The following is a 224,817-nucleotide window of genomic DNA, read 5'->3' on the forward strand; positions in this document are numbered from 1 at the left end:
CCACGGTGCGACGCTGGCGGACGCCGGGGCGGCCCTCGCGGCGGCCGTCGGAGGGATCATTCCGCGGTCGCCGCGCAGCGACGCCATGCCCACCGAGTGGAACCACTGGTGGCCCTACGAAGACCGCGAGATCGACGCCGACACCTTCCTCGCCGAATCCCGTGTCGCCGCCGCCGTGGGGCTGGAGGTCGCCACGCTCGACGCGGGATGGTTCGGCAGCGCCGACCGTACCGCCGACTGGCAGACCGAGCGCGGCGACTGGGAGCGGGAGAACACGGTCCGCTTCCCCGGAGGCGTGGTGGCGCTCGCCGATCGCGTGCGAGAGACGGGTGTCGACTTCGGGGTGTGGATCGAGGCGGAGGCCCTCGGCGCCGACGCGCGGGCGCGCCGCACCCATCCCGAGATCGTCGCGACCCGCTCGACACCCGACGGCGCGGTGCGCATCACCGTGTCGCTCGACCCCGACGACCCGACGTTCCTCGGTTACGTGTGCCTCGGGAGCTCCGCCGGCCGCACCTTCGTGCTCGACGCGATGGAGGACATCGTCACCCGCACCCGAGCGCGGTGGCTGAAACTCGACTTCAACGTCGACCCCGGAAGCGGCTGCGACCGCGACGATCACGGGCACGGCCGCGGCGACGGGCTGTTCCGGCACTACCAGGGCCTGTATGAGGTGCTGGACCTCTTCCGGCAGCGCCACCCCGATGTCGTCCTGGAGTCGTGCTCATCGGGAGGACTCCGCATCGATCTGGGGATCGCGCAGCACGTGCACTGCCACTTCCTCTCCGATCCCGACTGGACCGAGCACCACCTTCAGGTTCTCTGGGGCGCCTCGCTCATGCTGCCGCCCGCCGCGATCCTCCACTGGACGTGGTCGCAGTGGCTGGGCGACCATCCCGCGCAGCGGCGGCCGTGGGCGGAGCTCTCCGAGGCCGAGTTCGACCGCTCCCTCCGGGCGGCGCTCCTGCATCGCACCGGCGTCTCGATCCGACTCACCGAGCTTCCCGCACACCTGCGGGAGCGCCTCGCGACGCATGTCCAGGCCTTCCGCTCCCGCATCGCGCCCCTTCTCGTCGACGGCGTGCTCACGACGCTGACGCCTCCCCCGTTGCGCGAGGGCCGCGGGTGCCGCCAGCCCGTCTTCCAGCTCGACTCCCGGCACGGGCATCTGCTCGCGGCGTTCGCGCTCGACACCGCGAGCGAGAACGTCACCCTCGCGTGGCGTGGACTGCAGCCCGACGCGCGCTATGACGTCACGCCCCTCGCCGACGACGAGGCGCCGTTCACGGCCACGGGCGCCGAGCTCCGTGCCGGCACGACGCGTCGCGGCTGCTCCTGGCTGTGGCTGGCCGTCCGGCGCGCGGACGGCTAGCGGAAGAGGCCGCTCAGGAACCCGGCGAACACGCCCGCCTGCCCGAAGAAGAAGAACGCGAGGAACGCGACGAAGACGACGACGATCGCCCACGGGAACCGCTGCTTCAACCGGCGCCCGGGCGCGGCGACACCAGGCGGTGGGCGGAGCGCGGCCATCGGCGCGACGAACGGAAGCGGACCGGCGACCCCCGGTGTCCCCGCACCGTCCGCCGCTCCCGCCGGGCCGCTCGTAGACGCGCCTGGGGCCGGAGCGATCGGGGCGGCGAGGGCGGCGAGACGGTCGTCGCGCCACCTCTCCCACTGCGCGAACTTGTCGAGGAAGGCGCGCACGACCGAGAACAGCCACGCCCAGGTGCCGGGGTAGAGCGTCGAGAAGTCGCGCTTGGCGTAGAGGAACATCCAGTCGTCGACGATCTCCACGTCCAGCGCTGCGGCGTGGTCGATGAAGCGCGCCATGATGTCGGGCGTGAACAGATAGAGGGCGTCGGCCTCGTACCCTTCCGGGCAGTACAGCGAGAAGTGCCGGTCGAAGTCGCCCTCGAGGCTCAGGCGCTGGTCGCGGTTGAAGGCGGCGGGGAGGTTCGAGCCGAAGAGGCCGTTGTTGCTCGTGGCGTCGAGCACGATGTGCGGAAGCGGCGTCGAGAGCTTCACGGCCACGTAGCCCCACTTGTGGGTGGTCTGGTTCTTCCCCGAGCCCGTCGTGTACTGGTAGTTGCCGAACTCGACGAAGCGCGGGTGAGCGCCGCGGACGATGTCGGTGGCCTTCCGCGAGCGGCCGAGGGAGAAGATCATGCCCGGCAGCGGCGGGTTGGTCACCTCCGGGTGCCACTGCATGCCGTTGGCTTGCGCGAACCGGTCGAGGCGATACCAGCGCACCGCGGTGCTGTTGCGGGACATCCGCCACACCGCGGTGCCGATCAGGGCGATGATCAGTACGAGCATCACGAAGGGCACGAAGGAGAGCACGTCCGGGGCTCCGCTTCCCGAGCCCACCGCCAGGAAGGTCGTGAAGATGCTCGCGAACACCCCGCCGAACACCAGCAGGAAGACGGCGGCGACGGCGACACCGATGACGACGCCGATCGGTCCCGTGCCCGCCGGCGCGCGCCCGCTCTTGCGCAGCTCCGCGACGTACGCGCGGGCCGCCGCCTTGTCGACCGGCTCGGTGAGGGGACGTTCGTCGAAGGTGGACGTCATGACGGCCACGCTACCGGGCGTCCTCAGCCGTGGTGCGCTGCGCCCGACGGGTCCGCTAGACTGTTGTGGTTGTCTGCCTGCGCTCCGGCGTGGAACGACACGTGCATCAACCCTCCTGATGCCGGGAACCGCCCGGTATCCGTTCTAGTCCGAAGGAGGTGGGTTAGTGACGCACACGCACCAGTACGAACTCATGGTCATCCTTGACCCCGAGGTCGACGAGCGCCAGGTCGCTCCCAAGCTCGACGGTTTCCTGAAGGTCATCACCGCAGATGGTGGCTCGATCGACAACGTCGACGTGTGGGGCAAGCGCCGTCTCGCGTACGAGATCCAGAAGAAGAACGAGGGCATCTACGCCGTCGTCAACTTCACCGCTACCAGCGCCGCCACGCAGGAGCTCGACCGTCAGCTCAAGCTGAACGAGCAGATCATGCGCACCAAGGTTCTCCGTGCCGAAGAGGCGATGGCCATGGTCGCCGCCGAGAAGGAGCGCGCCGAGGCCAAGGCTGCCCGCAAGGCTGCGAAGGCCTGACGACGATGGCCGGCGAGACCGTCATCACCGTCGTGGGCAACCTCACGGCAGACCCCGAGCTGCGCTACACGCAGAACGGCCTGCCGGTCGCGAACTTCACGATCGCGTCGACTCCGCGCAACTTCGACCGCCAGGCAGGCGAGTGGAAGGACGGCGAAGCGCTGTTCCTCCGCGCGTCGGTGTGGCGCGAGTTCGCCGAGCACGTGGCCGGTTCGCTCACCAAGGGCATGCGGGTCATCGCGACCGGCCGTCTGAAGCAGCGCTCCTACCAGGATCGCGAGGGCAACAACCGCACGGCGATCGAGCTGGAGGTCGACGAGATCGGCCCCTCGCTCCGCTACGCGACCGCCCAGGTCACCCGCGCCGCTTCCGGCGGTGGCGGCGGTGGCCAGTCGCGTCCCCAGGTCCAGCAGGAAGAGCCGTGGGCGACCCCCGGCTCTGCTGCTCCGGATGCCTGGAGCGCTCCCGGCGCCGGCTACGGCGACGACACCCCGTTCTGATCAAGACTCCGGATGCCGCGGCATCCGACATCACCTAAGGAAACAACATGGCTGGAAAGGCTACCGGCGATCGCCGCAAGCCGCGGAAGGGCGCCAAGAACGCCGCTCCCGCGAAGGCGATCCGCGTCGGCGTCATCGACTACAAGGACGTCGCAACGCTTCGTAAGTTCATCTCGGAGCGCGGGAAGATCCGCGCCCGTCGTATCACCGGTGTCTCGGTGCAGGAGCAGCGTCTGATCGCCAAGGCGATCAAGAACGCGCGCGAAATGGCGCTCCTGCCTTACGCCGGCGCTGGCCGCTAAGGGGTCCCGACATGGCAAAGCTGATTCTCACGAACGAGGTCGCCGGGCTCGGAAGCGCCGGTGACGTCATCGAGGTCAAGAACGGGTACGCCCGCAACTACCTCATCCCCCAGGGCTTCGCAGTGGCCTGGACCCGCGGTGGCGAGAAGCAGGTGGCGTCCATCCGCGCCGCCCGTGACGCCCGCGCGATCCACGACCACGAAGAGGCCGTGGCGCTGAAGAACTCGCTCGAGTCGAACAAGGTCAAGCTGTCGGTCAAGGCCGGCGCCGAGGGCCGCCTGTTCGGTTCGGTCAAGACCGCCGACGTGGCCGACGCCGTCAAGGCCGCCGGTCTCGGCGAGCTCGACAAGCGCAAGATCCACATCACCTCGCCGATCAAGTCGGTGGGCGAGCACGAGGCGACCGTTCGTCTGCGTGACGACCTCACCGCCGTGATCACCCTGCAGGTGGTCGCCGCGAAGTAATCGCGTCGATATCGAAGGGCCGTGGGAGTGATCCTGCGGCCCTTCGTCGTTTCCCGGGGTCTCGCTACCCCGCAACTGTCGTCTGGATCACAGCGACGGCCGTCACCGTTGCCACGACGAGCAGGGCGATGGATACCGTGGGTGCCCACCAGCTCGACTGCTGCCGGAGGCCTCGGGCGATGATGATGACCGTGCTCAGCACGGGGAGCGCGATCAGGAGGCCGCGGAAGCTGACGAAGGTCACCCATATGGTGTTGCTGCAGGTGTCGTCCGCGCACCCGGCCACCGACATCGTCTGCAGGGTGACGTACCAGTGCGCAGCCACCGACAGCGCGATCAGTGCGATCAGGATCAACACCGCGCGCGGTCTCTCGGTCGGGCTGCCGCCGGGTGCTCGTCTCACGGTCTCAACCTAGCCAACCCCGGGAGAGTCTCGCCGGGTGCGGGCAAGCGAAGGCGGGGACGCCGCGCCAGGCTGAGCCGGCGTCCCCGTTCGCTCCTGCCATCAGATCGTGCGGCGCGTCAGACGCATCACCCCTCCCCCGATCATCAGCAGAAGTGCGAGGGCCGCGAAGGGCAGCAGAGGCTGTCCACCCGTCTCGGCCAGGGCCACCGCGGTGGGTGCTGCCGCGGGCGAGCCGACGATCGTCGTCCCGTCCGTCGGCGTGCCCGACCCGTCATCCGAGGGGTCCGACGGGGTGCCCGGTTGTGTCGGGGTGCCCGGATCAGTGGGCGTTCCCGGTTCGGTGGGCGTTCCCGGGTCGGCCGGGTCGGTCGGGTCGGTCGGGTCGGTCGGATCCGTCGGGTCGGTGGGGTCGGTGGGGTCGGTCGGATCCGTCGGGTCTGTCGGGACGACCGGCGTGGTCGTCTCGCTGTCCCCGACCACCGAGATCGCGTTCCCGCCGAGCGTCACCGGAACCGACACCGGGAGCGCCAGCTGGGTGCCGCTCAGCAGACCCTCGGTGCCGGACGTGACCGGGCCGATCCCCGTCCCGGAAGCCGTGCCGCTGCCGGTGGTGGTGCCGGTGCTGGTGCTGTCCCCGAGGACGGAGATGGCGTTCCCGCCGACCGTCACGGGCAGTTCGACCGGTGCGAGGACCTGGCTGCCGGAGGCGACGCCGTCGGAGCCGCTGGTGGTGGTGCCATCCGTGGCGCTGTCGGCGTCACCCGAGCTACCGCCGCTGCCGGTGGTGGTGCCGGTGCTGGTGCTGTCTCCGAGGAGGGAGATGGCGTTCCCGCCGACCGTCACGGGCAGTTCGACCGGTGCGAGGACCTGGCTGCCGGAGGCGACGCCGTCGGAGCCGCTGGTGGTGGTGCCGTCGGTGGCGCTGTCCGTGACACCCGAGCCGGTGCCGGTGGTGGTGCCGGTGCTGGTGCTGTCTCCGAGGAGGGAGATGGCGTTGCCGCCGACCGTCACGGGCAGTTCGACAGGTGCGACGACCTGGCTGCCGGAGGCGATGCCGTCCGACCCGCTGGTGGTGGTTCCGTCGGTGGTGGTGCCGTCGGGGGTGCTGTCGGCGTCACCCGAGCTACCGCCGCTGCCGGTGGTGGTGCCGGTGCTGGTGCTGTCTCCGAGGAGGGAGATGGCGTTGCCGCCGACCGTGACGGGCAGTTCGACGGGGGCGACGACCTGGCTGCCGGAGGCGATGCCGTCCGACCCGCTCGTCGTCGCACCGTCGCTCTCAGGAGCGCTCGCGTCGGCATCCGACGTGGACTCCGCCTCCGACGCCTCCGACGTCGACTCCGATGCGGTGTCGCCGGCCACCGAGACCGCGTTGTCCTTCACGGTGACGGGCACCTTTACCGACACGATGGCCTGCGATCCGGAGGCTGTGCCGTCCTCACCGCTGGTGGATGCCTTCGACGACGAGGTCGAGCCCTCCGTCGACTCCGCTTGTGCGGTGGATTCGTCCGATGAGCTCGACGAGTCGCCGACCACCGAGATGCCGTTGCCGGACACCTCGATCGGCACCGACACGTCGATCAGGCCCTGGGTTCCCGACAGGAGGCCGTCGTCGCCGTTGGTATCGGCTGCCATCGCAACCGTTGCGCCGCCGAGCGTCAGCCCGCCGGCGAGGAGCGTGCCCCAGAGGGCGCGCTTGATGAAAGTACGCATGAGTCCTTCTCCTTGTGAACGTGGGGGAGCGCGCGAACGCGCGGGATACCGTGTGCTGCGCGGGGGCGCAGCGGTATCCCCGTTCAGTCGGGAGAGACCTCGTGCGTGACGAGCGGGTTGGGCGGCACGTCGTCATCGGACAGACCCGACGCGTGCGACCAGGCAAGACGCACGAGCAGGGAGTCCGACACAGGGAGTGCGCCCATCCCGGAGGAGGGGCTGGAGCCGGCCGACGACGACAGGGCAGTCGTCGGCGCAGCGGTCAGGGGGAAGAAGAGGGGGGAGCCGTCGAGGGGCGCGTGCTGTCGCACGGGGGAGGCGACGGAGAACGGTGAGGGTGCCGTTCCGGCCCTGGCAAACGCGGCTGGGGGGAATGCCGCCGAGGAGGCGCCGAGGGCCGGAACGGCCGTGTCCCGCTCGCTCGTCCGCGAGGGGAAGGAGGCGTCGGTGGGTGAGGCCGCAGCAGGGGCAGGAACGGCGCCGGGCTCGTCGCCGGGGATGACCCCCGACGGCTCCTCGGAGCCCGTTCCCGGCGAGGGGAGAGGCGGGGTCACGGCGTCGACGGAGGTGTCGACGACCTCCACGACGGTGTCCACGGCGGAGTCCACCATGTCGGTCACCGCGCCGACCACCGTGTCGACGGTCGACTCGACGGCCTTCGTCGCTCCGGAGACGACGGTGGTGGCGTGCTCGGCCGTGCGGTCGACGACCTTGTCCACGGTGTCGGCCACGGAGTCCACCGCGTCGGCCACGCGGGTCTTCTCGACCACCTTCCCCACGACGGGGGCGCTGCGCACCGCCTTCGTCACGGTCGACGTCGCCGTGTGGGCGGGCCGACTCTTGGTCACCGCGGTGACGGTGGAGGTGGTCTTCTCGACGACGGCGGAGGTCGTGTCGGTGACCGTCTCCGTCGTCGTGGCCGTGGCGTCGGTGAGGTCGCCCGTCGCGTCGTCCACGAGGCCGGTCACGGCACCCAAGATCCCTCGCCCGTCTTCGTTGTCGTCGGCCGCGTGCGAGGGTGCGGCGCCGAGCCCGAAGAGGAGGGAGAGTGCGAGCCACGCGAAGGCCACGCCGACGGCGGACAGCGCAATGCGCTGCCAGGTTCCTGCGTGCCCCGGGGGGTGGGACGCGGTGTCGGCCATGGTTCACCTCCGTCGCATGCTCGACGTTGTGGCTTCGTTCGCCACAGTTATGGGTGCCTGGTGCGCACGAAGTTAGCCACTTCGCCCGCGGATGTCTAGGGGGGTTGCGCTTCTTTTCGCGGCGTGATCCGGCACTCCTCGCGGCGACACGCCCGTGATGAATCCGGATGCCGTCTCGACTTGACAAATCCAGAGTTATCCCCGTGGTTGTCCCCAGATCGACCGCGCCGCCTCAACCTTCAAGTGGCACTTCACACACGTTTCTCCTCCACAGGCTGTGGAACAAGGAACCGCAGGTCAGAGGGGAGATTGCGGAGAAGATTCGTCGGGATCCCGGGCGTTTTCCACAGAAGCTGTACACAGGCTGTGCGGCGTTTCGCGCATCTTCTCCACACAGTTATCCACAGGCGCGTTTGCGAGTGTCGGAGGGCGTGCCTAGCGTGGCGTGTGGCTCGATGGGTGGGCTGCGGAAGGGGAGTGCGCATGTCGATCGCCGACATCTCGGAGGAGCGCCTCGGCGGCCCGTCCGGAGATCGCGGTCACGATCGCACCCCGCCGCACGATCTGCTGGCCGAGCAGAGCACGCTCGGTGGAATGCTGCTCTCGCCCGACGCCGTCGCCGATGTCGTCGAGGCCCTGCGCGGCACCGACTTCTACGTGCCCAAGCACGAGCTGATCTTCGAGGCCATCCTCTCGCTGTACTCGCACGGCGAGCCCACCGACGTCATCGCCGTCACCGACGAGCTCATCAAGACGGGCGACCTGCAGCGCTCCGGCGGCGCGGACTATCTGCACTCGCTCACCTCGATCGTTCCCACGGCGGCGAACTCCGCCTACTACGCGTCGATCGTCCGCGAGCGTGCGCTGCTGCGGCGCCTCGTCGAGGCCGGTACTCGCATCGTGCAGATGGGATACAACGGCCAGGGCGAGGCGCTCGACCTCGTCAACAACGCGCAGGCCGAGATCTACTCCGTCACCGGTGCCGAGCAGGCCGAGGACTACGTGCCGCTCGAGGTCGCCGTCGGTGTCGCCATCGAGGAGATCGAGGCCGCACGTGGTCGCGACGGTCAGATGACCGGCATCCCCACGGGCTTCGCGGGTCTCGACCAGCTGACCAACGGCCTCCACCCGGGCCAGATGATCGTCGTCGCCGCACGTCCCGCCATGGGGAAGTCCACGCTCGCGCTCGACTTCGCCCGCGCGGCCGCCATCAAGCACAACCACCCCACGATCTTCTTCTCCCTCGAAATGGGAAAGAGCGAGATCGCAATGCGTCTCATGAGCGCGGAGGGAGCCGTGCCGCTCCAGAGCATGCGTAAGGGCATGCTCGACAACCGCGACTGGACGACCATCGCCTCCACCCGTGGCCGCATCAACGACGCGCCCCTCTATATCGACGACAGCCCCAACATGACGCTCGTCGAGATCCGCGCCAAGTGCCGCAAGCTCAAGCAGCGGGTGGGGCTGAAGATGGTGGTCATCGACTACCTCCAGCTCATGACCAGCGGCAAGCGCGTCGAGAGCCGCCAGCAGGAGGTCTCGGAGTTCTCCCGTGCCCTCAAGCTCCTCGCGAAGGAGCTGCAGGTGCCGGTGATCGCGCTGTCGCAGCTGAACCGTGGTCCCGAGCAGCGCGCCGACAAGAAGCCCGCCATCAGCGACCTGCGTGAATCGGGCTCGATCGAGCAGGACGCCGACATGGTGATCCTGCTGCACCGCGAGGCCGCCTACGAGAAGGACAGCCCCCGCGCCGGCGAGGCCGACCTGATCGTCGCCAAGCACCGTAACGGCCCGACCGACACCGTCACCGTCGCCTTCCAGGGTCACTTCTCCCGCTTCACCGATATGGCGAACGACTTCCAGTAGACGCTGTAGGTTCCACGCCGAAATGACATATTCCACGGGTAGTTGGCAGGCACTTGGCATCCCTGCCATTTGCTGTGGACGATTGAGGGGTTCGGTGTGACTGATGCCAGCGAGACGGTGACCAGTCCACTGAGGCTCGAGTCGCTCGTTCCACGGTTCGTGAGCGACCAGCACGGCACTTATCGCGACGAGCTCGTCGACCTGCTCACCGACGACGATCGACGCGCGCGCGTATGGAATATCGCGTTGACCGGGGGGTACGGCAGCGGGAAGAGTAGCGTGCTCGCGGGCGTGCGAGACCAGCTCGGCAAGCGCGTGGTTGAGATCTCACTGTCTACGGGCTCCACCTGACCCGCATCGCAGCGATCACCCGCGCACAAGTCGATACGACCGCGCGCCCCATGACGCTGACGGTCGGAACTGAACCGATCGAGCTGCCCGAAGTCCTCGCCGAAGCAATGGTCCAGCTGCTCGACGGCAACCGCTCCGACACTTGGCTCTTCCCGGGCAGGAACCCGGGCCGACCGATCACCCCCGGGCCGCTCAGCCGTCGACTCCGTCAAGAAGGACTCCTCGCCGGCAGCGCTCGTGTCACCGCGCTGATGGACCTCACCCGACAACTGCATCCTCGAATCGTGTCCGACCTGCTCGGCATCACGGCGTCATCAGCTGCCGCCTGGGCACGCCTCTCCGGGGGCGAATGGTCCGACTATCCCGCGCTGCGCTCAACCTCGACCTGAGCACCAATGGCCTCCCGCTACGCTTGCGCCTCCAGTGGGACTGCCTGAATTATCGGACAGACCCCCGGGCTTGGCTACAGATAGCGGCAGACCTGATCCGAGCTGCACGTGTCGGGCTCGACGTGCTCGGCCTGGTCGCGGAGCCCGGCGAGGGTGTCGCGCAGGTCGTGGAGCTGCCTGAGCTGCTGGTCGATATCGGTGAGGCGTGCGTCGAGGAGGTCGCGGACGTGGCTGCAGGGCGCTTGGCCGTGGTCGCGGATGTGGAGGATCTGCTGGATCTGGGCGAGGGTGAGTCCAGCGGCTTGGCCGCGGTGGATGAAGTCGATTCGGGCGATGGTCTCGGCGGTGTAGTTGCGGTAGCCGCTGGGCGTGCGCCCGGCCGGCGGCAGGAGCCCCTGGTCCTCGTAGAACCGCAACGTCTTCGCCGTGGTGCCGGCCGCGTCGGCGAGCTCTCCGATCCGCATTCCCCGCCCCCCCTTTTCGCTGGTCGCAAATTTCGTGCTTGACCTTCCCCTGTGGTGGAAGGTTCATGATGAGTGTATCAGCGGGATGTTCCAAGATGTCCAGGGAGGAATAAGGATGCCATCGAGGTTTGATCTGGCCGTGATTGGGTCGGGTGGCGCGGCATTCGCCGCGGCGATCCGCGCCACCACACTGGGAAAGTCGGTGGTGATGATCGAGCGCGGCACGTTGGGCGGCACGTGCGTGAACACGGGGTGCGTTCCGTCCAAGGCGCTGCTCGCGGCCGCCGAGGCCCGCCACGTGGCCGCGGATGCGGGCTCCCGGTTCCCGGGGATCGCCGCCACCGCTGGCCCGGTAGACATGCACGGGCTGGTGGGTGGCAAGCAGGACCTGGTCGAGGCGATGCGGAGTGAGAAGTACATCGACGTGGCAGAAGCCTACGGCTGGCCGGTCCGCCAGGGCGAGGCGGCGTTCGCCGGCACGCCGGATGCGTCGGTCCTCGAGGTCACCGCCGCGGACGGCACCGTCGAAACCATCGAGGCCGCCCACTACCTCATCGCCACAGGCTCCCGCCCGTGGGCTCCTGCCATCGAGGGGCTGGACGGCGTCGACTTTCTCACCTCGACGTCGGCGATGGAGCTGTCCGAGGTGCCTGACTCGCTGCTGGTGCTCGGCGGGGGCTATGTGGCGCTGGAGATGGCACAGTTGTTCGCCCGGCTCGGCTCGAAGGTGACTCTGCTGGTGAGGTCCCGGCTGGCGTCGAAGGAGGAGCCGGAAGTCTCCAAGGCGTTGCAGGAAATCTTCGCCGACGAGGGCATCCGAGTGGTCCGCCGCGCCATCCCCACCCGCGTCACCCGCGACCCGGGCACCGGCCAGATCGTCGCCGCGGCCGAGGTCTCGGGCGGCGTGCAGGAGTTCCGTGCCGACGAGATCCTCGTCGCGCTCGGCCGCGCCCCGGTCACCGACGGGCTCAACCTCGAGACCGTGCAAGTGAAGACCGGCGCGGCCGGAGAGGTCGTGGTCACCGACCAGTTGCAGTCCTCCAACCCTCGCGTCTGGGCGGCTGGGGATGTCACCGGGCACCCCGAGTTCGTCTACGTCGCAGCCCGGCACGGCACGTTGGTCGCCGAGAACGCCTTCACTGACGCCAGCACGTCGGTCGACTACACGCGGATGCCGCGGGTCACATTCACGAGCCCTGCCGTCGGCGCGGTCGGGATGACCGAGAAGGAGGTCATCGCGGCCGGGATCCGCTGCGACTGCCGTGTCCTGCCACTGGAGTACGTGCCCCGCGCGCTGGTGAACCGGGACACCCGCGGGTTCATCAAGATGGTCGCCAACGCGGACACCGGCGAGATCCTCGGCCTGACCGCGGTCGCCAAGGACGCCGGCGAACTCGCCGCCGCAGGTGTCCACATCCTCGGCAAGACCATCACCGAGGTCGCCGACGCGTGGGCCCCGTACCTGACCACGGCCGAAGGCATCCGGATCGTCGCCAAGGCCTTCACCACCGATGTGTCGATGCTGTCCTGCTGCGCCTGACCGCGCGCCAGACAGCGGATCCACCCCATCAGAAACTGGAGCCTCGCCCGCTCCTCGATCGGCCCGCCCGGGTCGAATCGATCTCCCCGGCCAGCGGCGACACGATCCGCGTCACCGTCGACTCGACCGCCGGTGTCACTAGCGTGGAACCGGCGACCGCGGTGGTGTCCTTGGTCAGCCCCGAGGCCATGCACTCGATTCGCTCCTCGTTCTGCAACCAGGTCCACTACTTCGCTTCCCGCGAGGACGCCGCCGGATGGCTCACGGAACACCCGATGGCCCAAATCCTCACGGTCGCCGATGCCTTCGAGGTTGGCAGCACCCTGATCACCGAGATGCTCGAGCGCCCCCGGACCGGTGCCGACGAACTGTCTGGAAGCTGCTGCGGTCCCGAGACCTGCTGCTGAGACGGCACCACGAGAGGACAGAACACCAATGCCTCCCAACCAGGACGACCAGCGAGGCGGCCGTGGCCTGCTCCTTGGGGCCGTCGCCGCACTGCTCGTGGTCGGCTGCTGCGCCCTCCTTCCACTTCTCGTCGTCGGAGGCACGATCACAGGGATCGGCACCCTCCTCCGCAACCCGTGGGTGATCACGGGCGGTGCCGCACTCCTGATCCTCGCGGTGGTTGCAAGCATCGTGATGACAGCGCGTGCCAGGCGACACCGCCGCGAAAACGACCCCGACTGCTGCCCGCCCCTTCGCCCGACCATAACGAAGACAGACCCGAGGCGAAGGGAAACCGGAACCAACTGATCATGGCCATTAGACCCCGGCATACGGCCCGCCCGATAGGCCCCTAGCCAGCAGGCAAGTCGCCGATCAACGCGCGCGAACTCTGATGTGAAATCTAAAGGTCATCCGCATGGTCCCGGATCAAGCCGTCACGCGGCGGCGACGTCCTGCGCGGTCACGTGCTTGCCTTCCGCGTCGACGCGGCGCGCAGGCCGTTGAGGATCACGATCACCTCGGCGATCTCGTGCACCAGCACCACTGCCGCAAGCCCCAGGACGCCAAAGAGGGCGAGCGGGAGCAGGGCGGTGATGATCAGCAGCGACAGGATGATGTTCTGGTTGATGATGTGCCGCCCCCGACGGGCATGGGCGAACGCGCGCGGGAGAAGCCGCAGATCGTGACCGGTGAAGGCCACGTCGGCCGACTCGATCGCGGCGTCGGAGCCCGTCGCGCCCATCGCGATCCCGATGTCCGCGGCGGCCAGCGCAGGGGCGTCGTTGATGCCGTCGCCGATCATCGCGACCGGCCCCTTCGCACCGAGCTCTGCGATCGCGGCGGCCTTGTCTTCGGGGCGCAGCTCGGCGCGGACGTCATCGATCCCTGCATGCGCAGCGAGGGCGCGGGCGGTGCGGGCGTTGTCGCCGGTGAGCATGGTCACCCCGATGCCCTGGGTCGCGAGGGTGCGGACCACTTCAGGGACCTCGGGGCGCAGCTCGTCGCGGACGCCGATCGCGGCGACCGGGACGCCGCCGCGGTGGACGATCACGACTGTCATGCCCTGCTCCTCCAGCCCCGGGACCCGGTCGCCGAGGGTCCCGGCGTCGAGCCAGCGCGGGCTGCCGACGGTGATCCGCGCGCCGGCGAGCTCGCCCTCGATGCCGTGCCCGGCCTGCTCGGTCACGCCCTCCGCCGCAGGGGCATCCGGCGCTGCGGCGGTGATCGCGGCGGCGAGGGGGTGGGTGCTGTGCTGCTCCAGAGCGGCCGCCCACGCCAGCGCCTCCGCCTCGCTCACACCGTCCACGGTGAGGACGGCGGTGACGGCGGGCTCGTTGCGGGTGAGGGTGCCGGTCTTGTCGACGGCGACGTGGCGGATCACGCCGAACCGCTCGAACGCGGCACCGGACTTGATGATCACGCCGAACTTGCTCGCCGAGCCGATCGCCGCGACCACGGTCAGCGGCACGGAGATCGCCAGTGCGCAGGGCGATGCCGCGACCAGCACGACCAGGGCGCGGGTGATCCACAGCTCCGGGTCGCCGAGCAGCGAGCCGATGATCGCGACCAGGGCGGCGAGGATCAGCACGCCCGGGACGAGAGGGCGGGCGATGCGGTCGGCGAGGCGGGCGCGGTCGCCCTTCTCCGCCTGAGCCTTCTCCACGAGGTCGACGATCGTGGTCAGTGAGTTGTCGGTGCCTGCCGCGGTCGTTTCGACCTCCAGTGCCCCGGCGGTGTTGATTGCGCCGGCGGAGACGGCATCGCCGGGTTCGACCTCGACCGGGATCGACTCCCCGGTGATCGCGGACGTGTCCAGGCTGGAACGTCCCGTGCGGACGACGCCGTCGGTCGCGATCCGCTCACCCGGCCGCACCAACATCAGCTGCCCGACAGCCAGATCCTTCGCGGCGACCTCGACCGAGACGCCGTCGCGGCGGATGGTGGCGGTCTCCGGGACGAGCTTGAGCAGTGCCCGCAGCCCGCCGCGGGCACGGTCCATCGCCTTGTCCTCCAGCGCCTCGGCGATCGAGTACAGGAATGCCAGCGCTGCGGCCTCCTCGACGTAGCCGAGGATCACCGCGCCGACCGCGCTGATGGTCATCAGCAGCCCGATGCCGAGCTTGCCCTTGAAGAGGTTCCGGATCGCGCCCGGCGTGAACGTCGACGCGCCCAGCAGCAGGCCGATCCAGAACAGCACCAGCGCAGGGATCTCCATCCCGGACCACTCCAGCGCCAGACCGGTGAGGAACGCCACACCGGAGAAGACCGGGACCATGATCCCGCGGTCCCGCCACCAGGGGCGCTCCGCCTCCTCGGCCTCTTCGCCGACTGCGGTCTCAGGCTCGTCGTGCTCGCAGCCGCACGCCGCGCTCACGCGCCCGCTCCCGTCCCGCAGCAGCCCGGCACCGTGCACGAAGCGTCCATGCAGGGCGCGTGCTCGTCCACCGCGAGCGTCACGTCCACCAGCGCGGTCAGCGCCGCCGCGAGGTGCGGGTCCGCGATCTCGTAGCGCGTCTGCCGCCCTTCCGGCTCGGCGACCACGATGCCGCAGTCGCGCAGGCAGGTCAGGTGGTTCGAGACGTTCGAGCGGGTCAGCTCCAGCTCACGCGAGAGCACCGCCGGGTAGCTGGGGCCGTCGAGCAGGGTCATCAGTATCCGGGAGCGCGTCGGGTCCGCCATGGCCCGGCCGAGCCGGTTCATGACGTCGAGACGTGGAGCAATGGTCAGCATGCACTGATCATACAGTGTTGACTGAACTAATCCCAGGATGAATAGTGCACCCTGCGACATTCGGCCCTACCAGTAACCCCGCGGGCGCGCAGCAGCAGCCCGGCGTTTTCGAGCGCGCCGAGGACGCGGACGATGCTGGTGGTGTTGCAGGACACCACCCGGGTCAGGTCCCGACCGAGCGCGGTGGCGTAGTTGGCCTGGGCGACGAAGGAGTGCCCGGTGGTCGAGTGCGCTTCCCCGCCCTGCACGATCACCTTTACTCCCGCCGCCTGGTAGCGGGGCAGGTTTCCGGCGGCGACGTGCTTGGGGGTCGTATCGACGATCACGTCGCTCTGCGCGAGGAGATCGTCGAGGGTTCCCTCGGGGCGGATGCCGGTGTCCACCATGCCGCTGTGCGCGTCGGGGGTGGCGGCGAATACGGGCAGCCGCGGGACGGCGGATTGTATTCGCCAGTCGGTGACGATGTCCGCGACGCCCACCAGGTGCATGTCGGGTTGGGCGTGGACGGCGTCGGCGACCCTCTTGCCGATCACTCCGTACCCGTTGACGCCGACTCTGATCCTGTCCATCTTCGTCTCCTTTCGTGGTGTTCTTGAGCCGTGCGCGGGTCAGGGGCGGGGTCGGCGGCGCCGCAGCGTCCACAGCAGATAGCTGCCGAGGGCGCCGATCGTGCCGGTCCCGGCGCCGATCAGGACGCCTTCCCGGGAGCGCCATTTCGTGTTCCCGCCGACGAGGGTGCCGATCCCGCTGATCAGCGCGGCGGCGATCATTCCCGCGACGACACGGTTGCCGACGCGTTCGGCGCGCCCGACGAGAGGTTCCAGCTCCGTCGCGCGCAGGTGCACCTCGAACCCGCCGTCTTCGAGGAGATGCCGGAGCCGGCTCAGGGTGGCGGGCAGCTCGGTGAGCAGTGCCCCGGTGTCGGCTCCCGCGCGCGCCCATCGCCGGGCCAGAGCCGGCAGGGACAGCTGGGCGCGGGTGAGCTGCTCAGCGTAGGGCTGCAGGGCGTCGAGCATCTGGAAGTCCGGATCCAGCCGCGCCGCGGTCCCTTCGGCCATCATCAGCACTTTGAACAGCAGCGCCGTCTCCTGCGGAAGGTGCAGCTGGTGCTGCTGCAGGATGCCGAGCAGCTGCTGGAGCATGATTGCGAGGCTGATCTCCGACAGCGAACGGCCCCGGTAGCGGGCCGTGAACGCGGTGATCGCCTGCCGCAGCCCTGCCCGGTCGACGACGTCGGCGGTCCGGGAGAGTTCTATCAGGGCGGTGGTGAGGGTGTCCGGGTCGTCGCGGGTGAAGGCGAGCACGATGCCGGCGAGGCCGTCCGTGGTCTGTTCGGTGAGCTCCCCGACCATCCCGAAGTCGATCAGCGCGAGCGCGCCGTCGGGCTGCACGAACATGTTCCCGGGATGGGGGTCGGCATGGAAGAACCGGTTGTCGAACACCATCGTGAGCACGATGTCGGCACCCAGCCGCGCGAGTGCGACCCGGTCGATGCCGGCGGCGTCCAGGCCCTCCAGGTCGTCGATCCGCACCCCGCTCATCCGCTCCAGGGTCAGCACGCGCGAGGTCGTGGTCTCCCCGTGCACGCGGGGAATCCGCACCCGCGCCGCGTGGGCGAACTCCTGCGCGAACCGTTCGGCGTTGCGGGCCTCCTGCAGGTAGTCCAGCTCGGCACGCAGCGTGCGGGAGAACTCCTCCACCAGCCCGGGCAGGTCGTACTGCCGGATGGCATCCCAGCGCCGGTCGGCGCGGTCGGCGAGGTTGCGGAGAATGTCCAGGTCTTCATGCACCTGCGCGACCACGCCGGGCCGGCGCACCTTCACGACGACCTCGGTGCCGTCGTGAAGAGTTGCCGCGTACGCCTGCCCGATGGACGCCGCCGCCAGCGGCACCGGGTCGAACTGGGCGAACACGTGCTCTGGGTCGGCGCCGAGCTCTTCACGGAGCACGTCCCGAATGCCCTCCCACGGTGCCGCGGCGACGTCGTCCTGCAGTTTGGCGAACTCGGCGACCCATGCCGCGGGGAGCAGATCGTGCCGGGTGGAGAGGATCTGGCCCAGTTTCACGAACGTCGGCCCGAGCTCCTCCAACGCGACCCGCACATGCTCGGGGTTCGTGTAGGGGTCCTCCTGCCGGGCGTGTCCGAGGGCGCCGCGGTGGAACGGCACCAAGCCGCCCAGGCCCAGCACGCCGGCCAGGACGCCGAGTCCGTGCCGGCGCAGCACGGCCCCGATCTGCCGGTACCGGCTACTCCCCGCGCCCATCAGCTCACGCCCCTCTCGGCTGGAGTGCCGGCCGATGCTCGTTCGAGGATGAAGTCGACGCGCGCGTCGGGGGCGAGTGCGGGGACGGTGACGACGGGAAAGCCCAGCTCCTGGTACACCAGCCCGAGCAGGTCGTGGATGCGCCGCTGCGCGGCGGGGTCCTCGGTGCGCGCGTAGTCGGACGCCAGCGGGAGCAGGTCAAGCAGGAACACCGTCGCGTACCGGGCGCCGGCCAGCGCGCCCAGCAGGACGGTGCCGGGGGCGAGGCCGAGGAAGCGGTAGTAGGCGAGCGAGTCCGGCAGAGCACGGTCCAGGAACACGGTCTGTTGCGGGTCGAGGGAGCGTTCCTGCTCGATCTGCATGTCGACGACGGCGCGCTGGAACTCGCTCTGCCGTGCCCGCACCTCCGCGGTGCTGCGCCCGGTGATCCGTTGCAGGTCGATGTAGTGGCGGGCGTGCTCGATTGTGGTCGTGTACCCGCGGCCCCGCAGCAGGTTGACCGTGGTGGTCTTGCCCGAGCTGGGACCGCCCGTCACGACGTGCCAACGGGTGGTCTGTGCGGGCCGCGGCTCCTGGATGCCGGTCATGACCTCACCCTACACCCTGTACCCCTACAGGGTATGGTAGATTGTGGGTGGAGGTGCGAGATGGCACACGGGTATGTGGACAACAAGCCGGCGCTGCTGGCGCGGCTGAGCCGCGCGGAGGGTCAGGTGCGCGGGATCGCGCGGATGATCGACGAGGACGTGTACTGCATCGACGTGCTGACCCAGGTGTCGGCGGCGACGAAGGCGCTGGAGTCCGTCGCGCTGTCGCTGCTGGAAGACCACCTCGCGCATTGCGTCGCGCAGGCGACCGCCGAAGGCGGCCCGCTCGCGGAGGAGAAGCTCCGCGAGGCGAACGCCGCGATCGCGCGCCTCGTGCGCTCCTAACGTCGTCCCCACTCACATCGTTCAACGCTCTTGAAGGGAGCACATCATGACCGGACAGGGATTCCAGGACCTCGGCCTGCAGGCGACCAGCACCGGCGGTGGCTGCGCCTGTTGCAGCCCCACCTCCCACGCCACGGCAGCCACCGACACCGGCGCGCCGGCGCAGCAGACGGCGGCGGGCGAGACCGTGTCGGCGCAGTTCCTGGTGGAGGGGATGACCTGCGCGCACTGCGTGCGTAGCGTCACCGAGGAGGTCTCCGCGATCGACGGTGTCTCCGACGTCGCGGTCGATCTGCACGCCGGTGGCGTGTCCACGGTGACGGTGTCCAGCGCGACGCCGGTGGATGCGGAGCGGGTGCGGGCGGCGGTGGAGGAGGCCGGGTACAGCCTCGCCGCAGCCTCATGAGCACGCTGGACGTCGATCTCGACATCACCGGGATGACCTGCGCGTCGTGCGCGACGCGGGTCGAGCGGAAGCTGAACAAGCTGCCCGGAGTGGAGGCGACGGTCAACTTCGCCACCGAGAAGGCCCGCGTGCACTCGGAGGCCCCGGTGCCGGTGGAGGAGCTGATCGCGGCGGTCGAGCAGGCGGGGTACGGAGCGAGCCTCCCAGCCCCGCCTGTGCCCGACACGGCTGAGCAGACCATCCCGCGGGACGATGAGCTGGCGTCGCTGCGGCAGCGGCTGATCGTCTCGGCGGTGCTGGCGGTGCCGGTCGCGGTGCTGTCGATGATCCCCGCCCTGCAGTTCACCTACTGGCAGTGGCTCACGCTCACCCTGGCCGCGCCGGTGGTGGTGTGGGGGGCGTGGCCGTTCCACCGCGCCGCGGCGATCAATGCCCGGCACGGGGCGGCGACGATGGACACTCTGATCAGCGTCGGGGTGCTGGCCGCGTTCGGCTGGTCGCTGTACGCGCTGTTCTTCGGCGGTGCGGGGATGCCGGGAATGCGGATGAGCGTCACCTTCGTCGGCACCCCGCAGGCCGGTGGCCACGAGGTGTACCTGGAGGTCGCCGCGCTGGTGACCGTGTTCATCCTCCTCGGCCGCTACCTCGAGGTTCGTGCCAAGCGGCAGTCCGGCGAGGCCCTGCGCGCCCTGCTGGAGCTCGGCGCCAAGGACGCAGTGATCCTCCGCGAAGGCACTGAGCAGCGCGTCCCCGTCGCACAGCTCGTTCCGGGTGATGTCGTGGTGGTGCGGCCGGGTGAGAAGATCCCCGCCGACGGCCTCGTCACCGAGGGAATGTCCGCGGTGGACGAGTCGATGCTGACCGGCGAGTCCGTGCCGGTCGAAGTCGCCCCCGGCTCCCGCGTGGTCGGCGCGACTGTGAACACCGGCGGGCGCCTGCTCGTGCAGATCACCCGCGTCGGCGCCGACACCGAGCTGGCCCGGATGGCGCGGCTGGTCGAGGAGGCGCAGACCGGCAAGGCCCAGGTGCAGCGCCTCGCCGACCGGGTGTCGGCCGTCTTCGTCCCCATCGTCATCGTCCTCGCCCTGGCCGCGTTCGCCGGGTGGCTGATCGCGGGGGCGCCCTTGGAGGTCGCCTTCACCGCCGCGGTGACCACCCTGATCATCGCCTGCCCGTGCGCGCTGGGGCTGGCGACGCCGACCGCTCTGCTGGTCGGCACCGGCCGCGGCGCCCAGCTGGGCATCCTCATCCGCGGACCCCAGGTGCTCGAGCAGACCCGCCGCATCGACACCGTCGTGCTCGACAAGACCGGCACCATCACCGCCGGCACCATGACCGTCACCGGCATCCACCCCGCTCCCGGCACCGATGAGGCGGAGCTGATCCGGTTCGCCGCGGCGCTCGAGCACGGCTCCGAGCACCCCATCGGCCGCGCCATCACCGCCGCAGCCGACGGCCCGACGGATGCCGTGGAGTCATTCGCCGCCGAGGCCGGTCAAGGCGTGCAGGGCATCGTCGACGGCCGCCTGGTCGCCGCCGGCCGCGCCTCCTGGATCACCACCCAATGGGCGCTCCCCATCCCCTCAGGCCTCGCCGCGACCATCGCGGCGGACGAGGCGGCGGGGGCGACGGTGACGGTGGTGGCGTGGGACGGGCAGGTGCGCGGGGCGATCAGCGTCGCCGACACCATCAAACCCACCAGCCGTGAGGCGGTCGCACGGCTCCGGGAGCTCGGGTTGACCCCGATCCTGCTCACCGGCGACAACCCCGGCGCCGCCCGCGCGATCGCCAACCAGGCCGGGATCGAGGACGTCCGCGCCGGGGTCACCCCGCAGGGCAAGCTCGACACCATCCGCGACCTGCAGGCCGCGGGCCGGGTGGTCGCGATGGTCGGCGACGGCGTCAACGACGCCGCAGCCCTCGCCGCCGCCGACCTCGGGATCGCGATGGGCACCGGCACCGACGCGGCCATCACCGCCGCGGACCTGACCATCGTCTCCGGCGACCTGATGCTGGTCCCGGACGCGATCCGGCTGGCCCGCCGCACCCTGGGCACGATCAAGGGGAACCTGTTCTGGGCGTTCGCGTACAACGTCGCCGCGATCCCGGTCGCGATGCTCGCCCTGCTCAACCCCATCCTCGCCGCCGCGGCAATGGCGTTCAGCAGCGTGTTCGTCGTCACCAACAGCCTCCGCCTGCGCCGCTTCCGCCCCCTGCCCACCCCGACCCGTGCCGGCGCCCCCGCCACCCGAGAGCCCGCGCCCGTCCAGGCCTAACCATCGCTCGAGAAGGAGACACACCATGTCCCACGACCACGACCACTCCGGGCACGACCACACGCACGGGCACGACCATGGAGGACACGAGCATGGTGCGCACGAGCATCACCATCACGAGCCGCCGGCGGGGGCGACGAACCTGGTGACCTGTCCGGTGATGCCCGGCAACCAGGTCGACCCGGCCTGGGCCGAGCAGCGCGGCCTGTTCCGCGACTACCAGGGCAGCCGGTACTGGTTCTGCTGCGCCGAGTGCGGGCCGCTGTTCGACGCCGACCCGGCCCGCTACGCGCACGCCGCCTGACCGGCCAGATAACCCGGTCGGAGATAGAGGGTGGACACGGCGGTCGCGCTGGTGCAGGCGTACCTGCGGGTCAACGGCTACTTCACCGTCGCCGAATACCCCGTGCTGGACGCCACCGGTCCCGGCGGTCCCCGCACCATCACCGACCTGGACATCCTCGCCGTACGGCTGCACCGCGCACCGGGAGCGTCCGGGACCGTCGACGCACCGCTGGACCCGGCCCTGGGTGCCGGGGGCGGAGCGGACATGATCGTCGGCGAGGTCAAGGAAGGCCGCCCGCACCCCAACCCGGCGATGCGGGACCCGGCCGTGCTGGAAGCCGCGTTCACCCGGTTCGGGTGCTGCGCCCCGACCGATGCCGCCCGGCTGGTCGCCGAACTGCTGGGAACGGGACGGACGGTGGCGCCGGAAGGGCGCACGATCCGCACGGTCGTGTTCGGCAACCCCACCTCCCCGCCCGGGGCGGGGGCGCCGTGGCACACCGTCCCGTTCGCCCGGGTGCTGCGCTACCTCGAAGACCACCTGAGCGCGCACTGGGGCATCCTCGGCCGCACCCAGATCAAGGACGACACCCTCGCCCTGCTGGCCCTGCGGGAGAAGGCCCACCGCGCCGCGACCGGCGCCTCCCGCCAGGGCACGGACCGGTAGGGCGGGTCATGGCGGGGGAGCGTGTGCACACGCAGGGGGAGCCGGTGTGGGTGCGCACCCGTGGCGGGCGCGCACCCTATGCGATGGTGCTGCCGGGCCCCGCCGGGGCCCCGGGTGCCGACGGTGGTGTTCGAGGCGGGATCGGCGGCGACCCGCTCCACCTGGGCGTCGGTGCAGACCCGGGTCGCCGCGTTCACGCGGGCCGTGGTGTATGACCGGGCGGGGCTGGGTCGGTCCGTCCCGGATAGTGCACAGGGCGCACCCTGGACCGGATGGCCGACGACCTGAACGATCTGCTGGACGGCCTCGAGCCGAGCAGCGGGTTCGTGCAGGTGGGGCATTCCGCGGGCGGCCCGATGGTGCGGCTGGCCGCGTCCCGCCGCCCGGACCGGGTGGCCGGGCTGGTGCTGGTGGATCCGACCGATGAGGCAGCGGACCTCCTGTTCGGTATGCGGTTCCGGGTCGGGGAGAAGATCGTGATCGCCGTGGAGTGGGTGCTGGCCCGGGTGGGGATGCTGGAGCGGTTCTTCCGGTTCCTCGGGGAGGGGATGCCCGAGGATGTGCGGGCCGATCTTCACCGGGAGGCGTTCCGGCCCGCGGTGGTGGTCACCCAGGGTCGGCAAGCGCGCACCTTCCTCACCGAGCTGCACGCCTGGCAGGGCGACCCGCCGGCGCTGCCCGATGTCCCGGTCACCGTCATCTCCGGCAGTCTCGCGGACGGGATGCCGCGACGGGTCCGGGATGCCGCGACCGCCGCCGGGCGGTATCGGGCCGCACAGTCCCGGCAGGGCCGGCACGTGGTCGCTGCCCGCTCCGGCCACTACATCCCCGCCACAGAACCAGATCTGATCGCTGCGGAGATCCGCCGCCTCGTCCTCCCACCCGCAGGATAACCCCGGGTTGTCTGGCGGGCATGCCTAGTCAGGCCACAGCAGGGGTGCGCCGCCGCCAGGCGATCGCGCCGGTGAGGGCGAGACCACCCAGCCCACCCCACAAGGTGACAGCGGAGACGCCTTGCCCGATGAGGACGGCGGGGGTGATGCCGGTGCGCAGGTCGGTGTCGGCGATCAGCGCCCCGGCCTGTCCGGCGGGCAGACCGGTGAGGGTGCTGCCGTCGGGGCGGATGATCTGGCTGGTGCCGACGGTGGAGACGTTCACCACGGTACGGCCGGTCTCCACCGCGCGGATTCTGGCGACCGCGAGCTGCTGCAGGTTCTCGTCCGTGCCGCGGAAGTCGGCGTTGTTGGTCTGGAACACCAGCAGCTCCGCACCGGCGGTGATGCTCTCGGCGATGACCTCGTCGTAGATCACGTCGAAGCAGATCGCCAACCCCACCGGCACACCGCCGACGGTGACCAGCGGCACGTCCGTGCCGTGCGCGTAGTCGCGTTGCAGCAGCCCGACCAGGTCGGGGGCGAGCAGGGTGTAGAACGCCCGGTCGGGCACGTACTCGCCGAACGGCACCGGGTGGCGTTTCGCGTGCGTCTGCACCTGCTCCCGCTGCGGCGTGGCACCGGTGGTGGCCGGGTCCCACAGGAACGACGTGTTGTAGATGTTGCCGCCCGCCGTGGTGGCCGCGTTCGCCAGCAGCGGGGCACCTGCCCGGGTGCTGATGCCGGTGAGATACTCGGCCAGCCACGGGGTCTGGAACGGGTCAGCATCCAGCCCTTCCGGCCACACCACCAGATCCACATCCGCGTCGAGCACCGGGCCGGTCGCGTCCCCCTGCGCCCGGGCGATCGCCCCCACGGTGCGCTGGTCGAAGTACCCGGACGGGCCGTTGCCTTGCACCGCCCCGACCCGCATCGTCCCGGCCGGTGTGGTGGGAAACGCCGGGACCAGGACCAGCATCAGGGTGGTGACGGCGGGTACGGCGGCGGGGAACGGGCGACGCCACCGGCCGGTCCGGATGGCTTCGATCGCGGCGGCGACGGTGAAGACCATCAGGAAGGTGAGCCCGCTCACCCCGACCCAGGACACCGTCTGAACGAGGGGGCTGTCGGCTTGGGTGATCCCGAGCCGCGCCCACGGCAGCCCCCCGTACGGCCAGGCGCCCAGCAGCACCTCCCGGCCCGTCCACAACGCGGCCACCAGGCCCGGCAGCAGGAGCAGGCGTCCGACCGGGCCGGGGGCGGCGCGCGGCACCCACCGGTAGGCGAGTGCCAGCGGGATGATCCCGACCGCGGTCAGGGTCCCTTCCACCACGGTCAGTGCCGCCCACGGCACCGGCCCGAGATACCGGGTCGTCCAGGACACCAGCAGCCCGAAGAACAGCAACCCGAACACCGCCCCGACCGCCACCGCCCCCCACACGCTCCGGCCGATCAGGGCGAGAAGCAGCAGCCCGGTCGCGGCGAACGCGGCCGGCCAGAATCCCACCTCCGGGTAGGCGAGATCCATCAGCACCGCCGCGGCTGCCGCGACCGGCAACGCCATCGCCAATGGCATCACCGCCCGGGCGCGGCGGTTCGGCGGGGTGGGTTGGGGGCGTCCGTGCGGGTCCTGGAGGGTCGTCGGGGTGGCGGTCATGGCCGGTCCGCGATGGTGCGGGCGATTACGGCGGCGTCCCGGGACACCCCGGCGAGGGTGTCCGCTCCGGGGCGGCTGTGGGCGGGGATCCCGGCGACGAACAAGCCCGGCAGCCCGGTCATCGCCGGGCGGGACCGGGCTGCGGTCGCCTCGGCGGGGAGCCAGTCCTCGCCGGGGTCGTACCCGGTGGCGAGGATTACCGAGTCCGGGGCGAGGGTGCTGCCATCGGCGAACGTGACCTGCCCGCCGTCCGCGCCGGTCACCGCCGGGGCGACCGCCACACCCGCGTGACGCAGCGCATGGTAGCTGTCGCCGAACACCGGCTGCACGGCGGGTGGGCGACCCAGCCAGGACGAGCCTGCCCGGGCGTGGACGGGGAAGGTACGGGCGGGTCGGTGCGGGCGCCGGGTGCGGACCGCGAGGGTGACCTCGTGGGAGGTGGATAGCTCTCGCGCCAGCTGCACGCCGCTGTTTCCGCCGCCGACGATCAGCACCCGCCCGGTGGGCACCTGCCGGGGGAATTGGTAGTGGGCGCTGTGCAGCACCACCCCGGGCACCCGCAGCTGCTGCGCCCACGCAGGGATGCGGGGGTGGGTGGCGGCGCCGGTCGCGCACACCACGTTGCGGGTCTGCACGTCGCCCTCTGCGGTCTGCAGCTGCAGCACCGACCCGTGACCGACGCGTTCCACCCCGACCACACGCAACCCCCAGAACGGGTCCACCCCCAGGGTGTGCTGCACCTGGTCCAGGTAGTTCGCGATCTCATCCGCCCGCGGGTGCTCGTGCGGGTCCACCGGTAGAGGCCGGACTGGCAGCGTGCTGTGGCGGGCGTCGGATAGCAGCCGCATCGAATGCCACCGGGACGCCCAACTGCGTTGCCGGTCCGTGGCGGCGTCGACGACCACGAACTCCTGCTGCGGCCGGAACCCCAACCCGATCAGCGCGGCGGCCACCGCGAGCCCGGCCTGCCCGGCCCCGACGATGATCGCCCGCCGATGCGTCAACCCCGACCGCATCACCACCCCCTCCCCGCAGAAGAGGGCCGGGGCGGGAATGGACGGAGGATGATCGCGCCGGCGCCGCGGCGGGACGGGGCCGAGCGGGGCCGGGTGGGCGGCGGTGACCGGCCGCAGCCGTCGGCACCGGACCGGCGAAGGGGGCCGCCGTGATACGGGTCGTCAAGACATTCTCCAAACCTAGAAATCGGCATCACACAGCGCCCGCACACGGGCGGGCGGGAAGACGCCGCCCATGGGTGGGCGGCATGCCGGATCTCAGGTTCGGGAAATCGACAACAGCAGCAGTGAGGGCGCGGCCGGACGCCGCGACACGGGCACCGGCACCAGCAGCGGCGCGCGCACCGGACGGGATACCCGCAGTATCCGCAGCCGGCCCTGGAGCCGGGAAGCCGTCACGGCCGCCAGTACCAGCAGCGTGCACACCACCCCGATCAGGCACCCCCACGCCCCGGACGCATCGACGGACACCCCCGCAGAGGACGACGCCGTCCGGCCCTCCACCGGTGCCCCCGAGTCTGGGGTAGAGCCGGTCGCGACGGGGGAGCCCGCACTGGTGTCGGCGTGCGCGTCAGCCGTGGTGTGGGAGGTGGTCCAGCCGCCGATGATGAGCACAAGTGCCAGGCCCAGGATGGTCAGCAGCCGCCCCGACCACCACCCCGCCGCGATGACCCGGTCGGGCCGGGATCGGGGGTCGCGGGGCATAGTCCCTCACTGTACCAATCCGACCTTTGCGTCTCCCGGATCTCGCCCGGCCGCAGGCCTTCCACGCCTTCGCCGACAGAGCAGCCACATCGCGTCCACCGGCACGTCGTTCTCGATTATCGGCGAACGACGTCCGTCTCCTGAGCGGAAGGATCAGTGCCCTCGGGGTGCCGTGGTGTCGGTCAAGGCGGGCAGCAGGATCGCCGTGACGCCGTCGGGGTCGAGTCTGCCGGTGCGGACTTCTTCGGCGGCGCCGTTGAGGACGGCACGGGTCGCTGAACTCCGCCGCGATCGTCTCGGCTGCGTCAGGTTCGCCCCACCGGGCACGTGCACCCGTCGGCACCCGAGGCGGCGCCGATTGAAAGAATACCTATAGGGGGTATAAGGTGTGGGGGAGTCGTGTGCGAGGGAGAGGCGGGCGAGGTTGATTCAACCGATCGACTATTTCCTGGTCGCCTGGTTCGTGCTGGTCGCGATCAGCACGATCTGGGTCGGGGTGGACCAGTTCCGTCACAACCCGGAGCCGGCGGTGATGAAGTGGGGCTTCATCCTGGTCACCCTCTACCTGGGGCCGATCGGGGCGCTGCTGTATGTGCTCGCGGACAAGGAGCCACGGCCGGGAGAGCATGAGGAGTTCACCCGGCCGCTGTGGAAGCAGGGCATCGGCTCGACCATCCACTGCGTCGCGGGCGATGCCACCGGCATCATCGTCGCCGCCGTCGTCGTCGCGTCGCTGGGCCTGCCGATGTGGCTGGATCTGATCATCGAGTACGCCGCCGGGTTCGCGTTCGGGTTGTTCGTGTTCCAGGCCCTGTTCATGAAGAACATGATGGGCGGCAGCTACTGGCAGAACGTGCGCCGCTCGTTCCTGCCCGAGTTCATCAGCATGAACTTGATGATGGCGGGCATGGCGCCGGTGATGTCGCTGCTGATGATGGGCCGCGACATGCGGGCCATGCTGCCCACCGAGTTGCTGTTCTGGGCGGTGATGAGTTTCGGGATCGCGGTCGGGTTCGTGCTCGCTTACCCCGTGAACGTGTGGATGGTGAAGAAGGGCCTCAAGCACGGTCTGATGACCGTCCGCCCCCAGCCCGCCACCCACCCCCAGGAGCATGACGCGCACGCGCAGCACAGCCCGCGGCCGGAGGCGCACGCCGGCCACGACCAGGCGGCGGGCGGTGCGTCGTCGCCGGGGTCGGGGCATGAGGCGCACCAGCCTTCTGGCGCCGGAGCGGTGACCGTGCCGCAGCTGACCGTGGTCGGCGCGTTCTCCGCGATCGCGCTCGTGGTCGGGATGGTCGCCCCCGCGAACGCCGTCAACATGACTCTCAGCGCGCACGACGTCGGTGGGCTGATCATGCCGCCCGGGATGATCATGACCCGTGACACCCCCGCCGAGGCGATGCGGGACATGGCCGCCGTCGACCCGCGGGCCGCGACCGCCGCGTACGACGTGGACACCCGCGGTGATGAGGTGCTGGAACCTGCCCGCGTCGAGGACGGGGTGAGGGTGTTCGAGCTGACCGTGTCGCAGATCCGCTGGGAGATCCTCCCCGGCGTCACCGTCGACGCGTACGCGTACAACGGGCAGATCCCGGGGCCTCGGCTGCAGGTCACCCAGGGCGACCGGATCCGCATCGACGTGACCAACGAGCTCGACGAGTCCACGACCGTGCACTGGCACGGCCTGGACGTGCCCAACGAGATGGACGGGCCCGCCGGGATCACCCAGGATCCCATCCAACCCGGCGACACCTACCGGTACGAGTACACGGTGAAGCAGTGGGGCACGTTCTTCTACCACTCCCACGATCACGCCGACCGGCAGCAGGCCCTCGGCCTGTACGGGGCGCTGATCATCGACCCCGCCGACCCTGGCCTGCAGCCGCCTGCCGATCGCGAGTACACGATCCAGCTGCAGGAGTGGCTGTCCCGGGAGGGGCTGACCTATCCGGCGATGCCGATGGAAGGGGGCATGCCGAACTACTTCACCATCAACGGGAAGGCGTACCCGGCCACCGAGACCATCGACATGAAGGTGGGGGAGACCCTCCGGGTGCGGTTCATCGGCTCGAACACCAACGACATCCACCCGATGCACATCCACGGCGGCCCGTTCACCGTCGTCGCCCGCGACGGGGCGGCCCTCACCACGGCGCAGCAGTTCCAGGCCGACACGATCAACGTCGGGCCGGGACAACGCTACGACGTGCTCTGGAACGCGCTCGAGCCCGGCCAGTGGCTCATCCACTGCCACATCAACCACCACACCACCAACAACAACGCCGAAACCGACGGCGCTGGCGGCCTGACCATGATCATCAACGTCACCGAATAACCCCACGAACCGAAGAACCGCCGCCGTTGTGGTCGCCGTTGCCGCGTCGAGTCACGTCCGCGCCCTCCGGCAGCACAGCAGGCGGATGCCAGGGGTGCCCAGCTCATCGTGCCCGACCGTTTCGGTTGCCGGAGGCCGAGATCGCCCGCCCGCCCGCAACGGGGCGCGGTGACCTCGCCGTGGTCAGGTGGTCGCGGGAGGGAGGACGCGTCGGCGGCGGGCGACGGTGACGGCCGCGGCGACCGTGAGCGCCGCCGAGACGGCGAGGAGCACGGCGCCGAGGAGGATCTGCCCCGGTGGCGGGGTGGCGGCAGTGACGGGCTGGTAGAGGTTGCGCTGCTGGCTCTGCGGGCCGGTGAGTTGCTGACCGACCGGCACCCACACCTCGAGGGTGCGTTCGCCGGTGGCGAACTGGGCGTACACGAACCACAGCCCCGGTGACGGCAGCGCCAGTTCCCCGGTGAAGGTGCCGGGAGGCGGGGTGCCGGGTTGCGCGCGCAGCGGCGCGGTGAGGTCCTCTTCGGCGCGGCGGGCGACCAACCGGGTCGGGGTGAGGTCGGTGTCGTCGGTGAGGCGGATGCCGGTGATGGTGACGGTCAGCTGCCCGGTGCCGTCGCCGGTGACTGTCATCTGTGCGGTGCCGTAGGCGGTGCCCTGGCCGGGGTCGTGCGCCTGCGCGGGTGGCGGCGGGGCGAGGGCGACCAGCAGAAGGGTGAGGGCCGCGGCCGCGGCCCCGGATCGGAGTCGAGTCCCCGGCCGCACGGTGAGGGCGATCATGCTGACGATGATCACCGTGGTGGTGCCGACGGCGGACCAGGCGACGGGGGTGGGTGGGACGCTGCTGATCCCGGTCCCGGAGGCCAGCAGTTGCAGGGTGGTCACGGCGAGGGCGGCCACCGGCCACCGCCACAGGGGGACGGGCAAGGCCAGCAGGAAGAGCCCGGCCACCGCGACCGGCAGGTCGGGGGCGAGCCACCCCGCGCTGGTGAGCAGCACCCACAGCACCACCCGGAACACCAGGTACCCGGCGACGACGAGGACGATGCGGGTGCGGCCGGGGACCAGGGCGGTGATCACCCATGCCGCGCCGGGCGTGGTCGCCAGCAGCAGCGGCAGGTACAGGGTCTCGGTGAACTGGGGCACGTCGGTGTCGTATTCCATCACGATGATCAGTGCCGCCCCCAGCACGCCTGCGGCCAGGGCGATCCGCGGCGGAGCGGGCACGAGCCGGTCGGTGCCGGTGAGCAGGCCGATCAGCACGCACAGGGTGCCGATCACCGATAGCAGGTGCGGGGGCGACCAGAGCACCGCGTCACGCCCGAACGCGGTGCGCCAGAACGCGTCGGCGGGCGCGGCCGCCGCGGTCGCGCCCGCCGCGGCGACCGCGAGGGCGAACCCGGGAGTGCGGAACACGGCGGCCACGGAGGGGGTGGCGGCTAGCCGCCGCCACCCCCACCCGGCGATCAAGACCCCGACGGTGAGGATCGACGCATACAGCAGCAGGTGCGGGGGGATGAAGGTGCTGTCCCGGCCGAGGGTGGTGTGCCAGGAGTCGTCCCAGTACGCCGACCCGACCCCGGCGGCCGCGGCGGCGGCAGCGACTCAGACGCCCCCGCCCCCCAGCGCCGGGGAGCCGCGGGCCGGGTCCGGCTCGGACGGGATGGGGGCGCGGTCACGGGTGCCGTGTGGTCGCATGGTCTGTCCTTTCTCTGATGCGGAGGGAGCCGGTCGCTGCGGTCGGCGTTGCCGGGCGGCGTGCCCGCCCGGGGTGCCCGTCCTGGCGGTCGGTCGTGTTAGAGGGGGAGCACGGTGGCTCCGATGAGGTTCTGGATGCTGGAGATGAGGAGTGACCAGGCTCCGCTGATCATCGCGATGCCGGTGGCGATCATGAGGACCCCGCCGGTGATGTTGATGGTGCGGATGTGGCGGCGCAGGAACGCGATGCTTCCGGTAGCCCAGTTCAGGCCGGCCGCAGCGGCGATGAAGGGCAGCCCCAGACCGAGGCAGTAGGTGACGGCGAGGAGGGCGCCGCGGGCGGGGTTGCCGGTGGTGAGGCTGAGGGCGGAGATCGCGGCGAGGGTGGGGCCCAGGCACGGGGTCCAGCCGAGCCCGAACGCGATGCCGAGCAGGGGAGCTCCGGCCAGCCCGCTGGGTGGGTGGATGGCGGGTTTCGCGGTGCGTTGGAAGAGCCGGAACACGCCGAGGAACACGAGCCCCATCAGCAGGACCACGATCCCGAGGATGCGGGTGAGGAGATCTTGCCAGCGGATGAGCCAGGCCCCCAGGGCGCCGAACGCGGCCCCGTAGCCGATGAACAGGACGGAGAAGCCGAGGGTGAACAGCCCGGTCCCGGCCAGCGCCCGCCACCGGGAGACCCCCGCGGTGGTGGTGGTGCCGGTGAGGTAGCCGAGGTAGCCGGGCACGAGGGGGAGCACGCAGGGGGAGGCGAAGGACACCAGCCCGGCGAGGAGGGCGAGGGGGAGGGCGGCCCAGATGCTGCCGGCGGTGATGATCTCCCCCATCAGGGGCTCGTCTCGGCGAGGACGGTGTCGATGAGGGCGGCGAGGGTGGTGCGGGTGGGGAGTTGCCCGATGATGCGGGCGGCCATCCGACCGGTGCGGTCCAGGACGATGGTGGTGGGCACGGCGCCGGGGGCGGCTTTCCCGGCGAACGCTGCTTGCACGGTGCCGGTGGTGGCGTCCAGGATCGACGGGTAGGTGATGCCGAACTGGTTCTCGAACGCGGCGGCGGTGTCGGCGCTGTCGCGCACGTTGACGCCGATGAACACGACACCGTCGGGCTGGTAGGTCTGGGCGAGGGCTTCCAGGTCCGGCGCTTCGGCACGGCAGGGCGGGCAGGCGGCGTACCAGAAGTTCACCACGACGACCGAGCCCGCCCACGCGGTGGAATCCGCCTGCTCCCCGGTGTCGGTGGTGCCGGTGAAGGCGACCGGGTCGTCACGCCGGTCGGCGGGGATCTCCCGCACGGTCTCGTCCGCGGACAGATACCCCGGGGACGGGGAGGAAGACAACAGGCCGGGCGTCTGGGCGGTGCACCCGGCCAGGAGCAGGGCGAGCACGCCGAGCACGGCGACCGCGGCGGCGGTGACGGCGCGGCGGGGTGGGCGTGTCAGGGCGGTGGGGGTGCGCATGCGGGGATCACTCCGGTCGGTCAGGTGTTCGTGCTCTTGCTGCTGGGGCGGCGGCGGCCGGCGAGGATCGCGCCGGTGATCAGCAGCAGCGCCCCGGTCGGGTACCCGGCGACCAGGTCGAGCCAGCCGGGGGGCTGGCCGGGGCCGAACACTTCCAGGTGCGCGAGCCAGTGGATGATCGCGACGATCGCGCCGGCGGCCATCAGGGCCTGGCCGACCCGGACGAGCAGTCGGTGTCGCCGCCAGGCGCGTTGCGGGTCCTCAGCCGGGGCGGGTCGGGGGGTGGTGCGGGTCATGAGCGGGGTCCTTTCGCAGGGGGCGGGTCACAGTCCGGAGTAGGAGTGCAGGCCGGTGAAGAAGACGTTGACGACGCCGAAGTTGAACAGCACGGCGGCGAAGCCGACGATGCACAGCCAGGCCGCGCGGGTGCCGGCCCAGCCGCGGGTGGCGGTGGCGTGCAGGTATCCGGCGTAAAGCACCCAGATGATGAACGTCCACACCTCTTTCACGTCCCACCCCCAGAACCTGCCCCAGGCGCGGCCGGCCCAGATCGCCCCGGCGATCAGGGTGAAGGTCCACAGGATGAACCCGACGATCGTCAGCCGGTATGCGAGCCGGTCCAGATCCTCCGGCCCGGGCAGACTGTCACGCAGCCGGGTGAGCCGGGAGGGGCGACCCCGGCGGCGGGTGGTGAGCAGGTAGGTGAGGGAGACGAGGAACGCGAGCCCGAAGAACGCGGTCGCCAGCAGCGCGACCAGCACGTGGATGACCAGCCACCCGGATTGCAGGGCGGGCATCAGGGGGACGACGGGGACGTAGAAGCTGACCGTCGCGACGCCGAGCAGCAGCACGGTCAGCCCGAGCACGGCGCTGCCCAGGTACGCCAACCGCACCCGCAGCGACACGGCCAGGAAAGTGGCGATGATCAGCGCGGTGCCGGTGAGGGAGAACTCGAACATGTTCGCCCACGGCACCCGGTCCGCGGCGACCCCGCGCAGCACCACCCCGGCAAGATGGAACACCCAGCCCAGCACGGTCAACGCGAACCCGACCCGCGCCGCCTTCCCCGCACCCCGTCCGCCACCCGGGACAGCGGCGGCGGGTGTGGGGTCGGGGGCGGGGGTGGGGGGGGGGCCTGCCAGGGTCGGGGCGGTGGGGCGGGGGGCGCCGGCGGTGACCGGCGCCCGGGCGGTGACCGGGACGGTAGGGGTGCTGGCGCGGCGGGCGAGGTGAACGGTGTAGGCGACGAACGCGGCGGCGTAGATCGCGATCGCGGAGTACACCAGCATCAGGGACAGGGCGTCAAGGAACGGGGTCATCAGAGCCTCCTCGAGGGGGTGTAGGGGTCGGGGTGAGGCGGGTGGCGAGGGTGTCGACGGTGGGTTGCAGGCGGGGGTCGTCGCCGCGGGCGAGCCCGGCGACCTCCAGCACCGTGCCGCCGCGGCGGCCGGTGGCTGTGCGGACCCAGAGGCGGCGGCGGGGCACGAACAGGGACAGGGCCAGCCCGGCCATCGCGGCGACCGCGGCGATCAGGGGGGGGGTCTGGGGGGGGTCGGCGGCGATCTCCAGCGACGCGAACCGGGGGATCGGGCCGAGCTCGATCGTGCCCAGCCCGTCCGGCAGCGGAACCGGGGTGCCGGGGACCAGCTGCAGGGCGGGGGTGGGGGTGCCGCGCCCGGCGATCTGGGTGAGGGTGCTGGTATCCAGTGCGTACACCGACACCGGGACCCCGGTGTTCAGGCCCAGGTCGCCGACGTACACGTTGAAGGTGACGACCGGGTCCAGCAGGTCCGGGTAGCTGGACGCGAACGCCCCAGAGGCGGTGGTCGCGCGGGTGGGGTACAGCATCCCGACCAGGCCGACCTGCTCGGTCAGCCCGTCGGGAACCTTCACGATCCCCAGGCTGGTCAGATTCGCGTCCTGCGGCAGGAACGGGACCGTGTCACTGAACACGATCTTCCCGGCCGGGTTTCGGACGGTGAGGCTGGGGGCGTACCCGTTGCCGAGCAGGTAGATGTCGGTGCCGGCCACCGGCAGCGGCTCGTTGACCCGGATGCTGGAGGCCTGCCGGGTGCCGCCTGTGGTGGTGGTGACCTGCGCGTCGAAGCTCTTCGGCATGCCGAGCGCGTTGACGTTGTCCAGGACGTAGTCGACGCGGAACCGGTCCAGGGTGAGGGAGAACGTCGGGATCTGCGTGTCGGTGATGAACCGGCCGGCGGTGAACGAGTCGTACGCGATCCGGGTGGACGCGAACGTCTGCCCCTCCACCAGCACCCGCTGCCCGGTGAACCGGAACCCGCCGCCGACGCCGACCACGACCAGCACCGCCAGCAGCGCCACGTGGAACAGCAGGTTCCCGGTCTCCCGCAGGTAGCCGCGTTCGGCTGCGACCGAGTCTCGTCCGTCGTCGCCGCGGACCCGGCGGGTGCGGTACCGCTGCCGACGCAGCGCCTTCTCGGCCGCGTCCAGGACCGCACCGGGGGGCGTGTCGGGGAGGAGGCGGCGGGTGTGGGCGGGCAGGCGGGACAGGTTGCGGGGGGTGGCCGGGGGCGGGGCGAGCAGCGCGGTCAGGTGGTGGCGGATGCGGGGGATGACGCAGCCGATCAGCGACGCGAACAGCAGCAGGTAGATTGCGGAGAACCACACCGACCCGAACACGTCGTGCAGCTGCAGCAGGTCCACCGCCCACATCCAGCCCGGGTTGGTCTTGTCGAACTGGATCACCCCGTTCGGGTCGGAGGAGCGTTGTGGGACCAACGACCCGGGGATCGCGGCCACCGCGAGCAGCAGCAACAACACCAGGGCGGTGCGCATGCTGGTCAGCTGCCGCCACGCCCACCGCGCCCACCCCGAAACGCTCAGGCGCAGATTCGTGGGCTCGTCCACCGGCCGGTCGACGTGATCGGCGGGCAGCTGCGGGGCCTGCTCACTGCGGATCGACACGCGCATCCTCCCTCTCCCGGACGGGTGTGCGGCGGCGGGAGCGCCAGGAGGCGTGGGCGAGCAGCCCGACCCCCAGTGCGGCGGCCACCAGGGCGGTGAGCACGTTCGCTTTCAGCCCGCCGGCGAGCAACTCGGTGGGATCCAGCCGGATGGACTCCAGCGCCGCCCGCCCTGCCCCGTACCACAGCAGGTACACGCCCAGACTCCGCCCGGCGCCCAACGTAATCCGGCCGTGCCGGCGGCGGTGATGCTCGAGCAGCACGATCACGGCGGCACCGGCCAGGTTCCACAGCAGCTCGTACAGGAACAGCGGATGAAACAGGGTCCCCGCCGGGGTCCCCGGTGGGATCGCGGGAGCTGAGGGGTCGATCTGCAACCCCCACGGCAAGGTGGTGGGTCGGCCGAACAGTTCCTGGTTGAAGTAGTTCCCCAGCCGCCCCACCGCCTGGGCGACCAGCATCCCCGGGGCGAGCGCGTCCAGGAACAGCAGCACCGGGATCCCGGCGCGACGGGTGGCGATCACGATCCCGACCAGCCCGCCCAGGATCGCGCCGAAGATCGCGATCCCGCCCTCCCAGATGTAGAGCACCCGCCACAGGTCCGCGCCAGGGAAGAAGTAGTCGCCCGGATGGGTGAGCACATGGTAGATCCGGGCGCCGAGGATCCCGAACGGCACCGCCCACATCGCCACATCCACCACGACCCCGGCCGGATGCCCGACCGCCCGCAGCCGACGGCCGGTGATCAGCACCGCCAGCACGATCCCGGCCAGGATCGCCAGCGCGTAGAACCGAATCTGGAACGGCCCGACCTGCACGAAGCTGATCCCCGGGCTCGGGATCAGCGCCGGAACCACGATGGCGCGCATCAGGGTCTCCTGTCCGCGGGGATCCACACCAGCGGATCGACCGGCTCCCCGCCGACGCGCACCTCGAAATGCAAGTGCGCACCGGTGCTGCGTCCACTGTTCCCGACCCGGCCGACCAGTTGCCCCACCCGCACGATCTGCCCCGGGGTCAGGGCGAGGGACCCTTCCCGCATGTGCGCGTAGACGCTCTCCACGACTTGCCCATCGATCTCGTGTCGGATCACCACATACACCCCGTACGCGCCGCCCTGCTCCGTCGCAGTGGTGACCACCCCGTCGGCCATCGCCTGGATCGGAGTGCCGATGCCCGGGGTCATATCCAGGCCGGCATGATCGCTGGAACACGACGGGCACGGTCGGGTGCGATAGCCGAACGTGCTGCTGATCGGCACCCCCACCGTGAACGGCCACTGCACCGCCGACGCCGGGTCATTGGTGAACGTGTCCGCGGTGTGCGCGTACGACTCGGTCCCGACGGGGGCGGTCACCGCCACCGTGTAGTCCCCGCGCACCATCACCGTCCCGGTGACGGTGTCGGGGGTGGTGAACGACTGGGCGCGCACCGGGGTGCGGGTCGCCTCGACGGCGAACACCGGCTCCGGCGTCAACGGGATCAGCAACGGCAGTCCGGCGATCGACGCGACCGGGAGCATCACCGCGCCGGCGAGCATCCGGGATCGGGTGAGCGTGCGGCGCGGCGCGTGTCGAGGTGTCCGGGCGGCACGGGTGGGCCGACGGCGTCGATCGCGTCGCGTCTGGACGGGTGGGGAAGACAGGGCGGCTCTCGCCGCACGGCGCGTTCCGGTACCGGGAGTCGGGGTGGAGGGGGCGGGTTCGGGCATACAAGACTTTCCTGGATGAGGGGGACGATGAAGGTGCGTACGGTCGCCGTCACACGGTCCAACCGGGAGCCGCGGCCCGGAGTGCACGGCGAGAATCCGGGATCGGATCACCCATGGCGCTGCCGCAGACGGGTCGCGCTCGCCTGCGGGCCGCACATCGTGGACCGTCGGCGACATCACGCGCCGGCGGCGGCTCAGGCGGCGGGCGCGGGCGGGGTGCTGATCAGGTGCGGCTGATCGACAGCACGATCAGGGAGGGCCGCAGAAGAGGCGACCCGGACGTGAACGAGCTCGACCTGCCGGGGAGGGATCGCAGCCACGCCAGCAGCGACATCCACCCGTCCCGGGCCGGGAGCACCAGGATGAGCAGGGTCAGCAACGCGAGCAGACACGTCACGGCAGCGAAAGCATGAGACGTCCCGCAGACCGTCTCATCGCACGAGGGCGTCACCACCCCGCTGACCAGGACATCAGCGGCGGCATCGGGGGCCGCAACGACTGCGGAGGCGGACACGACAGTGCCCGCCTGGTCCTCTTCCAGACTCAGCGAATGCATCGCAAGCAGCCCCGCGATGATCGCGGTCACCGCGGCCAGGTAGAACCACAGGGCACGCCGGGACCCGAGTGCCCGCCGTCGCGCCACCACCTGGTTCACCGTCGACGCCCCTTCCTCGATCACGCCCAGCATACCCCGGGCGGGTAGCCATCCCCGAAGCGATACCCATCCTGGATACCCCGGATGGGTATATGCTGAGTGGTAGGGGGCACCCGCTCCCGTGCGTGGTGTTCTGACCGTGTCGCGGAGGCAAGGCACCGCTACCCTGGACGGGAAGGAGGTCGGTCGTGAACGTGATTCGCTCGCACGCGCGTCTGACCCCCGGGGTGCGACGGCTCCTGCTGGCCGCTCCGATCGCCCTGGCGATCATCACCGGGCTGCTGTCCATGCACGTCCTGACCGGTTCCCACCAGCCCGCCCTGGCATCAGAGACCAGCGCGATGAGCACGCACAGCCAGGTCGGCTCCGCACCAGCCGCCGCCGACGATACGCCGATGACCGCAGCTGCGGCGGAGGGCGCTGGAGGGCATTGCCAGGACGGGTGCGGCAGCCCTGCGGGGATGCCGGATCACTCGATGCTGATGATGGTGTGCGTGCTGGCGCTGCTGGCCGCGGTGATCGTCCTGCTCGCCCCGACGTCCCGTGCCCTTCTCACATACGCCGTAGCCCGCTCGCGCTCCCATACCCGGACTCTGCTGGTCGGATTGCCGCATCCCCGCCCGCCTTCACTGCTTGTCCTGTCCATCAGTCGCACCTGATTCCGCCTGAACCCCGGCGACCCTTGCCGGGGATGCTGCACCCTGCCCTCCCGGGCACTGAATCAGACCCTCACCGACTGAATAGACAAGGACACCCCTGATGCGTTTTCGTACTCTCACGCTGACCGCCGGCGCCCTGGCCACCGTGCTCGTGCTCGCCGGCTGCGCCCCCACCGACGGCACCATGCCCGGCATGGACCACGGACCCGGGGGGATGACCAGCACCGCCCCCTCCCAGTCCGCCGCCGCGTTCAACGCCGCGGACGAGATGTTCGTGACCATGATGATCCCGCACCACCAGCAGGCCATCGAGATGGCCGATCAGATCCTCGCGAAAGACGGCATCGACGAGCGAGTCGTCTCCCTCGCCGAGCAGATCAAGGCCGCACAGGACCCGGAGATCCAGACCATGAAGGGCTGGCTGGAGGAGTGGGGCGTCCCGTACGACGACTCCATGTCCGGGATGGACGGCATGGACATGGGCGGCGGGATGATGTCGGAGGACGACATGGCCGCTCTGGATGCCGCGACCGGGGTCGAGGCGACCCGCCTGTTCCTGAACGGCATGATCGCTCACCACCAGGGCGCCGTGACGATGGCGCAGTCGGTGCTCACCGACGGACAGAACCCGGACGTGGCCGCCCTCGCGCAGCAGATCATCGACGGGCAGACCGCCGAGATCACCACGATGCAGGACATCCTCGCCAGCCTCTGACCCGGTACCCCTCGGACGGGACCCGCGCTCCCGATGCCGGTCCCGTCCGAGGCCCCACCCTCGACCCCTGTGCGGTCACCGGTATCCGGCGTACCCGCACGGAAAGGACCTCCGTTCATGATCTCTCCCACCACCCGCAGACTGGCGATCACGGCCACCGTCACCGTCGCGCTGCTGCTCACGGGCTGCAGCACCACCCCTGCGGAGCCCGATGCCCCCGCGGGCACCGCGGCCGGGTTCGGGCATGTGCACGGCATCGTCGACGCCGGTGACAGCACCGTGCTGCTGGGCACCCACACCGGCCTGTACACGCTGGGCGAGGACGGCACCGTCACCGGCCCGGTCGGTGGCATCGACCTGGACGCGATGGGACTGACCGCTACCGGTGACACGCTCTACGCGTCCGGGCACCCCGGCCCGTCCACCCCGGCGGAGCTCGGCGCCCCCAACCTCGGCATCATCCGCAGCCTCGACGCCGGCGCCTCGTGGGAACCGGTCGCGTTCACCGGGGAAGAGGACTTCCACGTCCTCACCGTCACCGGCGACGGCACCCTGTACGGGATCGGATCCTCCCGGCTGCTGCTGCGCACCAGCAGCGACGGCGGGCAGAGTTGGGCGGACGGTGCCGAGCTGCCCGCCGTCGACCTGGCCGCCGCGACCGACGGCACCCTGTACGCCGCCACCCAGGACGGGCTGCAGCACAGCACCGACGGTGGCGCCACCTTCACCCCGGCGCCGGACGCGCCAGTGCTGTACCTGGTGGAGACCGACCCAACCGGTGGGGTGGTCGGAGTGGACACCGACGGGACGTTGCGACGCCTAGTCGGCACCGGCTGGGAGAACGTCGGCACCACCACGGGAACCGTCCACGCCCTCGGGGTCACCGGGGACGGTGCGATCGTCCTGGTCGATGACCGCGGCGTGGTCTGGATCCGCGACACCACCGCCACCGTTCTCATCCCGGCGGCAACACCATGACCACCGTCATTCGCACCTGGCGCGACCCGAGCGGTCGCGGATCGGAAGGAGACCGACCATGACCCCCACACCGGCACCCCCCGCGTGGGCGCACCGCACCACTGATGCCACCGCCGAGCAGTTGGCGGCGGTGGATGCGTGGTGGCGGGCGGCGAACTATCTGAGCATCGGGCAGATCTACCTGCAGGGTAACCCGCTGCTGCGCCACCGCCTCAGCCGGGACGACATCAAGCCGCGGCTGCTGGGGCATTGGGGCACCACCCCGGGCCTGAACTTCCTCTACGCCCACCTGAACCGCGCCATCCGCGACCGCGACCTGAACACCCTGTACGTGACCGGGCCCGGGCACGGCGGACCCGGCATGGTCGCCAACGCCTACCTCGACGGCACCTACACCGAACGCTACCCGGGCATCGACCGCACCGAAGAGGGGCTGCGGGCGCTGTTCCGGCAGTTCTCCTTCCCGGGCGGGATCCCCTCGCACGCGTCCCCGGAAACGCCCGGGTCGATCAACGAGGGCGGGGAGCTGGGCTACTCCCTCGTGCACGCCTACGGGGCCGCGTTCGACAACCCCGACCTGCTGGTCGCCTGCGTGATCGGTGACGGGGAGGCGGAGACCGGGCCGCTGGCGACCGCGTGGCACGGCAACAAGTTCCTCAACCCCGCCCATGACGGGGTGGTGCTGCCGATCCTGCATCTGAACGGGTACAAGATCGCCAACCCGACCGTGCTGTCCCGCATCCCCGAGGAAGAGCTGGTCGCGCTGCTGCGCGGCTACGGCCATCACCCCCACGTCGTCACGGTCGGCTTCGATGGCGAGACCCCGCAGGAGTCCCACGCGACGTTCGCGGCGGTCCTGGATGCGGTGCTGGATGAGATCGCGGACATCAAGGCCGCCGCGGCGGCCGGGACGCTGGAGGGGCGGCCGGCGTGGCCGGCGATCGTGCTGCGCAGCCCGAAGGGGTGGACCTGCCCGAAGATCATCGACGGTCTGCCGGTGGAGGGCACCTGGCGGGCACACCAGGTGCCGCTCGCCGAGGTCCGCGACAATCCCGAGCACCTGCGGATCCTCGAGGACTGGCTGGCGTCCTACCGCCCGCACGAGCTGTTCGACGTGACCGGCGCCCCCCGCCCGGCCACGGTCGCGATCGCCCCGGACGGGGATCGGCGGATGAGCGCGAACCCGGCCGGCAACGGCGGACAACTCACCGTCCCGCTGCGGCTCCCGGACTTCCACAAGCACGCGCAGCCGGTCGACCCGGCCGAGCGGGGTGCGGGAACCGGGGAAGCGACCCGCGTGCTGGGCGAGTGGCTGGCGGGGGTGATCCGGGACAACCCGGACAACTTCCGCATCTTCGGCCCGGACGAGACCGCCTCCAACCGGCTCGCCCCACCCGTCTACCAGGCCACCGGCAAGCAGTGGAACGCGGCCGTGGAGCCCGTCGACGAGCACCTGGCCCCGACTGGGCGGGTGATGGAGGTGCTCAGCGAGCACCAGTGCCAGGGCTGGCTCGAGGGCTACGTCCTTACCGGCCGGCATGGGCTGTTCAACTGCTACGAGGCGTTCACCCACATCGTCGACTCGATGTTCAACCAGCACACCAAATGGCTCGAAGCGGCCCGGGAGGTGTCGTGGCGGGACCCGATCCCGAGCTTCAACTACCTGCTCTCCAGCCACGTCTGGCGGCAGGACCACAACGGGTTCTCTCACCAGGACCCCGGGTTCATCGACCTCGCCCTGAACAAGAGCCCCGACATCGTCCGCGTCTACCTGCCGTTCGACGCGAACACGCTGCTGTCCACCTACGACCACTGCCTGCGCTCGGCCGGGTACATCAACGTCGTCGTCGCCGGGAAGCAGCCCGCCCCGCAGTGGCTGACGATGGACGAGGCGATCGAGCACTGCACCCGCGGGCTCGGGATCCTGCCGTGGGCGGGCACCGAAACCGAAGGCACCGAGCCGGATGTGGTGCTCGCCGCCGCCGGCGACGTCCCCACCCTCGAGACCCTCGCCGCGGCGGCGCTGCTGCGCGAGCACATCCCCGACCTGAGAGTGCGGGTGGTGAACGTGGTCGACCTGACCCGGCTGCAATCCGAGGACCAGCACCCGCACGGTCTCCCGGACCGGGAGTTCGATGCGATCTTCACTCCCGACAAGCCGGTGATCTTCGCCTACCACGGCTACCCGTGGCTGATCCACCGACTCACCTACAAGCGCGCCGGGCACCAGAACCTGCACGTGCACGGCTTCCAGGAGCGCGGCACCACCACGACCCCGTTCGACATGGTCATGCTCAACGACCTCGACCGGTACCGGCTCGCGATCGACGTCCTCGACCACGTCCCGGGCCTCGCCGCCCGCCACGCCGGCCTGCGGCAGGAGCTGCAGGACGCCCGCCTGCACGCCCGCGCCCACACCCGCGAGCACGGCACCGACATCCCCGCCGTCGCCGACTGGCAATGGCCCCACCCCGACACCACCGACCCCACCCTCGGGAAGGAACCGAAATGAGCGACACCAGAACCGTGACCCTGCAGGTCAGCGGCATGATCCGCGCGACCTCCAAGAACGTCACCGAAGCCCACCTGAGCCGCCAACCCGGGGTGATCGCCGTGGACGCGAACCCGGTCTCGCAGACCGCGACCGTCACCTACGACCCCGAGACCACCTCGGTCGCGCACCTGCAGCAGTGGGTCATCGACTGCGGGTATCACTGCGCCGGCCAGTCCGTCCCCGACCATATCTGCGACCCCGCGCACGACCCGCACGACGAGGGTGCGCACGACCACAGCGCCCACCACGGCCCCGCAGCTGAGGGCGCACAAGAACCGCACGCGAGTCACGACGCGCACGAGGGCCACACGGATGCCACGGGTCACGCCAGCCACGCGGGCCATAAGGGTCCTGCGGGCTATCACGACGACCCCGTCCACGATCACGCCGCTGGCCACGACCACACGCACGCCCCGTCGGCGACGGCGGATGACGGTGAGCATGCCGGTCACCACGTCGAGCACGCCGGTCACACCGCGGCCGCGGGTGGGCACGATCATGGTGCAGCGTCGGGTCACAGTGCGCAGGAGATGATGGGCCACGGTGGGCATCACGGCGGGATGTCGATGGACGCGATGATCCGCGACATGCGCAACCGGTTCCTGGTCGCGCTGATCCTGTCGATCCCGATCACCCTGTGGTCTCCGATCGGGCGGGAGGTGATCGGATTCGAGGTGCCGGCACCGTTCGGGCTGCGCGATGACGTGTTCATGCTGATCCTGTCGCTGCCGGTGATCTTCTACTCGGCGTGGATCTTCTTCGACGGCGCCTACCGGGCGCTGCGCGCGAAGACCCTCGACATGATGGTGCTCGTCGCGGTCGGTGTCGGCGCCGGCTGGCTGTACTCCCTCGCGGTCACCCTCACCGGCGGCGGTGAAGTGTTCTACGAAGCCGCCACGGTGCTTGCCACCTTCGTGCTGCTGGGGCATTGGGTGGAGATGCGCGCCCGCGGCGGCGCGAACGACGCCATCCGCACCCTCCTGGAGCTCGCACCCTCGCAGGCGGTCGTGATCCGTGACGGGCAGGAGGTCGAGATCCCCACCAGCGAGGTCGTCCCGGGGGATCTGATGCTGGTGCGGCCGGGGGCCAAGATCCCCACCGACGGTGTCGTGGAATCCGGAGAGTCCGAGGTGGACGAGTCGATGGTCACCGGCGAGTCCATGCCGGTGGACAAAGCGCCCGGGTCGGAGGTGATCGGAGCGACCGTGAACACCGTCGGCACCCTCCGCGTCACAGCCACCAAAGTCGGCTCGGACACGGCGTTGGCGCAGATCGTGAAGCTCGTGCAAGAGGCGCAGAACTCCAAAGCCCCCGGGCAGCGCCTCGCCGACCGGGCAGCGTTCTGGCTCGTCCTGGTCGCCCTGATCGGCGGCACCCTCACCTTCCTGGTGTGGCTGCTCGCCGGCGCTGCAATCCCGATGGCGATCCTGTTCGCTATCACCGTCGTCGTCATCACCTGCCCCGACGCGCTCGGCCTCGCCACCCCGACGGCGATCATGGTCGGCACCGGGCTCGGCGCGAAACGGGGCGTGTTGTTCAAGAACGCCTCCGGGATCGAAACCGCCGCCCACATCGACACGGTCGTGTTCGACAAGACCGGCACCCTCACCAAGGGGGAGCCGGAGGTCACCGACTACATCCCCGTCGGCGGCGACGACCTCGAGACTCTCTCCCTCGCGGTCGCGTTGGAGCGGGAATCCGAGCATCCTCTGGCGAAAGCGATCGTGAATTACGCCGACGCCCGCGACGTCCCCCGTCGCACCGCGACCGCGTTCCGAAACGTCACCGGGCAGGGCGCGATCGCCACCGTCGACGGTCGACAGGTCGTCCTCGGCAACCCGCGCCTTCTCACCGGGGAGGGGATCGACATCAGCGGGGTGCAGGCCGCTCAGCAGGACCTGGCTGGGTCCGGCCGCACCGCGATCCTGTTCGCCGTGGACGGGCAAGTCGCCGGGATCATCGGTCTCGCCGACGCACCCCGGGACACCGCAAAGACCGCGATCGACGCTCTCCACGAGCAGGGCGTCGAGGTCGCAATGCTCACCGGGGACAACAAGCCCACCGCCGACCGGATCGCCGCTCTCCTCGGCATCGACACCGTGATCGCGGATGTGCTCCCCGAGGACAAGTCCGCGAAGGTCGCCGAGCTGCAGAAGACGGGCAAGAAGGTCGCGATGGTCGGCGACGGCGTCAACGACGCCCCCGCCCTCGCCCAGGCCGACCTCGGCATCGCGATCGGCGCCGGCACCGACGTCGCCATCGAGACCGCCGACGTGGTCCTGATGCGCTCGGACCCGCTCGATGTTGCGATCGCACTCAAGATCGGCAAGGGCACACTGCGAAAGATGCGGCAGAACCTGGGCTGGGCCATCGGATACAACGCCGCCGCCCTCCCCATCGCCGCTGGCGTGTTCTACCCGGCGTTCGGGATCATGCTGTCCCCGGAGATCGCCGCCCTGTCGATGTCCGGTTCCTCCGTGATCGTCGCCGTCAACGCCCTCCTCCTCAAGCGGCTCCGCCTGCCCGCCCAGGCGCCCGCTGCGACGACCATGCAGAAGGAGCCCGAACATGCCTGACCGTCCGCTCTCTCCCACACCGTCCTCCCCGATGCTGCTGACCCGACGAGGTGTGCTCGGACTCGGACTGGGCGCCGTCGCGGCAGCCGTGCTCGCCTCCTGCACCCCCGCGCCGCAATGGGTGACACCCACCGGCGCAGCGGTGTCCGGCACGGAGAAGAACCGCGGCGGCACCGGCCGAGTCACCACCGTCGACCTCACCGCCGCCCCCACCACGCTCGACCTGGCCGGTACCGCCGCCGCCACCTGGGCGTTCGGAGGTATCCCCGCCCCGGTAATCCGGCTCACCGCAGGCGACACGCTGAAAGCGACCGTCCGCAACCAGCTCGACGCGGACACCTCCGTGCACTGGCACGGACTTGCCCTCCGCAACGACATGGATGGGGTCCCTCCGGTAACCCAAGCCCCCATCGCCCCGGGCGGACAGTTCGCATACGAGTTCGTCACCCCGCATCCGGGCACCTACTGGTTCCACCCCCACGTCGGCCCGCAACTGGACCACGGCCTCTACGGTGCGCTCATCATCGACGACCCGGACGAGAAGGTGACGTGGGACGACGAATGGGTGCTGATCCTCGACGACTGGCTCGACGGCGTCACCGCCACCCCGGACCAGGTCCTCACCGACCTCTCGAAGGGCATGGGAGACATGGGCGGGATGGGCGACATGTTCATGCGGATGGGGAACCTGCTGATGGGCGCCACCTCCGACCTGCTCGGCGGCGACGCCGGCGACGTCTACTACCCGCACTACCTCATCAACGGCAAACCCAAAGCCGACCCCGCCCAATTCACCGGCACTCCTGGTGCCCGGGTGCGGATCCGTGTCATCAACGCCGGCAGCGACACCGCGTTCCGGTTCGCGATCGGCGGCCACACCCTGACGATCACCCACACCGACGGGTTCCCGGTGGATCCTGTCGAGGTCGACAGTGTCCTGATCGGGATGGGCGAACGCTACGACCTGCAGGTCACCCTGGACGATGGGGTGTTCCCTGTCGTCGCCGACGCGGAAGGCAAGCAGGATCGCGCGTTCGCGCTCGTTCGCACCGCCGCTGGCACGGCTCCGGCCAGCGACGTCCCCGTCGCCGAGCTCGGCACCGGCAGGGTCGGCACCGCTGCCGGACTGAGCGCGACCGCCTCCGTCACCCTCCACCAGGCATCCCCCGACCGGGTCGTGCACCTCGCGCTGACCGGGGGGATGGAGGCGTACGACTGGGGGATCAATGGGCGCCGGTTCGACATGAACGACCCGTTGCGGAACGCGCACGCGATCAGTAGGGGGGAGCGGGTGCAGTTGCGGATCCGCAATGACACCGAGATGTGGCATCCGTTCCACCTGCACGGCCACACCTACCAGCACGCGAACGGCGGCCCCCGGAAGGACACCTCCATCATCCTCCCGGGCCAGACCCTGACGGTCGACTTCGATGCCGACAACCCCGGCCAGTGGGTCGCGCACTGCCACAACATCTACCACGCCGAGACCGGCATGACCACTGTGCTCGGATACCAGTCATGAACCGCGCGTTCACCCCCAGCACGGGAGGATGATCGCGCGGGCGATCGGACGGCGGCGGCGGACGTCAAGTCTAAGTGGACTTCCTACTCTTATGTAGGGATCTGCCATTTCGCGCGGAATCCTGCTGACGAAACTGCTGCCAATTAGCGTGGAATCCCCGAGTTCTCCGCCACCTTGACCGGGAACCTACAGGTAGTTGTAGGTTCTCGGCGAAGATGGCGGATTCTTAGATGAAGTGGCGGACAAGTGGCGGATCCGAAAGATTGGTGAGAACGATGCGTGTAAGTGCCGTGTCGGTTCCTATCCGAAATGACAGATTCCGCGGGTAGTTGGCATGCACCTAGCAGTCCTGCCATTGGCTGGGGGTGAAGGGTTACTCGCTCACTCGATTAGGGGCGAACCGGCTACATTCGACAGGCTTGTGCTCGTGTGCACAGCTGTGGAGTGGTGGGAGCGGCATCAGGTAGTGCTCTACCTCGCAGCGATCGCCGTGGGTGCGGTGGTCGGTCTACTCGTGCCGGCGGTGGCGGATCCGCTCGAGTCGGCGATCAATCCCGTGCTCGGGTTGTTGCTGTACGCGACGTTCCTGGGGGTGCCGTTCACGGCGATCGGCCGGGCCTTCACGGATTGGCGGTTCCTGGGCGTCGTGCTCGTCCTGAACTTCGTCGTCGTGCCGGTGGTCGTGTTCGGGTTGAGTCGCGCCGTGGCGGCTGATCAGGCGGTGCTCGTTGGGGTGTTGTTCGTGCTGCTGACGCCGTGTGTGGATTACGTGATTGTGTTCACTGGCCTGGCTGGCGGTGCACGTGCGCGGCTGCTTGCTGCCACGCCCCTGCTGATGCTTCTGCAGATCGTGTTGCTGCCGGTGTACCTGTGGCTGATGGCCGGCGCCGAGGTGGTGGGTGCGTTCGACCCGCATCCGTTCGTGGAGGCATTTCTGTTGTTGATCGTGCTGCCGCTCGTTCTCGCCGCCGCCACGCAGCTGCTGGCGAAACGGTTCCGTGCCGGCCGCGCGATCGAGGGCGTGGTGCTGGCGGCAATGGTGCCGCTGATGATGCTGACTCTCGCCGTGGTGATCGGCTCGCAGGTCTTCGGCGTGAGCAGCGCTCTCGGCCAGCTGCTAATCGCGGTTCCCGTGTTCGTCGTGTTCGTCCTAATCGTGGCACCACTCGGTGCGCTCCTCGGGAGCGCGGCACGCTTGGATGTTCCCAGCCGCCGGGCGGCCACGTTCAGCGGGGTCACCCGCAACTCGCTGGTCGTGCTCCCGCTCGCTCTCGCGCTGCCGGCATCTTTCGCTCTGACGCCGTTGGTTGTAGTGACTCAGACCTTGGTGGAGCTCGTCGCAATGGTGGTCATGGTCGCCGGGGTACCGCGACTCATCCGCCCTCGCATTAGTACAGCGGAGAATGTATAGTCAGCCTGTGCTGACTCTTACTTCTCGCCTCGATGTGATGAACCGGCTGGGTCGGGCGATGGCCGACCCGACCCGTTCCCGGATCCTCCTCACACTGCTGGACGCTCCCGGCTACCCGGCTGAGCTGGCACGAGATCTCGAGCTGACCCGCACGAACGTCTCGAATCATCTGACGTGCCTGCGGGGCTGCGGGTTGATCGTCGCCACACCGGAAGGTCGGCGCACCCGGTATGAGATCGCCGACCCGCATCTGACCCAGGGGTTGCGACAGCTGCTCGAGGCGGTCGTCGCCGTCGACGAGGGCGCCCCGTGCATGGACGATCAGTGCGAGTGCTGCGCATGAGCCTCATCGACCGTGACCTGCTGCCGGTGGCCTGCACGCTGACGCCCGGCGCTGGTGCTGCACAGCTAGCCGCGTGGCAGGAATTCAACGACGACTACCTCCTCGACATCGACAGGACGGCCGCCCAGATCACCGTCCACTACCCAAAGATCGACGACGCGACCGCCCGGCTGACGGAGCTGGTCCGCACCGAGCAGTCCTGCTGCGCGTTCGCGACTTGGGCGATCGACACGACCCACCCCGACCTGCGCCTTTCCGTTACCGGCACCGATGACGCACTGGCCGCGCTCACGTTCCTAGAGCAGACGCCCGCCCCCGCAACGAAGGAGAGCGTGCAGTGAGCGAAGAGTGTTGCGGCCCCAACGAGCCGCGCAAGCCCGGTACGGTCCGGCGCATCGAACTGTCCCGGCCGCTCTCGACCGGTGACGCCTGCTGCGCCGCGGAACCCTCCTCCAAGACCGCGGCGCCAAGCGCGGTGCACGATGCGGGCGATGCCTGCTGCGGCCCCGACCTCGCCACCACCCCCACCGAGGCGGACGAGGAGCCGGAGGTCCGCCCGCCCTGGTGGCGCGACTTCGCGTTGCTTCCCTCCGCGCTGTCCGGGCTGTTCCTCCTCGCCGGATACACGTTCGAGTGGACTGGTCTGCACATCCCGGCGCTGGTGCTGCAGTGGGCGGCGCTGCTCGCCGGCGCCTACACCTTCGTCCCCGGCGCGATCCGCCGCCTCATCCGCGGTCGCCTCGGGGTCGGGCTGCTGATGACCATCGCCGCGATCGGCGCGGTCCTGCTCGGCCACGTTGGCGAGGCCGCGACCCTGGCGTTCCTGTTCTCCCTGGCCGAGGCGCTTGAAGACCGGGCGATGGACCGCGCCAAGGAAGGCTTGCGCGCCCTTCTGTCCCTCATCCCCGACACTGTCCGCGTCTCCCGCCTAACCAGCGACGTCACGATCCCCGCCGCGGACGTGCGTGAGCTGGACATCCTCGTCATCGGTGCCGGCGATCGCATCGCCACAGACGGCGTGGTCGTGGAGGGTAGGTCGAGCCTGGACACGTCGGCGATCACGGGCGAGTCGATCCCGGTCGAGGTCGGCCCCGGCGATCCGGTCGCCGCCGGTTCGGTCAACGGGGCGGCGACGTTGCGGATCGAGGCAACTGCGGACGGCCGCGACAACTCCCTCACCCAGATCGTCGCCCTCGTGGAGCAGGCCCACGCCCGCAAGGGCAACCGGGCACGCCTCGCCGACCGGATCGCGAAGCCGCTCGTTCCCGTCGTCCTGATCGCCGCTGCCGTGGTCGCCCTGTTCGGGCTGCTGGTCGGCGACCCGTGGACCTGGATCGAACGCGCCCTCGTCGTCCTGGTTGCGGCATCCCCGTGCGCGCTGGCCATCGCGGTGCCCGTGACGGTGATCAGCGCGATCGGAGCGGCGTCAAAGTTCGGCGTCGTCATCAAGTCAGGTGAAGCGTTCGAGCAGCTCGGCACGATCCGCGCCGTCGCCCTCGACAAGACCGGCACCCTCACCCGCAACGAGCCCACCGTCGTCGACGTCCAGCCCGCACCCGGTATCACCCGCGACGACCTGCTCGCCTGGGCCGCCGCCGTGGAGGCCACCAGCACCCACCCCCTCGCCGCGGCCATCATCGCGGCCGCACCCGTCGCCAGCCCCGCAACGGAGGTGGTCGAGGAGGCCGGGCATGGCATCACCGGGACCGTCGACGGCCGGGCGATCCGGGTCGGCAATGTCCGCTGGCTCCATCCCGCCGGCCAGCAGTTGAACGCGGAGGCGATTGCCGCGCAGGGCATGACCGTCGTCGTGGTCGAGGCGGACGGGCAGATCGCCGGCCTGATCGGCGTGCGGGACGAGCTGCGCCCGGAGTCGGCCGAGACGGTCCGGATGCTGCAGTCGCAGGGCATTGAGACCATCATGCTCACCGGCGACAACACCCGCACCGCCCACGCCATCGCCGCCGAGGCGGGCGTAACCGACGTTCGCGCCGAGCAGCTGCCCGCCGACAAGGCCGCCGCGATTGAGGCGCTCGTCACGCAGCAACCGACCGCGATGGTCGGCGACGGCATCAACGACGCCCCGGCACTGGCGACGGCGACGGTCGGGATCGCGATGGGTGTGAAAGGCTCCGCGGCGGCGATCGAGTCCGCCGACGTCGCCTTCATCGGCCACGACCTCCGCCTCATCCCCGGCGCCCTCGCCCACGCCCGCCGCGGCCGACGCATCATGACCGCCAACATCGGTCTGGCTCTGGCGATCATCGTCGCGCTGTTCCCGCTCGCCCTGTTCGGCATCCTCGGGCTCGCCGGCGTCGTGCTGGTGCATGAGATCGCCGAGGTCGTCGTCATCCTCAATGGCGTCCGCGCCGCCCGTCGCCCCGCTGCGCTACGGCAACTCGCCACGGTGCCCGCTCGCCAGCCCGAACCCGCCCACGCCTGACCACCGACCCCTCGCCCCGCGGTGGCAGAACACCGCCCGACTTGGAACCGGCCCTTGTGAAGACCCCCATCAAAGCCACCTTCGCCACCGTTGCCGTCGTCATCGTCCTGGTTTACCGGCTAGCCGCGCCGGACCCGGCCGGCGCTGCCGGCGCTCCCGTGCTCGGGTGAACCGGGCTCCGAATGGGTTTAGGTGCGTACGGTAGGCTGTGGGCGATGGTCTCTTCGGCCCGGACTCCGCGCTCCACGACGCTGAATGAGCAATTGTTGATAATGAGGCTCATTACCAGCGTCGGTTTGGCGCTGCTGCTGATGTTGGGTCTGGCAGCGACGGGTCACACAGAGGCGGACGGTTCGACTCCTGTTCCGCTGGTGATTTCTGGGTTCATGGACCCCCACGTCGAGCCCGTGGCAGACGCCCCAGTCGAGCATGAGGCGGTCGCCGGTGGCGTCGTTTCTGGGCCGAACGCGTTGGTGGGCGCTGCGCTGTGCATGTTGGGCGTGTTGTGCGGGCTGACGTTCATGGTGGTGCTGCGGGGGTTGTGGCGTCGGCGGATGCCTCCGGTTCTCGGTGACGGGCCACGGATGCCTTCGCTGCTTCCGGCGCCGGCTGCCCGTGCTCACCCGATTGTCTTTTCGTTGACGCAGTTGGGTCTTTCCCGAACCTGACATTTGGCACGCCACCCTTTCCGGGTGGCGCTTCGTCCCGGGCTGCGTGCCCGGGTTCTGTCCTGTGCCGTGTCTTGGTTTGGAGTACCCGATGAAAACCCCTGTGAAGGCGACGCTCGTCACCATTGCCGTTGTGGTGGTGATGGTGATCGCCGCGTTGATCTATGTCCTTGTCAATCAGAGCCAGTCCGCTCCACCTTCATCTGGGGGCGGTGACGCATCCCCGCAGGTGGTGCGGGAGAGCTCGCATGTCCTCGACGACGGCGGGGAGGGCGCTGTCACCCTGGTGGAGTTCCTCGACTTCGAGTGCGAGGCGTGTGGCGCGTTCTTCCCGATCGTGGAGGATATGCGGGAGCAGTTCGCTGGGGAGATCACGTATGTGGTCCGCTACTTCCCGCTGCCCGGTCACTTCAATTCGAAGAACGCGGCGGTCGCGGCGGAAGCGGCCGCGCAGCAGGACCGGTTCGAGGACATGTATGTCCGGTTGTTCGAGACGCAGGCGGAGTGGGGTGAGGCGCAGGAGTCTCGCGCCGACCTGTTCCGTGGCTTCGCGGAGGAGATCGGTCTGGACATGGCCGCCTATGACGCCGCCGTGGCGGACCCGGCTACGGCGGAGCGGGTGGAGCTGGATTTCGAGGAGGGCCAGGCGCTCGGGGTGAGCAGCACGCCGACGTTCTTCCTCGACGGTGAGCTGCTCGAGCTGCAGGAGTGGGACGACCTCGAGAACGCCATCCAGGCTGCGGTGAACGGTGGCCGGTGATGCGGGCGGGTTTGACGCATCGGCGGGCGATCATCGTCGGCGCCGGGCAGTCTGGGCTCGCGGTTGCCGCGGCTCTGGCCGCGGAAGGGCTGCGGCCGCAGCACGAGTTTGTGGTGATCGACGCCGCCAGCACGGGGCAGCGTTCCTGGTCCTCACGGTGGCATTCGATGGAGCTTCTCAGCGACGCCCGGCATAGCGCGCTGTCTCCGCGGCGGCTGCTGGGTGACCAGCGCCGGCATCCGCGAGTGGACGAGATGGCGGACTACCTCACCTTCGTGGAAGCCGGGCTGGGCGTGGAGACGGTCTGGGGCATCCAGGCGACCGGGGTGGAGCATCGCGGGAACGGCTCGACTCTGCTGCTGTCGACGACGGCAGGGGAGGTGCAGACCCGCAACGTGATCTGCGCGACGGGCGCGGCCGCGCACCCGCGGATTCCGGAGTGGGCGTCTCTGCTGACGATGCCCGGGGTGGTGCTGCACAGCAGCGAGTACCTGTACCCGAAGCAGATCCCCGTCGGCGACGTGCTCATCGTGGGCGGCGGGAACAGCGGTGTGCAGCTGGCCCGCGAACTGTCCGCGTCGCACACCGTGACGCTGTCCGTGCGAACCCGGCGGCAGCATCGCCCCGCGATGAGCTATCCCGCCGCGGCGGGGGAGAGGGTGCCGCTGTTCTCGCGGGAGCGTCGCCCCGAGCCGATCTTCGGCGACAGCTATGAGCAGCTGCGCCGCGTCGGGGTCACGATCGCAGCTGCGGTGCAGGACGCGGCCGGCGCCGGGGTGACCTTCGCCGATGGCACGCAGGCATCCCCCCGCTCGGTGATCCTCGCCACCGGCTACACCCCTGGCGACGACTGGCTCCCGGAACCGGCCCGCGTCGACCGGCCGCGGCGCACCCTGACCGGCCTGCCCGGGCTGTTCGTGGCGGGGATGCCGCAGTACGGCGGCCGCGGCTCCGACACCCTCGCCGGGGTCTGGAAAGACGCGACGACGATCGCCCAGCACATCATCAACCGGCCCTGAAAGGACCACCGCCTTGACCACCGTCACCGACCACGAACACCCGCACCGATCCGGCTCACGGAGACGCATCCTCCTCCTGTCCACTCTGACGACGCTGCTGCTGGCCGCCGGGCTCCTGTTCGCCACCGCGGCGCCCGCAGCCGCGCACGATGAGATCGTCTCCTCCTCCCCGGAAGCCGGATCCACGGTCAGCGTGGTCCCGGAGGAGATTTCGCTGACGTTCAGCGGCGAGATCCTCACCGATTTCAGCGCCGTGATCATTGAGGTGGTCGCCCCGGACGGGCAGAACATCGCATCGGGGGATCCGGTCATCGACGGGACCACGGTCACCCAGGCGGTGACGCCTGGTCAGGCGGGCGTGTACACGGTGCGGTGGCGGGTCGTGTCCAGCGACGGGCACCCGATCAGCAACGAGTACCAGTACACCGTCGAAGCGGTCACCGTCCCCACCAGCGCCCCTACCCCCGAAGCGACCGAGGAGCAGACACCCGACCCGTCTCCCACATCTGCCGCCAATACGTCCGGAGAGGTTCACAACGGGCCATCCGGAGGTGGGGAACTCCTCCCCGTCCTTGCGGTCCTGAGTGGCGTAATCGTGCTGGGCGGCGCGCTGGTGGTCGTGCTCATGGTGGCCAGAGAGCGTCGTCGCCGCGACCGAGCAGCCGCGGCCGCGGCCGCCGCGGATGGTGGAACCGCCGACGACCAGCAACAGAAGGAGAACCCCTCATGAAATGTCCGGTCGACGGGACCGCCCTGCTGATCACGGAACGCTCCGGGGTCGAGATCGACTACTGCCCGCAGTGCCGGGGCGTCTGGCTGGACCGTGGCGAGCTCGACAAGATCATCGACCGCGCCGCCGACCTTGCCGGCGGCGGCCGGCAAACCAGCACCGCCCCCTATCCGCGCGAGGGCGACCACCGTTCTGACCGCGACAGGGATCATCACGGTCGCTCCGGGCGTCGGCGGAAGGAAGGGTTCCTCGGTGACCTCTTCGACTTCTGACACCAAAAACCTCTTCCTGATAGCCGGTCTGATGACCGGGTTATCAGCGGCCCTCGCGAACGCAGGAGGAGCCGCTGATGGTTCGTGAGCAGACCCGGCGGTTCGCGGTCGCGTGCCTGGCCGCCGCTGTGGTGGTCCTGGTCGACCAGGCGACGAAGGCGGCCGCACTGGGAGGGTTGAGTCAGGAGGAGCGGATCCCGCTGCTGGGGGATCTGCTTGGGCTGCAGCTCGCGTTCAACCCCGGCGCGATCCTCTCCCTCGGAGCCGGGGTCACCGGGCTGCTCACTCTCCTCGGGGTCGGTGCCGTGGTGCTGCTGGTCGTCGCCGCCGCGCGGGCGCGGACCGGATGGTGGGCGATGGGGATCGGCCTGATCCTCGGGGGCGCGATCGGGAACCTGATCGACCGGCTGTTCTCCCCCCCTGGGTTCGGGGTCGGGCACGTCACCGACTTCCTCGCCTACGGGAACCTGTTCATCGGCAACCTCGCCGACGTCGCCCTCGGTGCCGGCGTCATCGTCCTCGGCCTGAGCCTGTGGACCCGACACCGCCGCTCCCGCGTCAGCGCGGACAGCGCGGCGCCTGCGACGGGCTCCGTGGTGAGCGGGTCATGATGGCGAAGCAGCGGACCTCGTCCGTATACCAGCGCAACGCGTTCGCGCCGGGGCTGCTCGCGGCGGCGGTGTTGTTCCTCGCGCCGGTACTGATGGGCGGGGACTGGTTCACCGTTGTGCTGTTCGTCGCCGCGATCTTCGCGGTCATCGTGGGGTGGTTCGCGATCCAGGCGCGGCAGTGGTGGTGGTTGCCTGTGTTCGTCGTGATCGCCGTGATTTGGAACCCGGTGTTCCCGTTCCCGTTCACCGGCCCGGTGTGGACTGCGGCGCAGCCGGTCGCCGCGGTCGTGTTCCTGGTCGCCGGCGCCCTGATCAAGGTCAAGCGCGCATGATCCGCCGCCGCGTCCTTGCCGCCATGACGCTGGTCGCGGCGCTGCTGCTGGCCGGGTGCACGTCCAGCGACTCGCTCGCGCAGCAGTACCGGGACGGAAGCGAGAAGGGCTACATCGCCGGTGACTTCCAGATCGTCGAGATCCCGGATGCCGACCGCGGGGAGCCGGTGGTGTTCGAGGGCGTCACCGAGACCGGGGAGACGGTGTCCAGTGACGACTACCGCGGCGGGGTGCTGGTGGTGAACTTCTGGTACGCCGCGTGCGGGCCGTGCATCGTCGAAGCCCCGATGCTCGAGGAGGTCTGGCAGGAGTATCAGGACCAGGGCGTCGCGTTCCTCGGGGTGAACACCTACGACCAGCCAGCCACCGCACTGTCGTTCGCCCGTGACAACAACGTCACCTACCCGAGCGTGATCGACGTGAACGACGGACGGGTCAAGCTCGCGTTCGCGCAGGTCACTCCGATCCAGGCCACCCCCACCACCTTGGTCATCGACCAGGAGGCGCGGGTCGCGGCGCGGATCATCGGGCAGTTGGCCAGCGCGTCGATCCTGTCCACCCTGGTCGCCGACACCCTCGCCGAGGACACCTCATGAATCCGGGAGCGGTGATCGTCGACGGCGCCCTGTGGGTCGCGATCCCGGTCGCGATCCTCGCCGGGCTGGTGTCGTTCGTGTCCCCGTGCGTGCTGCCGCTGGTGCCTGGCTACCTCGGCTACCTCGGCAGCACCACCACGACGACCGCGGCCCCCACGCTGGACGGGGGGCGCACGGTGACGGCGGAGCGCGCGCGGCTGCTGCTGGGCGTGACATTGTTCATCGCCGGGTTCACCGTGGTGTTCGTCGCCGTCACGATCCTCGGCGGCACCTTCGGGTACCTGCTGCTGCAATACGCCAATGTGCTCACTCGCGTCTTCGGGGTCGTCATCATCGCCCTCGGCCTGGTGTTCCTCGGCTTCTTCGGCATTGCCCAGCGCACCCTCCGCCCTCGCGCCCAGGGTAGGACCGGGCTGATCGGGGCGCCGCTTCTCGGGTTCGCGCTCGGCGTCGGCTGGACCCCCTGTATCGGCCCGACGCTCGCAGCGATCATCTCTATGTCGTGGAACCTCGGTGACCCCGCCCGCGCGGGCCTGCTCGGGCTCGCGTACTCGCTGGGCCTGGGCATCCCGTTCCTGATCCTCGCGGCCGGATGGGGGTGGGCGTCCCGATCGGTGACGTTCCTGCGCCGCCACATCCGCGCCCTGAACATCATCGGCGGGGCCATGCTCATCGCCCTCGGCCTGCTGATGGTGACCGGGCTGTGGACGGCACTGATGTCGCAGCTGCAACAGGTGGTGATCAATGTCCCCCTCCCGCTCTGACACCGGCATCGACGTCACCGCCGACCCGCTACGCCCCGGCGACCACGCCGACAGCGAATCCGCGACGGAGATCACCCAGCCGGCGCTGGGCATCACCGGGTGGTTGCGGTGGGCATGGCGGCAGCTGACCAGCATGCGCACCGCATTGGTCCTGCTGCTGTTCCTCGCGATCGCCGCCGTCCCCGGGTCCCTGTTCCCGCAGCGCAGCGCCGACCCCAACGGTGTCATCCAGTGGGAGCGGGACAACCCTGACGTGTTCCCCCTCGCCGATGCGGTCGGCCTGTTCGACGTGTACCTGTCGCCGTGGTTCTCCGCGATCTATCTGCTGCTGTTCACCTCCCTGATCGGCTGCGTGATCCCGCGCGCCAAGCACCACTACAAGGCGCTCCGCTCCCGCCCCCCTCGCACCCCGGCCCGGCTGTCGCGGCTCTCGGAGTACCGGGAACTGACCTTGCCGAGAGAGGAAGGGAGGACCGACCCGGCCGCGCACGCGATCGACGTCGCGGCAGAGCAGCTGCGCAAGGCCGGATACCGGGTGGAGCGATACGACGCCCGCGGAGCCGCGTCGGTGTCGGCCGAGCGCGGCTACCTGCGCGAGACCGGCAACCTGATCTTCCACGTCGCCCTCGTCGGCGTGCTGGTCTCGGTCGCGATCGGCGGGTCGTTCGCGTATACCGGGCAGCGGGTGGTGGTGGAGGGCACCACGTTCGTGAACGCGCTCAGCGACTACTCCTCGTTCAACCCCGGCCGTTTCGTCGACGGCACGGGCCTTGCCCCCTACTCGCTCACCCTCGACGACTTCCAGGTCTCCTACCGGCTGCCCGGCACCCCCGGCGCAGGCCAGGCCGGAGACTTCTCCGCCGACATCACCATCCGCCAACCCGGGCAGGACGATCGGGCGCAGAGCGTGATCGTGAACTACCCGATCACCGTCGACGGCGATCGCATCTACCTGCTCGGCAACGGCTACGCCCCCACCCTCACGATCCGCGACGCCGCCGGCGAGGTGGTGTACAGCGAGTCGCAGCCGTTCCTGCCGCAGGACTCCAACATGACCTCGCTGGGCATCATCAAGATCCCGGACGGGCTGCCCGAACAGGTCGGGCTGGTCGGGTTCTTCTACCCCACCCAGGGGGTGTTGCCCTCCGGCGCGTTCACCTCCGTCTACCCGGACGTGGTCAATCCGGTGCTGACTCTCAACGTGTTCAGCGGGGATCTCGGCATCGACGACGGCACTCCGAGGTCGGTGTACACGCTCGAGGTCGACGGGCTCACCCAGCACACCGGCGGCGACACCGCCGCCGACTCCCTTGAGCTCACCCCCGGCGCCACCGTCGACCTGCCGAACGGGTGGGGCACGATCACCTGGGAGGAGGTCACGGCGGAGGAGCCGGTGAAGCGGTTCGCGTCGCTGCAGATCCAACGCGACCCCAGCAGCGGCTGGGTGCTCGCGTTCTCCGTGCTCGCCACCCTCGGCCTGTTCGCCGGCCTGTTCGTGCCCCGCCGCCGGCTCTGGGTGAAAGCCCGCACCACCCCGGATGGTGTGCACGTCGAGTACGCGGGACTGGCCCGCGGCGAAGACCCCGCTTTGGCGCGCGCCGTCGACGAGTTCGCGACCCGCCACGCGCACGCCCTCGGCGTAGACCAGCCTGCGAAGGACACACCGTGACGACCGTGTGGATCCCGGACGCCCCGCCGACCCTCGGCGGGTTCCTCACCCCGGCCCCGCTTCCGGCTCCGGTGCTACCGCTCCTCGCGGGACTCCTCGCGGTCGCCTACCTGGCCGGTGCGATCCGGATGTGGGTCCGCGGCCGCGGCTGGCCGGTGTGGCGGACGGTCAGCTTCCTGCTCGGCTGCGTCGCCCTCGCCGCGGTCACCGGCCTGGCGGTGGAGAACTTCGGGTACGCCCTGTTCTCGGTGTTCATGTTCCAGCAGCTCACCCTGATGATGGCGATCCCGCCGCTGCTGGTCCTCGGCTCTCCCGGCACCCTGCTGCTGCGCGCCACCCCGCACCACGGCCCAGGTCTCCTGGTGCTCCGCGCCGCGCACGCCGGGCTACGCAGTCGCACCGCACGGTGGCTGCTCAGCCCGTGGCTGGCGGTGCCGCTATACCTGGCCGCGTTTTACGGTCTGTACCTGGCGAACTTCGCCGATCCGATCCTGTCCACCGTCACCGGCCATACCCTCCTCGAGGTCGGGTTCCTGGTCGCCGGGATGCTGTTCACCATCCCGATCCTGTCGTCGGACCCGCTGCCGGTGCGGATGAGCCACGGCGGCCGCGCCCTGGACGTGTTCGCCGAGGCCGCCCTGCACGCCTTCTTCGGCGTCTTCCTGATGATGGCCACCACTACCCTCATCGACGGGTTCGCCGGCCCGACGAGCGCGCTGGGCATCGACCCGATCGAAGACCAGCGCCTCGCCGGCGGGCTGGCCTGGTCCTACGGCGAGGCCCCCACCTTGCTGATGCTCATCTACGTCATGCACCGCTGGTTCCGCGACGACACCGCCCAAGCGGTCGCCGCCGACCGTCGCGCCGACGCACACGGCGACCCTGAGCTCGACGCGTACAACGACTACCTCACCCGACTCCACCAGAAAGACACCTGACCGATGCGCACGCCTTTGCCGACACCCGCCCCGGCCGCCGCGCCGGAGCAGGAGACGCCGCGCCGCACCGTGGCGGCATGGTCGCTGCCGGTGTGGGCGGCGGTGCTGGCATCCGCGGCCGCCGGCCTGCTGCTGGATCTCGCCTCCGCACCGGTGGGGTGGTGGCCGTTGACGTTCGTGAGTGTCACGGTCGCCCTGGTGGCCCTGATCGGCCGCAGCATCGGCGGGGCGCTGCTGGTCGGCACTGTGTTCGGCGCCGTGTTCTACACGACCCATCTGGTGTGGGTGGGGGAGTTCCTCGGCCCGGTGCCGTGGCTTGCCCTCGCCGGGCTGGAAGCGGTCCTGTTCGGCGCGGGCGCGGTGCCGATCGCGCTCGCCTACCGGTGGACCGCCCGCTATCCGGCCCGCGGCCTCGTGCAGCTGCTCGCGGTACCGCCGCTGATCGGGGTTCTGTGGACGGCCCGTGAGGTGGTGATGGGTGCGTGGCCGTACTCCGGGTTCCCGTGGGCGCGCCTCGGGATGACCCAGGTGGGCGGCCCGCTCGCGGAGGCCGTGTCGTGGACGAGCGTGACCGGCCTGTCCCTGCTGATCGTCATTCTGTGCGCCTCTGTGGTGCAGTGGATCCGCGCCGGCGGCATCCGCTTCATGCTCGGGTTGCACCCTGCTGTGAGCGTCGCCGCTCTCCTGGTGATAGCGCCGCAGTTCCCCACCGCGCCGGCCGGGGAGTTCCGCGTGGGATGGGTGCAGGGCAACGGCCCCACCGGGTACTTCGACGACAAGGTGCCCGGCGACGTCCTGGCCGCGCAGACCGCCGCCACGGTGCCGCTGTACGGGCAGCCGATGGATCTGCTGGCCTGGCCGGAGGGCGGCGTCGACGCCGACCCGCTCAGTGATCCCGCCGCCGCCGAGGCGTTGGACCGGGTCGTGCGCTCGGCCGGGGCGCCGTTGCTGATGAACGCCGCCACCACCCGCGGCGACGATGTCTTCAACACGTCCCTGCTGTGGACCGCGGATCCCACGGGCCGGCAGTGGCACGACAAGGTCAACCCGGTCCCGTTCGGCGAGTACGTGCCGGACCGGTGGTTCTACGAGCTGATCGTCCCCGACCTGGTGGGCTTGATCCAACGCGAATACACCCCCGGCAGCAGCCCGCCGCTCGTGCAGGTCGGCGACGTCGGGGTGGGGTTGGCGATCTGCTTCGACGTGATCTACGACGCCGTGATCTGGGACGGTGCCCGCGCCGGCGCAGAGGTGTTCGTGTTCCAGACCAACAACGCCGACTTCCGCGGCACCGACGAGAACCTGCAGCAGCTCGCGTTCGCCCGGATGCGCGCCATCGAAACCGGCCGCGCGGTCGTCAACGTCTCCACGGTGGGCACCAGCCAGGTCATCACCCCGGACGGCACCACCGTCGACAGCATCGGCGTCGACACCGTTGACGCGTCGATCACCACCGTCCCGCTGCGCACCGGACTCACCCCGGCGGTGATCCTCGGTCCCTGGCTCACCGCTCTCATCGTCCTCGCTGCCGCCGGCGCTCTCACCGCGGCGGGGTTCTCCCACCGTGCCCGCACGCGTGCGGCCGCCGCAGATCGTTCGACTGATCCGGGGAGGCACCCATGAACACGCCACGGATGAGGCCTGCCGGAGGTCGACTGGCCTGGTCGCTGCGAACGCTGGCGACGGGCAGCGATCTCACCCTTCCTGGTGACCTGACGGCGGAGGAGTGTGGGTGCGCGCCCACGCCCGCGGAGAGCCGCGCATTCCGGGCCGGGGTGAGCCGGCGCACTCTGCTGACGGCGGGAACATTGAGCGCGGCAGCCGTCCTGGTCGCCGGCCCGCTGTTGCCGGCAGCGTTCGCGGCGACCTATCCGTCCTGGGAGGACGTGCAGGCCGCGAAAGCGAACGAGGCCACCAAAGCTGCCGAGGTGCAGCGGATCCAGGGCCTCATCCAAAGCCTGACCGGCGAGGTGGCGCGCACCCGCACCGCCGCCGAGCAGGCCGCCGGCGCGTTCTACACCGCCCAGCAGGAGTACTTCGACGCATCCATCCGCGCCGACACGTTGCAGTCCCAAGCCGACCTGGAAGCGCAGAACGCGACCGACGCGGCGAACAAGGCCGGCCGCATCGCCGCGCAGCTGTACCGCGACGGGGGCGACACCACCTCCCTCGAGCTGTTCCTCTCCGGGTCGGCCGCGACCGCGGACGATCTCCTGTCCCGGCTGGGCGTGATGGACAAGCTGCTGGAACGCAACCAGGCCGTCTACGCTGCGGCGCTCACCGCCCGCGATGCCGCGCAGAGCCTGACCGATCAGGCGGTGGTGGCCCGGGATGAGCGCGACCGGCTGCAGCAGGTCGCCGAGCAGAAGATGCTCGAGTCGCAGCAGGCCGCCGATGCTGCGCAGGCCGCGCTGGACGCGCAGACCCTCCACCTCGGCGAGCTGCAGGCCCAGCTCGCCGCCCTCGAGGACACCACCGCGAAGACCATCGCCGACTATCAGGCCGGGGTGGAGGCTGCCCGCATCGCCGAGGAGCAGCGGCGAGCGGCGGAGCGCGCCGAAGCGGAACGGCTCGCCGCCTCGGGAGGTGCTGGTGGGGGTGTGGTCAGCTCCGGGTGGGCACGGCCGACCTCCGGGCACCGCACCTCGGGGTTCGGGCCGCGCAGCTCCCAGTGTGGCAACGGGTACTGCTCGACCAGCTACCACTACGGCGTCGACCTCAGCGGCGGATGCGGCGCGGGGATCTACGCCGCCGCGGCCGGCACCGTCGTCTACGCCGGGTACAACGGCGGCTACGGCAACTACATCAAGATCGACCACGGCGGCGGGATCGGCACCGGATACGCCCACATCCGCCCCGGCGGCTTCTACGTCGGATACGGCCAACGCGTGAACGCCGGCGACCTGATCGGCAGCGAAGGCAACACCGGCAACGCGTTCGGCTGCAACCTGCACTTCGAGGCCTACGTGAACGGCTCCCCGGTCAACCCCATCCCCTTCCTCGCCGACCGCGGCGTGTCCATCTGATCCGAAACGAACCAGGACATCATGACTGACCAGACCACCCCACCCGGCGGCGGCGACCAGCCCCAGACGCCCCCCACGCGCCGCAGCCTCCGCCGCGCCGCAACCCCGCCAGTCACCAGCATCACCACCCGCCCCCCACGGCGCCCGCCCGCAGAAACGTCCGCCCGTGGTCGGGTAATCGCGCTGCGCCCAGTGCGCTCCCTGGCGGTCCTGACGGTGGTCACCGGCCTGATCGCCACCTTCGCCCTCCCCGCGTATGCCGCCTGGCAGCCGGCGGACCTCGAGATCCCGACACTGCAGCAAGTCGCGTCCGAGGACGCGCAATCCTTGATCGTCGCCTCCGACGCGACTGGGACGCAGCTCACACGGGAGAGCTACTCGGCCACCACCCAGGCGGAGATCGACCAGAAGAAGGCGGCAGAAGCAGCCGCAGAACGTGCCCGCGCCTCCGCACAAGTCGCCTCGGTGCCCTTCGACTACAGCATCGTGCCCCAAGGCAGTGGAGCCGTGCGGTGGCCGGTGGGCGGTCCGTTCACCGTGACCGACCGCTTCGGTGCTCGAGGCGGCGCGCATATGGGCACCGACATGGTCGCTGCCGGCGGAACCCCCGTCTACGCGTCCGTCGACGGCGTCGTGCGGATCTCGCAGGACAGCTACGGCGGATACGGGGTGACCGTGGTGGTGGAGTCCGTGCTGAACGGGCAACAGGTGAGCACGGTGTACCCGCACATGCAGACCGGAAGCCGGCAGGTCGCCGCCGGGCAGACCGTCACGGCCGGGCAGCTGGTCGGACTCGTCGGCAGCACGGGACGCTCCACCGCGAACCATCTGCACTTCGAGGTCTACCTCGACGGAACCGCCGTGGACTCGCTGGCCTGGCTGGAAGCGAACGCGGGCTGACCGATGTGCACGGATCTACCGCGCCACCCCGCTCGCGGGCACCCCCTGACCGCAACGACGAAGAGGACGACCCTGCCATGACCGGAACCGACGCGCTCTCCCTCGACGGCATCTCACTGCTGCTGGTGTGGACGGCGATCGCCACCTACCTGCTCGCGTTCATCGCGTACACCATCGACCTGGCCGGGCGCTCCGTCCCCGCCAGCGTCCCGCAGCGGGAGCCGGTCCTGGCCGGCGCTACCGCACGGGCGGGCCAGCAGACGGACAACGCCCAGAGTGGGTCGGTGGACAGTGTTCGCACGCCGCCCGCGCAGCGTCAACGGCTGCTGTGGGCGCGGATCGGGACGTCGCTGACGGTCCTCGCGTTCCTGTTCCACCTGGCCGGCACCATCCTGCGCGGCATCGCCGCGGAGCGGGTGCCGTGGGCGAACATGTACGAGTTCGCGCTGACCGGCACGGTCTTGATCGTGGCCGTCTACCTGCTGGTGCTGCGCCGCTACGACCTCCGCTTCCTCGGTGCGTTCCTGATCGGCATGGTGGTGCTGCTGCTGGGTGGCGCGACGGTCTCGTTCTACGTCGAGGTCGTTCCGCTGATGGATCCGCTCAAGAGCGTGTGGCTGGTCATCCACGTCTTCGTCGCGTCCCTGGCCACCGCCCTGTTCGCGATCGCCTGCGGCATCTCCATCACCCAGCTCCTGCAGGCCCGCCGGGAGCGCCGCACCCGAGCATCCTCGGACACTGCCCGCGCCGACGGTCTTGGGTTTCTGCGCACTCTGCCCGCCGCCGACGTGCTCGAGTCCCTCGCGTACCGGTTCGCGATCGTGGGGTTCGTGTTCTGGACGTTCACCCTGATCGCCGGCGCGATCTGGGCCAACGACTCCTGGGGTCGCTACTGGGGCTTCGATGTCAAGGAGGTGTGGACGTTCGTGATCTGGGTGCTCTACGCCGGCTACATCCACGCCCGCGCGACCCGCGGCTGGCGCGGCACCCGCTCCGCCTGGCTGTCCATCATCGGGTTCGTCGCGGTGCTGTTCAACTTCACGATCGTGAACATGTTCTTCCAGGGCCTCCACTCCTACTCCGGGCTCACATGACCCCGCACCCCTGCCCCGCCCTCTTGCCCGAGCCGAAAGCACGCACATGACCCCGATACTCTCGATTCCCGCCACCACGGGTGCGGATGCCACTGAACGCGGACAGCGGTCACTCCGACCGCGACAGGATTGACTCCTCGCGTCTTGCGGGTCGCAGGGCCTGCGATCCTCGGCGGGGTCGCACTCATCGCCTTGGTCGGGGCGTTGTGGTTCGGTGGGGGTGCTGCGCAGATCCCACTCGGCGACGCCGGCCCTGTTGTGCGCTGGGGGCTTCCGGTCACGAAACTGGTCGTGAATCTCGCCGCCGCGGGCATGGTCGGTGTGCTCGTGACCGCCTTGTTCACGCTGCGGGCCGGTGAGCGCGAGTTCGACGTCGCCCTCGATACCGCGTCGATCTCTGCAGCCCTGTTCACCGTGGCCGCGGGCGCGACCGGGTTCCTCACGCTTCTCAGCGTGTTCAACCCGGCCATCGACGCAGGCCCCCAGTTCGGTGCCCAGCTCGGCCGGTTCCTCGTCGAGCTCGAGGTCGGCAGGACATGGCTGATCACGACGGTCGCCGGCGCCGCCCTCACCGTCCTGACATTCGCCGTGCGGTCCTGGGTCGGGACGCTTCTGGTCGCCCTGGTGGCGGTGGCCTCGCTCGTGCCGATGGGCACGCAGGGGCACTCCGGCGATGACGCCTTCCACCACGAGGCGATGATGGCGCTCATCCTGCACATCATCGGCGCCGCGGTGTGGCTCGGCGGGCTCCTGCTGCTCATCGCCGTCCGTCCAGCCCTCGACCGTCGCCGCATCCCCGATCTCGTCGCCCGCTACTCGAGCATCGCTCTGGCCGCGTTCGTGCTCGTCGCCGTGTCCGGCACGGTGCGCGCCGCCATCGGCCTGCAGGAGTGGTCCGATCTGCTCTCGCCCTATGGCGCGATCTTGGGCATCAAGGTCGTCGCGCTCGTCGGCCTCGGCCTCTTCGGGGCGTGGTACCGCACCCGCCTGATCGGCAGGATGCGCAGCTCCGACGCGGCATCCCGCCCTTTCTGGATGCTCATCGCGTTCGAGCTGGCACTGATGGGTGTGGCCAGCGGCGCCGCCGCAGCGCTGGCCCGCACTCCGCCACCGAACCCGGCCCCGCTTCCCGAGATCCCCTCGCCGGCAGAACGCCTCACCGGTGCCCCGCTGCCCCCGGAGCTCACGATCGAACGGTGGGTCACCGCGTGGAACGTGGACATGTTGTGGGCGGTGCTCGCCGGGTTCGCGATCTTCTTCTATCTCGCCGGGGTGTGGCGGCTGCGCCGGCGCGGCGACGCGTGGCCTGTGTATCGCACGATCATGTGGGTCGCCGGCATGGTGCTGCTGGTCTGGGTCACCGGCGGCGTCGTCAACGTCTACCAGGACTACCTGTTCAGCATGCACATGGTGGGGCACATGCTGCTCACGATGGCGATCCCGGTGCTGCTGGTCGCCGGCGCCCCGGTGACCCTCGCCGCCCGGGCGATCCGCAAACGCGACGACGGCACCCGCGGCGGGCGGGAGTGGATCCTGTGGGCGGTGCATTCGCCCGTCGCCCGCATCCTGACGAACCCGTTCGTCGCGGCCGCCCTGTTCATCGGCTCACTGTGGGTGTTCTATTACACCGACCTGTTCCGCTGGTCGCTGTACGACCACCTCGGCCACCAGTGGATGATCGCGCACTTCCTCATCACCGGCTACCTGTTCGCGCTCTCCCTGATCGGCATCGACCCGGTGCCGTGGCGGCTTCCCTACGCCGGCAGGCTGCTGCTGCTCATCGGTGTGATGGCGATGCACGCGTTCTTCGGCATCGCCATCATGATGCAGTCGGGGCTGATGGTCGCCGACTGGTTCGGGTCGATGGGTCGCACCTGGGGTGTCACACCGCTCGAGGATCAGTACACCGGCGGCGGTATCGCGTGGTCGATCGGTGAGATCCCCACCCTGATCCTCGCGATCACGGTCGCGATTCAGTGGAGTCGCAGCGACGACCGCGAGACCAAGCGGCGAGACCGGCACGCCGACCGCACCGGCGAAGCCGAGCTCGAGGCCTACAACGCACGCCTCACCGAGCTCGCCGACCGCGATGCTCGCAGCCGCAGATAGGGCGCACTACGTGACGACGAAAGAGGAGCTCGCCGACCGCTACGGTCGGGGACCGCGGCCCATCCGCCGCCGCGTGTTCTGGGTCACCGTCGCGACGGCGGCAATCCTGTCTGTCGCCGGGCTTTCGTGGCTGACTGTCTCGAACTCGCTCGACGACGTCGGATTCGACGAGACCGGATACGAGCTGGTCGATGCGCGCACCGTGACCGTATCCTTCCAAGCCACGCCACCCGCTGGGACGTCGTTCGCATGCGCGGTGCAGGCATTGGATGAGGACTTCGGCATCGTCGGTTGGCGGGTCATCGAGTACCCCGCGTCCGAGGAGATCACACGAGCACTCGTGGAGACCATCCCGACCGTCGCGCAGGCAACGACCGGCACCGTGCAATCCTGCTGGGCCACATAGCCGCGCAAGGGAGGCCGTCGCCTGCGCCGGCTGAGTCTCTCAAGCGGTGGGCCTGTCTTCGTGGTCGATGCCGTGGTGCTCTTTGCCGCGCTCGAAGTTGAGCAGGCGGAGTGCGTTGCCGACGACGATCAGGGTGGAGCCTTCGTGGATGAGTACGACCGCGCCGATGTTCAGGCCGAGGAAGGTGGCGAGGATGAGGAACGCGACGATCGCGAGGCTGGCGATGAGGTTCTGCCGGATGATGCGGCTGGTGGCGCGGCTGAGCCGCACGGCGAACGGGACGCGGCCGAGGTCGTCGCTCATCAGCGCGATGTCGCAGGTTTCCAACGCGACGGTGGAGCCGGCGGCGCCCATCGCGATGCCGACGTCGGCGCGGGCCATCGCGGGGGCGTCGTTGACGCCGTCGCCGACCATCGCGATCGGTCGGTGGGTTTCGGCGAGGCGGGTGATCTGAGCGACTTTGTCCTCGGGGAGCAGTTCGCCGATCGCGGTGTCGACGCCGACTTCCCGGCCGACCGCGTCGGCGACGCGCTGGTTGTCGCCGGAGATCATCACGAGCTGCCCCACGTTCGCGCCCCGGAGCGCGCTGAGCACCTGGGCGGACTCCGCGCGGGACGCATCCATCACGCCGACGATGCCGAGGAACCGGTCGCCACGGCGGATGATCATCAGCGTCTGCCCGGAGTCCCGCGCCTGCGTGTACGCGTCGGCGAGCGTGCCGGTCAGCGCGAGTTGCTGCTCGTCGAACATGCGCAGGTTGCCGACGTCGACCCGCTCGCCGTCGATCGTCGCCGTGACGCCACGCCCGACGACCGCGTTCAGGTCTGTCGCGGTGAGGCGCTCGGCCTGGGGGACGCGGGGCTCGAGGTCGCGGACGATCGCCTCGGCCAGCGGGTGATCGCTGAGCGCTTCGACAGCGACCAGAGTGCGGATCAGCTCGGACTCGGGCACGTCGGCGGCGGGGGTGACGGACGTCACCCGGGGGGCACCCCAGGTCAGGGTGCCGGTCTTGTCGAACGCCATCGCCTTGACCCGCCCGAGCGTCTCGAGCGGGGCGCCGCCCTTGACGAGCACCCCGGCACGCGCAGCACGGGCGACCCCTGCCAGCACCGCGGCCGGGGTTGCGATCGCGAGCGCGCAGGGGCTGGCGGCGACGAGCACGGTCATGGCGAGGTAGAACGCGTCGGGGAACGGTTGCGCGAACGCGAGCCAGGAGATCAGGAGGGTGACGGCGACCCCGAGGATCACGGCGGGCACGTACCAACGCTGGAACCGGTCGATGAACTGCTGTGTGGGGGAGGCGGCCTGGTCGGCGGAGCGGACGAGCTCGACGACCTTGCTGAGCGTCGAGTCCGCGGAGGTCGCGGTGACCTCGACCTCGAGCACGCCGGACCCGTTCACGGTGCCGGCGAACACACGGTTGGCGGCGGGCAGGGTGTCGACGGTGCGCATCGCCCGCTCCGGGTCGGCCACCGGCTCCTTCTCCACCGGAATCGACTCCCCGGTGACCGCGGACTGATCCACCGCGGACACCCCGGAGATCACGAACCCGTCTGAGGGAATGCGGGAGTTCGGGCGGATGACGACGATGTCCCCGACGACGATCTCCTCCACCGGCACCTCCACCGGCTCGTCCCCGCCGCGGCGCACCAGGGCGCTGCGGGGAGCGAGCTCGGCCAGGGACTCGATGGACTTGCTGGCACGGCTGAGGGCGTATTCCTCGAGCGCGTGGCCGAGGCTGAACAGGAACAGCAGCACCGCCCCTTCCGCCCACCGGCCGATGAGGGCGGCGCCGATCGCGGCCACCAGCATGAGGAAGTCGACCTCGAACTTCCCTCGCATCGTCGAGGCGATCGCGGTGCGGAACGTGAAGAACCCACCGAAGAAGTAGGTGGCGAGGAAGAACACCAACGGCCACCCGACCATCGGCAGCCCCAACGCGAACTCGGCGATCATCCCGCCGGCGTAGGTCACGCCCGCGGCGATCGCGAACCACAGCTCCCACCGGGCCGAACCGTGGGAATGGTCGTGCGTCTCCGCAGCGGGCGCGGTAGTCGTCGGGGAAGAAGCAGTCATGCGACCAGGATACATCACAAGATCATGATATATTGTAGTTGTGAATGATTATCGTGATCGGAGGGCACAATGGTGAGCATGGCCGGTACTGAGACGCGTCGGGAAGCAGGCACCCTGTCCGTAGCGGATGCTGAGCGTCTCGCCGAGATCATGCAGGCACTGGCGTCACCTGTGCGGCTGCGCATTCTGAGCGCGCTGAGTGTTCAGCCGAGCACCGTGACCGACCTCAGCGAACAGCTGCACATCGGACAGACGACCACATCGAACCATTTGCGGCTGCTGCGGCATCTGAGCCTGGTCCTTGGCACGCGCGACGGCCGGCACATCCACTACTCGCTCTTCGACGACCACGTCTCCGAACTGCTCGAGGAGGCCATCGGGCACCTCGAGCATCTGCCCGGCGGAGGATGACGCCTGCCGGAGCTCCCCGATTGACGAGAGTATTCCCGTTCACGTCGGGGGGCGCTGCTGCGGCCGGGGAGAGCGCGTCGCTGCCGGTTCGGACACGCTGCATGGTGTGTAGCCGATCGCCGCGACGGCCATGAGCTCTTGTAAGAATCCGCCACTACTCGCGGAATCCTGAACCCGAAACCCCAGCCAACTACCGTGGAATCGCGGCATTCCTCGCCATCTCGAGCGGGAACCTACAGACGCGTAAATTCCCGCTGAAGATGTCAATTTTCCCCTGAACTTGTCCGGCGATGACCCGACGGTGGGGGCAAAGGAGACTCTCATCGGCGAAGTGTTGACGGCCGTGCAGGACGAGCTCGCGAGAGTGGAGCATCCATCCGAGAAGGCGAAGAATCTCGTGAAGGCGCTCGCTGCTCGGGTCGATTGGGCGAAAGCACCGAAGATCGCTGCAAGGTGGCCGCGACTCGCTGAGCGCGCTCATCCTTGCCCATCCCCAGGAGGTGCTTCCACAGGCGAGCCCCCTGCTGCGGGTCGAGGTCACGCGGCAGCGCGTCGGCGCCGACACCCGCCCGAGACGTCCGGAAGCCGGTCGTCTTCGCCTTCGGCGAGGCGCCTCCTACTCTTGGTGGATGACCACACTCCGACAGGCCGTGCCGGAGGATGATCGAGCACTCGCTGAGATCTCGTTCGAGTGCTGGGCTGAATCCAACGACCCCGGCGACCTCTGGGCACAGGACCGTCCATTCTTCGGGCCGCCCACCCATGCACAAGCGGAAGACGTGATCGTGGCGACGAGCGATGGTCGGCCAGTTGGCTACGTCCGAGTCCTAGAAACGTCGAGTGAGCACGGCGACTGGTACATCGCCGGCCTGGGGGTTTCGCCGTCTTCTCGATCGACAGGGGTAGGTCGCAGCCTCGTCCAGGCTGCCCTAGCGAAGGCCGCACACGGGGGCGGTAGTCGCGTGTGGCTCAAAGTTCGTTCGACCAACGAGCCAGGGCTGCGCCTTTACCGATCCCTCGGCTTCACCGAAGTAGCTCGATCCTCTGAGGCCTTCACGAGCCGACCGGGCGTCGATGACCTACGACTGAGCATCGAACTGCCCTCGACGCCGTAAAGGATCAGTTCGAGCGGTTACGGAACGCCGCAACTCAAACGTTTGGGACATGTCTCACCGGAATCGACGCGGTGATTTTGGGACATTTGCCCCGTCGGAGCGGGCCGATTTGGACATCTGTTCGTGGAACTTACAAGAGGTCAGGCTCATGAGAAGTGGATCGATCCGCTCACAATCAGTCTGCATCGGCCGCGCGAGCGTCTACGGAGTTCGGCGGATCCCGCGTCTGGTAGTCAACCGTTATGCGATCGCTTCCGCTTGTCGTCGGTTGTGAATCCGTTTCGCGCTGCTCGTTGGTCGATCGTCTCGAGCTCTTGGAAGAAGGTCACCTGCCAGCCGGCGGGGCCTTGGACGCGAGCGTTGATCGATCGGAACGGCGTCTCGACGGGCGGAGCGATGAGTTCGGAGCCGCTCTCGCGCGCGGCGGTCACCGCATCCTCGGTGCTCGCCACTTCGAGCGCGATCCGCAGCGCGCCCGGAACGTGCGGGGCGCCCTCGACGCGATCGATGTTGACCGCGTGTGTTGGCGTAGCGAGCTCGATCGTGGCGATACCGGCATGCAGGATCGCCACACGGTCATCGCCCTCAGTCGCGAACGCGATTTGCTCAGGCATGCCCAGCGTGTCGCGGAAAAACCGGACGGCGCTATCGAAGTCGTCGGTCTCGATGATCAAACGGAGTTGTTTCGGTGCGTGGGCGCGTGCATCGGTCATGCTCCCGATCCTCGCTCCTGACATGCGTGTCAGTTGCAACTCGCACACGGTCTTCCAGCGCTGCGAGAACCTTGAGCTCGGCGTCGATGGCGTCGCGCTCGCTCTCCAGACGCACCCGTGCCGCGGCGAAAGCTTCCCGAAGTAGCCCCCCATTCTCCGCGGGGCACTCGAGCGGGAGCAGTAGCCCACGAATAACGGTGCTGCAGAAGCCCGCGCGGAGGAGTTCCTGTATCTGGGCGACGATCTGCACATCGTTCGCCGAATAGAAACGCCACCCGCCCTCTGTACGGTCGGGGCGGAGGAGACCATGCTGCTCGTAGTAGCGCAACGATCGAACGCTGGCGCCGGTGCGAGCCGCCAGCTCGCCGATGGTCAGGGCACCTCGAGTTCCATCTTCCTGACGCATGCCTGGTGATCCTAGTAGCCGCGGTCAAAGACGGAGGCGCACCTTCACCACGGCCCGCGCGCACATCGAGGCGGCGGGGTGGGAGACTGAGTGCGTCTGACATCGAACGGGATGCTCGCCCGATCCGTCTGCAGAAAGAAGCGCGCATGATCTCGCTCTCCGCCGCTCTCGGTATCGCGCTCTTCGAACTCGGGCTCGCTCTCACCCCGGGCCCGAACATGATGTACCTCGTCTCCCGCAGCATCAGCCAGGGTTGGCGGGCCGGCATGATGTCGCTCTCCGGGACCGCGGTCGGTTTCGTCGTCTACATGGTCATGGCGAACCTCGGCCTGGCGGCGGTGTTCCTCGTCGTCCCGTGGCTGTTCATCGCTCTGAAAGTCGCCGGCGCCGCCTACCTGCTCTGGCTCGCGTACCAGACGCTCCGCCCGGGCGGGAAGTCGCTGTTCGAGACGAGCGAGCTCCCGCGCGACTCGTTCGGCAAGCTGTTCCGGATGGGGCTACTCACAAACCTCCTCAATCCGAAGGTGGCGATCCTCTACCTCGCGCTCATCCCAAGACGGCGACCGTGCTGTTCGGCGGCGGCGAGATCGACGCCGAGCTCTCCTTCACCGGGCTCGACGCCGCGACGTTCGGAAACCAGGTCGACGTGCAGGTGCAGCGCACGCAGTTCACGGGGCAGGAAGGCTTCGCGGGGCAGCCGCCGGTCATCCTCTCCACGCGCGTCGCCCTCGACGGCTCCGGCGGCGGCACCATCACGGTCCCCAACGGAGACCCGATGGACGCCTACCGCGTGATCATCACTCCGGCCGTCGAGTCCGCCCCCGTGGTGGACGCGGCCTGGCAGACCCGCGTCGAGGCCGAGGCGACCACCCTCGCCGGCGGCGCGTCGGTCACGAGCCTCGCCACCAACGCGCAAGCGACGTCGGGCTTCAAGGACGTGCGCGGGTTCTCCAACGCCGGCGCGTCGGCGACGTGGACGGTCGATGTTCCCCGTGACGGGACGTACCTGCTGGGCATCCAGTACGGCACGAACGATCGCCCCGACGGCACCAACATGAAGTCGGGCCGTCACGCGCTCTTTGTCGACGGTGCGTTCGAGGACCTCGTGCAGTACACCTCGACGCTCAGCGTCACGTACAAGGGGCGGGTCGAGGTGCCCGTCACCCTGACCGCCGGCACGCACGCCCTCTCGCTCCGCGCGAGCCAGGACGGCACGACCGCCCTTCCCGGCAGCAACATCGCCCTCGACCGCTTCGACCTCACCGAGGCCACTACGGCGGAGAAGTCCACATATCCGGCGAACCTCGCCCGCCTCTCCGGCGACGCGACGGTGTCGTGGGGTGCGGGATCCTTCGGCGGACACGTGACCCTCGGTGCGGACGGCCAGGCGGCGTTCTACCTGGGTGCCGCCGAGGACGGCTACTACGACCTCACCGTCGAGTACGAGACGACCGAGGCGGTCGACCTCGGGGTCGAGCTGAACGATCGCGAGCTGAGCGGAATCGGTGCCGATGCCTCCGGGCGCTGGCAGACCACGGCCACCGTGCACGTGGCCCGCGGGATCCAGGAGCTGACGGTGGCGGGCGAGGGCGTGAAGGTGCGGGGCGTGACGCTGGTGCGCAACGTCGAGGCCGACGCGCGCGTCGTCACCATCCAGGCCGAGGACCCGTCGGTGACGCGTTCTGCCGGCACGACCGTCGAGACGCCGGGAGCGACCTACGGGTCGAATGTTCAGGGACAGTACGTCGGGTGGCTCACCGCCGGCCGCACGCTCACCATCCCGCGGCCGGCCGACACCGAGGCGGGCCAGTACAACTTCCTGGTCCACTTCGGCAATGCCTCCCGGAACACCACCCACCCCTACAACACCGACGGCATCAGCCGGCGGGCGACCATCACCGAGGTCGGGGGTGACCACAGCGCGACGGGGTACTTCCGGTACAACTACAGCTACTTCAACTTCTGGTGGCAGAACGTCCCGCTCGACCTCACCACCGACGACGGCGCGCTGGTCGTGGGCAACCCCACCGGGGATGCGCCGAACATCGACGCGTTCCAGTTGGCTCCGCTGGTCGGTGCGCTGGTCACCGAGCGGTTGGACCCCGACACCGTCAAGCCCGTCGCCACGCTGGTGACGCCGACGACGAACGGTCCGTTCCGCACGCTGGATCTGCGGGTGGAGGCGACGGACGATCGCGGTCTGCAGCGGGTCGTGGCCAACATCTACAAGGACGGCACGCTGGTCAAGAGCACGCAGACGGCGGCGGAGGGAAAGCGCGCGGCCACCCACGCGGCCACCGTGACCCTGCCCGACGGCGCCTACACGATCCGGTACAACGCGTCGGACCTCGCGGGGAACGTCGCGAAGACCGGCACGTTCGACGTGACGATCGACACGACGCCGCCGACCGCGACGATCAAGGACGGCGCCTCGTTCACCGTGAAAACCGGTGAGACCTACGATCTGATCTCGTTCAAGCTCCACGACGCGGGCAAGATCGACAAGGTCGTGCTCAACGGCAAGACGAAGGACCTGACCGACAACGTGTGGTCGGACGTGAACTTCCTCACGCCGCCGACGTTCGGTGCGGTGAAGGGAGAGAACACGCTCGTCGTGTTCGACGTCGCGGGCAACTCCCGGACGTACACGTTCACGCTGAACTAACTCTCCTTCACGACGAACGCCCGGTCCGCCCTCGCGCAGGCCGGGCGTTCGTCGGTGTGAACGCGAACCTCGCCGGTCACATTCGCATCAGGCACCCTCAGATGCGAATTTGGGGCACTAAACTCGCATCCATGAGGAACGCGAGCGCCCCGTGGCCGTCGCACGGAGTGGAGACGCTGCCCTGGCGGCAGCAGATGCGCGGCGGCACCCGCGAGGACCGGATGACGAACAGCGTTGACGCGACCATTCCCCCTTTCATCGCGGATCTCGACTACAGGCCGTCGATCGAGGAGATGAGCGCTTCCGAGCAGGCTCTCCTCGCCGTCGCACAGACGGACACCGAAGCCGAGGGGCATTCCGCCGCGCTCAGCCGCTTCATGGTGCGCAGTGAGTCGGTCGCCTCGTCGAAGATCGAGCGCATCACCGCATCCGCCGCCGATTACGCCAAGGCGATCGCGGGGAACCGCGGCAACCCCTCGGCAACGAGCATGGTGGCCGCTTCCCGTGCGCTCCACGAGCTGATCACCACAGTCGGCGAGGCAGGCAGGTTCGACGTGACGTTCCTCACGGACGCGCACCGGGCGCTGATGATGGACGACCCAGTCGAGGCCGCCTATGCCGGCCGATTTCGAGACATGCAGAACTGGATCGGGGGCAGCGACTACTCGCCTCGCGGTGCACTTCACATTCCCCCCACGCCCGAGCGCGTGGCGGCGCTCATGGACGACCTCGTCGTGTACCTCAACCGGGACGACGTCCCCGCAATCGTCCAGGCGGCGATCGCTCACGCTCAGTTCGAGTCCATCCATGCCTTCACCGACGGCAACGGTCGCATCGGCCGCGCTCTCGTGTCCGCCGTGCTGCGGCGTCGTGGTGTCACCAAGAACGCGGTCGTGCCGCTCGCTGGCGGACTGCTCTGCCGGCGCGACGACTACTTCGCCGCCCTCGGCTCGTATCGGCGGGGGGATCCGAGCCCGCTGATCCTCTTGTTCGCCCAGTCGGCACGCGTGGCCGCGGTGGCCTCGCGCGCCACCATCGCTCGGCTCAGGGCGATGCCGGACGAGTGGCGGGCCGAGCTGAAGCCCCGAGCGGGCAGCGTCGCCGACGTGCTGATCGACGCGTTCTACAACCACCCGGTCATGTCGGCACAGGAGATCGCCGCCGCCACCGCAGCGACCAGCACCAGTCAGCCGTATCGCGTCGTCGACCAGTGGGTGGACGCCGGCCTCCTGGTGGAGATCACCGGTCGCAAGAAGGACCGGGTCTGGGCGGCCCTCGAGGTCCTCGCCGAACTCGATGAGCTCGACCGGCGCATCCGCGACGCGATGGCCCTGGAGGGGTGACCCGAGGCCAGGCTGCTAAGCAGTGCCGGTGTCGCGGGAGGTCGCGGGCGCGACACCCAGAGCATCGGGCGGCGAGTACGACTCCTTGATGATCGAGAGGTGGATCCACGACTCCATCCGGGTCACCGACTCGGCGCTGCGGATGTCGTCGGTCACGCGCCGGAGCGCCTCGAGGGAGTCGCCCGACAGGGTCACGAGCAGATCGAACGCGCCGATGCTCGTGGCGAGGAACTCCACCTCGGAGCGTCGGATCAGATCGGCGATGAGGGGGGCGGTGTCGCCGCTGACGTTGATCCCCATGCCGAGCGCGAGGCTCTGGGTCACGGTGTTGCGCTTGGGGACGGCGGTGATGCGGATCACGTGATCGGCGACGAGACGGCGGACGCGGGTGCGCGCAGTGGACTCGCTGATCCCCAGCTCCTGGCCGATCGCGGTGAACGACGCCCGCCCATCGGCCTGCAGGATGCCGATGATCCGCTGGTCGAGACCATCGAGCACGGTGCGCTGAGGCCGGCTGTCGAGCGACGAGTACGGACTCTTGTGCACGTCGACGTACAGAAGCGTCGTCACGTGGGTGATGCCGGGGATCGCCCGGATGCGGGCGATGGCGTCGAACATCTCGCTCTGACCGCGCGAACGTACCTCGACGACCAGGTCGTGCGGACCGCTCGTGATCGTCACGAGCGACGTGTCCGCCAAGGCGGTGAGAGCGTGCGCGACCTCCCGCGGTGAGCGGTCGATGTGCACGGCGAGGTGACAGAGGGTCTGGAGCCCGAGAACGGCGGGATCGGCGACCGCGGTGACGGTCACGTGACCCTCGGTCACCAGCCGTCGCAGGCGCTCGCGGACGACGGGTCGCGGCACCCCCAGACGGCGTGCGAGCGAGCTGATCGACGCCCTCCCGTCGGTGCGCAGCAGACCGATCAGGGCGTCGTCGAGTGATCGGGTTCCACGCGCCACGTGCTCCATCCTGACCCCCTGATCCCGCCGCCGACAGCGCTTCTGGCCGTCCGAAACACTCTAGAAACAGGGATTTTACGGCCCGATTCTGTTCGGGTGCGATAACAGAAGCGCACCCGAACCCCTCCGAGCGTCCGCGACTGCTCGGGAACAGGCCGACTTCGCGACCGAATCCGCAACGAGGAGTGCTGCCCATCGCCGATATGGGCGGGACCGGGGGCGCGCCGTACCTAGCATGATCGTCATCCGTGAGCTCCACAGCGGACCCTTGCACCCGACCGAGAGAAGTCAGCATGAAGAAGCTCACCGCCGTCGGCGTCGCGGCCCTTGCCGCCACGCTCGCCCTTGCCGGTTGTTCCTCGACCGCGCCGGAATCCCCCGCCAGCAACGCCTCCTCCGTCGCCGCCGGCGCCGAGGCCCCCGACGGCCTCGTCGACAGCAGCACCGTCACGTTCTGCATCGACCCCGAGTATCCGCCGCTGGAGTACTACGAGAACGGCACCGACGGCGAGATCATCGGTTTCGACGCTGACGCCGCCCGTGCGATCGCCGCCTACTGGGGCAAGGAGGCGACCTTCGAGGTCACGACCTTCGAGGGCTTGCAGCCCGGCATCCAGGCCGCGCGCTGCGACATCATCCCCGGCGGCCTGTACATGAGCGAGTCGCGCCTGGAGGTGCTGGACGGCGTGCAGTACATGCAGACCGGCCCCGCGCTCATCGTCCGCGCCGACGACGACACCGACTACACGAAGAACAGCGATCTGTGCGGTCTGACGATCTCGGGCCAGAGCGGATCGGAGAACTCCACGGTCGCCGAGCAGATCGCCTCCGAGTGCGGAAGCGGCACGTCGGTGGACCAGTACCCGAAGACCGCCGACACGGTCGTGGCCGTCGTCAACGGGAGCGCCGACGCGCTCATCGAGACCGACGTCGCCGCCGCCGACATCGTCGCGCGCTCGAACGGCCAGCTGCGCCTCGTGAGCGGGTTCTTCCCGCCGAGCACCCAGTTCGGCATGTTCCTGGCGAAGGACAGCCCCGTCACCGAGCCGCTGCGCGAGGCGCTGAAGGCCCTGTACGACGACGGGACGCTCGCCAAGATCGCCGAGACGTACAACCTCGAGGCCTCCAACCTCGTCGTCGACTGACCGGTCGGGAGTGCGGCCGTCGCGCCGCACTCCCGCCCCCACCTCCCTCGCCCACCCACCGGATCCCGAAAGGAGCGCCGTGATGACGACAACGACCCAGGCCACCGGCTCTCGTCGTTCGCACGCGCTCGTGTTCGACGACCGCGTCGACCTCGAGCCGCGCGTGCGGCCCACTGACGTGCGCGCCCCGGGACCGGGGGAAGTGCGGGTGCGGATGCGTGCGGCCGGCGTATGCCACTCAGATCTGCACGCCATCAACGGCGACTGGCCCACGGGTCAGCGCGTCGTGCTCGGTCACGAAGGTGCCGGAGCGGTGGACGCGATCGGTCCCGGGGTCTCCGACCTCAGCGTCGGCGACCTCGTCTCCCTCAACTGGTACGCCTCGTGCCTCACGTGCGCCGCCTGCCTGCGCGATCGTCCGTGGCTGTGCGCACAGAGCCCTGCGGTCTCGAACACCCTTCCCGGCGGGCTCACCGCGACGAGCGACGACGCATCGGGTGAGGAGGTGTGGCCGTACCTGGGCGTCGGAGCGTTCGCCGAGTACGTCGTCGTTCCCGCCCATGCTGCGATCGCCCTGCCCGCGGAGGTCCCCGCCGCCGTCGCCGCGATCGTCGGATGCTCGGTGACCACGGGTTACGGCGCCGTCGTGCACACCGCCGCGGTGGAACCGGGAGAGTCCGCCGTCGTGGTGGGCTGCGGCGGCGTCGGACAGGCCATCATCCTCACTCTGGCGCTGCGGGGTGCGAGCCGGATCGTCGCCGTGGATCGCTCGCCGGAGAAGCTCGACGCTGCTCGCGCGGCCGGGGCGACCGACCTCGTCCTCGCCGACGGCGACGAGCGCGACCGTCTGCACGCCCTCCTGCCGGAAGGCGCCGACGTCGCCTTCGACGCGATCGGAGCCCCCGCCGTGTCCGGCTACCTTCCCCGCCATGTCGTGTCGGGCGGGCGCTGCGTGCTCGTCGGCATGCCGCGCGTGGACGGCACCGCCGAGATCGACACCTGGGACCTCGTCACCCGCGGTGTCACGCTGATCGGCTGCAACTACGGCTCGTCCGTGCCGCGGCGCGACTTCCCCGCAATAGCCGCGCTCTACCTCGACGGGCGACTGCCGCTCGACCTCCTGCTCGGACCCCACATCTCCCTGGACGCCGCCACCGAGGCGATCCGCGCCCTCCCCAGCCACGGCGGCGGCCGCATCGTCGTCGACCTCGACGCCCGAACCGCGAACGGAACCCCATGACCTTCGACGTCCAGATCTTCCTCCAGCAGGTCTTCTCGCAGGCGTTCCTCAACGGCGCCTTCCTCTCCATCTCGGTGGCGGTGCTGTCGCAGATCGCCGCGATCGTGCTCGGCTTCCTGCTGGCGCTCGCGACGATGGGGAAGAACGCGGTGCTGCGCGCCGTCGCCCGCGTGTACATCTGGTTGTTCCGTGCAATCCCCGCCCTGCTCGTGCTGCTGCTGCTGTGGAACGCGGCGCCGCAGCTGATCCCCGCGTTCCGGCAGAGCTGGTACTCCCCGTTCCTGGCGGCGGTGATCGGTCTGGCGCTCACCGAAGCCGCGTTCATGGCAGAGATCATCCGCTCGGCGATGCAGAGCGTCGACGACGGTCAGGCCCTCGCCGCCCGCGCCCTCGGGATGAAGCCGGTCTCGGTGCTGTTCAAGGTCACCCTGCCGCAGGCCATCCGGGTGGCCATCCCGCCCACCGGGAACGAGTTCATCGCGATGGTGAAGTACACCTCGCTCGCGAGCGTGATCTCCCTGCGCGAGCTGCTCACCACGGCGCAGCTGGGGGTATCGACGACCTTCCGGTACGCCGAGTACTACGCCGCCGCGACCGTCTACTACCTCGTGATCGTCTCGGTCCTGATGATCCTGCAGAACCGGCTGGAGCGGCGATACCGCTGGACCAGCCCCAAGCGCAAGCGGAGGTCGGCCGTGAACACCGGATCCATCCCCACCATCGACCTGGGCGGCGTCGCCGTCCCGGCCGCCGAACAGCGCAAGGAGGCGGGCGTTCGATGAGCGGCCACACCATCCTCGACTCGGTGCCCACCGGCACCCTCACCGACGGACCGCTCATCGCGGCCGCCGATCTCCACAAGTGCTACGGCGAGGTCGAGGTGCTCAAGGGTGTCGACTTCGCGGCCCGCACCGGTCAGGTCAAGGCGCTCCTCGGCCCCTCGGGCAGTGGGAAGTCGACGCTCCTTCGCCTCCTCAACCTCCTCGAGCCCGCCGACAAGGGCACGATCACCCTCGACGGGGAACCCATCGGAGTGCGCCCCGGCACCGATCGTCACGCACCCGAGCGGATGCTGGCCGTGCAGCGGCGCGACATCGGCATGGTGTTCCAGCGCTTCAACCTCTTCCCGCACCTCACCGCGCTGCGCAACGTGTCGCTGCGTCTGGCCGAGCTCCCCGGTGTCAGCCGCGCCGACGCCCAGGAGCGCGCGGCCGTGATGCTCGAGCGCGTCGGTCTCGGCCATCGCATCCACTCCTTTCCGTCGGAGCTCTCCGGCGGTCAGCAGCAGCGCGTGGCGATCGCCCGGGCGCTCGTGCTCAGCCCGAAGGTGATGCTCTTCGACGAGCCCACGAGCGCCCTCGACCCCGAGCTGGTGCACGAGGTGCTGGATGTCATGGAGGAGCTCGCCGCCGAGGGGATGACGATGATCGTCGTCACCCACGAGACCCGCTTCGCCCGCCGCGTCGCCGACGAGGTGGCCTTCTTCGACCACGGCGTGATCCTCGAGCAGGCCGAGCCCGAGCGCTTCTTCACGCAGCCCGAGCACGAGCGCACGCGACAGTTCCTCGCGCACCTCCACTGAGCCGCGCAACACACCCGCGCACCGCGCCGCTCCCACCCGCGCACCGCGCACGACCCGCCGTCCCCGGCGACGAGAGAGACAGAGAGTCATGAGATTCGGAGAAGGAGTCACGCGCCTCCTCGCCGACTACGGTGTGGACACCGTCTTCGGCATCCCCGGTGTGCACACGATCGAGATCTACCGCGGGCTGCGCGACGCCGGCATCGCCTCGCACCCCGCCCGCCACGAGCAGGGCGTCGGCTTCATGGCTGACGCGTATGCGCGGCAGACGGGACGCCCCGGCGTCGCCCTCCTGGTGACCGGACCCGGTCTCCTCAACGCCCTCACCCCGCTCGCCCAGGCGTGGCACGACTCGGTGCCGCTCCTCTTCCTCGCTGCCGACACCGACACCGCCCTCGCCGGCCGCCGCCGTGGCCCCCTGCACGATGTGCGAGATCAGACGGCGGCAGCCGCCGGGGTGAGCGACCACGTGTGGCGCGTGACCGATCCCGTCGAGTTCCCCGCCGTCCTCGCCGCCGCCTGGGCCGCGATGACCACCGGCCGTCCCGGCCCTGCGGTCATCTCCCTCCCGATCGACGTGCTGGAACGCGAGATCGCGGCACCGTTCACACGGCTTCCGCTTCCCTCGGCGACGCCCGAGCCTGACCCCGCGACGCTCGCCGAGGCGACCCGCGTGCTGTCGTCGGCGATCAGGCCCGCGATCCTCGCCGGTGGCGGCAGCCGTGGAGCCGAGGTGGCCCGGCTCGCCGAGTCCCTGGACGCGCCCGTCGTCACCACCGGCAACGCGGCGGGGGTGCTGGCCCCCGCACATCCGCTGAACGTCGGGGTGCTCCTGCCGTTCGCCGGCGCGCAGAGGCTCCTCGCCGAGGCCGACGTCGTGCTCGCGATCGGCACCGAGTTCTCCGAGACCGACGTGTTGTACTCGGGACGGCCGATCCAGATCGACGGAACGCTCGTGCGCGTCGACGTCGACCCCGATGCCCTCCACGTTCCCTTCCCCGCCGACGTCGCGGTGCTCGGCGATGCGGCGACGGTCGTGGCGGCGCTCGCCGAGAGCGCGTCACGCCCTGCCGACGATGGGGCGACGCGCGCCGCCGACGCTCGCGCCAACGTCGCGTGGACGACGCAGTCCGAGGGCCACGCGCCGTGGATCGACGCGATCGTCGCCGCCACTCCCGCCGACGCGGTCACGGTGCTCGACTCCACCCAGCTCGCCTACACGCTCCACCAGATGGTCGTGCCGAGCTCTCCCACCGCCCGCATCGCCACCTACGGCCTCGGCACCCTCGGAGCCGCCGTGCCGATGGCGGTCGGGGCGGCCATCGCCGAGCCGGAGCGCCCCGTCCTCGCGATCGCGGGTGACGGCGGTGTGCTGTTCTCGCTCCCCGAGCTCGCCACCGCCGTCGATCTCGGCCGCCAGTTCACGCTGCTGATCTGGGACAACCGCGGCTACGGCGAGATCCGCGACTCGTTCGACCGGGCCGGCGCCGAACGCATCGACACCGAGGTCACCGCCCACGACCACGCCGCGATCGCTCGCGGCTTCGGCGCCCATGCCGTGACCGTCGACACCCCCGACGAACTCGCCACCGCCCTGCGCGACGCGTTCGACTCCGCCGGAGCGACCGTCATCGTCGCCCGTGAACCCTCCGCCGTCGCGGCCACCGTCTGAGAGAGGACCGTCATGACCACCATCGACTCCACCCTGGAGATCTCGGACGGGCGCTTCCACGCGCTCCTCGGCCCCGAGCCGCTCCCCGCGTTCGACGACACCGGCGAGCTGGAGGCCACGTGGGGCCGCCGCTGGGGGGCCGCCGACGAGGTCAGCCGACTTCGCTCCGTGCTGGTGCGCCGGCCGAGCCCGGGCCTGGCCGACATCCGCGCAGACGCCTACTCCGACGACCTCGACGCCCTCGTCGACCCGGCGCTGCGCTGGTACTGGACGGGACGCGAGACCCCCGACCTCGATCGCGTGGCCGCCGAGCATGACGGCCTCGTCGACACCCTGCGCGCCCACGGCGTCGAGGTGCACGTGGCCGACGAGCTGCCCCGCACCTTCACCAAGTCGATCTACACGCGCGACCCGCTCGTCACGATCCCCGGAGGCGCGATCATCGGCCGGCTCGCCGCGCGGGTACGCCGCGGTGAGGAGCAGTCGATCACGGCGGCCGTCGCCGGCGCGGGGATGCCGATCCTCGGGACGATCACCGGGTCGGGCCTCGTGGAGGGCGGCACCTTCGTCAAGGTCCGTCGCGACACCGCGTTCTTCGGCACGTCGGTGCGCTGCAACCCGGAGGGCTATCGCCAGCTCGCGCGGCTGCTGGAGCCGCACGGCATCACGCTGCACCGCTTCTCGCTGCCGGGCTACCTCATCCACCTCGACATGTGCTCGTCGATGCTCGACGACGACCTGGCCCTGGTCAATCCGCGGCTCGCCCCGTACGACTACATGAACGCCCTGCGCGAGCTCGACGTCGAACTGGTCGAGGTGCATCCGTCGGAGGAGTGGGCGTGCAACCTGCTCGTCCTGGATCGGCGCACCGTGATCATGCCCGACCACCTGCCCCGCACCGCCGAGATGCTCGCCGACAACCATGGGGTCACCGTCATCACGCTGCCCTATCGCGAGATCCTCAAGAACGGCGGCGGCATCCACTGCTCGACGATGGAGCTGCAGAGGGACTGGGCATGACGGGGCGCGACTTCCTGGCCGACTTCGCGGCGATGAGCGCTTTCGGCGCCACGCCTCGCGGGGGGCTCGACCGCATCGCCGGCACGACCGCCCACCGAGACGCGCGCGCGTGGCTCGCCGCGATCCTGCGGGAGCACGGGTTCGAGGTCGGTACCGATGCTGTGGGAAACATGTTCGGTGTCATCCGCCTGGCCGGGGACGCACCCGTCGTGCTCTTCGGCTCTCACTTGGACAGCCAGCCCAAGGGGGGACGCTACGACGGGTCGTACGGCGTGCTCGCGGCCGTTCATGCCGCCATCGTCGCCGCGGAGGGCTTCCGCGCGCGCGGCGAGACCCCGAGGTACAACATCGCGGTCGTCGACTGGTTCAACGAGGAGGGCGCCCGGTTCAAGCCCAGCATGATGGGCAGCGGCGTGTTCACCGGAATCCTCGACCTCGACACCGTCCTGGAGACGACCGACCGCTTCGGCGTGCGCGTGGCCGACGCCCTGGACGACATCGATGCGCGCGGTGAGTTCGTGCTGGGCGACGTCGCCGGTTACGCCGAGATCCACATCGAGCAGGGGCGTTCGCTGGAGGAGGGGGGCATCACGATCGGAGTCGTGGAGGCCACCTGGTCGGCGCACAAGTACGACGTGCTCGTGCGGGGCGACCAGTCCCACACCGGGGCCACCCGGATGGCCGACCGCAAGGACGCGATCCTCGGGGCCGCGCACCTGATCACGCGCGTCCGCGACCTGTGCGATCTCTTCCCCGTGGAGGCCCTCCACACCTCGGTGGGCGAGCTGGACGCGTTCCCGAACTCGCCCGTGACCGTCGCCGGCGAGGTGCGGATGCTCGTGGACTTGCGGGCTCCCTCCAGCGAGACCCTGATCTCGGCCGGCGAGCACCTGCGTCTAGCGATCGCGGCCGCCGCCGCGGCGAGCCGCACCGAGATCGAGATCCTCTCCACGGTCACGTGGAACAGCGGGCCGTTCCTCGAGCGGGGCATCGCCGTCGCCGAGGAGGCCGCCGCGGAGGCGGGACACTCGCACACCCGGGTGCTGACCTTGGCCGGACACGACGCCACGAACATGAAGGACATCGCACCCACGGTGCTCGTCTTCGTGCCGAGCGTGGAGGGCATCACCCACAACGAGGCCGAGTACACCCGCGACGAGGACGCCCTGGCCGGGGTCGCCGTCTTCACCCGCGTCGTCGAACGTCTCGCGGCGGGCGCGCTCGACGAGCCCGCCCCGTGAGCGACGCGCCCATCGCGGTCATCACCGACGTGACCGACCTCGACGTCGGTCCCGCCCGCCGGATCTTGGAGGACGCGGGGTTCGAGGTGCACGTCCTGGCGCTCGACGCCGACCCGACCATTCCCGACGCCGCCCGGGGGGCCGTGATCGCGCTCGCGGGCTACGCGTTCCTCGGCGGAGAGTTCTTCGACGCTCTCCCCGCCCTCCGCTACATCGGCACGGCGTCCGCCGGGATCGACATGGTCGACGCCGCGGAGGCGGCCGCTCGCGGCGTCGTCGTCCAGCCGCTCGTCGGGGTGGCGACCGAGGAGGTCGCCGCGCACGCGCTCGCCCTGCTCCTCGCCGTCGAGCGCGGTGTGCTCCCCGCGGCAGCCGCGGTGTCGGCGGGCGCGTGGAGCGAGGCGTACGAGGCGGTGCCGCGGCGTCTGTCCGAGCGGACCCTGGGCCTGTTCGGTCTCGGCCGGATCGGGGGACGCCTCGCGCAGCTCGCCCGTCCGCTCTTCGCCCGGGTCATCGCACACGACCCGTACCTCACCGCCGCTCCCGCCGGCGTCGACGAGCTCGTGGACGCCGCCGCGCTCCTCGCCGCGAGCGACGTGCTGTCGCTGCACGTGCCCCTCACGGCCGAGACGGCCGGCGTCATCGGGGCGTCGGAGCTCGCGGCGCTCCCCGAGGGCGCGAGCGTCGTGAACGTCTCCCGCGGGGAGCTCATCGACAGTGCGGCGCTCATCGCGGCGCTGGATGCCGGCTCCCTCCGAGGAGCGGCCGTGGACGTGCTCGACGCGGAACCGCCCGCGGCCGATCACCCGATGCGGACGCATCCGCGCGTGATCGTCACTCCCCATATCGCCTACCTGTCGGAGCGGTCGCTCGAAGGCTACGAGCAGCAGCCCGCGCGGTCGGCGGTCGCGTGGTGGCAGGCCCACCTCGCGGCGGGGGCGCCTCAGACGTAGAACGGGACGGTGCCGCGCGTCGCTCCAGGGAGAATGTGCTCGTCGGCGGCCATCGCTGCGTGCCATTCGTCGAGGAAGCGGCGTCCGCTCGCGTCGTCGAGCGTGAGACCGGACACCCTCATGTGCGGCACGAGCAGGGCGAGCACGGCTCCGAGGGCGGCAGCGGCCGGCTCGCCCGCCCCCGTCCATTCGCCGCCGTGGAGCGGCTGCGGGAACACGCGGGCGGTCTCGCCGTCCCAGTCCACGAGGGCGCCGAGGCCCTGCAATTCCGCGAGCAGCCGGTCGACGTAGGAGCCGTGCACACCGAGTCCGCGCAGTTCACTCGGATCGTCTGCGAGTGCGGTGAGCACGAGAAGAGGAGCGATGAGGTCGCGGTGGCCGGAGAGGTCGACGACGATGCCGCGCAGGTGCCCCGAGGTCGACCTGCTGGTGCAGGTGAGTCCTTCGGCGGAGCGGACGACGTACGTGCCCATCGAGGCGAGCGCCTCGCGCAGGGGAGTGGCCGAGGGATCGCCGGCGATGGCATCCCAGTTGCGGATGACGACGGTGCCGGTGGTGACGGCGGCGGCCGCGAGGAACACGGCCGCGTCGGCGACGGTGGGGGCGTACACCTCGGTGTTCGCGTGGCTCGTGCGCGCGCCGAGGTGCGGCACCGTCACGGTGGCCCGCAGGGGGATCGCGGCCAGGGGGGCGTCCCACACGTCGTCGCTCATCATCGGGTCCTCTCGGTCGGGCTGTCGGGGATGTCCTGGGTGTCGTAGATCTCCTTGGCCACCGCCAGGTGCACCCAGGTCGTCAGGGCGCTCACGCCGGGGAGAGCGTTCAGCGCGTCGATCTCGGCGGCGGCGGCCTCCAGCCCCGCGACTCGGAGCGTGCCGACGAAACTCGAACGCCCGACCGAGGTGGCGAGGTACTCGACGCCTCCCCTCGCGATGAGGGCGGCCTCCAGCGCGCCGCCGTCGTCGGCGACCATCCGGAAACCGATCTGCAGCGAGTCGGGGCGCGCCTGCTGGCGCACGCCGATCCGGACGACCCCCGCCTCGATCAGACGGAGGACGCGCGCGCGGGCCGAGGCGGTCGTGAGACCGACGAGGCGAGCCAGTGAGGCGTAAGGGACGCGTCCGTCGGCCTGCAGCTCGCGCAGGAGCACCCTGTCCACCGCGTCGAGGTGCACGTCGCCGAGGGGATGCAGGCGCACCATGGCGTCTTTCACCACGTCGAGGTACTCGTCGACCTCGACGGTGGCCACCGACGGCAGCGCGCGGATCCGGCGCAGCCGTTCCGCCAGGGCCGCACGGTCGGCCACGCGCACTTCGGCGGCCACGGTCGCCTCGCCCGCCACGCGGGTGATGTAGGGGATCGCCGGGTCGCCGACGAGGGCGGCCACGACCTCGGCGACGGCGCCGGTGGGAGTGATGAGCAGATGTGCGAGGGCGTGCTGACCGAAGACAGAGGGGTGGATGATCCCCCGGACCTCGATGTGGTCGGCGGCGAGGGTCGCCAGTAGCTGCCGGGTGTGACCTGTCGAGAGCCCGGTCGCGCGGGCGAGCGCTTCGACGGAGGCGCGGCCGTCGTCGATCAACGCCGAGAGCAGCGCCTCGCGCGCGGGGGATGCGGACATGCCTCTCCTTCGTTTGCGGGCCCGAGCTTACTGAACCGCTCGCGCGTTACCACCGTGTTTCCGGTGAAGAGAAAGTTTGTTAAGGATGGCTCTCAACAACATCTTTGCGCATTTCTCATCGTCCAAGACGTATATCGTTTCGCTCACAGCTCCACTTGAGCAACTGATAGGAAACGCCATGACCCGCCTTGCCACTCCCGCTCTGCGCACGTTCCAGTCGCTGTGGGCGATGGAGGACCTGCCGACGGCAGCGGCCCCCTGGACGCTCGAGGAACAGATCGGGCTGCTCGTCCAGGCGGGCTACGCCGGTGTCGCCGTCGACCTCGGTGCCCGCCGGGCTCCGACCGCCGAGGCCCTCGCCCTGGCGCTGGCCGGTTCGGGGCTGGAGCGGATGGTGTTCACCTTCGCCGGAACCACGGCCGCGCTCGACGAGGCCCTCGACTACGCCGCCCGGATCGAGGCCCGCGACATGGTGCTGTGCGCCAGCGTCTACCCGGACGAACCGCGGGAGGCGGCCGACCTGGTGGCCGGCTGGCATGCCCGGGCGGCGGCCGCGGGTGTCCACCTCGAGCTGGAGACCCACCGCAACACCCTCACCAACGATCTGCGGTTCACGCGGCGCCTGGTGGACGAGCTCGATCCGGCCGTGCGGCTTGCGATCGACCTGTCCCACTACATCGTCGGTGCCGAGATCCCCGCCGAGCCCACCGCAGAGATCGAAGAGAAGATCGCGGCGATCCTCTCTCGCGCGGGCAGCCTGCAGGGGCGGATCGCCTCCCGCTGCCAGGTGCAGATCCCGCTCCACCACGAGGGGTCGCAGCCCTGGATCGCGCTCACCCGCCGCTGGTGGCGAGACGGCTTCGCGCACCTCCTCGCCGCACGCGAGGGGGCGGCCCGTGAGGAGCCGGTGACCTTCGTCACCGAGTTGGGCACGACCCCGTACGCCCTCGTCGACGCCGACGGCGTCGAGTTGTCCGACCGCTGGGCCGAGGCCCGGCAGCTCATCGAATGGGCGGAGGCGGACCTCGCCGCCGCCGCCCGCACCGTTCCGCTTCCCGCCTGATCACCCGCAGAAGGACTCCCGATGGACACCGCCTCCACCACCCCGGTCACCTACATCCCCACTGCCAGCGGCAAGAACGTGATCGTCGAGGGCCCGCTCACCGAGGCCACGCTCGGCACCTCGATCGTCCCGGCGTACGCCTACACCGACGAGGAGGCGTTCGCCCACGAGCAGCAGACGATCTTCCGCTCCGGCTGGTCGTGGGCCGGCTACGCGCACTGGATCCCGAACGTCGGCGATGTCCGCCCCGTGACGATCGCCGGGTCGCCGCTCCTGCTCGTCCGCTCCACCGAAGACGAGATCAAGGTCTTCCACAACTCGTGTCGACACCGCGGGATGGTCCTCACCGAGGAGCCGATCGAGGTCACCCAGCGCATCCAGTGCGCGTACCACTGCTGGTCGTACAACCTCGACGGCAGCCTTGCCGCCGCCCCGTACTTCACGCGGGAACGTCGCGGCAACCCGTCTCCCGAGGCCAAGGAGCGTCTCCACCTGCTGCCGGTCGCCGCTGCGACCTGGGCGGGCATGATCTTCGTCAACCTGTCCGATGACCCCCGTCCGTTCCTGGAGTCGGCGGGGCCGCTCGTGGAGCGGTGGTCGTACATCGACTTCGACCGTCTGCACCTGGGTGCCGAACGGGAGTTCGATCTGGCCGTCAACTGGAAGCTGTGCGTGGAGAACTTCCTCGACTTCTACCACCTGCCTTTCGTCCACCCGCAGGTCGGCCCGGTCGCGGCGTCGCTGGACGTCGACGACGTCGTGATCGAGCCGTCCCTCATCGTCGGCGGCTCCTATCCCCGGGGGGCCGTCGGCAAGGCCAAGAAGAGCGAGGATCAGCTCCCCTATCTCGGCGACGTCCCCGACGACAAGAAGGAGTCGCAGGACATCTTCTGCCTCTTCCCGAACGCGCTGGTGTTCCTGGAGGCGGACTGGTTCCAGGTGATCGCGCTCGACCCACGCTCGGCGACCCACACCGTGGAGCACATGGCGGTGTTCGTGGACAAGGACGCGGACGACCCGCGGTTCGCCGAGAGCATCTCCTCGCTGGTCGAGGTGCTCTTCCACGTCAACGAGCAGGACATCCCCTTCCTCTACAAGCTCCAGGCCGGACGGCGTTCGGTCGGTTCCGACCACACGTCGCTCGTGGAGCACTGGGACCAGATCACCGCGATGTTCCAGACGATCGTCGCGTCTCGCGCCGGCTACGGCACGGGCTCGGAGGCGGCGCGTGTCGACGACTGAGATGATGCGCGACCGGCTCGTCGTGCGGGAGGTCGCCCCGCTCAGTGCCGACGTCGTGCGCATCACGGTCGCGGCCGAGGACGGTCGTCCGCTGCCGCCGTGGGGTCCCGGCGACCACATCGACATCGAGCTGACGTCGGGGCTGACCCGGCAGTACTCCCTGTGCGGCGCGCGCGCCGAGGCCGACGCCTGGACGGTGGCCGTGCGGCTGGATCGCGCCGGCCGGGGCGGATCGGCGTTCGCGCACGAGGGACTCCGCGCGGGCGACGCGGTGCGGGTCGCCGGCCCGCGGGCGACGTTCGCCCTGGAGCATGCGCCCGACTACGTCCTGGTCGCGGGAGGCATCGGCATCACCCCCATCCTCACGATGGCCGAGCACCTGACCGAGAGTGGCACCCCGTTCCGCCTCTACTACTTCGACCGGGGCGCCGAGCGGATGGTGTTCCGCGAGCGCCTCGCCGCCCTCGGGCCCGCGGCGGTGATCGTCGACCGTGCGGTCGATACCCACACGACGCTCGCCGCCGTCGTCGCCGGCGCCGGTCCCGACGCCCTCGTCTACGCGTGCGGACCACGGCGGATGCTCGACGAGCTCACCGACCTCGTGGAGCCGGGGCGGCTGCGCGTCGAGGATTTTGCTCCGGCTCCGGCATCCGCGACTCCGGAAGACGGGGAGCCGACGGGTGCGGCGTCCGATGCGTCGGCCTTCGAGGTGCAGCTGGGGGCGGGGGGTGAGGTCCACCCCGTCCCGGCCGGGTGCTCCCTGCTCGACGTGCTGCTGAAGGCCGGGGTGGACGTCATGTGGTCGTGCCGCGAGGGCAACTGCGCGAGTTGCGAGACCACCGTCATCGATGGGGTGCCCGATCACCGAGACGTCATCCTCACCGACGACGAGAAGGCGGCGAACGACGTCATGTTCCCGTGCGTCTCGCGTTCGCTCACACCGCGCCTGGTGCTCGACTGTTGAGACGTGTCTCTCCGACGCGGGCGGAGCTGGTGCGGATCGCGGGTGCCGGGCCATAGCGTGGTGAGGTGACTCGCGATTCGGTGACCGTGGAGACGAGCGTGCGTGCGCCCGTGGAGACGGTTTGGCGACTGTTGACGGTCGAGCGCGACGCGTGGTGGCCGGAGATGCGTTTCGAACCTGTCGTCGGCGCCCCGCTGGTGGAGACGTGGACCGAGGGCGGCCTCCCGGCGAGTGCGTCGGGCACCGTGACCCGCTGCGACGAACCGCACCTCCTCGGGTTCCGCTGGAGGGAGCCCGGCTGGCGCGCTCCTCTGGAGGTCACCATCCGGATCTCCTCCGGCGCCCTTTCGACCTCCGTCACCCTCCACGAGTCGGGGTTCTCCCGCGCGCAGACGCCGTCGTCGCTCCCCGACGAGCACGAGCAGGGGTGGCGCTACCACCTGGAGCGGTGGAAGCAGGCGAGCGAGGGCCGCGTCCCACCCGCCACCTGAGCCGTGAGCGGGTGGCCCGGTTATCCTTCGACCGTGCACCCTCCGCTCGAACCGTTCGCCTCCGGCATCCTGTCGCGCCCCGGAGGGGTGGGCCTCTACTGGGAGACGTCCGGCAACCCGGAGGGGCGACCGGCGCTGTACCTCCACGGCGGCCCGGGCGGCGGGCTCGGGCGAGGGGGCTATCGTCGACGGTTCGACCCCGACACCTACCTGATCGTCGGGCTCGACCAGCGGGGGTGCGGCCGGAGCACGCCGTGGGCCATCGACGACCTCGACCACCTCGACGAGAACACGACCCCCGCACTCCTGGCCGACATCGAAGCGCTCCGCGCGCACCTGGGCCTCGACGCGTGGTTGATCCACGGCGTCTCGTGGGGATCCACCCTCGCGCTCGCCTATGCGCTCGCCCATCCCGAGCGGGTCACGGAGCTCGTCCTCACCGCCGTCACAACCGGCGCGCGGTCGGAGATCGACTGGATCACCGAGGGGGTGGGAGTGATCTTCCCCGAGGCGTGGGCGGCGCTCGCGGCGGCCCTCCCTCCCGGGGAGCGCGTCGTGGAGCACTACGCGGCGCTGCTGAGGAGCCCGGACCCGGCGGTCCGCGCCGCGGCGGCCGATCGCTGGGACGCGTGGGAGTCGACGCACATCTCCCTCGACCCCGCCTACCGGCCGGGTCCGTCCCACGAGGACTCCCGCACGCGGCAGAACTTCGCGACGCTCGTCACGCACTACTGGGCGAACGACTGCTTCCTCCGCGGTGACGAGGTGATCCTCCCGCGGGCGGCGGCCCTCGCGGGGATTCCGGGGGTGCTCATTCACGGTCGCTACGACGTCAGCGGACCCGCGATCACGCCGTGGCTCCTGCACCGGTCCTGGCCCGGAAGTCGTCTCGAGATCGTCGAGACCGAAGGCCACGGCGGGGAGATCGAGATGGCGCTCACCACCGAGGCGATCGACGGCTTCGCGCGACGCGGGTGATCCCGCCGCCCCGAGGCCGCGTGTTTGGATGGGCAGCATGAAGCGGTGGGTGGCGCGGGCGATCGGCGCACCCGGCGCGACGTCGTTCGCCCGGTTCGAGCGGATCGTCACCGGGGCGGAGGCGCGGCGGCCGTGGGCGGCGGCGCTCGACGACGCGTCGGTGTCCGCCGAAGCGCGCGAGGCGGTCAGCGCGATGGCGGGCGTGGTGGCTTCTCCGCGGCTCCTCGCCGTGCTCCGCACGGCCGCGAGCCGTGCGGTCGGGCAGGAACCCTTCGACGAGCAGCTCCTCGCCGTGTGTGCTCTGCTCTCGGGCCACGCCGTGGAGATGGACACCGGCGAAGGGAAGACGCTCACGGGAGCGCTCGCGGCGGCGGCGTTCGCGCTCGCCGGCCGCCGCGTGCACGTGCTGTCGGTGAACGACTACCTGGCGGAGCGCGATGCGGAGTGGATGCGCCCCCTCTTCGAGCTGCTCGATATCTCCGTCGCCTGGATCGGTCAGCGGACGGACACCGACGCGCGACGACGCGCCTATCGCGCCGACGTCGTCTACGCGCCGGTGAGCGAGGTCGGCTACGACGTGCTCCGTGACCGCTTCGTCACGGCAGTGAGCGACCGGGTGGAGCCCGGCCTGGACGTCGCCCTCGTCGATGAGGCCGATGCGGTGATGATCGACGAGGCGATGTCTCCCCTCGTCCTGGCCGGTGCCTCGCCCGAGCCGCCCGAGGAGTTCACCCTCGCCGACGCGATCGTTCGGGACCTCGACGCCGACGCGCACTACGCGATCGACGCCGACCGCGTCACGGTCTCGCTCACCGACGCCGGTCTCGATCAGCTCGAGCAGCGGCTCGGCGGGATCAACCTCTACGACACGGCGCACACCGCGACCCTCACGAAGGTCAACCTGGCCCTCCACGCCCACGTCCTGGTCCACCGCGACGTGGACTATCTCGTGGTCGACGATGCGATCACCCTGATCAACTCGGCCCGCGGACGCTTGGCGCATCAGCAGCGGTGGCCCGATGGTCTGCACGCCGCCGTCGAGGCGAAGGAGGGGCTGCCGATCTCCTCGCCCGGGCTTGTGCTGGACACGCTGACGGTCCACGACCTGCTGCGCTCGTACGCCACCCTCACCGGCATGAGCGGCACCGTCGTCGCCGTCGCCGACGAACTGATCGAGTTCTTCGAGCTGCGGTCCGGGCGCGTGGAGCGGCGCCGCCCGAACCGCCGCGTCGACAGGGTGCCGCGCGTGTTCGTCGACGACCGGGAGCGCAAGGCCGCCGTCGTCGCGGAAGTCGTCGAGAGGCACCGCACCGGTCAGCCCGTGCTCGTCGGCACGCAGAGCGTCCGCGAGTCGGAGCGGTACGCCGCGGTGCTCGCCGCCGCCGGCGTCGACGCGCAGGTGCTGAACGCCCGCAACGACGCCAGCGAGGCGGCCGTGATCGCCCGCGCCGGAACGTTCGGGGCGGTCACCATCTCGACGCAGATGTCAGGTCGCGGCACCGACATCCGGCTCGGAGGCCCCGATGAGGCCGACCATCATCGGGTCGCCGCGACGGGTGGGCTCGCGGTGCTCCAGGTGGGACGCTATCCGTCCGCCCGGCTCGACGCTCAGCTCCGAGGACGCTCCGGACGCCAGGGCGACCCCGGCGTCACGCAGACGTACGTGAGCACCGACGACGAGCTCGTCCGGGCGCACGCCCCCCGTCACCACCTCGAGAAGATCCGACGCCGCGGATCGCGCCTCGACCAGACCACGCTTCGCTTCATCGTCGACCATGCGCAGCGCGCGGCGGAGAGCGCGCGTCGTACGAGGCATCGCGACACGTGGGACTTCAGCCGCGCGATCGCCCGGCAGCGCAGTACTGTCCTCGCCGCCCGAGCGGAGGTCCTGGCCGGGGATCGCGCCGGCGTCGAGCTCTCCGGGCGGATCCCGAACGAGCTCGACGCCCTCGCCTCGGCCTCTTCACCCGAGGCGGTCCATCGGCTCCTGCGGGAGGTCACCCTGTGGACCCTGGACGAGCAGTGGTGCGATCACCTCGCTCGCCTCACCGAGGTCCGCGACGGAATCCACCTCCAGGCGCTCGCCGGGGTGAACCCCCGCGACGAGTTCCATCGCATCGCGCTGCGTGAGTTCCATGGGTTCTTCACCGCCGCCTACGACCGCGCCGCCGAGATCGTCCGCGCCGTCTCCATCGACCAGGTGGGGGAGGGCATCGCGGCCCTCGGGCTGCGCCGACCCTCGGCGACCTGGACGTACATGACCAGCGACAACCCCCTGGGCTCCCCGATCGACAGGGCGGCCCGCACCGCCGGCACGTGGGTGCGGTCCCGTCTCTATCGCATCGAGTAGCCGATCTCCGTCGCCTGGGGGAGGCGATCGAGTGACACCCCTCGTAGCGTGGAGGCATGGACAGCGGCATCGAGCAGGAGCGGCAGCACGCGTCGGCGGTCGAGGCGGCCCGCCTTCGGACGGGCATGAGGTGGCTCGTCGGCGGATCGATCATCGCGCTGATGGCCCTCGTCTCCTGGTCGATCCTGTCCGCGGCCAGCGGGTCGGCGGCGGGCATGGTGGCGGCAAGCTCGGGCTCTGTCGCGGTCGTCGTCGCCTGGACCACCGGATATGTCGCGATCTCCACCCGCCTGAAGCAACTCGCTGCGCCCGCCGATCCCGAGCGCGCGTGACCGAGGAGCACGCGCTCACCGGCGGCAACTCGACCGCCGTGGTGAGGGTGGGGGAGACGGTCCGACGCGAAGCCGGACCCTGGACTCCCGCGGTCCATACGCTGCTCCGCACGCTGCGAGCCGTGGGGATCGACGCCGTCCCGGAGCCGATCGGGTTCGACGATCGGGGCCGGGAAGTGCTCTCCTTCCTGCCGGGCGAGGTCGGCGCCTACCCGTTGCCGGGCTGGCTCTGGGATCCGAGGATCCTCGACGACGCGGGCGCACTGCTGCGGCGCGTCCACGAGGCGAGCGTGCCTCTGGTCGGTCAGGACCTCTCGTGGCGATCGCGCGCCGAACCCGCCGAGGTCATCTGTCACAACGATGCCGCCCCGTACAACATGACGTTCTCCGGAGGGCGGCTGACCGGCCTGTTCGACTTCGACATGGCCGGTCCCGGACCACGTCTTCGCGATCTCTCCTACCTCGCGTATCGCCTCGCCCCGCTGGCGGAAGACGCCGGTGCGGTGTTCAGCACGGAGCAGCGGCTGACACGCATCGACCGACTCGTCTCCGCGTACGGGATGGTCTTCGCGCGCTCCGAGGTGCTGGCCGCTGTTGCCGATCGTCTCCGCGAGCTCGCCGAGTACACCGACGGGCGACACCGCGAGACGGGCAACCCGGAGTTCGCCGACCACGCCGCGATGTACCGGCGGGATGCGCGTCGAGCGGAGCGACTGTCTGGCGAGGCGACGGGCGCGGCGCGTCCGGAAGAGTCGCGCGCCGGGGATGAGGCCTGATCCGGTGGCGGCGCGGATCCGCGGGGTCGCGCGATTCAGTCCAGGGCGACGCCGTGCTCGGCTGCCACCCGCTCGAATTGGGCGTAGAGCCGGGGCCAGCGCTCCTCCTGCCCGAACCGTTCCCGCGCGTCCTCGACGTGCTGACGGGCGGCGGCGGCGTCGCCCGTGGCGCACCACCATGCGAGCAGCGTCGTGTCCAGGGGTGCGTCGCTCTCGCGGAGCACGGCGGCCAGTGACGCGCCGTCGACGACACGGCTGAGGTGGGCGTCGAGCTCGCGGAGAGCGGTGGCGAACGCGTCGTCGAGGGCGTCGTCGGTCCACTCCTCCACGTCGATCCACTGCCCCGGCCACGTGATGACGTCCTCGAACCGCGTGACGTACTGCGGTGTCGCACGCGTGAGGTCGTCGGGAACCGCCGATCCGATGGTGCGCGCGAACTCCGCCGAGTAGGCGCTGACGTTCACATAGATCCGCAGGTGGCCGGCGGAGTTGCCGTGACTGCGCTGCGGGCTGATGCCGTGCACCACGTCGCCGGTGACCCGAGTCCACTCCCACCGCTTCTTGCGATACCCCCGAGGTTTCAGCTCCGGCGTGATCACGCGGGCGGCGAAGGCGGTGAGACGGGGATCGAGATCGGCCACGACACCCGATGGTAGGGCCAGACACCGCCGATGCGTCAGCGGCCCTCACCATCATCCTTCCGGTGGATCACGATCATCCACGCGCCCGACGATGGCTGCGCTGCGGATTTCTAGCGTGGAAGCCATGAGCAACGAAACCGGAATCCCCGGACTGGCCGGGCTCGGCCTCCTCTCCATCGTCCTGATCCTCGCGGGCTGCTCCGCGATCGACGATGTCGCGCACGGGAGCGCCCAGACCACCTACCCGAACGCCCCGGCATTCGAGAAGGACCACGCCGACACTGCCGCCTGGCTGCCCGCCGATGCCACATCGGTGACGCTCGTCTCATCGACGCGTGCAGACGGGGTGATGACGCTCGCCTACGACTCTGCGACCGCCCCGGAGGGGTGCGAGTCCGTCGCGCGGCAGTCGAGCCCGACGATGAGCATCGACACCGACATCGACGTCTATGCGACCTCGTCCGTGCTCCTGTGCGGACAGTGGGCCGTGGCTCACGAGGCCGGTCAGTGGCTGGCCTGGACGCCGGCGACCGAGGCGAAGTGATCGGCCCGGCTGCGCGCTGAGCGGCGTCAGGCGGAAGGGGCCTCCGACACCCGCTCGCGCCACGGCATCCCGTAACGCTGGGTGAGCTCCACGATCTGATCCTCCGTCAGGAGGCGGTAGCGGTCGTCGGGCTGGAGGAGCCAGGTGCGCGCCGCCTCTTCCACTTCGATGGCGGCGTGGAGGGCCGCGTCCGGGTTCTGGCCCGCCGTGATCTGACCGTGGTTGGCCAGCAGCGCGCCCCGGAAACGCCACGGGGAGCGTCGCACCTCGTCGGCTTGGCGCACGTCGCCCGGCGCGTAGAACGGGATGAGCGGAACCTGTCCCACCTTCATGAGGAAGTAGGGCGTCACCGGAGGGAGCGCGCAGTGGTCTGCCCACGGCTCACGGCACGAGGCGGCCACGGCGTGCGGAGAGTGCACGTGCACGATCGAGCGCATCTCCGTGTCCCTCTCGTAGAGGGCGATGTGGAGGAAGACCTCTTTCGAGGGACGAGGACCGTCGAGGTGCCGTCCGTCCAGGGCGACGATCGACAGGGCGTCCGGGTCGAGGGCCGCGAGGTCGGCGTTGGTGGGGGAGATCGCGAGGAGATCCCCGTCGCGCACGCTGACGTTGCCCGAACGTCCGGGGCTCAGACCCGCCGTCGTGGCGGCCGCAGCGGCGGACACGAGCGCGATGCGCTGATCGAGCGCGATGGTTCCGGTTGCCGAATCGAGGCTCATGCGAGAAGCTCCCACGCGTTGGTGAACATGTCGTCGGCGCCGAAGTTCCCCGACTTGAGGGCCAGACCCATCCGGCCGTGCGCGGTGAGGGCATCGGTCCACACCACGCCGGGGGCGATGACCTGCCCCACGCGGAGCGAGGCGATCCCGAGGTCGTGGACGACACGGCCGCTCGTCTCGCCGCCCGCCACGATGAGTGCACCCAGCCGGGGCGCGGCGTGCTGGGCGACGAGACCGAGCACCCACTCCACGTCGTCGCCGGACACGGCGGACGGCGCCGCGTCGAGGTCGGTCAGCGAGTCGGTCGCGTAGACGAGGGCCGCGCGTCCCGGCGCGGCATCCCACTGCGCCGTCACCCATGCGAACACCTCGCCGGCGTAGGCGACCGGATCGTCGGCGATGCGTGCCGCGTCGAGCTTGAGGGTGGGCAGATGCTCCCGCGCGTGCGCCACCTGGCGACGGGTGGTGGCCGAGGCGGACCCGCTGAGGATCAGCCGTTCTCCCGGACGGGCGACAACGGGGTCGCCGCCGGTCGCCTCGTCGTCACCGTCGGCACCCAGCCCGAGGGCGAGCCCGGCGCCACCGGTGAGGAGGACGTGCTCGCCCGCGGCGCGGGCCAGCGCGACGAGGTCGTCGTCGTCGATCGCGTCGGCGATGACGATCCGGGGCTCTCCCGCGGGGGCGAGCTCGTCGGCGATCCCGCCCGAGCGCACGGCATCGAGGAAGAGGGAGGAGATCCCGAGCCGGGTCTGCGGACGAAGGAGCCGCTCCAGGCTGGCGTCGCGCATCGGTGTCAGCGGATGGTGCCGCATGGGGCTCTCATCGAGGGGCACGTGTCCGACGAACAGGCGCCCCTGGTAGACGGTGCGGCCGTTGCGGGGGTAGGCGGGTGCGACGAGGGCGACGTCCAGGCCGAGTTCGGGAAGGAGAGCGTCGATGACCGGCCCGATGTTGCCCTCGGGCGTGGAGTCGAACGTGGAGCAGTACTTGAAGAAGAACGTGCTCGCTCCCTGGTCACGAGTCCACTGGATCGCGGCGGTGCTGGCGGCCACGGCGTCGGCCACCGGAGCCGTGCGCGACTTGAGCGCGACCACGAGCGCGTCGGCCTCCCGCAGGTCGTCGGGGTCGACGCGGTCGACGTCGAACACGACGAGGGCGCTCCGCCCGACCGCAGCGAGAACGGACGCGATGTCTGTGGCGCCGGTGACGTCGTCTGCGACGCAGCCGATGATGCTCATGTGTTCCTCCACGTCCCAGCATATACAGGTTATGTGAGGTTATGTGAATGTGTTTGACTCAGATGTGAATCTATGGTTATGTGCTCTCGTGCCCGTCTGGGCACACGACGACGTGTGGAGTCAGGACGGGTGACGATGAATGTGACGGCGCTGCTCTCGCGAACCAGCGGAGAACCGGTGCGCTTCGCGCTGACGGGGGCCAAGGGAGCCTACGCGAGAACCCTCCTCGCCCAGGCGAAGCTCGGCGATCTCGTCCGTCCCACCGTGCTCTGCGATCTCGACACCGAGGGCGTCGTCGCGCTGTGCACCGACCTCGGCTACGCCCCCGACTCCTTCGTGATCGCCGCGTCGGCCGACGAGGTCGCCGCGGCGGGGGAGCGGATCGCGATCGTCGGCGACCTCGACCTCATCCGCGCGTCCGACGCCGACGTGCTCGTCGAGGCCACGGGAAGCCCGGTCCACGGCACCCGTGCGAGTCTGGCGGCGATCGAGGACGGTCGTCACGTCGTGATGGTCTCCAAAGAGGTCGACACCGTCTCGGGCCCCGCTCTCGGGCGGGCGGCGAACGAGGCCGGCGTGGTCTACACCCTCGCCCACGGCGACCAGCCCGCCAACCTCCTGGATCTCATCGGATGGGCGCGACTGGTCGGATTCGAGGTCGTCGCGGCCGGGAAGTCGAGCGAGTACGACCTCGTCTACGACCCCGCCGCCGGCACCGTCACCCAGCTGGATGAGACGCACGACGTCGACACTGCAGCGTTCGAGCGTCTCCTCGCGCTCGGAGAGGTCGAGACCACCCTCGCGGCTCGCGCCGCTGCCGTCGCGGCGTTCACGCGGAGCGCCGCGGCCGACCTCTGTGAGATGTCCGCCGTCGCCGCCCAGAGCGACCTCGTCCCCGACACCGAGCTCTTCCACTACCCCGTGGCCCGGATCGCGGAGCTCGCCGACATCTACGCGCTCCGCGCCGACGGCGGCATCCTCGACGCCCCCGGCCGCGTCGACGTGTTCAGCGCGCTGCGCGTGGTCGGTGAGCCCAGCTTCGCGGGCGGAGAGTTCGTCGTCGTACGCACCGGCGACGCGTCGACCTGGGAGGTGCTGGGTCAGAAGGGGCACGTCCTCAGCCGCGACGGGCGGTACGCCTGCATCTTCTGGCCCTATCACCTGATGGGTGTCGAGACGGTCGCCACCATCGCCGCGGCCGCGCGGCTCGGGGTGGGCACCGGCCGCCCCGGCGCGGCACCTCGCGTGATGATGGCGGGCCGGGCCCGGCACGATCTCGCCGCCGGCACCCGCCTGACGATGGGCGGTCACCACCACGAGATCGAGGGCGTCGCCCCGGTCGTGCGGGAGATCGCCGCCACCCCCGCCGACACGGCGCCCTTCTACCTCGCCGCCCACACGACGCTGGCGCGTCCCGTGGCGGCGGGCGAGCTGATCACGATTCCCGATCTCGCCGACCCCGAGCCGCTGCTGCTCGAGACGTGGTCGACGGCGCGAGCCCTTCTCGTCTGACTCTCACCCGAACGCAAAGGAGCACCCGATGACTCAGACCACCTCCGCGGCGGCGCAGACCCGCGCCGGCGCGCCCCGAAAGACGAACATCCGCTGGTCGGTGGTCGTCATCCTCTTCCTCTTCTATACGGTCAACTGCATCGACCGGGCATCGCTGTCGGTGGCCCTGCCCACCATCAGCGCCGAGTTCCTGCTCGAGCCGGCCGTCCAGGGACTCATCCTGTCGGCGTTCTTCTGGACGTACTGCCTGTTCCAGATCCCGGGTGGCCTGGCCTCCGACCGGTGGGGACCGCGCAAGGTGATCGGGATCGCCGCCGCCGTCTGGGGTGGGTTCACGGCCCTCGCCGGCCTGGCGCTCAACGGCTTCATGCTCGTGCTCGCGCGGCTGGGCCTCGGCGCGTTCGAGGCTCCGTACATGCCGGCCGCCTCGAAGCTCGTCTCCAAGTGGATGCCGCAGAACCGGCGCGCCTCGGGAGTGACCCTCATCGACTCCGGCGCTCCGCTCGGATCCGCGCTCGGTGGTCTGATCGTCGCGGGGCTCATCACGGCGACCGGGTCGTGGCGGTGGTCGTTCATCATCATCGGTGTCGCGACGATCTTCATCGGCCTCGCCGTCTACGCCTACATCCGCAACACGCCGCGGGAGCACAAGCTGGTCAACGCCGCCGAGGCGGAGTTCATCGAGACCAACGGCGGACGCGACGTCGTCGCGAAGGAGAAGCCCGGGCTGACCGTCGGCACCACCATCTGGATGGTCGTCGGGCGCATGGGATGGGCGATGGTGTTCTGGGGTCTGGTCACCTGGGGCCCCAACTACCTCTCCAACGCCCGGGGCCTGGATCTGGCCGCCATGGGCTTCGCCACGTTCGTCATCTTCCTCTGCGGCGCGTTCGGCGAGATCCTCTCGGGCCTCCTCGCCGACCTCCTCCAGCGCCGATTCGCCCCGAACGTCGCGCTGAAGATCCTCTTCGGTGGGTCGGGCGCGATCAGCCTCGCCGCACTCGCGATGCTGCCGTTCGTCGCCGACGCGGGCACCGCCATCCTGCTCCTGTGCGTGGGCGTGTTCTTCAACCTGTTCGGCGGCCTCTACTGGACGATCCCGGGCATGCTCGCCAAGCCCGAGAAGGTCGGCTTCGTCGGCGGGGTCATGAACTTCGCGGGCACGTCGTCGGGGATCATCGTCCCCATCGTCGCCGGTCTGATCGTGCAGTTCACGGGCGGCTACACGGGCGTGCTCATCTACCTCGCCGTGTGCGCGGCCGTCTACCTCGTGGCCTCGCTGTCGATCGACTTCGAGGGCAAGCGCGTCAAGCGGGGAGCGGTCAGTGTCTGACGACCTCCTGCTCGATGGGGCCGGCCGCTACGCCGGCCCCATCGTGGACGCGCACCACCACGTGTGGGACCTCGAGCGGAACCTCTACCCGTGGCTCACGCCGGAGATCCTCGTCCCCCACCGCTACGGCGACTACACGGCGATGAAGCGCACGTACCGCGCGGAGGACTACCTCGCCGATGTCGACGGGCTCGGCATCGCGGCGACCGTGTACATGGAGGCGGAGTGGGACCCCACCGACCCGCTGGGCGAGACCCGCTACATCGAAGAGGTGCACTCCGCGACCGGCGTTCCCGGCGCCATGGTCGCCCAGGCGTGGCTCGACGCTCCCGACGTCGCGGCCACCCTCGCCGCACAGGCGGCGTCGCCCCTCGTACGCAGCGTCCGGCACAAGCCCGGCGGGCCCACCTCGCCCGCCGAGGCCGACAGCGGCGGCCGCTCGCTGCTGAGCGACGACACCTGGCGTGCGGGGTACGCGCTGCTCGCCGCGTACGGACTGCACTTCGACCTTCAGACGCCGTGGTGGAACCTGCCCGAGGCCCGACGGCTGGCCGAGGACTTCCCCGGCACGACGCTCGTCGTGAACCATTCGGGCGTGCTGCTCGACCGGCACCCCGAGACGATCGCCCGCTGGCGTCGCGCCCTGGAGGAGGTCGCCGCCGCGCCCAACGTCGTGATCAAGGCGTCCGGGTTGTGCGTGGAGGGTGAGCCGTGGACCACCGACCTCAACCGCGACGTGATCCTCGACATGGTGCGCATCTTCGGCGCCGACCGCGTGATGTTCGGCAGCAACTTCCCGGTCGACGGCATGTTCGTCAGCTACCGCGGACTCCTGGAGACCTACCGGGAGGTGCTGTCTGTGCTCCCGGCGCACGATCAGCGCGCGGTGTTCGCCGGGACCGCAGAGCGCGTGTACCGGCCCACACCCCTCGGGGCGTGAGCCTGTCGCCGGTTAGGGTGGGCGTATGGCGATCACCTCCGACAGTGAGGCCCGTGTGATCCCCGATCAGCGTCGCGAGAGACTCATGCGTGCCCTGCACCGCGAGAAGGTCCTGAGCGTTCACCAGCTCACGGATCTGCTCGGCGTCTCGCACATGACGGTGCGTCGCGACATCGCCGTGCTGGAGCAGGAGGGGCTCGCCCTCGCGGTTCCCGGCGGCGTGCGTCTAGCGACCCACGCCATCTCGGAGCCCTCGCGCGACGACAAGTCGCTGCTGCGCCCCGAGCAGAAGTCCGCGATCGCCGCTGCGGCCGCCGCTCGCGTCCGCGACGACATGGTCGTCTACCTCGACGCCGGAACGACGATCCAGGCGATGGTGCCGCTGCTCCTCGAGCGCACCGGGCTCACGATCGTGACGAACGACTTCGGCATCGTCGACGCGCTCGCTCGCACGAGCATTCCCACGATCCATACGGGCGGTCGGGTGGACCATGCCAACCGCTCGACGATCGGCTCGCTGGGCGCACTCGTGCTCGCCCAGCTCAACACCGACATCGCCTTCATCAGCGCCTCCTCGTGGAGTCTTGCGCGCGGGGTGACGACGCCGGAGCCGTCCAAGGTCGATGTGAAGCAGGCGGCGATGCGCGGCACCGCCGAGAGTGTCCTGGTCGCCGATTCCTCCAAGTACGGGTCGTTCAGCGTCTACAAGGCCGCCGAGCTCAAGGCGTTCGATGTCATCGTCACCGACACCGAGCTGTCCGACACCGCCGCCGAGGCGATCACCGGCCGCGGGATCGAGCTCACGCTCGCGCTTGCTACCCTCTAGCGCGTGGGAACAATAAACGCAGCGCTCGTGACGGGGCGCTTCTTCACCTTCCGCGACCGCCGCGCCTGACGGCGCGCTCGCTCTCGCTCGCATCAGCGCGCCGTCCTTCCGAGACGTCACCACGCACCTCGGACGGGCGCTTTCTCGTACCCACGACGCTGCCCTCTGGGGTGCTCCTTCTCACTTTTGGAGCACGCTCATGCCTCGTTCTCATCACGGCGGCCGCCATGAACTCGGCCAGAACTTCCTCATCCACGACCCGTCGATCGACGCCGTCGTGCGCCTCGTGGCCGAGACGCACGGACCGATCCTCGAGCTCGGTGCCGGTGACGGCGCCCTCACGCGGCCGCTCGCCGCACAAGGTCGCCCCCTCACGGCGATCGATCTCGACGAGCATCGGGTGCGCCGGCTGGCGGAGCGCCTTCCGCGCGTCGACGTCGTCCACGCCGATGCGCTGACCTTTCCGCTGCGCGCGCCGGTCATCGTCGGCAACATCCCCTTCCACGTCACGACGCCGATCCTTCGACGGCTCCTGCGCGAGCCCGCGTGGGAGCGCGCGATCCTCCTGACCCAATGGGAGGTGGCTCGCAAGCGCGCGGGCGTGGGAGGGCGCACCATGATGACGGCCCAGCACGCGCCCTGGTTCGCGTTCGCCCTCCACGGGCGCGTCCCGCGGTGGGGGTTCTCGCCGCCGCCGAGCGTGGACGGCGGCATCCTCGGCATCAGCCGCCGCGCCGCGCCGCTCCTCCCTGACGCGCAGCGCGGCGCGTATCAGGACTTCGTCCGTTCGGTGTTCTCGGGACGGGGCGGGAGACTCGAACGCGTCGTGCAGGGCGCCGCGCGGGTGGGTCCGAGCGTGGCGCAGCGTGCGGTCGCCCGGGCCCAGGCCCAGGGAGCACTGCCGCGCGACCTGAGCCCCGAACAGTGGGTGACGATCTGGCAGGCGCTACGGAGATGAAGATCGGCGTGCGGGAGGAGTCGCGCTATCCGTCCGCGCGGAGCCGCTCGTCCGCCCGTCGGAGCTGGAGCCGCATCGCGTCGCGTTCTTCACGGGGCCACGGGCCGGAGCCGGCGAGGGGGATCTCCGTCATCCATCGCCGTTGGTGCTCGGGGATGAGCCTCGCGACGCGGTCCGGGTCACGGTTCGCCGTCGCATAAAGGTCGGGTCCGTCGGCGTAGAACGGATCGCACAGGACGATGCGGCCATCCGAGGTGCGCATGATGTTCGACGGGTTGTCATCGAGCGGCCCGCACCACGGAAGCTCCTGCCGGGCGCGCTCATGGATCGCCCCGACGAGCCGTGCGAGCTCCGACAGCTCAGGAGTCGGCTCGTCCAGCTGGGCGAGAAACGACTGCGCCTGCGTGGTCGCGACCGGAACCAGTCGTTCCATGACCTGCAGATCGCCTCCGCCGTCCAGCCGACGGTGTGCGTGCAGTACCGGTACCCGTCCGGTGTGGGATGCCTCGACGTACAGGCGCGCCGTGTACGGCCCGACGGGATCGAACGGACTGATGCGCGCGGCCAGCGCGCCATCGGGAGAGCCGAGCGCGATCGCCCAGTCTCCTTCGCCGCACGAGGTCCATCCCTCCGCCCGCAGCAGTCGCTCCACCTCGAGATGCGTTGCGGCGGCGGGCAGGTCCTCCAAGAACGCGAGGTGCGGTGCGGCCATCACGACAGCGTACTGACGGGTGGTCGCCGCTTGACTCCGACGCGGCGTCACAGTTTGCACTGGGGGAATGCTCATCCCTGTGGCGTATCTGGCCTCGTATCTGCTCTCCGTGCTCGGCAACTCCATCGCCGGTGTCGCGCTTCCCCTCATCGTCCTCCAGGTGACCGGCAGCGTGCTCGGCGCGGGCACCGTCGCCGCCGCGACCGCGCTCCCGGCCGTGCTGGCGGGACTCCTGATGGGGGTGGCGATCGATCGGATCAACCGGCGCACGTCGTCCGTGGTCACCGACCTCATCTCGGCGGCGGCGATCGCGGCGCTGCCGCTCATCGATCTGGCAACGGGGCTGACGCTCGGGTGGTTCATCCTGTTCGGCGTGATCGGGTCGCTCGGCGATGTGCCCGGGATGACGGCGCGCGAGGCGCTGCTGCCCGCGATCGTGCGACACGGGCGGATCGGCGCCGAGCGGCTCATCGGCATCCGGGAAGCACTCGGAGCCATCGCCTTGGTGCTGGGGCCCGCCGCGGCCGGGACGCTCATGGTGCTGTTCGACGGGTCGACGGTGCTGTGGGTCACGGCGGCGACGTCGTTGGCGGCGGCTCTGATCACCCTCCTCATTCCGCATCGGGTGGGCGCCGTGACGACCGGTGACGGCGTGCCCGCGCGCCGGACAGCGGGCACATGGAGCCAGTTGCGCGAAGGGTGGCGGGTGCTCTTCGGGAGCGGATTCCTGCTCGTCACGACGGCGTTGAGCGTGGTCTCGGTGATCGTGCTGGCCGCGCTGCAGGGACTGCTGCTGCCGGTGTACTTCTCGATCGAGCAGCAACCGGAAATGCTCGGATTCGTCTTGACGGCGCTCGCGGTGGGCATGCTCGTCGGAAGCGGCATCTACGCGGTCGCGGGCGCTCGGGGCAGGCGACGAGGCTGGTTCCTCGCGGGGTTGGTCGGCACCACGATCGGCTTCGGTCTCGTCGGCTCGCTGGCCTCGGTGTGGATCGTCTTCGCAGGAGCCTTCGTCGTCGGACTCTCCAGCGGCCTGTTCGGCAGTCTCATCGGCGTGCTCATGATCGAACGGATCCCGGAACAGATGCGCGGTCGGATCCTCGGCACCCAGAACGCGATCATGACGGCCGCCCCCGCCCTCGGCATCATCGTGGCCGCGGTGATCACGGAGTATGCCGGCATGCGGTGGGCGGCCGCCGCGCTCGTTGCGGTGTGGCTGGTGGCGCTGGTGCTCGGGCTCACGGCACGGTCGCTGCGTACTCTGGAGGCGGGCGAGGGCCCCGAAGGTGAGACGACGGCGGTGGGCAGTGCGTAGCGCGGAGCTGGCAGGACTGGCCGGAGTGAGCGTGCGGACGCTCCGTCACTATCACCAGACCGGGTTGCTCGAGGAGCCCCCGCGGCACCGCAACGGCTACCGCGACTACACGGTGCACGACCTCGTCCGTCTTCTGCGGATCCGACGGCTGGCGTCACTCGGCATCCCGCTCGAGCGCATGCCGCCGCTCCTCGACGATGCGAACGCGGATGCCGGGTCGGCCCTGGATGAGCTGGACGCGGAGCTGGCGGCGCAGGTCGACCGGTTGAACGCCCAGCGAGCCGTCATCGCGCACCTGCGCGCGCACGGCGCCGCGCCGGATCTGCCGCCCGAGCTGGCCCCGTTCCTGGCGGTCTTCACGACGGCACAGTTGCCGTCGAGCATGGTCCAGCACGATCGCGACCAGTCCGTGCTTCTCGCCCACCTGGCGGGGGAGGAAGGCTTGCGCTCCCTCGCCGCGTTCTACGAGCGCCTGAGCGAGCCCGACATCGCGCCGCGGGCGATCGAGATCGCGCGGCGCCATGCCGAGCTCGGGTCGGAGAGCACGGATGCCGAGGTCACCGAGACCGCCGAGGCACTCGTGGCGTTGCTGCGCCCGCTCATCGACGAGCTCTCTCCGGGTGAGGGTGACATCGTGTGGTCGGGACCTCTGCATCTGTTGACCGAATACGCCGACGACGCCCTGAACGATCAGCAGCGTCGGTGCCTTCACCTCGCCGAACGCATGCTGGAGGAGCGAGACGGTGCGCCCGGGGGGTTGACCCCCGGCGGGCCTATCGCAGAGTGCCGCATCGCCTGATGATCCGCTCTGTCGGAGGCCGCTCGTAGGCTGAGCCCGTGGCGACCGTCGGTGATGTGCGAGCGATCGCCTCGCGACTGCCGGGAAGCGAGGAGCGCACCACGACGGCCGGGGTGTCGTGGTTCGTGCGGTCGAAGCCGTTCGTGTGGGAGTGCCATCCGTGGCCCAGTGTTCCGGAGCCCGTGCGCACCCTGCTCGCGACCGAAGAGGTCTTCGGGGTGAAGGTCGCCGATCCGCTCGATGCGCAGGCGCTTCGCGAAATGGAGCCACAGGTCTTCCTCCCCCAGACCACCCGCTGGGGTGAGCCGAAAGTGGCGTTCCGCCTGGCGGACATCGACCTCGATCACCTGGCGGAGCTCGTCGTCGAGGCGTGGCGCGTGCAGGCGCCGACCTACCTCGTGCGTGCCTTCGACGACGACGGCGAGCCCGTCGAACTCCGCGAGAGGGCGGCGAGGCGCGCGTCCGAGAAGTGACCTCCCCGCGTCCCGCCGCCCCGGCGGTCCGGTGTCCGATGCCCTCCGGACCGGTTTTACATCACGGAAACATCCCGGTCATTGTCACGACAGAACCTCGGGTATACAGTGTGCTTACTCAGCGTAAACATGCTGCTTAGTAACGAGAGGATCGCCGTGGACGACAGCAATCTCGGTGCCCGGGTGCGCGAGCTGCGCATGCTGCGCCAGATGTCCACGCGCGAGCTGGCGCGGCGCGCGTCGATCAGCGCGGGCTACGTCAGCCAGATCGAGAACGGCCAGGCCAACACGAGCCTGGACGTCGTCCGACGGATCGCCGCCGCGTTCGGCGTGCCCTGGACCGAGCTCTTCAGCGCGCAACCCGCGCTGGGCACCGTCCTCCGCCGCGCCGAGCGCCCCATGCTCGCCGCGGGAAACTCCGTCCGGCACTTCCGCATCACGCAGCCGCCGCTCGGCAACGTCGAGGTGCTGGTGTCGGAGTACGAACCCGGTCACGGCGAGGGGAGCGAGAGCTACACCCACGGCGACTCGCAGGAGGTGTGCGTGATCCTGCGCGGCCGCTTCCGCTTCCACCTCGGTGACCAGGACTACATCCTCGAGACCGGCGACAGCCTGGACTACCGCTCCTCCACGCCGCACAGCATCGTCAACATCGGCGACGCCCCCGGCGAAGCGTTGTGGGTGGTCACCCCGCCCTCCGACGCCCCCCTTCCGTACGTGGACTGATCCCGTCCTCAGACTCCCGGCGCCGACGCGACGCTCGCACGGCATCGGTGATCGGCGATGCCGAAAACGGCACCGCGATCCGCTCCACCGCTCCACCCACCCGTTCCACCCGCTCCACCACGCACCGCACCGTCCGAGCTCCATCCCTCACCCGGATTCCCGGATCCGCGCATCACCCGTCCCGCGCTAGGAGAACATGATGAACATCCGCCGTACCGCCGCGCTGCTCGCGGCCGCCGCCCTCGCCACCACCCTCGCCGGTTGCGCGAGCGACTCGCCCGACGCCGAAGGCGCCACCACGACGATCGAGTTCGGCCTGCCCACCAACATGGGCGCCAACAACTCGCCGATGGCCGTCGCCGAGGCGATGGGATACTTCGCCGACGAGGGCCTCAAGGTCGACATCGTCGTCACGGGCGACTCGACCTCCATCGTCCAGGGAATCGACTCCGGCTCCCTCGACATCGGCAGCACGCCGCCCGAGCCGATCCTGCAGGCCATGACCAAGGGCAGCGACCTGCAGCTGGTCTACAACTACATCCGCAAGCAGACCGGATCGCTCGCTGTGCTGAAGGACAGCCCCATCCAGTCGCTGGAGGACTTCCGCGGTGCCGTGATCGGGCAGGCCAGCCTCGGCACCTCCAACATGCTGCTGTCGGAGGGCATCCTCGCTTCTGCCGGCCTCACCCCCGACGTCGACTACTCGCACCTCGCGGTCGGCACCGGCGCAGCGGCCCTGCAGGCCCTCAAGGGCGGACAGGTCGACGCGCTGTCGCTGTGGGACACCGAGTACGCCGCCTTCGAAGCGCAGGGCACCGCGCTGCGCTACTTCACGACCGACGAGGTCGCCTCGCTCTTCTCCACGACCTACTTCACGAGCGCCGACTACGCGGGCAAGAACGCCGACACGATCGAAGGCTTCGGTCGCGCGATGGCCAAGGCCACGCTCTTCACCGCGACGAACCCCGAGGCCGCCCTGCGGATCATGTACGACAAGTACCCCGACACCCTCGTGGCCGGCAACTCCATCGACGACCAGCTCGCGATCGACCTCGTGGCCCTCGAGCGCCGCATCGAACTGCTCACCGCCGGCGACCCGGAGGCCTCCGGCACCTGGGGCGCCTACGACGAGTCGGCGCTGAAGGCCTGGGCCGCGTTCGCCCTCGATGCGGGGATCATCGATTCCGCCGTCGACACCGTCGCCGCCGCCCCGAACACGTTCGTCGAGGACTACAACGACTTCGACGGAGACGCCGTCATCACCGAGGCGAAGAACTGGAGCGCTGCCGAATGACGACCCTGACCTACACCGCGGGGGTCCCCGCGATCGACCACCACTCCCACGCCGGCTACGTCCGGCCGGGGGAGGAGCTGGAGGGGATCGACGCCCTCGAGCGCGAGAACGCCATGGGGCACGTGGAGGCCCACCTCCCCGCCTCGGTCTTCGATGCCTTCGTCGACGCACGCGGCCGCCGCGACCGGGACGAGCTGGACCGCCTCGACCGGGAGCACGGGATCCGGGCGCTGTTCGAAGAGAGCATCGCCTTCCAAGCCACGACCGTCCACGCGGTCGCCCTGGCCGACGGCAGCCGCGCGCTCTACGGAGACCTCCCGCACGCCGAGCAGGTGCGTCTGAGCACCGAGCGGCGCCGCGCGGACTTCCCGGGCCTCTACGGTCGGGCGCTGGAGCTCTCGCACACCGCGGCGGTGCTCACCGACATCCCGCAGATCGACGGCACGCTGTGGCCGCACGCGCAGTACAAGCCGGTCGCCCGGATCGATCCCTACCTGTACCCCTTCGGGCACCCGCCCTTCCGGCGGCGCGGATCGGACAGCCCCCGCTTCCAGCGCGTGTTCGGGTCGATCCTCGTCGACCTGCTGGCGGCCGAGGCGCTCACCGCTCCCCCCGCGACACTCGCGGAGTACGTGGAGTTCGTGCGGACCTCGATCGTGCGACGACAGGACAGCGGGTTCATCGGGCTCAAGATCGCCTCGGCCTATGTCCGATCGCTCCACTTCGTCCGGCGATCGCGGGAGGAGGCCACCGCCGCCTACGAGCGGCTGCGCACCGACCCGGCGGCCGTGGAGACCGAGGCTCACACGATCGTCGCCGACTTCCTCGTCTTCGCGATCGCCGAGCTGGCCGCCGAGCGCGAGCTACCGGTGCAGATCCACACCGGCATGGGGCACGCCGAGCCGGGGCTCCTCCTGACCGGTGCCGATCCCCGCAACCTCGAACCGCTCCTGTCCGACCCGGCGCTGAACCGGCTGCGGGTGATCCTGATCCACGGCGGATACCCGTACACGTCGTACCTCGCGGCGATCGCGCAGGCGCACGGCAACGTGTACGTCGACTACTCGTGGATGCCCTACCTCCATCACCATGCCCTGGAACGGATGCTTCAGGAATGGCTCGAGCTGCTCCCCGCCAACAAGGTCATGTTCGGCACCGACACCGGGCAGCCGGAGTTCCACGTGTCCGCCACCGCCCGCGGGCGGCTGCTCCTGGATCGCGCGCTGTCCGCCGGGGTGTCCGATCGCCTCTGGACGACGACCCAGGCCGAGTGGCTGGCCGGCCGCGTGCTCAACGAGAACCTCTGTCGCGTCTACGGGTTGGAGGCACCGTGAACGACCTCATCCAGATCACCGACCTGTCGAAGGTCTACCAGACCCGCACCGGCGACGTGACGGCGCTCTCGCACGTCGACCTGGGTATCGCGGAAGGAGAGTTCGTCTCGATCCTCGGTCCGAGCGGCTGTGGCAAGACGACCCTGCTGCGGATCCTCGCAGGCCTCGAGGACCACACCGACGGCGAGGCCACGATCTCCGGAACCCCCATCGGGGCCCCGCGCGGCGAAGCAGGCATGGTGTTCCAGAAGGCCACGCTGCTGCCGTGGCTGAACATCCTCGACAACGTGCTGCTTCCGCTGAGCCTGAAGCGGCGCGTGACGGCGGCCGATCGTCGCCAGGCCACCGACCTGCTGACGATGGTCGGGCTGGAGGAGTTCCTCCGCAAGCACCCGCACGAGCTCTCCGGCGGCATGCAGCAGCGCGCCGCGATCTGCCGCGCACTCGTGCACGACCCGGCGGTGCTCCTCATGGACGAGCCGTTCGGCGCGCTCGATGCCATGACGCGCGACGCCCTGAACGTCGAGGTCAACCGCATCTGGCGGGAGACGGGCACCACCGCGGTGCTCATCACGCACAGCATCGCCGAAGCGGTGTTCCTCGCCGAACGGGTCGTCGTGATGACGCCGAGGCCCGGGCGGATCGCGGAGATCGTCGACGTGCCGTTCGGCAAGGAACGCACCCCCGACCTGCTCGGAGACCCCGAGTTCGCCGCCCTGACCTCCCACATCCGACGCCACTTCGAGGTGAACTCATGACCGTCACCACTCAGATCGTGTCTTCGCGCCGGCGCCTGGTGAACACCCCCGCCAAGCGGGCCATCGGTTCGCTGGGTCTCCTGGCGGTACTGCTGCTGGTCTGGCAGTTCGTCCCCGGCTGGACGAACACGCCCGAGTACGTCGTGCCTCCGCTCAGCGACGTGCTGGCCGCCCTGTTCGATCCCACCGCCTTCCCCCGCTACGTGGAGAACGCCGCCTCGACGATGACGATCGTCCTCACGGGGCTCGCGATCGGTGTCGCGGCGGGTCTCGTCCTCGCGATCCTGTTGGCGCAGTTCCCCACGGCGTACGCCGTCGTGTTCCCGTACATCGTGGCGATCGAGTCCATTCCGAAGGTGGCGATCGCTCCGCTGTTCATCATCTGGTTCGGCTTCGGCATGCCCTCCAAGGTCGTCGTGGTGGTGCTGCTCGCCTTCTTCCCGATGCTCGTGAACGCGCTGCACGGGTTCCGCGGAGTCGACCGCGACCAGGTCGACCTCTTCCGGGTGAACGGGGCCCGGCGCTGGCAGATCCAGACGCGGCTCATGCTCCCCGCCGCGCTGCCGCAGATCTTCTCCGGGCTGGAGCTCGCCGTCGCCAACTCCATGATCGGCGCGATCGTCGCCGAGTTCGTCGGAGCGCAGAAGGGCCTGGGTGTGCTCATCCTGCAGGCGCAGGGCCGTATGGAGACCGCCGCGGTGTTCGCGCTCCTCATCATCCTGTCGGTGCTGGGCATCGTCCTGAACCTGATCGTGCGGGTGCTCCGCAAGGTCGTCGTCCGATGGGAGATCACGTCGAAATGACTTTCAGCATCGTTGCGCGCGACCCGCTGACCGGTGCGGTCGGCGTCTGTCAGGGGACGGGCTCCATCGCCCTCGCCTCGCGGTGCCCCCAGGTGTCGGGCGAGGCCGCGGTCACGAGCCAATGGCACTCCGACTGGCGGCTGGGGCTGCGGGCGCTGGAGCGGGGGCGTGCGGGGCTCGATCCCGTGCTCATCCTCGCGGGGCTTGCCGAGACCGATCCGCTCTTCCGCTATCGCCAGATCGGTGTGGTCCTCGACGACGGCCGGGTCGCCGCACACACGGGTGACTATGTCGAGCCGGGCCTGTACGCGGGGCATCGCGTGGGGGACGGGTACGCCGTTCTGGGCAACGGCCTGGTCGGCCCCGACGTGCTGGCGGCGATGGCCGAGTCGTTCGAGGGCGAGAGTGAGACAGCCTTCGAAGAGCGGCTGATGCGCGCCCTGGAGGCCGGGCTCGCGGCGGGCGGGGAGGGCCGGCGGCACGTGTCGTCGTCGATCATCACTGCCGTCCGCGGCCAGCGCCGCCCGCGCCTGGACCTCCGCGTCGACATCGCGCCCGAGGGGACCGACGCGATCGTCGACCTCCGCCGCATCTTCGATGAGTACGCGCCCCTCATCGACTACTACGGGAGCTACTGGCTCGATCACCCCGAGGTCACCGGCGAGCAGTGGCTCGCCCTGGGCTCCCCCCTCTCCTGATCCCCTTCCCCCTTCCTTCCCCTTCCCCCCCCTTTCCCCTTCCCCCCTTCCCCGCTCAGGTGGCGCATTCTGCTCCTATCTGGCTCCTGAACCCACAAGTTGCGCCACCTGAGCGTGAGGGTCCTGCGCTCAGGTGGCGCGTGTGGTTGGTATGTGGAGTCTGAGGCAGCAGGATGCGCCACCTGAGCGGGGCGGGCCGGGGCGGGGCTGAGCAGGTGGGGCGGGGCCTGAGCGGGTGGAGTTGGGCGAGGGGCTGAGCGGGGTGGGGTGGGGCTGGGGCGATACGCTCGGGAGGGTGCGCCGTGTGACCTCCCTCGACACGACAGCCCTCACCGATCCGATCGACCGCGACCAGCTCATCGCGTTCCGGCGGTCGCTTCCGGCCGACATCCGCGGATCCCTGTGGGCGATCTGGTGGCCGATGGTCGCCCTGAACGTCAGCTCCCTCTTCCTGACCGGGTTCTTCGCGTGGCTCGCACTGTCGGACGGCCCTCCTCGGGCCGACGGACTCGTGGTCGCCGGGGGACTCGCGGCGGTCGCACTCTTCGTCCTCGTGGTCACGACGATCTCGGCGGTCTCCGGCACGCGGCAACGCCGCGGCGTCCGCCAGTTCCGGCTCTCGCGCTTCGCCCGGGACAACGACTGGACGTATGCGCCGGTGAGTGCGCGTCTCGCGTTTCCCGGAATGATCTTCGAAGAGCGCGCCGCTCAGGTGGCATACGACGTCGTGCGCGGGCCCGGGGCGAGGGGCCTCGTGATCGGAAACCAGACGTTCACGACGGGGGAGGGAAAGAACCGCCGGTCGCATCGCTGGGGGTTCGCGAGCGTGCGGCTGGGAACGACCCTTCCGCACATCGTCCTGGATGCGCGGAGCAACAACGCGCTCGGCGCCACGAACCTCCCCGTGTCGCTCGACCCGGCGCAGCGACTGGAACTCGAAGGCGACTTCTCCCGCCACTTCACGCTGTACGCGCCCCAGGGCTACGAGCGGGATGCGCTGTATCTGTTCACGCCCGACGTGATGGCGCGGTTCGTCGATCACGCCGCTGCCGTGGACGTCGAGATCATTGACGACCGGATCTTCCTCTACTCCCGCCGCGATCTGGCCACGCTCGACCCGGCCGTCTGGGAGTGGCTCGTGTCTGCCCTCGATGCCGTCACGGAGAAGATCGAGCAGTGGCGACGGTGGCGTGACGACCGCCTGGGGGAGACTCGCGTGGCCAGTGACCGCTCGGGTGCCGTCGAGATCCTCCGCCCGCCGCGGGGAGTGGCCCCCGGGGGGCGACGCCTCGTGCAGCGCGTGCACTGGGCGTGGATCGTGATCGGCGGAGCCTTCGCCGCGTGGGGGCTGTTCACCCTCCTCCGCGATGTCTGGTCCGGCCTCTTCGGCTGAGTCCCGCCCGCCCCACACGCGACCGCCCCCGCCGGCACCCCGCCGACGCCCCCGCGATCACCCCATCCGCTCGGGCCGGAGGTCGATGCGGCGGAGCAGCTGCGCATTGAGGGCGACCACGATCGTCGACAGGGACATCAGGATCGCCCCCACCGACATCGGCAGCACGAACCCGAGCGGAGCGAGCACCCCGGCGGCGAGGGGAACGGAGAGCAGGTTGTAGCCCGCCGCCCACCACAGGTTCTGCGCCATCTTGCGGTAGCTCGCGCGCGAGAGCTCGATCACCGACAGGACGGATCGCGGGTCGTCGCTGGCGAGCACCACTCCGGCCGAGGCGATGGCCACATCGGTGCCGGCCCCGATGGCGATGCCGACGTCGGCCTGCGCGAGGGCGGGGGCGTCGTTGACGCCGTCGCCCACCATCGCAACGCGGCGGCCGTCGGCCTGGAGCGTCGCCACGGTCGAGGACTTGTCTTCGGGACGCACACCCGAGAAGACCCGATCGATTCCCACCGACGCCGCCACCGCTCGGGCGACCGGCTCGGCGTCGCCCGTGATCATCACGACCTCGATGCCGCGTCGGCGAAGGGCGGCGACGGCGTCGCGCGACTCGGGCCGCACCTCGTCGGCGAGGGCGATCGCTCCGATCACGGCGTCGCCCCGGACGACGTGGAGCATGATCTCGCCGCGGTCGCCGGGCAACGCCGACCCGCCGAGTCCCGACCCGCCGAGTCCCGCAGCGCCGACCTCGTCGAGGAGCCGAGGACCCCCGACCCGGACCACCGCTCCGTCGACGGTCGCCGACACGCCCAGCGCGGGGACGGAGGAGAACCCCGTCGACCGCGGCACGGCGAGCCCGCGTTCGGCGCTGGCCCGGACGATCGCCCGGGCCAGCGGGTGCTCGCTGTCGGTCTCGGCCGCCGCCGCCAGGGCGAGAACGTCGTCCGCGCTCCGGCCGTCCGCGGCGGCCACGTCGACGACGGCGGGCTCGCCCCGTGTGAGGGTGCCGGTCTTGTCGAAGAGCACGGTGTCGATCGTCCGCATGCTCTCCAGTGCCAGCCGGTCGGTGACGAGCACGCCGCTGCGGGCCGCCCTCTCCGTCGCGATCGAGACGACGAGCGGAATCGCAAGACCGAGGGCGTGCGGACACGCGATGACGAGCACCGTGATCGTGCGGACGACCGCACTGTCGGGGTCGCCCACCGCCGTCCAGACCACTGCCGTGACCACGGCCGCGCCCAGGGCGAACCAGAACAGCCATGCGGCGGCCCGGTCGGCCAGGCGCTGGGCGCGGGAGGTGGAGTTCTGCGCCTCGGCCACGAGCCGGCGGATTCCCGCGAGGGTGGTGTCGTCGCCCGTGGCGGTCACCTCCACCCGAACCCCGGAGTCGGTGGCCACCGTCCCCGCGACGACCGCGTCGCCGACGCCGCGGTCCACGGGGCGCGACTCACCAGTGACGAGCGACTCGTCCATCGCGGCGCGACCCTCGACGATCCGGCCGTCGGCGGGGACGCGGGCGCCCGGACGCACCACGACGACATCGCCGACGATGAGCTCGGACGGAGAGACGGCGACCGTCTCGCCTCCCTCCACACGCTCCGCCTCATCGGGAAGGAGCGCCGCGAGGGAGTCGAGCGCGGAGGTCGTCGCCGCGAGCGACCGCATCTCGATCCAGTGCCCCAGGAGCATGATGACGATCAGGAGGGCCAGCTCCCACCAGAACTCCAGTTCGTGGTCGAGCAGGCCCAGGCTCGCTCCCCACGAGGCGACGAACGCGACGGTGATCGCGAGCGCGATGAGGAGCATCATGCCCGGGCGCCGTGATCGCAGCTCCGCGACGGCACCTGTGAGGAAGGGGCGTCCGCCCCAGACGTACATGACGGTCCCGACGAGCGGCGAGACGAAGGCGAGCCCGGGGACGTCCGGCAGGCGGTAGCCGAGCAGCATCGCGAACATGCCGGAGAACGCCACCACCGGCGCGGCGAGGATCAGATTCACCCAGAACAGCCGGCGGAACTGCGCCACGTGGGCGCCGTGCCCGCCGTGGTCCCCGTGCCCCCCGTGGTCGCCGTGGCCCTCGTGATCCCCGTGTCCCGTGTGGCCCCCGTGCGCGCCGGGGGTGTGCTCCATCGATTCGTGCGGCTCGGTCATCGCCGGTCCTTTCGTCTCAGGCGGTCGGAAGGGAAGAGCGGAACCGCCGCAGTCGCAGACTGTTCCCCACGACGAAGACGCTCGAGAACGCCATCGCGGCGCCTGCGATCATCGGGTTCAGCAGCCCCAAGGCCGCCAGCGGGAGGGCGGCCACGTTGTAGGCGAACGCCCAGAAGAGATTGACCTTGATCGTGGCGAGCGTTCGGCGCGCCAGCCTTACGGCGTCGGCCGCCACGCGCAGGTCACCCCGGACGAGCGTGATGTCCGCCGCCTCGATCGCGACGTCGGTGCCGGTGCCCATCGCCATTCCGAGGTCGGCCTGGGCGAGCGCGGCGGCGTCGTTGACACCGTCGCCCACCATCGCCACCACACGGCCTTCGCTCTGCAACCGGGCCACTTCAGCCACTTTGTCGGCGGGAAGGACCTCGGCGATCACGCGCTCGATGCCCACCCGGTCGGCGATGTGGCGCGCGGCCGCGGCGTTGTCTCCCGTGAGGAGCACCGGTGTGAGACCGAGGGCGCGCAGCTGGGCGACGGCGTCGGCACTCGTGGGCTTCAGGGCGTCGGCGACCACCACGATGCCGCGCGCGCGGCCCTCCCACGCCACCCAGATCGCCGTCTGCCCTCGTGCCTCGGCGCGCTTCTGCGCGGCCACGAGCGCCGCGTCCGGCGCGATGCCGAGTCCGTCGAGCAGCGTGGAGCGTCCGACGATCACCGTCGTTCCGGCGACGTTCCCCTCGACGCCGCGTCCGGCGAGGGTGCGGAAGTCCGACACCTCGGAGAGTGTGCCCTTCTCACTGGCGGCGAGGGCGACGGCGCGCGCGATGGGGTGCTCCGAGGCGTCCTCCACGGCACCCGCGCGCCGCAGCACGTCGTCGGCCGATTCATCGGCCGACGGGACGACCTCTGCCACGGTCATCCGGCCCGTCGTGACGGTGCCGGTCTTGTCGAGCACGACGGTGTCCACGCGGCGCGTCGACTCGAGCACCTCGGGTCCCTTGATGAGGATCCCCAGCTGCGCGCCCCGGCCGGTACCCACCAGGAGCGCGGTGGGCGTGGCGAGGCCCAGCGCGCAGGGGCACGCGATGATCAGCACGGCGACGGCGGCGGTGAACGCGGCCGCCGCGGACGCCCCGGTCAGCAGCCAGCCGGCGAGGGTCGCCGCGGCGATCCCGATGACGACCGGCACGAAGACCGCCGAGATGCGGTCGGCCAGGCGCTGCACCTCTGCCTTGCCCTCCTGGGCTCGTTCGACCAGTTGTGCCATCTGCGCGAGCTGCGTGTCGGCACCGATGCGCGTGGCGCGGATGATCAGGCGCCCGCCGGCATTGATGGTGGCTCCGGTCACCGCATCCCCCACGGTCACCTCGACGGGGACGGGCTCACCGGTGAGAAGGGATTGGTCGATCGCGGAGGTGCCCGACACGACGACGCCGTCCGTGGCGACCTTCTCGCCGGGACGGACCACGAACTCATCGCCGACGCGGAGCTGCGCGGTGGGGATGCGAGTCTCCACTCCGCCCCGACGGACGGCGACCTCCTTCGCTCCCAGCTCGAGGAGGGCCCGAAGCGCCGCCCCGGCCCGGCGCTTCGCCCGCTTCTCGAAGTAGCGGCCGGCGAGCACGAACATCGTGACCCCGGCGGCGACCTCGAGGTAGATGTTGCCGCTGCCGTCCCCGCGCTCCAGCGTCCACGTGAAGCCGTGGGTCATGCCGATCATCCCGGCGGTTCCGAAGAAGAGGGCGTACACCGACCAGAGGAAGGCCGCCAGGGTTCCCATGCTGATGAGCGTGTCCATCGTGGTGGCGCCGTGACGGAGGTTGACGGCTGCGGCTCGATGGAAGGGCCACCCCGCCCAGGCGACCACCGGCGTCGCCAGCGCGAGCGAGAACCACTGCCAGCCCGGGAACTGCAGCGCCGGCACCATCGCCAGCACGATCACCGGCAGCGACAGCGCGACGGCAACTATCAGCCGACGGCGCAGGCTGCGGAGCTCGGGATCCTCTCCGACGTCTTCCTGCGGGGCGGGCAGGATCGCGGTGTAGCCGGTGCGCTCGACTTCGGCGATGACCGTGTCCGGGTCGAGGCCGGCGGGCACCGACACGGTCGCTCTCTCGGTGGCGTAGTTGACGGTCGCGCTCACGCCGTCGAGGCGATTGAGCTTCTTCTCGATGCGCATGGCGCACGACGCGCACGTCATGCCGCCGATCTCGAGCTCGATGCGCTCCCTGCCGGGGTCGGTCGTGGTCATCTCAGGCGGTCGCGGCCTCGTAGCCGGCCTCCTCGACGGCGGCGATGACCGCGGCGGTGTCGACCGCATCGGCCGTCGTCACCCGGAGCAGGCCGGTCTGCGCGCTCACCTCGATGTCGGTGATGCCGGGAACCTGCGACACTTCGCCGCGCACGGCACTCTCACAGTGCCCGCACGTCATGCCGGTCACCTGGAACTCTGTCGTCTGCATGGAAGATCCTTTCTCGAATACCCCCGGGGGGTACTTACGGGGACAACTCTAGTCCTCCCTCGTCTATTCCGCTCCGGGGCGCCTGGGCGGGACGCCGACGTGACGGGCGCGATCGGCCCGTTCGTCGCGTCACGTCACGGTGCCGGGGGCGGCGTCTCCGATTCGCGCAGGGGGCGGATGACCCGGCAGGGATTTCCCGCGGCCACGACGTTGGGGGGGATGTCGCGGGTGACGACCGATCCTGCGCCGACGATGCTGTTCTCGCCGACGGTGACCCCGGGGGTGAGGGTGACCGAGCCTCCGAGCCAGACGTTGTCTCCGAGGGTGACGGCGAGCGGCAGCTCCCAGCCGTCCTGTCTTCGCGAGGCGTCTTCCGCATGGTTGGGCGTGTAGATGGCGCACCGGGGACCGATGAGGCAGTCGGCGCCGATCGTCACCTGCCCGCCGCCGATGACGAGGAAGTCGGCGTTGATGAAGGTGCGATCGCCGATCACGAGGCGCATGCCGTAGTCGATGCTGATCGGCGGACGGAAGTCGATGTCGGCGCCGGCACCCGGGATCAGGTCGTGGAACAGCCGTCGCGCGTGCTCGGGCGAACGGTAGTACGTCGCGGTGATCTCGGCGCAGACCGCGTGCGCTTCCCAGGAGAGCTCCTGCAGCGCGGGCGAGGTGCGATACCGGATCCAGTCCCCGTTCAGCAGTCGCCGGAGGTCGTCATCCGTCGAGGCGAGCGCCCGTATCCGGGCGTCCGAGAGAGTGTCGTCCGTCATGCATCCTCCTATGTTGTTATCAACAACATATCGGCGTCGCACAGAAAGACAACAGGGCCCGTCCGACGCGAGGTCGAACGGGCCCTGTTTCGCTGGATCAGCCGAGGCGGCGGCGTCGGGTCACCGCAATGCCTCCGACTGCCAGCAGCAGGACGCCGGCCAGCAACGCCGGCCAGGGAATCTCACCACCGGTACCGGGGAGGGAGGAACCGGGATCCTCACCGGCGGGGTCCTCGCCGCTCGGGTCCTCGCCGCTCGGCGTCTCGCCCGGAGTGGGAGTGGGAGTCGGAGTCGGCGTCGGTTCGCCCGGGGTCGGCGTCGGGGTCGGCGTCGGCTCGCCCGGCGCCGGGTCGCGAAGGATCACTCCGGCGTCCCAGGTCGGGTCGATCCCCTGCGAGGCGCGCACGTCGAAGTAGTCGTAGTCGCCCGTCAGGTGGGGGTTGTCGTCGCCCAGGACGATCGTCGTGGTCAGTCCGGTCTCCGGGTCGGCGTTGGAGTCCGTGCCGTCACTTCCGGCGCCCGTCCGCGTGAAGGCGTACTTCTTCGCCTGCTCCTCGGTCAGCTCGAATCGCACTCGGTAGGTGCCGGCGAGCAGCTCGTCGAAGAGGTAACGGCCGCGGGCGTCGGTCGTGGTCGTCGCGAGCGTCTCGCCGTCCTCTCCCAGGAGCACCACCCGGACGCCGGCGAGGGGCTTCTCATCGGCCCCCTGCACGCCGTCGCGGTCGGCATCGATCCACACGACGTCGCCGATCGCGTAGGTCTTGCGCACGAAGCCGAAGTCGAGCGACGGGTCGTGACCGCCGTCCTCGGTGAGCGGCTCGACCGTGGTCGCCGTCCACGTCGACGAGTCGCCAGCCGTGTCGCCGACGCCCTCGCGTGTCGGGACGTAAGGCGCGAGCGCCTCCACCGTGCGGGGATCGTCGCGGACGATACGCACCGTGTAGGTCTGCCCCTCCTCGAGCACGGGGAGCTTCTCGAACACGTACTCGCCGTTCGGACCGGTCGTCACGGTTCCCACCGGCTCGCCGTCCACGTCCACCACGGGGCCGTTCGGTCCCACGATCTCCAGCACGACTCCGGGGATGCCCGGCTCGCCCGGATCCTGGCGCCCGTCGCGGTTCTCGTCCACCCAGACGAAGTCACCGACCGACACGCGCGGCGCCGGCTCGTCTTCGCCGGGCTCATTGAAGATACGCACTTCCGCGGAGCCCGTGGTCTCGTCGACGACCACGCGGAACAGCTCCGACGTGCGGAGGTAGCCGGTCGGTGCCTTCACCTCGCGCACCCAGTACGTGCCCGGCTCGGTGGCCATCGGCACGCCGCCGTCGGCGGTGCGCAGCTTGCCCTCGCTCACCCGGAGGCCGTCGAGCACCACGCGCCCGGCATCGGCCTGGCCGGCCTCGTTGGAGCCGAGTACCTGGAAACGCGCTGCGTCATCGTCGATCACGACCGACGCGTCGTTCGCGTCCAGCTTGCTGAGGTTGAGCGGGTAGTCGTTGGTCGGGGTGACCGTCGCACTCGTGCCGTCGATCACGTTGGTGACGCCCATGCCCACTTCGTACTCGGCGAGCCGCACGGCGAAGTACAGGGTCACCTCCTGCCCCTGCGTCAGGCGTCCGCGCTCCACGGTGAGGGTGTTCGTGCCGTCGTCGAAGGCGACCTGGAGCGACGAGCCCGGGATCGAGTAGCGTTCGGTCGCCGCGATCTCACCCGATCCGACGTTCGCCGGGTCGACGAAGCCGAGGAAGGCGATGCCGTCCGGGAGCACGTCGACCACATCGCGCACCATCGCGGTGAACGTGCCGTGCGGGATGAGATCCACGCGATAGACGAACTGGTCGTCGACGAGACGGCCATCGGCGTCGATCTCGGCGCGCAGGTTGTTGGTGAACGCGTCGTTCCGCGCGTCGTAGATGCGCTTGCGCACCTCCATCTCGTTGCCGAAGGTGGTGGCGCGCGAGGTGGCCGAGGAGACGTAGGTGTACCCGTTGTCGGCGCCTCGGTAGGACGCCTTGTTCACGATCTCGAGCGACTGCTTGCCGACGATCGGCTTGGTCGGCAGCGTGATCGTGACGGCGAAGTTCGCATCGGCGCGGATGCCGAGCTCGGTGAGGGCGTCGGCGAACGCGTCGTTGACGGCGAACTCCAGATCGCCCCCGGGGGTCAGGCGGAGATCCCAGAACGAGGAGTCGAGGGCGAAACCGCTCCAGCCCAGCTGGTTCTCCGGGAACCACTCGTACCGCAGCGCGATGCCCGCAGAGATCTCGTCGAGGTTCGCGGGGGTCACGTCGAACACGTCGTGATCGACGAGATCCGTGATGACCGACGAGGTCACGTCGCCCACGCCGTTGCCGACCGTGAAGGTGAAGGGAACCTCGATCGACGAACCGGGGGTACCGGTGAGGGGGTTGGTCGGTCCGGCCTTGCGGAAGACGTCGGGGTTGCTGACCTCCGCTCCCGGGGCCTTGGGCTCCAGCGGGCGGTGGCCGACGCTGCGTGACGCGGGGTCGGCGTCGTCGGAGTAGGCGAAGCGCGCCGTGTTTCCGAGACCGGTGTAGACGGCCTCGGCGGTGGGCGGGAGCTCCCACGCTGCCGTGCTCCGCGTGAGGCCGTCGACCGAGACGATCCGCGCCTTCACGGTGATCTTCACGTTCGTCGTGACGTCCTTGCCCACGTTCACGAGCAGCGTGTCGCCGTCGCGCAGGTAGGTGCCGACGTACTCGTCGGTGGCGAACTCCTCAGCTGATACTCCGCTGACCTCGGTGAAGGTCGCGCCGTCGGCCGTCAGGAAGTCGGCGCCCGTCACCCACTGCGTCTGTGCGGGAAGCGTGTCGGTGATGACCACGTTCCGCGCGAGCGCGTGGCGGGTGTCGGCGAAGTCGGCGAACGTCCGCAGATCTGCGCCGAGCGTGTACTCCACATCGATGGCAGGATCGAGCGTCACACCGTCGGCGGCCACGGTCACGGGGATGTCGCCCGGGCGCGACGTGGTCTTGGTGAACGCCACGCCGAGGTTCGGCCGGGGCTGCGCGGCGACGCGGCCGCCGACGCTCGTTGCGGCGGTGCGCTCTTCGCCGCCGTTGAGGATGACGGTGTTCTCGAGGCGCACCGAGTAGTCGCCCCCGTCCTCGTTGTCCTTCACGGCGTCGTAGCGCTCCTGCAGCTCTTCGCGCAGGGCCGCCAGCGCGGCGGCGTCGGCGATCCTCGCGCGGTAGGTGAAGGTGTAGCGCGAGTTCGCTTCGGCATCGAAGCTGTGCGAGAACGACGTACCGCTGACCGCGGGGAGTCCGGTCACCTCGCTCGTCACCTTGTTCACGCCATCGGCGTCGAAGACGTCCTTCGTGCCCGAGAGCGAGCCGTCGACGAGGGTGAGGTGCGCGCCGAGCTCATCGGCGATGGTCACCTCGCGCGCGGCCGCGTTGTTGACCGTGACCGTGAAGGGGATCTCCCGCTCCAGGAATGACTCCGGCAGCACGACCTGTCCGTCTTCGATCGTGACGGCGGGGAAGTTCACTCCGCCCACGTTCTTGGCGAACGCGTCGGTCACCGACTGCGGAGTCTCGCCGGGCCGGGTGATGAGCACCGTCGTCCGGGTCTCCTCACCGTCGTAGCGCCAGACGTGCTCGGTGGTCACCGCTTCATCGACGACGTCGACCTGGAACTTCAGGTCCAGGACACCCTGATTGATGTCGGACGGGAAGGGATCGGCGAAGGTCACCACGATGTTGCCGTCGGCGTCGAGGGCGAGGGACTCCACCGCGGTGTTGCCCGCGGGAACGACGAGCGCCGACTCCGGGATCGTCACTCCGGCCGGCCGCTGCACCGTCACGACCTTGCCGTCGTCCATGCTCCCGTAGCCGATCTGGAAGCTGTAGTCGCGGCCGCTCTCGTAGACGGGCTTGCCGTTGTGCTCCGACACGTTCGGCAGGACGACGGAAACGGTGCCGCCGGCCGCGTGGGCGGCCGTGACGCCGCTGACGGCGAGGGCGGTCGTGACGACGACCGTCACGAGGGCGGCAAGGGCGGTGCGCACGCGCGACCGCAGCCTTCGATTGTTCACGGGGACTCCTCGGTGATCGCTCCGCTGTCGTGTGCGCCGCGGTGTCCGGGCGCGCCACACAGCGCCGGACGGCGGTCGTGCTGCTGTCCGTCGGTGGGGGCCGTGCGCTGGTCGTCCCCGCCTCCGATCTGAGCCGTGGGAGCGCTACCAAGGCGCACTCAATCTCACGGTATCGACGGCGCGGCGTCCGACGCGAATCGATTCAGTAACCCTGCGCGAACTGCTCGCGCGGCTGCGGAAAGCGCTCTACAGGTTGTGCGCGTACAGCACGCCGGAGGAGGTGCCGAGGTAGATCTTGCCTTCGCCGACCGCGAGCGACGTGGCGCCGGCCACGGGGGTGATCAGTCCCGTGAACGTCTCGCCCGCGTTGCGTGACACGAACACACGATCACGCGTCAGCACATGTACCGTGCGTCCCGACACGTACAGGTCGATGATCGCCGCCCCGCCGGGCATCCCGACGGTGCGGATGCGACGCGTGGACGGGGTGAACACACGCAATCCCGTCGGCCCGCCACTGAGGAGGCGTCCGTCGCAGCTCTGCACGCGGGAACCGACCGTTCCGAGGTGGAACCTCTCACGAACGAGAGGCATCTCTTGCCAGTAGCCCTGGTGGAACCGCCGCATCGGCCCGAACCCGCCTCCGGACCAGCCGGCCTGGAGGTAGGGGACGCCGTCGGCGGCCGCGATCCAGTGATAGCGGTCCTGCGCTTGCGCCCGCACGCCGTCTCGCGCGAATGACCGCGCCCACGTGTACGGGGCCGTGCGCTTCCACACCACCGGACCCGCCTGTCCCTCCTCCGCACCGGATCCGACGGCGAAGCGACCGCCATCGGAGTCGGTGATGTCGAACACGTGATACGACGCCCCCACCGGCTGTTGCTTCCACGTGAGCCCGTCGGGTGACCAGCTGAAGCCGCCCCGGGGGTCGAGAGCGGCCAGCGGTGCGTCGCCGAGCGGGTCGATGTTCGGCGCCATCAGGCCGGCGCTCGTGATCCGCCAGGTGTGGATGGCGTGGGTGTAGGCGCGGTGACGGCTGCCGACGAAGCGTCCGCGCGCGATGTCGAACGGGTCGATGCTGATCGGCCCGGTGTTGCCGTTCCAGTCGCCGTAGCCGGCGAAGAGCATTCCGCGGTAGATCTCGAGGTCGACGATCTGCGTGCCGGCCGGTGTCGGCTGCGCGGTGGCGCCGGGATGAGCGCCCAGGCGTTCCCATCGCGTGGACGTGGCCCGCGGCAGCGTCGCGGTCGCGGCGGCGGCGAAGGTCAGAAAAGCGCGGCGAGTGATGGTCATGATGCGTCCCCCTGTGCAAGACGCCGCCCCCAGCGGCGTTCACCGCCGTTGACGGTACCTGCCGGGGTTCTCGGACCGTCGGCAGATGCCCGAACTGCGTCGTCTGCCGCGCGTTTCGCTGTCGGCAGGCGGCCGATCTCCCCGCCTGCGGCGAACTCCCAGGAACGCGTCACCCGACTCCCCTATCCTCTTTCCATCCAGGGGGAGTACTCCGACACGGTCGGCTCGTCATTACGGGTGCATCGCACTCCGGGCCACCGGTCCCTGATCACAGGGATGGGGGAGACCTTGGCGTCGTCGCAACGCTGAGCCCGAGTCTTCCGGAGACCCTGTGAACATCACCCCCCTCGTGTGGATCATCACGATCGCCGTCACCATCGCCTTCTTCGTCTACGAGTTCTTCGCGCACGTGCGCAAGCCGCATGAACCCACGATCGGCGAATCGGCGCGCTGGTCGGCCTTTTACATCGGTCTCGCCCTCGTCTTCGGCGTCGGGATCGGCGTGGTCTCGGGCTGGACGTACGGCGGGGAGTACTTCGCCGGCTACCTCACCGAGAAGGCTCTCTCCATCGACAACCTGTTCGTCTTCCTCATCGTGATGACGAGCTTCGCGGTGCCGAAGATCTACCAGCAGAAGGTGCTGATGATCGGCATCGTCATCGCGCTGATCCTCCGCGGCATCTTCATCGCCGTCGGTGCGACCCTGATCTCGAACTTCTCGTGGATCTTCTACATCTTCGGCGCGCTGCTGCTGTTCCTCGCCTACCGGCAGGCGTTCGCGCACGGCGAGTCCAATCCCGCGGACGGCCGGTTCATGCGCTTCGTGCGCCGCCACCTCCCGGTCAGCGACGAGTACAACGGCGACCGCCTCACCGTGAAACGAGACGGCCGGCGCTTCGTGACGCCGATGCTCCTCGTCATCATCGCGATCGGCTTCGTCGACCTCATCTTCGCCGTCGACTCGATCCCCGCCATCTACGGGCTCACCGAGGAGGCGTACATCGTCTTCACGGCGAACGCGTTCGCGCTCATGGGGCTCCGCCAGCTCTACTTCCTCATCGGCGGGCTCCTCGAGCGCCTCGTCTACCTCGCGCAGGGACTCGCGGTCATCCTCGCCTTCATCGGGATCAAGCTCGTGCTGCACGCGATGCACGTCAACGAGCTCGCCTTCATCAACGGTGGCGAGCCGATGCTGTGGGCGCCGGAGATCCCGATCTGGTTCTCACTGCTGTTCATCACCGCGACGATCACGGTGGCGACGGTGGCGAGCCTCCTCAAGACCCGCCACGACCGTGAGCGTGCCGCCGAGCGGATCGAGGACGCCCGCTGATGGGCGATCTCGTCTGGAACATCGTCCTCGTCTTCGTCTTCGTCCTGATCGGCGGTGTCTTCGCCGCCACGGAGATGGCGCTGGTCACGCTGCGCGAGAGCCAGGTCAACGCCATCGCGGCGCGCGGGCGGCGCGGCGCGAAGGTGGCCGCGCTCGCGCGCAATCCCAACACCTTCCTCTCGGCCGTGCAGATCGGCGTCACGGTCGCCGGGTTCGCCTCAGCGGCCTACGGCGCCACCTCGATCGCCCCGTCGGTCGCGCCGCTGTTCGAGGGGTGGGGGGTTCCGGCGGCGCTCTCACTGACCCTCGCGACGGTGCTCCTCACCCTCGTCATCGCCTACCTCTCCCTGGTGCTGGGTGAGCTGGTGCCCAAGCGGCTCGCGATCCAGCGCAACGCGCAGTTCGCCTACGCCGTGGCTCCTGTGCTCGACGGCTTCGCCACCCTCATGCGCCCCGTCATCTGGCTGCTGTCGGTGTCGACGAACGCCCTCGTGCGGCTTCTGGGCGGTGACCCCGACAAGACGTCTGATGAGCTGACCGACGAAGAGGTGCGTGACATCGTCGCCAGCCACCAGGGGCTGCCCGACGACGAGCGCCGCATTCTCGACGACGTGCTCTCCCTCCGGGGCCGCCAGATCAGCGAGGTGATGCGGCCCCGCCCCGAGGTGGTCGCTCTGGAGGAGTCGATGCCGGTGGCCGACGCGGTGGCCCAGGTGCGCGATCTTCCGTTCTCGCGCTACCCCGTCGTCGACTCGTCCATCGACGACGTCACCGGCTTCGTGCACGTCCGCGACCTCTTCGAGCGCGCGGTCGCCGATCCGGACGAGCGTCTGGGCGACCTCGCCCGCGCGATCACCTACCTCCCCTCCACGGCCCGGGTGCTGCCGACGCTCACGCGGATGCGCGCCGACGGGCATCAGATCGCGGTCGTCGTCGACGAGTACGGCGGCACCGATGGGATCGTGACCCTCGAAGATCTCGTCGAGGAGGTCGTGGGTGAGATCTTCGACGAGTACGACACCGACGGGATGATCACAGGCGACTCCGAGACGGTCGACGGCCGCCTCAACCTGCAGGATTTCGAGGAGGCGACCGGCGTGCACCTGCCGCGGGGTGCCTCCGACACGGTGGCCGGGTTCGTCACGGAACGTCTCGGGCGCCTCGCCGTCGTCGGCGACACGGTGGAGGTCGACGGTGCCACTCTCCAGGTGGTGGCGCTGGACCGACGGCGCATCTCCGCCCTCCGCGTCGTGGCCTCGCCGACGGAGCCGGCCGCGACCGACGGGAGCCCCTGAGAGCGCCCCGACTTCTTGGTGCCTTCTTGGCGACGCTCTGGTTGACTCGCCCTGTGGCCGCTCAGCATCCCGTCTCCGCGCGAGTGCTCTACGTCGAGGATGACCCCGCCATCGCGGCGATGACGGTGGACGTGCTCGGTGAGGTCTACGACGTCGCGCATGAGGTCGACGGGCGCCGCGCGCTCACCCGAGCGCTCGGCGAGCACTTCGACGTCATGGTGGTGGATCGGCGCCTTCCGGGCCTCGACGGCGTGGAGCTGGTTCGGGCGATACGCACAGCCCACATCACGACCCCGATCCTGCTGCTGACGGCCCTCGGAGCGGTGGCCGACCGCGTGGAGGGGCTGGACGCGGGGGCGAACGACTATCTCGTCAAGCCCTTCGACTTCGACGAACTGCACGCGCGGTTGCGCGCTCTCGTGCGGGGGTATCGAGCAGAGGGGCGCCGCCGCCAGGTCGCCGACTGGACGTTCGTTCCGGATGCGGGAGTGGTCTACGGCCCGGGAGGCGAGCGGGCCGCCCTCACCGCCACCGAGAACCGGCTCCTCGCCCTCCTGTCGGAGAGCCCCGACCACGTGTTCTCGCGGGAGGAGATCCTCCGTGCCGTGTTCGCATCGGACGACGCCCTCAGCTCCGTCGACACCTACGTGCACTATCTCCGCCGGAAGACGGGGGCCGAGATCATCGACACCGTCCGCGGTCGGGGGTATCGGGCGGGGGCGGCCTCGTGAGCAGTGATGCGGACCGGTCGCGGGTGCAACGCGCGGCGCTTCGCGTCGGTCTGCTCGTCAGCGCCGCGTCGGCGCTCATCGTCGCCGGTGGGGTGGGGATCCTCATCGCGGTGCTCGTCTCCTCGGCGCGCCCCGACGGGCATCCCGACGGCGATGAGGGAAGGGGGGAGGGCGGTCACGGCCTGGGCGCCCCGGACGGCGACCGGTTCGTCGTCGATCTCGACCACATCCTTCCCTGGGTGATCGGTCTCGGCATCCTCGGCGTGCTGCTGCTCGGCGTCGTGGCCTGGGTCGCCGCTCGCCGGGCCGTGCATCCGCTGGCCGAGGCCCTGCGTGCCCAGCGTGCGTTCGTATCGGATGCCAGCCACGAACTGCGGACCCCCTTGACGACCCTCACCAGCCGGATCCAGATTCTCGAGCGTCGGCGCAGCCGCGGCGAGCCGATCGACGACACGATCACCGAGCTTCGACGGGACGCCCGCGTGCTCGACGAGGTGCTCACCGACATGCTGCTCACCGCCGAGGGCACGGCGACGCCCGGCGACCGCTGCGTCGTCTCCGAGGCTGTCGAGGCCGCCCGGCGGACGATCGAGCCGTTGGCCGCCGAGGCTGGAGTCACCGTGCGCGCCGAGACACCCGACGGGCTCTTCGCAGCGCTCCCCGCTGTCACGCTCACCCGCTTGTGCGTCGCGCTCCTCGACAACGCCGTTCAGCACGCTCCCGCCGGGAGTGAGGTGACCATCGATGCTCGTGCGGACACCGGCGGGGTGGCGGTGCGGGTCTCCGACGCCGGCCCGGGGATCGCCCCCGCCGACGCCGACCGCATCTTCGAGCGGTTCGCGCGCGCGGGTGAGGCGGGGCGTCGCCGTGGGTTCGGACTCGGTCTCGCGCTCGTGCGAGAAGCCGCCCAGCGCCACGGGGGGAGCATCCGGATCGAGAGCACCTCGGCGCGAGGAACGACTTTCCTCCTCCGGCTCCCCGGCGCCTGACCGCCGCCGCACGCTCACGCGGCCGCAACCACCTCGATCTCCACTCCGCTGAGGAAGCGACGCACTCTGCCACCGCGGTCGACGATCATCCCCGCCGTCAGCGGCGCCTCGCGGACCCAGTCGAGGTCGCGCGCGACCACCGCCGCGGTGGCCCAGACGTCGGCGGTGGTGAGGTCGTCGGCCACGACCGTGGCGCTGAGGGTGTGACGGGCCGTGGACCCCGTCGCGGGATCGACGATGTGGAGCCCCCGCTCGGCGGTGCCGGAGGTGGCGACGGCGCCGTTTCGCACATCGAGCGTCGCGAGGACCTCGCCGTGGCGTCGCGGATCGGCGATCGCGATGTGCCAGGACCAGTCCGACGACGTGTCGGTGAACACGCGCACGTCGCCGCCGGCGTTGATGCCGACCGCGACGATGCCCGGCCGGTCGATCAGGGGAGCCAGGAACGTGCGTGCCGCCTCTTCGACCGACCACCCCTTCACGTAGCCGGTGGGGTCGAACCATCCCTGCCAGGTCGCCGAGAAGCGGCCACCCGTCGCGCGCTCGGCGGCCTGACACGCGTCGGCGACGACGGCCACGCGCGGGTCGGCGTCTTCCAGCGACAGTTCGCCTCGGCGGAGCCGCGACACGTCGGAGTCGTCGCGATACGTCGAGAACACGCGCTCCACCTCCCGCAACTGCGCGCAGCAGTCCGCGACGGCCTGCGCCACACCGGGCTCGTCACCCCCCGTGCCGACCGCGTGGATGCTGACGACGGTTCCCATGATCTGCTCCACCCAGACGCGGGTGGGGGTCTGCGCCCGGGCGGTCATGCGGCAGCCCGGTCGAGGGCGGACTGCAGCGACTCCTGGTAGCCGCCGCTGGTGTAGGTGGCGCCGGAGACGAAGTGGATCTGCGCGCTCTGCGCAGACAGGGTCTCGGAGACGAGCGTCGGGATCGCCCGCTCATTGATCTGGCGGTCGCGGCCGTTGCTCTGCGGGTACTGCGGCACGTCCACCGCGGTCACTTCGCCGCCGGAGACCGTGATGGTCACCTGCACGGCGCCGTATCGGGTGTTCACGGCATCGCCCGTGTACGACCCGTCGGTGAGGCCGCTCGCGTTCGCCGAGGCGGCGGCTGAGGGAGTCGCCGAGGCAGTGGCGGTCGGTGAGGCGGCGGCCTCGGCCGGCGCCGCCCCGCTCGAGGAGGAGGGGTTCGCCGCCCCGGTCGCGCTGCTGGACTGGTCGAGGGCAGCGGCGACCGGGACCGCGTCGCCGAGGGAGGTGCGGTAGCTGAACAGCAGCACGAGACCGCTGAGGGTTGCGAGCAGTCCGTAGACGATCTTCTTCATGTCGGGTTTCTCCATCGGGTCGGAAAGGGGATCAGACCGCGAACGCCTCGCTGTGGATGCGGTCGCGGGCGACGCCGGCTGTGCGCAGATCGGCGCGCACCGCCGCCATCCACGGCAGGGGACCGCAGAGGTAGACGTCGTACTGCTCCAGGTCGGGAGCGACGTGGCGGAGCAGATCGCTTCCGCGCCAGGCGTCGTGCGTCGCCGGGATCCAGCTCGATGCGCCGGGTGAGCGGGCACCGTCGAGCGCGAGGTGGCGGACGCCGCGCTCACGGACGAGGCGAGCGATCGCACCGGCTCGCATGAGCTCCGACGGCGCGTGGTCCCGCGTGATGAGCACGGCATCGCCGGGTGCGTAGGCCTCGGCCTCCAGGAGCGCCGTCATCGGCGCCACCCCGGCGCCGGCGGCCAGCATGAGGAGCTTGCGGCCCTGTCGCAGCGCGCCGGTCATGTGTCCGTACGGCCCCTCGATCATCACCGGCGTTCCCGGTGTCAGGCGCGTGAGACGCTGCGTGCCGTCGCCGACGATCCGTGCCGCGATCACCAGTTCGTTCCTGTCCGGGGCGGCGGCGAGGGAGAACGGATGCCCCGCCGACCAGCCCGGGCCGTCCAGAAAACGCCACACGAAGAACTGCCCGGCCTCGGCGCCCAGCCGGTGCAGACCTCGACCGTGCACGCGCACGCTCACGCCGTGGCTGCCGTCGGCGACGACCTCGTGCACGCGGAGTGCGTGACGGCGAGAGCGCCAGAGGGGGATGATCACCCGGAACACGACGACACAGGCGGCGGTGATCGCCCACAGGGTCCACCAGTACACGGTGGCGAGCGGGTTGGCGGTGAAGTCCGCTCCCGTCCAGAGCATGTGAGGGACCGCGAGGCCCACCCCCAGGTAGCCGTAGAGATGGAGCAGATGCCAGGACTCGTAGCGGAGCCGGCGCCGCGCGCGCCGCGCCGAGGACACCACGACAGCGATCAGCAGCCCCGTCCCCGCGGTCGCCAGCAGCATGCCCGGGTAGTTCCAGACGAAATCCCACAGCTGAGCCCACAGCGTCACCGAGGCCGTCGCGGCGTAGCCGATCACGAGGAGCGCGATGTGGGCGAGGAGCAGCCAGAACGACCAGAACCCCACGTAGCGGTGCATGCGGGTGATGCCGTCCCTCCCGAACCCGCGCTCGAACAGCGGAATGCGCGCCATGAGGAGCACCTGGTAGAGGAGGAGGTTCGCCGAGGCGAGGCCGGTGACCCTCCCGAGCGTGGTCAGCGTGTCGGCGTTCCATCCCAGCGTGGCCTGGATCCCCCCGCCGGACACCCAGAGCGCCACGACGAACAGACTCGTGCCGACGATGAGACTCACGGCGCTCAGCCGCCATGCCGCGCGGTGATCGCGGGGCGCGGCGGATGCAGGCGAAGACGTGCGACGAGAGGTCGTCGGCGAGACAGCCGTTGTGGTCATGCGGTCATCGTCGCCAGGCGGCTCTGAGGTGACGCCAAGAATCCGCGGCTCTCAGCCATCGCATAGCAAACGCAGAGGTGGCGGTGGGAACCCCGTCCGCGCGGCGGATCAGCCGACGACGGTGCCGAACAGGGAGCCGACGAGGAAGGTGGCCCCCAGGGCGATCGCGCCGCCGGTGACGGTGCGTACGACAGCGCGCCAGCGGGAGGCCGCTCCGATCCAGGCCGCCGTGTACCCCGTGATCGCGAGGGCCAGCAGCACCGCGACGAACGTCCAGACGATCCGCGCCGGATGGGGCACGAGCAAGATCGTCGCCATGGGGAGGAGTGCGCCGACGAGGAACGCGATCGCCGAGGCGAGGGCGGCATGCCACGGGCTCACGACGTCGTCCTGGTCGATGTTGAGCTCGATCGACAGGTGCGCCGAGAGCGCATCGTTGGCGGTCAGCTCGGTCGCGACGCGGGTGGCCGTGTCGTGGCTCAGGCCCCGCGCCTCGTACAGGCCGACGAGCTCGGCCAGTTCCGCCTCGGGATCGTCCGCCAGCTCGCGGCGCTCCTTCTCGATGAGAGCCCGCTCGGTGTCGCGTTGACTGGACACCGACACGTACTCGCCCAGCGCCATGGAGATCGCCCCGCCGACCAGGGCAGCCGATCCCGCCAGCAGGACGGGCATCACTTCGGAGGTGGCGCCGGCGACACCGACGACCACCGCGGCAGTCGACACGATCCCGTCGTTCGCTCCGAGCACCCCCGCTCGCAACCAGTTGAGTCGCTGCGAGAGACCCACGCGGTGAGGTTCGTCGCGATGCGCGCCGGCCGCTGAGGGGATGGTCATGTCGTCACGGTACGCCTGCGCTCGTCGCCGATCCAGCAAGGTCAGCCGATCCTTCGCGCGGGACTTCCCCTGCCGGGGCCCGCCCGGGCCGACGCGGGCCGGTGCTGGCCGGACGTGTGAAGGGGCGCCCGGGATCGACCCGGACGCCCCTGCGTTCCTGCTGCCGAGGCGTCAGGCTGCCATCGTCAGGCTGTTGGAGACCGAGATGAGGGTGGCGACCATCGCGTTGATGAAGCCGGCGATGTACGGGTTGCCGGTCACCCGGTAGATTTTGCGCGAGATGATCGCGGTGACGATCAGGATCACCACGACCGGGAACAGCCAGATCACGTACATGGCGCTGAACGCCCCGAGTCCCTGCACCGGCAGGCCGGTGGAGAAGAACACGGCGTACTGGATCGCGATCACGATGGTCGGGCCGAGGGCGTTCGCCACGGCCAGCACCGCCGTGTTGATCCACTCCTTGCCGCGCAGCGTGATGCGGTTGAACCCGTTGATGAGGATCGAGTTCACGACGAAATACAGCAGGAAGAACGGCAGGTAGGCCAGCGCGATCAGCAGCTTGTCCGACTCGAACGTGCGGATCGCGAGCACCCAGACCCGGAAGTCCGTCGTGAAGAAGTAGTGCAGCACGAACACGATCCCGAACGCGCTCGCCACGACGATCACGGCCAGCAGCAGGCTCCGCAGCACGGTGCCCCAGCCGGGCAGCACTCCGGCGGCGCGCAGCGACTGTCCGTTGCGCTTGCCGTAGAGCTGGTACGAGATCGTCAGGATGATGAGCCCGAGCACGCCGTTGATCGCGGCCCACACGCCGATGAAGAACGGCGGGCCCTGCGGGAACAGCGGCGGGGCGCCGAAGAAGCCGATCGAGGAGATCTCCGGGTTGGTGGTGACCCACACGAAGCTCGCCGCCGACAGCAGCACCGAGACGGCCAGACCACCCCAGAACCAACCGAGACCCTGACGGGTGGCCGGAGCGATCTCGGGCTGCGGGCGGACGGCGAGGCCGGCGAAGGTGCGGGTGCGCAGGAGGGCGCGGGTGAAGGCGACGAGGAAGATCGCGAACCCGACGAGGCCGAGTCCCGTGAACACCTCGCGCACCTGCCAGGTCTGGCTGCTCGATGCGATCGGGTGGGGCGCGCCGAGCGCTTCCTGGAAGAAGTCGACCGCGTAGGCGACCGAGGTCGCGGAGAAGTGGCTCCACGGGTGGGTCTCGGCGGGGGTGTAGATCACGCGCATCGCGCCGTTCTCGCCGTCGGTGTAGACCTCCCCCGCCACGCGCTCGTCGGTGCCGGCCGGGTCGGTGCCGTAGTGCAGGAACGACTGCGCGTTGGGGGTCGTGATGAAGTCTCGAGGCGCGTTCGTCGGCTTCCCGTCCTCACCCACGCTCCGGAAGAAGAACTCGTCGTACTGCGCGGCGATGATTCCCGCATCGCGGTCCTCGAACGCGTTGATGAACGCGCCGTCCTCGTCGCGGTAGGTCGGGTCGTTGTCCACCAGCAGCGCGGCCGAGATGAGGCGCGTGGGGGCCTGGTTGTCGATCGCGACGGAGTAGCTCACCGCGAACGCGCCGGCCGAGTGGCCGGTCACGCCGATGCGACTCGCGTCGACGTAGGGCAGCGCCGCGACGAGCTTCACGGCGTCGTACATGCCGGTGCCGCTGGTGAGGTTGGTCTCCAGCGTCGTGTAATCGGAGTCGCCGTGCCCGTACATGTCGATGGAGACCACGACGTAGCCGCGCTTGGCGAGCTCGACGAAGTTCGCGTTCTGCATCTCCTTGTTGTTGTACCGACCGTGGCTGACGATCACGGCGGGCGCCTTCGCCTCAGCCGTCGCCGCATCGGGCTTCAGCAGCAGGGCGCTCAGTCCGACCCCCGTGGAGGTCTCCCAGTACATCTCCTTGACGGTGATCTTTCCGCCGTCGGTCTGGACCAGCGATGCGCCGATCGCCGAGACGAGCATCAGCACGAGCGACGCGACGAGCCAGAACCCGTTGCGTCTGTGCAGCTTTTCCTTCATGTGTCCCTACTCCTTCGTGGGTGGTGGTGTTCAGTGGGTGGGGTCGGTGTCGGCATCGACCCAGTCGAGGGTGCGGCCGACGGCCTTCTTCCAGTTGCGGAACAGGCGTTCCCGCTCGGGCGCGGGGAGTTGCGGGGACCACCGGCGGTCCTCGGCCCAGGTGTCGACGACGTCCTGCGTGCCGACCCAGAACCCGACCGCGATGCCGGCGGCGAAGGCGGCGCCGAGGGCCGTGGTCTCCGAGATGCGGGGCCGGATGACGTCGACGCCGAGCTGGTCGGCCTGGATCTGCATCAGGAGCGCGTTGGCGACCATTCCGCCGTCCACGCGGAGCTCGGCGAGGTCGACGCCGGAGTCGGCGTTCATCGCCTCGATCACTTCGCGAGTCTGGAACGCGGTCGCCTCCAGGGCGGCGCGGGCGATGTGGCCGGTCGTGACGTAGCGGGTGAGGCCGAGCATGCCGCCGCGCGCGTCGGGGCGCCAGTGCGGAGCGAACAGCCCTGAGAAGGCGGGGACGAAGTACACCCCGCCGTTGTCGGCGACCGCCTCCGCCTCCGCCTCGACGTCGGCGGAGGCGGGGATCATCCGGATGTTGTCGCGCAACCACTGCACGAGGGATCCCGCCACCGCTACCGAACCCTCCAGCGCATAGACGGGGGGCTGATCGCCCAGCCGGTAGAGGACGGTCGTGAGGAGGCCGTGGCTGCTGCGGACCCGCCGATCCCCGGTGTTCATGAGGACGAAGCTGCCGGTGCCGTAGGTGCTCTTGGCCATCCCCTCCGAGAAGCAGGCCTGCCCGAAGGTCGCCGCCTGCTGGTCCCCGAGGATCCCGGCGATCGGCACCCCGGGCAGCAGCCCGTGCTCACGGCCGCGCCCGTAGAGCTCCGACGACGAACGGATCTCGGGGAGCATGCCCAGCGGGATCCCCATGACCTCGGCGATCTCCGCGCTCCACTCCAGGGTCTCGAGGTCCATGAGCATCGTGCGCGACGCGTTCGTGACGTCGGTGACGTGGATGCCGCCGTCGACGCCGCCGGTCAGATTCCACAGGAGCCAGGTGTCCATCGTCCCGAAGAGGAGCTCGCCGCGCTCGGCGCGCTCCCGCACCCCGTCGACATGGCGGAGGATCCAGGCGAGCTTCGGCCCGGCGAAGTACGTCGCGAGCGGCAGTCCGACGCGCGCGGCGAAGCGGTCGGGGCCCTGGCTGCCCCCGAACTCCTCGACGAGGGCCTGCGTGCGGGTGTCCTGCCAGACGATCGCCGGATGCACGGGCTCGCCCGTCGCGCGGTCCCACACCACGGTGGTCTCCCGCTGGTTGGTCAGCCCGACCGCAGCGAGGTCGGTGTGGGTGAGGTTCGCGCGGGTGAGGGCGAGCCCGACGACCTCGCGGGTGTTGTTCCAGATCTCTACCGGGTCGTGCTCCACCCAGCCGGCACGGGGGAAGATCTGGCGGTGCTCGCGCTGGCCGACGGAGACGATCCGGGCCTCGGCGTCGAAGATGATGGCGCGTGTGCTCGTGGTGCCCTGATCGATCGACAGGATGTATCGCGTCATACGGAGCTCTCCATTGAGACGTGTCGGGGGAGGTGGAGGGGGAGGGGGAGGGGCAGGTGGGGTCTACGGGGCCGGGCGTGCGCCCGCGCTCGAGTCGTGCCACGGCGCGATCGAGGGGGCGACAGCGCGTCGGCGCGCGGCGGTGACATCGTCCTCCGCGCCCGCTGCGGCGAGCTCCGCCGCGGCGCGCTGCTGGTACGACTCCACCTCCGCGCGGCGACGCGCGGGGCTCCAGCCGTGGGCATCGCCCGCGATCCGCGCAATGTCGTCGACGGCGGCCGTCCCCGATCCCGGGTATTCGTAGCTGATGCGCGTGCGGCGTTCGATGATGTCTTCGAGGTGCAGCGCGCCTTCGTGGGTGACCGCATACCGGATCTCGGCGCGAAGGTAGTCGGGCGCTCCCGTGACGCGCTCGGACAGGTCGGGGTCGTCCTCGCAGAGCGCGATGATGTCCCGCACATCGGCTCCATACCGGTGCAGGAGGTGGTCGACGAGCGTGTCGGTCCAGCCGTGGGCGCGTGCCGCGGCCGCGATCTCGTGGCGGGCGGCCTCCAGTCCCACCGCGCCCGTGAGCGGGATGTCGGAGGTGTGGCTGGGGCGACGAGTCGACTCCTCGCCGAGGGCGAAGTCCACGGCGTCTTCGGCCATGACGCGATAGGTCGTGAACTTGCCCCCGGCGATCACGACGAAGCCCGGCGCCGGAGAGGCGACCGTGTGCTCGCGCGACACCTTCGCGGAGGCGAGCCCGCGCTCAGCGCCCGGCTGGAGGAGCGGGCGCAGTCCCGCCCACGTGCCGACGATGTCGGAGCGGTCGAGCGGTTCAGCGAGCACCTCGTTCGCCTTGGACAAGACGTAGTCGATGTCCTCCGCCGTGGGGACGGGGTCGACCAGATCCTCGGTCCACGGGGTGTCGGTGGTGCCGATCACCCAGTACCGCGACCACGGGATGACGAACAGCACGCTCTTCTCGGTCTGCAGGATCAGTCCCGGGGTGCCCGAGATGCGCTCGCGGGGGACCACGATGTGGATCCCCTTCGAGGCGAGCACTCGCAGTCCGCCCTCCCCGCCGGAGAGGGCCTGGGTGCGCTCCGTCCAGGCACCGGTCGACCCGATCACCGTGCGGGCGCGGACGGGGAAGGCGGTGCCGGTCTCGAGGTCGGTCAGGATCGCCCCGTCCACGCGCCCGGAACCGTCGCGGGTGAGGGCGGTCGCCTGCGTGCGCGACGCGGCCACCGCCCCGTGGTCGGCGGCGGTGCGGAGCACCGAGAGCACGTAGCGGGCGTCGTCGACGGTGGCGTCCCAGTACTCGATCGCGCCGACCGCGGCCGTGCGCGACAGACTCGGGAAGTCGCGCGCGAGGGCGCGGCGGCCGAGATGACGGTGCCAGGGCACGGCCCGCCGACCGCGACTGAGGCTCGCCAGCGTGTCGTAGAGGGCGATGCCCGCGCCGATGAAGGCGCGTTCCCACACCGCGTGTCGCAAGGGGTAGAGGAACGGCATGGGGCGTACGAGGTGCGGGGCGATACGCGTGAGCAGCAGGTCGCGCTCGGTCAGGGCCTCGCGCACGAGGGCGAAGTCGAGCATCTGGAGGTAGCGGAGTCCGCCGTGGACGAGCTTGCTCGATCGGCTGGAGGTTCCCGACGCCCAGTCCTGGGCCTCGACGATCCCCACGGTCAGGCCGCGGGAGGCTGCGTCGAGGGCGATCCCGGCACCGGTGACCCCGCCGCCGATCACGAGGATGTCGAGCTCCCGTCCGGGCTCCGTGCTCTCGGCGAGGCGCGCCAGCGCGGACTCGCGAGTGGAGGCGGTCAGGGGCGTCGCCGTCATGGGGTGTCCTCTCGATGCGGGTGAATGGAAGTTCGCTTCGAGCACACTATTGGCAAACACTCAGGTTGTGGGAGGATTGCCAGAGGAATTGCACGAACGTGCAGAAAGGTGCCGACGGTGTCCGACGACGACGATCTGCTCACCGCCTCGACGATGTACTACTTGCAGGACCTGAAGATGGACGCCATCGCGGCGCACCTGCACATCTCACGTTCGAGCGTCTCGAGGCTCCTCAAGCGGGCTCGCGAGGAAGGCCTCGTGGAGATCACGCTCCGCCCCACGCCGTCGCTGTCGAGCGAGCTGGCGCGCGAGATCGCGGCGACCTACGGCATCGAATGCCAGATCGTGCCGGTGCCGGACGGCGTGACGGGGGAGGAACGGCTCGATCAGGTCGCACGCACGACCGCCCACCTTCTGGCGGGATGGTTCGACTCCGACATGGTGCTCGGCGTCGCCTGGGGCACGACGCTCTCGGCGATCGCCCGGCACCTGGTGCGCAAGCCGACACGGGGCAGCGCCGTGGTCCAGCTCAACGGCGCCGCCAACAACCGGACGTTCGGTGTCGACTACGTCTCCGACCTCGTCTCGGGGTTCGCCCGCGCGTTCGACGCCGCCGTCCACCTGTTCCCGGTGCCGGCGTTCTTCGACTACGCCGATACCCGCCGTGCGATGTGGCGGGAGAGGTCGGTGGCGCGGGTGCTGGACGTGCAACGGCGCGCCGACATGGTGCTCTTCTCCATCGGGGCGATCGCGGGCGATCTCCCCAGCCACGTGTACGCGGCCGGCTACCTCGACCCCGATGACATCACCGCGCTGGGCGACGAGGGGGTCGTGGGCGACGTCTGCACCGTGTTCCTGCGCGCCGACGGCACCTACCGCGACCTGGCGCTGAACGAACGCGCAACCGGTCCGACGCCCGACGAGCTGCGCCGCATCCCTCGCCGGGTGTGCGCCGTCGCAGGCGACGCGAAGGTCGTCCCGCTCCGGGCGGCACTCCTGGCGGGGGTCGTGACGCATCTCATCACCGATGAGCTCACGGCCAAGGCCCTCCGGGAGCTCGGCCGGGATCCGCTGGCCCCGCGCGCGACGTCGATCCCGCACTGAGGGGGTCAGTCCATCCGCTGGGCGCCGACCACCGACAGCAGCTGTAGCTTCTCGGCGTCCACCGTGCCCGGCGGCGCCGTGATCACCAGAAGGGTCTGGGCCTGATCCGGATCGACGAGCACGTGGCACTGCAGGTTCATGATCCCCGTCTCGGGGTGCTGCAGGCGCTTGTCGATCGTGTGCTCGCTCCGCAGCTCGTGCCTTTCCCACAGGGCCGCGAACTCGGGGCTCTTCTCCCGCAGCTCCCCGACGATCGCGGCAGCCCGAGAACGGGGTCCGTGCTCGGCGTAGACGGCGCGGATGCCGGCCGTGAAGTCCCGCGAGCGGAGGGCGTGATCCTCCCGCGGATAGACGTCACGGGCGGGCGGGTGGAGGAACCAGCGGTAGCCGATGCTCCTCATCGGTCCCGAGAAGCGCGTCTCATCGCCGAAGAGCGCCCGCGCGGGTGGCGTCTGCGCGAGGGTCTCACCGAGCCGGGTCATGACCTGCGCCGGGGTGTCGGCCAGGCGATCGAGGACACGCATCAGTCCGGGGGAGACGTGATCGCTGCCGCCGAGCCGCGCCGGCGCCGTGTGGCCGGCCAGGCGGAACAGGTGATCGCGCTCGGCGAGGGTGAGACGCAGGCCGCGGGCGAGCGCCGTGAGCATCTGGAGGGACGGTTGCGGTCCCCGCTGCTGCTCCAGCCTGCTGTAGTAGTCCGTCGACATGTCGGCGAGGGCCGCCACCTCTTCGCGGCGGAGCCCGCTCGTGCGTCGCCGCTGACCCCGGGAAAGCCCCACGTCCTCCGGCTGCAGCGCCTCGCGGCGACGGCGGAGGAAATCGGCGAGCTGTTCACGGTCCACCCGTCGAGTCTCGGACGCTCCGGCCACGCGGGCAAGGGATCGCCGCTCCCCCTCACGCCGGGTCATCCCGGCAGGGGTGTTCCGAGGAGCTCGCCCGTCACCTGCCAGGCGCGCGCGGCGTCGTCCGCTCCGGTGAGCCGGCCGTACAGGGGCTGCTCCGCCGGGGGTCCGCCGAGGTGGCGCAGACCGCTCGGCCCGTACAGGCGGCCGCCGCGCGCGTCGGGGCTCGTGCCGGCGTACACGGCGGTGAGGGCGGCCGAGGCCGGGGTGCCGAAGACCAGGCCGCGGCGGGACAGTGCCCGGATGACGCGGACGGCCGTGGTGTCGCGGGCGCGACCGAGTTCAGGCTGCGCCGCCAGGAGGTTGGTCGGGGTGACGCCGGGGTGCGAGAGCAGGCTCCGTACTCCCCAGCCGTGCGCGGAGGAACGGCGGTCGAGCTCGGCGGCGAACAGGCCCACGAGGATCTTCGAGGAGGAATAGGCGGCCATGGCGTCGTAGCGCCGCTGCGAATTCAGGTCGTCCCACAGCACGCGTCCCTGATCGGCGGCCACCGACACCTGGCTGACCACGCGACCCTGCCCCGACTGCAGGAGCGGGAGGACGCCGACGGTCAGTGCGGCGTGGCCCAGATGATTGGTGGCCAACTGCCACTCGAACCCGTCGGCCGAGAGCTTCCGCGTGGGCGGGGTCATGACGCCGGCGTTGTTGACCAGCAGGTGGAGCGGGGCGCCTTCGGCATTCAGCTCCTCGACGAGCGCGCGCACGGTGTCGAGGGCGGCGAGGTCGAGACGACGTCGTTCCACGCGGGCCTGCGGAACCTCCGCCCGGATCCGAGCGAGGGCGGCCTCACCCTTGTCCGCGTTGCGCACCGGGAGGATGAGGTCCGCACCCGCGCGGGCGAGGCGGAGGGCGATCTCGAACCCCACGCCATCACTGGCCCCGGTGACGAGGGCGCGACGGCCGGTGAGGTCGGGGACGGGGATGTCGATGCGCTTCGGCATGGGGCTCCTGGCGGGGGCGCGGACCTGGTCGTTGGACGGAACCCGGTCGTCGGACGGAAGGGCCGGCGCGGTCGCACCGGCCCTTCCAGCCTGAGCCTCTTCGTCCCCCGGCGTCAGAGAGGGGTCATCCCGGGATCGGCGGTCCCTCCCTCCGGCTGTCGCCGATGTCAGAGCGCAGGGGAGACGAGGATCTTGACCTCGGTGTTGCGGCCCCCGCCCAGCAGGTGCTCGATGCCCGCGTCGACCAGGTGATCCAGCCCGATCCGGCTGCTGATGAGCGGGCGCGGGTCGATCCGCCCCGCCGCCATCTCGGCGATCACCTCCGAGAAGTCCTCGTCGGTGTAGGCGAAGCTCCCCACGAGGTTCTTCTCGCTCATGAGGTAGCTGTTGAGGTCCACGCTGACCGGCCCGTGGAACTGTGCGACGACGACATTCACCCCACCCGGTCGGAGCGCGGCGAAGGCGGTGTCGTACGTCGCCTGGCCCACGCCCGACGCGTCGAAGGCGACGTCGACACCCGCGCCGCCCGTCGCCTCGGCCACGTGAGCGGCCAGGTCGGCGCTCGTGGGATCGACTGCGTCGGCTCCCAGCGCTGCGGCAAGCTCGCGGCGGGAGGGACTCGGCTCGCTCACGATGACGCGCTCGACTCCCCGCGCCCGCAGGCACAAAAGCAGGCCCAACCCGATCGGACCACCGCCGATCACCAGGGCGACGTCGCCCTGGCCTGCTTCTGACACCTTCGCGGCGTGCCACGCGACGCTCGTCGACTCGACCATGGCCCCGGCCTCCGCCCCGAGCTCCTCCGGGAACGGGTGGGCGGCGTCTGCGCCGACCACGACCGACTCGCTGAAGCCGCCCCCACCGCCGTTGATCCCGATGAAACCGAACTCAGCGCAGAGGTTCGGCTCGCCGCGGAGGCATGCCGGACACGTCCCGTCCCACACGTTCGGACGCACGGCGACGAGATCGCCGGGGGCCAGGCTCGTCACTCCGTCACCGACGGCCTCGATGCGTCCCGAGAACTCGTGTCCGAATCCGTGCGGTCCGTGCTCACCGAACAGGGGGTGGACGTACTCGTTGGGCACCGGGAAGTACTGGTACAGCGCGAGGTCGGAACCGCAGATGCCGGCCCACTCCACTCGTACCTTGACCTGTCCGGGGCCCGGCTCCCGTTCGGGAACCTCGTGGATGCGGGCGTCCTGGGCGCCCTCGAGGATTGCTGCCTTCATGATGACTCCTTCGTCGTGAGGGGTGGGAGGTGGTCGAACACCATCTCGCCGGCCTCGCGCAGCCGGCGTTCGAGCGCCGCGACCGGGTCGATGCCGCCGCTGGCTGCGTCGGCGAGAGCGAGGTGGGTGAGGGCGAGGAGCACCGTGGCGTGCGTGAGGGCGCGCGACGGGTCCACCTCGTCGCCCCGTTCCCGGAGTGCCTCAGCGATGTCGGTGCGTCCGAGGGTGAGTTCGTGGTCCCACACGGCCGCCATCTGCGGATCGTCCGCGATCACGGGGAGGAGCCGGCGGGTGCGCTCCGCGAAGGCGCCGCCGGCAGCCACTCCGAACGCCCTCACCCAGGCTCCGGGTCCCCGGTCGGCCACGAAGGTGGCGATCAGCACCCGTCGGGCGTCGGCGAGCGCCGGACGCAGACAGTCTTCCTTGCGGGGAAACATGCGGTGAAACGTGCGGATCGAGATCCCCGCGGCATGGGCCAGCTCGGCCACCGAGGCAGAGCCGCCCGAGGCCGCGATCTCCCACGTCGCGGCGAGAGAGGCATTCAGGACGTCGGCGTCGGAGCGTACGCGAGGCATACCGGCACCTTACGCGTAATGGCAGAAACTGTCACTACGTGCGGCGCGACCTCGCCCGGGCGCCGCCCTCACCGCCTTCCCTCACCGCCTTCCCTCAGGGCCGTCGCTCAGGGGTGTCGCGCGGGCTGTCGCACGGGCCAAAAGCAGGCGGAATCCGGCCGAATCGGCCGATGCCGCGCCGCCGCCGCCGGTGCGCCTGCTCTTGGCACGCGACGAGGGTGCGAGTCTGGCCGGCGGCCCGACTCGGCGCTTACGGAACCCGGTAGCCGGCGGCGCGGAACAGCTCGTACCACTCGGCGCGTGTCAGCGGCACGTCCGACCCCTGCGCGGCGCCGGTGACCCGCTCGGGCGTGGTGGTGCCGAGCACCACCTGCATCTGCGCAGGATGGCGAGTGATCCACGCCGTGGCGATGGCGATGGGCGGGACGTCGTACTGGGCTGCCAGCCGATCGATCACGGCGTTCAGCTCGGGGTACTCGTCGGAGCCGAGGAAGACGCCCGTGAAGAAGCCGGCCTGGAAGGGCGACCACGCCTGGATCGTGATGCCGTGAATGCGGCAGTACTCGACGATGCCTCCGCCGTCCAGCGTCACCGACTGGTCGGTCCCCTGCATGTTGGCGGCCACGCCCTGCGCGATGATCGGCGCGTGCGTGATCGACAGCTGGAGCTGGTTGGCCACGAGCGGCTGACGGACGGCCGTCTTCAGGAGCTCGATCTGCCCCGGGGTGTGGTTGGAGACCCCGAAGGCGCGCACCTTGCCGGCTGCCTCCAGCTCGTCGAACGCGCGCGCCACCTCATCGGGTTCCACGAGCGCGTCGGGACGATGCAGCAGGAGCACGTCGATGTAGTCCGTCCGCAGCGCGCGCAGCGACCCTTCCACCTGCCCCACGATCCGCTCGTACGAGAAGTCGAAGTACGGACCCTCCGGCACGATGCCGGCTTTCGTCTGGATCGTGATCTCAGCTCGCTCGGAAGGTGTCAGCTGCATCGCTTCGGCGAAGCGCTCTTCACACTGGTGCAGGTGGGAGCCGTAGATGTCGGCGTGGTCGAAGAAGTCGATCCCGGCATCCCGAGCGGTGCGCACGAGGGTGCGGATCTCGTCGTCGGACTTGTCGCTGATGCGCATGAGGCCGAGCACCACATTGGGTGCCTGCAGGGTGGGTCCGAGGGGGACGGTCTTCATGGGTGGCTCCTGTCGTTCGGTGCGCTCTCACGCTAGATAGTCGCCTGCCGGAAGTCCACCGCCCGCGCCGCCCCAGGCGCCGCCCCACCGCGGCCGCCCGCCCGCGTCCGCCCGCCCGCCCCGCCAGCCGTCATCCCCCGCGTGCACAACGGCGGAGCCGGAGGGCGACACGCCGCGTCCCGGCGGGCAGGGGGCGGCGTGTCACCTCCCGCATCCGCCGTTGTGTACCCGGGAGAGGGGGTGCCCCGTGCGTGCTCAGCCGCGGGTGGTCGTCAGCGTGGCCGCGGGCGCGTCCGCCGTGCGGGGCCGGGTGAGGGTGGCAACGATCATGACGACCAGGGCGACCGCCGTCATCGCCGCCCCGGTCCAGATGGGAGCCGTGTAGCCCAGACCCGCAGAGATGGCGAGGCCCCCCACCCACGCGCCGACCGCGTTGCCCACGTTGAAGGCCGCGATGTTGGCACCCGAGGCCAGCGTCGGTGCCTGGCCCGCGTAGACCATGATCCTGCTCTGGAGCCCGGGCGTCGCACCGAAGCCGAAGCCACCCATGAGGAACAGGAGCAGTACGGTGGCCGGGCCCGACGCCGCCACGAGGGCGAAGACGACGAGGATGCCGGCGAGGGCCGCGATGCAGACGAGGAGGGTGCCGTCGATGGAGCGGTCCGCGAACCGGCCACCCACGACGTTTCCCACCACGAGGCCGGCACCGAACACGACGAGCAGCCACGGCACGGCCCCCGGGGGGAACCCGCTCACCTCCGTCAGCGTGTACGCGATGTAGGTGAAGGCGCCGAACATCCCGCCGAACGACAGCACCGTGACCGTGAGGGAGAGCCACACCTGCGGGGTACGGAATGCCCGGAGCTCGTGTCGCAGGCCGCCAGGCTGCGCGTCGGCATCCGCCGCTCCCGCGGTGGCGCCCGGGACGAGGGCGGCGACGCCGACGAAGGCCACGACTCCGATCGCGGAAATCACCCAGAACGTCGCGCGCCATCCGAACTGCTGGCCGAGGAAGGTGCCGAACGGGACCCCCAGCACGTTGGCCGCGGTCAGCCCGGTGAACATGAGGGCGATGGCACCCGCCTTCTTCTCCGGCGGCATCAGCCCCGCGGCCACGACCGACCCGATGCCGAAGAACGCCCCGTGGCACAGCGCGGCGACGATGCGTCCCGCCATCGCGATCTCGTACGTGCTCGCTGCGGCGGTGAGGGCGTTGCCGACGATGAACAGCACGAGCAGGGACAGCAGCACGGGCTTGCGCGGAAGGCGGGTGACGGCCGCGGTGAGCACGAGCGCCCCGACCACGACGGCCAAGGCGTAGCCCGAGATGAGCCAGCCCGCCACGGCCTCGGTGACGCCGAAGTCAGTTGCGACCTCCGGCAGCAGGCCCATGATGACGAACTCCGTCAGTCCGATGCCGAACGCGCCGACAGCCAGCGCGAGCAGTCCGAGGGGCATGGCGATCTCCCTGAGGCTAGAATGATTGCAGACGCGGGATATTGCGAAGCGGAAGCAATCATTGCACGCGCAGATACAACGCGCAAGCAACTAACGGAGGTCGCCCATGGGTATCGCCGACGATGCCGTCGAGGTTCGGGCGCAGGGGTGGCGCACGCTGGCGGCGCTGCACGGGCTCATCGAGGCCGAACTGGAGCGCGCGCTCGCCGAAGGGTTCTCGCTCTCAGTCGTCGAATACACGGTGCTGGATGCCCTGGAGCGGCAGAACGGTTGGCACATGCGGATGCAGCAGCTCGCGCGCGCGGCCGCCCTCAGCGCCAGCGCCACGACGCGCCTGGTGAACCGCCTCGAAGACCGCGGTCTTCTCACCCGGGTGCTCTGCGCCGACGACCGTCGCGGGATCTATACCGAGCTCACCGCCGCGGGTCGCGCCCTCTATGAGCGGGCGCGTCCCGTGCACGACGAGACGCTCGAGCGGGTGCTCGAGGAGGCGCAGGCGCGGCCCGAGCTGGCGCCGGTCGTGGCGGCCCTCCACGGCGAGACGGTGCCGCCGGCGCGCTGATCATCGGGCGACTTCCCGTCGTCGCGTCATGAAACGCAGCGGCCGCCATCTCATATATGCGGGCGGCCGGGCATCACCCCAGGATCCCGGCCGCTCCGTCTGCCTCGGCCGCAGGCAGCGTTCTCGTCTCGGCGGCGGCCTTGAGTCGAGCCAGCCCCTCTTCGACGTCGCGGGCGATCATCCGGTCGGTGCCGCCGAGTCGGGCGAGGGCGCCACGGAGGCCACGCCCCTCGAGCGCGATGGTCCAGGTCACGCGCGTTCCGCCCTCGATCCTCATGAGGTCGAAGCGCATCGGCAGGTTGACCTTCCAGGGCGAGACCATCGCCAGGCGCACCTCGACGCGATCGGGCGTGGTGGTGCCGACGATCATGTTGCCCCTGCCGATCTTTCCCGATCCGGACCACGCATAAAAGGCGCCTTCGCCGGATTCGGGCCCGGAGTACTCGCGGCGGTCGGCCGTGAGCGACGACCACGGCGACCACTCCTGCCAGGACCGCAGGCTGGAGACCAGCCCGCGGACGCGCGAGCGCGGCGCGGCCACGTCGACCGATCGCGTGATCTCGGAGGAACTCATATGTGCAACCTACCTCGCCTGAATGAAACCGGTCCCGGCGTCGCGCAAGTTGCGGACGGATCGTGCGAAAGCGCGGCAGGGGAGGACTCGGCGCGAAGGCGCCCGGCCCCTACTGGGCCGGGCGTTCGAGGATCGCCGACGACAGCGACGTGCCGTTGATGTCGAGGTAGATACGGCGCTCGGTGACCGACAGCGTCAGCTCCGTGCGGCGTTCCAGCGCGGCGGCGGCGGCCTCCACGAAACCCGGTTCGAACGCGTACAGCGTGATCTCGCCGCCGCGGTGGATGCGCTTTCCCGCCCAGAGCGCGGCGACCTTCTCCGGGTCGCGGTGCGTGTACACGGCGACCCGGTCCGCGGCCAGCGCTCCCTGGTGCAGTCGCCCGGCGTCGGGCGCCCCCACCTCGATCCACGCCAGCAGCGACCCGGTGAGGTCCCGGACGAAGACCGCCGGCTCGTCGGTGGCGGCGATGCCCTCGCTGAACGCGATGCCCTCCTCGTGCTCGAGGCAGTAGGCCAGCACGCGCGTCATCATGAACTCCGTCGTCTCGGCCGACTGCCGCGCGGTGCGGAGGGAGAGCTCCTCGTAGACCCCGCGGTCGACATCGGCGAGATGGACCGTGAACGTGTGGATCGTCGCGCCGATGGCCATGAGAAGCGAGCCTACCGGCGCGCCGATCAGCCCGCGGACGCCAGCCAGGACGGGTCGGCGAGCAGCGCCTGCAACTCGGTGACCAGTCGCGCCGTGTGAAACCCGTCGGCCGCCGCGTGGTGGATCTGGATCGCGAGCGGGAGGAGCGTGCGCCCCTCACGTTCGACGTAGCGGCCGAGCGTGAAGATCGGCGCGAGGTGGTCCCACCCGCCGTCGACGTTCAGGGTGAAGCCGGTGAACCTCGTCCACGGGAGGCTCGAGATGTCGAAGCCGTGCCGTGGCGGCGCTCCCTGGGGGAAGAAGTCGGTCGCGTCGCGGTGCTCGGCGATCACCCGGGTCGCCGCGTCGTGGAACGCTCCGAAGTCGGCGTCGAACGGCACCCACAGGCTCGAGAACGTCTCGCTATCCGGATGGAACACGGTGAAGGACGGATCGACCTCGGGCCACACGGCGGGCGCACCGTCGTCGAGCAGGGTCATCCGGAACTCCTCGTGCCGGTTGACGACCGCAGCGATCGCCCAGATCTGGGCGACGTAGGTGCGGCGGCCCGCCGCCCGCACGGCGTCGACGAACGCGGTCACGTCGAGCTCCACCGTCATCGCATACGTGCAGGGGACGGCCTGGCGGTAGTGCGCGAAGTGCTGGCGCCGCGGCCAGGTGTCGAGGTCGATGGGCGTGGGGTGGCTCATCCTTCCGAGCCTAGGCCTGTTCGTCCACCCACTCCGGGACGGCCAGCGTCTCGAGCCCCGGTCCCTGCAGCGGCACGGTGTGCCATGCGGCGTGGAGCGCGCCGGCGCCATCGCGGCGGAGGAGCAGACGATGCGGCGACGCGGTGACGACGAGGTGCACACGCACGCCGTCCGCGTGGGCCTCGCCCCGGACGGCGATGGGCACCGCGGTGCCTTCTTCGACCTCGGGGGAGGCGACGACGGCAGGACCGGGCTGTGCAGGTGCCGGGAGGGGGAGGAGCGCCGCCGTCCAGCTGTCGCTCGCGACGGCGACGCTGTCTCCCGAGGGAAGAGCCAGCCGCCATCCGCCGTCGGCATCGTCGAGCCGCCAGTCGGTCGTGTCGATCGCGCCGTCGGGGGCGGGAGCGAGCGCGTCGCGGGCGTCCCACGAGTCGACGGTGTGCGCCCGCTCGCGCAGCTGCTCGAACGCGTCGTCGTCCTCGTCGAGGGGGAGGTCGGACACGTCCGACATCAGCTCCCAGAACGCGCGGAGGGTGCGCTGCGTCTCGAGGGTCGAGCCCTGGTAGGCGATGACGATCCCGCGCTCCGGGTCGATGACCCCGAACTGTCCGTACGCGCCGTCCAGGCGGAAGCCCACCGTGCTTCGCCACACCTGGTAGCCGTAACCGAGCCCCCAGTCGTTCGCCGCGGCCTCCTCGGGGGACTGCGCCGGGTCACGCGTGTCCGACCAGGGCTGCGACAGCTCTCCGACGTAAGAGGACGCCACCAGCTGCTCGCCGTCGTGTCGGCCGCCGTCGGCCAGTAGCGTCGAGACGCGGACCAGGTCGCCGACCGTGATGTGGAAGCCCGAGAAGCCCTGCTCCACCCCGAACGCCGGCTTCATCCATCGCTGGCCGATGCCGAGGGGCTCCAGCAGCCGCGGGCGAAGATAGTCGGTCAGTCGCTCCCCCGTGAGCGCCGTCACGATGCACGACAGGGCGTAGGTCGCGTCGGAGTTGTAGGCGAACCGGGTTCCCGGGGTGGCCGCCGGTGTCTGGGTCAGGAGCTTCCGCACGTCGAACCGCAGCGCGTCGATCTGCTCGGCGTCGTGGCCCGTGTTCATCGTGAGGAGGTGGCGGACGGTGAGGCCGTGGGGGTTGGGGAGTCCCAGCAGGTCACCCACGGAGTCGTCCAGCGACAGCATGCCTTCGGCTTCGAGCAGGCCGATCGCGAGGGAGGTGAACGTCTTGGAGACCGAGTAGACCAGGGCCGGTCGGGTCAGGTCGTAGGGCTGCCAGGCGCACTCGAAGACGGAGTTCCAGCCGCCTTCGCCGTCGCGCCGAGCCACCACGATCGCGTGGGGGTCGAGCCCCGAGGTCTCCAGGGTGTCGAGGAGCCGCAGGAGGGCTCTCGAGGGGATGCCGTGAGCTTCGGGCGAACTGTCACTCACCATCGACGACCTGCACCTCTTTCCAGAAGGCGACGTATCCCGAGAAGTCGCGGCCCACCCGCTCGATCGCGGTGGGGTAGGGCTCGGGGTAGCTCCAGGCGCGGTCGGTCAGGCTCTGCCCGTCCACCTCGACCGTGAAGTACTGGCAGTCGCCCTTCCACGGGCACCGGTACGGGGTCGGGCTCTTCACGAGGTACTCGCCGCGCACGCTCTGTGGCGGGAAGTACCAGTTCCCTTCGATGGAGACGAGCTCGTCTCGGCTCGCTTCGGCGATCACCGTCTCGCCCAGAACTGCCTTCATGGTTCCTCCTCGGTCGACATCGACTCTTCCAGTCTGCCGCGTCGGAGCGCCAGACGGGATCGATATCCGTGGTTCGCTCCTGGACACCGCCGGGCTGTGCGGACGCGATGCCCGATCAGCGCGGCGACTCCCCGCCTTCGGTGAACGAAGGTCGTCGCCCGAAGGCCCGGGCGATGCTCAGCACCGCTCCGACGACCACGAGCCCCAGCGCCAGACCGGCCACGGCCGAGACCGCCGTGTCGGCCACCCAGACCACGACCGGGCCGAGCGCCTCGACGGCGTGCTCCACCGCGTGGAGGAGCTCCACCGGGAGGGCCCATCCGACCGCGCCGAGGTTCGCGAGCACCAGGTGGCCGCCCACCCAGAGCATCGCGACGGTGCCGACCACGCTGATCACGCGGAAGACCGCCGGCATCGATCGCACGATCCGCGCTCCGGTGTGCCGCACGCGGCGCGAGGGGCTCTTGGCCATCCGGAGCCCGATGTCATCGATCTTCACGAGCAGCGCCACCGCTCCGTACACGGCGCCGGTCATGACGACGGCGATCAGTGCGAGAACCGCCAGCCGCGTCCACACGCCCAGACCCGGCTCGATGTTCGAGAGGGAGATGAGCATGATCTCGGTCGAGAGGATGAGATCGGTGCGCACCGCTCCGGCAACCAGACGCTTCTCGTCGCGTCCGCCCGCGTCCTCGCTTCCGTGATGGAAGCCGAACCACTCGAGCACCTTCTCCGCACCCTCGAAGCACAGGTACGTGCCTCCGATGATCAGGAGCCAGGGGAGCACGTCGGGCGCGAAGGCGGTGAGGAGCATCGCGGCCGGGATGATCAGGAGGAACTTGTTGGCCAAGGAGCCGAGGGCGATCTTGCCGACCACGGGAAGCTCCCGGGCGGGGGAGATCCCCTGGACGTACTGGGGGGTGACGGCCGCATCGTCGATCACCACACCGGCCGACTTCGCGGACGCCTTGAGCGCCGCACTGAGGATGTCGTCGACGACGGCGAGCAGACCAACGGACATGTGGCTCCCTGGATGAGTTCCGGCGGAGCAACGTTACCCTCCCACCGTATCCTCGAGGGATGCCGCTCGCCCCTCCCACAACGCCGCCTGCCGGCGTGGCGGCGGGCGTGGCATCGGCCACTCGGTCCGTGGTGCCGGCGACGGTGGAGCTGACCGCGGAGGAGTGGCGTGCGCGCGAGGCGGCGCACCGGGCTCGGGCCGACGACCTCACCGCCGCGCGCCGCGACCGGGTCGCGCGCGGGCGGACGCATCCCGTCGACGACTTCCTGTACACCTACTACAGCTACAAGCCCGCGGTGCTCCGCCGCTGGCACCCCGGGATCGGCGTGCGGCTGAGGGACGCCGCCGCCGAGCCGCGCGCCACGTGGCGCGGCTACCGAGTGGACGGCGATCACCTCGAGGTGGACGCGGCGGGCCTGTCGCGAGAGCGAGGACTGCTGCTGCGCGGGATCGCGGACATCCTCCGCGCCACGCGCTCGCGGCGGGCGCAGTTCGGGTGCTTCGGCCTCCACGAGTGGGCCATGGTGTACCGCGACGACGCCCCTCGGCACGCGGTGCCGCTGCGGCTGGGATCCCGCGGCACCGACGCGGTCGTCGAGTCGCACCAGCTGACGTGCACGCACTTCGATGCCTTCCGCTTCTTCACCCCTGAGGCGGTTCCCCGCAATCGTCAGCCGCTCGATCGCGCCGGCCAGTCCCGCACGGAGCAGCCGGGATGCCTGCACGCCAACATGGACCTCTACAAGTGGGCGGTCAAGCTCGGCCCCTTGGTTCCCGGCAGCCTCCTGCTGGATGCGTTCACGCTCGCGCGCGACATCCGCGAGCTCGACATGCGAGCCTCGCCGTACGACTTGACCGACTGGGGGTATGCGCCCATCGCGATCGAGACGGCGGAGGGCAAGGCGGAGTACGTCGCGCTCCAGCGACGGTTCGCCGAGCGAGCGGACGAGGTGCGCGGCGAGCTCATCCGGATCGTGGCAGCGGCGCGCGATGCCGGTGCGACGCCGGCCTGAGAGCCCGCCACGCGATGTCGTATTTGCGCCATCATCCTAGAGCGCGCCGAATCGATTCGATACGATGGACGCGTCGCCGTCGCGACCATCTCCCCGTCGTCTTCTTTCTGTTCGAGAGCACTTCCATGGCCCGCACCCTCACCACCGGCAGCCCGTGGCGCGTCATCCTGGCCTTCTCGGTGCCGCTGCTGATCGGCAACGTCGTGCAGCAGCTGTACCAAGTGGCCGACGCCGTGGTCGTCGGTCGCTGGCTCGGCGTCGACGCGCTCGCCGCCGTGGGGGCTACCGGAAGCCTCATCTTCCTGCTCCTCGGGTTCGCCTGGGGTCTCACGTCGGGGTTCGCGATCCCCACGGCGCAGGCGTTCGGTGCGCAGGACGCGGTGGCCGTGCGTCGCTCCGTCGCCGCCGGGGCCAGCCTGACCGCGGCGACGAGCGTGCTCCTCACCCTGTTCGCGCCCATGGTCGCGCGCCCGGCGCTCGCCCTCCTGCAGACGCCCGCGCAGCTCATGGACGATGCCGTCGTGTTCGCCCAGATCAGCTTCCTCGGCGCGAGCACGATGATGTTCTTCAACTTCCTCTCCGCGATCATCCGCGCCATCGGCGATTCGCGCACTCCGCTGGTGTTCCTGAGCCTGTCGTGCGCGCTCAACGTCGGCCTCGTGGTCGTGATGGTCGGGCCCTGGGGATGGGGTGTCGCCGGCGCCGCCCTCGCGACCGTGGTGTCGCAAGCGGTCTCGGTGCTCCTGTGTCTGGAGTTCGTGCGTCGGCGGGTTCCCGTGCTCCGGCTCACCCGCCACGACTGGCGCCTCACGCGCCAGGACCTCACGCGCCACCTGCGGCTCGGTCTTCCGATGGGCTTCCAGGCCTCGATCATCGCGATCGGAACGCTCGCCGTGCAGGTGCGCCTCAACGAGCTCGGTGCCGATGCGGTCGCGTCCTACACGACCGCCTCCCGCGTCGACGGGCTCGCGATCGCGCTCCTCATGTCACTGGGTCTGGCCACATCGATGTACGTCGCGCAGAACCACGGCGGGGGTCGCCCCGATCGCATCCGCCGGGGTGTGGGGCAGGCGGTGTGGATGTCGCTCATCGGAGCCGTCGTGCTGGGGGCGCTTCTGATCGTGTTCGGGTCGAGCCTCGTGCGACTGTTCGTCGGCGACGGATCGGACGGGGTGGTGCACGATGCGGCGCTCATGCTCGTGATCAACGGGGCCAGTTATGGCATCCTCGCCGTGCTGTTCGTGCTCCGTGGCGCGCTGCAGGGACTCGGGCACACGATGATCCCCACCGTCACGGGCGTCGTCGAACTCGTCGCGCGCGTGGGCGCAGCGGTGGTGCTCGGCGCGATCTTCGGGTTCGTCGGGGTGGTGTGGAGCAATCCGCTCGCGTGGGTGGGCGCCGTCGTGATCCTCATCCCCGCGTACCTGCGTGCGCATCGCGAGCTCGCGCGGATGCCGGTCACTCCGGCCGTGCCCACTCCCACGGCGGCGATCCCGGTGGTGGGTCCCCACGACGGGGGCATGGTGGTCGACGCGATCGTCACGCAGCCGATCGCCTTGCCGCAGCAGCCGTCCGCGGCGCCGCGCGGTCACCTCATCCGCGTCCTTGCGCGTCGCCGTTCGCGGCGCGACCGCGCCCGCTCGCGCTGACCGCCAGACGCGACTCGACGCGACACAACGGCGGACTGCTCGGCCGACACGCCGCCAGTGGAGGCTCCGCTTCGGGGTGTCGCCCCGTCCCATCCGCCGTTGGGTCCGGTGAGGGGGCCCCGCCCGCGGCGTGCTCACGAGGCGGGCGGACTCGGCGACGCGACTCGCGGGGACACAACGGCGGACTGCGCGGGCAACACGCCGAGGCGACGGGCTCCGCTTCGGCGTGTCGTCCGCTCGCATCCGCCGTTGTGCTCACCCCGCCCTCGGGCCACAGGCACCCCGCCCGCGAACCACAGGCCGGGACCCCGGCACGCCCGCCCGTCGCGCACGAGCCGCCATCCGTCGCACGGCGGGCGCCGCTGCGCCCGGGGGCCGCCGCGCGGGAGGAGAATCGGTCGGGTGATCCTGCCTTTGCTGACCGAGATGCCCGACCCGCAGTACATCATGGTGGGCGAGGGGCATCGCATCGCGACCTACTCGTGGGGAGACGATGCGCTCCCGACCGTCGTCGCCGTCCATGGGTTCGCCTCCAGCACGCAGGACAACTGGGTCGCGACGGGCTGGGTGCGCGACCTGCAGGCCGCCGGATACCGCGTGCTCGCTCTGGATCAGCGCGGTCACGGCGCCAGTGACAAGCCCCACCAGGCGAGCGACTACACACTGCGGCAGCTCGCCGGAGACGTGGAGGCGGTCCTGGACACCTACCTCGTCGACGAGGCGCGCTACGTCGGCTACTCGCTCGGCGCCCGCGTGGGCTGGGAGGTGCTGCAGGACATCGCCCCCCGGATTCCGCGCGCCGTTCTCGGCGGCGTGCCGGACGGCATTCCCCTTGCCCGGCTCGATCTCGATCAGGTGCGCGCGCTCGCCGACGACGGCACGCCCGTCACCGACCCGGTGACGCAGAACTACGTCCGGCTGGTCGAGCGGGTTCCCGGCAACGACCTGCGTGCGCTCCTGGCGATCGCGAGCGGACTGCGCGCGTCGAAGCAGGTCGATCCCGATCCGGCGCACGCGCCGCAGCAGCCCGTGCTGTTCGCCACCGGTGCGCTCGACGCGATCATCGAGGGGTCCCGTGCGCTCGCCGCCGCCTGCACGCAGGGACGCTTCCTGGAGATCCCCGACCGGCACCATTTCAATGCCCCCGGGTCGCGGGTGTTCCGTCAGGCCGCGATCGAGTTCCTCGCGGAGGACTGACCGCGCAGACCCTCCCGGGCGCTGCCGGAAGGGTCTGCGGCAGGCTCAGACCGTGACGACGATCTTGCCGCGTGCGTGGCCCTCTTCGAGCTCGCGGTACGCGGCGACCGCGTCGTCCAAGGAGTAGGTCGCGGCGATCTCGGTGCGCAACGTGCCGTCGGCGACGAGCCGTGCCAAGTGGCCCAGCTGCGCGGCGTCGGGACGCACCCAGACGTAGTGTCCGCCGAACTCGCTCCGCGCGCGGGGGTCCGCGATCGACACGACGGTGCCGCCATCGCGCAGCAACTCCGAGGTGCTGTCGAGCGAGCTGCCGCCGGCGAAGTCGATGATCACGTCGAAGCCGTCGGGAGCCACGGCGCGGGCCTGCGCGACGAGGCCGTCGCCGTACTCCACCGGTTCGGCGCCGAGCGAGCGCAGATAGTCGTGGTTGCGGGTGGAAGCGGTGCCCACGACGCGAGCGCCCCGCAGTGCGGCGAGCTGAACGCCGAACGAGCCGACCCCGCCGGCGGCGCCGTGGATCAGCACCGTCGCGCCTTCGTTCAGGCCCGACCGCTCGATCGCCTGCCACGCGGTGAGGCCGGCGAGGGGGAGGGAGGCCGCCTGCGCGAAGCTGATGCCGGCGGGCTTGGGCGCTGCGGTGCGCACGGGAACGGGCATGAACTCCGCGAGCGAGCCGTGCTGCACGACGTCGGCGCGCGCATAGGCGAGCACTTCGTCGCCGACGGCGAACTCCGGGGTGTCGAGCCCCGTCTTCTCGACCACTCCGGCGACATCCCATCCGGGCACCGCGGGAAGGGTCGTATCGATCAGGCCGCGGAGGTATCCCTCCCGGATCTTGTAGTCCACGGGGTTGAGGCTGGCGGCGACGACGCGGACCACGAGGGTGTCGGGTCCGACGTGGGGCTCGGGAAGCTCGGTGAGCTCGAAGCGGTCCGCTCCGCCGAAGTCGCGATAGACGAGTGCTTTCATGCTGAAGCGCAACGGTGCCTGGGCGGACGGCATTCCCCTGCCGTCGCTATCGTGGGGGCGTGATCACCTTCGCCACGATCGGAACCAGCGTCATCACCGAGCGGTTCGCGGACGCGGTCGCAGGGGCCGAGGGGGCACGGATCGGCGTCGTGTCGTCGCGGGAGGCCGAACGCGGCCGGGCCTTCGCCGAGCGCATCGGGGCGCCGTCGAGTTCCGCCGGCCCCATCGCGGCGCTCGCGGGCGAGGTCGACGCCGTGTACATCGGATCGCCGAACGGACTCCACGCCGCTCAGGCTCGCGAGGCGATCGAGGCGGGGCTGCATGTCTTCGTCGAGAAGCCGGCGACGCCGACGGCGGCGGAGTTGGCCGCGCTGATCGAGCGGGCCGACGCTCGGGGCGTCGTTCTCTTCGAGGGGATGCGCAACGTCTACGACCCGGGACTGGCGCGCGTGCGGGAGCTCCTCCCTCGTCTCGGGACGCTCCGGCGGGCATCGTTCGCGCTCAACCAGCGCTCAGCGCGGTACGACCTCGTGCTCCGGGGCGAGACCCCCAACATCTTCGACCCGGCCCTCGCCGGGGGCGCCCTGTTCGATCTCGGGGTCTATCCTCTGAGCGCCGCCGTGTCTCTCTTCGGTGAGCCGTCGCGGGTGACGGGTGCGCTGAGCCGCATCGCGACGGGAGCCGACGGCGCCGGTGCTGCGCTCCTCACCTACCCCGACCTCGTCGTCGACATCGGCTTCTCCAAGGTCACGGCGTCGGCCCGTCCGAGCGAGATCCAGGGAGAGCTCGGCACGCTCACGATCGATCGCATCACCGATCCTCGCCAGCTGGTGCTCACCCCGCTCGGTGGGGAGCCGGAGGAGTTCGCCATCGACGCGGCGGACAACAACATGCGCTACGAGGTGGAGCGGTTCGCGCAGCTGGTCTCGGGCGCGGACTCGGCCGCCGCGGACCAGGCGCGATCGCTCGCGGTGCTCCGGATCGTGGAGTCCTTGCGCGCGCCCCTCGGCGCCTGACGTTCACCCGCCGTTCGCCCGCGCGTCATCGGCGTCGCCCAGGATCGCCGGAACGCCCGAAGGAGTTCCGTGCCGAACGTCAATGCTCCCACTGTCGTCGCCATCATCCCCGCCCGCGGCGGATCCACGGGGGTGCCGAGAAAGAACGTGCTTCCCGTGGGAGGCGTGCCGCTGATCGCGCGCGCGGTGGCGGCGGCGCGCGCGGCGATGCGCGTCGACCGGGTCGTGGTCACGACGGATGACGCCGAGATCGCGCGGGTGGCTGCGGACGCGGGCGCGGACATCGTCGAGCGGCCCGCAGAGATCGCCGGTGCCACGGCCACCTCCGAGAGTGCGCTCCTGCACACCCTCGACGCCCTCGACGATCGGGGCATCACCACCGGCACCGTGGTCTTCCTCCAGGCCACCTCTCCCTTCATCGACCCCGCGGGCATCGACGAGGCGGTCGGGCTCGTGGTCGACGAGGGATTCGATGCCGTGTTCTCGGCCTACGAGACCTATGGCTTCCTGTGGCGACGTACCGGGGACGGCGCGGCGGCGGCCCTCAATCACGACGCATCGCTCCGCCCGCGCCGTCAGGATCGGGAGCCGCACTACTTCGAGACGGGGGCGTTCTACGCGTTCGACGCCGCCGGGTTCCGCGCGGCGCGGCACCGCTTCTTCGGACGCGTGGGCATCGTGCAGGTGCCCGAGCGGACGGCAGTGGAGATCGACGATCCGCACCAGTTGGGGATCGCGCGCGCCCTCGCCGCTCACCTCGATCCTGCGCCGACCGCGATCGACGTGGATGCCGTGGTGACCGACTTCGACGGCGTCCACACCGACGACACGGCGCTGATCGACGGCGACGGCGGAGAGCACGTGCGGGTCAGCCGATCCGACGGCATGGGCGTCGCCCGTCTCCGCCGCGCCGGCGTCCCCGTCCTCATCCTCTCCACCGAGACCCATCCCGTGGTCCGCGCTCGTGCCGAGAAGCTCCACGTGGAGGTGCTCCAGGCGGTCGACGACAAGGCCGCGGCGATCACGGCGTGGGCGCGCGAGCGCGGCGTCCCGCTCTCCCGGATCGCGTATCTCGGCAACGACGTGAACGACCTCCCTGCCATGGCACTCGTGGGCTGGCCGGTCGCCGTCGCCGACGCGCGGCCGGAGGTGCGCAGCGCGGCGCGCGCCGTCTTGCAGCGCGGCGGCGGGCAGGGCGCGGTGCGGGAACTGGCCGAGCGCGTGCTGCGCGCGCGGTCCTGACCGAATCGACACCGGATCGGAGCCTGCGCGTCAACTCGACGTGGCCAATCGTTCACTTTGCGGGCCGACACTTTCCGAACGACGTCACGAGAGGAACCGAGATGACCGTCACGATCGGATCGCGCACCATCGGTGCAGGCCACCCCACCTATGTCATTGCCGAGATCGGCCTCAACCACAACGGCGACGTCGAGATCGCCAAGCAGCTCATCGACGTCGCCCGTCGAGCGGGCGCGGATGCGGTGAAGTTCCAGAAGCGCACGCCCGAGATCGCGACGCCGGCGCACATGCGCGACGTGCCGCGCGACACGCCCTGGGGCACGATGAGCTACCTCGAGTACCGCTACCGCGTCGAGTTCAACCGTGAGCAGTACGTGGAGATCGGCGACTACGCCACCATGTCGGGCCTGGACTGGTTCGCCTCCCCGTGGGATGTGCCGTCGGTGCACTTCCTCGAAGACCTCGGCGTCGTCGCGCACAAGGTGGCGTCGGCCTCGCTCACCGACGGCGAGATGCTGGAGGCGCTGCGTGCCACCGGCAAGCCGATCATCCTGTCGACGGGGATGTCGACGCTGGAGCAGATCGACCGCGCCGTGCAGATCCTCGGCACCGACAACCTCATCCTCCTCCACGCGACATCCACGTATCCGATGGAGGCCGAGGAGGCCAACCTGCGGGTGATCCCGGCCCTCCGGGAGCGCTACGCGGGGGTTCCCGTCGGCTACTCGGGCCACGAGCGGGGTCTGCAGATCTCGCTGGCGGCCGTCGCGCTGGGAGCGGTGGCGGTCGAGCGCCACATCACGCTCGACCGCACGATGTGGGGATCGGATCACTCCGCCTCGCTGGAGCCGGCCGGGCTCGAGCACCTCGTGCGCGACATCCGGGTCATCGAGGAAGCCCTCGGCGACGGCGTCAAGCGTGTGTTCCCGGGCGAACTGGCGCCCATGGCCAAGCTGCGCCGCGTCCCGGCATGAGCGAGCGCCGCCTGCGGGTCGTCGCGGTCGCCGACGCCGACTCCTTCGTCAAGTGGGCGGCGTCCCTCCTCGACTCCGTTCCGAACGCCGACGGCAGCATCGTGCTCCTGCGCACACCGCTCACCGTCAGCGCCGCGCAGGAGCGTTCCGCGATGGCCGGCACCCGGTTCGCCGCGCACGACGTCACGCGCCTCACGCACGCCGCCCTCGCCGGGTGGCTCACGCGGGAGCGTCCCGACGTCGTCGTGATCGCGGGCCGCGGTCCCTTCGCGCGGCTCGTCATGCACGAGATCGACCGCGTGCATCCGCGCCCCGTCGTCGTGGCGGGCCTGCCGGGGATCTCGATCCCCGCGCAGCGCGCCGCCGTCACCTACCGGCGCGAGGTCGACCTGTTCGTCGTGCACTCGCATCGGGAGGAGCGCGCGTTCCGCGACCTCGCTCGCCGCCTCGACGCCGACGTGCCCTTCGGTCTCGCGAGCCTGCCGTTCGCACAGCCCCGCCCTCCGGTCGCCGGTGGCACCGACCTCGTGTTCGCCGCGCAGGCGCTCGTGCCCTTGACGACGGAGGACCGGATGGTGGTCGCCGACATGCTGCGCCACGCGGCAGTCGCCGAGCCCGACCGGCGCGTCGTGGTCAAGCTCCGCTCCCGCGCGGGAGAGAACGAGACCCACTACGAGCGGGAGAGCTACGAGAAACTGCTGCGTCACCGCCCGCCGAACCTCGTCTTCTCCTACGCGCCGATGCGCGAGGCCCTCGCGACGGCGGAGGGCCTCGTGACGGTCAGCTCCACGGCGGCGATCGAGGCCATCGCGGCGGGGATCCCGGTGATCGCGCTGGATACGTTCGGCGTGAGCAAGGAGAATCTCAACACCGTGTTCCGCGGATCGGGACTGTTCGGCAACGCCGGTGCCGTGATCGCGCGTTCGTTCCGGCACCCCTCGCCGAACTGGCTGATTCAGAACTACTTCCACGACCCGGGCGAGTCCACGTGGTGGGACGACGTCGAGCGGCTGGTGGGCCAGCGGCAGCAGGGGCTCCTTCCGGCGCGTCGACAACCGGTACGGGCGGGAGGCGCGTTGCGGCTGGCGTGGGACCGCAAGTCGGTGCTGGGTCGGGAAGACCGCACGCTGTCCGGCTACGCGGCGCTCGCGGTCGGCATGCCGCTCCGGGCGATGATCCTCGCTCGCCGGCGCCTGCGCGGAAACCGCGGAGCCCTGTCGTGGACCGACCAGACGACGGACATCACCGTCACCCCGGCTCTGCGGCAGGAGCCCCTGCTGCGGCGTCGACCGGTCGGCGTCGACGGCTGAGTCCCCCCGGTCGTCGCGGCCCGGGTGCCGCGCGGCCGGCAGGCTGTGCATGGCATGATCGGCCCGTGGCCTCCCCAGATCTCGACACGCTCACGCGATTGCGTCGCGTGCGGGACCGGATGGACCGGGAGTTCGCCTCGCCGCTCGACGTCGAGTCGCTCGCGCGGGGCGCCCACATGTCGGCGGGTCATCTCAGTCGCCAGTTCCTCGCCGCCTACGGGGAGTCGCCGTACTCGTACCTGATGACCCGGCGGATCGAACGTGCGATGACGCTCCTCCGCCGTGGGGACCTCTCGGTGACGGAGGTGTGCTTCGCCGTGGGCTACCAGTCGCTCGGCACCTTCAGCACCCGGTTCACGGAACTCGTGGGTGTGCCCCCGAGCGTCTACCGCGAGCGCGGTGCCGAGGTGCGTCCGGGGATGATCCCGTGCATCGTCCGGCAGGTGACCAAACCGGTCAGGAATCGAGAAGCGCGGCCGGCGTCGTCGTCGTAGCGTGGGCGGCATGCAGATCACGATCCACTCGAGCTACCTGCCGCACACCGACGCGGAGGCCTCGCTCGCCTTCTACCGAGACGTGCTCGGCTTCGAGGTGCGTCTCGATGTCGGCTACGAAGACATGCGCTGGATCACCGTGGGCCCTCCCGGCCAGCCCGACACGGCGATCGTGCTGCATCCGCCCGCCGTCGGGTACGACGTGTCGCCGGAGGAGCGTGACCTGCTCCTCGCGCTCATCGCGAAGGGCAGCACGTTCGGCATCAACCTCGCCACCGACGACCTCGACGACGCGTTCGCCCGGATCGAGGCGGCCGGGGCCGAGATCGTTCAGGAACCCATCGCACAGGACTACGGGGTCCGCGACGCCGCCTTCCGCGATCCCGCGGGCAACCTGATCCGCCTGCAGCAGAGCCGCACGACCGAGGAGAACTGACATGACCGAGCGCGACACCAAGAGTGGATTCAGCGACAGCGAGCGCGAGGCGATGCAGCAGCGCGCCGCCGAGCTGAAAGCGATGAAGAACGTCAAGGGAGCGGCCAAGAAGGCCAAGGAGCTGGAGGCGTGCCTCGCCGCGATCGAGGCGCTCGAGGGCACCGACCGCCAGATCGCCGAGCGACTGCACGTCATGGTCAGCGAGGAGGCCCCCGGCCTCGACCCGAAGACCTGGTACGGATTCCCGACCTATGCCAAAGATGGCAAGAACATCGTCTTCTATCAGCCGGCCTCGAAGTTCGGCACGCGGTACGGCACCGTCAACTTCGCCGAGGACGCGGCGATCGACGACGGCGAGATGTGGGCCGTGTCGTTCGCGCTCCTGGAGATGACGCCCGCGGCGGAGAAGCAGTTGCGTGCGCTCATCGCGAAGGCCGTCGCCTGAGGTGGCGGGGGAGGAAGCGCTGACGCGCCACACCGACTACGGCGGCGAGCGACTGGAGGAGGGTGATCTCGCCCCCACCCCGCACGAGCAGTTCGCGCGGTGGCTGGACGAGGCGGCCCGGCGGGGTGTGTACGAGCCGAACGCCATGGTGCTGGGGACGATCGGTGCCGACGGTGTGCCGCAGAGCCGCACGGTCCTCTGCCGCGGGGTCGACGAGCGCGGCTTCGTGTTCTACACCGACCGGTCGTCGCGGAAGGGGCGGGCGCTCTCGGCTCATCCCGTCGCGACGCTGCTGTTCCCTTGGTACGCGCTGCACCGGCAGGTGATCGTCACGGGCGTCGTGGACCTGGTGGACGACGCCGAGTCGGACGCGTACTGGGACAGCCGACCGCACGGGTCGCGCATCGCCGCCACGGCGAGCCGGCAATCACAGCCCGTCGATGGCCGCGACGCTCTCGAGGCCCGGGTGCGTGCGGAGGCCGAACGCTACCCCGCAGAGATTCCCGTTCCGCGACCGGAGCGCTGGGGCGGGTATCGGGTGGCCCCGACCCGGGTGGAGTTCTGGCAGGGGCGCACCTCACGGCTCCACGACCGCCTCGTCTTCTCGCGCCCCGCCGTCACCGACCCGTGGCGTGTCGAGAGGCTCCAGCCCTAGGTACGTATCGCGCGAGGTGGCGCGGGAACAGGCGAGGTGACTCTGCAGCGCCCGCGTAGGGGCAGCCAGCTCATCTCCCATGCCTTCGTCATGACCGGAACGGCAAGCGGTCTATGTGCTCACCGTCGCTGTCGTACCAGACGACGTCGACGGAGGAGACGCGCTCGTGCGGACGGGACGGCACCGCATGTCTCGTCGCCTCCAGATGCTCGGTCCATCTCCGCTCGTCGAGGGACCGCGCGTAGGCAAGCGACAGGTGAAACACCCAGTCGTCGAGCGGAAGCTCGCCGATGCGGCGGAAGTCGGTCGCATCGAGCACCTCCGTCAAGCTCGAGTAGGCGTCGACCAACGAGCTCGTTCGCTCGAGTCGGGCGATCAGCACCTGAAACGGCGGCGGAAACCCGTCCACCGCGTCTACGCATAACTCGACGGGCGCTTGCGAACCCGCCCACGAGGCGATCACCTCTCGGAGCGAGTGCACGCGCTCGGGCTCGAAGAAGCCGCGGAGCGTCACGTGTCCCGTGTTCGGGTGGGGCGTGCCCGCTGGCAGCCGCGCCAAGATCTCGGTCTGCTCGCTCTCGTAGAAGGCGGCCACAGACTCGCGTGGTCGCAGGACGACATACTGCTGGCCCTGGAGCGACGCCAACTGCGCTGGATCCGTCATGTAGGGAGTGGTCATCTGGCCTCCTTCGATCTTCGAAGTGAGTCGACGCTACCGGACCCACTCACCTCGTGTCTTGGCTGTGACAAGAAGACCTCCCTGGTTATGTCCCACGGTGATGATCTCCGTCTCTCGAGCGTGTTGCGAAAGGGGTGGGTGGACCAGTGCGAGGCGGGGGTCGCCGACCTGGTCCGTGGCGCCGGTCAGGTATCGGCGCCACGGCCAGCCCCGGCGGTGGGGATCAGTGCACGAACGCGGGCGCATCCGGGGAGGGGATGCCGCGGGGCATGAGGGCCGCCCCGCTCACGGCACCGAGAACGGCGACCGCGGCCGCGACGAGGAACGCCCACAGGTACCCGGTGGTCTCGCCCGTCGCACCGAGGGCTGCCACCGAGGCGAGGACGGCGATACCGAGTGCACCGCCGAGCTCATGGGCGGTGTTGACGATTCCTGACACCACTCCCGTCTCGTGGTGGCCCACGCCGGTGAACGCCGCCGTCGTCGCCGAGACGAAGGCCGCCCCGATGCCCACCGACGCGACGGCCGCCGCGGTGACCAGGAGGATCGGCTGCTCGACGAAGGCCGCGGTCGCCCCGGCTCCCGCTCCGACGAGGAGGAAGCTGACGATACCCACGATGCGGCCGCCCACCCGCGGAATCAGGCGGCCTCCGATCTGAGCGCCCACCACAGTTCCGAGTGCGATGGGGAGGAACGCGACCCCGGCGGCGACCGCCTCCCATCCGTGGATCGCCTGGAGGAGGAACGACAGGAGGTAGAACATGCCGATCATGAGGGCGGTGGCGGACAGCATCGCCCACACCCCCGCTTGCACCTGTCGCCGCGCGAGCACGGCGAGCGGAATCAGCGGCACCGCGTGTCGACGCTCGTGGCCCCAGAACGCCACGCCCAGGATCGCGGCGCTCGCGATCGCGACGACGCCGATCCACGTCATCCCGTCGGCGGTCAGCCAGGTGATGCCCGCGACCAGGGCGGCCACGGCGCCCGTGATCAGCACAGCGCCAGCGACATCGAGGGTGCGTGAGCGCCGCGCCCGGTCGTCGGCGCGCACGACGAACGGGACGAGGACGGCGACGAGCGCGCCCACCGGCAGGTTGATGAGGAAGATCCACCGCCACCCGGGGCCGGAGGCCAGCAGGCCGCCGAGCAGCACGCCGGCCGCGGAGCCGGCGCCGGCGAGCCCGCCCCACACGGCCAGCGCCCGATAGCGGCGCCGTCCGGTGAACAGCGTCATCGCGCTGGCCAATGCGGCCGGCGACAGCATCGCGGCACCGACGCCCTGCAGAACGCGCGCCGCGATCAGCACGGGGAGCGAGGGAGCAAGCCCCGCCAGCACCGAGGCCGCCGTGAAGGTGGCCAACCCGATCAGGAAGAGACGCCGGGCGCCGAACGCGTCGCTGAGCTTGCCGCCGAGCAGCAACAAGCCGCCGAACGGAATGACGTACGCCGTGACCGCCCAGGTCACCGCCGACGCGGAAGCGCCCAGCCCGACCGCGATCTCGGGAAGGGCGAGGTTCACCACGGTGACGTCGAGCACCAGCATGAACTGCGCGATGCACAGCAGCGCGAGGGCGAACCAGCCCGCACTCGTCCCGGCTCCGTCGTGGTGACCGTGCCCGTGGTGGTCGTGGCCCTGCTGACCGTGCCCGTGGTGGTTGTGAGCGTGGTGGTCGTGGGCGTGGCCGTGCTGATCGTGAGCGTGGCCGTGGTGATCGTGAGCGTGCCGATCCCGCTGGCCGTGGCCCGGATCTCGATCCGTGGGGCGAGCTGTCGTGTCTTCCATCGCGTGTCCTAACTTTGACAGTGCTGTATGAGTAACAAGTAAAACATACACGCGTGTTAGGTTTAGAGGGTGGCGAGGAACGAAGGGCGACAGCGCGCGGTGCGCTCCGACGCGCAGCGCAACCGGGAGGCGATCCGCTCGGCCGCCGTCGATCGACTCATGGCCGACTCGCGGGCGAGCATGGCGCAGATCGCCGCCGCCGCGGGGATTGAGCGGGTGACGCTTTACGGCCATTTCCCGACCCGGTCGGCCCTGGTCTCCGAGGTCTTCCGCCATCACGTGCAGCAGGCCGACGCGGCCTTGGATGCGTTGGACAGGGATCAGGCGCCGCCGCAGATCCTCGCGACCCTGATCTCGTCGTCGTGGGAGATCATGGCCGAGGCCAACGCGCTCATCGCCGCGGCGGAGTCGGAGCTGGGCGCGCGTACGGTTCGCGAGCTCCACGACGGGATCTTGGCTCGCGTCGCGTCGATCATCGAGGACGGAGTCGAACAGGGGGCGTTCGCCACCGCGCAGCCGATTCCCTGGCTGACGGAGTGCTTCTTCGCGGTGTTGCACGGCGCCGCCGCCGGCGTGCGCGAAGGGCGGTTCACGCCCGCCGTCGCGGCGGAGGAGCTGACCACGACGGTGCTCGCCCTCGTGCGTTCGCGCTGAGGGTGGTCTCGCTGTGAGGGAAATCCACAGCGATGACGAAGAACCGGCGGAACACGTGGCTTGAATAGAGGCATGGGATCGACTCTCTCCGTGCGATTGTTCGAGGAAGCTGACGCCGCTCCACTGACAGAGCTCCTGCATGCTGCCTACGCCGAACTGGGCGCTGCGGGCCTGAACTACACGGCCGTCGACCAAGACGTGGCGACGACTCGTGACCGTGCGCTCGGCGGCCGATGCTGGGTGGTTGAGCTCGAAGGGCGCATCGTGGGCTCGCTCACGATGTCGCTTCCCCCTTCCGCTGGACTGCAGGAATTGACGGCTGTCGCGCGCGAGGAGCATCGGGCGTGGGTGAACCAGGTCGCCGTGGCGCCTTCGCTCCGTGGCCGCGGGATCGCCGCCGACCTCTGGCGTCGAGGACGAGAGTGGGCAGCGGGTCAGGGGGCGTTGTCGATCGGAGTCGACACGGCGCACCCGGCGACGCATCTCGTGCAGCTCTACCGCTCGTGGGGATTCGTGGAGGTCGATTCGATCCACTGGCCTGGCAAGACCTACGACAGTGTGGTCATGCTTCGTCCTCACGGTAAGGATGGGCGATGACCGATAGGCGCGTGGACGGCAGCGCGGGAGACGTCGACTACGGAACCATCGGGGTCGGGTACGCGACATACCGTCGGCCAGACCCACGCATCGACGCCGCGATCAACGCCGCCCTCGATGGTGCGCGCACGGCCGATCTGGACTCCGGCGTCTGGGACGCCCGCTACGGACACCTACGCGCCCTGCCTCGCTTCGACGGATCGCTCCGGCTGGTTGTTTCGCGGCCGACCCGAAACTAGCAGCAGTTCGAAGCGCTGGACCGCGCCGACGTCGACGAGCCACAGCACCCACGGGTTGTCTCGCACGGGGCGGGCCGAATGCAGCACCGATGGGTCGTCGGGATCGGCGAAGAGCGCGTTGTCCTCCGCGAAGCGCTTGCCGAGGACGACGAGGTTTCCCCGCCCCTGCGCGACCTCGCTGACGCTGAGCTCCAGCCAGTCGCCGAGGACGTGGGCGTCGGGGGAGAAGGTCATCCCGCCGGTCGGGCTGGGGTCGGGCACGAAGGCGGTCTCGTCCGCCATGTCGATGGTGACGAGCCGGCCCCAGCGTTCGGCGAGGACGAGATGGCACGTCTCCAGTTCCGCGCGCAGTGCGCGGATGGCGTCACTGGCGTCGGCTGCGGCGAGGGTGTAGCCCGCCGTCAGTGCCTCGAACTCGTGAAAAGGGAAGCCGGACCGCGCTCGAGCAACCCGGGCGGTGCGGCGGACCGCTCCGGTGTGGCTGCTGTCCACACAGAAGTCCGCCAGCTGTGCGAGGGTGATGGGCGCGTATCGAGGGGCGAACCCCAGGGGAGCGAGCTCATCGAGCGCGCGAGCCCAGGGCGACCCACTCGTGAACCCGTCGGCAAGCTCCGGGACGATGGCGGGGTCCACGTGCTCGACGCGACAGCCGCCGCGCTCCGAATCGCTCTCGACGCGGAAAGCGACCTGTCCTCCGTCGACGCGTCCGTACAGGAAGGCGACTCCCGGCTCGCGGAAGAACGCGTTCATCGCCCATTCGGCGGCATAGGAGCCCGCAGCCGATGAGGTCGAGCGCGGATCCTCTCGAAACCACCGCTCGCCACTCGGTGAGAGGAGGACAGCGTCGTCTGCCGCCGTCGCGAAGGCGGCAAACGCATCGATCTCATCGTCCGCTGCGGCCAGCAGTACAGCGAGATTCTCCGTCATGTCGCGACGCTCCGTCGTGTCCGGGTTCGAGCCCGTCTAGCGGGTCGCCTCCTCCAGCAGTTCCAGGATGTGACGGTAGTCGCTCCCGGTCGCCCGCGTCATGCCGATCTCACAGGTGCGGTTGCAGGAGGCGTGCGCCTCGGCCCCGAGCGCCTTCACCTCGGCCGCCTCGGCCGCCGTCGCGGACGCGGTGAGCTCGGGGTGGAGCATGCCCCGGTCGCCCGCGAACGCGCAGCATCCCCAGGCGTCAGGGGTGACCGGGCGGGATGCAACCGCCCGCGCGACGGCGTCGATGTCGGCGTTGATGCCGAGCTGGGTGGAGGAGCACGTGGGGTGCAGGGCGAGTGTGTCGACCACGGGAGTGACCTCGCCGAGCCGGGGGAGCACCTCTCTCGCCACGAAGGTGACCGCATCCTCCACGACCACCGCCACGCCGGCCCGCTCGAAGAGGTGGACGAACCCCTCGGTGCAGCTGGCGGCATCACTGATGATGCGTAGCGTCGCCGTCGGGTCGGTGGCCCGCACGGACTCGGCGACCCGACGCGTCATCCGCTCCACGCCGCCGCTGTAGCCCTTCGAGGTCCAGGGCGTCGAGCAGCAGAGCGACTCCACGTCGTCGGGGACGACGACGCGCACGCCCGCTCGCTCGCACAGCGCGACGACGGTCGCGGTGACACCGATGCCCTGCCCCTCGCCCGCACCCGCGGCTCCGAACATGCTGTTGACGCACGCGGGGAGGTACAGGGCGATCGGCGCCTCGTCGCCCCCGCCACGCACTCCACGAAGTGGCCGGCGTGCCGCGCCGCCGGAGGGGAGATCGGCGGAGTAGGCGGGCACCACGTCGGCGCCGAGCACGGCGCGTCCCACGGTCGTCACGGCGGTCACCGCCGGGGCGGGCACCTTGTCGGCCGCCGTGAGGGCCACCGAGCCGATCCGGGTCACGGAGCCCCACGATCTCGCCGCCGCGGTCCAGCCGGCGGCGAGGGCGGGGTTCTGGTTCTCGCGCCGCAGCCGCTTCACGAGCTGACCGGTGTTGATCTTCACGGGGCAGGCGGTGACGCACATGCCGTCCACCGCGCAGGTGTCCACGCCCGCGTAGTCGTAGTCGCCTTCGAGCTCGCGGGCGAGGGCATGGTCGCCGTCCGCGTCGGCGCGGACGATCGCGCGCCGCACCACGATCCGCTGGCGAGGGGTCAGGGTGAGGTCCTTCGAGGGGCACACCGGCTCGCAGTATCCGCACTCCACACAGCGGTCCGCCTCCTCCTCGATGCGCTCCGCGGGCTTGAAGGCGCGCAGGTGCGCGACGGGGTCCTCCGTGATGATGACGCCGGGATTGAGGATGCCGGCCGGATCGCACGCGTTCTTCAGCTCGCGCATGACCTCCCACAGCTCCGTCCCATACTGACGTGCGACGAAGGGAGCCATGACCCGTCCCGTGCCGTGCTCGGCCTTGAGGTTGCCGCCCGCGTCCAGGACGAGATCGACCATGTCCTCGGTGAACTGGGCGAAGCGTTCCATCGCCGCCGCCTCGCCGAAGCGGTCGGTGAGCATGAAGTGGATGTTGCCGTCCTTGGCGTGGCCGAAGATCACGCTGTCGCGGTAACCGTGCCGCGTGAACAGCTGCTGCAGGCCGTCGCAGGTGGGCGCCAACTGCGGAACGGGCACGACGATGTCCTCCAAGAGCGCCGTGGTGCCCGGCGGACGCGCCCCGGCAACCGTCGCATACAGGCCCTTGCGGAGCTTCCACGCCTGTGCGCGCGCGAGGGCGTCGGCGGAGAACGCGGTCGGCGTCGTCGTCTCCGTCGCCGCCAGCGTCGCGGCCCCCGCCCGGGAGAGCGCGTCCAGCTCGTCGGCGGTGGTGGCGTGGTACTCGATCAGGAGCGCGGCGTGGTCACGGAGCTCGAACCCGTGGATCTGCGCGGGAGCGTCGTCGAACCCGCGGCCCACGCGCAGGCTCGTCGAGTCCATCAGCTCCAGCGTCGCGGCTCCCGTGGAGACGAGGGCGGGGAGGAGCCGCGTCGCGTCGTCCAGCGTCGGGAAGACCGCGAGGGCCGTCGTCACCTCGGGCTCGACCGGTACCGTCCGGTACACGGCCGATGCCACGAAGGCGAGCGTCCCCTCGCTGCCGATGAGGAGATGGGCGAGGATCTCGACGGCGGAGTCGAAGTCGAGGAACGCGTTGATGCCGTAGCCCATCGTGTTCTTCATGGCGAACTGCCGACGGATCGTCGCGACCGACGCCGCGTTGGAGCGGACGCGGTCGCGCAGCGTCATGAGCGTGCGATGGAGATCGGGTTCAGCGCTGCGCAGTCGTGCGTCGGCATCGGGATCGGCGGTGTCGACGACGGTGCCGGTGGCCAGCACGAACCGCAGCGACTCCAGTGTGCGGTAGGTGTTCTCCTCGATCCCGCAGGCCATGCCGCTGGAGTTGTTGGCGATCACGCCCCCGATCGTGCACGCCGCTTCGCTGGCGGGATCGGGGCCGAGGCGGTAGCCGTGCCGGCGGAGGCGGTTGTTCACCTGCCGGACCGTCGCGCCCGGCTCCACGCGCACGCGTCGCCCGCCGTCGAGCACCTCGATCCCGCGGAAGTGGCGGCGCGTGCCCACGAGGAGACCCGTGCCCGAGCCCTGGCCGGACAGACTCGTGCCGCCCGAGCGGAAGGTCACCGGCATCCGGGTCTGCTGGGCGGCGCGCAGGAGCGCGGCGACCTCGGCGGAGTCGGCCGCGGTCGCGACGGCGGAGGGGGTGAGGAGGAAGTGGGAGGCGTCGGACGCAGCGGCGACCCGATCCAGTGCCCGCGCGGTGACGCGCGACGGATCCGCCACGGCCCCGCGGACGGGGGGCGGCACCTCGAACGGAGCGACTGTGCGGGTGGCTTCCTCGACGACCATGGCACGATTGTCAGACAAGTGGGCTGACATGTCAAACGACGGTCAGGCTGGCCGGGTCTCGGGCGGACGGGGCAGGCGGCAGAGGGCGATGCGACTAGGGCGAGGTTCGGTGGTCGCGCGCGTGTCGTGCGGGATCAGCGGTGCGGGGGTCGTCTCCCGCCGTGTTCGACACCCCGGTCGACCCGCTCAGCGCGGAGAGGGCGACGCCGACGGCTCGCCACACCGCCTTCGCGCCTGTGAGGATGGCGTTCTTCATGAGGCTCCTCCTGGATCCGTCCACGACGGTGCAGACCGTCGCCGACGCGTGCGCGCCGCGGCGGGCGTGGTTCGCTCACCCTAGCGACGGCACGTCGTTGCCGACAAGAGCAGCGAGAGTGCGACCAGCGGCGCCGGTTACCATGTGGCGGTGGCCCCCAAACTCGAGGTGGTGTCGGTCGTCGACGCCGTGATCGCCGATCTGCGTCGTCGGATGTTCTCCGGCGATCTCCTTCCCGGAGCGCCGCTGACGGAAGCCACCGTGGCCGCCACGTACGACGTCGCGCGCACCACCGCGAAGGCGGCGATCGAGAGTCTCGTGGGCGAGCGCCTCCTCGTGCGGAACGCGCACAAGACGGCCCGTGTCGTCACTCTCGACGCCGATGATGTCCGCGACGTCTACCGCACGCGTGCCCTCATCGAGGGCCAGGTCGTGCGGACGCTCGCCGACCAGAAGCGCGTGCCCGATGCCGCGCGCCGCGCGCTCGAGGAGATGCATGCGCTCGCCGACGCGGACCCCGAACGCATCGTCGCCCCCGACATGCGCTTCCACCGCGCCCTCGTCGACGCCCTCAGGAGCGCGCGCACGAGCCGTGCCTACGAGGCGCTCGCGTCGGAAGTCGTGCTGTGCATGTCGCACGTGCAGGGCGCCGCGCTCCTTCCCACCGCCGACATCGTCTCGGAGCACGAGGAGATCCTCCGCCGCATCATCGACGGCGACGCGCAGGGAGCGGCCACGGCGGTGCAGGACCATCTGGACCGCGCGTCCGACCGCCTCGCCGCACTCGTCGAGAGTCGCGCCGCCGACCAGAGCTAGCGCCCCCGCGCCACGCGCCCGGGCGGATACCGCCAATACGGAGGAGCGAAACCATGGACGTGCGTCGAGGCGTGGGAGACGGGGGTGGGTACCTACCTCCGCTTCGCGGACGCCGATCTGGCCGAGAGCTGGAGCATCATCATCGGCGGCGACAGCCATAGGAACGGCAGTGTCCTCCTCGATATGAACGGGCTCACCTTGACCCGCGATCAGCGGCAACTCGCGGTCGAGTTGCTCTTCCCGGGGCGGGAGTCCTCCTAAGTCCCTGAGGCGACGTTCTCGATCAGGCACAGCTGAGTACCGTCCGGGTCGATGAGAAACCCTGCGCGGCGACCCCACGGCTGTAGCTGGATCGGATGGAGACGGGGGTGACCGACGGTCTTCTCGGGCACCCCGGCCGCAGCGACCTGTCGGTACAGGACGTCGAGATCGTCGACGCGGACGCTGCACATGAAGGAGCTGTCTTCGGGCACGAGATCCGGGAACGCGAAGAACTCCAGCCGTAGCTCTCCGCGACGCAGCATCAGCCACTCCTCGCTTCGACAACTCAGTTCGAATCCGAATCCGCCGTAGAACGCGAGCGTCACATCGAAATCACGGGAGGGCAGATTCGGCACTGCGCGATCTGTCATCCCGGAAGCCTAACGACGGCACCCCAGGTTCGGACAGGGCTGCTCCACCGCGGAACTAGTCCGCGCCGAGGGCCGCGGGGTCGACGCGGAGCAGACGGTCGTCGCCGCGACGGGGATCACCACGGCCGTCCGTGTTGTTGGTCAGGAACCACACGGCGCCGTCGGGCCCGATCGTCACGTCCCGCAGCCGACCGAGCTCACCCGCGTAATGCTCGGACTGGCGCTCGGGATCGGTAAGCGAGACGCTCCGTAGCACCTCGCCGCGGAGGTTTGCCATCAGCACGACGTCCCCGACGATCGCGATCCCGCTGGGGCTGGCCTCATCGGTCGGCCACTGCGCGACCGGGTCCACGAAGCCGTCGTCCTCGCCGCCGGTCCCCTCGACGACGGGCCAGCCGTAGTTGCCGCCCGGTTCAATGAGGTTCAGCTCGTCCCACGTGTTCTGACCGAACTCGCTCGCCCAGAGGCGTCCGTCCGCATCCCACGCGAGGCCCTGCACATTGCGGTGGCCGAGGCTGTAGACGGGCGAGCCCGGCGTGGGGTTGTCGTCGGGCACCGATCCGTCGAGCTCCAGGCGGAGGATCTTGCCGTTGCGGCGCTCGGGATTCTGCGCCGCGGGCCGGTCGCCGGCGTCGCCGACGGGAACGTAGAGCTTGCCGTCGGGCCCGATCGCGATGCGGCCCGCGTTGTGCGTGCGCGCGAACGGCAGCCCGTCCACGATCGTCACGGGATCGCCGAGCGAAAGGGAACCCGGCTCGCCGCGGAGGTCGTAGCGCTCCACGCGGTTGCCGCTGTGGGTCGTGGCGTAGACGAAGACGGCGTCGCCGGCCACCGCGAGACCCAGGAGCCCGCCCTCTCCGCCGTGCAGCACGCCGTCGATCTCTGCCGCCTCCCGCAGCTCACCGTCCGGGGTCACCTCGAGCACGCGTCCGCTGTCGCGCTCGGTGAGCAGAGCGCCCTCGCCGACCACGGCGATGGACCACGGAGCGTCCAGCCCGTCGACGACGGTCTCCGGCTCGCGCGGAAGCGGGGTCGGGGTGGGGGTGGGGGTCGGCGTCGCTGACGGCGCCGACGGGGAGGGAGCAGCCGCGGGTGCCGACGACAGGGTCGGGTCGGGGGTGGCTCCGCACCCGGAGAGGGCCGTCGCCGCGGCGAGCGTTCCGGCGGCGAGGAAGGTCGTCGAGGCGCGTCGCATGGCGTCACCGTACCGGGACGACCGCCGGAAAGGAGGGGTCTTGCGCGTGACGACCTAGACTGAGAGAGTTCCGCGTCCGTCCGATCCGATGAGTTCTGCCGTGCCTGCTGCACCTGAGACCGCGCCGCCGGTCCGCGCATTCGAGATGCGCCACCTCCAGCTCGCGCGCGCCTTCTTCGCCGCCATCGCCGCTGTGATGATCACCTTCTCGCGCGACCACTCGGCCGCCGTCGGGCTCTCGGTCTTCAGCGGCTGGGCGATCGCCACCGCACTCGTGCTGTTCGTCGCCGCCTGGCAGGTCTACGACCGCGGCCGGCGTGCCGTCCCGGTGCTCCTGGGCGTGCTCACACTCCTGGCCGGAATGGCGGGCGGACTCCCGCCCTTCCGCTCGACCACGCTGTTCTTCGTCGTCGTGATCGTCTGGGCGTTCGCGACGGGGATCACCGAGCTGGTGTCCGGGATCCGCTCGCGCGGCACCGACGACTACGCGCGCGACGCGATCCTCGTGGGGGCGCTCACGATCGCCCTCGGAGTGGGATTGCTCCTGGTCAATCCGGCCTACAGCCTCGAGTACTTCATCAAGGAGGCCGGGCAGAGCTTCGTCCTCACCGGGATCACGATCGGCGTCGGGATCTTCGGCGGGTACGCCGCGATCATCGCCGTGTTCCTCGGGATCGCCGGCTTCTCGCCCCGACACCCCGTCGTCAGCGCCGCGACATCCGATGCCGAGTCCGCAGGAGAGCCCGCATGACCGACCCCCGCCCCACGCGTCGTGACCTCATGAAGCCCGCTCAGCTGCTCGGGCTGGCCTTCGCCGCCGCCGTCTTCGGTGGCGTCATCACGCTCGTGTCGATGGGCATCTTCCAAGACCCGCGGCCGGTTCCCGCCGGCGAGCTCCACCCTCACCTGAAGGCATGGATCGTCTCGGGTGTCGTCGCCGGCATCGTCTTCATCGTCACGCTCGTGACGATCGCCCTGCTGCTCTTGGCGGTCGACCCGGCCCAGCTGGCGAAGCAGGTCGACAGTCCCGTGCTCGTGCGCGACGAGGACTCGTCTCCGGATGCGTCCTCGGACCCGACGGCCGAGCCGCGCGCTCCCGACGCCTGACCCGGGACGGGTGCCGGTCAGCCGAGCTCGTCCACCAGTCGGTCGGCGAGGCCCGTGTAGCCGGCGGGAGTGAGCGCGAGGAGGCGTTCCTTCGCTGCGTCGCCGATGTCGAGTCCTCGCACGAATTCGGCGAGCTCGGGCCCACCCACGCGGCGGCCACGGGTGAGGTCCTTCAGCAGGGCGTACGGATCGGTGATCTGGGAGCGTCCGGCCACGATCTCGGCGCGCACGACGGTCTGGATCGCCTCGGCGAGCACCTCCCAGTTCGCGTCGAGGTCGGCCAGGAGCACATCTCGCGAGAGGGAGATCTCGGTGAGCCCGCGCTGCAGGTTGTCGAGCGCGAGAAGCGAATGGCCGAAGGCCACACCGATGTTGCGCTGGGTCGTCGAGTCGGTGAGGTCGCGCTGCATGCGCGAGGTGACGAGCGTGGAGGCGAGGGTCGTGAACAGCCCGCCCGCGATCTCCAGGTTCGCCTCGGCGTTCTCGAACCGGATCGGATTGATCTTGTGCGGCATCGTCGACGACCCGGTCGCTCCCGCGACGGGGATCTGCGCGAAGAAGCCCATCGCGATGTAGGTCCAGATGTCGGTCGCGAGGTTGTGGAGGATGCCGCCGGCATGACGGACGCGGTCGTAGAGCTCCACCTGCCAGTCGTGCGACTCGATCTGGGTCGTGAGGACGTTGAAGTCGATCCCGAGCCCCTCGATGAACGCGCGCGACAGCTCGGGCCAATCGACGTCGGGCTCCGCGGCGAGGTGCGCCGACCAGGTGCCGGTCGCACCGGAGAACTTCGCGAGGTACTCGCCGCCCTCGATCTGGCGCGCGACCCGCTCCAACCGCCAGGCGAACACGCCGAGCTCCTTGCCCATCGTCGACGGCGTCGCCGGCTGCCCGTGGGTGCGGGAGAGCATCGGAGCGTCTCGGTGCTCGCGGGCGAGCGCCGACAGGGCGTCGATCACGGCGCGGAGCTTCGGCAGCCAGACCCCTTCGACGGCGCGCTTGACCGTGAGGGCGTACGAGGCGGAGTTGATGTCCTCGCTCGTGCACGCGAAGTGCGCCAGCTCGGAGATGCGCTCGAGACCGAGGCCGGCCAGGCGATGGCGGACGAGGTACTCGACCGCCTTCACGTCGTGGCGCGTGACCGCCTCCGTCGTGGCCAGCTCCTCGATCTCCGCCGCTCCGAAGTCGCGGTACACGGCGCGGAGCGCGTCTTTCTGCTCACCCGACAGCGGCGAGGAACCGAAGAGCGACCGATCGGTGAGGGTGATGATCCACTCAACCTCGACCTCGACGCGGGCCCGGTTGAGTCCTGCCTCGGAGAGGAAGTCGCCGAGACCGGCGACCGCGGCACGGTAGCGGCCGTCGAGCGGGCTGAGGGGCTGGGGCGGGAGAGAGGTCGCTGAGGACAAGGCGCGGGGCTCCGATCGATGAAGAACGGGCGCTCAGGACGAAGTGGCTACGCGGGGCGGATGGCGGGTTCGAGCTGCCGGAAGAGCGCCCGGCTCGCACTCTCGATCATACCGAGCACCTCGTCGAACATCGGAGGGCCGGCGTAGTACGGATCGGGCACGTCGAGGTTGCCGCCCGCGTTCGGGTCGAACGACAGCAGCAGGGCGAGCTTGTCGGTGTCGCCGGGCGTGCGCGCCCACCCGGCGAGGATGCGCTCGTGCGAACGATCGAGCGCGACGATGAGGTCGTGGCGGTCGAAATCGGCCTGCACGAACTGACGGGCCCGATGCCGCGAGCCGTCGTAGCCGCGCCCCGCGAGCGCATCGATCGTGCGCGCATCCGCGCGCTCGCCGACGTGCCAGTCGCCCGTGCCGGCGCTCGTGGAGACCACGCGGTCACCGAGGCCCGCCTGGTCGGCGAACCAGCGGAACACGACCTCCGCCATCGGTGATCGGCAGATGTTGCCCGTGCAGACGAAGACCACGCGGAAGGGGTCGACGCGGGAAGCCACGACCCCTATTGTGCGCGAGTCGTCGCATTCTGCACAGGGCGCGATCGGGCCGTGGGCATCCACGGCCGTGTCCGTGGGGCGTTTCCCCGTCCTTCCCGCGTCGCAGGATCGAGGAATGAACGATCCCGACGCCCTCCTCGATGTCCGCCAGGGCGTGCAGCAAGTGGCGGTCGATCTCCTCTCGATCATCGACGGCGTGCCGTCGTTGATGGAGGCGATGAACTGGCGGTGCCGAGCCGCCGACACGTTCCGTGAGGCGTTGTCGGAGTGGCGCGAAGACCTGGGTCGGGCCGCCGTCGGCCTCGATGCGTGGAGCGAGGCGCTCGAGCGCCGGTCCGCCGCGTTGCGTCTGGCCGCGGAACCGGGCCACGAGGGGGCGGCACGGTGAACGACGAGGTCGACATCCGCTCGGGCGGGTTCGTCGCGGTCGATACCGGCACCCTCCGCCATGCCGCCGCGCGCCTGAGTGTCGTGGCGGGCAAACTCGACGCCCTCGCGTCGCGGTTATGGGTGCTGAGTGGGCAGTCGGCGCGCGCGGGTCATCTGGAGCCGTCGCCGGCGGGAGGCGTGGAACGGGCGCGCGATCGGGTCGACGCGCTCACGAGCGCGCTCCGCGACCGGGCAGAGCTGTACGAGGTCGTCGAGCGGTCGGTGGCTCTCGGCTGGGACTCGCCCGCGACGCGGATCGCTCTCCTCGGCGTCGACCCGGCCGTCGTGGCGCGTGCGCACGGACTGGTCACGCAGTGGTACGACGAGCGCCATCGCGAAGTGGAGAACCAGCTCCGGGGTGCGATGGCGCCGGTCATTCCGATGATGCTCGTGGTCGGAAGGCTCATCCAGGGGATCACGGCAGTCGATCACGGCGTGGTCGGCCGCGGCGACCCGCTTCTTCACGGAGCCCCGGCGCCCACGGTGGTCACCGAGCTCGCCCGTCGGCAGGTGGAGCCGCCCCGCGCGCTCGCCGATCTCGCAGAGCGCGTGCCGGGGCAGGGCGAGGGCAGGGTGCGCGTCGAGGTGTACACCACGGCCGGTCCGGACCCGGTGCACGAGTACGTCGTCTACATCGCGGGCATGCAGTCGTTCGGCGACGGGGCCGACCCCTGGGACATGCAGTCCAACCTCGAGCTCTATGAGGGGCGGGCTTCCTCCTCCTCCGATGCGGTCGAACGCGCCTTGGCGGCGGCGGGCGCCCGCTCGGGCGATCGCGTGCACTTCGTAGGGCACTCCCAAGGGGCGATGATCGCGTCGCAGTTGGCGCGCCGGAACGAGTTCGACGTCGGATCGCTCGTCACGTTCGCGAGTCCCGTCGCCGTCCTCGCTCCCCCCGACGTGTTGCAGGTCACGGTTCGCCATCCCGACGATCCGGTGGTGGCGCTCGCCGACGGTGGCTGGCCCTCCGCAGCGGGATCGGCGCAGAGTCTCGTGATCGAGCGCGTCGCCGATCCGGAGCCTCGGCTCACCGACCTCGCGCTCGGCGTCCACCAGATGGAGGTGTACCGCGAGACGGCCGCGCTCGCCGACGCCTCGGGCGACCCGCGGCTCGCCGACCTGCAGCGCGAGCTGTTCACCTTCGGAGGCGCGAGCGCGGGCGTCGCGATCGTCTACGGGGCGGAGCGGGATCGCGCGCGGTCACCGTCGCCGCGACCCGGACCTTCGCCGCAGCCCCCGGCGCCGGCGCGGTGAGGAGTGACCGGTCAGCGGCGCTTGAGCTGGGGGCGCAGGATGATGCCGAAGATCCAGTTGATGACCGAGATCACGAGCGCTGCGACGACGCCCAGCCAGAAGTCCTCCACCCGGAGGCCCCAGTTCCACCAGTGCGTCGCCCACGCCGTGATCCACAGCAGGAGGCCGTTGATGAGCAGCGAGATGAGACCGAGAGTGAGGATGTAGAGCGGGAAGGCGACGATCTTGATCACCGTGCCGATCACGGTGTTGACGATCGCGAACACGGCTGCCACCGCCAGCAGCGTGAGCACCAGTTGCAGCGTCTCGCCGGGGGCGAAGGGGATGACGGTGACGCGGAGCCCGGCGAGCAGGGTGACGACCCAGATCGCAAAGGCGTTGATGACGACGCGGACGAGGAACCTCATAGGCGGCAGTCTCCCACGTTGCGGCCGTCGGAGGAATCGACCCGGGCGGCATCCGTAGACTCGACGCGTGACCGACCTGCCCGTCCGCCTCCGTCCCGAGATCGCCGCGCTTCCCGCCTATCGGCAGGGGCGGCAAGCCGGTGTCGACGCCTTCAAGCTGTCGAGCAACGAGAACCCCTTCGATCCGCTCCCGAGCGTCGTCGCCGCGATGCAGTCCGCCACCGGGGTGAACCGCTACCCCGATGCGTCCTCGCCGCGCCTGCGCGCGCGCCTGGCGGAGCGATTCGGGGTCGGCGACGACGCGGTGCACGTCGCGGCGGGATCGGTGTCGATCCTCTACCAGCTCACGCAGGCCACGAGCGGGCCGGGCGACGAGGTGCTCTACTCCTGGCGCTCCTTCGAGGCCTATCCGGGACTCGCCGCCGTTGCCGGGGCGACGACGGTCGCCGTGCCGAATGCACCCGACGGTCGTCACGACCTGGAGGCGATGGCGCGGGCCGTCACCGACCGCACCCGGGTCACGATCGTGTGCAGCCCGAACAACCCGACCGGGCCCGTCGTCACGCAGGCGGAGTTCGACCGGTTCGTCGAGGCGGTGCCGCGCGACCTGCTCGTGATCCTCGACGAGGCCTACGCCGAGTTCGTCACCGATCCCGATGCCGTCGACGGACGACGGGTGCTGTCGTCCGGCCGGGAGAACGTCGTGCTCCTGCGGACGTTCTCGAAGGCGTACGGCCTGGCCGGCCTGCGGATCGGATACGCCGTCGGTCACCCCCGCATCCTCGATGCCGCTCGCTCGACAGGCATCCCCCTGTCGGTCACGGCCGCCGCCGAGGAAGCGGCGTTGGCGAGCCTCGCCGCCGAAGAGGAGCTCCGTGAGCGCGTGCGTGTCATCACCGACCGCCGTGATCGCCTCGCCGCCCGACTCCGCGAGACCGGGTGGCAGGTGCCGCAGGCGCAGGGGAACTTCGTGTGGCTTCCGGCCGGGGATCGCGCTCTCGATGTCGCTGCGGCGTTCGAGGAGGCGGGACTGATCGTCCGCCCGTTCGCCGGCGACGGCGTGCGCATCTCGGTGGGCGAGGAGGAGTCCCTCGATCGCGTGGTGGAGGTCGCCGCCGCGACCGTGTCGCGGCCCACGACGAGTTGACACGCGAAGCTCGGCGGCGCGTCGCGTCGTTGATCGCCGGCGGCGGATGGACACCGCTCTTCGTGTTCGCCGCGGCGTTGGTCATCACGATGGCCTGGTCCTGGGTGCCCTCGTTCTGGTATGACGAGGCCGCCACACTTCAGCTGGCGCGGCTGCCCCTGCCGGAGTTCGTCGGATTCGTGCGGCAGCGCGATGCCGTTCATGGGTTGTACGCGTTCTTCATGCACGGGTGGATCCACGTCTTCGGAGAGTCCGAGTTCTCGGTGCGGCTCCCCTCGGCGCTCGCCGTCGCCGTGGCGGCGACCGGCGTGTGGCATCTTGGGCGCCGGTGGTTCGGGACGGCCGCGGGCGTTCTGGCGGCAGTGATCTTCGTCGTCCTCCCGAGGATCACGACGCAAGGCGTCGAGGCGCGCTCGTACGCGATGGCAACGGCCCTGCTGGTCGTCGCCGCCGTCTGGGTGGCCTCGGCACGAGAGCGCCGAGGCTGGGCACGGTGGGTGGCTGTCGCGGGCGCCGCCACCGCGGCGGTGTGGATGTTCGCGTATGCCCTGTTCGTGCTTCCCGCGCTTGCGCTGCTCGCGGACGACACCGATGTGCCGTGGCGCACGCGCGTCCTCCGGGCTTCAGCCGTGCTCGTCATCCCCGGATTGCTCGCTGTGCCTCTGATGCTGACGATGATCCCGCAGCGGGGCCAGGTCGCGTGGTTGGCTGCGCAGGACGTGAACCCGTACACCGTGTGGGTCGAGCCGATGTTCGGCTCCGCGTTCTGGGTGCTGATCGGGTGGGTGCTCCTGTGCGCGATCGCCGTGCGCGCGGGGTGGCGGCTCACGCTGTCGCGTCCCGTCGTCGCGCTCCTCGTCTGGCTGTGTCTGCCGGGGGCGGTGCTGGTGGCGATGTCGCTCGCGGGCGCGCCGGTCTTCACGCCGCGCTACCTGACCGTATCTGCCCCGGCGCTCGCGCTCTGGGGCGGCTCGCTCGTCAGGGATGCTCGGCGCGGGGTGGTGATCGCCGCGTGTGCGCTCGTCTGTGTGCTCGCCGTGCCGCATGTCGTCGCATCGCGGCTGCCGACCGCGAAACCCGGGGCCATCGACCTGCGCGCCACGTCATCCTTCATCGCGGCGCATGCCCGACCGGGCGACGGGCTCCTGTTGGAGGCTGCGGGCCCCGCGGGAACCCGACCACGCGTTGCTATCGCGGCCTACCCGCACGCTTTCGCAGGTCTTCGGGACATCGCCTTCGCAGAGGGCTATGTCGCCACCGGCACCTACTCGGATGCCCTCGTCGAGCCGAAGTTCACCGAAGTCGCTGTCGGTGCCGACATCTGGGTCGTGACCAGAGACGGGTCGGTGTTCGCGCACCAGTTGGCCGAGCACGGTTACGCTCTGGCCTCGGCGTGGGATGTCGGTGGTCTCGAGGTGGCCGAGTGGCGCCGGGGTGACCCTCGCTGAGCCGATCAGGCGCGGCGAGCTGACGGACATCGCGGCGAGCGGACGACCGTGCTCAGGCGGGGGTGAAGCCGAGCTTGCCCGCCCCGCGCGCGATCCACGGGTGCGCCGCGAAGGCGTCCCAGACCAAGGTGGATCCGAGGGCGGCAGCGCCGAGGAGAGCGGTGGCGCCCTTGTTGAGTCCATACCGGGGTGCGGCGTACCAGGGCTCGTCGCCCTCGAGGTTCACCCCGTCGGTCGCGCCCCACTCGTTCCACGCGCCGGGGTGCTCGTCGCGCAGTACGCGTAGGGCGGGAGCGACCTCGTCGGGGGCCAGCGGCAAGGCACCGAACAGGGACACCGGCGGAATCGTCCCGTCGGCATGCGGTTCGCGAGCCGACGGACGCGCGCCGTTGACGACATAGCCGTGCGGACCGAGGCCCGCGGCCGGTCCCCACAGGCCCGCCGCATAGGTCTTCCACCGGTCCGCGTGGTCGGCACACCACGCCCGCGATGCCAACGACGCCTCGCGCGCGTTGGCCCACCAATCGCGGCCGTCCAGGTCGCGGACGCGCTGGAACGGGTAGAACGCGAGCGGGAAGTGATAGGTGAACAGGGTGCCGCCGGGCTCGTAGACGCATTCGTGGCCGCCGTAAGCTCCGACCGGCTTGTCGAACCCCCGCCACAGGTCGCGGGCAAGTTCCTCCGACACGTCCGGATGCCCCGCCGCGAGCAGATACATCGTCAGCTGCTCGGCGGTCATCGACCAGGCGCTGACGAACCCCGCCGCGTCGGCCCCGTCGGCGTAGTCGTCCTCCCGATCCGACACCCATGCCATCCGGAGGACCGTGCGGCCGTCCCGGGCATCGGCGAGCCAGGGCCAGTCGATGCGATGGAGGAGCCGCTCCAGTCGCGCATCGATCTCGGCATCGTCGAAGGAGGCGCTCGCCACCGTCGCCCCGCAGAGGGCGAGGGCGGTGTCGATCGTGGAGTACTCGGAGCGTCCCTGACGCTCGCCGGTGTCGGCGTCGACGAAGTGCGCGAGGAAGCCATTGCGGTGCGGCACCGACTCCTCGAGCGTCCGGAGCGTCCCGCGCACGCGGTCGCGCACCTCGTCGCGCTCCAGCACGCCGCGGTCGACCCCGACGCACCACGCCGCCAGCGCGAAGCCGGTGGCGGCGACGGTCGCCACCCCGGGGAGGTCGTCGCGGTCCAGCACGAGACCCTGTCCCGGCCCGTCGGCGGTGGCGTGCGCCCAGAGCCAGCGGATCGACGCGTCGACCTCCTGCTCGGTGAGGCGGCGGATGTCCTCGGGAAGCTCGGGCACGATCGGCGTGAGCGCGGAGGAGGTGAGGCGGGGGGAGGTCATGCAGCGGTCCTCTTCTCGAAGGGGTTGGGGATGGCGTCCAGGAGCATACGGGTGTACTCCTCGCGGGGATGGTCGATCACCTCGGCGGCGGTGCCGGACTCGATCAGCTCGCCGCCGCGAAGCACCATGACCTGGTTCGCGAGGCTCTTCGCGCTCAGGAGATCGTGCGTGATGTAGAGCATCCCGACACCGTGGTCGGCGACCAGCGACTGCAGCACTTCCAGGATCTCGGCGCGGATGGAGACGTCCAGGCTCGCGATCGGCTCGTCGGCGATGACGATCCGAGGCTCCGCCGCCAGCGCCCGGGCGATCACCACGCGCTGGCGCTGCCCTCCCGACAACTCGTGCGGGAGGCGGCCGATATAGCGCCCCGCGGGGGTCAGCCCCACCGTCTCCAGGAGGCTCGCCGCCCGTTCGATGGCCTCGCGTCGCCCGACGTGCAGGTAGTTGACGAGGGGACGCGAGAGCGCATATCCGACGGTGAGGGTGGGATTGAGGGCGGCATAGGGATCCTGGAAGACGTACTGCACGTTGCGCTGGTACTCGCGGGCGAGCGCGCCGTGGAGAGCGGTGAGCTCGGTCGGCTCCGCGGTGGGCCGCCCCTCCCTCTTCTGCGGGTGGTAGAGCACGGAACCCGACGTCGGACGGTCGATGCGCGTCAGGATCCGCGCGATCGTCGATTTGCCCGAGCCGGACTGACCGACCAGGGCCGTGACCTCGCCCTCGTGGAGCGTGAATGAGACGTCCTTCACGGCGTCGACGTGCTCCACGCGCAGGCCCCGACGCTTCTCGAAGCGGCGGTGCAGTCCGGAGACCTCGAGCACGGGGCGACGCTCCACGGGGGCTTCGTCGGCGACCGCATCGGGCTCCTCCAGCTCCGCCCCCTGATACCCGTCCACGTCTTCGCCGAGGAGCTCCGCGTAGGAGCCGACGAGATGCACGGAGTACGGGTGGCGGGGGCCCGTCGTGACCGCCTCCGCCGCACCGATGTCCTCCACGATCTCGCCCTCGTACATCACGGCCACGCGGTCGGAGAAGTCCAGGAGCGTGCCCATGTCGTGGGTGATGAGGATGGCGCCGAACCGTTCCCGTTCCTGCAGCTCGCGGATCTTGTCGAGGATCGACTTCTGCACCACGACGTCCAGTCCCGTCGTCGGCTCGTCGAAGAGCACGAGATGCGGGTTGAGCGCGAGGGCCAGGGCGAGGTTGACGCGCTGGCGCATCCCGCCGGAGAGCTCGTGCGGGAACATGTCGAGAAAGCGCGCGTCGACGCTCACGAGATCGAAGAGCTCCTCGGCGCGCTGCCGGACCGCCTGCCGGTCGACGTGTCCGCTCTCGCTGTGCTCGCCGATGACGTCCTCGAACACCTTGCGCACCCGGACGACGGGGTTCAGGGAGTTCATGCTCGACTGGAACACGGTCGACACATACGACCAGCGCAGAGGCCGCACGGCGTCTTCATCGAGGTCGGTGACGTCGACGTCGCCCCAGCGGATGGCACCGCCGGTGATCTTCCCGGGGCTGCGGAGGAGCTTCAGCACCGCCTGGGCGAACGTCGTCTTCCCCGACCCGGACTCCCCGGCGAGCCCGACGAACTCGCCGGGGGCGACGCGGAGCGACGCGTTCTTCACGGCCTCGACGGGGGGACCCAGGCGCGGCTCGTACCGCACCGAGAGGTTCTCCACCGACAGCACCGCGGCGGAATCGGCCAGCGTGTTCTGGGCGCCCTTGTCCATGTCACTTCTCCTCTTCGCGCAGGTGCGGGTTGCTCAGCATGTCGACGCCGAAGTTGACGAACGTCAGCGACGTCATCAGCAGCGCCAGCATGAGACCGGGGGCGACGAGCCAGATCCACAGGCCCTGGACGAGGGCGCCGTTGGCGTCGGCCTGGGCGAGCATCTGCCCCCAGCTCACGGTGTTGGGATCGCCGAAGCCCATGAACGACAGTCCGGCCTCGGCCGCGATGGCGCCGGTCGCGGCGCCGATGAACCCCGACACGATGAGCGAGGACATGTTCGGCATGATCTCCCGGAAGACGATCCGGAACATCTTGTCGCCGCCGAAGCGGGCCGCCGTCACGTAGTCACGGTTGCGCATGGAGATGATGAGCGACCTCATCTCCCGCGACGCTCCCGCCCAGCTCGTGATCGCCACCACGAAGACGAGGAGCATGAGCCCGCGGGTCTCGCTGTACGCGACGATGACCATCATCAGCGGCAGCACCGGCACCACGAGGGCCAGGTTCGTGAGGAACGACAACCCGTCGTCCACGATCGAGCCCTCGGTGTAGCCCGCGATCAGGCCGATCACGAGCGCGATCAGGATGGTCGCGAGCCCGCCCAGCACTCCGATCGCGAGGGAGAGTCGCGTGCCGTGCACGAGCTGCGCCCACAGGTCGTAGCCGAGCGTGTTGGTGCCGAGCCAGTGGTCGGCGCTCGGATCCTGCACCGGCGCGAAGCTCGCATCGGTGGGACTGTGCGGAGAGATCCAGTCGGCCAAGAGCGCCACCAGCAGGAACACGGTCAGCATGATGATGCCGATCCGCGCCTTCGGGCTCGACCAGATCACGGCGTACCAGCGCGGCGGCTGGACGACGGCCACGACCTCTTGCGTGGAGGCCTCCTCGGCCGTGACGCGTCGCCGGTAGGTGCGCGTGGGGCGGGTGGGCGTGGGCATCGAGGCGTTCTGCTCGGGAACCTGATCCATGTCGTTCGGAGTCATGTCGTCACCTGCCTTTCAGACCTTCGCCTTGCGTGCGCGCGGGTCGATGAGCGGATAGAGGAGGTCGACGATGAAGTTCGCCGTGAGGACGATCACGATGGTCGCCAGCAGGATCGCCTGCATGAGCGGGAAGTCGCGGGCCGCCGTCGCCTCTCCCATCAGCCGTCCCATGCCGGGGTAGTCGAAGACCGTCTCGATGAGGATCGACCCGCCCATGAGCACGCCGAGGGAGAGGGCGAAGCTCGTGACGACGGGGAGCAGGGCGTTCCGGGCCGCATAGCCGAGCGCGAGCGTGCGCTGCTTGAGTCCGGCAGCGGCGCCGAGCCGGATGTAGTCCTCGCCGAGCACCTGCACCATCGTGTTGCGCATCGACAGGATGAACCCGATCGGAGCGGTGATCATGAGGGTCAGGGCCGGGAGGAAGCCGTGGGCGATCACGTCGGTGACGTGCAGCCACGAGAAGTCCTCGTCGGTGTAGCCGTACCCTCCCGCGGCCGGGAACCAGCCCAGTTGGTAGGCGAAGACGTACAGGATCATGAGGCCGATCCACACCGACTGCAGATTGCCGACGAAAGTGGATCCGACCGAGATCGTCGCGTCGAAGCGGCTGTTGCGGCGCCACGCGGCGATCGCCCCGAGAAGCGTTCCGATGAGGAACGACAGGAGCTGGGTGAGCCCGACGAGCACGAGGGTCCACGGCAGCGCCTTGGCGATGACGTCGGTCACGGGGAACGGGAAGTACGTGAAGGAGATGCCGAAGTCGCCCTGGAGCATCTGGCCGAGGTACTGGAAGTAGGCCACGAACACGTTGTCCGACCCGTAGCCGAGCATCGTGCGGATCGCAGAGACCTGCGCCGGGTCGACCTCACCGCGACCGGTGAGCTGGCGCACCATGATCTCGGCGGGGTCGCCGGGCTGCAGCCGCGGAATGATGAAGTTCAGCGTGACGGCGGCCCACAGGGTGAGCAGGAAGTAGCCGATCTTCCGGACGTAGTAGACCATCGCTCACTCCCCGTTCGAGGCGTCGCCGGCCGTTCCAGGCGCGGGCCGCAGCTGGGTCGCGAAGCGCAGCGGCTGGTCGACGGGGTAGGGGTTGTCCTCGCTCGGCCACCCGATGGCGTTGTCGGTGCGGTAGATGAGCCGGCTCGGCGCGTACTGCAGCGCGATGTAGGGGAACTCGGTCATGAAGACGTCGATCACCTCGTCCTGCAGCTTCTTCGCCTCTGCCTCGTCGGTGGTGTTGGACCACTTCGCCACGAGTTCGTCGACCGCCGGGTCGTCGAAGCGGGCGCGGTTGAGCAGCAGCTCCTTGTCGTGCGAGATCTGCGACGACACGAGGCGCGAACCGAGGTCGCGGGCGCGCTGGCAGCCGCCTCCCACGAAGTCGAGCACCATGTCGAAGCTGCCCGAGCGCTGCATCCCGTCCACGGCGTTCGGGTCGGTCGCGACCATCTTGATCTGCACGCCGACGGCGCGGAGGTTCCGGACGATGACGTCGGCCATCGCGATGAAGTCCATCCATCCCGCCTGGACGCTGAAGACGAAGGACAGCGGCGTGCCGTTCTCGTCCACGCGCCAGCCGTCCGCGTTCTTCTCGTACCCGGCCTCGTCGAGCAGGCGGTTCGCCTCGTCGGGGTCGTAGGGGATGTACTCCTTGCCCTTCCACTTGTCGGGCACTTCGGCCTCTTGGAACGGAAGGAGGAGCATCGTCTGGCTCGCGGGCTTCATGATCCCGTAGCTCGCCCGTTCGCTGATCGCCTCGCGGTCGAGCGCGTACGCGATGCCCTCGCGGAAGGCGGGATCGCTGAGCACCGGCCGCTCGTTGTTGATCGCGATGACGGTGGAGGAGTCCGGCGGGAAGAAGTAGTGCGCGTTCTCGGGGTCGGCGGACACGATCGATCGCGGCGGGTTGGGGATGTCGCCGCGGTACATGTCGAGCGCACCCGAGCGGATCTTGAGCGCACCCGAGTTGGCGTCGTACTGGCCCTCGAGTGAGATCTGCTGGATCTTGAGGTTCTCGGCGTCCCAGTAGTCGGGGTTCCGGGTCATCACGAGCCGGCGGCCGTTGTAGTCGGCGGGCACGAACGGTCCCGTGCCGACGCCCTCGGTGTCGACGTAGGTGGTCGGATCGCCCTTGTCGGCGTAGATGTGTGCCGGGAGGATCTTGGTGCTCTGGAGCACGTCGTCGGTCTTGGGCACGGCGGGACCGTCGAACTGGAACTCCACGGTGTGGTCGTCGAGAGCGGTCACCGAGGTGGCCGCGGCACCGTAGAACTCGCCCCAGACGCCGTTGCGGTCGGCGGCCGGATACTCCTTCCCGGCCTCGAACGTGTACACGACGTCCTTCGCCGTGAACGGCTCGCCGTCGTTCCACGTCACGCCCTCCCGCAGGTGGACGATCATGCGGTCGGTCGTGGGCCACTCGTACGACGTCGCGAGCCACGGCACGGCCTCGCAGGTGAACCGATCGCGGATCATGAGCGGCTCGAACAGCCAGTTCTGCACCGTCGCGTTGGGGGACAGGTAGTTGTAGTTGACGAGGCCCTGCACGGAGGAGTTGGCCTCCGAGGGCATCCGGATCTCTGCGATCATCCCCTCTTCTGCGGGGGGCGGCGGCTCGAGCCCGATGTTGGCGCACCCCGACGTGGCGATCAGCGTCAGGAGCGCGCCGGCACTCACGATCGTCCTCGTTCGCTTTCTCATCGGAACCTCCTCGTTCCTCGGATGCCGGGACTGTGGTCCCGGAGGGGTCAGTCGGTCGCCTCCTGCGCGGTGCATCCGCAGGACTCGCGGACGATCAGGGTGGTGGCGAGCACGGTGTCGTCGTCGATGTCGTCGCCGAGCGCCCCGGCGGCTGCGCGCGCACCCAACTCGGCGATGGGCTGGTGCACGGTGGTCAGGCGCGGAGAGGCGAGTTCGGCCAGGGCGGTGTCGTCGAATCCGGTGATGGCGACGTCCGACGGGATGCGGTGGCCGAGCCCCGGGAGGGTGGCCAGCAGCCCCAGTGCCAGCTCGTCGTTCGCGCAGACGAGCGCGTCGGGCAGATCGCCGCCGCGGTGCAGTTCGCGGGCGGCGACGGCGCCGCTGGGGACGTCGAGTCCGTAGTGGAGCGGCTCGCCGCTCTCGGGGAGCCCGTGAGCGGCGAGGGCGTCTCGGAACCCGGCGTACCGCTGCATCGGGTCGGGGGAGCCCTTGGTCTCTCCGACGAAGCGGAGCCGGCGGTGGCCGTGGTGCTCGATGAGGTGCCGGGTGAGTTCGGCGGCGGCGAGGCGCCCGTCGGTCCGCACGGAGGGGATGCCTTCGGCGGAGCCGGCGACGAGCACCACGCGTCCGGAACGGGTGAGGCGGTGGAGTTCGTCGTCGGGGATGGTGCCGCCCGCGATCAGCAGCCCGTCGGTGTGCTCGGCGAGCTGGCGCACGGCAGCGACGGCATCGGGGCGCAGGTGCGTGCCGAGGACGTTGATGACCACGCCGCGTTCGACGGCGACCGACTCCGCACCTTCGATCAACTGCGCGAAGTAGGGCCCGCCGAGGCCGGGAAGGACGATGCCGAGCGTGTTGGTGCGCTGGTACGAGAGCGCACGGCCCAGCGCTGAGGGGCGGTAGTCGAGGCGGTCGATCGCCTCCTGCACGCGCTTCTTGGTCTCCGCTGTGACACGCGGGTCATCGTGGGTGACGCGGGAGACCGTGGCGACCGAGACCCCGACCTCGCGAGCGATGTCGCGGATCGTCGTCTTGCCCGAGCTCTGCGGCTTCGTCATGCGCCGGTCACCTCCACGTCGTCGTGTGTTCCGTCCCGGCGGGTGGCTGCCGGATGCTGTTCTCCGGCTGGATGTAACCGGATACATCGGGTACCGTAGCGAAGGTAACCGGTTACATCAAGCCCCCTGGCGCAGACCGGGCGTCGAGGCGGGCGAGAGATGCACCGGAATCACGACCGCAACGGCGCGACGGCAGGAGGCCACCGATGGCGACGCAGGCACGACCCGGCACGCTCAGGGATCGACTGGACCGCATCGTCCTCTACCAGGTGTACCCGCAGAGCTTCGCCGACGCCGATGGCGATGGGATGGGCGACCTCGACGGCCTCGCGGCACGGCTCGACCACCTCTCCTGGCTCGGCGTCGATGCGGTGTGGATCAACCCGTGCTTCGTCTCGCCGATGCGCGACGCCGGGTACGACGTCGCCGACTTCCTCCACATCGATCCGCGCTACGGCGGGGATGCCGCATGGGACCGCCTCGTCGCCGAGGCCGATGCGCGGGGGATCGCGGTGCTGCTCGATCTCGTGGCCGGGCACACCTCCGACGAGCACGACTGGTTCCGGTCGTCCGCGGACGATCCGGCCGACGACCGATACGTCTGGAGCCCTGTCGCCGCGCCCGGCTTCGTTCCCGGGACGGGCGCGCGCGGCCAGTTCTACAAGCCCAACTTCTTCGACTTCCAGCCCGGCCTGAACTTCGGGTACGCCCGCTCCGATCCGAACGAGCCGTGGCGGCAGCCGGTCGACGCCGACGGGCCGCGCCGCAACCGGGACGCCCTCGTCGAGATCATCGGTCACTGGTACGACCGTGGTGCGCAGGGGTTCCGGGTCGACATGGCCGCCTCGCTCGTGAAGGACGACCCCGGCCACGTGGAGACCGGCCGCCTGTGGGCCGACGTCCGCGCCCGCCTCGACGCCCGTCACCCCGGCAACATCCTGATCTCGGAGTGGGGCGATCCCGCCCGTGCCGTCCCCGCCGGGTTCGACGTGGACTTCTTCCTGCAGTTCGGCGGAGACGACGACGGCGCCCCGCTCAAGTCGCTGTGGAACAACGGCGCCGGCACGGTGCACGAGGCCTGGGAGCCCCGCGTCGCGTGGGCCGATGCCTCCGGCGAAGGCGATGCCGGCACCTTCGTGGCGGCGTGGGAGAGCGTCCGCGACGCGATCGCCGCGGCAGGGAGTTCCGGCATTCCGGGCCTTCCCACCGCCAATCACGATTTCACCCGGCTCGTGGCCGGCGATCGCACCGCCGATCAGGTGCGATCGGCGCTGCTGCTGGCTCTCACGTGGCCGGCGCTGCCCTCGATCTACTACGGCGATGAGATCGGCATGCGGTACGTGCCGGGACTCGCGTCTCACGAGGGCTCATCGCTCGGGCCGACGTACGAGCGCGCCGGTTCGCGGACGCCGATGGCGTGGGGGGAGCTGCCTGCCTCGGCGGCCGTCGCCCACGAGTCGCGTTATTTGCCGCAGGATCCCGATCCGCTGCGGCCGACTGTCGCCGATCAGCTCGCCGACGGTGACTCGCTCCTCCGCTTCGTCCGCGCCGCTGTGGCGCTGCGGCGCTCCGATGACCGCCTCGCCGCCCGGGCGCCCGTGGAGGTCCAGAGCACGGGTGCGCCCTTCGTCTTCCGGAGGGGCTCCTTGCTCGTCGCCCTCAACCCGTCGGGTGAGCCGCGCGACGTCGCGATCGACGGCGACGCGCTGATCCTCCTCGGCCATCGCGCGCGCGTCGACGCCGGAGTGCTGCGCCTCGACCCCTTCGGATGCGCCGTCGTCGACCTCGCCCCCGTGGACGACGGCGCCGAGACGACCTCTGATCCCGATTCCACCGCCCGCGACTCCACCGAAAGGAACAGCGCATGACCGCCACGACCCCGTACTCCGGCGAGACCGTCCCCGCTCCCGAGGGCTTCGTCTGGGGCGCCGCCACGGCGGCCCACCAGATCGAAGGGCAGAACGTCAACACGAGCCACTGGGAGTACGAGTACTCGGAGAACACCACCGTCCAGGAGCCCTCCGGCGACGCGGTGGACTCGTACCACCGCTACCCCGAAGACATTTCGTTGCTCGCGGAGGGGGGCCTGAAGGCCTACCGGTTCTCGATCGAGTGGGCGCGCATCGAACCCGAGAAGGGTGTCGTCTCCCGCGCGCAGCTGGACCATTACCGCCGCATGATCGACACGTGTCGCGACGCCGGGGTGGAGCCGATCGTCACCCTCCACCACTTCACCGTCCCGCGCTGGCAGGGGCGCGACGGCGGCTGGTACGCGACGGACGTGGTCGATCGCTTCCGCCGCTACACCGAGACGGCCACCGCGATCCTCGACGACGTGGAGTGGGTCGTCACCATCAACGAGCCCAACATGATGGTCAATCAGGACGAGGCGAAGATCGACACCGAGAACGGCGTCAACTTCCCCGGCCCGTCGCCGCATGTCGCGCAGGTGATCGCCGCGGCGCACCACGCCTCGGTCGACGTGCTCCGCGGTCTGGGCCACGTGAAGGCGGGTTGGTCGGTCGCCAACCAGGTGTTCCAGGCCGTTCCCGGCTTCGAGAAGGAGCGGGACGACTGGGGGTACTGGCGCGAGGACTACTACCTCGAGCAGGCCCGGGACGACGACTTCATCGGTGTGCAGTCGTATCTGCGGACGATCATCGGCGCCGATGGCCCGGTGCCCTTCCCCGACGATGTCGAGCGCACCCTCACGGGATGGGAGTACTACCCCGAGGCTCTCGGCCACGCCCTCCGGCACACGCGCGATGTCACCGGCGGCATCCCGATGATGGTCACCGAGAACGGGATGGCGACCGCCGATGACGCGCGCCGCATCGACTACACGACGGGCGCCCTGCAGGGACTCGCCGCGGCTGTCGCCGACGGCTGCGACGTGCGCGGCTATCTCCACTGGTCGCTGCTCGACAACTACGAGTGGGGCTCCTTCCGTCCCACGTTCGGGCTGATCGCGGTCGATCGGGAGAGCTTCGTCCGGACCCCCAAGCCGAGCCTCGCCTGGCTCGGCGACCTCGCCCAGCGGAACGTGCTCCCGGCCCCCTGACCCGGATCCGTCCACATCAGCGGACGTGCACAACGGCGGATGCGGGCTGCGACACGCCGCACCGCGGCCGCAACACGCCGGGAGTCCTCACGCCCTGTCCGCCGTTGTGCACGGGAGCCTGCACGGGTGCGGCCGCGCGCCCGACGGCATCCGCCCGCGCGCCGCTCGCCATCCGGGGTGGTGCACGCACGAGTCGTGGAGCGGACACCGCGAAACGGCACTTCCGTTGTCGATCTCATGCGGTCCGGCGCATGGGGGGAGCGTTAGCGTGGAGGTATGACCCCGTCTGACGACCCGGCTCTCGTGCGCGTTCTGGCGGCGGACGGGACGTTCGCCCCCACCGCGGAGGCCGAGCGCTACCTCCCCCTGATCGAGGCCCTGAGCGATGCCGAACTCGAGACGTTCTACCGCGACATGGTCGTGGTGCGCGCATTCGACCGGCAGGCCACCAACCTCCAGCGTCAGGGGCAGCTGGCCCTGTGGCCGCCGTCCTTCGGGCAGGAAGCCGCTCAGGTCGGCTCCGCCCGCGCCGCGCGCCCGCAGGACCACCTCTTCCCCTCCTACCGGGAGCATGTCGTGTGCACCATCCGGGGCGTCGATCCGATCGACATCATCCGCGTCATGCGTGGCCTCACCCACGGCGGATGGGACCCGACCGACCCGAAGAACGGCAACACGCACATCTACACGCTGGTGCTCGGGTCGCAGACGCTCCATGCCACCGGGTTCGGCATGGGACTCGCCTTCGACGGCCGCTCCGGTACGGGTGATCCCGAGCGCGACGAAGCCGTCATCGTCTACTACGGGGACGGATCGTCGAGTCAGGGCGATGTGCACGAGGCGATGGTGTTCGCCGCGAGCTACGCCACTCCCCAGGTCTTCTTCCTGCAGAACAACCACTGGGCCATCTCGGTGCCGGTGACCACGCAATCGCGCTCGCCGCTGTTCCGCCGCGCCGACGGCTACGGCATGCCCTCCGTGCAGGTCGACGGGAACGACGTGCTCGCCAGCTACGCCGTGAGCCGCGTCGCGCTCGACGAGGCGCGTGCGGGCGACGGCCCCCGCGCGATCGAGGCGCTGACCTATCGCATGGGCGCTCACACGACCAGCGACGATCCCACCAAGTACCGCACCTCCGACGAGGAGCGGGCCTGGGCGGAGCGCGACCCCATCGCGCGGATGCGCGCCTATCTCCAGGCTCGTGGAGCAGCGGACACGTTCTTCACGGAGGTCGATGCCGAGGCCGCGGCCTACGCCGACGACATCCGCACGCGCACCAACGCCCTCGGCGACATCGATCGCGAGGTGATGTTCGCCCACGTGTACAGCGAGCCGCATCCGCTGATCGACGAACAGCGTCGGTGGCTGTCCGACTACGAGGCGTCGTTCGAGGGAGGCAACTGATGGACCGGATCGCGGCACCCACGCAGACCGATGCCCCGCAGACCGAACGAGCCGATGCGGCGCCCGCGATGCGCGAGACCCTTCCGTTCGCCAAGGCCCTCACCGCCGGCATGCGCGCCGCCCTGGCCGCCGACGATCACGTCCTGCTGATGGGCGAGGACATTGGCCGCCTGGGAGGCGTCTTCCGTGTGACCGAAGGACTGCAGGCTGAGTTCGGCGAGCGGCGCGTGCTCGACACCCCGCTGGCGGAGTCCGGCATCCTCGGCACCGCCATCGGCCTCGCGATGGCCGGCTTCCGCCCCGTCTGCGAGATCCAGTTCGACGGGTTCGTCTTCCCCGCCTTCGACCAGATCACCTCCCAGCTGGCCAAGCTCACCAACCGCCACGAAGGCGCGATGTCCTTCCCGGTCGTGATCCGCATCCCCTACGGCGGCCACATCGGCGCCGTCGAGCACCACCAGGAGAGCCCGGAGGCGTACTTCACGCACACGCCGGGCCTGCGCGTGGTCTCGCCGTCGACGCCCAACGACGCGTACTGGATGATCCAGGACGCGATCGCCTCGAACGATCCCGTGGTCTTCCTCGAGCCCAAGGCCAAGTACTGGCTCAAGGGCGAGGTGGACACCACCGCCCGCGCCCTGCCGCTGCACGCGTCGCGGGTGGTCCGCCGGGGCACAGACGTCACCCTCGTCGGGCACGGCGCGATGGTCACCACGCTGTTGCAGGCGGCGGCGCTGGCCGAGGGCGAGGGGACCTCGTGCGAGGTCATCGATCTGCGCTCGCTCTCGCCGGTCGACTACGGCCCGATCCTGGACTCCGTCCGCCGCACCGGCCGCATGGTCTACGCGCAGGAGGCGCCCGGGTTCACCTCGCTCGGCTCGGAGGTGGCGGCCACGGTGATGGAGAAGGCGTTCTTCGCCCTCGAAGCCCCGGTGCTGCGCGTGTCCGGCTTCGACACCCCGTTCCCTCCCGCGAAGCTCGAGGGGCAGTACCTCCCCGATGCCGATCGGATCCTCGAGGCCGTCGATCGCGCCCTCGCCTACTGACTGGAGCCGCTATGAGCAACCAGACCTTCCACCTCCCGGATGTCGGCGAGGGGCTGACCGAGGCCGAGATCGTGCAGTGGCGCGTCGGACCCGGTGACCAGATCGAGGTCAACGACGTCATCGTGGAGATCGAGACCGCGAAGTCGCTCGTCGAGCTGCCCTCGCCGTTCTCCGGCACGATCGGGGAGCTGCTCGTCGCCGAGGGCGAGACCGTCACCGTCGGCGCCCCGATCATCACGATCGCCGGCGAAGCGGCCCAGCCCGATGCGGCTGCCGGGCAGAGCGAGCACGGCGAGAAGCCCGCCGAGCCCGAGGCCGACGCCGCTGGGTCCGTGCTCGTGGGCTACGGAACCGGCGGTGCCGTCTCCAGCAGGCGCTCCAAGAAGCCGGTGCGTGCCGAGGCGGTCCGCGCCTCTGCCGGCGTGATCGCCAAGCCTCCCGTGCGCAAGCTCGCCCGCGATCTCGGAGTCGATCTGTCCGACGTGGTGCCGTCCGGCCCCGCCGGCGAGGTGACCCGCGACGACGTCGTCCGCCACGCCGACCAGGCCTCCGTCTTCCGCAACATCGCCACTCCCGACCTCCCCACCGAACGGGAGCGGACGATTCCCGTCGCCTCGGAGGCGCCCTCCCCGGCGTCGCCTCCGGCTCTCGTCGAGGGGCGCGAGGAGGCCATCCCGGTCAAGGGTGTGCGCAAGGCCACCTCGTCGGCGATGGTGCGTTCGGCCTACACGGCGCCGCACGTGTCGGTGTGGACCGATGTCGACGCGACGCGCACGATGGAGCTCGTGAAGCGGCTGAAGGCCTCGCCCGATTTCGCCGACATCAAGGTGTCGCCGCTGCTGATCATGGCGCGCGCCGTGATCTGGGCCGTGCGTCGGACGCCGATGGTGGGTGCCGCGTGGATCGATCGCGAGGACGGCTCGGCCGAGATCCGCGTGCGCAACTACGTCAACCTCGGGATCGCCGCCGCCACCCCGCGAGGACTCCTCGTCCCCAACATCAAGGACGCGCAGGATCTCAGCATGCGGGAGCTGGCCCGGGCTCTGGAGCGGCTGACGCTCACGGCGCGCGAGGGGAAGACCTCGCCCGCCGACCAGCAGGGCGGCACGATCACGATCACGAACATCGGCGTGTTCGGGATGGACGCGGGGACGCCGATCATCAACCCCGGCGAGTCGGGCATCGTCGCCATGGGCACGATCCGGCAGAAGCCCTGGGTGGTCGACGGCGAGGTGCGGCCACGCTTCGTCACGACCGTCTCGGGATCGTTCGACCACCGCGTGATCGACGGCGACGGCATGAGCCGCTTCATCGCCGATGTCGCCTCCATCCTGGAAGAGCCCGCTCTGCTGCTCGACTGAAAGCGGAGCGCCTCCGGGGTGCTCCACCGGGTGCGCCGGCGGATCCTCCGAGCGGAGCACAACGGCGGATCCTGCGGCCGACACGCCGGAGCACTGCCCGGACCTCGCGGCGTGTCTCGGCTCGTATCCGCCGTTGTGCGCGGTCGGGGCAGGGGAGGCGGTGGACGTGCCGGCGGTGGCCGCGCGTCAGGACGTCGGCCGGGGCGGGGTGTCCGACGCGTCGGGGGCGACCGAGGCCAGGGCATCACGCAGGCGCGGACTGAGTCCGGCCAGCTCCGTCTCGACCGGGACCGCGAGGGCGCGCAGCGCGCGGCTGAAGTAGTTCCGTGCCGCCGCGGCCAACGTGATGTCGACGATCTGGCGGTCGTCGAAGCCCTCGTCGCGCAGCGCTTGCGTGTCGGCGTCGGTCATCGTGGTGGGGTCGACGGACAGGCGGCGCGCGTAGGTCATGACCGCGCGGTCCGCGTCGCTGAGGTCGGGGTGGTCACCCCGTCGGGCGATGCTCTCGAGCTGGTCCTCGGTGAGAGCCCCCGCGCGCAGAGCTTTGCGACCATGCGCGAGAAGGCAGTGCGGAGATCCCACGGCGCGGGCGGCGGCCAGGGTCGCGAGCTCGTACGTGCGCACTCCGATGGAGGGAACGATCGCGTGGATGAGGGCCTCGAACGCGGCGAGGGCCTCCGGGTTCACGGCCATCGCGCGCGTATGGCTGAACACGAAGCCGTCCTCGTCGACATCGCTCCGGTAGATCTCGACCACCGCCGGGTCGGACGTGGTGGCGGGGTCGGGTGTGTGGATGATCATGGGCGCCCCCCTGGGTGTCGCGACGATGGTTCCGTCATACCCAGGGGAGGGCCCCCGCACCACCCCTGATACGTGTTGCCACGCGCGGGATGGCCCCCGCGGCGGGCGCGGGCGTGCACAACGGCGGATGCCTCGGGCAACACGCCGGGCACCCGGCGGTGCGCGACGGCGTGTCGCCGCTCCGCTCCGCCGTTGTGTTCGGTGGAAGGAGGGTACGCCGAGCAGCCGAGCAGCCGAGCAGTCGAGCAGCGGAGCAGCCGAGCGGACGGGGTCAGCCGAGGGTGCGGAGGAGGGTCAGCACGCCTTCGAGGTGCGCGCGCGTTGCGGCTTCAGCCGCGTCGGGGTCGCGGGCGATGATCGCATCGATGATCGCGATGTGCTCGGGCGCGGAGGTCGCGGCCCTTCCCGGGAGAAAGCCGAGCCGGAACTGATGGCGAGCGGACTGCGCCTGCAGCCGTTCCAGTAGCTGGGTCGCGGTGGCGTGACGGCTGATGCGTCGGACCGTCCGGTCGAGCTCCTGATGCGTGGCGGCGTAAGTGCCGAGGTCGCTCGCGGCGACGGCCGACTGGATGCGCTCGCGCAGCTCCTCGAGCTCGGCGGCCTCCTCGTCGGTCACGGCTTCTGCCGCTTTGCGGGCGACGAGCGACTCGAGCCGCACCCGCACCTCGACGATCTCGACCGCCTCCTCCACGCTGATGGCTCGCACCCGCGCTCCCCGGTTCGGCAGCCGCTCGATGAGTCCTTCGCCGGACAGGGTGAGGAGGGCGGTGCGCACGGCGGCGCGTGAGGCGCCGAACTGATCGGTGAGGTCGGCCTCGATGAGCCGCTGGTGCGGGGCGAACTCCCCGTTCAGGATCGCCGTGCGGATGTGTGCGGTGACATCCGCGCGAGCGGTCGGCTGGGTGCCGGGATCGGCCACGGGTCCTCCTCGCACGTGCGCGTGGGATGAGCGTATCCAATTGACAACAGATTCGGGAGCGCTTCCGTCGACAGGATTGTCAACAATATCTTGACCAATAATGCCGACTGTGGTTCGCTGGACGTGTTGCGCCGGTCGGAGAGGACCGGCGACCCGCCCGGCATCGCCGCCGGACCGTCGATTCGCAGAGGAGTCCCATGTCCGACACCGCCCCCTCTCTCCTTGTCGTCAGCGCTCACGCCGGCGACTTCGTCTGGCGCGCCGGTGGCGCCATCGCCGCCGCGGCCGACCGTGGCGAGCGCGCGACCGTCGTGTGCCTGTCCTACGGGGAACGCGGGGAGTCGGCCAGCCAGTGGCTGCAGGGGAAGAGCCTCGAGGAGATCAAGGACATCCGGCGGTCCGAGGCCGAGGCGGCCGCCGCCGCCCTCGGTGCCGACATCGAGTTCCTCGACCTCGGCGACTACCCCCTCGTGGAGTCTCCGGAGGCCGTGGCGCGACTGGTCGAGGTCTACCGTCGCGTCCAGCCCACCGTGGTGCTGACCCATCCCCTCGCCGATCCGTACAACGGCGACCACCCCGCGGCGGCGCGGATGGCGCTCCAGGCCAGAGTGCTCGCGCAGGCGATCGGCGTCCCCCACGCCGACGGCCGCGTTCCGACGAAGGACGAGATCATCGGCGCTCCCCCCGTGTTCTTCTTCGAGCCGCACCAGAGCGAGCAGAGCGACTTCAAGCCGAACGTGCTCCTGGACATCACGAGCGCCTTCCCCCGCAAGCGTGCCGCGATGGAGTGCCTGCCGGCGCAGAAGCACATGTGGGCGTACTACACCGACCTCGCCGTCCGGCGGGGCGTGCAGGTCAAGCGCAACGCCGGACCGAACCTCGGCCTGCCGCACGACACGATGGGTGAGGCGTACGTCCGCTACTTCCCTCAGGTGACCGGGGTGCTCTCGTGAGCCCCGTCGTCGTCACCGACATCGCGCGCGCCGACCGCGACATCGTCTCCGCGCTCGCCGCGTTCGGGTCGGCGACCGTTCACGAGGCGCTCGGACGGATCGGCTACGCCGGTTCCCATATCCGGGCCATCCAGGCCGACGTGTCGATCGCGGGATCCGCGGTGACCGTGCTCGTCCCCCCGGGCGACAACCTCATGGTCCATGCCGCCATCGAACAGGCGCAGGAAGGTGACGTCATCGTCGTCGTCCCGGCCGTCGACTCGGCGTACGGCGTGATCGGCGAGCTCATGGCGACGCAGATGCAGGTGCGCGGCGTGCGGGCCTATGTCACATCGGGCGGGGTCCGCGACACCGCGGAACTGCGCCGGATGGGCTTTCCGGTGTGGGCCGCCCACGTGAGCGCCCTCGGGACGGTCAAAGACACCGCCGGATCGGTCAATGTGCCCGTCGTCCTCGGGAGTGCGGTCGTGCATCCCGGCGACGTGATCGTCGCCGACGACGACGGCGTGACCGTCGTACCCCGCCGGCTCGCCGCCCATGCGCTCGAGGCGGCGCAGGCACGCGCCGCGAAGGAAGCGGCCAATCGCGCCCGGTATGCGGCCGGCGAGATCTCCCTCGACCTCAACGCCCTCCGCCCGGTGCTGGACAGCCTGGGCGTCGCCTACGTGCGTCAGAGTGATCATGCCGACCGGTGAGCCCGAGCGCGACGGCATCCCGTGCATGCTGATGCGCGGGGGCACCTCCAAGGGTGCCTTCCTTCTCGCGGGCGATGTTCCCGCCGATCCGGAGGAGCGAGACGACCTCCTGCTGCGGATCATGGGCAGTCCCGATCCGACGCAGATCGACGGAGTCGGCGGAGGGCATCCGCTGCGGAGCAAGGTCGCCGTCGTGTCCCGCTCGGACGAGCCCGGGGTCGACCTCGACTACCTGTTCCTCCAGGTCGGTGTGGAGGAGCCCTCGGTCGGCACCACTCAGACGTGCGGCAACCTTCTGGCCGCCGTCGGTCCCTTCGGCGTCGAACGCGGGCTCGTGGCGCCGGGGGCCGAGCGGACGGCGGTGCGCGTGCGGCTCCTCAACACCGGTGACATCGCCACCGTCACCTTCGCCACCCCCGGGGGGAGACCCGACTATGCGGGCGATGCCGCCATCGACGGTGTGCCCGGAACGGCATGCCCCGTCGACATCGAGCTCGCCGCCGGCGACAAGCCGCTGCTGCCGACGGGGAGGCTGGTCGACGTCATCGACGCGCACGAGGCGACCCTCGTCGACAACGGCATGCCGGTGGTGCTCCTGCGTGCCGAGGCCCTCGGCGTCCGCGGGGACGAGTCCCCCGGCGAGTTGGAGTCCCGGAGAGAGCTCGCCGATGCGGTCGAGAGCATCCGCCGACAGGCCGGAGCCCTGATGGGGCTCGGCGACGTGACGGCGCAGACGGTCCCGAAGGTCTTCCTCCTCTCGCCTGCGAGACGAGGCGGTGCCGTCTCGACCCGCGGGTTCATCCCCTCGCGCGTGCACACCTCGATCGGGGTGCTGATGGCCGCGTCCGTGGCGGCAGGGGTGCGGATCCCGGGAGCGGTCGGTGCGGATCTCGCCGGGCGGATCACGGGGGACGAGGTGCTGCTCGAGCATCCCGGCGGCGTGTTCCCCGCCCGCGTGCAGGTCGAGCGTCGTGACGACGGCACGTGGGCGGCGACGTCGAGATCGCTGCGCACCGCCCGGAAGCTGTTCGACGGTCGCGTGTTCCCCCGCCCGAGCTGACGGCGGCGTCCCGCGCCGCGCAGTGTCCTCAAAATTGTTGACAAAGTTCTTGCCAATATTGTGACCGACCGTTAGCGTCGGTCCGACAGTGAAGTCCCAGGAGTCGAAGATGACCAGTACCGCAGTGATCGGCCTCGGCGAGGCGGGCGCGCTCTATGCGCGGGGCCTGCGCGACGCCGGCTACACCGTGAGCGGGTTCGATCCGTTCACGACCCTGCACGAGGAGGGCATCCGTCAGGAGCCGACCCTCGCGGACGCCGTCGCGACCGCGGATCTCGTCATCAGCCTCGTCGGGGCCCGGGCGGCGGAGGCCGTGGGGACCGAGGCGATGGCGGCCATGAGTGCGGGCGCCGTGTTCGCGGATCTGAACACCGGCTCGCCCGACCTGAAGCGGCGCCTCGAGGCGGAGGCCACCTCCCGGGGGATCCTCGCGGCCGACGTCGCCGTCCTCGCCCCGGTTCCCCGCGCGGGCGTCGGCACTCCGCTCATGGTCAGCGGCACGGGCGCGAGCCGGTTCACCGAGCTGTTCGCCGCCACCGGTGCCGACGTCGAGTCGATCGGCGGAGCCGCCGGTGACGCGGCGTCCCGAAAGCTCGTCCGGAGCGTCTTCATGAAGGGACTGGCCGCGGTCGTGCTGGAGAGCGTCGGTGCCGCCGAGGCCGCCGGATGCGAGACCTGGCTGCGGGCCCAGATCGCCGCCGAGTTCGCCGGTGACCCCGCTGCGCTGGTGCAGCGACTCATCGACGGCTCCCGGCAGCACGCCGGCCGCCGCGCCCACGAGGTGGCGGACGCCCGCGACTACCTCGACGGCCTCGGACGCCCCAGCTGGGTCACCTCCGCCGCGCATCGCTGGTTCGGACACCTGCTGGAGGAAGCGGCCGTCGCCGATCCCGCCGCCGACCACGAAGGAGCACGCGCATGAAGATCAGCATCGAGAACCTGACGTTGAGCTACGGCGACGCGATCGCCGTGCGCGATCTCAACCTCGAGATCGCCGAGGGGGAGGCGCTGGTCCTCCTCGGGCAGTCCGGATGCGGCAAGACGAGCACGATGCGGTGCATCGCCGGGCTCGAGACCCCCGACAGCGGACGGATCACGGTGGGTGACGACGTGCTCTTCGACTCCCGCCGGGGCATCAATCGCGCCTCCCACAAGCGCAACATCGGCATGGTCTTCCAGTCGTATGCGATCTGGCCCCACATGACGGTGTTCGAGAACGTCGCGTTCCCGTTGAAGATGCAGCGGGCCTCCCGCGCCGACATCGCCGCGCGCGTGGCGGAGACTCTTGCCCTCGTCGGACTGGAAGGGTTCGCGGAGCGCGGCGCCTCGATGCTGTCGGGGGGACAGATGCAGCGCGTCGCCCTCGCGCGGAGCCTCGTGATGCAGCCGTCCGTCATGCTGCTGGACGAGCCGCTGTCGAACCTCGACGCGCGCCTGCGTCATCGCCTCCGGGGAGACCTCCGCGACCTGCAGCACCGTCTCGGCCTCACCTCCGTGTACGTGACGCACGACCAGGAGGAGGCGCTCGCGCTCGCCGACCACATCGCCATGATGCAGTTCGGCCGCATCGTGCAGCTCGGCCGGCCCGACGAGATCTACGGCAAGCCGCTGAGCGCTTCCATCGCCGACTTCCTCGGTGTCGCGAACATCCTTCCCGTCGCTGCGGCCGGCCCCGGGGCGGTGACGCTCACGGGCACCGATGTCACGCTCCAGGTGGGCGCCTACGTCCCGTCTCGGGAACTGCGGGCCTGCGTGCGCGCGGAGGACATCCTCCTCGGGGAGGACGTTCCCGCCGAAGCCCCGAACACGGTGGAGGGCACGATCACGACCCGCGAGTTCCTCGGTGCCACCGCCACCTTCCGCATCCGGCTCTCCGATGACGTCGAGATCTCCGTCATGGGCACCAAGCAGCAGGCGCACCGCGCCGCCGAGGGCGACCGCATCCGTGTGCACCTCCCGGTCGACGCCGTGCAGGTGCTTCCGCCCGAGGTTCCCGAGCTGGAACTCCCGGAGGAGGTCGCCGCATGACCTCCGCGCCCCCCGCTCCACTGGAGACGGGCGTCGTGTCGACCCGCCGCGGTCGCCCGCCCGCCCCGTCCCACTTCCGCCCGCGCCGCATCGCCGGTGTCGCCGCGCTGTACGGCATCCTCGCGATCCTCATCCTGATGCCCGTCGCGCTGGTGGTGATCTCGGCGTTCACGACCACCACGCCGCGCCCGGGGAACATCGACCTCACGAGCCTCACCCTGGAGAACTTCGCCGCGGTCTTCAGCCCCGGAGCCCTGCGCGCCGCGGGCAACTCGCTCCTCGTCGGGATCGGGGCATCGATCGTCGCGCTCGCGTGCGGCGGCTTCCTCGCCTTCGTCACCGCCCGCAGCAACGCGCCGGCCCGCCGATTCCTGTACTTCGTGGGTCTCGTGCCCATGTTCCTGCCGAGCTTCGTGGGGGCGCTGGCGTGGGGGCTGCTCGGCGGCCCAAACGCCGGACTGCTGAACATCCTGGCCCGCGACCTCGGCCTCGGACAGGTCATCAACATCTATACGTTGCCGGGGCTCATCGTCGTGCTCGGCATCTACTACGCGCCGTACGCGTTCCTGCTCATCCACGCGTCCTTCAGCCTCATGAACCCCGACCTCGAAGAGGCCGCCCGCGTGCACGGATCGACACCGGCGCAGGTGCTGCGGCGAGTGACGTTCCCGCTCGCGACCCCCGCGATCCTCGGGTCGGCGATCCTCATCTTCGTGCTCACGGTGGAGAATTTCCCGGTCGCGCAGATGATCGGCAGCGCCAGCGGGTTGGACACCCTCCCGACCTACATCTTCCGGCTCATGAACTCGGCGCCCTCCCGCGGCAACGAGGCGGCGGCGGTCGCGATCGCGCTCGTGATCGTGGTGCTGGTGGTCACTGCCATTCAGCGGCGGATCGTCTCGCGGCGCACGTTCACCACGGTGGCCGGCAAGGGGCTGAAGCTCGCGAAGGTGGACCTCGGCTGGTTCCGCGTCCCGGCGCTCATCCTCGGCATCGTCTACTTCGTCGTCACGACCGTGCTGCCGCTGCTGGCCCTCCTGTTCGTCGCGATGCACGAGTCGCCCTACGTCGCGAGCGTCACCGGGGCCTTCACCTCCGGACGGCTCAACCTCGACGAGTTCGTCGACGTGCTCACCGACCCCACCGTGCAGCGCGCGACGGTCAACTCCGTCACGGTCGGCGTCTCTGCCGCCCTCATCGGAACGGTGCTGGCGTTCATCGTGTCGTACGTCGTCAACCGCACCAAGACGCCGGGCCGCGGGGGCCTCGGCTACATCAGCATGATCCCCCTCGCCGTGCCGGCGATCGTCCTCGGCCTCGGGCTCCTGTGGACCTGGCTCCTCATTCCGCTGCCGGTCTACGGAACCCTGCTCGTGATGGTGATCGCCTTCGTCGCGGCGCAGATGCCCCAGGGATACCAGGGGGCGAGCTCCGGGATCCTGCAGATCCACGCCGACCTCGAGGACAGCGCCGTCATGCACGGGGCGAGCCGTACGCGCGCCATCTGGAAGGTCACCGCGCCGCTCCTGCGGGTACCGCTCACGTCGACGTTCCTGCTCCTGCTGATGCTGTCGATGCGCGAGCTCACCGTTCCGCTGTTCCTGTTCACGACCGACACCCGGCTGCTGTCGATCATCATCTTCGACGACTTCGAGAACGGGATCCTGCAGTCCAGCGCCGCCACGAGCGTGCTCTACTGCGGCCTGATCTTCGTGCTCGCCTACCTCGCTCGACGCTTCGGCGCCGATGCGCCCAAGGGCAACTGACCTGTCCCTCACCCACCTCACCCGAACCACATTTCAGAGAGGAAATGCCATGAGAAAGCACACCCTGGGGGCGATCACCGTCCTCGCCGCCGTCGGGCTCCTCGCCGGCTGCGCCGGCGGCCCGGCCGCGCCCGGCGCCGACCCGACCGATGCCAACGGAGACTTCGTCGTCGACGGCGAGCTGATCGCGACCGCCGACGTCTTCGAGAAGGCCAAGGAAGAGGGCACGCTCGTCTTCTACACCGGCGCGAGCGAGGTCTCCGAGAAGGAGGTCACCGACGCCTTCACCGAGCTGACCGGCATCCCCGTCGAGATCGTCCGCCTGGCGCCCAACAAGCTCCAGGAGCGCATCCTGAGTGAGAACGCCGCGGGGAAGCTCGGCGCGGACCTCGTCCGCATCTCGGGAGAAGACTTGATCGTCGCTCTCGCCGACGAGGGCGTCTTCCAGCCCACCACCCTCTCCGACGACATCTCCGGTGCGCTGATCGACGGAGCCGTGTTCGAGGACGGGCTCTACGTCAACAGCTTCGATCGCGTCTACAGCTTCGGCTACAACAACCAGGTCATCGACGCCGCCGACGCCCCGAAGAACTGGGCCGACCTCATCGATCCCGCCTACGCGGGCCAGGTCGGGCTCGTCCAGGTGGGGGCGGGCGGTTCCACCGCGGCGCTCACCCGCTTCCAGTTCGACGCCCTGGGCGAGCAGTGGATGCGCGACATGGCGGCGAACAAGCCGCGCATCTTCGACTCGTCGGCGAACCTCACCGACGCGCTCGCGCGCGGGGAGATCTCGATCGGCGCGGTGCCCATCGGCACGGCCTACTCCGCGATCCTCGAAGGCGCGCCGATCACGATCGCCATGCCGGAGGAGGGCGCCGCGGCCTATCCGTTCTACCTCGGGCAGACGGCCTCGACGGCGCGATCGAACGCGGCCACCGTGTTCGTGAACTGGCTGCTGTCCTCGGACGGCCAGACCCTCGCCGCCTCGATCGGCGACTATCCGGTGAACCAGAACGCCCCCACTCCGACGATCGGAGACGTGGAGCTCCCCCCCGCTGACTCCGGGTTCGTCGCTCGCTCCACGCTGGAGGAGTCACTCGAGCATCTCCAGTCCGATGCGGCGCTGTGGATGCAGATCTTCGACTACACCGGCTGATCCTGCTCCCGAGGGGCGGCGCCGTCACCTCCCCCGACGGCGCCGCCCCTCACGTCTGCATCCCCGGGTCTGCATCCCCGGCCTGGATTCCGGAACGAAGGAGAAACCATGGACGTCGCGGCCCTCATCCGCGAGCAGATCCTCGCGGGCGATCTGGTTCCCCACCAGCGTCTGGTCGAGACCGATCTGGCCGAGCAGTTCGCCGTGTCGCGCGCGGCCGTGCGCGATGCGCTGGGCGCGCTGGCGGGGGAGGGCGTGGTCGAGCGCGTGCAGAACCGCGGGGCGCGGGTGCGGGCGTTCACCCTGGCCGAGGCGATCGAGATCGCCGAGGTGCGCCGAGCACTGGAGTCGCTGTGCGCGGGGAAAGCGGCCGAGACGGTGAGCGACGACGAGATCGTCGCCCTGCGGGGGATCCGCGACGAGATGTGGGAGGCGGTCGCGGCGGGCGACGTGATCTCCTACGCCGCGAAGAACCGGGAGCTCCACGCACTCATCCACGCCATCAGCGGGCAGGGAACCGCCCACGCGCTGATCGAGCGCCTCCGCGGGCAGAGCGTGCGCCATCAGTACAAGCTCGCGATGAAGCCCGGGCGTCCGCAGGTCTCGGTCGAGGAGCACGCCGCGATCATCGACGCGATCTGTGCGCGCGATCGCCAGGCCGCCGAGAGCGCGATGGCCGCCCACCTCGACAGCGTCATCGATGCGATGCGTGCGGTCGACGCGGAGCAGCGGGGAGCGCGATGACCCCGCGGGAGACGGCACGCCGGTGAGACCCCGCCGGGGGCCCGCGCGGCCACCCCGAGGACTGGCGCTGCTGCTGGTCCACGCCGTCGTGGTGCAGGCGATCAGCTACGGCGTACGGCCGGCGATCTCGTACGAGATCCTCCACCTCGGACTCGGCCCTGCGTGGCTCGGCGTTGCGACGGCCGCCTTCGCCCTTCCACCCCTCCTCCTCGCGCTTCCGGCCGGCCGCATCGTCGACCGGGTCGGCGAGCGGGGGATGCTCATCGCCGGGGGGCTGTCCCTCGCCGCCGCGGCTGCCGTCGCCCTCGTCCTCCCGGGGTCGGCGGCCGGGCTGATCGTGGCGACGGTGCTGCTGGGGCTCGGCGTGCTCTTCTCCGTCGTCGGCGAGCAGGCGTGGGTGATGCGCAGTGCCCGCGACGATCGCCTCGACTTCTCGTTCGGCCTGTACACCTTCGCGACCTCGGGCGGGCAGATGCTGGGGCCGCTGCTGCTGCTCGTGCCTTCGCCCGTGCCGGCGGCGCCACCGCTCACGGCCGTGGCCGGCGTCGGCGTCGTGCTGGGCGTCGCCGCGGTCGTGCTGTCGTTCGGGGTCCCGTCGGCTCTCGCGCGGGGGGATGGTGTCTCCTCGCCCGGCTCTCGGGAGGGGGTGTTCGCGCTCGTGCGTCGCCCGGGTGTTCCCTCTGCGCTCGTCGCGAGCAGCATCGTCCTGACCTCCCTCGACATCCTCCTCGCCTACCTTCCGCTTCTCGCCCAGGAGCGGGGACTGGCCCCCGCATGGGTGAGCGCGATGCTCGTCGCTCGCGGCGCCGCCACCATGCTGTCGCGCGTGTGCCTGTCGATCCTCACGGGGCGGTTCGGGCGCCGGCGTGTGCTCGTCGTCGGAGGCCTGGTGGCCGCGATCGGTCTCGCCTTCCTCGCTGTTCCTCTCCCGCCGCTTGCGCTGACGGCAGCGATCGCCGCGTATGGCCTCGCGGCGGGAACGGTACAGCCCCTCACGATGTCGTGGATGACCCTCATCACCCCTCCGGCGGAGCGCGGGACGGCGGCGTCGCTGCGGCTGGTCGGCAACCGCATCGGGCAGAGCGCGATCCCACTCGTGGTGGCGGGAGCCTCCGCCGCCGCCGGCGCCACCGGCGTCTTCCTCCTCATGGGAGGCGCGCTCGTGGGCGCGGCCGCTATGTCGCGCGCGGCGCCCGACGGTCCCGACCTCCAGGCGGACTGAGCGCGCCGCCAGGGGCGGGAGCCGGCCGCCGCCGTGCTCCGGGCTTCGGGGTCGGGCCTCGCCCTCGCCCGTGCCGCAACGGCGAGGCCGGCGGCGCACACCGGTGGGGGCCGGTGGTGCACAACGGCGGGGATGGGCGGTGCACAACGGCGGGGATGGAGGCCGACACGCCGTGGCGGGGTCGGCAGGGGACGGCGTGTCGCCCCATCCATCCGCCGTTGTGTCCGCCGGTGGGGGTCCGCCGGCGGGTTCCGCTGGGCCGGGGCGGCCCGCCCCATCCCGCGCCCGCCCCAGCCGGCCACCCCGCGCCTCGCACCGCCTCGTGTACCCCCTGCACAGCGGCGGATATGGAAGCCGACACGCCGTGGCGGGGTCGGCCCGGGGCGGCGTGTCGTCCCACCCATCCGCCGTCGTGTCAGGGCGCGCCCGCGCCCGCGCCCGCGCCTGCCCTCGGGCCGCGGCCCCGTCTCCACCGCCCGGCGGTGGCCCGGGTTTTGCACGGCCACCCCCATTGCGACACCGGCGGTCGGGTGCAAGGCTCATTGTTGTGATAGGCAACATTTCCCCTCGGCCGTGGAGCGCCTCGGAGGCCCCCGTCTCCGATGCCGACCTGCGCACGATCGACCTGTGGTGGCGCGCCGCCAACTACATGAGCGTCGGCCAGATCTACCTCAAGGACAACCCCCTGCTGCGGGAGCCGCTGACCCGCGACCACGTCAAACCGCGCCTCGTCGGGCATTGGGGAACCACCCCCGGGCTCACCTTCATCTATGCCCATCTGAACCGGGCGATCGCCCGGCGCCTCCAGCCCGCGATGTACATCATCGGCCCGGGCCACGGCGGACCGGGGCTCGTCGCCGCCTCTTTCCTCGACGGCACGTACACCTCGACGTACAACGACATCTCGAACGACGAGGCCGGACTGAAGCGCCTGTTCACACAGTTCTCCTTCCCGGGCGGGATCCCTTCGCACGTCGCACCGGAGACGCCCGGATCGATCCACGAGGGCGGCGAGCTCGGCTACGCGCTGTCCCACGCGTACGGTGCGGCCTTCGACAACCCCGACCTCCTCGTGGCCGCCGTCGTCGGAGACGGTGAAGCCGAGACCGGGCCGCTGGCCACCAGCTGGCATTCCAACAAGTTCATCGATCCGGCGACCGACGGGGTCGTGCTCCCGATCCTCCACCTCAACGGCTACAAGATCGCCAATCCCACCGTCCTCGCGCGGATCCCCGAAGAAGAGCTCGTCGCCCTCATGACCGGGTACGGTCACACACCCCACGTGTTCACGGCGGGCTTCGACGACGAGGACCACCTCTCCATCCATCGCCGATTCGCCGACCTCTTGGACACCGTGCTCGACGAGATCGCGGCGATCAAGGCGGCAGCCGCGTCCGACCCCGAGATGGAGCGGCCGCGGTGGCCGATGATCGTCATGCGCACGCCCAAGGGCTGGACGTGTCCACCGGAGATCGACGGGAAGCGCACCGAGAACTCCTGGCGCGCACACCAGGTGCCTCTCGCGTCGGCCCGTGACACCGACGCGCACCTGCGGGTCCTGGAGGGCTGGCTCCAGTCCTACCGGCCGGAGGATCTCTTCGACGACGCCGGTGCCCCACGGCCGGAGGTGACCGCCCTCACCCCGCCCGGGGATCTCCGGATGAGCGCCACGCCGCATGCCAACGGCGGACTGCTCCTGCGGGACCTCGTGCTCCCCGACTTCCGCGAGTTCGGGGTGGACGTCCCTGCCCCCGGAGCTTCGGTCGCCGAGGCCACGCGCGTGCTGGGCGGATGGCTGGAGGCCGTGATGGCGGCCAATCTCGACAACTTCCGGGTGTTCGCCCCCGACGAGCTCGCCTCCAACCGGATCCAGGCCGTTCTCGAGGCGACCGACAAGAGCTGGAACAACGGCCTCGACAGCGACGACGAGCACCTCGGCAAGAGGGGCCAGGTCGTCGAGATGCTGTCGGAGCACCAGTGCCAGGGATGGTTGGAGGGCTATCTCCTCACCGGCCGGCACGGTCTCTTCACGTCGTACGAGGCCTTCATCCACATCGTCGACTCGATGTTCAACCAGCACGCGAAGTGGCTCAAGGTCTCGCGAGAACTGCCGTGGCGCCGGCCCATCGCCTCGCTCAACTACCTTCTCTCCAGTCATGTCTGGAGGCAGGATCACAACGGCTTCTCGCACCAGGACCCCGGGTTCATCGATCACGTCGTCAACAAGAAGGCGGAGGTCGTGCGGGTGTACCTGCCGCCGGATGCCAACACCCTGCTGAGCGTCTACGACCACTGCCTCCGCTCTCGCGACTACGTCAACGTGGTCGTAGCGGGCAAGCAGCCCCAGGCGTCGTGGCTGACGATGGAGCAGGCGATCGACCACTGCACGCGAGGCGCGGGCATCTGGGAGTTCGCGTCCAACGTTCCCACGGGGGAGGAGCCCGACGTCGTCATGGCCGCGTGCGGCGACGTCCCCACGCTCGAGGTGCTCGCGGCGATCGACATCATCCGCCAGGAGCTCCCCGACCTCAAGGTGCGCATGGTCAACGTCGTCGACCTCATGCGTCTGCAGCCGGCGGAGGAGCACCCGCACGGCATGAGCGATCGCGAGTACGACCAGCTCTTCACGACCGACAAGCCGGTGGTCTTCGCCTACCACGGCTACCCCTGGCTCATCCATCGGCTCACCTACCGCCGCAATGGGCACGCGAACCTGCACGTGCGCGGCTACATCGAGGAGGGGACGACCACGACGCCCTTCGACATGGCGATGCTCAACAAGATGGACCGCTACTTCCTCGTGCGGAAGGTCATCGAACGGGTGCCGGGGCTCGGTTCGCGGGCGGCGCTGCTCAGTCAGAAGCTCGAGGATCAGCGGATGGCTGCCCGGCGCTATGCCCGGGAGACCGGTGAGGATCCGGTGGAGATCCGGGACTGGACCTGGCCGGACGCGCGCGATGTCGCCGGCGAGACGGTCGTGAGCGCGACGGCGGCCACCGGAGGTGACAACGAGTAGGCGTGGCCTCGCCGGGACGCCCCGACGGTGTCCCGGCGACGCTTCTCGATTTTGATAACGATTATCAGTAGGCGTACGCTGGGCGCATGACCCGCACGCCTCTCGCCCTCGTCGCGCTCCTCGGAGCCTCCGCCCTCGTCCTCGCCGGCTGTTCGTCCACGCCCGGCGGTGCGACAGGGGGCAACGGCGACGGCAAGATCCAGGTCGTCGCCTCGACGAGCGTCTACGGCGACATCGTGGAGGCGATCGCCGGCGACGCCGTCGACGTCACCTCGATCGTCGCGTCGACCAGCCAGGACCCGCACTCCTACGAGGCCTCCGCCGCCGACCAGCTGACGGTCTCCCAGGCCGATCTCATCATCGAGAACGGCGGGGGCTACGACGCGTTCATCGACGGCCTCATCGAGGCGACGGGAAGCTCGGCCCACGTCATCACGGCCGCCGAGTTCTCCCACGACTGGCCCGGCAACGAGGGTCACGACCACGCCGACGGCGATGACCACGATCACGCGGACGAGACCGACGCGGCTGACGACCACGATCATGGCGACCACGAGGGCCACGACCACATCGAGGGCTTCAACGAGCATGTCTGGTACGACCCGCACACCATGGAGCACCTCGCCGAGGCGATCGCCGAAGAGCTCACCGAGCTCGCCCCGGCCGATGCCGACGCGTTCCAGAAGGGGCTCAGCACGTTCGTCGCCGGGATCGGCGATCTCGAGACGTCGCTGGCGGACATCTCCGCGGCGCACGAGGGCGACAAGATCTTCGTCACCGAGCCGGTTCCGCTGTACCTGACCGCGGCCGCGGGACTCACCAATGTGACCCCTGAAGCGTTCAGCGAAGCGGTCGAAGAGGGCCAGGACGTGCCGCCGGCCACTCTCCTCGAAGCCGACAAGCTCCTGAAGGCGGGCGATGTGCGCGCCGTCATCGCGAACGCCCAGACCGGTGGCGCCGAGACGACGCAGGTGATCGAGACCGCGAAGGCCGCCGGCATCCCCGTGATCGAATTCACCGAGATCCTGCCCGAGGGCAAGACCTACCTCACCTGGATGGCGGACAACATCTCGACGCTCGCCGCTACGCTGAACCGGTGACCCCCGAGCAGGACCCGCAGGCGGAGCCGGTGCTCCGCATCCGGGGAGCGGCCTTGCGGCGGGGACATCGAGAGTTGTGGAGCGGGCTCGACCTCGATGTCCGCCCGGGAGAGCTGGTGGCCGTTCTCGGTCCGTCGGGATCGGGAAAGACGACCCTCCTGCGAGCGATCCTGGGGCTCGAGCCCCTCTCCGAGGGCACGATCACGGCGCTGGGCGAGAGGGTGCGCGGTCGTGGCAACCGTCGCATCGGCTACCTCCCGCAGGCCCGTCCGCTGACCGACACGGCCCTGCGCGGACGCGACCTCGTCGCGCTCGGGGTCGACGGTCACCGCTTCGGGCTCCCGTTCCCGCGGCGCGGCGACCGGGCACGCATCGACGCCCTCGTCGAGGCGGTCGGCGCCTCCGCATTCGCCGATGAGCCCGTCGGGGTGCTCTCCGGCGGTGAGCAGCAGCGCCTGCGCGTGGGCCAGGCGCTGGCAGACGACCCGCGGCTCCTCCTGTGCGACGAACCGCTGACCAGTCTCGATCTCGCCAATCAGCAGGCGGTGGTCCGCCTGATCGACGATCACCGCACGACGGGCGCCGCGGTGCTCCTGGTCACCCACGACATCAACCCGATCCTCGGCAAAGTCGACCGCATCCTCTACATCGCCAACGGCCGCTTCACCCTCGGCGCCCCGAAGGACGTCCTCACCTCGCCCGTGCTGACCGACCTCTACGGCGCACCCGTCTTCGTCCTGCGGGCAGGAGACCGCCTCGTCGTCGTGGGCGCTCCCGATGCCGACGCCTCGCATCACCATCACGACGACCACCTCCACGAAGGCGGTGCCGCGTGAACTGGGCCGACATCGGCGACGCGCTCTTCGGCGGACTGGCCGACTACGGGGAGATCCTCGCCCTCGTCTCCAACTCGCTGTGGGCCGGCGCGGTCCTGGGCCTCGTCGGAGGGCTCATCGGCGTGTTCGTCATGCAGCGCGACATGGCCTTCGCCGTCCATGGGATCAGCGAGCTGTCGTTCGCCGGCGCCGCCGCGGCGCTCCTGGTGGGCGCAGACGTCGTGACCGGCTCGGTCGTCGGCTCCCTCATCGCGGCGGCGCTCATCGGATCGCTCGGCGCCCGGGCGCGCGACCGCAACTCGATCATCGGAGTGCTCATGCCGTTCGGCCTGGGCTTGGGGATCCTCTTCCTCTCGCTCTACAACGGCCGCAGCGCCAACCGGTTCAGCCTGCTCACCGGCCAGATCGTGTCGGTCCAGAACGCTCAGCTGGGATGGCTCATCGGGATCTCGGCGGCGGCGCTGCTCGCTCTGCTCCTCATCTGGCGCCCGCTGCGTTTCGACTCGCTCGACCCGCAGTCGGCGGCGGCGCGCGGCGTCCCGACGACCGTCGTCTCGCTCGGCTTCATGCTGCTGCTCGGTCTCGTCGTGGCGGTCGCCGTGCACATCATCGGCGCGCTTCTCGTGATGGCGCTCCTGGTGACCCCGGCGGCCGCGGCGATGCGCGTCGCCAGCGGACCCCTGGCCGTGCCGCTGCTGTCGGCCCTCTTCGGGGTCGTGGCCGCCGTCGGCGGGATCCTCCTCGCCGTGATGGGCACGTTGCCGGTGAGCCCCTACATCACCACCATCTCGTTCGCCATCTACCTCGTCTGCCGCGTGGTCGGAGGGCGTCGTGGGCGCGTCACGCGCGCCGTGCGGGCGTGACGGCTCCCAGCCCGCTCCGAAGCCGCGCGAGTAGACTCGGGGCCATGGCCCAGCGGAACACCTGGCAGCGCGATCGCGTGCGCACGGCGCTCGCCGACGCTCAAGGGTTCGTGAGCGCACAGGATCTCCACGCGACGCTGCGCGATGAGAACACCGGGATCGGACTCGCGACCGTCTACCGGGCTCTGGCCACCCTCGCCGCCGGCGGCGAGGCCGATCAGCTCCAGAGTCCCGAGGGCGAGGCGATCTATCGGGCGTGCTCGAGTGAGGGTCATCACCATCACCTGATCTGCCGCAACTGCGGGACCACCGTCGAGATCAAGGCGACCGACGTCGAGGAGTGGGCGCAGCGCACCGCCGCCGCCCACGGGTTCACCCGCGCCGAGCACGTCGTCGACATCTTCGGGCTGTGCGCCGCGTGCACGGCCGCCGGGGCCGCCGAGCGTTGAGCGAGCCGCGGTCGTCCGACCCGACACGGACGGGTGTGCTCCGCTCGGACCTGCGCCGAGCAGAGCGTGAGGCGTCGACGAGCGCACCCGCCGGGCCGGCGCACGGTCGCGCTCCCGCCGCGCCGCGAGCCCGTGCCGTCCCCGCCGCGGGCAGCGCGTCCGGCGGGAAGATCCTCGCGGTGGTGGCGGGAGTCCTGCTGGTGGCGGCGCTGATCCTCGTCGCGCTGTGGGCTCCGGGCCCGGCGCTCCCTACTCGTGCGCAGGACGGCCTCACCCTCGCCATCAGCGTTCTCATCGAGTCGCTGCCCTTCGTCGTGCTCGGCGTGATCCTCTCGATCGTCGTGCAGGTGTGGGTGCCGCCGGGAGTGATCGAGCGGTGGATGCCGCGCAATGCCTGGGGGCGCCGCGCGGTGCTGTCGCTTCTGGGCATGCTCATCCCGGTGTGCGAGTGCGGCAACGTCCCCTTTGCCCGCGGGCTCCTGATGCGCGGATTCAGCGTGCCCGAGACGCTGACCTTCCTGATCGCGGCGCCGATCGTCAACCCGATCGTCATCATCACGACGCATCAGGCCTTCGGGTTCGACGACGGGATCCTGATCGCGCGGCTCCTCGGCGGCTATGCGATCGCCAACCTCATCGGATGGCTCTACAGCCGGCACCCCGACCCGGACGGACTGGTCACCGATCGTTTCCGGGCCACGTGCGAGATCGTCGAGACCGAGGGCGGCGGACGGGGACGGCGGAGCCTTGCCCAGTTCGTCGTGGAACTGCGCGCCGTCATGCCGGCGCTCGTCATCGGCTCGGGCGTCGCGGGGGCGGTGCAGGTGCTGGTGCCGCGTGACGCGCTCCTGGCGATCGGCTCGAACCCGGCGCTGTCGATCGTCGCGATGATCGCGCTCGCCATGATCGTCTCGATCTGCTCCAACGTCGACTCGTTCTTCGCCCTGTCGTTCGCCTCGACCTTCACGCCCGGCTCGATCGTGGCGTTCCTCCTCGTCGGCCCCCTCGTCGACGTGAAGATGCTGGCCCTGCTGCGGACCACGTTCCGCAGCCGCGCGCTGGCCGGAATCGTCGCGGTGGTCGTCTTGTCGGCCGTCGCGATCGGAGGGGCGGTGAACCTCCTTGCGTAAACGGATCGGGCACCTCGGCACTCGGCTTCTCGGTGTCGGCCTCGCCGCAGGCCTCGCCGCCGTGACGATCGCGCTGGCCCTCACCGACCAGCTGGCCCTCTACATCAGCCCGTCGTCCAACTGGTTTGCGATCTCGATGGCGGTCCTCGTGCTCGTCGGCGCCGCGGTGAGCGTCGCTCTGCCGCTCGGAGCGGAGGCCGACCACGGTCACGACCACAGCCACGACCACAGCCACGGTCACGCCTCTCCCGACCACGGGGTGCACGCCTCGCCGCCGTCCCGGGTGCCGCGGGTGACCGGGAGCGGCATCGGCGCCGCCGTGGGCGGACTCGTGGCGACGGGGATCGTCGCGGCGATCGTGACGGTGCCGCCGGCCACGCTGTCGGCGGAGCTCGCGATGTCGCGGGAGACCGGATCGGCCCCGCTCTTCCAGGGCGCCGACACCGTCGCGCTCGCCGCCATGGGCGATACGTCCACCTTCGGAGTGGGCGAGTGGTCGAGTGTCTTCGCGACGGCCACGAACCCGGAGACGTTCGACGGCGAGAAGGTCACGCTCACGGGATTCGCGACACCCGGCGAAGGGGGCTTCGACCTCACCCGGCTCGTCATCACGCACTGTGTCATCGACGCGCAGCCGGCCCGCATTCCCATCGCGACCGGCCACGCGCCCGACACCGGGCAGTGGGTCACCGTGACGGGGACGATCCGCGACGTGGACGGCCGGCTGCAGGTCACGGCGAGCACGGTCGAGCCGGTCGCGCAGCCGAAGGACCCGTATGAGTACTGACGACCGTCGTGCGCGCGAGGGTGATCGGCGCCGGTCGGCGGGTCGTCATCGCCGTGGCCGCGCGTTCACGGCATCGTTCACGATCGTCCTCGGCGTCCTCGCCGTGATCGGCTTGGGAGGCGCCGCGCTGACCACGGTGCAGGGGCCCCGCGTCATGTCCACCGAGTTCGACCCCGCCGCCGCGGTGACCGCTTCCGGTTCACGTCTCCTGTTCACCACGACGCAGTCGCTCGCCGAGGTCGACCCCTCGCAGGTGAGCGTGAGCCCCGCCGCCGACTTCACGGTCGACACCTCCGGTCGCACCGTCGGCCTGCGCTTCTCGCTCCCGCTGTGGGACGACACGACCTACACGGTACGGATCACCGGGGTCGCCGGGCTCGGCGGCGGACCTCCGGCAACGATCGAGGACTCCTTCACCACGCCCGCCCTCCAGGTCTACCTGCTCGAGAGATCCGACGCGGACGACACGATCTTCCGCTCCGATCTGGCGGGCGATGCCGCGGTACCGGTGTTCCGCCACGACCACATCGAGGACTTCCGTGCGACCGCCTCGCACCTCGTGGTCTCGACGGTGGATGCGGACGGGCGGTCGCACCTCATCGTGACCGACCTCGACGGAACCGGTCAGCGAGAGCTGCTGCTGCCGGGGACCGGGAGCGTCACCGACCTGCAGAGCGCCGACCGCGGAAACCTCATCGGCTACACCTTCACCGATGCCGACATCGGCGCCGACGGCGGCCGCGAGAGCGCGCTGTTCACCGCGTCGCTCTCCGCCTCACAGGCACAGACGCCTCCGACGCCGATCGAACGGGCCGGAGGTGACTCGCGCGTGGACGACTGGCGCTTCGTTCCGGGGACCGACACGATCCTCATGCTCACCTTCGACGGCGCTCTCACCCTCGTCTCGGCCCCGGACGCCTCGGGGCGGACCGCCGACCCGGTCGCCCTCGGCAACGCCGTGGCGATCGACAGCATCGCTCGGGGCTCCACCGTCGCGATCGTGGAGCGCGCCGACGGCCCGCTCGCCATCGATCTCGCCACGGCGGAGGAGAAGGAGGTGGCTCCCACCGATCCCGGGCTCGGTCAGGCGTCGTCGGTGCTCGCGCTCGCCGACGGCTCGACCCTCCGCCTCCTGACCCGCCTCGATGCCGACGGAGTGACGGTGGAGCAGACCTCGGTCGCGGTCGTGGATGCCGACGGCGCCGGTGCGCGTTCGGTCTTCACGGTGCCACCCGATGACGCGCTGCTGCAGGCGTGCATCTCGCCCAGCGGGCGGTATGCGGCCCTCCTGGTCGCCCCGAACGTCGTCGACAACCCGTACGACGGATACCTCCTTCCGCTGCCGGAGCGCCTGCAGACCCACGTCGTCTCCCTCGCCGACGGCGCCGAGGTCGTCGCGCTCCGCGGGTTCGACGTCTCCTGGTGTCAGGGGGCGCCGCGGGGATGAGCGCTCCCGGATTCGTGCCCGCCACCCGTGAGGCCCTCACCGCCCTGCCGCGGGAGGTGGCGCCGACTCTCCTGGGTGCCCTCCTGCGCACGACGGTCGACGGTGTCGAGGTGGCCGTCAGGCTCACCGAGGTCGAGGCGTACCACGGGCAGGGGACGGGCGATCACGCCGACCCGGGTTCACACGCCCGCATGGGCCGGACGGCGCGCAACGCGACCATGTGGGGCGAGCCGGGCCACTTGTACGTCTATCTGAGCCACGGCATCCACTCCTGCGTCAACGTCGTGTGCGGTCCCGACGGCGTGGCCGGCGGAGTGCTCCTGCGCGCGGGCGAGATCGTCGAAGGGATCGAGGCGGCAGGGCTTCGACGTCCCGCGGCCCGTGCGCTCCGTGACCTCGCCCGCGGTCCCGGTCGCCTCGGCGACGCGATCGGACTCCGCCATCCCGTGCACGACGGGATCGATGCGATTCGCGGCGTTCCCCGCGCCGGCGCGGTCGCCCGCCTCTTCCTCCCCGAGGAGCCCCCGCCGCACGTGTCCGCCGGGCCGCGCGTCGGGGTCGCCGGCATCGCGGGAACGGAGGCGTTCCCCTGGCGGTTCTGGATCACGGGCGACCCCACGGTGTCGCCGTTTCGTTGGGGACGCGGCGCCGCCGAGCTCGCCCGCGACGCGCGCGACCGCCCCGTGTGACACCGCCCGTGTGATACTGACCACGAGGCGTGATCCTGACTGGGGCTCAGCCCTCGAGAGGGGAAGACATGTCAGCGTTGCGGGTGCTGTTCATCGGCGGGACGGGCGTCATCAGCGCGGCATGCGTGGCCGAAGCCGTTCGTCGGGGGCACGAGGTGCACCTCCTCCACCGCGGGCGGGAGCAGCGTCGCGAGGTCCCCGACGGCGTCATCGTCCACCGCGGCGACATCCGGGAGGAGGAGTCGGCCCGACGCGCGCTGGAGGGCGAGGAGTTCGACGTCGTCGCGCAGTTCCTCGCCTTCGTCCCGGAGCACATCGAGACCGACCTTCGCCTGTTCACCGGGCGTACGCGCCAGTACGTCTTCATCAGCTCCGCCTCCGCTTACCAGACCCCGCCGGCCCGGCTTCCGGTCACCGAGTCCACCCCGTTGCGAAACCCGTTCTGGGAGTACTCCCGGAACAAGATCGCGTGTGAGGACCGCCTCGTCGCGGCTTACCGGGAGGCGGGCTTCCCGGCGACGATCGTCCGGCCGTCGCACACCTACGACCCGACCCTCATCCCGATCGACGGCGGATGGACCGCGATCGCGAGGATGCGGGCGGGGGAGCCCGTGATCGTCCACGGCGACGGGACGTCGTTGTGGACCCTCACCCACCACACCGACTTCGCGCGCGGCTTCGTCGGGTTGCTGGGACGCTCCGACACCGTCGGCGAGGCCTTCCACATCATGGGAGACGACGCCCCGACGTGGAACGAGATCTACACCGAGATCGCGCGGGCGGCCGGCGTCGCCGAGCCCGACCTCGTCTACGTCCCATCGACGGCTATCGCTGCCGCCGATCCCGAATGGGGAGCGGCCCTTCTCGGCGACAAGGCGCATTCGATGCTCTTCGACACGACGAAGATCCGGTCGATGGTTCCCGAGTTCCGCACCACGGTGCGCATCGCCGAGGGCGCCCGCCAGATCGTCGAATGGTACGACGCCCACCCCGAGGCGCAGACGATCGACGGGGACTATGTGCGGCTCGCCGACGAGCTCGCCGCCCGCCATCGGCCGCGCCCCTGAGTGGCACGACGGGCGTGCTAGACTGACTCTTTGTCTGCGCGCACTCCAGCACGCAGTTCGTATCCCCTCCTCAGCTCAGGCCGGAAACGGCCGGATGAGGCGTGGATGCAGACAAGGGATCTTGGGTGGCACCGTCCGGTGTCACGGTACTAAGGAGAATCACTATGGCAGCAGTGTGCCAGGTGACCGGAGCAGTTCCCGGCTTCGGTCACAACATCTCGCACTCGCACCGCCGGACGAAGCGCCGCTTCGACCCGAACGTGCAGAAGAAGACCTACTACGTTCCGTCGCTCGGTCGCAAGATCACGCTGAACGTGTCGGCTAAGGGCATCAAGGTCATCGACGCCCGTGGCATCGAGTCGGTCGTCAAGGACCTCCTCGCGAAGGGTGTGAAGCTCTAATGGCGAAGAAGGCTCAGGACGTCCGTCCCATCATCAAGCTGCGCTCGACCGCCGGCACGGGGTACACCTACGTGACGCGCAAGAACCGCCGCAACAACCCCGACCGCATCGTGCTGAAGAAGTACGACCCGGTCGTCCGCAAGCACGTCGAATTCCGAGAGGAGCGCTGATCTCATGGCTAAGAAGAGCAAGATCGCGCGCAACAAGCAGCGCGAAGAGGTCGTCGCCCGCTACGCCGAGAAGCGTGCCGAGCTGAAGAAGACCCTCGTCGACCCGAACGCCACCGATGAGGCCCGCGAGGCCGCTCGCGTCGGCCTGCAGAAGCTCCCGCGCAACGCGTCGCCGGTGCGTCTGCGCAACCGCGACGCCATCGACGGCCGCCCGCGCGGCCACCTGTCGAAGTTCGGCATCTCGCGCGTCCGCTTCCGCGACATGGCGCACAAGGGCGAGCTGCCCGGCGTCACGAAGTCGAGCTGGTAAGCACACCACGCACGCGAAGGCCGGAATCCTCTCGAGGGTTCCGGCCTTCGGCGTTCCCGGGTCCGCCGGTCCCGCGGGGGCCTCAGGAGCCACTTCCGTCACATCTGACCCTCGACACGCCGTGAGAACGACGCCAGATGTCCCGAAATCCGCGGTTTTCCGCGCTTCGTAGGTATATTCGGGGGCGGTCCAACCGACCAGCCGGCGACTCCCGTCGTCCGGTCCGAAGTAACTGACGGCCTTCGCCGTCTGGAGGACAACCCCATGGCTATCACCAAGACCGAGCTCGTCGCCAGCATCGCTTCCGCGACGGGCCAGAGCCAGTCCGCTGTCTCGGGCGTGCTCGACGCGCTGTTCTCGACCGTCTCCGAGGCCGTTGCCAAGGGTGACAAGGTCACGATCCCCGGCTGGATCGCGTTCGAGCAGGTCGAGACCTCGGCTCGTACCGGCCGCAACCCGCAGACGGGTGCGGAGATCAAGATCCCCGCGGGCAAGCGCGTCAAGGTCACCGCGGGCTCGAAGCTCAAGGCTGCCGTCAAGTAAGACGACACCGCACGAAGGGGGATGCCGAGAGGTGTCCCCCTTCGTCGTCCCCGGCGGCGGGTCCGCCGTAGGCTGGGGGAGTGAACTCCCGCGCGCTCCGACTCGCCGGGCCGGTGATCCTCCTCGCGGCGGCGGTGGTGACACTTCTGCTCGGGTTGCTGCTGGGTGGCGGCGCCGCCCCGCTCCTGTTGCTCGACCCCGGCCCGATCGTCCGGTGGGGGCTGCCCGCGGCCAAGCTCATCGTCAACCTCTCGGCGGCGGGCATGGCGGGTTCTCTCGTGCTGGCGTTGTTCGCCCTCCGCTCCGGGGAAAGACCCTTCGACGTAGCGCTGGACACCGCCTCGGTCTCCGCGGCGGTCTTCACCGTCAGCTCCGCCGTCACGACGTTCCTCACGTTCGTCAACATCTACAACGCGACGCCGAGTCCCGACGCCCAGTTCGGTCAGCAGCTCGGCCAGTACCTCATCGGCACCGACCCGGGCCGCGCCTGGACGATCACGACGATCGCGGGAGCGGTCCTCACCGTCCTGACCTTCGCGGTCCGCGGCTGGACGACCACCCTCCTCATCGCCCTCGTGGCCGTCGCAGCCCTCATCCCCATGGCCACGCAGGGACACTCGGGCGACGACGCCAACCACAACGCTGCGGTGATGGCGCTGGCGCTCCACATCATCGGTGCGGCGGTCTGGCTGGGCGGACTCGTCCTGCTCGTCGTGGTGCGACCCGTCATGGAGCGTGGAGACATCCCGCGGATCCTCGAGCGCTACTCCAGCATCGCCCTCGCGGCGTTCTTCGTCGTCGCCCTCGCCGGGACGGCCCGGGCGATCGCGGGGGGAATCGGGCTCGCGCAGCTGGCGACCCCGTACGGCACGCTCCTGCTCGTCAAGGTCGTCGCGCTGATCGCGATCGGACTCCTCGGTGCCTGGTACCGCGGCCGGCTCATCTCGCGGATCTCGCAGGCGGCGGTCTCCCGGACCTTCTGGGCCCTCGTCGCGCTGGAACTGGCCTTCATGGGGATCGCGAGCGGCGCTGCCGTCGCCCTCTCCCGCACGCCGCCCGCCGTCGACACGGGCCTCCCCGAAGTGCGTACGCCTGCCGAGTGGCTCACCGGTGCGCCGCTCCCCCCCGAGCTCACCCCGGACCGCTGGTTCACCACGTGGGATGTCGACGCGCTCTGGGCGTTCGCGACCGGATTCGGACTGTTCTTCTATCTCGCCGGCGTCTGGCGCCTCCGCCGTCGCGGTGATCGGTGGCCGATCCATCGCACGGTGCTGTGGGTGCTCGGTCTCGTGCTGCTGTTCTGGGTGACCTGCGGGCCGATCAACGCCTACCAGGACTACCTCTTCAGCATGCACATGGTCGGACACATGCTGCTGTCGATGGCGATCCCGATGTGTCTCGTCTTCGGCGCGCCCGTGACTCTCGCCGCGCGCGCGATCCGCAAGCGCGACGACGGTTCGCGGGGCGGGCGGGAATGGATCCTCTGGGCCGTCCACACTCCGTTCGCCCGAGTGGTGACCCATCCCCTCTTCGCGGCCGCCATGTTCATCGGGTCGCTCTGGGCCTTCTACTACAGCGACCTCTTCCGCTGGTCCCTCTACGACCACCTCGGGCACGAGTGGATGGTCGCCCACTTCCTCATCTCCGGCTACCTCTTCGTCCAGTCGCTCGTGGGCATCGATCCGGTTCCCTACCGTCTGCCGCACGCGTTCCGCCTTCTCACCCTGATCGGCGTGATGGCGATACACGCGTTCTTCGGCATCGCGATCATGATGTCGTCGGGACTGTTCGTCGCCGAGTGGTTCGGTTCGATGGGCAGAACCTGGGGGGATCCGCCTCTCGTGGATCAGTACACCGGCGGAGGCATCGCCTGGTCGATCGGCGAGATTCCGACCCTGATCCTCGCGATCGTCGTCGCCGTCCAGTGGAGCCGTTCCGACGAGCGGGCGCAGCGACGGTCGGACCGGCAGGCCGACCGGAGCGGCGACGCGGAGCTCGAGGCCTACAACGCCCGCCTCGCGGCCCTCGCCGCGCGCGACGCACGGCGCTGATCCGCGCCTCCCCGGCCATCCGCACCGCCGCTCTGTCCCCAGATCGTCACCTCCCGTACCGCACCCCTTTGCGCCGTCGCCTAGGCTCGTCCACGAACGACTGCTCATGACTGACGACCGAGAGAGAGGCCTGATCGTGTCCGTCGACACCCTCGCGATCGTCATCAGCGCGGCGACCCTCCTCCTCGGCTTCGTCACCGCGTTCGGTTGGCTCGTGAGCCGGATGGACGCGCGCATCGATCGGGTGGAGCACGGACTGGCTCAGCGGATCGAGCGGGTGGAGCACGAGCTGGCTCAGCGGATCGAGCGGGTGGAGCACGAGCTCGTCGAGGTCAAGATCGCCGTCGCCCGCATAGAGGGCCCGCCACGTCACCTCGTCACGCGATAGCGAGCCAGCGCTCGAGTCGGGTCAGTCGGCGGAGCCCACGTTGATCGAGGCGCTGCCGTCGGGAAGGATCGTGATGTCCCCGTCGATGAAGAACGGGATGTCTTCGTCGAGGGAGCGGATCGACCCGTCGAAGATCGACTGGATGTCCACCTTGATGTGCGCGACGGCCTGCGTGCGACGGATCCGCCAGTCGGCACCGTCCGGTTCCAGGGTCACCGTGGGCTGGTCCGCGATCGACCAGGTGGGTTCTCCGACGATGCGGTTGCGTACCGTGAGGCCGAACGGGCACCCCGTCGGCTGCAGCACCCGCTGAGTCGCGCACTCGTCCAGGAAGTCCTCCACCTTCTCCTGCACGACCTCGACGAACTTGTCGGTTGCCTGCGTCTGCACCTCCACGGGAATCTCGGCACGGGGCTTGTCCGAGAGCACCGCGACGCCGGGGCTGGCCGACAGGGCGGTGTCGACCGAGATCGAGTACAGCCCGGGAGAGAAGACGAGCAACGACACCGGATCGAGCGGGTCCGCGTCATTGCCGTCGGGGGAGACCTGACGCTTGTCGATCTCGAAGCCGTTGACCTGGAACTGCATCGCGCCCCGCACGGTCAGGTCGATCACGGCCAGCGGGCTCGTCGCGAACCGCCAGGAAGGAGCGATGCCGATCGTGCCGGCACGTTCAACCGCGAACGTGGTCTTTCCGGCGTGCGGTCCTGCCCGGTAGCCGACGGTGACGGAGGTGACCCCGTCCTTCTCCGTCGTGCTCAGAACCTCGATGTCGGTGATCGGCGCCAAGGCGTCCCGTCGCAGGAGAGCGTCGGCGGCGTCGGTCGGAAGGCCGGCCTTCTCGAACTGGGCGGCGTCGACGCGGACGCCCGGAACGGCGAGGGCGTCGGTCGCACGGCCTTGGGAGAGGAGGTCCAGATAACGGGTGACGAACGCAGCAGGGCTGTAGAGGCGGTCGTATGTCACGGCGCCACCCGCATAGACGGCGCCGGCCAGCAGCACTCCCACCACGGCGAGGGCGGTCAGGTCGAAAGCGAGGCGGGGGCGGCGCCGACGGCGTCGCGGCGCGGCGGCGACGGCCTCGCCGGCCTGCTCGTCGCTCTCGTCCCGCTCCACTGCTTCAGTCTAGGAAACCGTCCCTGACAACTCCCCCCGACGCCCGACAACTACCATGGGATCGGTGAGCACCCCGGCTTCGTCCTCCGTGCGGGCCCTGTCGCCCGAGCAGGATGAGCTGTTCCGGCTCATCGAGGACACGCGGCAGCACGTGTTCGTCACCGGCCGCGCGGGGACGGGGAAGTCGACACTCCTCCAGCACCTCGCCTGGAACACGGAGAAGCAGATCGCGGTCTGCGCGCCCACGGGTGTGGCTGCCCTCAACGTGGAGGGGCAGACGATCCACTCCCTCTTCCGCCTCCCGATCGGGCTGATCGCCGACAGCGAGCTGGAGCAGTCGGAGCCGGCGCGGAAGATCATGAACGCGATCGACACGCTCGTGATCGACGAGATCTCCATGGTCAACGCTGACCTCATGGACGCGATCGATCGGTCGCTCCGGCAGGCACGCCGGCGCCGGTCGGAGCCCTTCGGCGGCGTGCAGATCGTGATGTTCGGAGACCCGTATCAGCTCTCGCCGGTGCCGCCTCGCGGTGATGAGCTGCGGTACATCCGGGACCATTACCGCTCGTTCTGGTTCTTCGACGCCCAGGTGTGGGCAGGCCCTCGCGGCGACGCGGGGGCGATCCGCTCCGACGGACTGCTGGACCTCGGCCGGGTGGGTGCCCCGCTCCACATCCGCGAGCTCCGGGAGATCCACCGGCAGTCCGATCCCGAGTTCAAGATGATGCTCAACGCGGTGCGGCACGGGATCGTCACCGCCGAGATCGCCGGAAAGCTCAACGCCGCGGGCGCTCGGCCGGTACCCGAGCCCGTGGATGGCGAGCCTCCCATCATCACCCTCGCCACGCGCAACGACATCGTCAACCGCATCAATCAGCGCCACCTCGACGCTCTTCCCGGACCGGTGCAGAGGGCCCGCGCCGACGTGACGGGCGACTTCGGGCGCGGCGAGACGTATCCGGCAGACGTCGAGCTGCAGCTGAAGGTGGGCGCGCAGGTGATGTTCCTCCGCAACGACCTCGGCGGCAAGGGCGACGGTCCTCGGTGGGTGAACGGGTCCATCGGCACGGTGACACGCATCGCCGGCGGCACGGTGCGCGTGGAGCTCGACGGCGAGGAGCACGATGTCGAGCCCACGGTGTGGGAGAGATTCCGCTACGCCTACGATCCCGGCAGCCGCAAGCTCACCCGCGACATCGTCGCGGAGTTCACGCAGTTCCCGCTGCGCCTGGCGTGGGCGGTGACCATTCACAAGTCGCAAGGCAAGACGTACGACCGCGCCATCATCGATCTCGGATCCGGTGCCTTCGCCCCGGGCCAGACCTACGTGGCCCTGTCGCGCCTGACGAGCCTCGACGGGCTGTACCTGTCCCGCCCTCTGCGACCGAGCGACATCCTGGTCGACGCCGATGTGCGCCGCTTCATGGCCGCCGTCCGCGCCGCGGGCGGCTGAGCCCTCGCCGCCCCCGCCGCGTCCATCCCCTTGTTCGAGAGCACATGCTCTCAGCGAGCGCCTACGTTATCGGCGGCGAGGACATGTGCGCTCGGTGACAGCATGTGCTCTCGCGGGAGAGAACGCAGGAGGGCCGATGGAAGGGGTCAGGCGGTCTGGGCGGAGCGCTCCTTCGCGGCGGCGAGGTCGTCGAACAGCTCGGTGTTGAAGCGGTAAGCGATCAGCACCTCGTCGATCACGCGCTCCTGCTCGGCCGCATCCCAGGGCGCGGCGTCGAGCTGCTCGCGGTAGACCTCTTTGAAGGCGGCCGGGTCGGCGATGTCGTCGAAGAGGTAGAAGCCGATGCCGTTCGTCTCGAACCCGAACTGACGCGCCATGAGCTTGCCGATGAACTGGCCGCCGGAGAGGTCGCCGAGGTAGCGCGTGTAGTGGTGGGCGACGAAGCCGCCGGACCACGTGGCCGCGACCTGCTGGATGCGCTCGACGTAACGGCGTGTCGTCGGCAGTGGGGCGATCCGCTCCCGCCAGTCCTCTCCGAGGAGGAACTCCAGGTCGGACTCCAACGCGGGCAGTCGCGTGAGCCGCTCGCTGATGAAGGGGGCGGCCACCGGGTCGGCCTTCATCCGCTCGGCGGCTGCTTCGAGTGCCTCGTAA

At 70.2% G+C, this 224,817-nt stretch carries 216 protein-coding genes and 1 pseudogene (2 of these 217 running past the window's edge); 139 read left to right on the top strand and 78 right to left on the bottom strand.

The annotated features are described in order from the left end of the window. Nucleotides 1-1,372, top strand: the 3' portion of a protein-coding gene (locus AVP41_RS12795; protein ID WP_067165059.1) for an alpha-galactosidase. The gene continues 491 nt to the left of window position 1, outside the view; only the last 1,372 of its 1,863 coding nucleotides appear in the window; its start codon lies beyond the left edge, outside the window; it ends in the stop codon at nucleotides 1,370-1,372. Here the strand turns inward: AVP41_RS12795 and AVP41_RS12800 are convergent. Then, on the bottom strand, nucleotides 1,369-2,571 hold the full coding sequence (locus tag AVP41_RS12800; protein WP_157532488.1) for a hypothetical protein: 1,203 nt from the start codon (nucleotides 2,569-2,571) through the stop codon (nucleotides 1,369-1,371). The genes AVP41_RS12795 and AVP41_RS12800 overlap by 4 nt on opposite strands. Nucleotides 2,572-2,764: 193 nt before the next feature. On the opposite strand from AVP41_RS12800, the gene rpsF reads away from it, so the two are divergent. From rpsF to rplI, 4 genes are read left to right on the top strand one after another with little or no spacing between them, the layout of a single operon-like run. Continuing rightward, complete coding sequence (gene rpsF, locus AVP41_RS12805) at nucleotides 2,765-3,103, top strand: 30S ribosomal protein S6 (RefSeq protein WP_067165963.1); 339 nt, start codon at nucleotides 2,765-2,767, stop codon at nucleotides 3,101-3,103. A 5-nt stretch (nucleotides 3,104-3,108) separates the two neighbouring features. Then, nucleotides 3,109-3,603, top strand: coding sequence for a single-stranded DNA-binding protein (locus AVP41_RS12810; protein WP_067165064.1), 495 nt, complete (start codon nucleotides 3,109-3,111; stop codon nucleotides 3,601-3,603). Nucleotides 3,604-3,650: 47 nt separating this feature from the next. Further along, on the top strand, nucleotides 3,651-3,905 hold the full coding sequence (gene rpsR / locus AVP41_RS12815) for a 30S ribosomal protein S18 (protein WP_005054609.1): 255 nt from the start codon (nucleotides 3,651-3,653) through the stop codon (nucleotides 3,903-3,905). A gap of 11 nt (nucleotides 3,906-3,916) precedes the next feature. Continuing rightward, nucleotides 3,917-4,369 (top strand): 50S ribosomal protein L9, encoded by a 453-nt coding sequence (rplI, locus tag AVP41_RS12820; protein ID WP_067165066.1) that lies wholly within the window; start codon nucleotides 3,917-3,919, stop codon nucleotides 4,367-4,369. Nucleotides 4,370-4,433: 64 nt separating this feature from the next. Here rplI and AVP41_RS12825 read toward each other — a convergent pair whose 3' ends face one another. The 3 genes from AVP41_RS12825 to AVP41_RS12835 all read right to left on the bottom strand — a co-directional run bounded on the left by AVP41_RS12825 (nucleotide 4,434) and on the right by AVP41_RS12835 (nucleotide 7,627). Next, nucleotides 4,434-4,772: a hypothetical protein gene (locus tag AVP41_RS12825; protein WP_157532489.1), complete on the bottom strand. Its 339-nt coding sequence runs from the start codon at nucleotides 4,770-4,772 to the stop codon at nucleotides 4,434-4,436. A gap of 102 nt (nucleotides 4,773-4,874) precedes the next feature. Further along, entirely contained in the window at nucleotides 4,875-6,485 is a 1,611-nt protein-coding gene (locus tag AVP41_RS16710; RefSeq protein WP_067165073.1) for a chaplin family protein, read from the bottom strand. Nucleotides 6,486-6,568: 83 nt separating this feature from the next. Further along, complete coding sequence (locus AVP41_RS12835) at nucleotides 6,569-7,627, bottom strand: hypothetical protein (protein ID WP_067165076.1); 1,059 nt, start codon at nucleotides 7,625-7,627, stop codon at nucleotides 6,569-6,571. 483 nt (nucleotides 7,628-8,110) lie between these two features. Between AVP41_RS12835 and dnaB the strand changes: the two genes are divergently transcribed. The 3 genes from dnaB to AVP41_RS12850 all read left to right on the top strand — a co-directional run bounded on the left by dnaB (nucleotide 8,111) and on the right by AVP41_RS12850 (nucleotide 10,230). Continuing rightward, nucleotides 8,111-9,490 carry a replicative DNA helicase gene (gene dnaB / locus AVP41_RS12840; protein WP_067165079.1) on the top strand — a complete coding sequence of 460 codons (1,380 nt, stop codon included), beginning with the start codon at nucleotides 8,111-8,113 and terminating at the stop codon, nucleotides 9,488-9,490. Between the two features lie 96 nt (nucleotides 9,491-9,586). Then, nucleotides 9,587-9,841: a YobI family P-loop NTPase gene (locus tag AVP41_RS12845; protein ID WP_067165082.1), complete on the top strand. Its 255-nt coding sequence runs from the start codon at nucleotides 9,587-9,589 to the stop codon at nucleotides 9,839-9,841. Between the two features lie 50 nt (nucleotides 9,842-9,891). Beyond that, a complete protein-coding gene (locus AVP41_RS12850; protein WP_231902746.1) occupies nucleotides 9,892-10,230 on the top strand; it encodes a hypothetical protein in 339 nt (112 codons plus the stop codon). A gap of 74 nt (nucleotides 10,231-10,304) precedes the next feature. Here the strand turns inward: AVP41_RS12850 and AVP41_RS12855 are convergent, their stop codons facing one another. After that, complete coding sequence (locus tag AVP41_RS12855) at nucleotides 10,305-10,694, bottom strand: heavy metal-responsive transcriptional regulator (RefSeq protein ID WP_017828519.1); 390 nt, start codon at nucleotides 10,692-10,694, stop codon at nucleotides 10,305-10,307. 115 nt (nucleotides 10,695-10,809) lie between these two features. Here AVP41_RS12855 and merA point away from each other — a divergent pair, with 115 nt between their 5' ends. Together merA and merB are read left to right on the top strand one after the other, a co-directional pair. After that, nucleotides 10,810-12,234, top strand: coding sequence for a mercury(II) reductase (gene merA / locus AVP41_RS12860; protein ID WP_036286088.1), 1,425 nt, complete (start codon nucleotides 10,810-10,812; stop codon nucleotides 12,232-12,234). After that, nucleotides 12,144-12,641, top strand: coding sequence for an organomercurial lyase (gene merB / locus AVP41_RS12865; protein ID WP_082829205.1), 498 nt, complete (start codon nucleotides 12,144-12,146; stop codon nucleotides 12,639-12,641). The genes merA and merB overlap by 91 nt, the downstream gene beginning before the upstream one ends. 503 nt (nucleotides 12,642-13,144) lie before the next feature. Here merB and AVP41_RS12870 read toward each other — a convergent pair. From AVP41_RS12870 to AVP41_RS12890, 5 genes are read right to left on the bottom strand one after another with little or no spacing between them, the layout of a single operon-like run. Next, a complete protein-coding gene (locus tag AVP41_RS12870; RefSeq protein WP_197464331.1) occupies nucleotides 13,145-15,058 on the bottom strand; it encodes a heavy metal translocating P-type ATPase in 1,914 nt (637 codons plus the stop codon). Next, nucleotides 15,055-15,414 carry a Cd(II)/Pb(II)-sensing metalloregulatory transcriptional regulator CmtR gene (cmtR, locus tag AVP41_RS12875; RefSeq protein ID WP_060960787.1) on the bottom strand — a complete coding sequence of 120 codons (360 nt, stop codon included), beginning with the start codon at nucleotides 15,412-15,414 and terminating at the stop codon, nucleotides 15,055-15,057. The genes AVP41_RS12870 and cmtR (AVP41_RS12875) overlap by 4 nt, the downstream gene beginning before the upstream one ends. Nucleotides 15,415-15,440: 26 nt before the next feature. Then, entirely contained in the window at nucleotides 15,441-15,983 is a 543-nt protein-coding gene (locus AVP41_RS12880) for a type II glyceraldehyde-3-phosphate dehydrogenase (protein ID WP_081767967.1), read from the bottom strand. A 39-nt stretch (nucleotides 15,984-16,022) separates the two neighbouring features. Further along, on the bottom strand, nucleotides 16,023-17,678 hold the full coding sequence (locus AVP41_RS12885; RefSeq protein WP_036286080.1) for an ABC1 kinase family protein: 1,656 nt from the start codon (nucleotides 17,676-17,678) through the stop codon (nucleotides 16,023-16,025). Further along, a complete protein-coding gene (locus tag AVP41_RS12890; RefSeq protein ID WP_067165088.1) occupies nucleotides 17,678-18,265 on the bottom strand; it encodes an AAA family ATPase in 588 nt (195 codons plus the stop codon). Before AVP41_RS12890 ends, AVP41_RS12885 begins: the two co-directional genes overlap by 1 nt. A 60-nt stretch (nucleotides 18,266-18,325) precedes the next feature. Here AVP41_RS12890 and AVP41_RS12895 point away from each other — a divergent pair, with 60 nt between their 5' ends. From AVP41_RS12895 to AVP41_RS12920, 6 genes are all read left to right on the top strand, one after another. Beyond that, nucleotides 18,326-18,610, top strand: coding sequence for a metal-sensitive transcriptional regulator (locus tag AVP41_RS12895; RefSeq protein ID WP_005049572.1), 285 nt, complete (start codon nucleotides 18,326-18,328; stop codon nucleotides 18,608-18,610). 46 nt (nucleotides 18,611-18,656) lie between these two features. Continuing rightward, on the top strand, nucleotides 18,657-19,016 hold the full coding sequence (locus AVP41_RS12900) for a heavy-metal-associated domain-containing protein (RefSeq protein WP_051498747.1): 360 nt from the start codon (nucleotides 18,657-18,659) through the stop codon (nucleotides 19,014-19,016). Next, nucleotides 19,013-21,292 (top strand): heavy metal translocating P-type ATPase, encoded by a 2,280-nt coding sequence (locus AVP41_RS12905; RefSeq protein WP_067165091.1) that lies wholly within the window; start codon nucleotides 19,013-19,015, stop codon nucleotides 21,290-21,292. The genes AVP41_RS12900 and AVP41_RS12905 overlap by 4 nt, the downstream gene beginning before the upstream one ends. A gap of 25 nt (nucleotides 21,293-21,317) precedes the next feature. Continuing rightward, nucleotides 21,318-21,596: a YHS domain-containing protein gene (locus AVP41_RS12910; RefSeq protein ID WP_005049577.1), complete on the top strand. Its 279-nt coding sequence runs from the start codon at nucleotides 21,318-21,320 to the stop codon at nucleotides 21,594-21,596. A 30-nt stretch (nucleotides 21,597-21,626) separates the two neighbouring features. Beyond that, a complete protein-coding gene (locus tag AVP41_RS12915; RefSeq protein ID WP_067165095.1) occupies nucleotides 21,627-22,244 on the top strand; it encodes a hypothetical protein in 618 nt (205 codons plus the stop codon). 272 nt (nucleotides 22,245-22,516) lie between these two features. Beyond that, the gene (locus AVP41_RS12920; RefSeq protein WP_197464332.1) at nucleotides 22,517-23,137 is read left to right on the top strand and encodes an alpha/beta fold hydrolase; all 621 of its coding nucleotides are present in this window, start codon (nucleotides 22,517-22,519) and stop codon (nucleotides 23,135-23,137) included. A 28-nt stretch (nucleotides 23,138-23,165) separates the two neighbouring features. On the opposite strand, the gene lnt (AVP41_RS12925) is transcribed toward AVP41_RS12920, so the two are convergent. The 3 genes from lnt (AVP41_RS12925) to AVP41_RS12935 all read right to left on the bottom strand — a co-directional run bounded on the left by lnt (AVP41_RS12925) (nucleotide 23,166) and on the right by AVP41_RS12935 (nucleotide 26,494). Then, on the bottom strand, nucleotides 23,166-24,773 hold the full coding sequence (lnt, locus tag AVP41_RS12925; protein WP_157532490.1) for an apolipoprotein N-acyltransferase: 1,608 nt from the start codon (nucleotides 24,771-24,773) through the stop codon (nucleotides 23,166-23,168). Continuing rightward, a complete protein-coding gene (locus tag AVP41_RS12930; RefSeq protein ID WP_060960843.1) occupies nucleotides 24,770-25,789 on the bottom strand; it encodes a flavin-containing monooxygenase in 1,020 nt (339 codons plus the stop codon). Before AVP41_RS12930 ends, lnt (AVP41_RS12925) begins: the two co-directional genes overlap by 4 nt. Before the next feature lie 258 nt (nucleotides 25,790-26,047). Next, on the bottom strand, nucleotides 26,048-26,494 hold the full coding sequence (locus tag AVP41_RS12935) for a hypothetical protein (RefSeq protein ID WP_036286063.1): 447 nt from the start codon (nucleotides 26,492-26,494) through the stop codon (nucleotides 26,048-26,050). 424 nt (nucleotides 26,495-26,918) lie between these two features. Between AVP41_RS12935 and AVP41_RS12945 the strand changes: the two genes are divergently transcribed. Beyond that, nucleotides 26,919-28,832: a DUF4396 domain-containing protein gene (locus AVP41_RS12945; RefSeq protein ID WP_067165101.1), complete on the top strand. Its 1,914-nt coding sequence runs from the start codon at nucleotides 26,919-26,921 to the stop codon at nucleotides 28,830-28,832. A gap of 183 nt (nucleotides 28,833-29,015) precedes the next feature. Here AVP41_RS12945 and AVP41_RS12950 read toward each other — a convergent pair whose 3' ends face one another. From AVP41_RS12950 to AVP41_RS12990, 9 genes are all read right to left on the bottom strand, one after another. Further along, on the bottom strand, nucleotides 29,016-30,299 hold the full coding sequence (locus AVP41_RS12950; RefSeq protein ID WP_157532491.1) for a hypothetical protein: 1,284 nt from the start codon (nucleotides 30,297-30,299) through the stop codon (nucleotides 29,016-29,018). A gap of 326 nt (nucleotides 30,300-30,625) precedes the next feature. Then, on the bottom strand, nucleotides 30,626-31,354 hold the full coding sequence (locus AVP41_RS12955) for a cytochrome c biogenesis CcdA family protein (RefSeq protein ID WP_045245724.1): 729 nt from the start codon (nucleotides 31,352-31,354) through the stop codon (nucleotides 30,626-30,628). After that, the gene (locus tag AVP41_RS12960) at nucleotides 31,354-31,983 is read right to left on the bottom strand and encodes a TlpA family protein disulfide reductase (RefSeq protein WP_067165107.1); all 630 of its coding nucleotides are present in this window, start codon (nucleotides 31,981-31,983) and stop codon (nucleotides 31,354-31,356) included. Before AVP41_RS12960 ends, AVP41_RS12955 begins: the two co-directional genes overlap by 1 nt. A gap of 20 nt (nucleotides 31,984-32,003) precedes the next feature. Continuing rightward, nucleotides 32,004-32,279, bottom strand: a complete 276-nt coding sequence (locus tag AVP41_RS12965) for a hypothetical protein (protein ID WP_067165110.1) — start codon at nucleotides 32,277-32,279, stop codon at nucleotides 32,004-32,006. A 27-nt stretch (nucleotides 32,280-32,306) separates the two neighbouring features. Continuing rightward, nucleotides 32,307-33,302: a c-type cytochrome biogenesis protein CcsB gene (gene ccsB / locus AVP41_RS12970; protein WP_067165113.1), complete on the bottom strand. Its 996-nt coding sequence runs from the start codon at nucleotides 33,300-33,302 to the stop codon at nucleotides 32,307-32,309. Next, nucleotides 33,286-34,932, bottom strand: coding sequence for a cytochrome c biogenesis protein ResB (gene resB / locus AVP41_RS12975; protein ID WP_067165116.1), 1,647 nt, complete (start codon nucleotides 34,930-34,932; stop codon nucleotides 33,286-33,288). Before resB (AVP41_RS12975) ends, ccsB (AVP41_RS12970) begins: the two co-directional genes overlap by 17 nt. Then, complete coding sequence (lgt, locus tag AVP41_RS12980) at nucleotides 34,910-35,794, bottom strand: prolipoprotein diacylglyceryl transferase (RefSeq protein WP_067165969.1); 885 nt, start codon at nucleotides 35,792-35,794, stop codon at nucleotides 34,910-34,912. Before lgt ends, resB (AVP41_RS12975) begins: the two co-directional genes overlap by 23 nt. After that, nucleotides 35,794-36,465 (bottom strand): M23 family metallopeptidase, encoded by a 672-nt coding sequence (locus AVP41_RS12985; protein WP_067165120.1) that lies wholly within the window; start codon nucleotides 36,463-36,465, stop codon nucleotides 35,794-35,796. The genes lgt and AVP41_RS12985 overlap by 1 nt, the downstream gene beginning before the upstream one ends. A gap of 394 nt (nucleotides 36,466-36,859) precedes the next feature. Next, entirely contained in the window at nucleotides 36,860-37,324 is a 465-nt protein-coding gene (locus tag AVP41_RS12990) for a DUF6153 family protein (RefSeq protein WP_005049597.1), read from the bottom strand. Between the two features lie 155 nt (nucleotides 37,325-37,479). On the opposite strand from AVP41_RS12990, the gene AVP41_RS12995 reads away from it, so the two are divergent. From AVP41_RS12995 to AVP41_RS13125, 27 genes are all read left to right on the top strand, one after another. Further along, entirely contained in the window at nucleotides 37,480-37,950 is a 471-nt protein-coding gene (locus AVP41_RS12995; protein ID WP_036286051.1) for a DUF6153 family protein, read from the top strand. Nucleotides 37,951-38,050: 100 nt separating this feature from the next. Beyond that, nucleotides 38,051-38,665 (top strand): DUF305 domain-containing protein, encoded by a 615-nt coding sequence (locus AVP41_RS13000; RefSeq protein WP_056207384.1) that lies wholly within the window; start codon nucleotides 38,051-38,053, stop codon nucleotides 38,663-38,665. Nucleotides 38,666-38,782: 117 nt separating this feature from the next. Continuing rightward, complete coding sequence (locus AVP41_RS13005; protein WP_067165123.1) at nucleotides 38,783-39,643, top strand: F510_1955 family glycosylhydrolase; 861 nt, start codon at nucleotides 38,783-38,785, stop codon at nucleotides 39,641-39,643. Between the two features lie 58 nt (nucleotides 39,644-39,701). Then, nucleotides 39,702-42,155 carry a phosphoketolase family protein gene (locus AVP41_RS13010; protein WP_067165126.1) on the top strand — a complete coding sequence of 818 codons (2,454 nt, stop codon included), beginning with the start codon at nucleotides 39,702-39,704 and terminating at the stop codon, nucleotides 42,153-42,155. Further along, the gene (locus tag AVP41_RS13015) at nucleotides 42,152-44,773 is read left to right on the top strand and encodes a heavy metal translocating P-type ATPase (RefSeq protein WP_067165129.1); all 2,622 of its coding nucleotides are present in this window, start codon (nucleotides 42,152-42,154) and stop codon (nucleotides 44,771-44,773) included. Before AVP41_RS13010 ends, AVP41_RS13015 begins: the two co-directional genes overlap by 4 nt. Beyond that, nucleotides 44,766-46,295, top strand: a complete 1,530-nt coding sequence (locus AVP41_RS13020; protein WP_082829208.1) for a multicopper oxidase family protein — start codon at nucleotides 44,766-44,768, stop codon at nucleotides 46,293-46,295. Before AVP41_RS13015 ends, AVP41_RS13020 begins: the two co-directional genes overlap by 8 nt. A gap of 466 nt (nucleotides 46,296-46,761) precedes the next feature. Continuing rightward, on the top strand, nucleotides 46,762-47,706 hold the full coding sequence (locus AVP41_RS13025; protein ID WP_431779296.1) for a bile acid:sodium symporter: 945 nt from the start codon (nucleotides 46,762-46,764) through the stop codon (nucleotides 47,704-47,706). Between the two features lie 7 nt (nucleotides 47,707-47,713). Beyond that, nucleotides 47,714-48,049 carry a Cd(II)/Pb(II)-sensing metalloregulatory transcriptional regulator CmtR gene (cmtR, locus tag AVP41_RS13030; protein ID WP_067165134.1) on the top strand — a complete coding sequence of 112 codons (336 nt, stop codon included), beginning with the start codon at nucleotides 47,714-47,716 and terminating at the stop codon, nucleotides 48,047-48,049. Further along, on the top strand, nucleotides 48,046-48,390 hold the full coding sequence (locus AVP41_RS13035; protein WP_048809235.1) for a hypothetical protein: 345 nt from the start codon (nucleotides 48,046-48,048) through the stop codon (nucleotides 48,388-48,390). The genes cmtR (AVP41_RS13030) and AVP41_RS13035 overlap by 4 nt, the downstream gene beginning before the upstream one ends. Beyond that, complete coding sequence (locus tag AVP41_RS13040; RefSeq protein ID WP_048809234.1) at nucleotides 48,387-50,492, top strand: heavy metal translocating P-type ATPase; 2,106 nt, start codon at nucleotides 48,387-48,389, stop codon at nucleotides 50,490-50,492. Before AVP41_RS13035 ends, AVP41_RS13040 begins: the two co-directional genes overlap by 4 nt. Before the next feature lie 215 nt (nucleotides 50,493-50,707). Continuing rightward, on the top strand, nucleotides 50,708-51,160 hold the full coding sequence (locus AVP41_RS13045) for a hypothetical protein (RefSeq protein ID WP_045246905.1): 453 nt from the start codon (nucleotides 50,708-50,710) through the stop codon (nucleotides 51,158-51,160). Nucleotides 51,161-51,251: 91 nt separating this feature from the next. Then, nucleotides 51,252-51,920, top strand: coding sequence for a DsbA family protein (locus tag AVP41_RS13050; protein WP_045246904.1), 669 nt, complete (start codon nucleotides 51,252-51,254; stop codon nucleotides 51,918-51,920). 11 nt (nucleotides 51,921-51,931) lie between these two features. Beyond that, on the top strand, nucleotides 51,932-52,939 hold the full coding sequence (locus AVP41_RS13055) for an NAD(P)-binding domain-containing protein (protein WP_231902747.1): 1,008 nt from the start codon (nucleotides 51,932-51,934) through the stop codon (nucleotides 52,937-52,939). A 13-nt stretch (nucleotides 52,940-52,952) separates the two neighbouring features. Continuing rightward, nucleotides 52,953-53,669, top strand: a complete 717-nt coding sequence (locus AVP41_RS13060; RefSeq protein WP_048809232.1) for a copper resistance CopC family protein — start codon at nucleotides 52,953-52,955, stop codon at nucleotides 53,667-53,669. Further along, the gene (locus AVP41_RS13065; protein WP_045246902.1) at nucleotides 53,666-53,941 is read left to right on the top strand and encodes a TFIIB-type zinc ribbon-containing protein; all 276 of its coding nucleotides are present in this window, start codon (nucleotides 53,666-53,668) and stop codon (nucleotides 53,939-53,941) included. The genes AVP41_RS13060 and AVP41_RS13065 overlap by 4 nt, the downstream gene beginning before the upstream one ends. Before the next feature lie 77 nt (nucleotides 53,942-54,018). Then, nucleotides 54,019-54,552 carry a signal peptidase II gene (locus AVP41_RS13070; RefSeq protein ID WP_045246901.1) on the top strand — a complete coding sequence of 178 codons (534 nt, stop codon included), beginning with the start codon at nucleotides 54,019-54,021 and terminating at the stop codon, nucleotides 54,550-54,552. Then, nucleotides 54,549-54,884 (top strand): DUF6804 family protein, encoded by a 336-nt coding sequence (locus AVP41_RS13075; protein WP_045246900.1) that lies wholly within the window; start codon nucleotides 54,549-54,551, stop codon nucleotides 54,882-54,884. The genes AVP41_RS13070 and AVP41_RS13075 overlap by 4 nt, the downstream gene beginning before the upstream one ends. Beyond that, nucleotides 54,881-55,480, top strand: a complete 600-nt coding sequence (locus tag AVP41_RS13080) for a TlpA family protein disulfide reductase (protein ID WP_067165136.1) — start codon at nucleotides 54,881-54,883, stop codon at nucleotides 55,478-55,480. The genes AVP41_RS13075 and AVP41_RS13080 overlap by 4 nt, the downstream gene beginning before the upstream one ends. Next, on the top strand, nucleotides 55,477-56,244 hold the full coding sequence (locus tag AVP41_RS13085) for a cytochrome c biogenesis CcdA family protein (protein ID WP_045246898.1): 768 nt from the start codon (nucleotides 55,477-55,479) through the stop codon (nucleotides 56,242-56,244). Before AVP41_RS13080 ends, AVP41_RS13085 begins: the two co-directional genes overlap by 4 nt. After that, nucleotides 56,225-57,913 carry a cytochrome c biogenesis protein ResB gene (resB, locus tag AVP41_RS13090; protein WP_045246897.1) on the top strand — a complete coding sequence of 563 codons (1,689 nt, stop codon included), beginning with the start codon at nucleotides 56,225-56,227 and terminating at the stop codon, nucleotides 57,911-57,913. The genes AVP41_RS13085 and resB (AVP41_RS13090) overlap by 20 nt, the downstream gene beginning before the upstream one ends. After that, the gene (locus tag AVP41_RS13095; protein WP_045246896.1) at nucleotides 57,910-58,851 is read left to right on the top strand and encodes a cytochrome c oxidase assembly protein; all 942 of its coding nucleotides are present in this window, start codon (nucleotides 57,910-57,912) and stop codon (nucleotides 58,849-58,851) included. The genes resB (AVP41_RS13090) and AVP41_RS13095 overlap by 4 nt, the downstream gene beginning before the upstream one ends. Before the next feature lie 3 nt (nucleotides 58,852-58,854). Then, the gene (gene lnt / locus AVP41_RS13100) at nucleotides 58,855-60,474 is read left to right on the top strand and encodes an apolipoprotein N-acyltransferase (RefSeq protein WP_048809231.1); all 1,620 of its coding nucleotides are present in this window, start codon (nucleotides 58,855-58,857) and stop codon (nucleotides 60,472-60,474) included. Further along, the gene (locus tag AVP41_RS13105) at nucleotides 60,471-61,877 is read left to right on the top strand and encodes a M23 family metallopeptidase (protein ID WP_048809230.1); all 1,407 of its coding nucleotides are present in this window, start codon (nucleotides 60,471-60,473) and stop codon (nucleotides 61,875-61,877) included. Before lnt (AVP41_RS13100) ends, AVP41_RS13105 begins: the two co-directional genes overlap by 4 nt. A 192-nt stretch (nucleotides 61,878-62,069) precedes the next feature. Further along, complete coding sequence (locus AVP41_RS13110) at nucleotides 62,070-62,777, top strand: M23 family metallopeptidase (RefSeq protein WP_048809455.1); 708 nt, start codon at nucleotides 62,070-62,072, stop codon at nucleotides 62,775-62,777. 77 nt (nucleotides 62,778-62,854) lie between these two features. After that, nucleotides 62,855-63,871 carry a c-type cytochrome biogenesis protein CcsB gene (ccsB, locus tag AVP41_RS13115; protein WP_045246027.1) on the top strand — a complete coding sequence of 339 codons (1,017 nt, stop codon included), beginning with the start codon at nucleotides 62,855-62,857 and terminating at the stop codon, nucleotides 63,869-63,871. Nucleotides 63,872-64,000: 129 nt separating this feature from the next. Continuing rightward, a complete protein-coding gene (locus AVP41_RS13120; protein WP_045246025.1) occupies nucleotides 64,001-65,980 on the top strand; it encodes a cytochrome c oxidase assembly protein in 1,980 nt (659 codons plus the stop codon). Between the two features lie 10 nt (nucleotides 65,981-65,990). After that, nucleotides 65,991-66,386, top strand: a complete 396-nt coding sequence (locus AVP41_RS13125; RefSeq protein ID WP_045246023.1) for a DUF4307 domain-containing protein — start codon at nucleotides 65,991-65,993, stop codon at nucleotides 66,384-66,386. Nucleotides 66,387-66,425: 39 nt separating this feature from the next. On the opposite strand, the gene AVP41_RS13130 is transcribed toward AVP41_RS13125, so the two are convergent. Continuing rightward, nucleotides 66,426-68,462 (bottom strand): heavy metal translocating P-type ATPase, encoded by a 2,037-nt coding sequence (locus AVP41_RS13130; RefSeq protein WP_048809453.1) that lies wholly within the window; start codon nucleotides 68,460-68,462, stop codon nucleotides 66,426-66,428. A gap of 78 nt (nucleotides 68,463-68,540) precedes the next feature. On the opposite strand from AVP41_RS13130, the gene AVP41_RS13135 reads away from it, so the two are divergent. Both AVP41_RS13135 and AVP41_RS17135 read left to right on the top strand, forming a co-directional pair. After that, a complete protein-coding gene (locus AVP41_RS13135) occupies nucleotides 68,541-68,873 on the top strand; it encodes an ArsR/SmtB family transcription factor (protein WP_045246029.1) in 333 nt (110 codons plus the stop codon). Between the two features lie 629 nt (nucleotides 68,874-69,502). Further along, the gene (locus AVP41_RS17135; protein WP_082829211.1) at nucleotides 69,503-69,988 is read left to right on the top strand and encodes a GNAT family N-acetyltransferase; all 486 of its coding nucleotides are present in this window, start codon (nucleotides 69,503-69,505) and stop codon (nucleotides 69,986-69,988) included. Nucleotides 69,989-70,221: 233 nt separating this feature from the next. Here AVP41_RS17135 and AVP41_RS13140 read toward each other — a convergent pair whose 3' ends face one another. Both AVP41_RS13140 and AVP41_RS16450 read right to left on the bottom strand, forming a co-directional pair. After that, nucleotides 70,222-70,701: a VOC family protein gene (locus AVP41_RS13140; RefSeq protein ID WP_067165138.1), complete on the bottom strand. Its 480-nt coding sequence runs from the start codon at nucleotides 70,699-70,701 to the stop codon at nucleotides 70,222-70,224. Next, the gene (locus AVP41_RS16450) at nucleotides 70,634-71,107 is read right to left on the bottom strand and encodes a MerR family transcriptional regulator (protein WP_231902748.1); all 474 of its coding nucleotides are present in this window, start codon (nucleotides 71,105-71,107) and stop codon (nucleotides 70,634-70,636) included. Before AVP41_RS16450 ends, AVP41_RS13140 begins: the two co-directional genes overlap by 68 nt. Nucleotides 71,108-71,253: 146 nt before the next feature. On the opposite strand from AVP41_RS16450, the pseudogene AVP41_RS17140 reads away from it, so the two are divergent. From AVP41_RS17140 to AVP41_RS13150, 3 genes and pseudogenes are all read left to right on the top strand, one after another. Next, a pseudogene (locus AVP41_RS17140) lies at nucleotides 71,254-71,646 on the top strand (LysE family translocator); the annotation flags it as partial. Between the two features lie 26 nt (nucleotides 71,647-71,672). Beyond that, nucleotides 71,673-73,772, top strand: a complete 2,100-nt coding sequence (locus tag AVP41_RS13145; protein ID WP_067165141.1) for an Ig-like domain-containing protein — start codon at nucleotides 71,673-71,675, stop codon at nucleotides 73,770-73,772. A 131-nt stretch (nucleotides 73,773-73,903) separates the two neighbouring features. Continuing rightward, nucleotides 73,904-75,115 (top strand): Fic family protein, encoded by a 1,212-nt coding sequence (locus AVP41_RS13150; RefSeq protein WP_067165144.1) that lies wholly within the window; start codon nucleotides 73,904-73,906, stop codon nucleotides 75,113-75,115. Between the two features lie 15 nt (nucleotides 75,116-75,130). On the opposite strand, the gene AVP41_RS13155 is transcribed toward AVP41_RS13150, so the two are convergent. After that, the gene (locus AVP41_RS13155) at nucleotides 75,131-76,075 is read right to left on the bottom strand and encodes an Lrp/AsnC family transcriptional regulator (protein WP_197464333.1); all 945 of its coding nucleotides are present in this window, start codon (nucleotides 76,073-76,075) and stop codon (nucleotides 75,131-75,133) included. A gap of 293 nt (nucleotides 76,076-76,368) precedes the next feature. On the opposite strand from AVP41_RS13155, the gene AVP41_RS13160 reads away from it, so the two are divergent. From AVP41_RS13160 to AVP41_RS13195, 8 genes are all read left to right on the top strand, one after another. After that, the gene (locus AVP41_RS13160; RefSeq protein ID WP_067165151.1) at nucleotides 76,369-77,220 is read left to right on the top strand and encodes a transporter substrate-binding domain-containing protein; all 852 of its coding nucleotides are present in this window, start codon (nucleotides 76,369-76,371) and stop codon (nucleotides 77,218-77,220) included. A gap of 82 nt (nucleotides 77,221-77,302) precedes the next feature. Beyond that, nucleotides 77,303-78,460: an alcohol dehydrogenase catalytic domain-containing protein gene (locus tag AVP41_RS13165; protein WP_067165154.1), complete on the top strand. Its 1,158-nt coding sequence runs from the start codon at nucleotides 77,303-77,305 to the stop codon at nucleotides 78,458-78,460. Further along, on the top strand, nucleotides 78,457-79,242 hold the full coding sequence (locus AVP41_RS13170; protein ID WP_067165157.1) for an amino acid ABC transporter permease: 786 nt from the start codon (nucleotides 78,457-78,459) through the stop codon (nucleotides 79,240-79,242). Before AVP41_RS13165 ends, AVP41_RS13170 begins: the two co-directional genes overlap by 4 nt. Next, entirely contained in the window at nucleotides 79,239-80,042 is an 804-nt protein-coding gene (locus AVP41_RS13175; protein WP_157532492.1) for an amino acid ABC transporter ATP-binding protein, read from the top strand. The genes AVP41_RS13170 and AVP41_RS13175 overlap by 4 nt, the downstream gene beginning before the upstream one ends. Before the next feature lie 88 nt (nucleotides 80,043-80,130). Continuing rightward, nucleotides 80,131-81,714, top strand: coding sequence for a thiamine pyrophosphate-binding protein (locus AVP41_RS13180; RefSeq protein WP_067165160.1), 1,584 nt, complete (start codon nucleotides 80,131-80,133; stop codon nucleotides 81,712-81,714). A gap of 12 nt (nucleotides 81,715-81,726) precedes the next feature. Next, the gene (locus tag AVP41_RS13185; RefSeq protein ID WP_067165163.1) at nucleotides 81,727-82,734 is read left to right on the top strand and encodes a dimethylarginine dimethylaminohydrolase family protein; all 1,008 of its coding nucleotides are present in this window, start codon (nucleotides 81,727-81,729) and stop codon (nucleotides 82,732-82,734) included. Beyond that, a complete protein-coding gene (locus AVP41_RS13190) occupies nucleotides 82,731-83,975 on the top strand; it encodes a M20 family metallo-hydrolase (protein WP_067165166.1) in 1,245 nt (414 codons plus the stop codon). Before AVP41_RS13185 ends, AVP41_RS13190 begins: the two co-directional genes overlap by 4 nt. After that, nucleotides 83,972-84,928 carry an NAD(P)-dependent oxidoreductase gene (locus AVP41_RS13195; RefSeq protein ID WP_067165170.1) on the top strand — a complete coding sequence of 319 codons (957 nt, stop codon included), beginning with the start codon at nucleotides 83,972-83,974 and terminating at the stop codon, nucleotides 84,926-84,928. The genes AVP41_RS13190 and AVP41_RS13195 overlap by 4 nt, the downstream gene beginning before the upstream one ends. On the opposite strand, the gene AVP41_RS13200 is transcribed toward AVP41_RS13195, so the two are convergent. Both AVP41_RS13200 and AVP41_RS13205 read right to left on the bottom strand, forming a co-directional pair. Next, nucleotides 84,919-85,641 carry a hypothetical protein gene (locus tag AVP41_RS13200; RefSeq protein WP_067165173.1) on the bottom strand — a complete coding sequence of 241 codons (723 nt, stop codon included), beginning with the start codon at nucleotides 85,639-85,641 and terminating at the stop codon, nucleotides 84,919-84,921. The two genes, AVP41_RS13195 and AVP41_RS13200, sit on opposite strands and share 10 nt — an antisense overlap. Beyond that, the gene (locus tag AVP41_RS13205; RefSeq protein WP_067165177.1) at nucleotides 85,641-86,549 is read right to left on the bottom strand and encodes an Lrp/AsnC family transcriptional regulator; all 909 of its coding nucleotides are present in this window, start codon (nucleotides 86,547-86,549) and stop codon (nucleotides 85,641-85,643) included. Before AVP41_RS13205 ends, AVP41_RS13200 begins: the two co-directional genes overlap by 1 nt. Nucleotides 86,550-86,727: 178 nt before the next feature. On the opposite strand from AVP41_RS13205, the gene AVP41_RS13210 reads away from it, so the two are divergent. The 8 genes from AVP41_RS13210 (at nucleotide 86,728) to AVP41_RS13245 (ending at nucleotide 94,745) form a co-directional block, all read left to right on the top strand. Further along, nucleotides 86,728-87,612 (top strand): TIM barrel protein, encoded by an 885-nt coding sequence (locus AVP41_RS13210; RefSeq protein WP_067165180.1) that lies wholly within the window; start codon nucleotides 86,728-86,730, stop codon nucleotides 87,610-87,612. A gap of 21 nt (nucleotides 87,613-87,633) precedes the next feature. Further along, nucleotides 87,634-88,854, top strand: a complete 1,221-nt coding sequence (locus AVP41_RS13215; RefSeq protein ID WP_067165183.1) for an aromatic ring-hydroxylating oxygenase subunit alpha — start codon at nucleotides 87,634-87,636, stop codon at nucleotides 88,852-88,854. Beyond that, a complete protein-coding gene (locus AVP41_RS13220) occupies nucleotides 88,841-89,818 on the top strand; it encodes a PDR/VanB family oxidoreductase (protein WP_197464334.1) in 978 nt (325 codons plus the stop codon). The genes AVP41_RS13215 and AVP41_RS13220 overlap by 14 nt, the downstream gene beginning before the upstream one ends. A gap of 65 nt (nucleotides 89,819-89,883) precedes the next feature. Beyond that, complete coding sequence (locus AVP41_RS13225; RefSeq protein ID WP_231902749.1) at nucleotides 89,884-90,309, top strand: SRPBCC family protein; 426 nt, start codon at nucleotides 89,884-89,886, stop codon at nucleotides 90,307-90,309. Between the two features lie 33 nt (nucleotides 90,310-90,342). Beyond that, nucleotides 90,343-91,287: a prolyl aminopeptidase gene (gene pip, locus AVP41_RS13230; RefSeq protein ID WP_231902750.1), complete on the top strand. Its 945-nt coding sequence runs from the start codon at nucleotides 90,343-90,345 to the stop codon at nucleotides 91,285-91,287. Between the two features lie 37 nt (nucleotides 91,288-91,324). Further along, complete coding sequence (gene secA2, locus AVP41_RS13235; RefSeq protein ID WP_067165191.1) at nucleotides 91,325-93,637, top strand: accessory Sec system translocase SecA2; 2,313 nt, start codon at nucleotides 91,325-91,327, stop codon at nucleotides 93,635-93,637. A gap of 56 nt (nucleotides 93,638-93,693) precedes the next feature. Beyond that, complete coding sequence (locus AVP41_RS13240) at nucleotides 93,694-93,969, top strand: hypothetical protein (RefSeq protein ID WP_067165193.1); 276 nt, start codon at nucleotides 93,694-93,696, stop codon at nucleotides 93,967-93,969. Beyond that, nucleotides 93,966-94,745, top strand: a complete 780-nt coding sequence (locus tag AVP41_RS13245) for an aminoglycoside phosphotransferase family protein (protein ID WP_067165196.1) — start codon at nucleotides 93,966-93,968, stop codon at nucleotides 94,743-94,745. The genes AVP41_RS13240 and AVP41_RS13245 overlap by 4 nt, the downstream gene beginning before the upstream one ends. 35 nt (nucleotides 94,746-94,780) lie before the next feature. Here AVP41_RS13245 and AVP41_RS13250 read toward each other — a convergent pair whose 3' ends face one another. Next, nucleotides 94,781-95,386 carry a DUF4304 domain-containing protein gene (locus AVP41_RS13250; RefSeq protein ID WP_067165199.1) on the bottom strand — a complete coding sequence of 202 codons (606 nt, stop codon included), beginning with the start codon at nucleotides 95,384-95,386 and terminating at the stop codon, nucleotides 94,781-94,783. A gap of 124 nt (nucleotides 95,387-95,510) precedes the next feature. Here AVP41_RS13250 and AVP41_RS13255 point away from each other — a divergent pair, with 124 nt between their 5' ends. Further along, nucleotides 95,511-95,930 (top strand): hypothetical protein, encoded by a 420-nt coding sequence (locus tag AVP41_RS13255; RefSeq protein WP_067165202.1) that lies wholly within the window; start codon nucleotides 95,511-95,513, stop codon nucleotides 95,928-95,930. Nucleotides 95,931-95,956: 26 nt separating this feature from the next. Here the strand turns inward: AVP41_RS13255 and AVP41_RS13260 are convergent, their stop codons facing one another. Together AVP41_RS13260 and otnK are read right to left on the bottom strand one after the other, a co-directional pair. Then, nucleotides 95,957-96,649, bottom strand: a complete 693-nt coding sequence (locus AVP41_RS13260) for a class II aldolase/adducin family protein (protein ID WP_082829217.1) — start codon at nucleotides 96,647-96,649, stop codon at nucleotides 95,957-95,959. Then, the gene (gene otnK, locus AVP41_RS13265; RefSeq protein ID WP_067165205.1) at nucleotides 96,646-97,887 is read right to left on the bottom strand and encodes a 3-oxo-tetronate kinase; all 1,242 of its coding nucleotides are present in this window, start codon (nucleotides 97,885-97,887) and stop codon (nucleotides 96,646-96,648) included. The genes AVP41_RS13260 and otnK overlap by 4 nt, the downstream gene beginning before the upstream one ends. Before the next feature lie 135 nt (nucleotides 97,888-98,022). On the opposite strand from otnK, the gene AVP41_RS13270 reads away from it, so the two are divergent. The 5 genes from AVP41_RS13270 to erm all read left to right on the top strand — a co-directional run bounded on the left by AVP41_RS13270 (nucleotide 98,023) and on the right by erm (nucleotide 103,456). Beyond that, a complete protein-coding gene (locus tag AVP41_RS13270; RefSeq protein WP_067165983.1) occupies nucleotides 98,023-99,399 on the top strand; it encodes a homoserine dehydrogenase in 1,377 nt (458 codons plus the stop codon). 28 nt (nucleotides 99,400-99,427) lie between these two features. Then, complete coding sequence (locus tag AVP41_RS13275; RefSeq protein WP_067165208.1) at nucleotides 99,428-100,732, top strand: MFS transporter; 1,305 nt, start codon at nucleotides 99,428-99,430, stop codon at nucleotides 100,730-100,732. Beyond that, entirely contained in the window at nucleotides 100,725-101,672 is a 948-nt protein-coding gene (locus AVP41_RS13280; protein WP_231902751.1) for an amidohydrolase family protein, read from the top strand. Before AVP41_RS13275 ends, AVP41_RS13280 begins: the two co-directional genes overlap by 8 nt. Nucleotides 101,673-101,697: 25 nt before the next feature. Beyond that, on the top strand, nucleotides 101,698-102,498 hold the full coding sequence (locus AVP41_RS13285; RefSeq protein ID WP_067165211.1) for a DeoR/GlpR family DNA-binding transcription regulator: 801 nt from the start codon (nucleotides 101,698-101,700) through the stop codon (nucleotides 102,496-102,498). Between the two features lie 199 nt (nucleotides 102,499-102,697). Next, entirely contained in the window at nucleotides 102,698-103,456 is a 759-nt protein-coding gene (gene erm, locus AVP41_RS13290; protein ID WP_067165214.1) for a 23S ribosomal RNA methyltransferase Erm, read from the top strand. 25 nt (nucleotides 103,457-103,481) lie between these two features. Here the strand turns inward: erm and AVP41_RS13295 are convergent, their stop codons facing one another. Then, entirely contained in the window at nucleotides 103,482-104,168 is a 687-nt protein-coding gene (locus AVP41_RS13295) for a hypothetical protein (protein WP_067165218.1), read from the bottom strand. A 67-nt stretch (nucleotides 104,169-104,235) separates the two neighbouring features. On the opposite strand from AVP41_RS13295, the gene AVP41_RS13300 reads away from it, so the two are divergent. From AVP41_RS13300 to AVP41_RS13345, 10 genes are all read left to right on the top strand, one after another. Continuing rightward, nucleotides 104,236-105,483 (top strand): MFS transporter, encoded by a 1,248-nt coding sequence (locus AVP41_RS13300; RefSeq protein ID WP_067165221.1) that lies wholly within the window; start codon nucleotides 104,236-104,238, stop codon nucleotides 105,481-105,483. Continuing rightward, nucleotides 105,476-106,282, top strand: coding sequence for a MerR family transcriptional regulator (locus AVP41_RS13305; RefSeq protein ID WP_082829218.1), 807 nt, complete (start codon nucleotides 105,476-105,478; stop codon nucleotides 106,280-106,282). The genes AVP41_RS13300 and AVP41_RS13305 overlap by 8 nt, the downstream gene beginning before the upstream one ends. Nucleotides 106,283-106,320: 38 nt before the next feature. After that, nucleotides 106,321-106,755: a hypothetical protein gene (locus AVP41_RS13310; RefSeq protein ID WP_067165226.1), complete on the top strand. Its 435-nt coding sequence runs from the start codon at nucleotides 106,321-106,323 to the stop codon at nucleotides 106,753-106,755. A 156-nt stretch (nucleotides 106,756-106,911) separates the two neighbouring features. Then, a complete protein-coding gene (locus AVP41_RS13315; RefSeq protein ID WP_067165229.1) occupies nucleotides 106,912-107,481 on the top strand; it encodes a helix-turn-helix domain-containing protein in 570 nt (189 codons plus the stop codon). A 199-nt stretch (nucleotides 107,482-107,680) separates the two neighbouring features. Next, a complete protein-coding gene (locus tag AVP41_RS13320) occupies nucleotides 107,681-108,775 on the top strand; it encodes an ABC transporter substrate-binding protein (RefSeq protein WP_197464335.1) in 1,095 nt (364 codons plus the stop codon). Next, nucleotides 108,772-110,109, top strand: coding sequence for an amidohydrolase family protein (locus tag AVP41_RS16850; RefSeq protein WP_067165234.1), 1,338 nt, complete (start codon nucleotides 108,772-108,774; stop codon nucleotides 110,107-110,109). The genes AVP41_RS13320 and AVP41_RS16850 overlap by 4 nt, the downstream gene beginning before the upstream one ends. Beyond that, complete coding sequence (locus tag AVP41_RS13330) at nucleotides 110,106-110,867, top strand: ABC transporter ATP-binding protein (RefSeq protein WP_197464336.1); 762 nt, start codon at nucleotides 110,106-110,108, stop codon at nucleotides 110,865-110,867. Before AVP41_RS16850 ends, AVP41_RS13330 begins: the two co-directional genes overlap by 4 nt. Continuing rightward, nucleotides 110,864-111,670, top strand: a complete 807-nt coding sequence (locus tag AVP41_RS13335) for an ABC transporter permease (RefSeq protein WP_082829221.1) — start codon at nucleotides 110,864-110,866, stop codon at nucleotides 111,668-111,670. Before AVP41_RS13330 ends, AVP41_RS13335 begins: the two co-directional genes overlap by 4 nt. Continuing rightward, entirely contained in the window at nucleotides 111,667-112,368 is a 702-nt protein-coding gene (locus AVP41_RS13340) for a DUF1028 domain-containing protein (protein ID WP_067165241.1), read from the top strand. Before AVP41_RS13335 ends, AVP41_RS13340 begins: the two co-directional genes overlap by 4 nt. Before the next feature lie 304 nt (nucleotides 112,369-112,672). Next, on the top strand, nucleotides 112,673-113,761 hold the full coding sequence (locus AVP41_RS13345) for a hypothetical protein (RefSeq protein WP_067165245.1): 1,089 nt from the start codon (nucleotides 112,673-112,675) through the stop codon (nucleotides 113,759-113,761). A gap of 57 nt (nucleotides 113,762-113,818) precedes the next feature. On the opposite strand, the gene AVP41_RS13350 is transcribed toward AVP41_RS13345, so the two are convergent. The 6 genes from AVP41_RS13350 to AVP41_RS13375 form a co-directional block, all read right to left on the bottom strand. Next, entirely contained in the window at nucleotides 113,819-115,912 is a 2,094-nt protein-coding gene (locus tag AVP41_RS13350; RefSeq protein ID WP_067165248.1) for a heavy metal translocating P-type ATPase, read from the bottom strand. Nucleotides 115,913-115,928: 16 nt separating this feature from the next. Next, entirely contained in the window at nucleotides 115,929-118,163 is a 2,235-nt protein-coding gene (locus tag AVP41_RS13355) for a heavy metal translocating P-type ATPase (RefSeq protein ID WP_067165251.1), read from the bottom strand. 1 nt (nucleotide 118,164) lies between these two features. Continuing rightward, nucleotides 118,165-118,374 carry a heavy-metal-associated domain-containing protein gene (locus tag AVP41_RS13360; RefSeq protein WP_067165255.1) on the bottom strand — a complete coding sequence of 70 codons (210 nt, stop codon included), beginning with the start codon at nucleotides 118,372-118,374 and terminating at the stop codon, nucleotides 118,165-118,167. A 134-nt stretch (nucleotides 118,375-118,508) separates the two neighbouring features. Then, nucleotides 118,509-119,144, bottom strand: coding sequence for a sugar O-acetyltransferase (locus tag AVP41_RS13365; RefSeq protein WP_067165258.1), 636 nt, complete (start codon nucleotides 119,142-119,144; stop codon nucleotides 118,509-118,511). A 97-nt stretch (nucleotides 119,145-119,241) separates the two neighbouring features. Next, on the bottom strand, nucleotides 119,242-123,204 hold the full coding sequence (locus AVP41_RS13370; protein ID WP_157532494.1) for an SdrD B-like domain-containing protein: 3,963 nt from the start codon (nucleotides 123,202-123,204) through the stop codon (nucleotides 119,242-119,244). Between the two features lie 246 nt (nucleotides 123,205-123,450). Next, entirely contained in the window at nucleotides 123,451-124,497 is a 1,047-nt protein-coding gene (locus AVP41_RS13375) for a hypothetical protein (RefSeq protein ID WP_067165264.1), read from the bottom strand. Between the two features lie 331 nt (nucleotides 124,498-124,828). On the opposite strand from AVP41_RS13375, the gene AVP41_RS13380 reads away from it, so the two are divergent. Genes AVP41_RS13380 through AVP41_RS13395 form a run of 4 tightly spaced genes read left to right on the top strand, consistent with a single transcriptional unit; the run spans nucleotide 124,829 to nucleotide 128,842 of the window. Further along, nucleotides 124,829-125,827 (top strand): TerC family protein, encoded by a 999-nt coding sequence (locus tag AVP41_RS13380; protein WP_067165267.1) that lies wholly within the window; start codon nucleotides 124,829-124,831, stop codon nucleotides 125,825-125,827. Continuing rightward, a complete protein-coding gene (locus AVP41_RS13385) occupies nucleotides 125,827-127,122 on the top strand; it encodes a hemolysin family protein (protein WP_067165270.1) in 1,296 nt (431 codons plus the stop codon). Before AVP41_RS13380 ends, AVP41_RS13385 begins: the two co-directional genes overlap by 1 nt. Before the next feature lie 53 nt (nucleotides 127,123-127,175). Further along, complete coding sequence (locus AVP41_RS13390; protein WP_067165273.1) at nucleotides 127,176-127,853, top strand: response regulator transcription factor; 678 nt, start codon at nucleotides 127,176-127,178, stop codon at nucleotides 127,851-127,853. Beyond that, nucleotides 127,850-128,842 carry a sensor histidine kinase gene (locus tag AVP41_RS13395; RefSeq protein ID WP_067165276.1) on the top strand — a complete coding sequence of 331 codons (993 nt, stop codon included), beginning with the start codon at nucleotides 127,850-127,852 and terminating at the stop codon, nucleotides 128,840-128,842. Before AVP41_RS13390 ends, AVP41_RS13395 begins: the two co-directional genes overlap by 4 nt. A 14-nt stretch (nucleotides 128,843-128,856) precedes the next feature. Here AVP41_RS13395 and AVP41_RS13400 read toward each other — a convergent pair whose 3' ends face one another. The 7 genes from AVP41_RS13400 to AVP41_RS13430 all read right to left on the bottom strand — a co-directional run bounded on the left by AVP41_RS13400 (nucleotide 128,857) and on the right by AVP41_RS13430 (nucleotide 137,862). Then, a complete protein-coding gene (locus AVP41_RS13400) occupies nucleotides 128,857-129,654 on the bottom strand; it encodes an FAD:protein FMN transferase (protein ID WP_067165279.1) in 798 nt (265 codons plus the stop codon). Next, nucleotides 129,651-130,172, bottom strand: a complete 522-nt coding sequence (locus AVP41_RS13405) for an FMN-binding protein (RefSeq protein WP_067165282.1) — start codon at nucleotides 130,170-130,172, stop codon at nucleotides 129,651-129,653. The genes AVP41_RS13400 and AVP41_RS13405 overlap by 4 nt, the downstream gene beginning before the upstream one ends. Before the next feature lie 31 nt (nucleotides 130,173-130,203). Continuing rightward, the gene (locus AVP41_RS13410; RefSeq protein WP_067165284.1) at nucleotides 130,204-131,625 is read right to left on the bottom strand and encodes a ferredoxin reductase family protein; all 1,422 of its coding nucleotides are present in this window, start codon (nucleotides 131,623-131,625) and stop codon (nucleotides 130,204-130,206) included. Nucleotides 131,626-131,733: 108 nt separating this feature from the next. Beyond that, nucleotides 131,734-132,459 carry a VIT1/CCC1 transporter family protein gene (locus AVP41_RS13415; protein ID WP_067165991.1) on the bottom strand — a complete coding sequence of 242 codons (726 nt, stop codon included), beginning with the start codon at nucleotides 132,457-132,459 and terminating at the stop codon, nucleotides 131,734-131,736. Nucleotides 132,460-132,630: 171 nt separating this feature from the next. Continuing rightward, nucleotides 132,631-134,481: an alpha/beta hydrolase family protein gene (locus AVP41_RS13420; RefSeq protein ID WP_231902752.1), complete on the bottom strand. Its 1,851-nt coding sequence runs from the start codon at nucleotides 134,479-134,481 to the stop codon at nucleotides 132,631-132,633. Nucleotides 134,482-134,511: 30 nt separating this feature from the next. Then, entirely contained in the window at nucleotides 134,512-136,035 is a 1,524-nt protein-coding gene (gene glpK / locus AVP41_RS13425; RefSeq protein ID WP_067165287.1) for a glycerol kinase GlpK, read from the bottom strand. Nucleotides 136,036-136,098: 63 nt separating this feature from the next. Further along, complete coding sequence (locus tag AVP41_RS13430) at nucleotides 136,099-137,862, bottom strand: glycerol-3-phosphate dehydrogenase/oxidase (protein WP_067165290.1); 1,764 nt, start codon at nucleotides 137,860-137,862, stop codon at nucleotides 136,099-136,101. A 153-nt stretch (nucleotides 137,863-138,015) separates the two neighbouring features. Between AVP41_RS13430 and AVP41_RS13435 the strand changes: the two genes are divergently transcribed. After that, on the top strand, nucleotides 138,016-138,966 hold the full coding sequence (locus AVP41_RS13435; protein WP_067165997.1) for a sugar-binding transcriptional regulator: 951 nt from the start codon (nucleotides 138,016-138,018) through the stop codon (nucleotides 138,964-138,966). 5 nt (nucleotides 138,967-138,971) lie between these two features. Here the strand turns inward: AVP41_RS13435 and AVP41_RS13440 are convergent, their stop codons facing one another. From AVP41_RS13440 to AVP41_RS13465, 6 genes are all read right to left on the bottom strand, one after another. Continuing rightward, the gene (locus AVP41_RS13440) at nucleotides 138,972-139,808 is read right to left on the bottom strand and encodes a helix-turn-helix transcriptional regulator (protein ID WP_067165293.1); all 837 of its coding nucleotides are present in this window, start codon (nucleotides 139,806-139,808) and stop codon (nucleotides 138,972-138,974) included. Nucleotides 139,809-139,870: 62 nt separating this feature from the next. Beyond that, nucleotides 139,871-140,809 carry an SDR family oxidoreductase gene (locus AVP41_RS13445; RefSeq protein ID WP_067165296.1) on the bottom strand — a complete coding sequence of 313 codons (939 nt, stop codon included), beginning with the start codon at nucleotides 140,807-140,809 and terminating at the stop codon, nucleotides 139,871-139,873. Between the two features lie 167 nt (nucleotides 140,810-140,976). Beyond that, nucleotides 140,977-142,038: a zinc-binding dehydrogenase gene (locus AVP41_RS13450; RefSeq protein ID WP_067165300.1), complete on the bottom strand. Its 1,062-nt coding sequence runs from the start codon at nucleotides 142,036-142,038 to the stop codon at nucleotides 140,977-140,979. Then, nucleotides 142,035-142,613: a TetR/AcrR family transcriptional regulator gene (locus tag AVP41_RS13455; protein ID WP_067165305.1), complete on the bottom strand. Its 579-nt coding sequence runs from the start codon at nucleotides 142,611-142,613 to the stop codon at nucleotides 142,035-142,037. Before AVP41_RS13455 ends, AVP41_RS13450 begins: the two co-directional genes overlap by 4 nt. Nucleotides 142,614-142,863: 250 nt before the next feature. Next, nucleotides 142,864-143,796 (bottom strand): aldo/keto reductase, encoded by a 933-nt coding sequence (locus tag AVP41_RS13460; protein ID WP_067165308.1) that lies wholly within the window; start codon nucleotides 143,794-143,796, stop codon nucleotides 142,864-142,866. A gap of 255 nt (nucleotides 143,797-144,051) precedes the next feature. Continuing rightward, nucleotides 144,052-145,254, bottom strand: a complete 1,203-nt coding sequence (locus tag AVP41_RS13465) for an MFS transporter (RefSeq protein WP_082829224.1) — start codon at nucleotides 145,252-145,254, stop codon at nucleotides 144,052-144,054. Between the two features lie 106 nt (nucleotides 145,255-145,360). Between AVP41_RS13465 and AVP41_RS13470 the strand changes: the two genes are divergently transcribed. Beyond that, nucleotides 145,361-145,816 carry a MarR family winged helix-turn-helix transcriptional regulator gene (locus tag AVP41_RS13470; RefSeq protein WP_067165311.1) on the top strand — a complete coding sequence of 152 codons (456 nt, stop codon included), beginning with the start codon at nucleotides 145,361-145,363 and terminating at the stop codon, nucleotides 145,814-145,816. Nucleotides 145,817-145,889: 73 nt separating this feature from the next. Here AVP41_RS13470 and AVP41_RS13475 read toward each other — a convergent pair whose 3' ends face one another. The 6 genes from AVP41_RS13475 to AVP41_RS13500 form a co-directional block, all read right to left on the bottom strand. After that, nucleotides 145,890-146,390, bottom strand: a complete 501-nt coding sequence (locus AVP41_RS13475) for an SRPBCC family protein (protein WP_067165314.1) — start codon at nucleotides 146,388-146,390, stop codon at nucleotides 145,890-145,892. Between the two features lie 109 nt (nucleotides 146,391-146,499). Further along, entirely contained in the window at nucleotides 146,500-147,039 is a 540-nt protein-coding gene (locus AVP41_RS13480) for a YaeQ family protein (protein WP_067165318.1), read from the bottom strand. A 26-nt stretch (nucleotides 147,040-147,065) separates the two neighbouring features. Beyond that, nucleotides 147,066-147,728, bottom strand: a complete 663-nt coding sequence (locus tag AVP41_RS13485) for a CatA-like O-acetyltransferase (protein WP_067165322.1) — start codon at nucleotides 147,726-147,728, stop codon at nucleotides 147,066-147,068. Between the two features lie 10 nt (nucleotides 147,729-147,738). Next, nucleotides 147,739-149,160 (bottom strand): serine hydrolase domain-containing protein, encoded by a 1,422-nt coding sequence (locus AVP41_RS13490; protein WP_067165325.1) that lies wholly within the window; start codon nucleotides 149,158-149,160, stop codon nucleotides 147,739-147,741. Further along, on the bottom strand, nucleotides 149,150-149,458 hold the full coding sequence (locus tag AVP41_RS13495) for a DUF427 domain-containing protein (RefSeq protein WP_067165329.1): 309 nt from the start codon (nucleotides 149,456-149,458) through the stop codon (nucleotides 149,150-149,152). The genes AVP41_RS13490 and AVP41_RS13495 overlap by 11 nt, the downstream gene beginning before the upstream one ends. A gap of 115 nt (nucleotides 149,459-149,573) precedes the next feature. Further along, nucleotides 149,574-150,479, bottom strand: coding sequence for a DUF808 domain-containing protein (locus tag AVP41_RS13500; protein ID WP_067165333.1), 906 nt, complete (start codon nucleotides 150,477-150,479; stop codon nucleotides 149,574-149,576). A 59-nt stretch (nucleotides 150,480-150,538) separates the two neighbouring features. On the opposite strand from AVP41_RS13500, the gene AVP41_RS13505 reads away from it, so the two are divergent. The 3 genes from AVP41_RS13505 (at nucleotide 150,539) to AVP41_RS13515 (ending at nucleotide 154,338) form a co-directional block, all read left to right on the top strand. Next, the gene (locus AVP41_RS13505) at nucleotides 150,539-151,492 is read left to right on the top strand and encodes a 3-methyladenine DNA glycosylase (RefSeq protein WP_231902753.1); all 954 of its coding nucleotides are present in this window, start codon (nucleotides 150,539-150,541) and stop codon (nucleotides 151,490-151,492) included. A 125-nt stretch (nucleotides 151,493-151,617) separates the two neighbouring features. Then, nucleotides 151,618-153,141: an MATE family efflux transporter gene (locus tag AVP41_RS13510; protein ID WP_067165337.1), complete on the top strand. Its 1,524-nt coding sequence runs from the start codon at nucleotides 151,618-151,620 to the stop codon at nucleotides 153,139-153,141. Nucleotides 153,142-153,567: 426 nt separating this feature from the next. Next, a complete protein-coding gene (locus AVP41_RS13515; protein WP_067166002.1) occupies nucleotides 153,568-154,338 on the top strand; it encodes an alpha/beta fold hydrolase in 771 nt (256 codons plus the stop codon). Between the two features lie 45 nt (nucleotides 154,339-154,383). On the opposite strand, the gene AVP41_RS13520 is transcribed toward AVP41_RS13515, so the two are convergent. Then, nucleotides 154,384-155,307, bottom strand: a complete 924-nt coding sequence (locus tag AVP41_RS13520) for an NADP-dependent oxidoreductase (RefSeq protein WP_067166004.1) — start codon at nucleotides 155,305-155,307, stop codon at nucleotides 154,384-154,386. Between the two features lie 59 nt (nucleotides 155,308-155,366). Between AVP41_RS13520 and AVP41_RS13525 the strand changes: the two genes are divergently transcribed. The 8 genes from AVP41_RS13525 (at nucleotide 155,367) to pdxH (ending at nucleotide 161,879) form a co-directional block, all read left to right on the top strand. Beyond that, a complete protein-coding gene (locus tag AVP41_RS13525; protein WP_067165340.1) occupies nucleotides 155,367-156,323 on the top strand; it encodes a Gfo/Idh/MocA family protein in 957 nt (318 codons plus the stop codon). A gap of 69 nt (nucleotides 156,324-156,392) precedes the next feature. Next, the gene (locus tag AVP41_RS13530) at nucleotides 156,393-157,565 is read left to right on the top strand and encodes an acylneuraminate cytidylyltransferase (protein ID WP_067165344.1); all 1,173 of its coding nucleotides are present in this window, start codon (nucleotides 156,393-156,395) and stop codon (nucleotides 157,563-157,565) included. A 101-nt stretch (nucleotides 157,566-157,666) separates the two neighbouring features. Next, on the top strand, nucleotides 157,667-158,539 hold the full coding sequence (locus AVP41_RS13535) for an N-acetylneuraminate synthase family protein (protein WP_067165347.1): 873 nt from the start codon (nucleotides 157,667-157,669) through the stop codon (nucleotides 158,537-158,539). Further along, nucleotides 158,536-159,849 (top strand): DUF6716 putative glycosyltransferase, encoded by a 1,314-nt coding sequence (locus tag AVP41_RS13540; RefSeq protein WP_067165350.1) that lies wholly within the window; start codon nucleotides 158,536-158,538, stop codon nucleotides 159,847-159,849. Before AVP41_RS13535 ends, AVP41_RS13540 begins: the two co-directional genes overlap by 4 nt. 119 nt (nucleotides 159,850-159,968) lie before the next feature. Beyond that, entirely contained in the window at nucleotides 159,969-160,343 is a 375-nt protein-coding gene (locus tag AVP41_RS13545) for a helix-turn-helix transcriptional regulator (protein WP_082829263.1), read from the top strand. A gap of 10 nt (nucleotides 160,344-160,353) precedes the next feature. Further along, nucleotides 160,354-160,779: a VOC family protein gene (locus AVP41_RS13550; protein WP_067166007.1), complete on the top strand. Its 426-nt coding sequence runs from the start codon at nucleotides 160,354-160,356 to the stop codon at nucleotides 160,777-160,779. Nucleotide 160,780: 1 nt separating this feature from the next. Continuing rightward, on the top strand, nucleotides 160,781-161,224 hold the full coding sequence (locus tag AVP41_RS13555; protein WP_067165355.1) for an iron chaperone: 444 nt from the start codon (nucleotides 160,781-160,783) through the stop codon (nucleotides 161,222-161,224). Further along, nucleotides 161,196-161,879 carry a pyridoxamine 5'-phosphate oxidase gene (pdxH, locus tag AVP41_RS13560; protein ID WP_231902754.1) on the top strand — a complete coding sequence of 228 codons (684 nt, stop codon included), beginning with the start codon at nucleotides 161,196-161,198 and terminating at the stop codon, nucleotides 161,877-161,879. The genes AVP41_RS13555 and pdxH overlap by 29 nt, the downstream gene beginning before the upstream one ends. 88 nt (nucleotides 161,880-161,967) lie before the next feature. Here the strand turns inward: pdxH and AVP41_RS13565 are convergent, their stop codons facing one another. Next, nucleotides 161,968-162,558 (bottom strand): 2'-5' RNA ligase family protein, encoded by a 591-nt coding sequence (locus tag AVP41_RS13565; protein ID WP_231902755.1) that lies wholly within the window; start codon nucleotides 162,556-162,558, stop codon nucleotides 161,968-161,970. 223 nt (nucleotides 162,559-162,781) lie between these two features. Continuing rightward, on the bottom strand, nucleotides 162,782-164,341 hold the full coding sequence (locus tag AVP41_RS13570; protein WP_157532496.1) for an MFS transporter: 1,560 nt from the start codon (nucleotides 164,339-164,341) through the stop codon (nucleotides 162,782-162,784). 69 nt (nucleotides 164,342-164,410) lie between these two features. Between AVP41_RS13570 and AVP41_RS13580 the strand changes: the two genes are divergently transcribed. Both AVP41_RS13580 and AVP41_RS13585 read left to right on the top strand, forming a co-directional pair. Beyond that, entirely contained in the window at nucleotides 164,411-164,995 is a 585-nt protein-coding gene (locus AVP41_RS13580; protein ID WP_157532497.1) for a TetR/AcrR family transcriptional regulator, read from the top strand. A gap of 72 nt (nucleotides 164,996-165,067) precedes the next feature. Continuing rightward, a complete protein-coding gene (locus tag AVP41_RS13585; RefSeq protein WP_067165372.1) occupies nucleotides 165,068-165,592 on the top strand; it encodes a GNAT family N-acetyltransferase in 525 nt (174 codons plus the stop codon). A 173-nt stretch (nucleotides 165,593-165,765) separates the two neighbouring features. Here AVP41_RS13585 and AVP41_RS13590 read toward each other — a convergent pair whose 3' ends face one another. The 3 genes from AVP41_RS13590 to AVP41_RS16715 form a co-directional block, all read right to left on the bottom strand. Continuing rightward, the gene (locus AVP41_RS13590; RefSeq protein ID WP_067165376.1) at nucleotides 165,766-166,758 is read right to left on the bottom strand and encodes a hypothetical protein; all 993 of its coding nucleotides are present in this window, start codon (nucleotides 166,756-166,758) and stop codon (nucleotides 165,766-165,768) included. A gap of 36 nt (nucleotides 166,759-166,794) precedes the next feature. Then, a complete protein-coding gene (locus tag AVP41_RS13595) occupies nucleotides 166,795-169,650 on the bottom strand; it encodes an FAD-binding and (Fe-S)-binding domain-containing protein (protein WP_067165379.1) in 2,856 nt (951 codons plus the stop codon). A gap of 94 nt (nucleotides 169,651-169,744) precedes the next feature. Beyond that, a complete protein-coding gene (locus AVP41_RS16715) occupies nucleotides 169,745-169,906 on the bottom strand; it encodes a hypothetical protein (protein ID WP_157532498.1) in 162 nt (53 codons plus the stop codon). A gap of 150 nt (nucleotides 169,907-170,056) precedes the next feature. Between AVP41_RS16715 and AVP41_RS13600 the strand changes: the two genes are divergently transcribed. Further along, nucleotides 170,057-170,722, top strand: a complete 666-nt coding sequence (locus AVP41_RS13600) for a GntR family transcriptional regulator (RefSeq protein WP_067166014.1) — start codon at nucleotides 170,057-170,059, stop codon at nucleotides 170,720-170,722. An 84-nt stretch (nucleotides 170,723-170,806) separates the two neighbouring features. Beyond that, nucleotides 170,807-170,983, top strand: a complete 177-nt coding sequence (locus tag AVP41_RS16720; protein WP_157532499.1) for a hypothetical protein — start codon at nucleotides 170,807-170,809, stop codon at nucleotides 170,981-170,983. Here AVP41_RS16720 and AVP41_RS13605 read toward each other — a convergent pair. Further along, the gene (locus AVP41_RS13605; protein WP_067165382.1) at nucleotides 170,980-171,354 is read right to left on the bottom strand and encodes a bleomycin resistance protein; all 375 of its coding nucleotides are present in this window, start codon (nucleotides 171,352-171,354) and stop codon (nucleotides 170,980-170,982) included. The genes AVP41_RS16720 and AVP41_RS13605 overlap by 4 nt on opposite strands. Nucleotides 171,355-171,409: 55 nt before the next feature. After that, nucleotides 171,410-172,549 carry a PQQ-dependent sugar dehydrogenase gene (locus tag AVP41_RS13610; protein WP_067165385.1) on the bottom strand — a complete coding sequence of 380 codons (1,140 nt, stop codon included), beginning with the start codon at nucleotides 172,547-172,549 and terminating at the stop codon, nucleotides 171,410-171,412. 100 nt (nucleotides 172,550-172,649) lie between these two features. Between AVP41_RS13610 and AVP41_RS13615 the strand changes: the two genes are divergently transcribed. Continuing rightward, nucleotides 172,650-173,300, top strand: a complete 651-nt coding sequence (locus AVP41_RS13615; protein WP_231902756.1) for an acyl-CoA synthetase — start codon at nucleotides 172,650-172,652, stop codon at nucleotides 173,298-173,300. After that, a complete protein-coding gene (locus AVP41_RS13620) occupies nucleotides 173,297-173,656 on the top strand; it encodes a hypothetical protein (RefSeq protein WP_067165392.1) in 360 nt (119 codons plus the stop codon). The genes AVP41_RS13615 and AVP41_RS13620 overlap by 4 nt, the downstream gene beginning before the upstream one ends. A gap of 17 nt (nucleotides 173,657-173,673) precedes the next feature. Here the strand turns inward: AVP41_RS13620 and purB are convergent, their stop codons facing one another. Continuing rightward, a complete protein-coding gene (gene purB / locus AVP41_RS13625) occupies nucleotides 173,674-175,065 on the bottom strand; it encodes an adenylosuccinate lyase (protein WP_067165395.1) in 1,392 nt (463 codons plus the stop codon). A gap of 47 nt (nucleotides 175,066-175,112) precedes the next feature. After that, nucleotides 175,113-175,616, bottom strand: a complete 504-nt coding sequence (locus tag AVP41_RS13630) for a low molecular weight protein-tyrosine-phosphatase (protein ID WP_442922794.1) — start codon at nucleotides 175,614-175,616, stop codon at nucleotides 175,113-175,115. A 115-nt stretch (nucleotides 175,617-175,731) separates the two neighbouring features. Between AVP41_RS13630 and AVP41_RS13635 the strand changes: the two genes are divergently transcribed. Together AVP41_RS13635 and AVP41_RS13640 are read left to right on the top strand one after the other, a co-directional pair. Next, nucleotides 175,732-176,004: a hypothetical protein gene (locus AVP41_RS13635; RefSeq protein ID WP_067165398.1), complete on the top strand. Its 273-nt coding sequence runs from the start codon at nucleotides 175,732-175,734 to the stop codon at nucleotides 176,002-176,004. Beyond that, on the top strand, nucleotides 176,001-177,299 hold the full coding sequence (locus AVP41_RS13640; protein WP_067165401.1) for a hypothetical protein: 1,299 nt from the start codon (nucleotides 176,001-176,003) through the stop codon (nucleotides 177,297-177,299). Before AVP41_RS13635 ends, AVP41_RS13640 begins: the two co-directional genes overlap by 4 nt. An 11-nt stretch (nucleotides 177,300-177,310) precedes the next feature. On the opposite strand, the gene AVP41_RS13645 is transcribed toward AVP41_RS13640, so the two are convergent. Then, the gene (locus AVP41_RS13645) at nucleotides 177,311-177,706 is read right to left on the bottom strand and encodes a phage holin family protein (RefSeq protein WP_067165405.1); all 396 of its coding nucleotides are present in this window, start codon (nucleotides 177,704-177,706) and stop codon (nucleotides 177,311-177,313) included. A 67-nt stretch (nucleotides 177,707-177,773) separates the two neighbouring features. On the opposite strand from AVP41_RS13645, the gene AVP41_RS13650 reads away from it, so the two are divergent. Further along, nucleotides 177,774-178,853 carry a histidinol-phosphate transaminase gene (locus AVP41_RS13650; protein ID WP_067165409.1) on the top strand — a complete coding sequence of 360 codons (1,080 nt, stop codon included), beginning with the start codon at nucleotides 177,774-177,776 and terminating at the stop codon, nucleotides 178,851-178,853. Continuing rightward, a complete protein-coding gene (locus tag AVP41_RS13655) occupies nucleotides 178,850-180,301 on the top strand; it encodes a glycosyltransferase family 39 protein (RefSeq protein ID WP_231902757.1) in 1,452 nt (483 codons plus the stop codon). Before AVP41_RS13650 ends, AVP41_RS13655 begins: the two co-directional genes overlap by 4 nt. A gap of 52 nt (nucleotides 180,302-180,353) precedes the next feature. Here the strand turns inward: AVP41_RS13655 and AVP41_RS13660 are convergent, their stop codons facing one another. The 6 genes from AVP41_RS13660 to AVP41_RS13685 are packed head-to-tail and all read right to left on the bottom strand — an operon-like array spanning nucleotide 180,354 to nucleotide 188,128. After that, nucleotides 180,354-181,646, bottom strand: a complete 1,293-nt coding sequence (locus AVP41_RS13660; RefSeq protein WP_067165419.1) for a glucoamylase family protein — start codon at nucleotides 181,644-181,646, stop codon at nucleotides 180,354-180,356. Next, nucleotides 181,643-183,382, bottom strand: coding sequence for an ABC transporter ATP-binding protein (locus AVP41_RS13665; protein WP_067165422.1), 1,740 nt, complete (start codon nucleotides 183,380-183,382; stop codon nucleotides 181,643-181,645). The genes AVP41_RS13660 and AVP41_RS13665 overlap by 4 nt, the downstream gene beginning before the upstream one ends. A gap of 1 nt (nucleotide 183,383) precedes the next feature. Then, on the bottom strand, nucleotides 183,384-184,367 hold the full coding sequence (locus AVP41_RS13670) for an ABC transporter permease (protein WP_231902758.1): 984 nt from the start codon (nucleotides 184,365-184,367) through the stop codon (nucleotides 183,384-183,386). 15 nt (nucleotides 184,368-184,382) lie between these two features. Continuing rightward, a complete protein-coding gene (locus AVP41_RS13675) occupies nucleotides 184,383-185,369 on the bottom strand; it encodes an ABC transporter permease (protein WP_067165425.1) in 987 nt (328 codons plus the stop codon). 3 nt (nucleotides 185,370-185,372) lie between these two features. Continuing rightward, entirely contained in the window at nucleotides 185,373-187,070 is a 1,698-nt protein-coding gene (locus tag AVP41_RS13680) for an ABC transporter substrate-binding protein (protein ID WP_067165427.1), read from the bottom strand. Between the two features lie 47 nt (nucleotides 187,071-187,117). Continuing rightward, a complete protein-coding gene (locus AVP41_RS13685; protein WP_067165430.1) occupies nucleotides 187,118-188,128 on the bottom strand; it encodes a LacI family DNA-binding transcriptional regulator in 1,011 nt (336 codons plus the stop codon). A gap of 206 nt (nucleotides 188,129-188,334) precedes the next feature. Here AVP41_RS13685 and AVP41_RS13690 point away from each other — a divergent pair, with 206 nt between their 5' ends. The 5 genes from AVP41_RS13690 (at nucleotide 188,335) to AVP41_RS13710 (ending at nucleotide 195,000) form a co-directional block, all read left to right on the top strand. Then, nucleotides 188,335-189,996, top strand: coding sequence for an alpha-amylase family glycosyl hydrolase (locus AVP41_RS13690; RefSeq protein WP_082829227.1), 1,662 nt, complete (start codon nucleotides 188,335-188,337; stop codon nucleotides 189,994-189,996). Further along, entirely contained in the window at nucleotides 189,993-191,189 is a 1,197-nt protein-coding gene (locus AVP41_RS13695; protein WP_067165433.1) for a glycoside hydrolase family 1 protein, read from the top strand. The genes AVP41_RS13690 and AVP41_RS13695 overlap by 4 nt, the downstream gene beginning before the upstream one ends. 276 nt (nucleotides 191,190-191,465) lie before the next feature. Continuing rightward, on the top strand, nucleotides 191,466-192,593 hold the full coding sequence (locus AVP41_RS13700) for a thiamine pyrophosphate-dependent dehydrogenase E1 component subunit alpha (RefSeq protein ID WP_067165436.1): 1,128 nt from the start codon (nucleotides 191,466-191,468) through the stop codon (nucleotides 192,591-192,593). Nucleotides 192,594-192,661: 68 nt separating this feature from the next. Then, a complete protein-coding gene (locus tag AVP41_RS13705) occupies nucleotides 192,662-193,639 on the top strand; it encodes an alpha-ketoacid dehydrogenase subunit beta (RefSeq protein WP_067166024.1) in 978 nt (325 codons plus the stop codon). Between the two features lie 11 nt (nucleotides 193,640-193,650). Then, nucleotides 193,651-195,000, top strand: coding sequence for a dihydrolipoamide acetyltransferase family protein (locus tag AVP41_RS13710; RefSeq protein WP_067165440.1), 1,350 nt, complete (start codon nucleotides 193,651-193,653; stop codon nucleotides 194,998-195,000). A gap of 186 nt (nucleotides 195,001-195,186) precedes the next feature. On the opposite strand, the gene AVP41_RS13715 is transcribed toward AVP41_RS13710, so the two are convergent. Together AVP41_RS13715 and AVP41_RS13720 are read right to left on the bottom strand one after the other, a co-directional pair. After that, nucleotides 195,187-195,801, bottom strand: a complete 615-nt coding sequence (locus tag AVP41_RS13715; RefSeq protein WP_067165444.1) for a carboxymuconolactone decarboxylase family protein — start codon at nucleotides 195,799-195,801, stop codon at nucleotides 195,187-195,189. Nucleotides 195,802-196,072: 271 nt separating this feature from the next. Next, complete coding sequence (locus AVP41_RS13720) at nucleotides 196,073-196,720, bottom strand: GntR family transcriptional regulator (RefSeq protein ID WP_067165447.1); 648 nt, start codon at nucleotides 196,718-196,720, stop codon at nucleotides 196,073-196,075. Nucleotides 196,721-196,917: 197 nt separating this feature from the next. Between AVP41_RS13720 and AVP41_RS13725 the strand changes: the two genes are divergently transcribed. The 25 genes from AVP41_RS13725 to AVP41_RS13845 all read left to right on the top strand — a co-directional run bounded on the left by AVP41_RS13725 (nucleotide 196,918) and on the right by AVP41_RS13845 (nucleotide 221,591). Beyond that, nucleotides 196,918-197,673: a PIG-L deacetylase family protein gene (locus AVP41_RS13725; protein WP_067165450.1), complete on the top strand. Its 756-nt coding sequence runs from the start codon at nucleotides 196,918-196,920 to the stop codon at nucleotides 197,671-197,673. Next, on the top strand, nucleotides 197,670-198,368 hold the full coding sequence (locus AVP41_RS13730; RefSeq protein WP_067165453.1) for a 4-carboxy-4-hydroxy-2-oxoadipate aldolase/oxaloacetate decarboxylase: 699 nt from the start codon (nucleotides 197,670-197,672) through the stop codon (nucleotides 198,366-198,368). The genes AVP41_RS13725 and AVP41_RS13730 overlap by 4 nt, the downstream gene beginning before the upstream one ends. Next, the gene (locus AVP41_RS13735) at nucleotides 198,355-199,428 is read left to right on the top strand and encodes a PrpF domain-containing protein (RefSeq protein ID WP_067165457.1); all 1,074 of its coding nucleotides are present in this window, start codon (nucleotides 198,355-198,357) and stop codon (nucleotides 199,426-199,428) included. The genes AVP41_RS13730 and AVP41_RS13735 overlap by 14 nt, the downstream gene beginning before the upstream one ends. Before the next feature lie 109 nt (nucleotides 199,429-199,537). After that, nucleotides 199,538-200,350: an NAD(P)-binding domain-containing protein gene (locus AVP41_RS13740; RefSeq protein ID WP_067165460.1), complete on the top strand. Its 813-nt coding sequence runs from the start codon at nucleotides 199,538-199,540 to the stop codon at nucleotides 200,348-200,350. Beyond that, entirely contained in the window at nucleotides 200,347-201,456 is a 1,110-nt protein-coding gene (locus AVP41_RS13745) for an ABC transporter ATP-binding protein (RefSeq protein ID WP_067165463.1), read from the top strand. Before AVP41_RS13740 ends, AVP41_RS13745 begins: the two co-directional genes overlap by 4 nt. Next, entirely contained in the window at nucleotides 201,453-203,222 is a 1,770-nt protein-coding gene (locus AVP41_RS13750) for an ABC transporter permease (protein ID WP_067165466.1), read from the top strand. The genes AVP41_RS13745 and AVP41_RS13750 overlap by 4 nt, the downstream gene beginning before the upstream one ends. Nucleotides 203,223-203,271: 49 nt before the next feature. Continuing rightward, a complete protein-coding gene (locus tag AVP41_RS13755; protein ID WP_067165470.1) occupies nucleotides 203,272-204,378 on the top strand; it encodes an ABC transporter substrate-binding protein in 1,107 nt (368 codons plus the stop codon). A 108-nt stretch (nucleotides 204,379-204,486) separates the two neighbouring features. Next, the gene (locus AVP41_RS13760; protein ID WP_067165473.1) at nucleotides 204,487-205,122 is read left to right on the top strand and encodes a GntR family transcriptional regulator; all 636 of its coding nucleotides are present in this window, start codon (nucleotides 204,487-204,489) and stop codon (nucleotides 205,120-205,122) included. A gap of 22 nt (nucleotides 205,123-205,144) precedes the next feature. Then, nucleotides 205,145-206,344: an MFS transporter gene (locus tag AVP41_RS13765; RefSeq protein ID WP_197464338.1), complete on the top strand. Its 1,200-nt coding sequence runs from the start codon at nucleotides 205,145-205,147 to the stop codon at nucleotides 206,342-206,344. A 547-nt stretch (nucleotides 206,345-206,891) separates the two neighbouring features. Then, complete coding sequence (locus AVP41_RS13770) at nucleotides 206,892-209,360, top strand: phosphoketolase family protein (protein WP_067165480.1); 2,469 nt, start codon at nucleotides 206,892-206,894, stop codon at nucleotides 209,358-209,360. 86 nt (nucleotides 209,361-209,446) lie between these two features. Further along, a complete protein-coding gene (locus AVP41_RS13775; protein ID WP_067165483.1) occupies nucleotides 209,447-210,460 on the top strand; it encodes a metal ABC transporter solute-binding protein, Zn/Mn family in 1,014 nt (337 codons plus the stop codon). Then, on the top strand, nucleotides 210,457-211,296 hold the full coding sequence (locus AVP41_RS13780) for a metal ABC transporter ATP-binding protein (RefSeq protein WP_067165485.1): 840 nt from the start codon (nucleotides 210,457-210,459) through the stop codon (nucleotides 211,294-211,296). The genes AVP41_RS13775 and AVP41_RS13780 overlap by 4 nt, the downstream gene beginning before the upstream one ends. After that, nucleotides 211,293-212,159, top strand: a complete 867-nt coding sequence (locus AVP41_RS13785; RefSeq protein WP_067165488.1) for a metal ABC transporter permease — start codon at nucleotides 211,293-211,295, stop codon at nucleotides 212,157-212,159. The genes AVP41_RS13780 and AVP41_RS13785 overlap by 4 nt, the downstream gene beginning before the upstream one ends. Before the next feature lie 44 nt (nucleotides 212,160-212,203). After that, nucleotides 212,204-212,608 (top strand): Fur family transcriptional regulator, encoded by a 405-nt coding sequence (locus AVP41_RS13790; RefSeq protein ID WP_067165491.1) that lies wholly within the window; start codon nucleotides 212,204-212,206, stop codon nucleotides 212,606-212,608. A 170-nt stretch (nucleotides 212,609-212,778) separates the two neighbouring features. Further along, on the top strand, nucleotides 212,779-213,738 hold the full coding sequence (locus AVP41_RS13795; protein ID WP_067166027.1) for a permease: 960 nt from the start codon (nucleotides 212,779-212,781) through the stop codon (nucleotides 213,736-213,738). Next, complete coding sequence (locus AVP41_RS13800) at nucleotides 213,731-214,525, top strand: TIGR03943 family putative permease subunit (protein WP_067165495.1); 795 nt, start codon at nucleotides 213,731-213,733, stop codon at nucleotides 214,523-214,525. The genes AVP41_RS13795 and AVP41_RS13800 overlap by 8 nt, the downstream gene beginning before the upstream one ends. Beyond that, entirely contained in the window at nucleotides 214,515-215,972 is a 1,458-nt protein-coding gene (locus tag AVP41_RS13805) for a hypothetical protein (protein ID WP_067165498.1), read from the top strand. Before AVP41_RS13800 ends, AVP41_RS13805 begins: the two co-directional genes overlap by 11 nt. Beyond that, entirely contained in the window at nucleotides 215,969-216,661 is a 693-nt protein-coding gene (locus tag AVP41_RS13810; protein WP_067166031.1) for a DNA-3-methyladenine glycosylase, read from the top strand. The genes AVP41_RS13805 and AVP41_RS13810 overlap by 4 nt, the downstream gene beginning before the upstream one ends. 68 nt (nucleotides 216,662-216,729) lie before the next feature. Next, the gene (locus tag AVP41_RS13815; protein WP_067165501.1) at nucleotides 216,730-217,728 is read left to right on the top strand and encodes an SDR family oxidoreductase; all 999 of its coding nucleotides are present in this window, start codon (nucleotides 216,730-216,732) and stop codon (nucleotides 217,726-217,728) included. A gap of 164 nt (nucleotides 217,729-217,892) precedes the next feature. Then, nucleotides 217,893-218,129, top strand: a complete 237-nt coding sequence (gene rpmB, locus AVP41_RS13820) for a 50S ribosomal protein L28 (protein ID WP_060959747.1) — start codon at nucleotides 217,893-217,895, stop codon at nucleotides 218,127-218,129. Then, nucleotides 218,129-218,299, top strand: coding sequence for a 50S ribosomal protein L33 (rpmG, locus tag AVP41_RS13825; protein WP_029145259.1), 171 nt, complete (start codon nucleotides 218,129-218,131; stop codon nucleotides 218,297-218,299). Before rpmB ends, rpmG begins: the two co-directional genes overlap by 1 nt. A gap of 4 nt (nucleotides 218,300-218,303) precedes the next feature. Further along, nucleotides 218,304-218,609, top strand: a complete 306-nt coding sequence (gene rpsN / locus AVP41_RS13830; RefSeq protein WP_067165504.1) for a 30S ribosomal protein S14 — start codon at nucleotides 218,304-218,306, stop codon at nucleotides 218,607-218,609. A gap of 264 nt (nucleotides 218,610-218,873) precedes the next feature. Beyond that, nucleotides 218,874-219,152 carry an HU family DNA-binding protein gene (locus tag AVP41_RS13835; RefSeq protein ID WP_067165507.1) on the top strand — a complete coding sequence of 93 codons (279 nt, stop codon included), beginning with the start codon at nucleotides 218,874-218,876 and terminating at the stop codon, nucleotides 219,150-219,152. Between the two features lie 80 nt (nucleotides 219,153-219,232). Continuing rightward, nucleotides 219,233-221,203 carry a cytochrome c oxidase assembly protein gene (locus tag AVP41_RS13840; RefSeq protein ID WP_067165511.1) on the top strand — a complete coding sequence of 657 codons (1,971 nt, stop codon included), beginning with the start codon at nucleotides 219,233-219,235 and terminating at the stop codon, nucleotides 221,201-221,203. 106 nt (nucleotides 221,204-221,309) lie between these two features. Continuing rightward, entirely contained in the window at nucleotides 221,310-221,591 is a 282-nt protein-coding gene (locus AVP41_RS13845) for a hypothetical protein (protein ID WP_067165515.1), read from the top strand. Nucleotides 221,592-221,612: 21 nt separating this feature from the next. Here the strand turns inward: AVP41_RS13845 and AVP41_RS13850 are convergent, their stop codons facing one another. Further along, entirely contained in the window at nucleotides 221,613-222,707 is a 1,095-nt protein-coding gene (locus tag AVP41_RS13850) for a hypothetical protein (protein WP_067165518.1), read from the bottom strand. 55 nt (nucleotides 222,708-222,762) lie between these two features. On the opposite strand from AVP41_RS13850, the gene AVP41_RS13855 reads away from it, so the two are divergent. Then, complete coding sequence (locus AVP41_RS13855) at nucleotides 222,763-224,163, top strand: ATP-dependent DNA helicase (RefSeq protein ID WP_067165521.1); 1,401 nt, start codon at nucleotides 222,763-222,765, stop codon at nucleotides 224,161-224,163. 146 nt (nucleotides 224,164-224,309) lie between these two features. Here AVP41_RS13855 and AVP41_RS13860 read toward each other — a convergent pair whose 3' ends face one another. Next, nucleotides 224,310-224,817: the 3' portion of a biliverdin-producing heme oxygenase gene (locus AVP41_RS13860; protein ID WP_067165524.1), read on the bottom strand. It continues 152 nt past the right edge of the window; 508 of the gene's 660 nt are visible here — the last part of the coding sequence; its start codon lies off the right edge, out of view; its stop codon occupies nucleotides 224,310-224,312.

This window comes from Microbacterium sp. TNHR37B (assembly GCF_001620065.1).
Lineage (GTDB): Bacteria > Actinomycetota > Actinomycetes > Actinomycetales > Microbacteriaceae > Microbacterium.

What these genes read in the sequence shown, in the direction of transcription:
- AVP41_RS12800 (WP_157532488.1), bottom strand. Translation starts at nt 2,571, where the DNA reads ATGACGTCCACCTTCGACGAACGTCCCCTCACCGAGCCGGTCGACAAG.
- rpsF (WP_067165963.1), top strand. Translation starts at nt 2,765, where the DNA reads ATGGTCATCCTTGACCCCGAGGTCGACGAGCGCCAGGTCGCTCCCAAG.
- AVP41_RS12810 (WP_067165064.1), top strand. Translation starts at nt 3,109, where the DNA reads ATGGCCGGCGAGACCGTCATCACCGTCGTGGGCAACCTCACGGCAGAC.
- rpsR (WP_005054609.1), top strand. Translation starts at nt 3,651, where the DNA reads ATGGCTGGAAAGGCTACCGGCGATCGCCGCAAGCCGCGGAAGGGCGCC.
- rplI (WP_067165066.1), top strand. Translation starts at nt 3,917, where the DNA reads ATGGCAAAGCTGATTCTCACGAACGAGGTCGCCGGGCTCGGAAGCGCC.
- AVP41_RS16710 (WP_067165073.1), bottom strand. Translation starts at nt 6,485, where the DNA reads ATGCGTACTTTCATCAAGCGCGCCCTCTGGGGCACGCTCCTCGCCGGC.
- AVP41_RS12835 (WP_067165076.1), bottom strand. Translation starts at nt 7,627, where the DNA reads ATGGCCGACACCGCGTCCCACCCCCCGGGGCACGCAGGAACCTGGCAG.
- dnaB (WP_067165079.1), top strand. Translation starts at nt 8,111, where the DNA reads ATGTCGATCGCCGACATCTCGGAGGAGCGCCTCGGCGGCCCGTCCGGA.
- AVP41_RS12850 (WP_231902746.1), top strand. Translation starts at nt 9,892, where the DNA reads ATGACGCTGACGGTCGGAACTGAACCGATCGAGCTGCCCGAAGTCCTC.
- AVP41_RS12855 (WP_017828519.1), bottom strand. Translation starts at nt 10,694, where the DNA reads ATGCGGATCGGAGAGCTCGCCGACGCGGCCGGCACCACGGCGAAGACG.
- merA (WP_036286088.1), top strand. Translation starts at nt 10,810, where the DNA reads ATGCCATCGAGGTTTGATCTGGCCGTGATTGGGTCGGGTGGCGCGGCA.
- cmtR (WP_060960787.1), bottom strand. Translation starts at nt 15,414, where the DNA reads ATGCTGACCATTGCTCCACGTCTCGACGTCATGAACCGGCTCGGCCGG.
- AVP41_RS12880 (WP_081767967.1), bottom strand. Translation starts at nt 15,983, where the DNA reads ATGGACAGGATCAGAGTCGGCGTCAACGGGTACGGAGTGATCGGCAAG.
- AVP41_RS12885 (WP_036286080.1), bottom strand. Translation starts at nt 17,678, where the DNA reads ATGGGCGCGGGGAGTAGCCGGTACCGGCAGATCGGGGCCGTGCTGCGC.
- AVP41_RS12890 (WP_067165088.1), bottom strand. Translation starts at nt 18,265, where the DNA reads ATGACCGGCATCCAGGAGCCGCGGCCCGCACAGACCACCCGTTGGCAC.
- AVP41_RS12895 (WP_005049572.1), top strand. Translation starts at nt 18,326, where the DNA reads ATGGCACACGGGTATGTGGACAACAAGCCGGCGCTGCTGGCGCGGCTG.
- AVP41_RS12900 (WP_051498747.1), top strand. Translation starts at nt 18,657, where the DNA reads ATGACCGGACAGGGATTCCAGGACCTCGGCCTGCAGGCGACCAGCACC.
- AVP41_RS12905 (WP_067165091.1), top strand. Translation starts at nt 19,013, where the DNA reads ATGAGCACGCTGGACGTCGATCTCGACATCACCGGGATGACCTGCGCG.
- AVP41_RS12910 (WP_005049577.1), top strand. Translation starts at nt 21,318, where the DNA reads ATGTCCCACGACCACGACCACTCCGGGCACGACCACACGCACGGGCAC.
- AVP41_RS12920 (WP_197464332.1), top strand. Translation starts at nt 22,517, where the DNA reads ATGGCCGACGACCTGAACGATCTGCTGGACGGCCTCGAGCCGAGCAGC.
- lnt (WP_157532490.1), bottom strand. Translation starts at nt 24,773, where the DNA reads ATGACCGCCACCCCGACGACCCTCCAGGACCCGCACGGACGCCCCCAA.
- AVP41_RS12930 (WP_060960843.1), bottom strand. Translation starts at nt 25,789, where the DNA reads ATGCGGTCGGGGTTGACGCATCGGCGGGCGATCATCGTCGGGGCCGGG.
- AVP41_RS12935 (WP_036286063.1), bottom strand. Translation starts at nt 26,494, where the DNA reads ATGCCCCGCGACCCCCGATCCCGGCCCGACCGGGTCATCGCGGCGGGG.
- AVP41_RS12955 (WP_045245724.1), bottom strand. Translation starts at nt 31,354, where the DNA reads ATGGGGGAGATCATCACCGCCGGCAGCATCTGGGCCGCCCTCCCCCTC.
- AVP41_RS12960 (WP_067165107.1), bottom strand. Translation starts at nt 31,983, where the DNA reads ATGCGCACCCCCACCGCCCTGACACGCCCACCCCGCCGCGCCGTCACC.
- AVP41_RS12965 (WP_067165110.1), bottom strand. Translation starts at nt 32,279, where the DNA reads ATGACCCGCACCACCCCCCGACCCGCCCCGGCTGAGGACCCGCAACGC.
- ccsB (WP_067165113.1), bottom strand. Translation starts at nt 33,302, where the DNA reads ATGACCCCGTTCCTTGACGCCCTGTCCCTGATGCTGGTGTACTCCGCG.
- resB (WP_067165116.1), bottom strand. Translation starts at nt 34,932, where the DNA reads ATGCGCGTGTCGATCCGCAGTGAGCAGGCCCCGCAGCTGCCCGCCGAT.
- lgt (WP_067165969.1), bottom strand. Translation starts at nt 35,794, where the DNA reads ATGCGCGCCATCGTGGTTCCGGCGCTGATCCCGAGCCCGGGGATCAGC.
- AVP41_RS12985 (WP_067165120.1), bottom strand. Translation starts at nt 36,465, where the DNA reads ATGCTCGCCGGCGCGGTGATGCTCCCGGTCGCGTCGATCGCCGGACTG.
- AVP41_RS12990 (WP_005049597.1), bottom strand. Translation starts at nt 37,324, where the DNA reads ATGCTGGGCGTGATCGAGGAAGGGGCGTCGACGGTGAACCAGGTGGTG.
- AVP41_RS13000 (WP_056207384.1), top strand. Translation starts at nt 38,051, where the DNA reads ATGCGTTTTCGTACTCTCACGCTGACCGCCGGCGCCCTGGCCACCGTG.
- AVP41_RS13005 (WP_067165123.1), top strand. Translation starts at nt 38,783, where the DNA reads ATGATCTCTCCCACCACCCGCAGACTGGCGATCACGGCCACCGTCACC.
- AVP41_RS13010 (WP_067165126.1), top strand. Translation starts at nt 39,702, where the DNA reads ATGACCCCCACACCGGCACCCCCCGCGTGGGCGCACCGCACCACTGAT.
- AVP41_RS13015 (WP_067165129.1), top strand. Translation starts at nt 42,152, where the DNA reads ATGAGCGACACCAGAACCGTGACCCTGCAGGTCAGCGGCATGATCCGC.
- AVP41_RS13020 (WP_082829208.1), top strand. Translation starts at nt 44,766, where the DNA reads ATGCCTGACCGTCCGCTCTCTCCCACACCGTCCTCCCCGATGCTGCTG.
- AVP41_RS13035 (WP_048809235.1), top strand. Translation starts at nt 48,046, where the DNA reads ATGAGCCTCATCGACCGTGACCTGCTGCCGGTGGCCTGCACGCTGACG.
- AVP41_RS13045 (WP_045246905.1), top strand. Translation starts at nt 50,708, where the DNA reads ATGGTCTCTTCGGCCCGGACTCCGCGCTCCACGACGCTGAATGAGCAA.
- AVP41_RS13050 (WP_045246904.1), top strand. Translation starts at nt 51,252, where the DNA reads ATGAAAACCCCTGTGAAGGCGACGCTCGTCACCATTGCCGTTGTGGTG.
- AVP41_RS13065 (WP_045246902.1), top strand. Translation starts at nt 53,666, where the DNA reads ATGAAATGTCCGGTCGACGGGACCGCCCTGCTGATCACGGAACGCTCC.
- AVP41_RS13070 (WP_045246901.1), top strand. Translation starts at nt 54,019, where the DNA reads ATGGTTCGTGAGCAGACCCGGCGGTTCGCGGTCGCGTGCCTGGCCGCC.
- AVP41_RS13075 (WP_045246900.1), top strand. Translation starts at nt 54,549, where the DNA reads ATGATGGCGAAGCAGCGGACCTCGTCCGTATACCAGCGCAACGCGTTC.
- AVP41_RS13080 (WP_067165136.1), top strand. Translation starts at nt 54,881, where the DNA reads ATGATCCGCCGCCGCGTCCTTGCCGCCATGACGCTGGTCGCGGCGCTG.
- AVP41_RS13085 (WP_045246898.1), top strand. Translation starts at nt 55,477, where the DNA reads ATGAATCCGGGAGCGGTGATCGTCGACGGCGCCCTGTGGGTCGCGATC.
- resB (WP_045246897.1), top strand. Translation starts at nt 56,225, where the DNA reads ATGTCCCCCTCCCGCTCTGACACCGGCATCGACGTCACCGCCGACCCG.
- lnt (WP_048809231.1), top strand. Translation starts at nt 58,855, where the DNA reads ATGCGCACGCCTTTGCCGACACCCGCCCCGGCCGCCGCGCCGGAGCAG.
- AVP41_RS13105 (WP_048809230.1), top strand. Translation starts at nt 60,471, where the DNA reads ATGAACACGCCACGGATGAGGCCTGCCGGAGGTCGACTGGCCTGGTCG.
- ccsB (WP_045246027.1), top strand. Translation starts at nt 62,855, where the DNA reads ATGACCGGAACCGACGCGCTCTCCCTCGACGGCATCTCACTGCTGCTG.
- AVP41_RS13130 (WP_048809453.1), bottom strand. Translation starts at nt 68,462, where the DNA reads ATGACTGCTTCTTCCCCGACGACTACCGCGCCCGCTGCGGAGACGCAC.
- AVP41_RS13135 (WP_045246029.1), top strand. Translation starts at nt 68,541, where the DNA reads ATGGCCGGTACTGAGACGCGTCGGGAAGCAGGCACCCTGTCCGTAGCG.
- AVP41_RS17135 (WP_082829211.1), top strand. Translation starts at nt 69,503, where the DNA reads ATGACCACACTCCGACAGGCCGTGCCGGAGGATGATCGAGCACTCGCT.
- AVP41_RS13140 (WP_067165138.1), bottom strand. Translation starts at nt 70,701, where the DNA reads ATGACCGATGCACGCGCCCACGCACCGAAACAACTCCGTTTGATCATC.
- AVP41_RS16450 (WP_231902748.1), bottom strand. Translation starts at nt 71,107, where the DNA reads ATGCGTCAGGAAGATGGAACTCGAGGTGCCCTGACCATCGGCGAGCTG.
- AVP41_RS13150 (WP_067165144.1), top strand. Translation starts at nt 73,904, where the DNA reads ATGAGGAACGCGAGCGCCCCGTGGCCGTCGCACGGAGTGGAGACGCTG.
- AVP41_RS13160 (WP_067165151.1), top strand. Translation starts at nt 76,369, where the DNA reads ATGAAGAAGCTCACCGCCGTCGGCGTCGCGGCCCTTGCCGCCACGCTC.
- AVP41_RS13165 (WP_067165154.1), top strand. Translation starts at nt 77,303, where the DNA reads ATGACGACAACGACCCAGGCCACCGGCTCTCGTCGTTCGCACGCGCTC.
- AVP41_RS13170 (WP_067165157.1), top strand. Translation starts at nt 78,457, where the DNA reads ATGACCTTCGACGTCCAGATCTTCCTCCAGCAGGTCTTCTCGCAGGCG.
- AVP41_RS13175 (WP_157532492.1), top strand. Translation starts at nt 79,239, where the DNA reads ATGAGCGGCCACACCATCCTCGACTCGGTGCCCACCGGCACCCTCACC.
- AVP41_RS13180 (WP_067165160.1), top strand. Translation starts at nt 80,131, where the DNA reads ATGAGATTCGGAGAAGGAGTCACGCGCCTCCTCGCCGACTACGGTGTG.
- AVP41_RS13185 (WP_067165163.1), top strand. Translation starts at nt 81,727, where the DNA reads ATGACCACCATCGACTCCACCCTGGAGATCTCGGACGGGCGCTTCCAC.
- AVP41_RS13190 (WP_067165166.1), top strand. Translation starts at nt 82,731, where the DNA reads ATGACGGGGCGCGACTTCCTGGCCGACTTCGCGGCGATGAGCGCTTTC.
- AVP41_RS13200 (WP_067165173.1), bottom strand. Translation starts at nt 85,641, where the DNA reads ATGAGCGACGACGTGTGGGACGCCCCCCTGGCCGCGATCCCCCTGCGG.
- AVP41_RS13205 (WP_067165177.1), bottom strand. Translation starts at nt 86,549, where the DNA reads ATGTCCGCATCCCCCGCGCGCGAGGCGCTGCTCTCGGCGTTGATCGAC.
- AVP41_RS13210 (WP_067165180.1), top strand. Translation starts at nt 86,728, where the DNA reads ATGACCCGCCTTGCCACTCCCGCTCTGCGCACGTTCCAGTCGCTGTGG.
- AVP41_RS13215 (WP_067165183.1), top strand. Translation starts at nt 87,634, where the DNA reads ATGGACACCGCCTCCACCACCCCGGTCACCTACATCCCCACTGCCAGC.
- secA2 (WP_067165191.1), top strand. Translation starts at nt 91,325, where the DNA reads ATGAAGCGGTGGGTGGCGCGGGCGATCGGCGCACCCGGCGCGACGTCG.
- AVP41_RS13240 (WP_067165193.1), top strand. Translation starts at nt 93,694, where the DNA reads ATGGACAGCGGCATCGAGCAGGAGCGGCAGCACGCGTCGGCGGTCGAG.
- AVP41_RS13255 (WP_067165202.1), top strand. Translation starts at nt 95,511, where the DNA reads ATGAGCAACGAAACCGGAATCCCCGGACTGGCCGGGCTCGGCCTCCTC.
- AVP41_RS13260 (WP_082829217.1), bottom strand. Translation starts at nt 96,649, where the DNA reads ATGAGCCTCGATTCGGCAACCGGAACCATCGCGCTCGATCAGCGCATC.
- otnK (WP_067165205.1), bottom strand. Translation starts at nt 97,887, where the DNA reads ATGAGCATCATCGGCTGCGTCGCAGACGACGTCACCGGCGCCACAGAC.
- AVP41_RS13270 (WP_067165983.1), top strand. Translation starts at nt 98,023, where the DNA reads ATGAATGTGACGGCGCTGCTCTCGCGAACCAGCGGAGAACCGGTGCGC.
- AVP41_RS13275 (WP_067165208.1), top strand. Translation starts at nt 99,428, where the DNA reads ATGACTCAGACCACCTCCGCGGCGGCGCAGACCCGCGCCGGCGCGCCC.
- AVP41_RS13285 (WP_067165211.1), top strand. Translation starts at nt 101,698, where the DNA reads ATGGCGATCACCTCCGACAGTGAGGCCCGTGTGATCCCCGATCAGCGT.
- erm (WP_067165214.1), top strand. Translation starts at nt 102,698, where the DNA reads ATGCCTCGTTCTCATCACGGCGGCCGCCATGAACTCGGCCAGAACTTC.
- AVP41_RS13295 (WP_067165218.1), bottom strand. Translation starts at nt 104,168, where the DNA reads ATGGCCGCACCGCACCTCGCGTTCTTGGAGGACCTGCCCGCCGCCGCA.
- AVP41_RS13300 (WP_067165221.1), top strand. Translation starts at nt 104,236, where the DNA reads ATGCTCATCCCTGTGGCGTATCTGGCCTCGTATCTGCTCTCCGTGCTC.
- AVP41_RS13320 (WP_197464335.1), top strand. Translation starts at nt 107,681, where the DNA reads ATGAACATCCGCCGTACCGCCGCGCTGCTCGCGGCCGCCGCCCTCGCC.
- AVP41_RS16850 (WP_067165234.1), top strand. Translation starts at nt 108,772, where the DNA reads ATGACGACCCTGACCTACACCGCGGGGGTCCCCGCGATCGACCACCAC.
- AVP41_RS13335 (WP_082829221.1), top strand. Translation starts at nt 110,864, where the DNA reads ATGACCGTCACCACTCAGATCGTGTCTTCGCGCCGGCGCCTGGTGAAC.
- AVP41_RS13340 (WP_067165241.1), top strand. Translation starts at nt 111,667, where the DNA reads ATGACTTTCAGCATCGTTGCGCGCGACCCGCTGACCGGTGCGGTCGGC.
- AVP41_RS13350 (WP_067165248.1), bottom strand. Translation starts at nt 115,912, where the DNA reads ATGACCGAGCCGCACGAATCGATGGAGCACACCCCCGGCGCGCACGGG.
- AVP41_RS13355 (WP_067165251.1), bottom strand. Translation starts at nt 118,163, where the DNA reads ATGACCACGACCGACCCCGGCAGGGAGCGCATCGAGCTCGAGATCGGC.
- AVP41_RS13360 (WP_067165255.1), bottom strand. Translation starts at nt 118,374, where the DNA reads ATGCAGACGACAGAGTTCCAGGTGACCGGCATGACGTGCGGGCACTGT.
- AVP41_RS13365 (WP_067165258.1), bottom strand. Translation starts at nt 119,144, where the DNA reads ATGACGGACGACACTCTCTCGGACGCCCGGATACGGGCGCTCGCCTCG.
- AVP41_RS13375 (WP_067165264.1), bottom strand. Translation starts at nt 124,497, where the DNA reads ATGACCATCACTCGCCGCGCTTTTCTGACCTTCGCCGCCGCCGCGACC.
- AVP41_RS13385 (WP_067165270.1), top strand. Translation starts at nt 125,827, where the DNA reads ATGGGCGATCTCGTCTGGAACATCGTCCTCGTCTTCGTCTTCGTCCTG.
- AVP41_RS13400 (WP_067165279.1), bottom strand. Translation starts at nt 129,654, where the DNA reads ATGACCGCCCGGGCGCAGACCCCCACCCGCGTCTGGGTGGAGCAGATC.
- AVP41_RS13405 (WP_067165282.1), bottom strand. Translation starts at nt 130,172, where the DNA reads ATGAAGAAGATCGTCTACGGACTGCTCGCAACCCTCAGCGGTCTCGTG.
- AVP41_RS13410 (WP_067165284.1), bottom strand. Translation starts at nt 131,625, where the DNA reads ATGACCACAACGGCTGTCTCGCCGACGACCTCTCGTCGCACGTCTTCG.
- AVP41_RS13415 (WP_067165991.1), bottom strand. Translation starts at nt 132,459, where the DNA reads ATGACCATCCCCTCAGCGGCCGGCGCGCATCGCGACGAACCTCACCGC.
- AVP41_RS13420 (WP_231902752.1), bottom strand. Translation starts at nt 134,481, where the DNA reads ATGAAGGAAAAGCTGCACAGACGCAACGGGTTCTGGCTCGTCGCGTCG.
- glpK (WP_067165287.1), bottom strand. Translation starts at nt 136,035, where the DNA reads ATGACGCGATACATCCTGTCGATCGATCAGGGCACCACGAGCACACGC.
- AVP41_RS13430 (WP_067165290.1), bottom strand. Translation starts at nt 137,862, where the DNA reads ATGACGGCGACGCCCCTGACCGCCTCCACTCGCGAGTCCGCGCTGGCG.
- AVP41_RS13435 (WP_067165997.1), top strand. Translation starts at nt 138,016, where the DNA reads ATGTACTACTTGCAGGACCTGAAGATGGACGCCATCGCGGCGCACCTG.
- AVP41_RS13445 (WP_067165296.1), bottom strand. Translation starts at nt 140,809, where the DNA reads ATGCCGAAGCGCATCGACATCCCCGTCCCCGACCTCACCGGCCGTCGC.
- AVP41_RS13450 (WP_067165300.1), bottom strand. Translation starts at nt 142,038, where the DNA reads ATGAAGGCAGCAATCCTCGAGGGCGCCCAGGACGCCCGCATCCACGAG.
- AVP41_RS13455 (WP_067165305.1), bottom strand. Translation starts at nt 142,613, where the DNA reads ATGCCTCGCGTACGCTCCGACGCCGACGTCCTGAATGCCTCTCTCGCC.
- AVP41_RS13460 (WP_067165308.1), bottom strand. Translation starts at nt 143,796, where the DNA reads ATGAAGACCGTCCCCCTCGGACCCACCCTGCAGGCACCCAATGTGGTG.
- AVP41_RS13465 (WP_082829224.1), bottom strand. Translation starts at nt 145,254, where the DNA reads ATGCCCCTCGGACTGCTCGCGCTGGCTGTCGGCGCGTTCGGCATCGGA.
- AVP41_RS13470 (WP_067165311.1), top strand. Translation starts at nt 145,361, where the DNA reads ATGGGTATCGCCGACGATGCCGTCGAGGTTCGGGCGCAGGGGTGGCGC.
- AVP41_RS13475 (WP_067165314.1), bottom strand. Translation starts at nt 146,390, where the DNA reads ATGAGTTCCTCCGAGATCACGCGATCGGTCGACGTGGCCGCGCCGCGC.
- AVP41_RS13480 (WP_067165318.1), bottom strand. Translation starts at nt 147,039, where the DNA reads ATGGCCATCGGCGCGACGATCCACACGTTCACGGTCCATCTCGCCGAT.
- AVP41_RS13485 (WP_067165322.1), bottom strand. Translation starts at nt 147,728, where the DNA reads ATGAGCCACCCCACGCCCATCGACCTCGACACCTGGCCGCGGCGCCAG.
- AVP41_RS13490 (WP_067165325.1), bottom strand. Translation starts at nt 149,160, where the DNA reads ATGGTGAGTGACAGTTCGCCCGAAGCTCACGGCATCCCCTCGAGAGCC.
- AVP41_RS13495 (WP_067165329.1), bottom strand. Translation starts at nt 149,458, where the DNA reads ATGAAGGCAGTTCTGGGCGAGACGGTGATCGCCGAAGCGAGCCGAGAC.
- AVP41_RS13500 (WP_067165333.1), bottom strand. Translation starts at nt 150,479, where the DNA reads ATGTCCGTTGGTCTGCTCGCCGTCGTCGACGACATCCTCAGTGCGGCG.
- AVP41_RS13505 (WP_231902753.1), top strand. Translation starts at nt 150,539, where the DNA reads ATGCCGCTCGCCCCTCCCACAACGCCGCCTGCCGGCGTGGCGGCGGGC.
- AVP41_RS13510 (WP_067165337.1), top strand. Translation starts at nt 151,618, where the DNA reads ATGGCCCGCACCCTCACCACCGGCAGCCCGTGGCGCGTCATCCTGGCC.
- AVP41_RS13515 (WP_067166002.1), top strand. Translation starts at nt 153,568, where the DNA reads ATGCCCGACCCGCAGTACATCATGGTGGGCGAGGGGCATCGCATCGCG.
- AVP41_RS13520 (WP_067166004.1), bottom strand. Translation starts at nt 155,307, where the DNA reads ATGAAAGCACTCGTCTATCGCGACTTCGGCGGAGCGGACCGCTTCGAG.
- AVP41_RS13535 (WP_067165347.1), top strand. Translation starts at nt 157,667, where the DNA reads ATGACCGTCACGATCGGATCGCGCACCATCGGTGCAGGCCACCCCACC.
- AVP41_RS13540 (WP_067165350.1), top strand. Translation starts at nt 158,536, where the DNA reads ATGAGCGAGCGCCGCCTGCGGGTCGTCGCGGTCGCCGACGCCGACTCC.
- AVP41_RS13545 (WP_082829263.1), top strand. Translation starts at nt 159,969, where the DNA reads ATGGACCGGGAGTTCGCCTCGCCGCTCGACGTCGAGTCGCTCGCGCGG.
- AVP41_RS13550 (WP_067166007.1), top strand. Translation starts at nt 160,354, where the DNA reads ATGCAGATCACGATCCACTCGAGCTACCTGCCGCACACCGACGCGGAG.
- AVP41_RS13555 (WP_067165355.1), top strand. Translation starts at nt 160,781, where the DNA reads ATGACCGAGCGCGACACCAAGAGTGGATTCAGCGACAGCGAGCGCGAG.
- AVP41_RS13565 (WP_231902755.1), bottom strand. Translation starts at nt 162,558, where the DNA reads ATGACCACTCCCTACATGACGGATCCAGCGCAGTTGGCGTCGCTCCAG.
- AVP41_RS13570 (WP_157532496.1), bottom strand. Translation starts at nt 164,341, where the DNA reads ATGGAAGACACGACAGCTCGCCCCACGGATCGAGATCCGGGCCACGGC.
- AVP41_RS13585 (WP_067165372.1), top strand. Translation starts at nt 165,068, where the DNA reads ATGGGATCGACTCTCTCCGTGCGATTGTTCGAGGAAGCTGACGCCGCT.
- AVP41_RS13590 (WP_067165376.1), bottom strand. Translation starts at nt 166,758, where the DNA reads ATGACGGAGAATCTCGCTGTACTGCTGGCCGCAGCGGACGATGAGATC.
- AVP41_RS13595 (WP_067165379.1), bottom strand. Translation starts at nt 169,650, where the DNA reads ATGGTCGTCGAGGAAGCCACCCGCACAGTCGCTCCGTTCGAGGTGCCG.
- AVP41_RS16715 (WP_157532498.1), bottom strand. Translation starts at nt 169,906, where the DNA reads ATGAAGAACGCCATCCTCACAGGCGCGAAGGCGGTGTGGCGAGCCGTC.
- AVP41_RS13605 (WP_067165382.1), bottom strand. Translation starts at nt 171,354, where the DNA reads ATGACAGATCGCGCAGTGCCGAATCTGCCCTCCCGTGATTTCGATGTG.
- AVP41_RS13610 (WP_067165385.1), bottom strand. Translation starts at nt 172,549, where the DNA reads ATGCGACGCGCCTCGACGACCTTCCTCGCCGCCGGAACGCTCGCCGCG.
- AVP41_RS13620 (WP_067165392.1), top strand. Translation starts at nt 173,297, where the DNA reads ATGACCGACCCCCGCCCCACGCGTCGTGACCTCATGAAGCCCGCTCAG.
- AVP41_RS13635 (WP_067165398.1), top strand. Translation starts at nt 175,732, where the DNA reads ATGAACGATCCCGACGCCCTCCTCGATGTCCGCCAGGGCGTGCAGCAA.
- AVP41_RS13645 (WP_067165405.1), bottom strand. Translation starts at nt 177,706, where the DNA reads ATGAGGTTCCTCGTCCGCGTCGTCATCAACGCCTTTGCGATCTGGGTC.
- AVP41_RS13660 (WP_067165419.1), bottom strand. Translation starts at nt 181,646, where the DNA reads ATGACCTCCCCCCGCCTCACCTCCTCCGCGCTCACGCCGATCGTGCCC.
- AVP41_RS13665 (WP_067165422.1), bottom strand. Translation starts at nt 183,382, where the DNA reads ATGGACAAGGGCGCCCAGAACACGCTGGCCGATTCCGCCGCGGTGCTG.
- AVP41_RS13670 (WP_231902758.1), bottom strand. Translation starts at nt 184,367, where the DNA reads ATGACTCCGAACGACATGGATCAGGTTCCCGAGCAGAACGCCTCGATG.
- AVP41_RS13675 (WP_067165425.1), bottom strand. Translation starts at nt 185,369, where the DNA reads ATGGTCTACTACGTCCGGAAGATCGGCTACTTCCTGCTCACCCTGTGG.
- AVP41_RS13680 (WP_067165427.1), bottom strand. Translation starts at nt 187,070, where the DNA reads ATGAGAAAGCGAACGAGGACGATCGTGAGTGCCGGCGCGCTCCTGACG.
- AVP41_RS13685 (WP_067165430.1), bottom strand. Translation starts at nt 188,128, where the DNA reads ATGACGAAGCCGCAGAGCTCGGGCAAGACGACGATCCGCGACATCGCT.
- AVP41_RS13690 (WP_082829227.1), top strand. Translation starts at nt 188,335, where the DNA reads ATGGCGACGCAGGCACGACCCGGCACGCTCAGGGATCGACTGGACCGC.
- AVP41_RS13695 (WP_067165433.1), top strand. Translation starts at nt 189,993, where the DNA reads ATGACCGCCACGACCCCGTACTCCGGCGAGACCGTCCCCGCTCCCGAG.
- AVP41_RS13700 (WP_067165436.1), top strand. Translation starts at nt 191,466, where the DNA reads ATGACCCCGTCTGACGACCCGGCTCTCGTGCGCGTTCTGGCGGCGGAC.
- AVP41_RS13705 (WP_067166024.1), top strand. Translation starts at nt 192,662, where the DNA reads ATGCGCGAGACCCTTCCGTTCGCCAAGGCCCTCACCGCCGGCATGCGC.
- AVP41_RS13710 (WP_067165440.1), top strand. Translation starts at nt 193,651, where the DNA reads ATGAGCAACCAGACCTTCCACCTCCCGGATGTCGGCGAGGGGCTGACC.
- AVP41_RS13715 (WP_067165444.1), bottom strand. Translation starts at nt 195,801, where the DNA reads ATGATCATCCACACACCCGACCCCGCCACCACGTCCGACCCGGCGGTG.
- AVP41_RS13725 (WP_067165450.1), top strand. Translation starts at nt 196,918, where the DNA reads ATGTCCGACACCGCCCCCTCTCTCCTTGTCGTCAGCGCTCACGCCGGC.
- AVP41_RS13735 (WP_067165457.1), top strand. Translation starts at nt 198,355, where the DNA reads ATGCCGACCGGTGAGCCCGAGCGCGACGGCATCCCGTGCATGCTGATG.
- AVP41_RS13740 (WP_067165460.1), top strand. Translation starts at nt 199,538, where the DNA reads ATGACCAGTACCGCAGTGATCGGCCTCGGCGAGGCGGGCGCGCTCTAT.
- AVP41_RS13745 (WP_067165463.1), top strand. Translation starts at nt 200,347, where the DNA reads ATGAAGATCAGCATCGAGAACCTGACGTTGAGCTACGGCGACGCGATC.
- AVP41_RS13750 (WP_067165466.1), top strand. Translation starts at nt 201,453, where the DNA reads ATGACCTCCGCGCCCCCCGCTCCACTGGAGACGGGCGTCGTGTCGACC.
- AVP41_RS13755 (WP_067165470.1), top strand. Translation starts at nt 203,272, where the DNA reads ATGAGAAAGCACACCCTGGGGGCGATCACCGTCCTCGCCGCCGTCGGG.
- AVP41_RS13760 (WP_067165473.1), top strand. Translation starts at nt 204,487, where the DNA reads ATGGACGTCGCGGCCCTCATCCGCGAGCAGATCCTCGCGGGCGATCTG.
- AVP41_RS13775 (WP_067165483.1), top strand. Translation starts at nt 209,447, where the DNA reads ATGACCCGCACGCCTCTCGCCCTCGTCGCGCTCCTCGGAGCCTCCGCC.
- AVP41_RS13790 (WP_067165491.1), top strand. Translation starts at nt 212,204, where the DNA reads ATGGCCCAGCGGAACACCTGGCAGCGCGATCGCGTGCGCACGGCGCTC.
- AVP41_RS13805 (WP_067165498.1), top strand. Translation starts at nt 214,515, where the DNA reads ATGAGTACTGACGACCGTCGTGCGCGCGAGGGTGATCGGCGCCGGTCG.
- AVP41_RS13810 (WP_067166031.1), top strand. Translation starts at nt 215,969, where the DNA reads ATGAGCGCTCCCGGATTCGTGCCCGCCACCCGTGAGGCCCTCACCGCC.
- AVP41_RS13815 (WP_067165501.1), top strand. Translation starts at nt 216,730, where the DNA reads ATGTCAGCGTTGCGGGTGCTGTTCATCGGCGGGACGGGCGTCATCAGC.
- rpmB (WP_060959747.1), top strand. Translation starts at nt 217,893, where the DNA reads ATGGCAGCAGTGTGCCAGGTGACCGGAGCAGTTCCCGGCTTCGGTCAC.
- rpmG (WP_029145259.1), top strand. Translation starts at nt 218,129, where the DNA reads ATGGCGAAGAAGGCTCAGGACGTCCGTCCCATCATCAAGCTGCGCTCG.
- rpsN (WP_067165504.1), top strand. Translation starts at nt 218,304, where the DNA reads ATGGCTAAGAAGAGCAAGATCGCGCGCAACAAGCAGCGCGAAGAGGTC.
- AVP41_RS13835 (WP_067165507.1), top strand. Translation starts at nt 218,874, where the DNA reads ATGGCTATCACCAAGACCGAGCTCGTCGCCAGCATCGCTTCCGCGACG.
- AVP41_RS13845 (WP_067165515.1), top strand. Translation starts at nt 221,310, where the DNA reads ATGACTGACGACCGAGAGAGAGGCCTGATCGTGTCCGTCGACACCCTC.
- AVP41_RS13855 (WP_067165521.1), top strand. Translation starts at nt 222,763, where the DNA reads ATGGGATCGGTGAGCACCCCGGCTTCGTCCTCCGTGCGGGCCCTGTCG.